We start from the raw sequence: 192,110 nt of genomic DNA on the forward strand, positions 1-192,110 counted from the left end.
GCGACCGTTCGTGACTTCAATCACCATCTGCTCGTCATCGACCCGGTAACAGTTCCGCCGGCGCTTGGCCGGCACCAACACCGGAAACCGGGAATGTTCGAACCCCTCCCGCGACACCAGCGTAATGACCCGGCAGGCTTCGATGCCTTTGGGCAAACGATCCATGACGTACACCAGACCGTCGAGTTCGACCCGTTGCGGATCGTTGACCGACCCGTAGATTTCGGGTCGGAGTGTCAGCAGAGCCTGCCGGATTTCCTCACCCGAAACCCCGGACGGTTTATAAAATCCCCGGTTGAAGAGGTGCCGCATCGTAATATAGAGCCGTTCGATGGCCAGGCGGGATTCCTGGGCGCGGGTCAACGGGGGCGAAAAGTCGGTGTGCATCGGACGTATGGAAAAGTTCTGCAAGTTAAATGTTCCGTCCATCCGCTTTTTCAAAATTCGTTTTATTTGACGGATCGAGACGTTACCTTGTGGCTTTATCACCTGAAAATGAAAAGTAAACTCCCTTTTTATCTGAAACGCTTTGGTTTCGTGAGAGGATTAAATCTCTATTTTTTGTTGAAATCGAAGCGAAAACGACTGGTGCGGATTGAGATTCCGCAGGCCCGACACCCCATTTACCTCCGGTTAGGAACCTCCGACCGCAAGGTGTTCAATAACATATTTGTCTACGGCGAATACGATGCCGTCGAGCTGGGATTCAGCCCGAAAAGTTTTCTCGATGGCGGGGGCAACATCGGCCTGGCAGCCGTTTATTTTGCCAATCGTTACCCCCAGATGCAGGTCCTTTCCGTCGAACCGGAAACCGAAAACTTCAAAATCCTGCAACAGAACATTGCGCCCTACCAAACGATCCGGGCCGTAAAAGCCGGGTTGTGGTCGCGCCCGGCTTACCTGGAAATCCGGGACACGGGTGGGGGCGAGTGGGGCTTTGTGGTAGAAGAAACCGAGTCGCCGGGGGCGGGAGCGGTCCGGGCCGAATCCATCGACGGCCTGATGCGGCAGCAGGGCGGAAAACCGTTCGATGTCGTCAAGCTCGATATTGAAGGCAGCGAGTCGGAAGTGTTCCGCTCCAATACCGCATCGTGGCTGCCCGGCGTCCGGGCGCTGATCGTCGAACTGCACGAATGGATGAAACCGGGTAGTTCGGCCAGTTTTGTGACGGCGACCTCGGCTTTCGAGTATCGCAAAGCCACGGCGGGCGAGTACGTCGTTTACACGCGTCAGGACCTGACTGACTGATTTCCAATGCTCTGTCTTTATTTTCCGCTCGACCCGGGATGGTTTTCTTTTTTTGCCGTAATTTTGTAAACTGCAAGAAACCCTATGAGCAGTTAACTATGTTTACACTTCGACACATGATCCAATCGGCTGCGCTGCTGGCGGCTTTGAGCCCGGCACTCCTGGCGCAGCCCTCTCCTGAAAAAGTAAAGATGAGCGAAAATCCGCTGTTGCAACCGTTCAAGACACCGCACGAAACGGTGCCCTTTAACCAGCTTAAAAACGAGTATTACCTGCCTGCCCTGAAAGAAGCCATGACGATGGGCCGCAAGGAAATCGATGCCATTGTGAACAATCCGGCGGCCCCGACGTTTGAGAACACCGTTGTCGCCCTCGAACAGGCCGGGGAGATGCTGAGCCGCGTGTCGTCGGTGATGTTTAACCTGAACAGCGCCGAAACCAGCCCCGAACTGCAGAAAATTGTACGGGAAGCCTCGCCTTTGCTGACCGATTACGGCAACGATATTACGCTGAACGAAAAGCTCTTCAAGCGGATTAAAACCGTGTATGATCAGCGCAGCAAACTGAAGCTGGACGGTGAAGACCGGATGCTGCTCGAAAAATCGTACAAGAGCTTTTCCCGGAATGGCGCCAACCTGAAAGAGGCCGATAAAGATAAATTCCGGACCATCAACAAAGATCTGTCACAGGCGTCGTTGCAGTTTGGCGAAAATGTGCTGAACGAAACCAACGAGTACGTGATGGAAATCACGGATGAAAAAGACCTGGCCGGTTTGCCGGATTTCGCCCGTGAAGCCGCCAAAGCTACCGCCAAACAAAAAGGCAAAACCGGCTGGGTATTTACGCTGCAAGCCCCGAGTTACCAGCCCTTTATGACCTACGCCGACAACCGGGACCTGCGCAAGAAACTGTTCATTGCCTACAATTCACGCGGTTTTCACAGCGATAAGAACGACAACCAGCAGTTGATCGGCAAGATGGTGCAACTGCGGTATGACCGCGCGAAACTGCTGGGCTACAAAACCCACGCCGATTTTATTCTGGAAGAGAGCATGGCCGGTTCGCCGGAAAAAGTAAAGCAGTTTCTGAGCGAGCTGGCCGGTTATGCCAAACCCGTCGCCGAAAGACAACTGACCGAACTGACCAACTATGCGAAGGAACACGGTTTTAAAGACGAACGGCTGGAGCGCTGGGATTTTGGCTATTTTTCCGAAAAACTGAAAAAAGAGAAGTACGCCCTGGACGACGAAATTCTGAAACCGTACTTCAAACTGGAGAACGTGATTGATGGCGCTTTCACGGTGGCCAACAAACTTTACGGCCTGACGTTCAAGGAGCGGAAAGACATTCCGGTGTACAATCCGGAAGTGAAAACCTACGACGTGTTCGATCAGGAAGGCAAGTTTCTGGCGGTTTTTTACGGCGATTATTTTCCCCGGGAAGGCAAACGCAGTGGCGCCTGGATGAACGACATCCAGGGTCAGAAGGTTGAAAAAGGGGTGAACATTCGCCCGCACGTGGTCAACGTCTGCAACTTTACGCGCCCCACCGAAACCAAACCGTCGCTGCTGACTTTTAACGAGGTCGTCACGCTGTTCCACGAATTTGGGCACGGTTTGCACGGGATGCTGGCCAACAGCAAGTACGAGAGCCTGTCGGGCACGAGCGTTTATCGCGATTTTGTGGAACTGCCGTCGCAGGTGATGGAAAACTGGTGCTATGATCCGGAAGCGCTGAAACTGTTTGCGAAACATTACCAAACCGGGGAAGTCATTCCAAATGATCTGATCGAGAAAATCCGGGCCAGCCAGAATTTCATGGCCGGGATGTCGAACCTGACGCAATTGCGGTACGGTTTGGTGGATATGTACTGGCACGGCAACTCCCCGAACGGCGAAACCGTCGAGCAGGTGGAGTCAAAAGTCGATTCGCTGGTGAACCTGTTCCCGCGGGTGCCCGGAACGGCCTTTAGTCCGGCTTTCTCCCACATTTTTGCGGGCGGGTATTCGGCTGGGTACTATAGCTACAAATGGTCGGAAGTGCTCGATGCCGACGCCTTTGAGTTCTTCAAGGAAAAAGGATTGTCGAACCGCGAAGTGGCCGATAAATTCCGGAAGAATGTCCTGGAAAAAGGCGGAACGGAAAAACCGATGGAGCTGTACAAGAAGTTTCGGGGCCGTGAGCCGTCACCGCAAGCCATGCTTCGCCGGAGCGGCTTGACGCTTTAAAAAGAGTTGTTTCGCAGCGTTAAGCGGAGAAAAAAGAGTTAAACAGAGTTTTTCTCTGATTCGCTCTGCTGTCCTCCGCTTAACGCTGCGAAACATTTTTTACTTCACCTACTTCGTACTCAGCCGATTCGACGCGGCAATCAGGAGCATCATCAGGCCAAATCCCAAAAGCGGGAAGGCCGGAAGCCGGGCGGTGACGGCATTTAGGGATAACCGATCCCGTGTTTTGATGTAAATCGCCAGGGCAACCAGCGTTCCACAGAGCGCAATGGCCAGCAAACCTTTCCCCGCATACAATTCCGGCCACAGAAAAGTACTCGCTAACGCATCGTAAATACCGTACAGAACAGCCATGCAGTCAATGGCGATACCGATTCTGAATAGAGATTTCATCTGGATATGGGTTGTTGAGTTGACAATTACAGGATGATTAACGGCGGTTCCTGGTGTGGAATAACGCAATGAAATACCGGATTTTGACCGGGTTTTGCCAGACCCAATCAACAACTGGCGGTTTTCGGTGCATAAGTTGCGGGAACCGGAAATAAGTGGCGACGGGCCGCCGGAATCCGCTTTAACAAACTTTAACGCTCTGAATGGGCGTCAAGCGGGGTTTATTTTGTTAATTTTGCTGAAATATCCGTTCGGCTAAGGCTGTTACCCCATGCAAACCATCAAAGGAACCGAATCTAATGTTATTTCCGAGGCACCCTCGTCCTCATCCATGCTCTCGTATAATCGCTTAAATAATATTGTCGGCTGGTTGCTGTTTGCCGTGGCGCTGTTCACCTACACCACGACGGTCGAACGGACGGCCAGTTTCTGGGATTGTGGTGAGTTTATTGCCTGTGCCTACAAGCTTCAGGTGCCGCACCCGCCGGGGGCGCCGTTTTTTTTGCTGACGGGCCGCCTTTTTTCCTTACTGGCTTTTGGCGATGTAACGCAGGTTGCCTACTGGATCAACATGATGTCGGTGCTGGCGAGTGCGTTTTCCATCCTGTTCCTGTTCTGGACCATCACGATGCTGGGCCGCAAGCTGATTGGCAAACAATTTGGCGACCTGACCCAATCCGAAATCTGGGCGGTGGTTGGCGCCGGAGCCGTCGGCGCGTTAACCTACACCTTTTCGGATACGTTCTGGTTCTCGGCGGTTGAAGCCGAAGTATACGGGATGTCGTCTTTCTTTACAGCCATCGTCGTTTGGGCCGCTTTTCGCTGGGAATTGATCGAAGACGAAGCCGCGGCCAACCGCTGGCTGATCTTCATTGCTTACCTGACGGGTCTCTCCATCGGGGTTCACTTGCTGAACCTGGTAACGCTGCCCGCGATGGCGCTGATTTATTACTTCAAGAAAAATCAGAAACCGAACTTTCGGGGCGGTTTTATTTCCTTCCTCGTCGGGATGGTGATTCTGGGCATCATCAACTCCGGAATCATCCCCGGTTTGCCGACGGCTGCTTTCGCCGTTGAGCGGTTTTTTGTGAACACCTTCGGCTTGCCCTACACCACCGGTATTTACGTGTTTGCCGCCCTCTTCATCGGAGCGCTCGTTTACGGAATCATCTGGTCGTCACGGAAAAACCGCCCGGTTTTGAACACCGCCCTGCTGGGGCTGGCTTTCGTTCTGATCGGTTACGCTTCCTACATTCAGGTCCTGATCCGGTCGGATTTCAACACACCGATTAACGAAAACAACCCGAGCGATGTCGTCAATTTCGTGTCGTATCTCAAGCGCGAACAATACGGCAGCCGGTCGCTGAGCTACGGGCCGTTGTTCTTTTCGCGCCCTGTTGATCAGAAAAAAGGCGCTCCGCAGTACGAAAAGCGCGATGGCAAGTACGTGGTGTTCGATCACATGCCCGAATACATCTACGACAGCGACAAGCAGATGCTGTTTCCGCGGATTTACAGCAATCAGCCGGGCCACCCGCAGTTGTATTCCAACATGCTGAACATTCCGCTCGACCAGCAGGGGCAACCCACGCGAAAAGTGACGATGGGGGACAATCTGCAATTCTTTTTCCAGTACCAGCTGGGCCACATGTACTGGCGGTATCTGATGTGGAATTTTGCCGGTCGCGCGGGCGATCAGGAGGGCTCGGGTTATCTGCTGCCCTGGTCGGGCGACGACGGTGTTCCTGACCTGATCAAGAACAACAAAGCCCGTGATAATTTCTACATGCTGCCGTTCCTGCTCGGCTTGTTCGGCCTGGTGATTCAGTATTTCCGGCGGCCGAAAGATCTGTTGATTGTCGGGATGCTGTTCTTCTTTACCGGTATTGCCCTGCAAATCTTCCTGAACTCGCCCCCCTCCGAACCGCGCGAACGGGATTATATCTACGTGGGTTCGTTTTATTTCTTTGCCATCTGGGTGGGTCTGGGGGTCATTGCGCTGGTGGACGGTTTGTCGGCGTATCTGAAAAGCGACAAAATGCGTACGGGTCTGGTTGTGGGCTTGTGTCTGCTCGTGCCGGTGATGATGGGGGCCAAAAGCTGGGATAACCACGACCGTTCCAACCGCTATCATTCCGTCGATTTTGCCAAAAACCTCCTGAACTCCTGCGCTCCGAACGCCATTCTGTTTGTGGGTGGCGACAACGATACGTTCCCGCTGTGGTATGCCCAGGAAGTGGAAGGCTTCCGGACCGACGTGCGGGTTTGTAATCTGAGTTTGCTGGGTACGGAATGGTACATTCAGCAGATGAAACGCAAAACCTACGAATCGGAGGCCCTGCCGATCTCGCTTGAATTTGCCCAGTTCAACAAAGGGAAGAACGACGTGATTCCGTTCTACGAAGTTCCGGCGGTGAAAAACGGCATCAATCTGAAAGAATACATCGGCCTGGTAAAACAGAACAACGCGGCCATTCAGGTGCCCCTGACCACCGGCGAAATGACGAATATTCTGCCCTCGCAGACGTTTTTCCTGCCTGTTAACAAAGCCGAAGTGCAGAAACTAGGGTTTGTGCCGGCGAAATTTTTACCGATGCTGAAAGACACGCTGGTCTGGAATTATGGCAAGCAGGATATCTACAAACCGGATCTGGTGATGCTGGATATTATCGCCAGCAACAACTGGAAACGGCCGGTGTATTTCTCCACGACGCTGGGCCAATCGAATTACCTGAACCTGAAAGATCACATGCAACTGGAAGGCTATGCGTATCGTCTGATGCCGTTGCAGGTGCCGGGTGCGTCCGACGGTTTTGTGAATTCGGAGGTAATGTACAACACCATGATGAAGAAAACCTTCTGGCGGGAAATGAACAACCCGGATTCGTACTACGATGATACGTACCGGGGTTCGCCGGTTATTTCGGCCCGGATTGCGTTCCTGCGGCTGGCGGATCAACTGATGCGCGAAGGCAAAAACGCGCAGGCTAAAGAAGTGATCCAGCAATCGTTGAAAGTGATTCCGGACAAAAGCATTCCGTACGACCAGATTTCGACCAATTACATCCGGATTCTGCTGGAAATTGGTGATGTGAAAACCGCCCAGGAAATTGCCGATGTGGTGGCTGCGCGGGCCGACCAAAGCCTGACCTACATCAAAAAAACCGGTGGAGGCAGCAATGACGCCAACTTTGATTTGTATAACCTGCAAACCATCGTGAATGCGTTCCGCGAAACGAAGCAGGAAAATCTGGCGAAGAAATACGATGCCATCTTCCAGAAACATTTGAACGCCCTGGGTTAAGCCTAGAAATTTCCGGCGGTTTTTTTAGCCGCCGGAAGTGACGAACCATCAACCATTTAAGCGTATGATCACGTTGCTGTGTTGTGCGGTGCTCAGTGTGAATGTTGCGGCTGACAGCCTGCGTATTCCGAAAAATCTGCCCGAACTTCCGGGTGTGCAGAAGAAGAACGAAGTGGAGGTGATGCCCAACGCAAAACCGTCCACCCGCCCGAACATGCCGGTTCACAGGCACGATGAGCGTGCGGTTGTTCCGATCCCGAATTCGGCTTCGCACATGCGCTCGTATCAGCTACCCCTGGAAAAACCGGCCCCCGCAGATTCGACGAAACGGAAAAATAGCGACTAACAACAAAGCCCGGCCATCTGGCCGGGCTTTGTTGTTAGTCGCTATCTAAACGGGATCAGTGGAAAAAGTCCTTCATTTTGTCGAAAAAGCCTTTTTCATTCTTACCCGGTTTGGGCTGAAAATTCGGGGAATTCCGCAACCGCTCCAGCGTGCTGCGTTCGTCCGAACTCAGGTTTTTAGGCGTCCAGATGTTGATGTGAATGAGTTGATCACCCCGGCCGTAGCCGTTCAGTTCCTTGATTCCCTTGCCTTTCAGCCGGAGGATTTTGCCGCCCTGCGTGCCCGGTTCGAGGGTAATGCGCGCCCGGCCGTCGATGGTGGGCACTTCAACCGACGTTCCTAAAGCCGCATCAACAAAGTTGACGTGCAGATCGAACACCACGTTGTTGCCGTCGCGTTTCAGGTTGTCATCTTCCTCTTCTTCCACCACGATCAGCAGATCGCCCGCTACCCCACCGCGGGGCGGAACGTTGCCTTTGCCGGTCACCGAGAGCTGAATGCCTTCGGCAACTCCCGCCGGAATTTTAATTGGAATCACGTCTTCCTGCAACAGACGGCCTTCGCCGAAACAGGTGTCACAGCGTTCGGTGACCATTTTCCCTTCGCCGTTACAGGACGGGCAGGTACTGGTCGAAACCATCTGGCCCAGCATCGTATTGACCACTTTCCGAACCTGACCGGAACCGTTGCAACTCGTACAGGTGGTGACCGCCGTCCCGTTTTTGGATCCGTTGCCGCCACAGGTCGTACAGGAAACGTGCCGCTTTACTTTAATCTTTTTTTCAACCCCGTTGGCAATCTCCTGCAGATTCAGCTTTAATTTGATGCGCAGGTCCGAGCCCCGCCGGACGCGCCGGCCCTGCTGCTGACCACCCCGGCCGAAGAAACTGCCGAACGGGCTGTCATCGCCGAAAATGTCGCCAAATTGGGAGAAAATATCGTCCATCGACTGGGCACCTCCGCCCGCGCCGTTCATGCCTGCGTGGCCAAACTGGTCGTAGCGCGCCTTTTTCTGGGGATCGCTCAACACGTCGTAGGCTTCGGCGGCTTCTTTGAATTTGTCCTCGGCGGTGGGGTCATCCGGGTTTTTGTCGGGGTGATACTTGATCGCCATCTTCCGGTAAGCTTTCTTGACGTCTTCCGGTGAAGCGGTTTTTCCTACCCCTAATACTTCATAATAATCTCGTTTCGTAGCCATGTAGTCGTTCGTTAAAAACGATGAAACTGAATAGGCTGCCTTCGGTACCGCGCAGCCCATTCAGTCCGGTCATCGTATCATATCGGTTTCGTTCAGGAGCCCAGAATTACTTTCGCAAACCGGATCACTTTGTCATTCAGGAGGTACCCTTTCTCCGTTTCGTCAATCACTTTTCCCTTCAAATCGTCGCTGGGGGCGGGAAATTGCGTAATGGCCTCGTGCAAATCCGGGTTAAAAACCTGGCCGACCGACTCCATCGACTTGACGCCTTTGGCTTCCAGAATCTTATAAAATTTATTGAAAATCAGCTTAACGCCTTCTTTCAGCGCATCGACATCCGAGGTGGTTTCCGCCGATTTCAGCGCCCGCTCAAAATCGTCGAGCACGGGCAGCAAAGCCACCAGCAGGCCTTCGTTGGCGTTCGAGATTAAGTCAATTTTTTCTTTGGCCGTGCGCCGGCGGAAGTTTTCAAAATCGGCGTATAACCGCAGGTATTTATCTTTCAGATCGTAAAGTTCGACGGTTACTTTGTCAAATTCAGACAGGGCGTCCGGTTCTCCGGCCGGCTCATTTACGGTTTCTTCCGACGTATTGTCAGGTTGAACCGCCTGATCCGAAGGGGACTCGTTGACGGTATTGTCAGGTTGTTGTGTAGTTTCCGGTTCTTCGTTGTTCAAAGATTCTTTATTTTCCATACGCTTGGTTGTATTTCTTCGCCACCACATAGTGCTTTAAAAGTTGCAAATTAGTTGCCAATTTTCAGAATACTGACAAGATGACATTTTTATTCGAAAAACCGGCCGCTTACCTTTGACCTAAAACGCTGAACGTGACAGCCTGCGTTCGGGTTATCGTCAGGAATGGAACGTGGCTAACTGAAGGCGATGCTTGAAAAAATTCAAAAACGCACCCAAATGATCAAGTCCAGAGCCGCAGCCCTGGGCTTCGATTTCTGCGGGGTTTCCCGGGCCGACTTTCTGGAAGAGGAAGCGCCCCGGCTGGAAGCGTGGCTCAACCAAAACCGGCACGGGCAGATGGGGTATATGGCCAACCATTTCGACAAACGACTTGATCCCCGTCTGCTGGTCGATGGGGCCAAGTCCGTGGTGACGGTTTTGCTGAATTATTACCCCGAAAAAACCGTGGCGCAGGAAGAAAACGGTTACAAAATCTCCAAGTATGCGTACGGAACGGATTACCATTTTGTCATCAAGGACAAACTGAAGGACCTGCTGGCCTTCATTTACGAGGAAATCGGCGAGGTGGGCGGACGGGTTTTTGTGGATTCGGCTCCCGTTATGGACAAAGCCTGGGCGAAACGCAGCGGTTTGGGCTGGGTGGGTAAACACACCAACCTGATCACCCGCGAGATGGGCAGTTTTGTTTTCATCGGCGAACTGATTCTGGATCTGGAGCTGGAACCCGACGGCCCGGTGGCCGACTACTGCGGCACCTGCACCCGCTGCGTCGATGCCTGCCCGACCGACGCCATTACCGAACCGTACGTGGTAGACGGCAGTAAATGCATCTCGTATTTTACCATTGAACTCAAAGATGCCATTCCGGATGAGGTGAAAGGCAAGTTTGACAACTGGATTTTCGGCTGTGACATCTGCCAGGATGTGTGTCCCTGGAACCGGTTTTCGCGCCCTCACCAGACGCCCGCTTTCGATCCCAACCCGGCGCTGGCCGAACTGACCAAATCCGATTGGGAAGAAATCACGCAGGATATTTTTGGGGAAATCTTCCGCCGGTCGGCCGTCAAACGAACGAAGCTGGAAGGGTTGAAACGCAATATCTCGTTTGTGAAAATGGAAAGCGAGCTGCCTACAACCCCGAAATGGGGTGATCCTGCATGACCCTGGATGCAAGCCGGAGCTGGCGAGATGTCCACACCCTGATGCCCCACGGAGCGATCCACAGTCAACCGCGGAGGGGTTGCGTTCGTCTCCCTCCCCGGATTGCATCCGGGGTTATAGACGGTCAACCCCTTCAGGGGTTGGGGGGCGGGTTACTTTAGGGGCAGGGATAGCGCCACGGTTTGCTGGTTTCGGATGACGGTAACGCCTAATTGCCCCGTCCAGTTGACCTGCTGCTGAATCGCCACCAGCCGACCGACGTTGGGCGCTTCTTCCTGACTGGCCGTTCGGATTACGTCGCCGGTTTTTAGTCCGGCTTTTTCCAGCGGACTTCCGGGCGGTATGTCTACTACAATGATGCCTTTTTCATCCGGTAAACCAAAGGCCGAGCGGTCACCCAGGCCGCGTACGTTGCGGATGGAAGCCCCCAGCCAGATCAGTTCCTGCACGGATTCTTCAAAGCGGGCGTCGAGCAGCGTCGGTAGTTTGGGCGAACGGGCCATGGCACGCAAGGCAGGTTTCTGAACTCCAAATTCGTGCATGGGAAAATTTTGAAAACCGGTTTTTAACGCCGGACTGCCGGCCTTCACCCGGTAATCTCCCCGTTCCGGTTGAACAAAAACCGGGTTGCCAAACTGGCTGTGGCCGTCCGTACCGTTCTTTTGGGCGGCTTGCCGGGCGGTTTGGTCCAGAAAAAGATTGTGATCCATTTCCTGGCCCCAGTCCGTGATGCCGATGGGGGCGTAGGGCCGCATGACAATGTTTTTGCGGAACACGTCTCCGCTGTTTTTGAACCAGACGTGGGGATGAAACGAGTTGTTAATCAAGATGTTGTTTTCGGCGATCCGGTGAAAGCCTTCCCGGAACTTCAGCCCGCCGTTGAGCAGCACATTGTTGTAGATGTGGTAATTGCTGCTGCCGTCGTCCAAGTCAATGTCCCAGCCGTGGTCGCAGCGAAACCGGTTGTTGCGAATCACGGTCGTCTGCTGCGCGTCCAGCGAAATCAGTTCGGGATGAACTGCCACCAGGCTGTCCATCGTCCTGCGGTTGGGATGCCAGAACCGGTCGCGACCCCAGGAATTAAACGCGCCGTGATCGCCGGTTTCCAGCACCGTGTCGAACACATCGTTGAACTCCAGCAAATGCCCGCCCCAGGTGCCGTCGCCAATGTTGATTCCGGCCCTCGGCACCGCGTAAATCGTGTTATGCCGAACAACAATGCCCGCAGCCAGTGCAATTTCGACGCCCCCCGACTGTTTTTCCACTTGCCCAATGTGGTGAATGAGGTTGTTGGCAGCCACGCATTCCGCCGGATAGCGGTTGTTTTTCGGACCCGGTTTCAGGTCCATCTGCCCGTAAGGCACAAATTGTTCGTACCGAAACGCGGGTGAACGCACCGCCGACGAATCGCCCACAAAACTGATGGCGCTGGCACCGATGGCGTGAAAATGGCATCCTTCGACTACCAATTTTCGGTTGTAACGACTCAGCATCACCGCGTTGCCGCCCAAATCCGTAAATTCACAACCTTCGATTCGGCAGCTTTCGGTAGATTCCAGATAGACCGCTGCGCCCCGATACAGCATCCAGTCGCTGCGCAGAAGCGGCTCATACGGCTCCATGAACGTGCGTTCGGCCTGAACAAACCGAATGCCGCGCAGGGTGACTTGTTGCAGGGGGGTGGCTGCCGAGCCCTTCAGCTCCAGCACCGATTTCAGGTTGGAAACTTCAACGGTGGCGGTTTGCGGATCGGTTCCTTTCGGCGGAATCAGCGACAGAATCCGGGCGGTTTTGTCGTAAAACCATTCGCCGGGCGCGTCCAGTTCTTCAGCAATGTTCTCAACAAACCGCTCTGTCGGGTGCATGGGGGCCGGGCGGTTGTTCTGCCAGCCGCCTTCCTGTTGAAGCTGAGCACCCGATTTGCCCGTAATTCGGAAGTGAAAGTCCCCCCATTCGCCCTGATGCAGCGCATGAATATAACCGCCCTCCGGATTTTGCCACCGGCTGATCCGCGCTTCGCTCAGGGCGTCGGCTGCGGTGCCGTTGAAGACGCGGGCGTTGGCATCAAAATTCGGATACCGCGCCAGAATCTGTTTTTTGCCGTTCAGGAATACCTGTTCAAACGGCGGACCATCGACGAGGGCCGTCCAGATTCCGTTGCGGGTTTTCTGCCAGCGCAGGGCCAGCTTCCGGCCACCACTGAGGGTTACGCTTTCATTCGGGAAAGGACTGATGAGCAGGGGTTTTTCGCCGGTTTTGTCCGGGGTGATCGACACGGTTTCGGGCAGGTAATAGGTGCCTGTCCGCAGGAGAATCTGTGCGGTTTTTTGCGGGGCGGTTTTGACCTTTTCGACGGCTTTACTGAGGCTGGCCAACGGCAGGGCCATGGTGCCGGGATTGGTGTCTTTTCCGTTGGGGGCGATGTAAAACCGGGTTTGAGCCTGAACGCGGAAAGCCGCGAAGATGACGAGCAACACCAATCCGTTTAGTTTCATCGCGTGACGGGTTCAACCTGAAATCGGGGCAGAACCGTTTCCGCCCCGGTCGTACTCGTAAGTTACAAAAAAATCAAGCCGTAGTTTCCGGCCAGTATTGCGCCATTTTTCGCCGGAGAAACGCCACGCTGCGTTCCAGTTGCGCCATGCCATCCACCCCGTCCTCAATGCTGATCCAGCCGTCGAAGCCCACGCCTTTCAGGATGGTAAAAATGGCGTCGTAGTCGTTGAGGCCTTTCCCGATTTCGCCGTGACTCAGGCGTTTGGCGTACCCAACGGCACCGCCTTCTTCCCGGCGCAAATCCTCAATTGTTCCCGAAAGCAGAAACCGGTCGCTGGCGTGCATGGTCACCACGCGGTCGGCCACCCGCCGGAGCAAATCCAGCGGTTCTTCACCGGCCAGGAAGGTGTTGCTCGGGTCGTAGTTAACGCCAAAATTCGGATCGTGAATGGCATCGACCAACTGGCAGAACACGTCCATTTTCTGCGCAAATTCCGGGTATTCCCAGAAATCGTCCTTGTAATGGTTTTCGATGATGAGCGTGATGCCGTGTTCGCGGGCGTAGGGCAGACACGCTTCGATGGATTCGGCCGCCAGCCTGACGCCCTCGTCGATGGACAGTTCGGGTCGGCGCTGGCCCGACAACACGCGGCAGTACGACCCGCCCAGGGCGTAGGTCATGTCGATCCAGCGTTTCTGTTTCGCAATTTCGTTGGCGCGAAAAGCCGCATCGGGGTGCGTGAAATCCGGCGAACAGCACATCATCGGAATCACTTTGCCGTGCGATTCGACCTGCTGCCGAAACCGGGACCAGTTGGCTTCGTCGGCCATTTCCAGAAAACCGGCGTACCATTCCAGCCCGTCGATGTCGAGCTTGACGGCGAGTTCAATCCATTCGGAAACCGTCATGGTGCCATCTTTGCAGAGGGCCTGCATAAACGCTTTGGGGAAAGCTGCTAATTGGGGCATTCGTGGGTTTGGTTTAGCGTGAGGGAGTTAGGCGGTTTTCGGGATACGGTTTTCGGGGGCTGATCAGCACGCCTTGAATAGCGAATAATGAATCGCGAATGGTGAACGCTGAAGGTTCCAGCTACCGCAAACTGAAAACCGTAAACCGAAAACCCGTTAATTTTTCGGTGGATTCCGGCCCATAAACGGGTGCTGTTCAAGGTCCACAATCTGACCGCTAATCGGGCCACTTTCATCGGCGAGCCAGTAGACGGCGGCCGCGGCAATTTCGGCGGGCCACAAAATCCGGCCGGAAGGCGCAAAAGCCGGGGAGACGTCCTTGTACCAATCGACCGGCAGCCCTTGTTCGTGTTTGCGCCGGGCTTCGTTTTCGGTCAGCACCCAGCCCGGATTAATCTGGTTGACCCGAACGCCTTCTTCCCGGTGGAGCGTGTCGCCAAGGTTGCGGGTCAGGGTGATGAGCGCCCCCTTCGACACGCTGTAGGCCAGCAAATCCGGTTCTCCGCTCCAGCCGTTGACCGAGCCAATGTTCAGCACACAGCCTTTGTTTTGTTTCAATTGCGGCAGGGCGGCTTTGATCAGGGCAAACGGAGCGAGGGTGTTGACTTCGAGCATCCGCCGGAAAAACGTCAGATCAGTGGTGTGCAAGTTGGAGGAAGCCACAATGGCCGCGTTGTTCACAATCGCGTTGAGCTGGCCGAAAGTAGTAACCGCCAGATCAACCAGTCGCTGGGCAACGCCTTCCTGAGCCAGATCTTCGATGTGTAGCACGGCCCTTTCTGCGCCCAGTTCGCGCACCACTTCCTGCCCCAGGTCCGGTTCCAATCCGTGAATTACGACCCGGGCTCCTTCCGCAACGCAGCGTTTCGCAATGGCCTTGCCGATCCCGGTGCAACTGCCGGTAACAATGATAACTTTTTGATCTAGACGCATTTATGAGTAAGGGGAGGGGCAGACCAGCGAACTGAGACAAAAGACAAAAAGGGATGATCTCTTTTTTGGCCCGTTTCTCAGCTCGCTGGTCCCGCTTCGAATCTATACCGGTTTCAGTACACTTTTGATCACGTCGCCGTGGTGCATTTTTTCGAACGCTTCGTGCCATTCCGTGACGGGCCAGACGCCCCCGATGATCGGTTTTACGTCGAGATGACCGCTGGCCAGTAACGCCAGCACCCGTTCCCAGATGGGCCAGTTGTGGCTGAAACTACCTTGCAGGGTCACGTTTTTCTGGACCAGTGCGTCCAGCGAAAAACCGAGTGGCTGCGGTCCCCAGCCCACTTTGGTGATGTGGCCGTTGGGCCGGACCAGTTGCAGGGCAATTTTCAGGGTGATGCTGGCTCCGGCGGCATCGATGATGCAATCGGCCCCCAGGCCGTCGCGTTTCTTGGCCCATTCGGTCGCATCGCCAATGATGGCTTCGCAGCCGTACTGCTGGGCAATGGCCAGCCGATGGCGGTCGGCTTCCAGACCGACCACGGCCACTTCAGCGCCACAAAGCCGCGCCATGGCCGCGCACAGTATGCCGATGGTGCCGGGCCCGAGTACGATGACGCGATCGCCCGGTTTGATCCGCGAATTTTCAACCACGGAGTTGTAGGCCACGCAACAGGGTTCGGTCAGGCAGGCCTGCTCAAAGGCCAGTTCGTCCGGCACCCGGTGCAAACACCGCATCGGTACGCGGACGTATTTGGTCATGGCCCCGTTAACGCCGTAGCCAAATCCTTTGCGGGTCGGATCGAGGTTGTAGAGGCCCTGCCGCGACATGGGGTTATTCGGGTCGATGACGGCTGCGGTTTCGCTCACGACGCGATCCCCTTCTTTCCAGCCCGCTACCCGGCTGCCCAGCTCGACGATGTGCCCCCCAAATTCGTGGCCGAGCACGACGGGATAATTGACCGGCCAGCTATGATCGGCCGTCCACTGGTGTAAATCACTGCCGCAGACGCCAACGTTGGCGACTTCCAGCAACACATCGTCTTCTCCAATGGTCGGTTTCGGGATTTCCCGGATTTCCACCGAGCCTTTCTCGGGGGCAAAATTAACAACAGCAGCAGATTTCATTGATTTTGTATGGGTTAAGGCCGGTCAGAGCAAAGCCGGTTTTTCGGGTTACGTCTACTGGTGGTTTCCGACGGCCACATCGCCGTAGGCGTGAATTTTTTCGCAGATCAGCCGGAGCGAGCTTTCCAGATCCCCGTCGGCGGTTTTGAAGGCATCGGCGTCGATGGTCAGCGGAGCGCCGAGCACCACCAGCGGAGCGCCATATTCCGGGCAGCGAATGGCCTGTTCGAGCGACAAACCGCCGACGGCCTGAACCGGTATTTTGACGGCCTGAACCACTTCGCGCAATTGATCGAGCGGATTGGGCATCCGGTGGCCCTGGGCGGCAATGCCCCGGCGTTCGTCGTACCCAATGTGGTGAATCACGTAGTCGCAGCCCAGGTCTTCAAGCCATTTGGCGCCCTCCACCATATCGGGGCAAACCATGTTGTCGCCCATCACTTTCGCGCCAAAATCGCGCCCGGCTTTCACCACACACTTGATGGTTTCGGCGTGCGCCCGTGCCATGACCACGACGTGCGTAGCGCCGGCTTTGGCCATCATTTCGGCTTCGAGGTAACCACCGTCCATGGTTTTCAGGTCGGCGACAATCGGAACACCCGGAAACGCTTCGCGCAATTTGCGAACGCCGTGCAGGCCTTCGGCCAGAATCAGCGGAGTGCCCGCTTCGAGCCAGTCGACGCCGGCCCGCATGGCCAGCGCAGCCGTTTCAAGGGCTTCATCAATGTTGGTGAGGTCAAGGGAAATCTGGACGATGGGTTTCATTAAGGCTTGGATTGTTGGATTTGATCAATGAAAAGGTAAACGGACTTTACGTATCAATAGCATTTTACTCTCTTTCACTACTCATTTCGCCCCGAAAAAGACCATTATTCTTTAAAAAATCATTTTTTAACTAGTCGGAATTGGAGATCGGATAGTACTATTAAAAGTGAGCCGTTCGACGTGTGCGCTTACAAACCTAACGAAAATGAAAAAGATGGGCCTTGCTGCGGATAGCACCTTACTCCAAAAATTAAAAAACGGACAGAACGTATACGGGACCTGCATTACCTCGACGGCGCCGATGTGGCCGGTCACCCTGCAGCGGGCGGGTCTTGACTTTGTTTTTTTAGACACCGAACACATTCCGCTCGATCGCGCCGAACTGGCCCGCTTGTGCCAGATTTTTCGCGCCTACGGCATCACGCCCGTGGTCCGGATTCCGAAACCCGATCCGTTTTTGGCCTGTCAGGTAATCGATGCGGGGGCGGTGGGCGTCATTGCGCCTTACCTCGAATCCGTCGATCAGATCGTCGATCTGGTGGGGGCGACCAAATACCGGCCCCTGAAGGGCGAGCGCCTGAACCGGTTTCTGAGCGGAGAAGAGCAGATGCCCGACGACCTGCGGCAGTACCTGGAAACCCATAATGCCGGGAATATCTGCATTGCCAACATCGAAAGTGTTCCGGCGCTGGAACGGCTGGACGCTCTGCTGTCGGTGCCCGGGCTCGATGCGGTTTTTATCGGTCCGCACGATTTGTCGGTTAGCATGGGCATACCGGAGCAGTACGACCATCCGGATTTCGAAGCGGCTGTCCGTCAGATCATTCACACGACCCGGCGCAAGGGCCTGTCCATCGGCATCCATTTTTCGCTGTCGCCGGAGCGTCAGATTTACTGGATGAAGGAAGGCATCAACATTGTGGTGCACAGTTTCGATGTGGCCCTTTTCGGTCAGCGGTTGCGGCACGATATTGGCAGTATTAAAAAAGCCGTCGGGGATCAGCAAACGGACGACAACGCTTCGCTCATTATTTAAGGCTGCATGATTGGTACCGATATTCCGAAACAGACCATTGCCGAAACCACTCATTCACCGAGTCGCCGGCTGAGTACGTTTCTGCTGGTTGGGCTGTCGCTGTCGATCGGCTGGGGAATTCGGGGTAATTTTGGACACGAGTACGGCGCTGCCTTTGCAGGCTGTCTGGCCGCCATTACCGGGGCGCTGTTGTCGGGCCGCGACGACTGGCGGCAGCGGGTGTTGTATTTCGCTTTTTTCGGGGCCATCGGCTGGGGTTTTGGCGCGTCGATCTCCTACATGCAGGTGATCGCCTACACCCAAAGCGGACATGCGCTCTCGCAGGGGTTCGGGTATGCGGCCCTGTTTTTTACCGGTTTTTTGTGGGCGGGTCTCGGGGCGGGCGGAACGGCCCTGGCCGCCATTGCCGAACACGACCGGCTGGTTCGCCTGTTCAGGCCCATTCTGTTCGTGCTGGGGGCCTGGTTTGTGCAGGATCTGGTGGAAAATAACCTGGCGAATGCACTCCAGTCGGGTATGCCGTTCGACCGAACGTGGTTGCGGCACAAAAGTCCGTTGTATTGGTTCGACTCCGATTACCTGGCGGCTTTTTTCGCGTTGCTGGGCGTCAGCGCCTACGATCTGGCGGAACGCAAACAGCGCAATAGCTGGTGGCTGCCGGTTTTTGGCGGGGCGGGGGCGGTTTTGGGCGGTCTGGTGCAGGGGGCGCTGCGAAAAACCGGGCTGGAAGCGGGCCTTTCGTCGGCCCTGACCTATCCGCTGGGCGATCCCACGTACCTGGATCCCGCCACGGGAAAACCGGCTTTCGATCCGGCGAACTTCCTGAATAACTGGCCGCAGTGGTTTGGCGATTATCCGGAACATGTTGGTTGGGTAATCGGGCTGCTGGTTGGCCTGACGGTTTATTTCATTCGCTTCGGCAAATTCCGCAATGGTTCCTCCCTGATTGTTTATATGGCTGCGGGCTGGCTGCTCGCGTTTCTGGCTTTCCCGGTTTTGGGAAGTTTGTTGCTGGCCGATTCGGGCGGTATCCGGATGACGCCCCCGCGCAGCGACGACTGGGCCGGCGTCCTGGGCGTTTTCATGGGCTTCATGCTGTGGGTCCGGCGGAACGGCCTGCTGCCGGTGGCCGTGGTGGCCGTGATGAGCGGAACGATTGGCGGTTTGGGATTTTCGGGCGTTCAGTGGCTGAGGCAACTGCTGATGGCGCCGGGCAATCCGACGATCCTGAAAAACCGGGGAATGTTGCCGGAAAGTGAGTCGTTCAAACGCATCACGGAAGACTGGGCCAACTGGCAACAGCAAAACTGGCACAGCTTTATGGAGCAGGGATACGGTTTTGTCAACGGAATGGCGATGGCGGTTATTCTTTCTTATCTGGCCATCCGGATACCGGTGCACCCGGCTCCGAAAAACACCGAAGCCCGCCAAAGCCGGTGGACGTCCGGCGTGGCTGCGGTTTTTGTTCTGCTCGGAATTCCCTACGTCAATCTGGTGAAAAACGTCGAAGAATGGGGCAAGCAACTCGATCCGGACGTGTGGACGCAGGTGTTGACCCTGCCCGATGGCAGCCCCCAAACCGTTTCGGCGGTCTGGGATGTGCCGTATCTGGGTCGGCTGCCAAACGTTGATTATTTTCACCTGAGTCCGGGCGGCTGGTTTAATGTAACCTGGGTGCTGTTGCTGATCATGGCCGTCGCGGTGATCCGGCGGCACTGGCAGGAGCCTTTGGCGATTGTTCCGAAAACCGGCCTGGGCAAAGGACAACTGGTGTTTTTGATTCTGCTGTGGGTCATGGTGATCGGCAATTTTGAGCGGGCGCTGGTGGGCTGGGCTCCGCAACGCCTGCTGACGGAGTGGGTCATCACCGTAAATACCATCGTGGCGACGGCGCTGGTGCTGCTGGCTCCCTTCGAGAAAGAAACCATCCGGATTCTGCCGCCGAAATCCTATACCGCACATTACAATCGAGTCTGGGGGTGGGCCATCGGGACTTTTCTGATTGCCATCCCGGTTTTTCTGATGACCAATCGCTGGACCTACCAGTACCCTTCCTACGACAAACTGGACAAGGTGACGTACCACACCCGGTTCGGTCCGGAAGCCAGTTGGCGCGCCCATCCGAACCTGAAAAATGCCCGCCATAAGTAGAATTGGCGTTTTTGGTACTTAAAGTAGCATGGATCAGATCAGATGGGGAATCATCGGTTGCGGAAATGTAACCGAAGTCAAAAGCGGCCCGGCTTTCAACAACGTTCCAAATTCAAGCCTGGTGGCCGTCATGCGTCGGGATGGCGAACTGGCCGCCGATTACGCGCGCCGGCACGGCGTGCCCAAATGGTACGACGATGCCGATGCCCTGATCAATGATCCCGAGGTCAATGCCGTGTACATCGCCACGCCCCCCGGTTCTCATACCGACTACGCGATTCGGGCGCTGCGCCTGGGAAAACCGGTCTACGTTGAAAAACCGATGGCCCGGAATGCCGCCGAGTGTGAAGCCATGAATCAGGTCAGTCGCGAAACCGGGGTGCCGTTGTTCGTGGCCTACTACCGCCGGTCACTCGATTACTTTCTGAAAGTGAAAGAGTTGATTGATCAGAAAGCCATTGGCGACATCCGGTTTGTCGATATTCACCTGCACTACCAGCCCTACGCCGAGGAAGTGGGTGAGGAGGCCAAACCGCGCTGGCGGGTGTTTCCGGAAATTTCCGGCGGTGGGCATTTTCACGATCTGGCCGCACATCAGTTCGATTTCCTGGAATTTGCCCTCGGACCCATCAAAACCGCCAACGGTTTTGCCCGCAATCAGGCCGGTTTGTACGAAGCCGACGATATTGTCGTGGCCAGTTTCGAGTTCGAATCCGGGGTGCTGGGCCTCGGCAGCTGGTGCTATACCGTCAACAAGGAGCAGCGCATTGACGAAGCGTACCTCATGGGCTCCGGGGGAAAAATTACTTTTTCGTTCTTCGAGAAGTTCGACATCAAAGTGGAAACCGCAGCCGGAACCGACGTTTTCCATATTCCGTATCCGCAACACGTTCAGCAACCGATCATCGAGGAAATTGTGAAGGAGTTGCGGGGCGAAGGCCAGTCGCCGAGCACGGGCGAAACCGGCGCGCGCTCGAATCTGATCATGGACTGGATAACGGGGAAATGAGGTTGTTTTGTTACACAGAGACTTCCCTGATTAACTTTGCTATTCTCTGATTTACCCTGTGTAACAGCTTCTAATTTACTCCACCTTCCGGCCCTTCGACAGGAAATACAGCGGCAAACCGACCAGGACGACGATCAGCCCCGGCCAGGTGAAATTGGGTTTGTAGATGATCAGCAGCACGCAGAAACTCAGGCCCATCAGGATGTACAGCGCCGGCAGGAACGGGTAGCCAAACGCCTTGTAAGGCCGTTCCAGGTCGGGTTTTTTGGCGCGAAGGATGAAAATTCCGGCGATGGTCAGCACGTAGAAGAGGACTACTACGAACGAAATCATATCCAGCAAATCGCCGTAGCGACCGCTCAGGCAGAGCACCGACGCCATCGCGCACTGAATCCAGAGCGCGAATTCCGGCACCGCATGCTGGTTCAGCTGCCCCGTGCGTTTGAAAAATAAACCGTCTTTCGCCATCGTGTAATACACCCGCGCCCCGGCCAGAATCAGGCCGTTGTTGCAGCCGAAAGTCGAAACCATGATCATGAAGGCGATGAGCGCCGTGCCGATCGGACCAAAAATGGATTGGGCAGCCGCCACGGCCACGCGGTCTTTGTCGGCGGTGGCAATCTCGGTCAGGGGCAGCACGGAAATATACATCACGTTGGCCATCACGTAAATAACCGTCACGATCAGCGTACCGAGAAACAGGCTTAGCCCAATGTTGCGTTTCGGATTAACGATTTCACCGGCGATGAACGTGACGCTGTTCCAGGCATCGCTGGAAAAAATGGAGCCGACCATCGCGGCCGCAATCGCCCCCAGGGCAGCCGCCATCGTGTAGGATTCGAACGTTCCGTCGGGCAGGAGTTTTTGCAGGCTCCAGGCGTTGGTCCAGTTGGCCTGCCAGATGTCTGGTTTCATCATAAAAAGACCGCAGACGATCAGGCCGAATAAACTCAGCAACTTGGCCGTGGTGATGACGGTTTGCAGCAATTTTCCGCCTTTAACGCCTTTGGTGTTGATGTACGTCAGGAAAATAATCAGCACGATGGACAGCAACTGGGCGGGCGACAGTTTGAACGAACCGACGCTGAACAGGACCAGATCTTCGCTCACCTGCGGAATAAAATAAGCCGTAAATTTGGCGAAAGCCACCCCCACCGCGGCAATGGTGCCGGTTTGAATCACCGCAAACAGGCTCCAGCCGTACAAAAAAGCAATGAGCGGGTTATACGCTTCTTTCAGGTAGACATATTGCCCGCCCGCTTTCGGATACATCCCGCTTAACTCACCGTAACTCAGGGCCGCCGTCAGCGTCATGATTCCGGTGATGACCCAGACCATGAGCAGCCAGCCCGACGAACCGACGTTCCGGATGATGTCGGCGCTGACGATGAAGATTCCCGAACCGATCATGCTGCCCACCACCAGCAGGGTAGCGTCCACCAACTTAACCTCTCGTTTCATGCTGGCCGAGTCGGCGGCTTCCTGATGATTCATCGAAGCGTCGATCCTGCTTTTGTTGGTAGTGGGGTCCATGCGGTTTTCGGATTTTGGTTTACGGTTTCCAATTTACGGTTTTTGTCGAAAATACCGGTCAGGTTTTGAGAACCGCTGGCTGATGGAAGCGCCAAAATACACGGGTCAGGTTTTCAAAACCTGACCCGTGTAGAGACTTACTTCCGGATGAGCCAGATTTCGGTAACCTGGGAGCCACGCTCGCCCTCTCCGCACGTCCAGATGAACGTCACTTTTCCGTCTGATAAAGCCGCCTGGGGAACGTCGAATTCGTAGAGCGGTTGTTCGCCGGTCTGGATAAAATCGTGAATGACGGAACCGTCGTCGGTGCTGAGTTTCATGCGGGAGCGAAACCGGCCGGTGTAGGCAATCCGCATCCGGTAGGAAGCCGCCGGATCAAGTTCGTCGTACGCAATTTTCAGCGGCTGCTCATACAACGTCTTGGCCTGTTTCATCCAGACGCGGGGTGTAATCTGTCCTTTAAAACCGGTGGCTTTGATTTCGTCCACCCATTCGACGCCCACCAGCCCGACCCCAAAACTGACGCGGGGGGATTGCAAACTGCCGGGGTCTTTTTCCCAGCTCAGGCCCGAAACCACCCGGTGCCAGCTTTCCGGTGCGCCGAAGTGATCGTAAAAGCCGCCGGGGCCGGGATCGGTGCGGTTCAGGATGGCGGTGATTTTCTGGAGTCGATCCTTTTCGTCGCCTAGCTTTTCGGTGCGGGTGAGCTGGTCCCACAGCCAGGGCGAATCGTTGAGCGGGATGGCGATGTTATCGATAAAATTGCCCCGGCCCGACATTGCCCCGTGTTTTTCAATGGTCAACTGGGCGCCAATCGATTTGTACAGCGAGTCGGCGAGGGCAAAACACTTGGTCCGGTATTCCGGCCAGAGGGGCTGCTTCCAGGCTTTTTCCAGAACGGTTTTCGCTTCCCCGATTGCCGCCAGCGACCCGGTTTTTTCGGCCGTTGCCAACCGGTCGCGGGCCTGCTGTTCCAGTTCGGTTTCGTACAGAAACCGGCGTTGGGTGTAGGCATCGAAGTAGGCCCGAATCAGGCCCATCTGAAAACGCGGGTTTTGCAGCACGTTCTGCGAAGCCTGTTTTTCCAGCGCCTGCCACTGCCGCAGGGTCTGGGAAATGACGGAGTTGGTCAGCATCGGGCCGCGCCAGTTGTCTTCGAGCGACACCAGGGCCCGCGCCATTAGTTCGGTATAGTCGGGACCAACGAACAGCCGGACGTAGTCGCGCAGGGTTTCGATCACCGGTTTTTCGGGATTCCAGTCCTGATCGCTCCAGATGAATTTGTTGAGGTCATCATTCGTGCCTTCCGAGTAACTGATGCTGCCCACCCCGTACTCGTCGAGCGCATTGTGAATCGTCTTTTCGTCGTGCGGGCGCGGATTGATGCTTTCGCGGCCGCAGGTCATCGACCAGGCCAGATCCCAGTGCGGAACCGGGTACTGCGAACTGTAGTTGTGCGTGATGTCGGGATAATGCCGGATGGGAATCGACGGATTGACCACCTTCCGGATTTCCTGCACGGGCATTTTCACCCACGGCCCGAAAACCACCCCGCCAAACCACGGATAAGCCTTGTTGACGTGTTTGTAAAATGCGTCAAACCAGGCTTGCGTGGGCCGGAAAACCTGCGGAGAAACCCATATTTTGGCTTTTGGGTGGTATTTCTGCAACACCTGCGCTTCTTTTTCGAGCCACGCAAACAGCACATCGGGTTCGAGCTCGCCGGGGTCACCGGCCGGTACAAACACGTTGTCCAGCTTCGGAACGGTGGCAAAAACCGTCTGACGTTCCTTTAGTTCGTTCTGAACCGAATCCGGATGCTCGTAGTTCTTGCCCAGGTTCGGGTACCACATCCAGACGTCCAGGCCGTATTCCTGACAAATCCGGGACTGCTCCCGAATCATCTGAATGGCCGGCAGTTTCATGTGCCGACTCGTCGCATCATCGTCCGTTCGGGGCGGTAAAATTTCGATGCTGTTGGCACCAAACAGCGCCAGATCCCGGATGTATTGGTCAAACTGCGCTACCGAAAAAGCGTCGTAGGCGTTGGTTTTGGGCCGGTAGCCCAGCTGGTGACCGCGAATCGGATAGCGCGGACTGGTCGAAACCGTAGCCTGGTCGGAAAGCTGGATTTTGCCGGGCCGCATCTCGGCTTTACGCAAGAAATGTCCGACGCCGTACAGCAGACCCCGCGCGTCTTTTCCGACAATTAAAACCGTGTTTTCGCCTTCCTGCACCCAGATTTTATACCCCTCTTGCTGGATGGCGGGCAGGGCGCCCAGGGCCGCCCGGGTTTTTTCCGGAAACGCGGCCAGATCGGTTTCCAGCACCAGACCGATGAGCGCCTGCCGGGACGTTGGGACTTTTTTAGCGATGGGCAGCCGGATTTGCGTCCGTTTGGCGACTTCCTGCTGTAGAATTTCCAGACTCCGGCGGAGAATGGCTTTGTCTTTTACCGGGCAATAGAGTTGCGCGTTGGATAAGTCAATCGAATTGCAAAAAACCGGGATGGCGGTCAGTACAAAAAAGCTGACCAGCCAGAAGCGAATTGGGGAAAAGCGATGCATGAAACGTTTTAAGGGTTAGGGTTTTGGTAGCCAGCAGTTGGCCGGCGACTGCTTAGTTGACGGTTTTAATTCGAACGTCATCCACGTAAAATACGGCCGGGGGGACGGGTTCGTCGGCACCCGGCAGGGGCGGACCCGGTTCTTCATTGGGGGTTTTCCGGTTGGGCAAATCCCGGTACGGCCCGGTTCGGATGGACAATCGCTCCACCGATTTCACGGCTTCGGCCATAGCCGCTTTCTCGACGACTTTTTTGCCGTCAATGGCCAGATCGTAACTGCCGTTCAGGCGGGCATCAACGGTAAACGTCAACTCGTACCACTGCCCGGGTCGGTAGGGTTGTACGGTTTTTTCCTGACTGCCGCTGGTCACCACAATGTGTCCTTTTTCGTCGAACCGCAGCCGAACGGGGCGGTTGCCGTAGCGATCGGTCAGGTCAATTTCCAGGCTGCCCGTATGGTTCTGGGCCGCGCGGATTTTGAGGTTGGTTTCAATCCGGCTTCCTGCCTCGAAAACCCGGATGGCGCGGGCGTAATCGTAGGGGTCCTTGTCGGATAGTTCCAGACAGTTTCCGGTTTTTTCCGGTGTCCGGACCACCGCAACCGGAGCCCATTGGGGCGCATACACGTTCCAGTCGGGAATGCTGCCGTTCTGTTGCAGACCGTCGAAATGATCCGCAACCGGACCTTTGACCGCATACCGGACCGGCGTCGGAATCCGGCTGACCCAGATGTCCTCCTTGTTCATGCTGTAGCTGAGCCAGAGGTCGTTGCCCGGTGGGTTGCCGTTGCCTTCCTCGATGCCGCGAACGTAGCAGGGGCCAAAATCTTTCCAGCGACCAAAAAACCGCCGGGCGGGCACTTCACCCTGGACAATCAGCAGGTTATCGAAAATAATACCGTCGTCGCCCGTTGCCATCGCCAGCGGAAACCGGTGCTCATCCATCTCGATCGGGTTGTAACAGATCGCATACCGACCGTCCTCCGTGCGTTGTCCCCACTGCTTGCCACCCGCCATTATAAAGGTCGGGGTCTTCACCGGTTTGGAAAACGTTTGCCCGTTATCGGACGACAGGGCGCTGTGCGAGCGTTTCCACAAAGCCACCACTTTTCCGTCTTTCCGGTGGTAATACGACAGGGCTTCGCGGGCTTCTTTCCCACCGTAAAAACCGTCGAGCCCCCGGTCTTCATCCCACCACTGGAACGTCACTAGTTTGTCGGTTAACAGGGCGTTACAGGCTTCCAGAAAACCGGCATCTTTGGCGGTTTTGTAAAACGGATAAGCGGTATTGGTTTCGTTCCACTGAACGCCGTTCACGGTTTTGTGACTGCTGTACCGGATAAAGTAAATCGGGCCGTAGGAGCCATCCTTGTACGCTTCCCGCACCACCCGCCCGATGCCGCCTTCTTTGAAAGGGTCTTCCGCGTGGCCGTAGAACGCCAGTACCAGCAACCGGCCGTTGGGCGCGACGTAAAAACCCATGCGCTGGTGCATCATGTAACCGCTGGAACTGTCCGGTAGTTTAACATCAGCCGGGGGCACGTAGGGCGGAAAAACCACAACCGGTTTATTCCACTGCCGACCGTCTTTGGAAGTTGTCACCAGCGTTTGGCCGGGGGCAACGTGCTCATCGACCGGGTTGCTCAAATACTGCTGGTAAAAGGTGTTGTTCCAGTAACAAAGGTTCGATGCGTGATTATACGTCCAGCCGTGGCCGTCGGCCAGTTCGGGGTGGCTGCGGTTGACGCGGAGGGTCTGGCGGCTTTCGACGCCGATGGCGTAGCGGAGCCGGCCGTCGTGGACGTTTGGATCCACGGTTTCGCCACCCACATACCGCACCGGCTCGGCCGGGCTGCCGGTTTGGGCCAAGACCGAGGTTCCGACTAAGAAAAACAGAACAAAAAGGGGAGGGGTTAACAAGCTCATTTTACTAGTGATTCATGGGCGAAAACCGCAGGGTTCGCGCCCGAATTTCGGGCCGGTCGTATTCCTGATCGGTCGTGGGATAGCCAACTTTCCAGGGCGAAGGACCGACCCATTCCGATTTCTTGCCGGCCATTTTAATCACCCCGTCGGTGGAAATTTCGATCACGGTGTACAGCGGATCTTTGTACGGTGCCGTGTATTTAATCCATTTGTAATTTTTATCAATTTCGTCGCTGTACCGAACGTGACCGTATTCTTCACCGAGCCATTTATAAGACATGGAATTGACGCAGACGTACCAGATGCCGTTTACTTCTTCGGCGCGGTCGTAGTGAATATGGCCGTAAAAATTGGCGATGATTCTGGCCTTCTTCGTTTTCGCATTATGCGCTTCCAGAATTGTCCGGATTTCGGCGGAATTGTCCACGCCATCCGGACCTAAACCCTGGTGCGAGAAGATGACAACGGGCGTGGTGGCTTTTGCCAGTTCGGCTTTCAGCCAGGTTTGCTGCGCCGGACCGATGTACTGCTGATAGCCCTTCACATCCGGCGTTTTTTTATCATTGCCGTCCAGCACAATAAACCGAAAACCGTTCTGATCGAACGTATAAAAGGATGACGTCATGTTCCGATACGCCAGCGCCTGCTCGAGCGACGTGCCGCCGTCCATTTCGTGATTCCCAATGACGTTGTATTTTTTACCGGCATAGTTCTTCCAGATGGCGAATGCCGGGGCATACTTTTCGGCGGGGGTAATAAAATCGCCAAGTTCAATGATGAAGTCGGGCCGGGCGGTTTTCATGCTGTCCATAAACGCCGTCAGCCGGGCTTCTCCGTCGTGCATCGTGGGAATGTGGACGTCCGTGAACAAGCCGAATTTTACCTTTTTAATACCATTGTTTTGGCCAAATGAAACGGCAGTAGTCAGACAAAAAATAAGCGTTACGTAAAGGACTTGTTTCATTCGAATTTCCGGTTTTAATCCGCCAGGTTGGTTCAATCCGCGTTCTTCCTGTTAAAGTTTGATGAAAATCTTTTTACGGTATAGCCCATACGCCGGAATAAAGTTGATCGCAACAAAGATCAGGGCGTACACCAGGCTACCAAACCGCGGATCAAACCCCAAACTGGTGATGGCTCCGACCACCCGTTCGTTAAGGGACTGACCCGCGAATTTCAGGTAGTAAAACGGAATGGAAAGCAGATCGCCCATAACGTAAACTGCAATGGCGTTGGCCCCGAAAATGATGCCCAATCGGGTGCCACCGGTACGCCCCCGGACATCGACCAGAAAGTAAACCGCACCGAGCAGCAAGGCCGCAAAACCGGAGGTAATCAGCACGAACGAACTGGTCCAGAGGTTTTCGTTGACCGGGAACACTAGGCTCCAGCCATACCCGGCTGCGGCCGTAAAAACCCCGGCCGTCATCAGCCAGGCGACTTTCTCCGTCCGCGCTAAGGTGCTGATCATCAGGCGTCCGGCCAGCAGCCCGGTCAGCCCGGAAACCGCTGATGGAAAGGTGCTGAGGATGCTTTCAGGGTCCCAGGTTCCCTGCCACATCCGGCCCGGTAGGTACAGATGGTCAAACCAGGCTACTAGATTTTTGCCCGGTTCGAGCATCACCTGTTCGTAACCCGGCGTCGGGATTTGGGTCAGGGCCAGCCAATAGACAATGAGGGTGATGATGCCGATCCAGAACTGCTGTTTCCAGGTGGTATTCAGGAAGATAAGCGAGCAGATTAAAAAGACGAACGCGATGCGGTGCAGCGTGCCGGTCCAGCGGATAGCGTTAAAATCGAAAGTTGGCAGCAGATTCAGAACCATTCCGACGGCAAAAATCTTGGCCGAGCGCACCGCGATTTTCCGGTACAGATCACCTTTGGGCGCCCCACTTTCCAGCCGCTTCGAGTAGGCGAAAACGATGGATACGCCGATGATAAACAGGAAAAACGGGGCAATCAGATCGGTAAACGACAGACCGTTCCACTTCGTGTGCTGCAAAGGATGGTAAACGTGGTCGCCGTCGCCGGGGAAATTGACCAGCAGCATGGCTGCAATTGTAAAACCGCGCAGGGCATCGAGTGAGATCAACCGGCTGGGCCCGGATTCCGGCGCATCGGCGGGCAACGTCAGGGGGTTCGTTTGGGTAAGCATCGAAGCAGACGTGAAAAAGTCTTGGATAGCCAGTGGTATTTTTAGTACTCAATTCCGTAATATTAAGGCTACTTAACTGACCCTTTCATGCGTAACTTTTTTTGTGTCACGGTTTTGCTCGCCGTTTTACTGCTGTTGAATGGCTGCCGATCTTCCAAAAACGAAACCAGCGAAATTGCCGTCACCTGGGAACTGGTGAGCAATTTCACCGAGGTCGAAAACGGTTTTGAAGCCCGGTTCAACCTCGTCAACCACAGCGACCGGGCCCTTGATGACAAAAACTGGGCGCTGTTTTTCAACATGTCACCCCGGCCCATTCTGGCGAACAAAACTCCACAACCGGCTACGGTTCAGCACATTAACGGTGACTGGTATAAAATGACTCCGAATGCGGGCTTTGCGCTGGCGTCCGGCGATTCAACTGAAGTGCGGTATGCGGGCACCGAAGCCGTAATCAAACTGACCGACGCTCCGCTCGGCCTTTATTTTGTTTTCTACGACAAGGACGGAAAAGAGGGAAATATCGTACAGGTTGCCAATTACCGGGCGTTGCCGTTTTCCAGAAAAGAGCAGCAACTGCGCGGAAAAGACGATTTGTTACCGCTCTATACCGCGGCCAAACGGTATCAGGACAATCTGGCGCTGAGCCTGATCGACGCGGGACAATTGCAGAAAATCGTGCCGTCGCCGGTCAAACTGACCACCAGTGCCGGAACGCTGAATCTGGATAACAATCTCTCGATTTATTACGGCAACGGCCTGGAAAGCGAAGCCCGGTTTTTGAGCAAAAAATTGAAGGAGCTGACCAACAGCGACTTCTCGGTGCAGAGCGGGGCGGGTTCCGGCAAAGGCATTGTGTTGAAAACCGGTCCGGTTTCGGTGAACGGAATTGCGAAGGAAGCCTACAGGCTGGGCATCGACGCCAACGGGGTTGCGATTACCGGGGCCGATGCGGCTGGCGTGTTTTACGGCATTCAGAGTTTGCTGGCGCTCGTGCCGACGGAAGCGTACCTGAAACCGGCCAAAACCGTCACCCTCGGTTTTGCCCAGGTTGAAGATGCTCCCCGGTTTCCGTTCCGGAGCATGCACCTCGACGTCAGTCGGAATTTCCAGACGAAAGAAACCGTCTTGCGGGTAATCGACCTGCTGGCGCATTACAAGATCAACCACTTTTTGTTGTATACGACCGAAGATGAAGGCTGGCGGGTCGAAATCGACGGATTGCCGGAGCTGACGCAGGTGGGCGCCCAGCGCGAGCACACCGCCGGAGGCATGGCCGCGTCCGTGCTGCACCCGTCCTACGGTTCGGGGCCGAAAGCCTACGAAGAAGGCAAGTACGGAAGCGGTTTTTACACCAAAGCGGACTTTGTCGAAATTCTGAAATACGCCACCGAACGGCACATCAAAGTGATTCCGGAATTGAATTTTCCGGGCCACGCCCGCGCGGCCATCAAGGCGATGGAAGCCCGGTACGAACGGCTGATGAAGGAAGGCAAGGAAAAGGAAGCCAATGAATACCGCCTGATCGATCCGGACGACAAATCGGTCTATCTGTCGGCGCAGGCTTACAAGGACAACGTGGTGAGCGTGGCCCGCGAATCGACCTATCATTTTTACGAAAAAGTGGTGGACGAGATCACCAAACTGTACGCCGAAGCCGGGCTGAAGCTCGATACCTTCCACGCGGGCGGTGACGAGGTGCCCGAAGGAGTCTGGACGAAATCGCCCCAGGCGGCCCAGTTGCTGAAAGAGAACCCGGCGGTGAAAGACCCCAAAAACCTGCAATCGTATTTCTTCGGCAAACTGCTGAAGCGGCTCGAAAAACGGAATCTGGCAATCCACGGCTGGGAGGAAGTGGCGCTGAACAAATCGCCGGAGGGCAAATACCTGCCGAATCCGGAGTTCGTCAATAAAAAGGTGGTGCCGTACATCTGGAACAACATTTACGACCTGGATCTGGGCAATCGGCTGGCGAACGCGGGCTACCCGGTGGTGCTGTGTAACGTCACCAATTTCTATTTCGATCTGGCCTACAACAACGATCCGCAGGAACCGGGTCTGTACTGGGGCGGTTTTGTCGACACCCGCGCCAACTGGGCTTTTGCACCCTTCGATATGTTTAAAACGACGTATCGCACCTCGATGGGTAAACCGCTGAATTTTGCCGGTCTGGAAAAAATGAAACCGGAAGCGCGTAAAAATGTGATTGGTCTGGAATCGCAGCTCTGGTGCGAAACCGTCAAAGGACGGGATATGATGGAGTACGCGACGCTGCCGAAGCTGCTGGGTTTTGCCGAAAGCGCCTGGGCCGCCGAACGTCCGTGGGAAACCATCGAAAACCGCGACGCCCGCGAAAAAGAAATGCAAAAAGGCTGGAATATTTTCGCCAATACGCTGGCGCAGCGCGAAATGCCGCGGCTGGCGGTGCTCAACAAGGGCTACAATTACCGTTTGCCACTGCCGGGAGCGGTTTTGCAGAATGGCGAACTGAAGGCCAACATCGAGTATCCGGGGCTGAACATCCGGTACACCACCGATGGCTCCGAACCAACGACGCAGTCGAGCCTGTACTCGGCGCCCGTAAAGGTGTCAGGTACGGTTAAATTGAAGAGTTTTGATGCGGCCGGCCGGTCGAGCCGGTCGGTAATTGTGGCCGAGAACTCGAAGTGACCTATGAAGCGCAACGGCCTGATTGTCATCCTGATTCTGCTCATCTTCTTTGTTATTTCGTTTCTGACCAACATTCTGGGGCCACTCATCCCCGATATTATTTCCAGTTTTCAACTCAGCATCGGGCTGGCCGGTTTTCTGCCGTTTGCCTTTTTTGTGGCCTACGGTGTCATGTCGATTCCGTCGGGTCTTCTGGTGGAGAGATACCGGGAAAAACCGGTGTTGCTGGTGGCGTTTTTTCTGGCGTTTGCCGGAGCCCTGCTGTTCGCACTGATGCCCGGTTTTTCGGTGGCGCTGTTGTCGCTGTTTCTCATCGGTCTGGGCATGGCCATGTTGCAGGTGGTGATCAATCCGCTGCTGCGCGTGGCGGGTGGTGAAGCCCAGTTTGCGTTCAATTCGGTGTTGGCGCAGTTGTTTTTCGGGGCGGCTTCGTTTCTGAGTCCGTTGCTATACAGTTACCTGGTGGGCAATGTGCATACCGGCAGAACGTCGGGGCTCATCCCGGTTTTTGACCAGCTGGTGCCGGAAAACCTGAAGTGGGTTTCGTTGTACTGGGTGTTTGCGGTGACGGCCCTGCTGATGGTCGGCGTGATTTTTTTCGTCCGGTTTCCCGAAGTAGAACGGAGAGACGACGAGAAAATTGATACCGGGAAAGCGTTTAAAGACCTGCTCGGCAACAAAACCGTGTTGTGGTTTTTCTGCGGGATTTTCGCTTATGTCGGCACCGAACAGGGCATCGCCAACTGGACCTCCCAATTCCTGCAAACCTACCACGGCGTCGATCCGGCCACGACGGGTGCGACCGTCATTGCCTATTTCTGGGGTTTGCTGACCGTCGGCTGCCTGCTCGGTTTGCTGTTGCTGAAACTATTTGACAGCCGCCGGGTGCTCATGCTGTTTGCCGCCGGGGCCATCGGGTCGTTGCTGGCGGGTTTGTTCGGGCCGGTCGATCTGGCGTTGTATGCCTTTCCGCTAACCGGTTTTTTTGCCTCGGTAATGTGGTCGATCATCGTGTCGCTGGCGCTGAATTCCGTGCCGCACCACCACGGGACGTTTTCGGGAATTCTTTGTACCGGCATTGCGGGCGGGGCCGTGGTGCCGCTCATCGTCGGGGGACTGGCCGAACTGGTGGGGCTGCGGCTGGCGATGTTGTTTTTGCTATTGACGTTAGGGTATATTTTCAGCATCGGCATCTGGGCGCGGCCGCTGGTCAACAACGCCACGGTGAAGAGTTTGAAGGAGCTTTTCGCGTAAATTGGCGTTATTTCGCGGAGTTGAGCAGTATTTTTAGGGATTAGCAGAAGCCCCGCTCAACTCTGCGAAATAACGCTGCTTAAGCATCATGTATAAAATCATTCTCCTGATCGACTTTGCGGAAGAGTACAGCAAGAGCCTGTTGAAAGGGGTGACGAAGTATTCGCGGGCGCACGGGCCCTGGGTGTTTTGCCGGATGCCGCTATTTTACCGCGAAACCATCGGGATCAAAGGGATTTTGCAGTGGGCGAAGGAGTGGGGCGCCGATGGCATTATCGGGCAATTTTACAACGACACCGAAATTTCTGATTTCAGCACCGCCGGCATCGCGGTTATTGCCCAGGATTTCAAAGAGCGATTCGACGAGATTCCGAACATCACCGGAGCCTACCGCGAGGCCGGGGCAATGGCGGCCGATTATTACCTGAAAAAAGGGTTCACCCACTTTGCTTTTTACGGTTTTAAAGACATTGTCTGGTCGCGGGAGCGGGCCGAAGGCTATGAAACGCACATCAGAAAAGCCGGGTTTGCGGTCCATTCGTTTGAACACACCAAGGCGCAGTCGAGCGAGTTGTGGTACTACAAACCGAGTTCGCTGAGCCAGTGGTTGCAGTCGTTGCCAAAACCAATTGCCATCATGGCCTGCGACGACCGCCAGGGGCAGCACATCACCGAAGCCTGTCGGCAAACCGGCATCCGTATCCCCGAAGAGGTGGCCGTGCTGGGAGTCGATAACGACGAAATGATTTGCGAATTGTCGGACCCGCCTTTGTCGAGCATCGCGCTGGATGCCGAAAAAGGCGGTTACGATTCGGCCCGGCTGCTCGACCAGATGATCCGGACGGGCGCGAACGATTATTACGATATCGTGGTGAAACCCACGCAGATCGTGACGCGCCATTCGACGGATATTTACGCTACGAACGACGATTACATTGCCTCGTCGCTGAAATTTATCCACCAGAATATCGACAAAAACTTGCAGGTCGAGGAGGTTGTCAGACAGGTTCCGCTGTCACGCCGGGCCCTGGAGAAGCGGTTTTTTACGATCACGGGGTATCCGATTTATAAGTATATCTTTAACCTCCGGATCGAAAAATTCACGCAGAAACTGCTGGAAACCGACATGACGGTTTTTGAAATTGCGCTCGACATGGGCCTGACCGACAGCAAAAACATTGCCCGGCAGTTTCGGCAGGTGAAGGGCTGCACACCGATTGAATTCCGAAACCGGTACCTGGCCGGGAAGTGAGTGGAGTAGAAAATTGTTTCGCAGACGGGGCCGCCCGTGCGGTTTAGCGGAAAAAAAATAGTTGTGCAGATACCTGCCTGTATTGCCTCCGTTACACTTCGTTTTACGCTGCTGATCTCCGTGAAATAACCCTTACAACCTATGCCAACACCTTCACCGCTGAAAACGATTTTGCTGGCGGGCCTGGTCGCCGGGACGCTGGACATTACCGCGGCCATCACCATTTTGGGCCGGATGAATGCCACTGCGGTGTTGCGGTACGTGGCCAGCGGAGTTTTTGGAAAAACCGCCTTTACGGCAGGCCCCGAAATGATTTGGTACGGGTTACTTTTCCACTACCTGATTGCCTTTTCCTTCACCCTGTTTTATTACCTGATCTTTCCGGCCTTGCCGCTCTTTCGGAAGCATAAGTATCTGAGTGGGCTGTTGTACGGCGGTTTTGTCTGGGGGATGATGAACCTCGTTATCGTGCCGCTGACCAACGTTTCCAGGGCCCCGCTGACCCTGGAAAGCGCCCTGCTCAATCTGGTCATTTTGATGGTCTGCATCGGTCTGCCCATCGCACTGATTGTCCATCGGTATTTTTCTGCAAAAAGGTAAGGCGGTTTTCGGGATACGGTTTACGGTATACGGTTTTCGGTATATGGTGGGCCGACGCTTTGGTAGCGAATGCAATATCTTTTTGAATAGCGAATTATGAATAGCGAATGTTAAACGCCGAATGTCAGTCCTCGCGAAAACCGTATACTGAAAACCGTATACTAAAAACCGGAAACTGAAAACCGTAAACCGTAAACTGAAAACCGTCACTCCTGCTTCAGCAGCCACACGTCCGAGATTTTGGAATGCTGCCGCCAGTTGAGGTGCGACTCCTCGGGTTCGTCGAAGGAGACGGAAATGCGGCCGTCCTGCGTGAGCGCGAGGGGCACAATCCACTCTTTGAACGACTCCAGTTCTTTGTTGTAAACCGTCGGGTGCAGCCGCTGGCCATCGACCCGCAGCAGGGCATCGCCAAAACCGGCGACCCGAATCACGTAGCGAGCGCCGGGATTAAGGTTGGCATATTCCAGAACGGGTTCATTCTGAAAGGTTTGCGTCGATAAACGTTTGCGGCTCGATCCATTGTCCCACCAGGCAATGTCCGTCGCATCCTCGGAAATACTTTTCACCCGCGGGCTTTTGCTGCCGCTCGACACGTCATCGTAAAAACCGCCGGGGCCGGGATTTTCCCAATTGGCAATCACCGCAAGACGCGCGAGTTGCTCTTTCGGCGTTTTCAGAGCCCGGATTTTCGTGAACTCGTCGGTCAGCCACCAGCGGTTGTTGAGCGGATAATCCACAAAATCGAGCAGGCAGCCCCGTTCAAAGTTCTTCGCCCGGTATTTCGGCACGCTGGTTTGCAACCCAATTGACGCAAACAGATCCGCGCACAAGGTTTCGATTTTCTTTCGCAATTCGGGCGAAACCGGCTCCGAATCGGCTTTGTTAACGAGTGTCAAGGCCTGCGCCAGCGTCTTTTCCAAATTCGGTTCGCTGGCCTGAACCAGCAGCGCATTGGCCTTTTGTTCCAGATTTTGCTCGTAAATTAGCCGCCGACGGGTGTAGGCATCGTACGTAGCGCGCAGGAGCAGCATTTGCCAGCGCCAGTTGGTTTTAAGCTGCGGATGAGCGGTTTCCAGCTTGTCCCAGAAAGCCAGCGTGGCCTCGACCCCGCCGTTTTGGGCGAGCGGCCCCTGCCAGTTGTTTTCGAGCGCCAGAATGCCGTCGCCGGCATCGGTCGCCAGCGCCGAGCCAAAGAAAAACCGGCAGTATTCGGCTAGAATTTCGTTGACATCCTTGCCGGGGTCCCAGCCGCGCTGGCTCCAGATCACCTTGTTGATATCATCGTGACACCCATCGGAATACGAAACAAAACCGTCGGTAAACGGCGCGTATTTTCCGTGAATCTGGGCGAAGAAAAACGGCCGGGGGTTGATGGCTTCGCGGCCCAGCGTGAGGGCATACGCCTGGTCCCAGCGTTCGACCGGAAACTCGCAGCGCACGTTATGCGTCAGGTCGGGGTATTCGCGGTGCTGGTAGGTTTTCGGCAGTCGAAACCGGGTTTCGGCCATCGGTGGGCTGCTCGGTCCCGACACGACGCCCTGCAACCAGGTCGGTTTTTTTTCGGCGAGGTACCGGTAAAAATAGTCGATCTGTTCCGTGCTGAAGCCCTGCAACGAAATCCAGATTTTGGCGTTGGGGTGGTGCGAAATCAGGCGGTCGTGCAGGTCTTTCAGAAACGCCATGACTTCGCGCGGGTGGTTGTCGCCGGGATCACCGCCGGGAAAGAAAATGTGATCGAGCCGGGGGCAGGCGCGGTAGAACGTTTCGTGTTTCTCCAGTTCGGCTTTGCGCTGGGCTTCATCGGTCAGTTCAAACGTGGCCGGAGTCCAGACCCAGTAGTCCATGTCGTATTTCTGACACAATTCGCTCATTCGGACCTGCATTTCTTTGGGCGGCACCGGAAAATGCGGGCTTTTGGATTCGCCCTCGTGAAACGGAATGCCTTCGATGGCGTTGGTGCCAAAGATGGCCAGCTCCCGGTAGTATTGCTCAAATTGGGCCACGTTCCAGGCATCGTACGAATTGGCGGTGGTGCGGTACCCCAACTGATGCCCGCGAATCGGGTAAGCCGGGGCGCTGGCGACTTCGACGGGGCCGGGAAGTTCCAGCCGTTTGGCATCCATTTTCAGATTCCGCAGCAGCCAGCCCGAACCAAACAGAATGCCGCGCGCGTCGGCTCCGAGAATCCAGAGGGTGTTGCCTTCGCTCACCACCCGAAATCCTTCCGGTTTTTGTTCGGGCCGGTCGGTACCGGTGCGGGTCGGTACGGTTTTTCCCGCAACGGTCTGATCCGACGATAGCGCCAGGATGATCGTGGTTCCGGCCGATGCGGTTTGGGTTTGCTTCAGCGTGATCTGGGTGCGTTTCGCAATTTCTTCCGTCAGCATCTGGGGCGCGGTGGTGCGCATGGGCGCCGGAACGGAAGGCGCTACCAGAATAGCCGCGTTTTTAAAGTTGATGGGTTGCGCAGCGAGGTGAAAAGGAATAAGGTAGGAGAGGAGGAGAAGAATTTTCATCAGATTGAGGAGAAAGGGCTTTATCGCGGACGGGGCCGCCGGGCGGCTGAGCGGAGATGTTTGAATTAAGCGGAGGAAAAAGGAATAATATTCTCCGCTCAACTTTGCGATACAACCCGCTGGATTTTACGAATGGCTTCGGCGAAGGATTGCATAGCTTCCCGGCTGCCCAGCATCGCGTGCTGAAAAATCCAGACGGCTTCCTCGCGACAGGCGCGCTCGGCCACCGGGCAATACACCGTCGTGTAATCCACCGAGTCGGGAATGGCGTAACACATGAAATTTTTGTTTTGAAAAACCGGCTGTTTGTAGAGCGGGTGCGGATAGCCCGGCGAACACGGAACGCCCTCAGCCGCCAGCCGGGCCACAAAATCCAGCCGGGAAAGTCCGCCAAACGCCGACGAATTGTATTTGAAAATATACAGATGGTAACCATGCCGGGTTTCGGCAACGTCCCGGTTCAAGGGCGTAATGCCATCAATGCCTTCCAGCAATTCGGTCAGGTACCGGCCATTGTCATTTCGTAAAGCCGTCTGTTCGTCCAGCCGTTGAAGTTGGTGCGACAGGAGCACGGCCTGCATCTGGGTGATGCGGTAGTTGCAGCCGGGATTGAAATGGTCGTACCACTGATGTCCTTCCATCCGGCCCACATTGCGCAGCGACGCCATCATCCGGTACAGGTTTTCATCGTTGGTCACCACCATACCACCTTCACCACTCGTCAGGTTTTTGGACGACTGAAAACTAAAACTGCCCGCATCACCGAGGGAGCCGAGTTTTCTGCCCTTGTACTCGGCCCCGTGGGCGTGGGCGGCATCTTCAATGACTTTCAGGTTGTTACGGCGGGCAATTTCCAGTATGGCATCCATGTCGCAGGCCAGGCCGGCAAAATGAACGGGAATAATTACTTTGGTTCGGTCCGTGATGGCCGCTTCAAGGGCGCTGGGATCGAGGTTGTAGGTATCCGGGTCGATGTCGACAAAAACCGGTACGCAATTGACTTCGAGCACCGTCGAAGCGGTGGCAATAAACGTGTAGGGCGGAACAATCACCTCGTCGCCGGGCCGCACACCGCAGGCCATCAGCGCCAGCCGCAGGGAGACCGAGCCGTTGACGCAGCTAACGGCGTATTTCGTGCCGCAGTAAGCGGCAAATTCCTGCTCGAAAGCGGCCACAACATCTCCGCAGTCGGGATTGCCCCAACGTCCGCTCCGCACCACTTCGGCCACCGCCTGCACGTCGCTTTCGTCGTAGATCGGCCAGGGAAACTGAGACTGCACGGTTTTTTCGCCCCCGTCGAAGGCCAGGATTTCCGTCGTAGTAGGATTTTTCATAGTGTTCTGAATCATCCTAAATACGGGATTCGCCAAAATTCAGGCTATTGCAAGCAGAGAAATTTTCGGGCGAATAGCCCGTTTGGCGGGGGCGGTCGTATTACGCCCAAACCCTTTTCCTAAACCGGAATGAATTCGAAATCACTTGCTTACAGCCTGCTCGTTGCGGGCATGTCGATGGGGACGGCCTGGGCCATTCGGGGCCAGTTTGGCCACGAACAGGGTGCGGCCTGGGCCGGAAGCATTGGCGCGGTGGCGGTTTTGCTCGTGGCCAAACGGGGCGACTGGTACGCCCGGCTGTTTCAGGTGGCGCTGGCGGGTGCGATTGGCTGGGGCATTGGCGGCATCATGAGCTACGGCATTGTGGTGGGCTACGGCCGGGGCATCGACTTTGTGAACGTCTATTATGGGTTGGTGATGCTGTTCGTGATCGGCGGGCTATACGGTTTTATTGGGGGCGGACTGGTCGGCCTGGCGCTGGCCGATTCGGCCCGAAACCGGGTGCGCTGGCACCAGCTCATTGTGGAAATGGTGGCCGGGGCGGTGATCGTTTACTTTTTGCTGATTGAGGAGTGGAGCTGGCTGATGACGCCACCCCGCTCGGAAATGTGGGCGGCCTGTCTGGGCATGGCGCTTGCGCTGACCTGGTTTCTGTACCGAACGGAGCAGTATTCGGCCCTGCGCGTGGCGGTTTTTGCGGGCTTAGGGGGCGGGTTTGGTTTTGCATTCGGCAATTTTTTGCAGGTGATGGGCCATGTTTCCGGCCTTAAATTCAATTTCTGGAACGTGATGGAGTATTCCCTCGGCTTTTTTGGGGGCGCCGGAATGGCCTACGGAACCTTCACGTCGGCCTGGAAACCGGCGGAAGAAGCCCCGAAGCGAAGCCGCATCGGGTTTCCGCTGCTGATGGTGGCGCTGTTCATTCCGTTTGTGGTCTGGGATCAAACCTTTGAACTGAAACGACTCGAAGAAACGTATTCCAAAATCAGCTCGGGCGATGTAGCGGGATTGATCGGGACGGTTCGGCTGGTGGCGCTGGCCGCCATTCTGATCACCAGCGCGATCTGGTTCCGCCAGTATTACGGGCGGAAGTCGGCGGGGCTGATTCAGTACGATTATAACGATGTCCGGACGTTTTTTACCGGCCATTTTGCCTTATACACGGCTTTGAGCTTTCTGATTACTGGTGCGTTTATGAGCACGTACCGGGTTGAGCAGTACCTCTACGTTGGCAATCTGCTGGTTGTTTCGCTGCTGATCGGAAAAGCAAAACCGGGTTTTGCCCAGCGGGGACTGTATGCGGGGCGGTGGGCGATGGGCTTCGCGGTGGTGCTCGCTTTTATCGCCCTCATAACGCTGATTGCTATTCATTCGCACGGCGAGTTAAAAGGCATGAACCGGCGGTTTGAATGAAAGTCCTGCAAGCTAGGCTTTCAGTTCGCGGGGCAGATACCCGAATTTTTTCTTGAAGGCGACCGTAAAATGCTGGTGGTTTTTGTACCCGATCAGGTTGGAAACTTCGGCAATCGTCTCAAACGAACCCGTTAAAATCAACGCTTTCGCCTGTTCCATCCGGCAGTCGGTCAGGTAACCGAAAACTGTGGTGTGGAACAGGGCTTTGAAACCTTCCTGCAATTTGGTGCGGTTCAGCCCGACCATGCGCGACAATTGTTCAATGGAGTACGGCGTCGTCAGGTTCTGGCTCAGGAGGTCTTTCACCTCGTGGAGTTTATCAACTTCGGTTTTTTTCAGGCTCGGCGGGGCGGTTTTTTCGTTCGTGATCTGGTCGATTTGCAGCGTCAGCAATTCGCAGACCTTGGCCTCCAGGTAGATGCGCTTCAGGATGCCGACGTAGGGACAATCCCGCAGATCGGTTAAGACTTCTTTCATCCGGGCCGTAATCGGGTAACTGCGGTCGCCCAGCAAACCCGGCCGGTTCTTCTCAATAAGGGTTCCGAACGGACCCAGCTGCTCCAGATCCTGATTAAACAGACGACGCAGGAAATCCAGTGATAGTTCAATTTCAACGCTGGAAGCCAGGGGCGTTTCCAGGTAGGTCAGATTGCCTTTCAGCGCGGGGTAAAAGAGCAGCGAATGACGACCGGTCCGAATGTTCGTATCCGGCTCATACCGGGCGCTGGGCAAATAAACACAGCCGCCGGTAGTTAGTTCGAAATGCATCTGTAAATACGGAAAGTCGCTCTCAATGTGTTGAGTGAAAGCCTGTTCGTGCTTCACCTGAAATAGGGAAATAAACAGTCCGTTGAGGTGAATCCGCTGTGATCGGGAATAAATACCTTTGTAATTGAATTCTCCCCGGTATTCGCTCAGGCCAATCTCGTTTGGAACCAAATAGCCGTCCGTGTATTCTCGAACGTGCTGGATTTCTTCAAGGTCCTCCGATTTAAATACAATTTTCATGGAATTTCTGCTTCTCGCGTCATTAATACTGCATACGACGTTAGTTCTGACCCGAGCGAAACGGCTACATTTGCTGGCTATTAAGAATTAGTCTTAATAATCAAAAGTAATGATCCTTATCGTATTGACCCACAATGAGTAAAAGATTTTTGATTTTATTTCTTTTGTTCATTGCCCGGATCGCCCACTCTCAAAGTCCCGCAACGCGCTGGACCGGCTCGGTCAAAACCGAAAAAGGCGACCCGTTGGCGGGTGCCACGGTGAACCTGATCGAACTGAAAAAGTATACGACCACCCGCGCCGACGGTTCGTTCGAACTGGCGGCAATTCCCGAAGGCATTCATCCCATTCAGGTGACCCATGTCGGTTATAAAACCGTCGTGAAATCCATCAATTCGCTGGGGCAGAAGCGGGTGCGCCTGACGGTGGTTATGGAGGAGGACGCCAGCGAACTGGCGGAAGTGCAGGTTCGGGGCAAGTCCGAAACGCAGCAGGCCAAAGAACTTCCCATCAAGGCCGAAGTAATCAATACGAAAGTTGTTCAGGAACAGCCGTCTACGCTCGTTGAGTTGATGAATCGCTCGGCCGGAATCCGCATCCGGCAAACCGGCGGATTAGGCTCTAACGCGGGACTGATGATGAACGGTTTTCAGGACCGGGCCATCAAGAACTTCAAGGATGGCATTCCGCTGGATTACCTCGGCGCGGGCTACAACATTGCGCTGGTGCCGGTCAATATGCTCGAACGGGTGGAGGTCTACAAGGGCGTGTTGCCCACCGGCTTAGGCGCCGATGCCCTGGGCGGAGCCGTTAACATGGTGACCAAAAAATCGCTCTACCGCTACGCCGAAGCCTCCTACGAAATTGCGTCGTTCAACACCCACCGGGCTTCGCTGAATATGTTGTATTCGGATACCACCCGGAAATTTTTCGTGGGTGCCGATGCCTTTGTTAACCGCTCCGACAACAACTACAAAGTCAAGGTGACGGTCACCGATCTGGAAACCGCAGCCCGCAGCAACGCGACGGTGCGCTTGTTCCACAACCAATTCACGAATTACTACGCCGAAGCCTACGGCGGTATTGCCAACACGCGCTGGGCCGACGAATTGCGGCTGGGGGTCACCTGGTTCCGGATCGACCGGCAAAACCAGTACGGCTCGACGATGGCGCAACCCTTTGGCGCATCGCTGAGCCAGCAGCATTCGCTGATTCCGACGTTGCGGTACCGCAAGGCGTTCCGGAAACTGAGTCTCGACCAGTTTCTGACCACCAGCACCATCCACGTCCAGCAGATCGACACGGCGCGGGGTGTTTACGACTGGTACGGCAACTTCAGGCCGAGTCCGTCGCGCACGGGTGAAACTTCGACGCGCGGTTCGCTGGCCGCAATTGCCTTTTCCTATTTTACCTCCCGCACCAACCTGGGCTACCAGCTTAACGATCACAACAAGCTGGAACTGAATGTCGTATCGACCAGGGCGGTTCGCAACGGGCGTGACCCGCTGGGGCTGACTTTCAAAAACGGTATGGACATTCTGGCCCCAACTGCGCACTACTACAAACTGATCACGGCGCTCGGGCTGGAATCAAAAGGGTTCGATGAAAAACTAGTTAACAATCTGATTGTCAAATTTTATCATTCCCGCGTTGATGCGGTCGATACGGATTATATCGGCACCGAACTACCGCGTTTGCAAACCGCCAACCGCTGGGGAATTGCCGAAGCGGCCAAAGTTTCACTGGGCGCCAACACCTTTGTCCGGGCGTCGGCGGAGGTGGCCACCCGGCTGCCGGAGCAGGACGAATTGTTCGGGGACGGCAATTTTCACCGCTCCAATTTTGAGCTGAAACCGGAGCGTAGCACCAATTTCAACGCCGGTTTTCGGACCGAAAAACCGGGTCGGTACAGTTTCGAGCTAAACACCTTTTACCGGATCACCCGCGACCTGATTTTGCGCGTACCGGTGGATATTTTCTTTACCCAGAATCAGAATGTAAACAACGTCCGCGGGCTGGGCCTGGAAGCCGATGCCGGGTGGTCGCTGACGCGCTGGCTGCGGGCCAACGGCAATTTTACCTGGCAGAACTTTCGGCTGTACGATACCGGAAACCGGGTGACGGAAGGTGCGCGCCTGCGAAATACGCCTTACTTTTTTGCCAACCTGGGGCTGAATGCCACGCTGCCGCACCTGTTTGCGGGTCGCGACCGGCTGAGCGTCTACTACTATTTCATGTTCGTCCGCGAATACTACCTGGATTACATTCCGAAAGCACTGGAACCGGCGGGTTTTCTGGGCTTGTGGGGCCGGGCCCGGTTCGACGCGCCGAACATCATTCCGAATCAGCAATTGCATTCGCTGGGCTTCACCTACCAGCCGGTCAATGAGCGGTTTTCGGTCGGTTTGCAGGCCAAGAATCTTTTCGACAGTCCGGTTTTTGACAATTTCAGGATTCAGAACGCGGGCCGGAGTTTGCACCTGAAAGTCAATTACATCCTGAAATAACGTTTCAATTTTTACCCAAATCCCATGAAGAACGCACTCACCCGATTTGCTCTGTCCTGCCTGGCGCTGGCCGCTCTGGCGGGCTGTTCAACCAGTTCCACCGACGATTCGCCCACCCCGACCGACAAGGCCAAATACGTGCTGATGACCGATGTCGTGCAGTTCGAGCCGCCGGGTTACCTGACGGCTTTCAACGGAATGCCCGCCGGAACGGTCAACGATATCCAGGCGAAATCCCTGCAACTTTCGATGTCGTTCGGCTTCCGGACCTTCGGCAAATGGGTTTTTAACCGGACCAGTGTCGCGGGTGAAGAAGGGCTCCAGAAGTTTACGGTGGCCGACGACGGCAGCATCAAAGACGCCGGTTTTATTGCCGGATCAACGCAGTTTCTGGTGGTGTCCGAAACCAGCGGTTATTACCTCGACGAAACCCGGGGCACGCTGAAACTGCAAAAATTCAACCCGACCACCATGCAGCGGACCGGCGAAATCGACCTGTCGTCGCTGCAAAAAGCGGGCGTGGAATACCAGGTCATCGGCAAGCACACGCTGGCGGCCAAAGAAGGGAAACTCTACGCGGGCATCACGTACGGCACCAAAGCGCTGCAGGGCTTCGGCGACGATCTGTACAATTATGTCGAGTTCGCCGTCATTGACATGGCGACCGACAAGCTGGACAAGACGATCAAATACGACGGGCAGCGGGGCGTTGGCTGGGGGTCGTCCGGCAACAAAATGTGGTCGATGGGCGACGACGGCGCCCTGTATCTGTACAGCTCCGGTTTGACCGACGGTTTTACGAACCCGGCCGTGCTCCGGATCAAAAAAGGAGAGACGGATTTTGACCGCACCTGGAAACTGAAAGGAACGGATTTTCAGACGTCGATGGCCATCTCAACCGCGCTGGTAAAAGGCGGGAAAATCTACATCGAAGTGCCGACCGAGCCGCTGAAACCGGATTTCAGCAACTTGCAGTCCATTATTTGGGAGTATTACGTGGTTGACATGGCCACGATGCAGAAGACCAAAATCGAGGGCATGCCGCTGCACCATTACAGCTTCGCCAACGAGCAGGCCATCACCGAGATTGACGGCAAAATTTACTTCTGGGTAAAGAATAAAACCCAGAAAATTGACGGCTATTACGTGCTGGATGGCACCAAAGCCACGCAGGTGTTCAACAATCCCCACGACGGTTTTACGTGGGGATTTGCCAAATTACAATAAACTCAACCCCATCACTTGATCGCCATGAGCACGACCCAAAGTGTCAAAACCTGGTTTCAGGTTCACAAGTGGACCAGCCTGATCTGCACGGTTTTTCTGCTGATGCTCTGCCTGACGGGGCTGCCGCTGATCTTCCACGAGGAGATTGAGGAACTGGAAGGCAAGCAGCTGGCCCCCGCCATGCCCGCCAATACGCCCAAAGCCAGCCTGGACCAGTTAGTCGAAACCGGTTTGAAAGCCAACCCCAGCAAAGTGATCCGGTTTTTATACTGGGATGAGCACCAGCCGAACACGGTGGCGCTGAGCCTGTCGGATTCCATCGATGCCCCGCCGGATAACTTCAAAACCGTCATTCTCGACGAGCGGACGGCGAAGGTGCTGGAAGAACCGAACTACCAGGAAGGCTTTATGTATGTGATGCTGCAACTGCACGTCGATATGTTCATGGGCATCGGTGGCAAGCTGTTTCTGGGTTTGATGGGGCTGTTGTTTATCGTCGCCATCGTTTCCGGTTTGATGCTCTACGGCCCGATCATGAAGCGGTTTGATTTCGGGATGATCCGGACCGAAAAATCCACGCGCCTGAAGTGGCTCGATCTGCACAATCTGCTCGGCGTGGTAACGATTGCCTGGGCCACGGTGGTCGGTTTTACGGGCGTCATCAACACCTTGTCGGAGGTGGTGCTCGGCTTGTGGCAGATCGGCCAGCTTTCCGAAATGACGGCCCCCTACAAAGAGGTCCCTCCGCTGACGGGCAAGCTCGGTTCGCTCGATCAGGCGTTTGCGGTGGCCCGGAAAGCCGATCCGGGCATGGAACCGTACCTGGCGGCTTATCCGGGTACGGGCTTCAGCAGCAAACACCATTACGCCATTTTTGTCAAGGGCAAAACACCCCTGACGGAGCGCCTGGTCCGGCCCGCGCTGGTGGATGCCAAAACCGGGCAGTTGACCGACATGCGTGAGATGCCCTGGTACGTCAACGCGCTGTTTATCTCGCAGCCGCTGCATTTTGGCGATTACGGCGGACTGCCCCTGAAAATCATCTGGGCGGTTTTTGACCTCATCACCATTGTGGTGCTCGGCAGCGGCTTGTATCTCTGGTTTGCGCGCAACAAAGCCACGAAAGCAAAGATCGAGCGGATGGAAAAAACCGGTCGGGCCAAAAACGGCCAGAACGTGGAGGAATCCGAAATTTTAACGCTCAGCGAGCAGAAAGGAGCCGGGTATGAATCGTAACTTCTGGCACGTCTGGAGTGTTCCGCTGGTACTGGGCGGGCTGAGCCTGATTGGCCTGATTGCCGCCCTGGTGGGTGACGGTTTCATGGATTTGCTGTCGTGGCTGACGCTGGGCATTCCGCTGGCGGTGATCGCCCGGTTTGTCTACCGGCCCCGGGTCCGACGCCGGTAGCTTGGGCGGTTTTTGCGGAGCGATTTTCAAGCCGAATTTTCTGAGTCGGTTGGCATTTTTGGCTCTATATTTGCCGCGAACACGGAGTAGATCGTATTCGGTTTGAAAGTCGTTAGCGCAACGTTATACAAACTTATTGGCAGTCCGGATGAGTTCACGCTCGAAGGGCGTATTTTTCACGGCATTTGTCTGGTAACCATCCTGGTGATGGGCTACAATGTGGTGTTCAGCTTTGCGTTCGGTCTGCCCGAAACGGGCTGGATTTGCCTGGCGCTTTTTCTCACCGGTTTTTACATTTTTTACCTGACCCGGCTCCGCAACCGCTTCGTGCCCGCCCTGACGCTGGCCGGTTTTGGCGTTACGGCGCTGTTTGCCGTCAACTATTTCTACTGCGCGGGCATGGTGGGCTCGTCGCTGCTCGGTTTTATCACGACCCTGTTTTTACTCCTGATTGCCGGGCCGACCCGGCACGCGTTGTTGTGGGTTGCCCTGAACGTGCTGGTCGTGCTGGGGCTGCTGACGGCCGAATACCTGCATCCGGATTTAGTTGTTGAAGGCTACCCAAGCCGGCTGACGCACACCATCGATCTGGCCTCTACTTACCTGATTACCGTCTTTTTCCTGTATTTCGGCACCCGGTTTTTTACCGGAACCTACAAAGTGGAGCAAAAGCGGGTGGAAGAACGCTCGGTGGTGCTGGAGCGGCTGAACGAGGAAAAAGACAAGCTGTTTTCCATTGTTTCCCACGATTTGCGCTCCCCCCTGGCGTCGGTTCAGCAATACCTGGAGATCCTGAAGGAAGTTGATCTGAATGCGGCCGAACGGAAAAAGATTGAATCCGAATTGCTGAATGGCATCAATTACACCCAGGATATGCTGTTCAACCTGCTGTCGTGGTCAACCAACCAGATGAAAGGGACCACGGTTTCGCTCAAACCGGCGAACGTTTCCGAGTTAGTCCAGCCCATCATCGAAATCTACAGACCGCTGGCTTCCAAAAAAGAAATTCAACTGGCCTTTCAGACCGATCTGGCGCTGCCGGTGCTGGCCGATGCCGCGATGCTTCAATTGATTGTCCGGAACCTGATCGGAAATGCCATCAAGTTTACGGCCCCCGGCGGTTTGGTGATGGTGGAAGTGCAGTCGGCGGGGAAAAATGGGCTGATCTCCGTCACGGATACCGGCGAGGGCATTCGGGACGAAGACAAAAACCAGGTATTTTCGCTAAAGGCCCAGCCGACGTATGGAACGAACCAGGAAAAAGGAGTGGGGCTCGGGCTGTTTCTCTGCAAGGAATACGCCGAAGCCCAGCACGGCACCATCTGGTTTGAAAGCGCGCCGGGGATGGGAACGACCTTCTTTCTGGAGTTGCCGCTGACCGTCTGAGCCGCTTCCCCGCCCGGATCACAAAAGGTAAAAGATGCTGTAGGTCATGCCGGCATTGAACCCCGCGTGGCAGCTAATGGCCCCCAGAATTGATCCGGATTGGCAGCGACACTGAAAAAATAACCGGCTTACCCCGTACATGCCGGCCACCCACAACACCGCGGGAACCGGCAGGAAAGTCCATTCGCCCGCCAGATAAACCAATCCGAAATGCGAGATGTGGGTGAGGGCAAAGGCCAGACTGTCGATGATCGATGCTTTGGTGTCGCCCAGGGTGGTGGCCAGACTCGAGTGAACAATTCCCCGAAAGAACAACTCTTCCCCAACGGGACTAAAAAGCATGCCCGTTGCGGCAAAAATGGAAAAATAGATCAGCTTGTCTTCCGGGCTGATCGGATTCGGTATCTGGTAGGTTCTGCCGATGTAGGTGTACCAGTTGTCGGAGGTGTTTGCGTAAAGCCCGTACCCTAAAAAATACAGCAGCAGGCTGCCGGCGATCCCGATCAGAAACGAATAAAAGAGCCAGGAAAACCGCTTCGGTTTCGTGATTCCGCTTATTTTTCGGCCGGATTTGGTGAGAAAAAGAAAGGGAAGCAGCGCCGAAACGACCATGATCAGGGAAAGCGACTGGTAACTGCCGGTCTGGTTGGCGCGGAGAACAACCAGAAACCGCGGAACGCAAACGAGCAGGAGCAGCACGAGTCCAAACGTTTGATCGAATTGAAAAAAACGATTCCAAAACGGTTTAAGGGCGGTTTTCATTCCGGTTGGGGAGGGTTTTGGTTTCTCTGGTCACGCAGTTCGTCGGTCGGTGCCGGTTGGCTAACCGATGGATGACGCAATCGGGAGGGCTGCTTCATGGTTTCTCTAATGCCTCCTGAACCCGGTCCACGAAATCCGTCTGAATGACGTCCACGCCCATCTGGGCGGCTTTCCGGTACTGTTCGGCGTTCTCAAAAAAGCCCAGCGCATCCGAAAAGACCCGAATGCCGCGGGCGTGAATTTGCCGGACCAGTTCGGGAGTAAGCGACGACCACCTTACGTCAAAGGCGTAGGGGTGCAAGTTCTGAATTTTGTCCATCATTTCATCGGCGCTTCGCAGCGAAGGCATGCACTTTGTGCCCGGAAATACCCGTTTCAGCGATCCCAGAAACGCATCGGAACCGTAAAAAACCGCATCGGCCAGCAGGTCCAATTCGGCCAGTTCGTCCACCAGCGGTTGAGGCTGCACGGCTTTGCAATCCACGTAGAGCCTGACGGTCCGGGCGTGGGTTTTATTCCAGTCGCGGAGGAGCCGGCCCACCTCCTTCAAGGTCGGCACCCGCTCGGTTTCAAATTTTCCGTCATACCCTTTTCCGGCAGAAAGTTGTTTTACCTCGGCCAGCGTCCGGTTTTCCACGGGCCCCGAACCGCTGGTGGTCCGGTCGAGCTGGCCGTCGTGCAGAATCACCAGCTGGCCGTCTTTGGTCGTCCGAACATCGATTTCGAGGTAGCTGACGGGCCGTTCCAGAACCGTCCGAAACGTCGCCAGCGTGTTTTCCGGGGCCCCGAGCGATGCCCCCCGGTGGGCGGAAATCAGCGGCTGGGCCATTGCTGGAAGCTGGATAGCGGCCCACACCAGAAGGCGTAAGTACTGGTGCATCGCCCTCATTTCGTTATCGTCAGCGCATCTTTCACCCTGCCGTCTTTGTCAAAAACCGTGTAGACCAGCGTCTTGCCGTCAATTTTCAGCTGCTGGTAAAACGGGCCATTCTTGTAGCGAATCTGGGCGTAATCGGCATCGGGCCAGAACGTATGCTCGCTCGGAATCCCGATTGAAATCGTGTAAATCGTGCCCTGAGCGGGGGACGAAACCGGTTTTTGGGCGAACATCGGTTTGGTGCGCTGGTAGTAATGGACGTGGCCGCTCATCACCATATCGACGTGGTACTGATCGAACAGCTGGCACCATTCCCGGCGAATGTCGGCGTAATCCTCCTCAAAATTGTAAGGCGGAAAGTGGAAAAACGCAAACGTCCAGTCGGCTTTCGAACGGGCGAGCTGCTCCCGGATCCAGGCGGTTTGGGCTTCGACGGGGGAGGTGGCATCGATCATCAGAAAAAGTGCGTTCTGGTACGTAAAGGCGTAGGTCTGCTCCGCCGGAACGTCCGGGTTTTTCGGCCCGTTTTTCGGTAAACTAAACATCTCCTGGTACATCCACGCACCCAGACCGTCCTGACTGTCGTGGTTGCCGGGAATGGGCAGCAGCGGTTTTTGGGCGAAAATGCCACCCGAATGCTGCCAGAGTTCGTCCCATTCGTTGCGGTGCAGGCCCGTGCTGACCAGATCGCCCGCGATGGAATAAAACGCAATTTCCGGATGGCGGACCAGCGTTTGCCGCGCCATTGCTCCCCAGTCCGGCGATTTGTGCGTATCGCCGAACCAGATAAACGAAAAACCGTCCGGCGAAGCCGCCTGCGTCCGGAACGTCGCCGGTTTCGACCAGCTTCCGGTTTTGGAGCCGACCCGGTAGCCGTACGTAACGCCCGGTTTCAGCCCCGTGAGGTTCGCCGTAAACCGGTTCGCAAAGCGGTCATTCTGCAACAGACGATCTTCCATCCGGAACACCGATGCCGTGGCCGAGAGCGTATCGGTTGAACCGCTCGGCCAGTAGTGCACCCGGCCGTCCGGAACCGTGGCGGCTGTTCGCCATTGAATGTCCATCGTTTGGGTCGGATCACCGCTCCAGGTTTGCAGCAGCTGATCCGGTTTTTCGGAGGCCGGCGTGTCGGTTTTGCGAAACGCCCCGACGAGGTGCGCTTCCCGCGCCCGGCCGCGAATCGTCTGGAAAAGCGTCTGCCCGCGCAGTGATTCCGGCACTTCGGTCAGCGTCAGATCGCTCCAGTCGTGGTACGTAAACGCCCCCACCCGAACGGTATCGAGCGTCTGGTGAGCGGGAAAGAGGTTGGTAATCCTGAGGTTATCACCCGGTTTTTGCGCCCCGACGCTGATGAAATAAACCGGCCGGTGTTTGTCAAAGCCGTTGATGCCCAGCGCCACCTTGCCGGCATCGAACGGTTTTTGCCAGACTTCGTAGGTGTATTCCTCGTTTTTAACGACCAGGTCGGTTTTCCGAAAACCGCTGGATTCCAGCCAGAAGGGCGGTACTTTCTGATCCTGGTGCCGCATCAGCGAAACCAGCACCGGTTTATCCACCTCAAAGGTCAGGTACCGGGTGGCCAGGGCGGTTTTTTCGGCGTCGGTCAGAAAATTCAGCACATACGCTGGGCTGATCGTGTCGAGTTGTTCGGGTTTCAGGGTTTCGTAAAGCCGGGTGACGGCCCCGTCCATAACGGTTTTTACGCTGGCATCGGTGGCGGGGGAAGTGGTCTGGCAGGCGGAGAAACAGGAAGAAAATGCAACGAGCGCGCTGCCAAAAAGGACGGTGGGTTTCATTGGAAGGTATTCTGAATTCAAAAAAGCCGCTGCGGGAAACACTCCGGCAGCGGCTGAAAAGGGATTATTCGAATGAACTGGGTTTCAAAAAGACTTCATCGCTGTCGGTGACAAACATCCGGGTGCTTTCGGTATAGGTGCCGCCGTTCGGATCCGCGTATTTTAGGTCGATGTAAAAGGCGCGGTAGCCCGATGCCGGATACGTTTCGGAAACCTCAATTTTGCCTTTGTTTTTCATTCCCAGACTCTTGTTGGTCCAGGTTTCATTGCGGAAATCCGAATCGGTGGAATTGGCCGACCAGACAATCACATCCACCAACGCATCGGCGGTGGTGTTGACCGAAACATCGACGCCTTTTTTGGTGCTGCTGGCTTTCCAGGTGCAAACCGGATACGGTTTTTTCGCCATCGTCAGCCCGAAGAAAGCGCCCAATCCTTCAAAGGCCGATTTGCCATCGCCCAGGCTATGACCCGCGTTGGGAACGTAATGAATCAGGTTCTGGCCCGGAATGTCATCGAAGTAATTTTTGATGTTATCCACCACCCAGTATTCATCGTTCGTTCCCATAAAAATCATTTTGGGCATCGTCAGATTTTTGCGGTACATGTACGGGTCCACCATCGTACTGATCGCATTTCCGCTGGCGGTTTTTGCCGTTTGCGGAATGCCGAGTTCAACGTAATCCTCGATCTGAACGCTGTAATCCTTCCACACTTTCACCTGGTAATCCAGGCTGACCGGCATGTTTAAAATGTCGATCACCATGGGCGCAATGGCCGTGACGCGCTTGTCGTTGGCCCCGGTGAGCCAGGTCGTCCAGCCGCGTTTGGAAGCCCCCGAAACCACAAACCGGCTGAGGTCGTGTTTGAGGGTTTGTTTCGCAAATTCCTGGGTCGCGTCCATCGCCCGCACCGCACTTTTCACCATCGGAAACAGCAGCGGCCACGAATAATCGCCGTCTTTTTTGAAATTATGGAGCGTAAACGAAATCAGGGCGTCTTCCGTCAGGTTGTCGTAAAACGGCTGGTTGGGCGTTTGCCGCAGCAGGGTAACGATGGCCTTGTTCTTAACGGCAATGCCGGCCAGCCCCTGCACCACTTTGTCTTCCCGGCCTTTGGTGTTCCAGTTGGGTTGTTCGCTTTTGTTGGAACCGCCGGTGATGAACAGCAACGCGCCGTCGTGTTTGTTTTCCTGCGGAACCAAAACCGTCAGTTGGTGCCGCCAGGTGTGTTCGCGCCATTTCTGCGAGGTAAGCAGCAGGTTATAGGCTTTGACGCCATCCATCTCGAACGAATCTTTCAGTTCCCACTGAAAGGTTTTGTCGCCGTTATTCAGATAACTTTGCAGCGCATTCTCCGGCGTAACGGGTTCCTGGTTGAGGACGTTAAACGAAAAAAAAGACAGAATTAAAACCGGCAGGAGTGGAATGAACAATCGCTTCATTGGACTATTGGGTTTTGGTTATTGAAGGATTACTTAAAGAAAAAACCGGCTTTCAGGGTTCCGGTTTGGGACTTTCCGCAACGAGTTTTAACGCCTGGTCGATGTAAATTTCGCCGGTCATCTCACCGAGGCTGGTCCGGCTGATGTACTCGTACCGCTTGAAACTGTTAAAATCGACTTTCGTCAGCATATAGCCGAACGCATCGTTGGTCAGGCCGAACAGAAACGGGAATTGGGTGTTCATGTGCCGCTTCACGTAATACCCGATGTTCGGCAGGGCTTCGCCCGGAATGGTCAGCACCTGCGCCGGGCCGATGTTCAAAAGATTCACCTGCGCCTTCACCCGGTCGGTCCCGGAAACCTGATAGCCAAGCGGGGATTTTTTGATGATGTATTTCATCTGGTCCGATTCAATCGGGAACTCAACCTGGCGGGTGGCACAAAAGATTGACGGGTTTTGCAGAACCGGGGCCGCGCCGACAATCCGGAGGGCTTCCTCGCCCAGCAGCTCGCCAATCCGGATGCATTCTTCCCAGGTGTTGGCTTCGGTGCCGCCTTCGCGCCGAACGTCCGCCGTCACCATGCCGCCCTGCGCGCCGTTCATGAAAAGCGCCATACCCCCGGTTTTGGACTCGATTTTGTCGTATAGGGGCCCGCACAAATCCGGACTCAAAATCCCGCGTCCCGACCCGATGACTTCCGGATGAATGGCGTAGTTGACGAGCGTGGCAATTGGTTTCCCCGCCGTTGAAAGCGCCTGAATTACCCCGCAACGCGGGTCATACAAGTCATCGGCGTAGTAGTTGAACGCAATTTTGCCTTTGGCTTCCCCGACGGCCACTTTCAGCTGGGCCGGCTGGAGCTTCGTCACGGCTTCCTCCACGGCTTCGGCCAGTTGCTTTACGCACGAATCCAGGTAGGGCAGGTCGGCCAGGGCTTTGCCCGACTGATCCGGAAAACCGTAGGCATCGGGGCCGCTGTGCGTGTGGGTCGCGCCAATCAGCACGTTTTCGCCGGGAATGCTTTTGATCAATGCCCGGGATTTGTTGCCCAAAACCGACGGCCAGCCCAAATTATCCACGCTGACAATGGCGATGCGGTTTTTTCCTTTTTCCAGCACCAACGCCCGGATGAACAGATCGCCCTTTTTCTCCGTCGCCTTTTTGGGCGTCCCGATCCCACCCGAAATGGGCAGCAGCGGATTGGGCGTAATGACCCGCATGGCCGCGCCCGCCCGGAATTGCTGGGCGTGGGCGGATACGGTAAGTATGATCAGGATGAGCGGGAAAAACGTTTTTTTCACGGTTAGAAAACGGATGGAGACCAGGAACTGCTGAATGTAAATTGGTGAATTTTCAAGGTGAAATGATGAACGCTTAATGCAACAGTGAAGGCTACTGGAAACCCTTTTGCATTCAGCATTTTACATTCTACATTTACTATTCTACATCCAGCATCCCCTTTTTTATTTCGATCTGTTAGCCGGTCAGGACTATTTTACCACGGCTTTCCGGTTCCCTGCAACACCCACGGTTTCGACCAGGGGCTGTTTTTGCCGTCGGCTTCCGAATAGGTCGTCAGTTCCAGGCGGTTGAGGGCTGCGTCGGCGTTGGCTTTGTTCAGGTTGCGCTCATCGAGCATGTAAAAAAACCGTACCGGCAGCACTTTCCGTTTGGCGTTCGGACCGGCTTTGAGTTCCGGAAAACCGGTCCGGCGGTAATCGAACCAGGCTTCGGTGGCGGCTGTCCAGCTGGCAATCCATTTCTGCTCGATGATCTGCTTTTGGGTGCCGTTGTAAGCCACGTTTTTCTGGGCCATGTAACCAGCGTAGGCCCCGCTGACGCCCCAGGTTTCCAGCGAGGTTTTAATCCCGGCTTCGTAGCGGGCTTTGGCGTCTCCGGCGGCCCAGCCTTTCTGCGCGGCTTCGGCCAGAATGAAGTTTACTTCCGACGCCGACATCAGCCGGGCTTTCAGCAAGGGACCTTTGGCCTGCCGGTAAATGTCGTTGAGCCACGAAACGTGGGGGTTTTTAGCGGCCTGCTCGCCCGTGTTGCTGAGGTTGTAGGTCGAGCCGCCCACAATGCCGATGGGCAATCCCACGTAATTTGGATCGGTGTTGACGTCTTTGCCCACCACCATGTCGGGCGAAAGCAGCCGTTTGCCGTCCACTAGTTTGTCGGTTTTGGCCGGCAGCGTCGCGTCGACCACCAGCGGAATCTGAACTTTGTTCGCCCAGACCGCCAACCGCGGATCGCTGACCGCCAGCAGGGCTTTCACGAAGGGGTCGGCCATTTTCAACCGGCGGTAATTGCTTTCACTGGCGTCGTAGGTGGTGTTGGCGGGCCAGGAATCGTCGTTGCTGTTGCCCGCAAACGGCATGGCGGCATCGTCGGCCGATGCGGTGATGATCGGATACTGGGCGGCATTGGCGACAATTTTCTCAATACCGGTTTTGGCCACATCCGGTTTTTTCGACGAAAGCCGCATGTAATACCGCAGGGCCAGCGAGTTCGCCAGTTTCCGCCATTTGGCCGGGTCGCCTTTGTAATACACATCGGCCGCGTCGGCGCTGCTGTTGTAGGCGGCTTTGGCCTTGGACAGGAGGGTATTGGCTTTTTCCAGGTCGGCCAGAATACCGGTGTAAATGGCTTCCTGCGTATCAAAAACCGGGAAGGTGTTCTCGGACCCGCCCACTTCGCCTTTGAGCGCCTGGCTGTAGGGCGCATCCCCCCAGATGTCGGTGATCAGGCCGAACAGCATGGATTTCATGACCAGCGCAATGCCCTGGTGCAGCTCAAAGTTCAGCGCCACGGCGCGATCATAAACGTACTGGTTGTTGCGCAGAATGTCGTAATAACCGCTCCAGCTCTGGCTGCCGCCCCAGTCGTAATCGTTGTGCCCGCCACTCCAGCCGTCTTTCTGGGTGTGCTGCATCACGCCCGCAACGTCCTGGTAGCCCAGGTTGACGAAAGCTTTGCCGGTTTCGGTCAATACGGTCGAAAGGACTAAATTGGGGTGAGCCGTCGAAGGGTTCACGCCGTTGGGGTTCACGTTCAGGTCGGTCAGATCCTTGCAGGAAAAAACCGTCAGCGAGAACAGCACCACGAGACCTATGAATTTTTTAGTGATCAGTTTCATGAGAAAAAAGAAGATCAATTAAAACGTTAAACCCAGCCGAAAGCCCACCGGAATCACCCAGGGCGTTACATTATACCGCTCGATGCCTTGTTTGAACTGGATCCCGGAGCCCTGCAAACCCGATTCTAGTTGAAACGCCATTTCGGGGTCAATACCGATTTTGGCCGCCGTCCAGAGAATGATATTCCGGCTGTAAACCGCCACATTCGCGTTTTGCAACCCAATGCGTTTCACCAGATTCTGCGGCAGGTCATAGCCGAGCGAAACCTCCCGCAGTTTCAGAAACGACGCATCGAACAGCATCGCCCGCGAGAACGACCAGGACGTAGAACCCGCCATTGGCAGCGTCAGGGTACCGGGGCCACCGAGGTTTTCCTTGTAACCGGTCGGATTTCCGTTTTCGTCGTAACCCGTGGCAAGCACGCCCGGAATAAACACCCCGCCGTGGGGCAGCGTATAGGGGCCGTATTTAAACGGATAGCCGTTGTATTCGGGCGTGGGGCCACCCACCAGCGGGAAGTTATTGCCGTTGATCAGAATCATTTTGTCCTGATTGGCCACCAGATAATTCCGCAAGTCCTCGCCCGTCAGGCCATTTGGATTGATGAGTTTGTCCAGAAACAATTGTGACCGACCGTCTTCTTCACCGTAGCGGTAGGTTTGCGAAACAAAATCCCCGCCGTTCCGCCAGTCAAACGTCATGTTCAGGCTGAAGCTGCGGTAGGTCAGCGAGGTTTGCATTCCCAGCAAAAACCGGGGGTTAAAATTCCCGATCTTGTTGCGGGTGTTGATGGCGTCGATGGCCTGCCATTTTCCGGTTTGGTCCAGAATCGGATACCCGTAGTAGGGCGAATTCTTGTCCTCGACGGTCACGACTTTGGCATCGTAAATATCCCCGATCTCGTCACCCTTGTACGTCCAGGCACCGCCTTTGGCGTCGGTCCAGAGCGTGAAATAGGGGAGGTCGTCGGAGAGTTCCTGGATGGTCGTGCGGTTGCGGGTCAGGTTGGCGTTAAGGTCCAGCCGCCAGCCGTTTTTCTCGATGGGCGTACCGCCGAGCGTTAGCTCAATGCCTTTGCTGACGAGCAAACCGGCGTTGATGTTTTTGGTGGTGTATCCCGACGAGGGCGGCAGTTTGGTGCTCAGAATCTGGTTGCGGTTTTCCGAAACGTAATAAGTGGCGCTGGCCCGCAGGCGGTTTCGGAACAGGTTCAGGTCAACGCCAAATTCCGTGGAGGTGGCGATTTCCGGCTTCAGGTCCGAGAGCAGCAGCGTTCCGGGGACGTTCAGCCGGGGAATCCCGTCCCAGGTTCCGGCATTGTTCAGCGTACTCAGCAGCATGTACGGGTTGGCGTCGTTCCCGACCTGGGCAATTCCGCCCCGCAGTTTTAGCAGGCTGATGGTGTTTGAAACCGGCAGGATTTCGTTCAACAGCACACTGAGCGAGGCCGAAGGGTAGAAGTAGGAGCGGTTGCTGGCCGGCAGGGTGCTCGACCAGTCGTTACGGGCCGTCAGATCCAGGTACACCATGTCCTTGAAGCTCAGGTTTGCCAGACCGTACAGGCTGTAAATGCCGCGCTGGAATTTCGAGCTGCTGTAATCGAGGTTGGCCGGGGCGATGTTCTGAATCGTATACACGCCCGGCACAATCAGCCCGGTTCCGTTGCGGGTGGCATTGGTGAGGTTCGAGCCGGTCTGGTAGCGGTAGTTTCCACCCGCCGAAACCGACAGCCCGAAACCGCCCAGGTCTTTGCGGTACGTCGCCAGAAAGTCGGCGTTGCTTTCGAAGGAGCCGATGTTGATCAGGCCGTACGCACCCCGCGGATCGTTGGTGTAGCTGTTGGCGATTTTGGTTTCACGTTCCTCTTTATACGTATCGAGCGAATACCGGCCCATCAGGCTAAAATCCTTGGTGATCTGCCAGTCGGCGCGCAGGTTGCCAAAGACGCGGTCGCGCGTAAAACCGTTGTTCACTTCGTAAGCCAGAAAATACGGATTGTTGAAAATGCCGTTGTAGGGAGTGCGTTGCTGCAAGCCTTCCTGACCGGGCATCCAGTAGTTTTTCAGCTCGAGCAGGTCGATGTGGGGTGAGGTGTTGTAAGCCGCCTGGAGTGGGTTGGTGCCCCGGTTTCCGGCGGGCCGGTTGTTGGAGTGGTTCCGGCTGACGTCGATGTTGGTGCTCAGCCGCAGCTTCTCGCTCAGCTTCAGCGACGTACTTAGGTTGAGAGTGTTTTTGAACAGATCCGAGTTCGGAATAATCCCCCGGTTTTGCATGTTCGAATACGAAAGCCGGTAGGTGACCTGCTCCGTGCTGTTAGCGATCGAAATGCCGTTGGTGGTGGTGATGCCGGTTTGCACGAAGTTCCGGACGTTGTTTTTGTGTGACACCAGCGGCATCGGCACCGGTTTTCCGTTGGCATCCAGCGGGCTGTTCCATTGCACTTCTTCGTAACCTTTGTCGAGGGCGGCTCCGTAGGTTGCGCCAATTTCCTCCTGAACCAGTTTGCCGAAGGGGTTGGTCAGCGGGTTTTTACTGACCGAAACCGGAATGGCCGAAAACTGGCCCGAGCCGAAGCCGGTTTGCCAGTTCAGAAATTTATACGGCTGGTCAAAAACCGTATTGGAGGTAATGTTGACCGTCAGCCGTTTCACTTTCGAGCCGCTTTTGGTCGTAATGAGCACCACGCCGTTGCCGGCCCGGGTTCCGTAAAGGGCGGCTGCACTGGGGCCTTTCAGAATGGAAATGTTCTCAATGTCGTCGGGGTTCAGGCCCGAAATGGCGTTGCCGTAATCCACCTTGTTGTCGTTCCCGACCTGGCTGACGTTGTTGAGAGTGTTGGCAATCGGTACGCCATCGACCACAAACAGCGGCTGGTTGTCGTTGCTGAGCGACTTGGCGCCCCGGATCACCATACTGACCGACGAACCGGTGGCACCGGTGGCGCTGATGTTGACCCCGGCCACTTTCCCGGCCATGCTGTTCAGCACGTTTTCCTGCACCACGCGGGTGAGGTCTTTGCCGTCAATTTTGCCGACCGAGTACCCCAGCGAGCGTTCTTCGCGTTTGATGCCCAGGGCCGTCACCACAGCTTCCTGCAGGGTTTCGGTGCTTTCGGTCATCGATACATCGATGATGTTGCGGTTGCCGACCGTCATCTCTTCGGTTTTGTAGCCGATATAGGAATAAATGAGGACCGGATTGGCGCCACTGACGTCGAGGGCGTACCGCCCGTTATTGTCGGACGTCGTACCGGTGGTGGTGCCTTTGATGAGAACATTGACTCCGGGAACGGGGGAGTTGTCGGCTCCCAGACGGATGGTGCCCGAAACCCGGCGGGCCTGTTGCGCCCAGAGCGGAGAAAGCCCCATGACGAGCAGCCATGTGGTGACAAACAAACACCGGAGCATCGGCGGAAGGATAAAGGTTCGGTTCATGGTTTTGAGGAATTGTTAAAAAAATGCCGGTAAATACCGGACAAAGATTGAGTAATCGGTAGGTAAAATTGAGTAGGCGGTTTAGGGCGAAAGCGTGCTGAAATATAATTAATTTACGCGAAAAAGGGTGGACGTGAATCCACCCTTTTTCGCATTTTTTCAGGAAATACTTACCACGGTTTTCCGGTTCCCTGAATAATCCAGGGTTTGGCCCACTGGCTGTTTTTACCCCGAATTTTGGTGTGCGAATTTTCCTCGAGTTTTCCGAGCGCACTCACCGAATTGGCGTTGTTGTAGTTGGTTTCGTTATCGCCGTAAATAAACCGGACCGGCAACACGGCTTCCGGGGAGGCTGGCCCGGCTTTGAAGGCTGGCAGCCCCGTCCGGCGGTAGTCCATCCAGGCTTCGGTGGCCGAAGTCCAGCTGGCGATCCATTTCTGCTCCAGAATCTGGGCCTGGGTGTTGTTGAATTTAACGCCGTCTTTCAGGATGTAGGCGGCATAGGCATTGCTGACGCCCCAGGTATCGAGCGAATTTTTGATCCCGGCATTGTACTGCGTTTCGGCGGAACCGGCGGCCCAGCCTTTCTGCGCAGCTTCGGCCAGAATGAACGACACCTCAGCCGCCGAAATCAGACGGGCTTTCAACAAACCGCCTTTGCTGCCACGGTAGGTTTCCGACAGTTGCGAAACGTGCTGGTTCTGAACCACCTGCCCCGGCGTCGGATTGTAATTGTAGGAACTCGGATCGATCAGACCCGCCGGAACGCCCACGTATTCGCGGGTGTCAACGGCCACCGTGAAGGTGTTCGGGTTGAAGTTGCGCGTGAACTTGTTACCCGCTTTAACATCCGCCAGAAATTTAGCGTCCGTCTGCGAAACGATTCCGGTTTGGAGTACCCCGTTTTTCCGGATGAACGGATCAACCGGCGTCGCCAGCGTCGGATCAGCCACCCACTGGACGTAAACCGGTGCGAACCAGACTTTCATCCGCGGATCATCGACGGTGATCAGGCGGTCCATCAGCAGTTTGCCCGGTTTCCGACGGCGGTATTCCGAGGGGTCGGATTCGAATTCGGCGGCACCCGGCCAGGAGTTGCCGGCCGTTCCACCGACGTATTCCATCACCGCATCATCGCCCGCAGCTTTGATGTAAACCCCCGAGGTATAAATGCTCTCGATACCGGCTTTGGCAATGTCCGGCAGTTTGGCCGAAATCCGCAGGTAATACCGCAGCAGGAGCGAGTTGGCAAACCGTTGCCATTTGGCCGCGTCACCGTTGTAGTAAACATCGTAGCCCGTCCGGTAGCCCGTTACGTCGCCCGTCGCAAACAGGGCCGAAGCGGCTTTCAGGTCTTCGATGATGCCTTTGTAGATCACCTCCTGGCTGTCGTACTTCGGCAGAATGTAGTCGTTGGAAACATCGCCCTTCAAGGCATCCGTATACGGCGCATCGCCCCAGAGGTCGGTGATGTTTCCAAACAAAAACGCCTTCATGGTCAGCGCCACGCCCTGGTGAAATTTGTAATCGAGCGCCTGGGCGCGTTTGTACAGAAAGTCGTTGTTCCGCAGCAGGTTGTAGTACCCGCTCCAGTCGTTGGGCGACCAGTCGTAGCTGTTGTGTCCGCTAAACCAGCCATCTTTCTGGGTGTGCTGCACAATACCGGCTGCGTCGCCGTAGCCCAGACTCAGGTAGTTTTTTGCTGCGTCGACCATCACCGTCGGCATCAGCATGTTCGGGTTGGCCGATGCGGGGTCAACCACGTTGGGGTTTTCGTTCAGCTCCGTCAGCTTATCCTCGCAGGAAGCGAAGATGAGCAGACCGACCACGAAAAGCGCTTTGGAAAATACGTTTATTCGTTTCATAAGAAATTCGTTTATCAGTAGTGCGATTACAGACTGAAACCTAGTTTGAAGCCCACCGGAACCGTCCAGGGCATTACGTTCTGCAACTCGATTCCCTGACGGAACCGGCCGCCGTCGGCCTGGAAGGCGCGCTCGGGGTCGATGCCAATTTTAGAGGCTGTCCAGAGAACGAGATTCCGGGTGTAGACCGAAATGTTGGCGTTCCGCAGTCCGAACAGTTTCGGTACGCTGTAGCCCAGCGACAGTTCCCGCAGTTTCACGAATGAAGCGTCGAACGTGATTTGCTGGTTGAAGCTCCACGGATACGTGTCGGTGATCGGGTAAACGTTGGTGCCGGGACCGCCCAGGTGCTCGGTGTAGGAGCCGTCGGCGTTCTGAATGACACCCGGGATAAAACCGCCGTCGTATTCCAGCACACCGTCGCCGTTGGAGTCGAACCCAATGCCGCCCGTGTCTTGCGTATGACCACCCACGCGCGGGAAGTTTCCATTCTGCGGAATGATGTATTTTTCCGGATCGGATTTCAGCAGCGCAGCCAGATCGGAAGCCGAATTCTGACCACCCGGAATCAGGTTATCCAACTGACGTTGTGACCGCCAGTCCGACTCGCCGTAGCGGTAGGTATACGACTGGAAGTTACCACCACTCCGCCAGTCGAAGCTGGCGTTCAGCGTAAACCGCTTGTAGGAAAGCGCAGCCTGCATCCCCATCATGAACCGGGGGTTGAAGTTGCCGACTTTCACGCGGGCGTTGCGGTCGTTGATGGCCGTCCATTCGCCGTTTTTGCTCAGGATCGGCCAGCGGTAATAGGGAGAATTCGGGTCGGTCACGGTCGCAAAACCGCGGCTGTAGAGGTTTCCGATTTCTTCGCCCACGAAGCTGAACGCACCGCCGTTGTTGTCATCCCAAAGTTGGTAGAAGTCGATGCCCGGCGCCAGTTCCTTGATGGTGGTGCGGTTGCGCGTAAAGTTTACGTTCAGGTCGAGGGTCCAGCCGTTGTCGTTCTTGATCGGCGTGCCGCCGAGCGAAATTTCCCAGCCTTTGCTCACCAGTGCCCCGGCGTTGATCAGCTTGCTGCCGTAGCCGGACGAGTTCGGCGTCGTTACCGTCAGAATCTGGTTGCGGTTTTCGGCGTTGTAGTAGGTTCCGTCAAACCGCACCCGGTTATTGAACAGGTTCAGTTCAACCCCAAATTCGGTGGAGGTTTGAATTTCCGGTTTGAGCTGCGGGTTCAGCAGGGTTCCCGAAACGTTGGTCGTAATCAGGCTTCCCCAGGCACCCGTTCCCAGGGCCGGAACCAGCCGGTACGGATCGGTATCGTTACCAACCTGCGCCCAGTTGGCGCGGAGTTTCAGCAACGAGATTTCCGAGGGCAGGTTAAACGTATAGTTGGCCAGCCAGCTAAGCGAGGCCGAAGGGTAGAAGTAGGAGCGGTTGGCCGCTGGCAACGTGCTCGACCAGTCGTTCCGCGCCGTCAGATCCAGATAAACCTGATCTTTGTAGCCCAGGTTGGCCGTTCCCAATAAGCTGTAAATGGCTTTTTGCGAGGTTCCGTTCGAGAATTGCAAAGCCGTGTTGGGAACGTTCGAAATCCGGTACAGCGCTGGAATAGTCAGCACCGATCCCCCCATATACGATTCACGGTAGGTCTGCGTCATGTAGTTTCCACCACCGGAAACGCTCCAGTCGAAGTCGTTGATTTTCTTCCGGTACGTAACCAAAAAGTCGGCGTTGGTTTCCTGACGGGCCAGGTCCTGCAGGAAATACCCACCGTTTTTCACCCGTGAGTAGCTCCAGGGGATTTTCGTTTCCCGGTTTTCAGCGAACTGATCGTGCGACACCCGGGCGTAGGCCGAAAGTTCGGGCGAGATGGCCCAATCCAGCTTGATGTTTCCAAAAATCCGGTCGCGGATAAATCCGTTCGTGAGGGCATACGCCAGAAAATACGGGTTGTCGCCGTTGGTCGAAGGCGCCAGTTGCTGAATGCCTTCGCTGCCCGGAATCCAGTAATTTTTCAGCTCACGAACATCGACGTGCGGATACAGATAAACCGCTTCCAGCGGATTGGCCCCCCGGTTGTTGGTCGACGGACGGTTGTTTGATTTCGACCGCACAAAGTTCAGGTTCGTGCTCAGTTTGAAATTCTTGTTGATATCAAACGTCACGGCCGATGCCAGCGAGTTCCGGTAAAGGTCGGAATTCGGGATCAGCCCTTTGTTGGTCATGTTGTTGAACGAAATCCGGTAGGTGGCTTTGTCGCCCGAACCCGCCAGCGCAATGTTGTTGGTCGAGGTGATCCCGGTTTCCAGGAAGTTCTTCATGTTGTCTTTGTAAGACACCAGCGGAGTTGCCACCTTTTTGCCGTCGGCACCCACCGGGCTGTTCCACTGAACGGCGGTGTTGCCCACGTCCAGCGCCGGACCTCCCCAGTACGCCGAGCTTTCGTCCAGACGGTTGTTGCGGTCGCCATTGCCGTATTTGTAGTGGAAATCCAGGTATTCATACGGACGCTCGAACACGTTGCTGGTCGAGAACGTGATGCCCAGTCCTTTGCCTTTTGTGCCTTTTTTAGTCGTAATCAGAATCACCCCGTTCCCCGCGCGCGAACCGTAAAGAGCCGCTGCACTTGGGCCTTTCAGGACCGAAATGCTTTCAACATCTTCGGGGTTCAAATCCGAAATTGCGTTGCCGTAATCCACGTTATTGCGGTCACCCATGGAGCGCAGGTTGTTCAGGCTGTTGGCCACCGGCACGCCATCGATCACGAACAGCGGCTGATTGTCGCCCGTCAGCGATTTGGCACCCCGGATAACGACGCTGATGGATGAACCGACTCCGCTGGTCTGGTTGATGGCTACGCCCGGTACGCGGGCGGCCAGGGAGTTGATGGCGTTTTCCTGCGGTACGTTGGTCAGGGCGTCGCCTTTCACGTCCGAAACCGCATACCCCAGTGAGCGTTTTTCGCGTTTGATGCCCAGGGCGGTTACCACCGCTTCCTGGAGGGTCTCGGCGCTTTCGGTCATCGTCAGGTCGATGGTGCCGCGGCTGCCCACCGAAAATTCCTGCGTTTCAAAACCGATGTAGGAAAACACCAGAACCGGATTTGAACCGGTCACGTCGATGGAATACCGGCCATCGCCGTCGGTGTTGGCCCCGGTTTGCGTGCCTTTCAGAACGACGTTCACCCCGGGTAGGGCGGCTCCGTCGGTTTTGGACGTGACCCGGCCGCTCACCTTGCGACCTTGTTTCACGTCCGCGGGTTCGGTCGGCTGACTGCTCTTTTTCCGGATGACGATGTTTTTGTTAACAGCTTTGAATTCGAGCGTCGATTGCTGCGAAATGCTGCCCAGGACGTTCTGCAGGGTCGTGCCGTTGTCGATACGCACGCGTTTGTCCAGATCGGTTTTCAGGTTGTCTTCATACAGGAAAACATACCCGGTAATCTTGGTGATTTTGCTGATGATCGAACTGATTTTTCCTTCCTCGCGGGAAAAATTCAACTTGACATTCTCCAGATCGATTTCCGGCCGGTCGGCCCAGGCTGCCGGGCTACCCATTCCCGCCAGAATCACGAGCGCGAAGAGGGACCTAAGCAGGCGTTTTAAGATAAAGTTCGAGTTCATAAGGGATAAAATTAAGTAGTTGGTATTCGTAGATAGGTGGTGATCTTCAACTGTGATAAATCTACTTTCCGCATCAAATTACGAGGTGTTGCTGATCGTTTTCATCGTTTTACAGTTTAAGATTTTGTTAATTCAGAATCAGGACGGTCCGGCCTTTTATTTCGTAGCGGGCATCAAGGGCGTAGGTGATGGATTCCAGCATCGAAACCAGGCTTTCGTTCAGGTGTTTGCCCGTTAACGAAGCATCATAAAGCGACTCATTTTCAATGATAATATCGACATTGTACCACTTTTCAAGGATTTGTTCAACCCGGCGCAAAGGCGTATTATTAAACTGAAGGGAACCATTTATCCAGCTGCTTTCCTGCTCGGCATTGACGCCGATAACTTTAAATTTTTCGGTTGATTTGTTGAAGATTAATTTTTGGTCTTTCCGCAAGATAACCGGGGTGGATAATTCTGAATTCAGGCTAACGTTGACCCGCCCCGACTGGACGGTTATTTCCACTTCCTGTTCGTCCGCATAATCCTTGACATTAAAAGAGGTGCCAAGCACATTAATCTTTAGGTTTTCCAGCGAAATAACAAAGGGCCGGGACGCATCTCGATTAACGTTAAAAAAAGCTTCACCCCGGAGTGAAACGGTGCGCCCGGTTTTTCCAAACTCACGGGGAAAACTCATTTTCGTTTCCGAATTAAGTTTGACATAACTCCCGTCGCTCAGCCGTAAACTTTTCCGTTTTCCGCGCGGAATGGTTTCTTCTTTGGTCGGAACGCTGGAGTGCGTAGCCAGCCGATTTGGGGGCGGTAGTAATTTTGAACGTTTAGGCTGGTTGTCGGACAGGAAATAATACGCGCTGCCGATCCCCAGTAAAACCGCAATAAAAGCCGCCATGCTGCGATACGGCGCCAACTTCATCCGAAAAAAACGGGGCGTTGGCCGCTTCTCGGCCGACGCGCCACCTTGTTCTGAACCAACCGGCCATTCCGGATTCCGATCATGGTTATCCTGTTCCACCAATTCATTAAAGTATTTTTCCAGAATTGGCGAATATTCCTTCAGCGTCTCATCGTTGACTATTCCCTCCAGCAACTCGTCCAATTCTTTATCGGACAGCGTGTTGCTGATCAGGCGGTTGATTAAATATTCGGCGCGAGACCGTACCATTCCTCGGGTAGTTTGGTAAGTTGCCTATAATACGTTTCGGGGTCCGTAAAAGACTATTGATCAGAGAAATATTTTTAGAGAAAGACCGGCCGAAGCATTGGAAAGAGGCCAAAAAAAAGAACGTCATTCCGGCACGAAGCCGGAATGACGTTTGGTGGGTAACGGGTTAGAAATAGCAGAAATTATAGAGCGGCCATATCAACTTTTTCGCGCAGAAACTGCTTGGCTTTTACCAGTTGGTTCTTTACGGTATTTTTGGAAATCATCAGCATTTCGGCAATCTCCTGATACGATTTTCCTTCTTCAATGTTGAGGTACAGAATCTGTTTCCGCTTTTCCGACAGCAGGTTAACGGCCGTGTAGAGAAGCTGGAATTTGACTTCCTTATCGTCCTGTTCCTCGTCGCGGGCGGCCACCATTTTCTCCAGATAAACTTGCTTGAGCTGGTTGTTTTTCTCCATCTTTTTCAGATAGTCGAACGCCATGTTCCGCAGGCAGGTAAAGAGGTAAGAGGTGAAGTTGAGAGCCGGATTAATCTGGGAGCGACGGTCCCAGATTTTGATGAAAACTTCATGAATCATGTTCTCGGCTTCTTCTTCATCTTTCAGCAGGGTAATGCAAAATTTAAGGGCCGGTGTCCGGTAGTACTTATATAACTCCGCAAAGGCATTCTGATCGCCCTGGATCACTTTGCGGAGAATACGTTCATCAAGACAATCCATTGTTATGGGTGATTAGGAATCGTTTAAATTACGGGTGTCTGGGTACTAGTATTTCTTCTTAGGTATGGATAGGGCTGCTTCGGGTCGTTTTGTAGGTTAAAAATAGATTTTATAAACAAGAATCGCGTCGCAAAATGCGTAAATCTATCCTCAATTTGCGAAATGTGCTTATTTGGTGGTATTATTGGCTTTTTCTGGCTTTGTACGCTTTGAATCGGCGGTTGTATTCTTCCAGTTGTTCGGGCTTAAACCGCTTCTGGTATTCAGTAGGCAAGTCCAGCCGTTCGGGTTTCAGGGCGCGGGTCCGGTCGGTCAACTGGTTGATTCCTTTGCTGTTTTTCGCCAGTTCAAAGGAATCGTACACGTCACCAGTCACCGTATACGATTGGTAGGAAAGCTTATCGCCGTTGATGGAGATAACCTGGTAAAGCTGCGTATTGGAAGCCGCCCGGTCCATCCAGTCCTGCAAACCGATGTCGTACATTTTCGGTCCGCTCACCGAAACGACGTAAATCGGTCCGTCGGGGTATTTCCGGTTTTTACCCAGGGGCATGTTGAGGCCCCGGCCGTAGGTGTGATCGTGGCCCTGCAGCACCAGATCGACTTTGTATTTTTTGTAAATCGGCTCCATTTTAGCCCGCCATTCCTCGTTGTCGCGGCCCGCTTTGGTCGAATAAATCGGGTGGTGATGTGTCACCACCGTCCAGCGGTTGGGATTGTTGCTCAGAACTTTCACCAGCCAGTCGGCCTGCGCGTCCAGAACCGTCGAATCCAGCAGGGCGCCCTGCGAATCCAGCGAGACAAACCGGGTGCCCTGGTAATCGAGGTAATAGGCGGTTTCTTTTAGCTTGTCGGGGCCGTTTTCGGGCAGCACGAACGAGGGCCGCCAGTGCCGAGAAACCTTGCGCTGGTCGTCGTCATCCTTGAAATACTCGTGGTTGCCGGGCGTCGCCAGCGTCGGAATCATGCCGTTGATCCAGCCCCCGGCTTCGAACCATTCGCCCCACTGCCAGTCGGCATTGGAAGTCGTGATCAGGTCGCCCGCGTGAATCATAAAAGCCGCCTGGGGCATGGTGGAATACGCGCCCCGAATGGCCCGCGACCAGAGCGAGCGAATGTCGTTCTGGGCATCACCGAAATAAATAAAGGAAAACGGCACCGGTTGATCGTGGGGGGTGGTAAACTGAAACCATTCGGTCCAGTGGGTGCCGTCGCCGACCCGGTAATTGTATTTCGTCGCCGGTTTCAGGTTTTTGAAGTGAACCGTATGGTACAATTTCGTCGAACCGTCGAGCTTGACGGCCTGCGTGGTGGCCGCGACGGTGGTGGCATTGGTCGCGACTTCGGGCGAGGGATCGGCTTCGGCGATGGCCCCCACGGCGCTGGTCACCGTGGAGTCGGTGCGCCAGTTGACGGATTGCGAGGTAGCCGGGTTTTCCTGCCAGCCCAGCGTCAGCCGGTCCGGATAAACCGAAGGCGGATAGTCTTTATGAAGTTGGGCCTGCACCGCAGCGCAGGGGGCCAGAAAAAGCAGGATAAAGCAGACAAAGGGGGTGAGGGTCAGTCGAAAAGTCATAAACAGCGGGTAGTTGCCACTGGAAATACTGGCAAAGTTTTTAAAAGGACTATCCGGGTCTGGAGAAACTTTCAGAATTAACAAAACCGTAAAATTGCTCCCCACCCCCAATAGCCCGGAATGCTTCCCGCTGAGTATACTGGGAAAATCATCGTTCGTTGATGAAGGATTTTTGCCCTACTCACCTGCTTGTATCCTGCTGCCTGCTTGCCTGGTTCGGATGGTCCTGCCGCCAGCCGGACCAGGCTGTGGGGGAGCAAACCGTCTACCCGGATGCAGCTTTCTGGCAGGAATACCACGAACCGTACCCGATCGGTGCCAATCCGGACCAAAACCAGGTACGCAGCCTGGCCGTTGATCCGGAAAACCGGGTTTGGGCCGCCACGGCCGCCGGGGTTTTCGTGAAAAAACCGGATCAGCGCAACTGGGTTGGCGCGCTGCCGGAAGCTGACCAGGGCCCGGCTTTTGCCGTGACCGTCGATGCGGAGTCGGCGGTGTGGCTGGGAACCTGGAACGGGCTGTATCGGTACAAAAACAGTCAAATCGAACGCATCACCGGCCCGGAATCGCCCATTGCAGCCTTCTGCGTGGCCAAAGAAGGGCTGTACGCGTTGGGGCCCAGGGGTGTCTGGTTGCAGAACGCATCCGGCTGGAAACCGGTGAAATTTCCCAACGTGCGATCAATCCGGAAAGCGATCACCGAAGGGCGGGGCGGTTTGTGGATCGGGACCGACGTGGGCCTGTATCATCATAAAACCGACACAACGAATTATTTCTACGATACCAATCACCTGATCAGCGCGTACGTCAAGGGCGTTGCCTTCGATGCCGAACAAAAGTTGTGGGCGGGGGGCCTGGGTGGGGTAAGCATTCTGGCGGACGGCCAACTGAAAAAAACGCTGAAGCCGGAGAACGGGATTCCATCCATTTACGTCAGCTGCGTCGAACGCGCACCCGACAGCACAATGTGGGTCGGCACGGACGTGGGCGTGGTGCGCTACCGGTCGGACAGCAGCCACTCGTTGCGGTTTAGCCGGCGCTGGTTGCTGGACGATAAGGTGAATGCCATCGCGTTCGATCAGGCCGGCACTGCCTGGATTGCAACCTCGAAGGGCGTGAGTGCCATCAAGAAACGGAAAATGACGCTGGCTCAGAAGAACGATTATTTCTACGACGTGCTGATGAAGCGCCACATCCGCGACCCCTGGATTGCGGGCCAGTGCAAACTGAAAGTTCCCGGCGACACCACGACTTTTGCTCCGGACGATGATGACAACGATGGGGAATATACGGGCAATTACCTGGCGATGGAATGTTTCCGGTATGCCACGACCCGCAGCCCGGACGCCAAGGAGAAGGCCGCCAAAGCCTTCCGGTTTTTGAAGCTCCTGCAGGAAGTGACCGGCACCGACGGTTTTTTTGCCCGCACCATCGTTCCGGCCCACTGGACGGAGGTGGACGACGGAAACCGCGCCTTTACGGCCCGCCAATTGGCCGACGAGTTGGTGAAAGAACCGCGTTTCAAACCGGTGGAAATCCGCTGGCGGAAGTCGAAAGACGGGCGCTGGCTCTGGAAAGGCGACACGAGCAGCGACGAAATGTGCGGCCATATGATTGGCTATTACCTTTATTATGAGCTGGTGGCCGACGAAGCCGAGAAGAAAACCGTCCGGCAGCACGTCGCCCGGATTGTCGATTACCTGATCAAACACCACTATAATTTTGTGGATGTCGACGGTCAGCCGACGCGCTGGGCGGTCTGGTCGCCGGAGCAACTGAACCGCGACCCGGAATGGGCCCCCGACCGGTTTCAGAATTCGATGGAAATGCTGGCGTTTCTCAAACTGGCCTACCACATGACCGGTCGGGCAAACTACGAAACCGAATACCGGCGGCTGATCGAAAAGGAGCACTACCTCGACAACATGGCGAAGGTGCCGCAGCAAAACCCGGCCTGGTTTATTTATTTCGATGTGATGTTGCAGGCGTATGTCTACCCGATTCTGATCCGCTGCGAAAAAGATCCGAAGCTGCGGGCGTTCTACGAACAGCACATGGATGCGTGGATGGAACGGCGCCGGAACGACCGCAATCCCCTGGTAAATTTTTTTTATTGCTACGCCCGAAACCAGCAGACGGACCTGGATGCGTCGGTGGAGTTTCTGGTCGATACCCCCCTCGATCTGGTCAACTGGGTATTCGATCACACCAAACGCGAAGACGTGACAGTGAGTCGCCACCCGGTTTTGGACGATCTGCAGATTGACAAACTACCGCCCGCCAGCATCCGGACCGTGGTGCGCTGGGACAAAAACCCCTGGTCGGCCATCAACGGCGATCCGGGCATCGAGCGCGAGCCGGTTTTCTGGCTGCTGCCGTACTGGATGGGGCGGTATTTGAAGATGATTGAATGAGGGGTTATTACACCGAGTTTATCAGAGAAAATCAGCGTGTTTTATTCTCTGCTTAACTCTGATTTTCTCTGATAAACTCTGCGAAATAATTTTTTACATATGAATAAGTTAAACACCTTTTTCCTCTTATTGGTCACCATTTCAAGCGCCATCGCACAGCCGAAAACCACCTATGCCGAGCAGCTTGGGTATCCGAAAGGCAAGAAAATTGTCATTTTCCACGTCGATGATGCCGGGATGTTCCTGTCGGCCAATCAGGGCACGATCAAATCCATTGAGCAGGGGGTAGCCACCTCCACCAGCATCATGATGCCCTGCGCCTGGTCGGCTAGTTTTGTCAAGTATGTCCTGCAAAATCCGGCCATCGACGCCGGGATCCACCTCACGCTGACCTCCGAGTGGAAAGACTACCGCTGGGCCCCGCTGGCGGGCAGCAAGCAGGTTCCGGGCCTGACCGACCCGGAAGGCGCCCTGTGGCCGTCGGTGGCCGAGGTGGTGAAAAACGCCAGCCCCGACGAGGTGGAACTCGAAATGCGGGCGCAGATCGACCGGGCGCTAAAAATGGGCTTGAAACCAACGCACCTCGATTCGCATATGGGCACGCTCTTTGCCATCCCGGCTTTTGTGGAACGCTACATCAAGGTGGGCGTTGCGTACGGCATTCCGGTCATGTTCCCCGGCGGCAACAACACCCTGCTGGTCGATAGCGAAATTCAGCCGGTGATCGACAAACTGAAAGCCCAGGGCAAGTGGAAGGAGGGGATGAACCTGCCCATTCCGGAATCGCTCAAGCAGGCGCCGGCCATTGGCGAAAAAATCTGGAAAGCCGGTTTGCCGGTCCTGGATGATCTCTACGCCGACACTGGCGGCTGGAAACCGAAAGATACCCCAAATCCAAGCCCCGAAGCCTGGGGGAAATACAAAACGCAGCGGTTCAAGGAAATTCTGACGAAGATGAAACCGGGGGTTGCCATGATCATCATCCACAGCAACGACCTGAACGAAACTTTCAAATACATCAGCGGTTCGGGCGGATCGCGGTATGCCGATATGCTCTCGATGATGGACCCGGACCTGAAAGCCTTTATCCAATCGGAGGGCATTGTTTTAACCACCTGGCGGGAACTGATGGAGCGCCGGAAAGCAATCAAGTAACCCATGAAAAAACGGAAGGCGGTTTTTATTGGCTTGCTCCTGATTACCAGCGGGGTACTGGCGCAGTCCAGAACGGCGGTGGTGCGCGAGGAACTGATTTTTCCGGAGCAGAACGAGCACGTTCACGGCAGCAGCCTGGTGGCCCTGCCCAACGGCGATCTGCTGGCGGCCTGGTTTCAGGGCACGGGGGAACGGACCGCCGACGATGTGAAGATCATGGGGGCCCGGCTGGCCAAAGGACAAGCAACCTGGAGCCCGCCGTTTCTGATGGCCGACACACCCTATTTACCGGACTGCAACCCGGTTTTGTTTCTCAACCGGCAGAACAAACTTTTTCTGGTTTGGATTGCCGTGCAGGCCAACCGCTGGGAAGAGTCCATCCTGCGGCTGAAAACCGCCACCGACTATTCCAAAGCCGGGGCGCCGACCTGGAGCTGGCAGGATAATATTTTCCTGAAACCGGATGACCGGTTTGCGGAAGAAGTCAAAAACCGGTTTAAGCAATTGCCGGAAAATACCGCCGGTTGGGCCGAATACGCCCCGAAGTACGACGACATGATTCTGGAAGCGAGCCGCGACGCGCGCAAACGCAGCACGGGCTGGATGACGCGCATCAAACCGCTGCAACTCCCCACGGGACGGATTTTGCTACCGGTTTACTCCGACGGGTTGAATATGTCGCTGGTGGCGATTTCCGACGACGACGGCGCTTCCTGGCGGCCGGGTTTGCCCATTGTGGGCCGGGGACCGATTCAACCGGCGCTGGCCCGCCGGGCAAACGGAACGGTGGTGGCCTACCTGCGCGACAGTGGGGACCAGCCGAGCCGCGTGCACATCAGCGAATCGACCGACAACGGTGAAAGCTGGACCGCAACCGTTAAATCCACCATTCCGAATACCGCCAGCGTCGAACTGCTCGGGCTCGCCGATGGGAAATGGGCGTTTCTGGGCAACGACATCGACGATGGTCGCTACCGGCTCAGCCTGTTTTTGTCGGACAACGAAGGCAAAACCTGGCCGTGGAAACTGCGGGTGGAGGACAAGGCCAAAAACGAAGGCGGTTTTTCGTACCCAGCCCTGATTCAGACGCCCGATGGCTTGTTGCACCTGACGTATTCGTACCATCTGGCGAAAGGCCAGAAGTCGATCAAACACGTGGTCGTCGATCCGGCAAAGCTGGTTTCGCAGCCCGTTCGTGCGGGTTCGCCGGGCGACCGAAAACCCTGAAAACACCCGTAAAAGAAAACCGTATTGCCCGTACCCAACCGCTGTCGGTAGCAGCGAATACAATCCCCGTTTCGTATGAAAAAACCTATTCACCTCATTCTCATTGCGTTATTCTTTGCTTGGGCCCCTGCCAGCGCGCAACCCGTCTATCAGGACAAACCGTTCTGGCAGGATTACAGCGTCAAATATTACGCCGATAAGGCCAACGGCACGCTCCAGGCGGTTTTTGCTGATCGCAACGGCGTCATTCAGATTCTCAATTCCGACGGGGATTTGCTGCATCCGCACGGCGGGCAGTTTTTGTACCCCGGCACGCTGAAACCGGACAATACGTACCGGTTTACGAAAGACAAAAACCTGACGGCTTTGGGCGCACTCGACCAGCAGTTGGTGTACCTCACCGATCAGGTGGTAATGAGCAATGCCTGGGCCGGCAAGCTTTTCTCCGAACACGCCCTGCCGAAAGCCCGGTTTTTCGCCGGCACCCCCGGCTTGACCTTTCTGGTTTCCGACGGCGCGTCGCTGAGCTTGGTGAAGGATTCCAAAAGCCTCTGGACCGGCAGCCTGCCGAATGACGAGGTGATTGGGCTGCGGTTTCAGCCGGGCGCGAATCAGTTTTGGGTGCTGGGGAAAAAGTCGCTTTCGACGGTTCCGTTGGCGTCTCCCAAATTGGCCAAGGTGCTGGACGGAGCTAATTTTAGGGCTTTTGATCTGACGACTCAGGGCAAAAAAGTAGTGATTGGCACCAGCGATGGCTACCTGGAAGTTGACGTAGCGACGAAAAAGCAGGTGGGCGACCTGCGGAAAAAACTGCCCGCGACCGACATCACGGCGGTGGCCGAGGTGGACGGAAAGCTGTGGTTTGGTTCCTCACAAGGCGCGTTTGCGCTGCGCCCCGATGGTAAATTTGATTACTACAACGGCGAGCGCTGGCTACCCGGCGACGAGGTGGTCCACATCGCCAAAGGGCCGAAAAATTCGGTTCTGATTTTGACCAAAGCCGGGTTGGGGCAGATTTGTTTCAAGCAGATGACGCTCCACGATAAGGCGGTTTTCTTTGATAATCAGGTCCGGAGCCGGCACATGCGGGTGGGCTTTAACGCGTCGCTGGAGCGGATGGAAAAGGGAAATCTGGCTACCGGTTACCTGGACGATTCGGACAACGACGGTTTGTGGACTTCAATGTATCTGGGCGGTGAAATTTTCCGGTATGCGGTGACGAAAGATCCGGAAGCCCTGCAAAACTGCCGCGAGTCGCTCGACGCGATGGAACGCCTGTACACGGTAACTTCGGTACCCGGTTTTCCGGCGCGGTCGTTCGAGCGCAGCGGTCACATGAAAGAGCTGTCGGACCCGGAACGGTGGCAACATTCCAAACACCCGGACTGGGACTGGAAATCGACCACCAGCAGCGATGAAGTGATCGGGCACATTTTCGCGTTTGGGGCCATGGCCGAACTCATTCCCGACCAGAATCTGAAAAGCCGGGCGGTGACGCTGATCGACACGCTGATGAGTCACATCCTTAAGAACAACCTGTACCTGATTGATTTTGACGGCAAACCAACGCAGTGGGGGCGCTGGAATCCGGAATACGTCAACGCTTTTCCGACCAATGTGGGCGACCGCAAGCTGAATTCATCGAACATTGTGGCCATGCTGCAAACCGCCTATCACTTTACGAAAAAGGAAAAATACAAAAAGAAGGCGTTTGAACTGATGCAGAAACACGGGTATTATGCCAACATGATGCGTTCGATGAAGGTAATCGGCCGGGCCGCCGACGATGCCGACGACCACAGCAAACACATGTCCGACGGCTGGAACCACTCGGATGATGAAATGTACTTTGTTGGGTACTGGGGCCTGTATCGGTATGCGCTGAACGATACATTGAAAGCAAGTTTTAAGAAACAGATTCTGGACCACTGGCAGGCTGAGCGCCCGGAAAAAGAGGGTGCCTGGAATATTTTCGCGGCCATGACCGGCACGAAGGAATTTGACTTGAAAGAGGCTGTCTGGTATTTGCAGGAACATCCGCTCGACCTGATCGACTGGTCGATTGCCAACAGCCACCGGAAAGACATTGAACTGCTGCCCGAAAATTTCCGGCGCCAGACTACCAGAGAGGTGTTGCCCCCCGACGAACGACCCATTCAGCGGCACAACGGCAACATGTTTACGCTCGACCGGAAAGGCCGCAGTGGCGGTTCGGAGCACAGTGCGGGCGATATCTGGCTGCTGCCCTACTGGATGGGCCGGTATCTGGGCGTGATTTCCGCGCCAAATAAGTAGGGGTGTTATTGCCCAGGGTTACTCAGAGAAAATCAGCGGTTGTCTGGGCTTCTCTGAGTATCCCTGGTATCCTCTGATGAACGCTTTGAAATTTCAATTTTATGAAGCCGGTTTTATTATTTCTTTTTCTGATCCTTGTCTGGCAATCGAACGCCCAGCGGCCGGTTTACAAAGACGTTCCGTACGTGCAGGACTACAGCGTCCGGCATTATCTGAAGGATACATCCTTGGCGGTTTCGAAGGTTTACCGGGATCGCAACGGAACGGTTCAGATTCTGTCGGCAAAAGGATTGTTACACCCGAAAGGCGGGCAGTTTCAATACCCGGGAACGCTGGAACCGGTGCACGCCTACCGACCGATGGCCGACAAAAAACTAGCCGGGTTGGGCCTGTGTCAGCAGCAGTTCGTATACTTAGACGATAAAACCGTCCTGAGCAACGCCTGGGCCGGAAAGGTACTGGAAGACCACGGAATGCCGCAAGCCCGGCTTTTCTGCCCGGCCGCCGACCGCAACACATTTCTGGTTTCGGACGGAACGAACTTGAAACTGATTCAGAATTCGGCGGTGATCTGGACCGGAACGGTGGACAACGACCGGCTGATCGACCTGAAATTCGACGCGGCAAAAAACCGCTTCTGGTTGCTGGGAAATCAATCGGTTTCTGAGTTTTCATTGCCTGATAAAAAATTGAAAACCGCAGTCCGGCAAGCCGGGTTGACCTGCTTCGATCTGGTGAAAAACCAGGTGTACATTGGCACGCGCGATGGCTATTTTGTCTTTGATCCGGAGCAGAACAAAACCGTGTTGCCGGTGCAGAAAAAGTTGCCGGTGACCGCCCTAACCGCCCTCGCGTACCTCCACGGAAACCTCTGGTTTGGCTCAAACCGGGGCGCGTTCATGTTGCGGCCCGATGGAAAATTCAACTACTACTACGGGGAGCGCTGGTTGCCCGGAAACCAGGTGGTGCATCTTTCAGAAGGAGAGGGAAGCAACGTATTGATCCTGACCCACAAGGGCTTGGGGGAAATTAGCTTTAAACCGATGACCCTGTACGAAAAGTCGCTGGTGTATGACCGCCAGGTGCGGCAGCGACACATCCGGTACGGTTTTAATTGCGACGTTTCGACGCTCAAAAACGGCGATTTGTCCACGTTTGAGATGGGGCAGCGCGACAGCGACAACCTCTGGACGGCCATGTACCTGGTAAGTCAGTTGTATAAATTTAAAGTCACCGGCGATCCGGAGGCCCAGCGGAACTGGATGGAGTCCTTCGACGCGATGGAGCGACTTTTCACGATCACCAGCAGGCCGGGTTATTTCGCACGCGGTTTCGAGCGGAAAGGGTATTTCAAGTTTAAACCGGAGAAATGGGATGGCGGACTCACCAACGGCTGGACCCACGCCAAAGACGGCCGCTGGGACTGGCGCGGCACCACCAGCAGCGACCAGACCGTCGGACAGATGTTTGCCCTGACCCAAATTGCCGAACTGACCGGGGGTGAAACCCGCCAGCGCGCCATTGACCTGATCGACAAACTGATGACCTCCATTATCAAAAACGACTGGTATCTGATTGATTTTGACGGCAAACCAACGCTCTGGGGCAAGTGGCATCCCGATTACGTCAACGGTTTTCCGACCATGGTGGGCGACCGGAAAATTAATTCCTCCAACATCATCGCGTTTTTGCAGGCGGCTTATCATTTCACCCAAAAGCCGGTTTTTAAGGAAAAAGCGGAGGAGCTGATGCAGAAGCACGGGTATCTCGAAAACCTTCTGCGGCCGATGGGCGAAATTGGCCGAACGCCCGCCAACGCCAGCGACTGGGCCAAAATGCTGTCGCAGGAATGGAATCACTCCGACGACGAAATGTATTTTCTGGCCTACTGGTGTCTGTATCCGTACGCACTCAATCAGGAACTGAAAACCAAATTCGGCGCCACGATCCGGGAGCACTGGGAATTTGAACGCCCGGAAAAAAACAGCCTTTGGAATTTGTGTTACGCCATGACGGGTGCGAGCGAGTTTGATCTGGACGAAAGCATCTGGCATTTGCAGGAATTTCCGCTGGACATGATCGAGTGGAGCGTGATGAACGGCCACCGGAACGACATTGAACTGCTGCCCGAAAACTTCCGGGGCCAGACAACGATTACGGTGTTGCCGCCCGATGAGCGCCCGGAGCTGAAACACAATCGCAACCTGTTCAAACTGGACCGGCCCGGGGGCAACGGCCTGAGCGAGTTGAGCGCCGGCGATTCATTTTTGTTACCCTACTGGATGGGCCGGTATCTGGGCGTGATCTCGGCGCCGGGCCAATAGGGGCGTTAGTACACCGGGTTAATCAGAGGTTATCTGGGATTCTCTGATTAACCCGGGTATCCTTTGTGCCACAACGCTTCTAGGCGGTTTTTAACATTTTCATGCCAAAACCGGGTGCCGGTGAGGGAATGAGCTTGCCGTTCTCAATTTTATACGCGCCAAAATCCACGTCTTCGCTGGTGGCCGGGACGCCCTCAATGGTCACCGTATTGCCCAGCGCGCCCGTGAGGTGGGCGCAGTAATACGACTTCAGCAACTCCCCAAAAGCGTGCGGTGACGACTGGATGCCCAGCTTTTTGAGTTCCGGCATGATCTTGCGCCAGGGCGTAAAACCGTATCCGATCATGTCGGTCAGGTGAACGTCGATGAGCTTCTGCTCTTCCAGCTGGCGCAGGAGTTGCTGATCGGGATTCGCTTCGCCGTCGGCCAGCAGCGTTTTTACGTGGTTGGTTTTCAGCCATTCCCGCAGTTTGCGGTAGTCGGCAACGGTTTCGGCAAATGGTTCTTCCACCCAGAACAGCGGAATGTCGCCGATTCCTTTGATGTACGCGATGATGCCGTCGGCCGTAAAACCGTCGTTGCCATCCACCAGAATGTCCACGTCCGGGAACGTTTTGGCGACGAGTTTCGTCACTTCGATATCGCGTTGCAGCCCTTCTTCGCGCGGCATCCAGATGTTGCCACGGCCGATTTTGAGCTTGAACTGACGGTATCCCATTTTATAATCCTGGTTGCAGGCTTCCAGAATTTTGTCCATCCCGTTGGCAACGGTTTTCACCGGTCCTTCTTTGGGCTCCAGTTCTTCAAAATAAATCATGCCGCTGTAGCACTTGGTCGTGATCGGTTTTTTGCGGCCCATCAGTTCGTACACCGGTTTATTCAGAATCACGCCCGCCAGATCGTGCAGCGGCACATCGAACGGCAACGCTTTCGGATCCGTGACGCCCTCCGACGGCAGAAAAACTTCCGAAATTCGCTTTCCCCTGAGGTACGCAATCGATTCGTCCTGCCGACGACCGTGCATCCCCCAGCCTTTGGCCCCCTGATCGGTCGTCAGGATGCAGACGCTCACTTTTGGGCCGTAGCCGTGAATATCCCGACGGGCATTTTTCCCAACAAACCGGGGCCATTTAAGCTGGACCTGCGAATACATAATGTCCGTGATTTTGTGGTTGGCCAGTTCGTTGGCGGCCGCGTTATGCAGCAGCCAGTCGGTGGTCTGCGCGCTCAGCGGGGTGCTCAACAGGGCTGCCGATGCGGTTCCGGCGGTCAACTGATTGATGAACGATCTTCTTTTCATGAAAAGGGGATAGGATAAAAAGTTGGGAAAGGAAGTTAGGCGGATTAGGCCTTCATTTCAGCACACGGGCGCATTCTTCCACTTTGTCGGTATTGATGAAATCGACCCCGATTTTGTCGAGCTGTTTCCAGGCGTTCGGATTGTCGGGGGAAGCCCAGAACCGGATCGGCTTGTTCTGGCTGTGCGCCCGTTTAATGAATCGTTTCAGGGTTTCCCGGTCTTTTTCGGGCATTTCGCCTTCGCCGTTCCAGCGCGAATAATTCTGGAACGTATCGCTGAACAGGGCCACGTGTTTGATGGTTTCGTCGTCGTACAACTCGCTGGGCCGCCCGTCGAACAAAATGTAGGTGGGATAATCCACCCAGTTTGCAACCGGCGGGCGGTTTCCGCTCACCACCAGTTGAATGGCCATCGGGTTCATGGACCGGTCGAAGCAGGTTCGGTAAGGGGCAATGGCCTTTTCCAGTTCCTTGATGGCTTCAACGCCGTTGTCTTTCAGATCGACGAGCAGTTGAAACGTGTACTTCCGGTCCGTGCTGACGGCCCCGCTCGAATACCGGCTTTTGTTCTGCCCGAACAGGGCCGCAATCGGTTTCAGATAGAGCGAATCCAGCGTCCGGCCGGGCTGAATTTGGGATTTATCGTGCGCAACGAGTAACTTCCCGTCAACCAGAAAAACGTCCGCTTCGATGGAACCGGCGCGGTGGCGAATGGCGGCCGTGAGCGGTTCCGGTTTTTCGTAGTCGTTGTGGGCGTGAATTTGCTGGGCGATCGTCGGCAGACTGGACAAAACCGTCAGACAGATCAAGGCAAAACGGATCATGGCTATGGGAGGAATTACGGTGAAGAATGCAAGGCGTTGTTGGGCAATCGGAAAATTCCCGCGCATTCCGGATTTTTGAAATGAAAAGTCGGCCAACTCTTTCGAACGTTTCGAGCAAAAGTAGTCGGATGATCGAATATATACTACTATTTTTACGGCCAATCGTTTAAACCTTCGTTACTCTCACTATTACTTCATGGGTTTACTTCAAGGAAAAGTTGCGTTGATTACCGGAGCCTCGCGGGGCATCGGCCGGGCCATCGCCATCCGTTTCGCGCAGGAAGGCGCCAACATTGCATTTACCTACCTTTCAAGCATCGAAAAAGGGCAGGCGCTGGAAGCCGAACTGGCAGCTTTCGGGGTGAAAGTCAAAGGCTACCGCTCCGACGCGTCGGATTTCAAAGCCGCTGAAGACCTGGCTACCCAGATCGTGGCCGATTTTGGCACCATTGATGCGGTTGTCAACAACGCCGGCATCACCCGCGACGGTCTGCTGATGCGGATGAGCGAAGAACAATGGGATGCCGTAATCAACGTTAATCTAAAGTCGGTCTTTAACCTGACCAAAGCCGTGATCAAACCGATGATGAAAGCCAAGCAGGGTTCCATCATCAACCTGACATCGGTGGTCGGTATTCGGGGCAACGCCGGGCAGGCCAACTACGCGGCTTCCAAAGCCGGCATCATCGGTTTTACCAAATCGGTGGCGCTGGAACTGGGCTCGCGTAACATCCGGTCGAACGCCATTGCCCCCGGTTTTATCGAAACCGAGATGACCGGCGAAATCAACGAGAAAGCCATGGAAGAATGGAAGCAGGCCATCCCGCTCAAGCGCGGTGGACAACCGGAAGAAGTGGCCGACTGCGCCCTGTTCCTGGCTTCCGACCTGTCGCGCTACATCACCGGCCAGGTGCTGCAAGTCGACGGGGGAATGCTAACGTAATGATGAGTGTTAAATTATGAATGATGAATTAGTAAAAAGCTGCCGAATCCGTGGTGACTGGTAACTCGTTTTCACTCATAATTCATCATTCATAATCGCACCGGCGACCCGGCCATCATTAAAAAAATATGCGCTCCGAACTTTATTTTCAATCGTCTCCCTGGTGGTTGCTGGTTTGCCTGGCGGTGGGGGCGGCCTATTCCTTTGCGTTGTACCAGCGGAATTCGGGCTGGAGCCAGCGGATGAACCTGTCGCTGGCAGCGTTCCGGTTTCTGGTGGTCAGCGTGGTGTGTTTTCTGCTGCTGAATCCGCTGATTCGGAGCATCCAGACCATTACCGAAAAACCGAAGGTGGTGCTGGCCATCGACAATTCGGAGTCGATGACGGTGGCCGGAAAAGCGCAGCTCGATCGGGCCTTGGAAGCCGCCAGCCAACTACGCGACCGCCTGGCGGGTGAAGACATTGAGGTGGCGGTGCAAACCCTGGGCGACAGCCTGGTGACGGGTGATCTGAAAACCGTTGCCTTTCGCCAGCGCACCACGGATTTATCGAATATGCTCGGCGGCATCCGGAACGCCTACGAAGGCCGGAACCTGACCGACGTGGTATTGATCTCGGACGGCATTGCCAACCAGGGGCTGTCGCCCACGTTCGGGCGGTATAATTTTGCGGTGCATACGGTGGGCGTGGGCGATACCATTCCGAAGCGGGATGTACAACTAAGAGACGCCGTTGCCAACAAAATTGCGTACCTCGGCAACCAGTTTCCCATCCAGGCCGACGTGGCTAGCTACGGTTTTCAGGGCCGGAGCGGTACGGTGGTTTTGCGGCAGAATGGGCGGGAGCTGGGTCGGCAAACCGTCAATTTCAACCTGCCGGAAACCTTTCAGCAACTAACCTTTCAAACCTCCTCCACCCAGAAAGGGATGCAGCACTACGTGGTGGAGGTGTTGCCGCAGAGTGGCGAATTTACCCCTCGCAACAACCGCCGGGATGTATACATCGACATCATCGACGGAAAGGAAAAGATTCTGTTGCTGGCCCTGAGTCCGCACCCCGACATCAAGGCGTTGCGGAGCATCATTGAGAAAAATCAGAATTACGAACTCGACATCCGCATCCTGAACGGCGGAACCGCCGACATTCCGGACAAGGCGTATGACCTGGTGATTCTGCACCAGTTGCCCGATAATCAGAACGCGGGTGCGGGGGCCATTCAGAAGGCATTGCAGAAAAACACGCCGGTTCTGTTTGTGCTGGGAAATCAATCCGGGCTGCAATCGTTCAACGGCCTCAATCCGGTGATGCAGATTGTGGCCGGGGGCGGGCAAACCGACAAGGTAACGGGCCGGTTTAATCCCGATTTCCGGCAGCTGAACCTGGACGTCCAGAAGCTAAGCCTGCTGGATCGGCTGCCGCCGATGCTGGTGCCGTTCGGCGATTTTAAACTGTCGCCGGGCAGCGAGGTGGTGCTGTGGCAGCAGGTAGGCAGTGTTCGGACGAGCAAACCCCTGCTGGCCATCAACTACACCAGCGCCCGCAAAGCGGCCGTTCTGGCGGGTGAGGGGCTTTGGGAATGGCGGCTGGAAGAATACGCCCTGACCGATAACCAGGCCGTTGTGGATGAGTTGTTTCAGAAAGTAATGCAACTGGTTTCGATCAAGGAGGACCGCCGGAAACTCCGGGTCTATCCAATCCGCAACGAATTTCTGGCGGGCGAGAAAGTGACGTTTGAAACCGAGATGTACAACGATATTTACGAGAAGCTGTACGACCGGCCGGTGCGGCTGGAAATCACCAACGAACGGGCGGTTCCGCGCAGTTTCAATTATACCCCGACGGCCAGCAACAGCCGGTTTGAGGTCAGCAATTTGCCGGAGGGCGTGTACCGGTTTCGGGCCACGGCTTCGCTGAATGGCCGGGCGGAAAGTGCATCGGGCGAATTCATTGTTCGGGAGCAGCAGTTTGAAGCCATTAACACCACCGCCGATCACCTGATGCTGCGGCAGCTGGCCCAGCAAACCGGCGGGCGGTTCTACAATGCCTCAACGCTGGCATCGCTGGCCGACGATCTGGTCAGTCGAAAACCGGCCGGGCGGCTGAGCAGCAACGAAGCCCTGAACGAACTCATCAATTTACGCTGGCTGTTTTTCCTGATTATTATCCTGATCAGTGTGGAATGGGGGTTGCGGAAGTATCATGGCGCTTATTAGGAAGAAAGGAGTGAAGGAGGAAGGGAAAAAGGCGGTGAAGAAAGTAATTCTCTTTGCTTTTTTCCTGTTCTCCTTTCCTCTTTTTCTCCCTCCTTCCTTCGCCCAGGATTCCACCCGTCGAGCCGCTGAACCCTGTTACCGCTGCCGCCTTCGCGGTTTGCTGATCGGCGAAACGGTGGTCTATACCGGAACCCTCTACGGGTTGAGCAAAGCCTGGTACGACAATCCGCTGACCAATTTCAAGTTCTTTAACGACAACCGGGAGTGGTTGCAAATTGATAAGGTCGGCCACCTGGTTACGGCTTACCAGATCGCCCGGGTGTCGGCGCAGGCCTACCGCTGGGCCGGACTGACGGAGCGCAAAGCCGCCCTCTACGCCGGCTTGACGGGCCTGATTTTCCAGACACCCATTGAGATCCTGGACGGTTTTTCGCCGGAATACGGTTTTTCCGTTGGCGATATGATTGCTAATATTGCAGGTCCGGCGCTGTATACGGGGCAGTATCTGACCTGGGGAGAGTTGCGGATTCAGCCCAAATTCTCGTTTCATTATACCAACCTGGCCCGGGAGCGGCCGGAGTTGTTAGGAAAAAGCTGGAATGATCGGTGGCTAAAAGATTACAACGGCCAGACGTACTGGTTATCGGTCAATCCGTCGACCTTTGCGGCCAGGGAGTCAAAATTTCCAAAATGGCTGAATGTGGCCGTCGGTTACGGAGTTCATAATATGGTGGCGGCCGAAAATGACAAAAGCATTGAACGGGGGTTTCGGCCCTACCGCCAGTATTATCTGTCGCTGGATGTTGATTTTACGCGCATTAAAACCCGGAGCAAAACCTTAAAAACCGTGTTCTTTTTGCTCAATACACTGAAAATGCCCGCACCGACCCTGGAATACAACGGACGAAAGGGGATGCGGTTTCACGCAATCTATTTTTAAGAACGGACCGCATTCGGTCCGTTGGGACGATAACTCAATGGTATGAATATTGGTGATAAAGTACGGATGCTCCGGGCGAAAGAACAAGGCATTGTGACGCGCTTCCTGCCCGGAAACCAGGTAGAAATAGAGATTGAAGACGGTTTTCGGATTCCGGTTTTGCGGTCGGAGATTGTGGTGGTATCGCCGATGGAAGCCACGCGCTTTCAACCCGGGTCTGGTCTGGAACCGTTAAAAACCGCCAAGCCGGAAATCATCGGCAATGTGGGTTTTTACCTCGCGTTTATTCCGCAGGCCGAGCGGGGCGGGGTCAGGCAGGTGGATGTTTACCTGGTCAACAACACGGACTGGGACCTGCCGTTTACCATCGGTGAAGAACGGGAGGCCCGCTACACCGGCCTTCATTCGGAGGTACTGAAGGCGCGATCGTCCAGCAAACTCACGCAGCAATATTCCCTGTCGACCTTCGAGAACTGGCCGACGTTTCTGATTCAGGCGCTCTGGTTTCGCCGGGGCGGTACTCCGCTGCGGGCACCCTTGCTGAAACGCATCAAATGCCGGGCGCAGACGTTTCAGGCCAGCAGTGGCACCATTCCGGTTTTGAACCAAACCGGCTCAATCTACCAGCTCGATGTGGAGGACCCGGTGGCTCCGGAACCGCCCGCGGCCAAACCCGACCAGCCGGAAAAACCGGTGGATGCCACGGTGCTGCGGGAAAGTTTGCTGGGATTAACCGACAAAAAGGAAGCGTCGGCGGTGGAACGTCCGTCGGCCATCATCGACCTGCACATCCAGAAGCTGCTACCCGGCGGATTCGGTAGCCGGACCAACGCCGAATTGCTGGAGGTTCAGCTGCAGGAGTTTGAGAAAAAGCTGGAAAACGCCATTGCCAGCGGAATGGACGATATTACGTTTATTCACGGCGTCGGCAACGGGGTGTTGCGGAATGAGCTGCACCGGCGGTTGGGCAAGAACCCGGGCGTGGCGTATTTTGAAGATGCCCAGAAGGAAAAATTTGGCTATGGCGCCACCAAGGTTAAGATTAAATAAAAATATTTTCACTACATTGACCCCAATCCGAGGCCTGTTGCTGGCGCTGCTGTTGCTCCAGGCTTGTAAACCCTCCACAAGCACCAATCCGAAGGCGCCCAAAGCCGCCTATCAGGTAACCAAAATGGAAGTACAGAACGACAAATTTTTATCGACTGTAAACATTCCACTTTCCATTGCGCTGGCCGACGTCGAGCGCCAGATCAACAGTCAGGTTACCGGACTGATTTACGAAGACAACAGCCTGACCGACAACGACAATGATCAGTTCATGATCAAAGTCTGGAAGCGGTCCCCCATTCACGTTACGGCGCAGGACAGTCTGTTTCACTTCCGGGTTCCGCTGAAAATCTGGGCTAAAGCCGGGATGAAAGTGCTCGGTTTTACGCAGTATCAGGAAACCGAATTCGAACTGGACATCCGATTTGCAACCCGGTTTTCCATTGATAAAGATTGGTCGGTCAGTACGCAGACCACGGCGCAGGGCTACGACTGGGTCCGAAAACCAACTCTGAAACTGGTCGGGCTGGAGATACCGGTAACGAGCATTGTGGGGCGGCTGATCGACAAAAATCTGGAGAAAGTGACCAAAGCCCTCGATGAGCAGGTGCGGAAACAGATTGATTTGCGGACCCCGGTTTTGAAAGCCTGGAACACGATCCGCCAGCCGTACCTGGTTTCCGAGAAATACCGGACCTGGCTGCTGGTGGTGCCCAAACGGATTCTGATTACTCCGTTCCGGTTCGAAAAAGGGGCGATTCGTGCCACAATTGGTATTGAAGGCTACACCTTAACGCAAACCGGCAGCAAACCCGAAGTGCGACCGGCGGTGGCGATTCCGGAATTAACGGTTTCAAAAACCATTCCCGATCAGTTCCGGATTGGCTTGCTCAGCGAAGCAACCTACGCCGAAGCCGCCAAACTGGTTTCCGAAGAATTTGTGGGTAAATCGTATGAGTTTCGCGAGGGACGGTACAAGATTACCATTACCGGCATTGCTTTATACGGGCAGAACAGCAACCTGATCATCAAGGCGGTTCTGAAGGGCAGCATCAACGGCGCCATCTACCTGCGGGGACTGCCGTATTATGATGCGCAGACCCGAACAATTTCCCTGCGCGATCTGCACTACGATCTGGATACAAAAAATATTCTTTACAAGACGGCGAGCTGGCTGTTGCAGGGTAGTTTTGCGCGGACGCTGGAAAAACAGCTGACCATCCCGGTGGGCGATCAGATCGACGAAGCCCGCAAATCGCTTCAGGCCCGATTAACGAACAATCAGATAACAAAAGGAGTTGTTATCAACGGCAAACTTGAACAAGTAGCGCCCGATCAGGTTTATTTGACACAAGAATCCATGCTGGCGGTGGTCTACGCTTCCGGAAAACTTGATTTGAAGGTCGAAGGATTGTAGTTAAACCGGGATTTGCGCATTTTTTTAGGCAATTGGCTCGAAAAATTTGCAGTTTTTTGATGCCAGGTTTTTAAAGAACCTAAGTATTTATAGATTTGCGGTAATCACGGAATGGCAACCAACGCGAAGTAAATTGTCTTATCGCTCCGGAACGTTTAAACGAACCGGGGAGGAAAGTCCGGACAGCACAGGGTACCATACTTCCTAACGGGAAGGCAGGGGACTGGAAACGGTAATCTGACAGAAAGTGCCACAGAAAAAATACCGCCGTTGGCTGGCAACAGACTGCGGTAAGGGTGAAAAGGTAGAGTAAGAGCCTACCGCCCGGCTGGCGACAGGCGGGGCAGGGCAAACCTTATGGGCTGAAAGATCAAATAGGCATTGGAAAAGGGGCGACCCGTTCCTGTAGTTTCGGAGCAATCCGGAGCGAAGCTGATGCGGGTAGATCGATGGAGTTCCGGAGTGATCCGGAATCGAGATAAATGATAAGAGTCCGGCGCGATGGCTTCGTCAATCCGGCGGAAAACAGAATCCGGCTTATTGATTTACTTCGCGGAACGTTGCTGATGAAGAAAAAATGACTGAAAACGGTACGCCGTAACGCCAACTAACCGGGCGATTGTTCAACGTAAAAGGCTTATGAATTAAACCTGAGTTCTCATGAAGAAAATTTCCATTTTCGCTTCTCTGACGCTTCTGTTACTGACGCAGACCGTTGGGTATGCCCAAACTGACACCACCAACCGCTCCTCCGCCGGAACATCGACACGAAGTCGATCCTATGAAGGCGACTACAAAATGAATACCTGGTCAGTGACCGTCACGCCCGCGATCACCCGTTTCTTTGGCGACCTGGATAATTACGGTTTTTATAAGGCTTTTCCGCAAAAAGGCCCCCGGCAAAAAATAACCGGTGCGGTTGGCGTGTCGATCAACAAACAGTTGACGCACCTGTTCGGGGCATCGGCTGAATTCAACATCGGCTCCCTGCGCGGGTCTAAAGTAGCGCTTTACAACGCCTGGTTCCGCTCCAACTTCCTGCAGGGAACCCTGAATGCCAACGTCAACATGAAATCGCTGCTGTTTGGTACCAAGAAGCTGAAACGCTGGAAATGGGACATTCAGGCGGGTGCCGGTCTGATGTGGTTCGATACCCGGGTGTATGACCTGACGACCGACCAGATGATTCGGTACTCCAACGACCGGCGCGATTACAGCTCGGTTACGCAGGGACGGTGGGAAGCCGACGGTTCGGTGTATACCCGCGAGTTTGTGTTCCCGGTCGGAACGGCTTTGCACTACGAACTGACTCCGCGTCTGGATATTGGGCTCGATGCTACCTTGTATAATGTCAATACCGAAAAACTGGATATGACGGTCGGTGGCGTTGATAACTCAAAAGCCAACAACGTCTACGGCTGGCGCCGTGGGGATTCCGGTTTGGACAAATGGGCCCGTCTGGGCCTGTCGATTACCTACAAAATTGGTAAAGACGCCGTGAAAGTCGGCAAAGACGGTGTATATGATCCGGCAAAAGGTCGCTATCACCTGCGCTGGGCCGATCCGAAAGACCTGCTGAAAGATCCGTATAATCCCACCATGAACGATGCGGATTCCATTGCCAAAGCCAACATGCCAAAACCGGTCGATCCCCGTTTGTATACGGATACGGATAATGACGGTGTAGCCGACTTGTTTGATAAAGAACCGAACACACCGAACGGTAGCGTCGTTTCAGGGGCCGGGGTTGCCATGAACCTCGACAGCATCATCAGCTCGATTCTGCGCGGCAAATTTGCGCCGGAATGTGAAGCGCTGTTCAGCAACATCGAATTTGATACGGATAAAGCCACCATTCGTCCGGCTTCGCAGGATATCATGAAGAAAGTGATTGAACTGCTGAACGTAAAAACCAACTGCGGAATCATCCTCGTGGGACACGCTGATTACCGGGCTTCTTATGGCTACAACGTGCAGCTGTCAAAACGCCGGGTGGATGCCGCCAAGCGGTACTTGACCCGCGCCGGATTGACCGATCCTAGCCGGGTGACCGTCGAATACTACGGGGAATACCGACCGATTGCGCCGAACACTTCCGGGGATAACCTCCAGCGAAACCGGCGGGTTGAGATCAAGATCGTTCCAATGAACATGCTGCGGTCTCCGTACCAATCCGGTCAACGGTTTGATTCCCGCGAACCGCGATAGAAAAGTAAGACTTCGTACAAATCCCCGGCTAGCCGGGGTTTTGTCGTTTAGAGCCAGCCCAATTGTCGTTGGGCGCCCCCGAAAAAAGTAGGATAATTCCTGTTGCCCTTCCGGAAGTGCGGAGTAATTTCCCGAAATAATGTGTACCTTTGCACCCTAATTCATTTGGAGGATCGTGCGCCATTGTGTGCGCAGCGGATCTTTCAGGACAAACAAACCAATAAAATGGCAGTTAAAATCCGTTTATCGCGTCGGGGACGCAAAAAACTGGCTATCTATGATATCGTAGTAGCCGATGCCAGAGCACCACGGGATGGTAGCTTTATTGAAAAAATCGGTTCGTACAATCCAAACACGGATCCATCAACGGTCGTACTGAAAAACGATCGCGCTGTTGATTGGCTGCTTAAAGGTGCACAGCCTACCGATACGGCACGTTCAATCTTGTCACACGAAGGTATTTTGTTGAAAAAGCACCTCCAGGTTGGTGTAATCAAAGGCGCTATTTCGCAAGAGCAGGCTGATAGCAAGTTCGATGATTGGAAGCAAGGTAAAGAAGGCCGCAAACAAGGTTCGGCGGATACCAAATCCCAGCAAAAAGCCGACGCCAAACAGGCTCGTCTGGACGCTGAGAAGAAAGTAAACGAAACGCGTGCCCAGGCCATTGCCAAGAAAAACGTGGTGGAAGAGCCCGTAGTTGAAGCACCCGTTGCCGAAGAAACCGCTGCGGAAGAAACCGTTGAAGCTCCGGTTGCCGAAGCTGCGGTTGAAGCACCCGTTGCTGCCGAGCCGGTTGCGGAGGAAGCACCCGTCGCTGAAGCTCCGGTTGCCGAAGCGCCAGCGGCCGAAGAAGCACCGGTTGCTGAAGCACCAGCCGTTGAAGAAGCACCCGTTGAGGCACCCGCTGCTGAAACGCCAGCTGATGCACCGGTAGCGGAAGCACCAGCCGCCGAAGCGCCTGCCACGGAAGAAGCGCCCGTCGCTGAAGCTTCAGCACCTGCGACCGAAGCCCCAGCCGCTGACGAAAAGGCCGCTGACGAAGACGAAGCAAAAGCCTAGTACACTCCGGACCCCAGTCCGTTGTGAAAGATACGGATTCAACGGGACCGCCCGGCTGTCCATAGGTATGGTTAAATGTAGCAACTGATGGAGGTCTGTTTCTTGAAATGGATTTCTGTCAGTTGTTATTTTATAGGGACTGGTCCCGAATGAAACTCAGGCTATAAACGAAAGAAGTCGTGACGAAAGACGATTGTTTTCAGTTAGGGAAGATCACCAAAACGCACGGCGTTCGGGGAGAAATGGTTTTCTTCCTGGATGTCGATATGCCGGAGCTGTATTCAGAAATGGATTCCGTGCTGATTGAGATAAAAGGTGATCTGGTACCGCACTTTATCGAATCAATCTCGGTAAACCGGAATCGGGGGATTGTGGCGCTGGAGGGTGTAGAAACCATTGAAGAGGCTCAGAAACTGGTGAACTGCGATCTGTTCCTGCCGCTGGACAACCTCGAAGAACTGAAGGAAGGCCAGTTTTATTTCCACGAGATTGTCGGTTTTCGGGTTCATGACGAAAAGCTGGGCGAACTGGGCACGGTTCGGACGGTGTATAATGTGCCGCCCCAGGATTTGATTGCCATGGATTATCAGGGAAAAGAAATCCTGATTCCGGTGAATGACGAGCTGACACCCAAGGCGGACAAAGCACAGCAAATTCTGCACGTTCGGTTGCCGGATGGACTGGTCGATATTTACCTGAATGAACCATCGGCCAAAGGGGGCCGGAAACCGGAAGACGCCGAAGAAGACGATTTACTGGATGAGGATTGATATTTTAACCTGCCTTCCCCGCTTGCTGGATAGTTTTTTTGCCCACTCCATTCTTCAACGGGCTCAGCAGGGCGGTTTTGTAGAAGTTGTTATCCACGATTTGCGGGAGTATTCGCTCGACAAACACCGGCGGGTCGATGACTACGCCTTTGGTGGTGGGGCTGGCATGGTAATGTCTATCGAGCCGATTGCCCGCTGCATCCGGGCGTTGCAAACCGAACGGACGTACGATGAAATTATTTACGTGACCCCCGATGGCGAGCGGTTTGAGCAGCGAATGGCCAACCGGCTCTCGCTGACCCAGAACCTGATCATTCTCTGCGGGCACTACAAGGGCGTCGATGAACGGGTGCGGGAAATGTTCGTCACCAGAGAAATCAGCGTGGGGGATTACGTTCTGTCCGGGGGTGAACTCCCGGCTGCGGTTATTTCGGATGCCATCATCCGGTTATTGCCCGGTGTGCTGAACGACGAAACCTCAGCCCTGACCGACTCGTTTCAGGACGATCTGCTGGCGCCCCCGGTGTACACCCGCCCGGCCGAGTTTGAGGGCCATGCCGTACCCGAAATTCTGCTGTCGGGGCACGAAGCCAAAATCAATGAATGGCGTTTTGAAAAAGCCCTGGAGCGAACCCGCCAACGCCGGCCGGATTTGTTGTCCTGACGAGATCGCGCCCGGCTTATTGGGGTAAATTCGTTTCCTCCTGCTCTTTTTCTTTCCGTCGCTGTTCGCGCCGTTCCCGGCGCAACTGACGGCGCGATTTCGGAACCGAATCCGTCTGAACAGCCGCGCCATTGGCGGTTTCCTGCTGGGGCGTCACCACTTCCGGTTCTTCCCGTTCGCGCCCGAACACCCGCCGGAAAAAGTCATTGATGCCATTGGCGCCTTCCTCTGTTTGCTCATCGGGGAGCATCAGCGAATCGATCTCGATGGAGTCCGCGGGGGCAATCTCCTGCCGCAATCCTTCGCGCAATCGAACGCCGTAAAAACCGTACGCGGTGGTGTCGTAGGGTGTTAATCCCCGCGAAGCCATGATTCGGCCAATCAGCCTGAAATAACCCCGGATGTAGGTTTTGACGGACCCGTCGGGATAAAACCGGCTCAAGGTGGCTTTGGGCGAGGGCACCACGTAGGACAACAGAATGCTCTCGCCAATGTCGAGATTTGACGGACTCTTGGCAAAATAATACCGGGAAGCCTCCCCAATTCCGTAGATGTTACGCCCCCACTCGATGAAGTTGAGGTAGATCTCATACATCCGCTCTTTGGTGATAATGCGCTGATTTTCAATGAGCCAGACAATCAGGATTTCTTCCACCTTGCGGGAAATCGTTTTGTTCCGGTTCAAAAAGGCATTCTTGACGAACTGCATCGAAATGGTGCTGGCTCCCCGCTTAAACTTCTTGGTTTTGAAATTCGTAGCAATGGAAACCCGGAAGGCTTTTTCGTTGAATCCCTTGTGGGTGAAGAAGTTATAATCTTCGGCCGTCAAAACCGCATTACGCAGGTTGGGTGAAATCTGCTGGAGCGGGGTGAAATTGGGATTGGTCGGGCCGACAATGAACTTGCGGACCAGTTTGTCTTTCTCGTAGACCGAGTGCTCAAAAGGTTGGTTCAGCCGGCTGAAATCTTCTTTTCCGAATTGCACGATTTTGAACTGATCGGGGGTCAGGCCCGAATAAAACTGGACCGAATCGGGCAGCGAACTGTCGAGGTGCAAAACCGCATCATACTTGAGTCGCCCGGCCACCTTCATGCCATCAAGCGACTCGAACAGTCCCTGCGGAAAGGCATCAAACATGTCCTGCGCTTCGAGCATGTCGGTGTGCAGTTGCACATCGTAAATCTTGACGGGCGAAACCGTGTATTTGAGAAACGGCCGGGCTTTGGCCCGACCTAAATAAAGGGTCGAGGAACTGTCGATACCAATGTAATTCTCGCCCACAAACAGGTTGGCGTCCATGGCGGCATTTTCGACCACGACATCGCCCAGGGCAATGGCCGGGTGGTGAACGCGCAGATTCCGGACAGCGCCGGCCCCTTCAAGCTTGAATTCGCCGTTGGAGCTGGCCACATCCCGCAACTCGGCCCGGAGCGTATCGACCTGTAATTTAAGCTTATAGCGTTGTTCCAAATACGGCAATTCGAGCGGTTTTCCATCGGCGTAGAGCGAAACATTCGCTTCCTGATCGGAGGCATTGACCAGGCCGTTCAGGTGCCAGACTGACTCGTTGCCGTTGACCCGAATGGTGGAGGTCAGTTCCTCGTCGTCGATGGTGGCGGTTTCGGTCAGAAAGCTGATTTTCCGTTCGTTATCGGTTAGGCGAAGTTCCAGATTCCGGACGGCCATGTTGTCCGGAATTTTCGCCAGCAGGTTATCCACCAGGTTTTCGGCGACTACGGCGAGGTCAATTCGGCGGGTTTTGGGTTCGGTCGTCTCCTGCGTGGCCGCCGAGTCTTTCTTTTGCGATTTGGTCAGAAAATCGACGTTGGTGGTGCTGTCGCGCCGGACTATGTGCGCCAGGCCATTTTGCAGGGTAAGGGATGAAACCGCCACCTGACCGAAAATAAGCGGCCAGATGCTGACGCCCACCTCGGTTTTTTCCAGCCGCAACAAGCTGTCGCGGCCTTCCGGCACCACGGAGACGTTGGAAAAGGCAACGGTCGATAAGCCCGTGAACTGGGCTTTCCCGATGGTAACATTCAGGTCGTAATCGCGCTTGGCTTTGCGGATGGCCCGTTCCAGGCCTTCTTTGAGGAGCGCTTCACGTTTATTATAGGCGATCGTGGCTCCAATGGCGCCCAGAATTAGCAAGCCCAGTAGGACCCCGCCTGAAATGACCAGGATTCGTTTTTTGTTAATTTGCATTGTCTACTAAGGAAAGTAGCCCGTTGATAAACCGGTACTTTCGTGGTGTGGTGCGAATTTACGGCTATTTATCAAAATCCAGGTGGCAATTCCACCAGCCGGTGTCAAAGCGGGTGTCAAATTGCCGGTAAAAATGGATGGCGGGCTCATTCCAGTCCAGCACCTGCCACATCATTCCGGTGCAGTGCGTCTGGCGGGCTTCTTCAATGGTGGCATCGAACAAGGCTTTGCCCAGGCCGCGGCCCCGAAATGCTTCGTTCACGATAATGTCTTCCAGGTACAAGCGTTTTCCTTTCCAGGTCGAATACCGGAAATAATATAACGACATGGCTACTATCTTGTTTTCGACTTCGGCCACCAGCACCCCAAAAAGCGGATTTTCCCCAAAACCGTCTTTCAGCATCTGGTCGGGCGTGTTGGTCACTTCGTGGGGCGCTTTTTCGTACAAGGCCAGTTCCTGAACCAGTTCAAACAACTGCGGAACATCGGTGGGTTGTCCTTTGCGGATGGTCATTTCTATTGTTTGTTATTCGACATTCAAAATTCGCTATTCATTATTAAAGTAGTCAGTCCTAAATATTGAACACCGAATACTGAACACTGAATAACGAAGTTGGCTACCGTTTCTCCAGGTAATTTTCCCATTTCTCCAGAACCGTCCGGAAATCGTCCGGCAAAACCGAGTCAAACTGGAGCCATTGCCGGGTACGCGGGTGTTCGAAACCGAGTGATTTGGCATGGAGGGCCTGCCGCGGAATCAGGGCAAAACAATTCTGGACAAACGATTTATAAGAACCGTTGGCGTTTCCGCGCATAATACGATCACCGCCATACGTAGCGTCGTTGAAAAGCGGATGGCCCAGATACTGCATGTGCGCCCGGATCTGGTGCGTACGGCCGGTTTCCAGTTTGCACTCCACCAGCGACACGTAATGAAGCGGTTTGAGAAGCTTGTAATGCGTAACCGCGTGTTTTCCCTGGCTGCCGTCGGGAAAGATCGCCTGAACCTTGCGGTCGCGGAGGCTGCGGCCAATGTGGCCCCGAATCGTGCCCTGCGGTTCTTTGAGTTCCCCCCATACCAGCGCGTTATAGGTCCGTTCGATGGTGTGCTCGAAAAACTGCCGGCCCAGGTGCGCCATCGCAAACTCGGTTTTGGCAATCACCATCAGCCCCGACGTATCCTTGTCGATGCGGTGCACCAGACCGGGGCGGATGCTGCCGTTGCGCGACGTGGGCAAATTCTGAAAATGGTAAACCAGGGCATTCACCAGCGTACCGGTCCAGTTGCTGTAAGCCGGGTGGACCACCATGCCCGCCGGTTTATTCAACACCAGCACCTCGTCGTCTTCGTATACGATCGTGAGCGGAATATTTTCCGGCAGAAGATCCGTTTCGCGCGGAGGGTGGGGCAGCGAAACCGTCACCACATCGTGCGGTTTGATTTTGTAACTGGCCTTGATGGCGTTTCCGTTCACTTTAACGGATTCGGAATCAATCGCGTTCTGGATTTTGGTCCGGGTGGCGTTGGGCAGGCGCTCGGTCAAGAAGCGGTCGAGCCGCATCAGATTCTGGCCTGGATCAATGGTAATCCGGAAATGTTCGTAGAGCTCGTCCTCGTCCGGATCCGTCAGAATCGGTTCGTCGTCCTGTCGCTCATTTGTCTCAGCAGATAACATCTTACAAAAGTACCAAGAATCAGACGTTTTTAGTAAACGGTCACTTGTTTTTGTTAAAATATCGAGTGACGTATTTACTTTTGTATCGTCGTAAAAAACAACGCAATACAACCTGAACATCATGGCGAGTACTATCCCACCCCCAAGGCGGTCTAAAAAGACTGCGCTATTAAAAAATGTTTTTATGGCCACTGCGGTTCTGATGGGCCTGAGCAGTTGCGAAACCACCGAACTGGCCCGACCTGCCGCCAATTTCGACGGGATTTATACCGTCCGGGAAGCGCAGGATTCGGAGGATTATCTGTTGACGCTGCATAATAAGGCCGACAAAGCCAATGCCGTGACCATCGAAAACCTGGCTAACCTGATCAAAACCCCGCTGGAAGGCGAGGTGCAGGGCGTGCATCTGGTCATCAAAGAACAGCCGTTTGTCAATTATCTGGGCGATCAATACACCATCACCGGCGACGGCAAAATGGTCAACGATGTTCTGGTGCTTCATTATACCATCAAGGGGTTCAATGGGTACGCGGGTGCGGTTTTTGCGAAAAAACAGGGTGGGGGCGGAAAATAAGCTGACGAACGCATTTGCTGACCGCTGCTGAACCTTCCCGACTGCAATTTCTGCCCGATCCGTTTCCGGAACCCGTCGCTTTTCGGCTGTATCTGAAACGGGATGATGAGCTGCACCCGCAGGTGTCCGGAAACAAGTGGCGCAAACTCAGGTACAACCTGGCCGAAGCCCGGCGTTTAGGACACCGGACGCTGTTAACCTACGGCGGGCCGTATTCCAACCACATTTATGCCGTGGCTGCTGCCGGTCGTGAATACGGTTTTTCGACCATTGGCATCATCCGGGGAGAAGATCACCGCGAGCGGGCTAATCCGACCTTAACCTTCGCCCGCCAGCAGGGCATGCAGCTTCACTTCATCAGCCGCCTGCACTACAAAAACCGGTCGGATGCGGTTTTGCAAGCCGATTTTCGGCATCGCTTCGGTGATTTTTACGAATTGCCGGAAGGCGGAACCAATGCGCTGGCCGTGCAGGGAACAGCCGAAATCATCCCCGAAATATTAGGTCAAATCGACCAGCAACCCGATTTTGTTTGTTGCCCCGTCGGAACGGGCGGAACCCTGGCGGGTTTGGAGCAATCCGCGCCAAGCGGGACGCAGGTCCTTGGTTTTGCGGTTTTGAAGGGTTTTGCTGCCGACGATTTTCGCCGGGCCCGGATCATCCCGGATTATCATTTTGGGGGTTATGCGAAAATGACCCCGGAACTGTTGGCGTTCATCCGTACCTTTGAACGCCAAACCGGCGTCCGGCTGGAACAGGTTTACACCGGAAAGATGCTCTATGGTATTTATGATCTGGGTCGGCAGGGTTTTTTCCGGCCTGATTCCACCGTGGTTGCCCTTCATACCGGCGGTTTGCAGGGGAGAAGCCCGGCCCTGTAAACTTCGATGGACCACTTTCAGGATTCGATAGTCGTGATTGAATATTCGCTATTCGTTTTTAGACCGAAGTTTCATCTTATCGGGACTAAAAAACCGTCTTGTCCGCGTTACGGATGAGAAGTGAATGACGAACACTGAATAGCGAATCACAAACACCAGAAGCCGAATCGCGCAAAAAGTAGTAATATTGAGCACGCAAGCACAACCAGTATGAAAATTGTATTTATTACGCAGGACGAACCATTTTATTTAGCAAAAAGTCTGGATTATCTGCTTAAAAAGTTGCCGCCCTACGCCAAAGTTGTTGGAACGGTCGTCGCCGATGTGTCACCTTTCGGGAAGCGGGAAACGATGACGGAAAAAGCCAAAAAAACCTACGACATTTTTGGGTTGCCGTTTTTCCTGCGCTACGGCCTGAAGTTCGTAACTTCCAAGCTGAGCAAAGAAAACAGCGTTCGGCACGTCCTCGAACAGCATCAGGTGCCGCTGATCCAGTTGGAAACGAATATTAACAAACCGGAAAGTCTGGAGAAAATACGGGCTTACAAACCGGATTTGTTGATTTCCATCCTCGGAAACCAGATCTTCAAACGCCCTCTGCTGGACCTCGCTCCCCAGGGCTGTCTGAACCTGCATACGGCTCTGTTGCCCAAATACCGGGGCCTGATGCCGTCGTTCTGGGTGTTGCGGCACAACGAAAAATACACCGGCGTTTCGGTATTTTTTGTCGATGAAGGCATCGACAGCGGGCCGATTCTGGTGCAGAAAAAGGTGGAAATCGGGAACCGGTCGCAGGCCGAACTGATCGAATACACCAAGCAGCTCGGCATGGATTGCATCATCGAGAGCGTGGAGAAAATCCACGCCGGGAATTATCAACTGATTGAAAACGATGCGTCCCAGATGACGTATTACTCATTCCCCACGCGGGAGGATGTGAAAGCATTTTTGGCGGCCGGCAAGCGCTTTTATTGATGAATATCCTGACATTTGACATTGAGGAGTGGTTTCACCTGCTCGATAATCCGTCCACCAAAACCGAGGAGGATTGGGGGAAATACGAATCCCGGATTCACCACAACATGGACCGGATTTTTCAGCTGCTGGACGAAACCAATTCCCGCGCGACGTTTTTCTGCCTTGGCTGGGTGGCCCGGAAATACCCGGATGTGATCCGCCGGATCGATGCCGCCGGGTACGAAATTGCCACCCATTCGGACCTGCACCAACTGGTTTACGAGCAGTCCCCGGCCGAATTCCGGGCTGATCTGGACCGGTCGATCAAGTCGCTGCAGGATGTAACCGGCAAAAAGGTACGGTCGTACCGCGCCCCCGGTTTTTCGGTAAAAGAGCAAAACCGCTGGGTGTTTCCGTATCTGGTGGAACTGGGCATTGAAGTCGACTGTTCGATGTTTCCGGCGCGCCGGGCGCACGGTGGTGATTCGTCGTTTGGCATTGCCGAACCGTGTTACATCGAGGTGAACGGGGCGCTGCTGAAAGAATTTCCGATCAACACCGTCGATTTTCTGGGCAAAGACCTTATTTTCTCGGGCGGGGGCTACTTCCGCCTGTTTCCCTACCAGATGCTCCGGTATTTCATGCGCCACTCGCCGTATGTGATGACGTATTTTCACCCCCGCGATTTTGATCCGCAACAGCCGATGGTGCCGGGACTCAGCCGGATGCGGCAGTTTAAATCGTATTACGGACTGGGTGGCTGCTGGGACAAACTGAAACAGTTGTTGCTGGACTACGAGTTTGTCGATCTGGTCGAAGCGGACAGGCGGGTCAACTGGTCGGGCACGGGAATTCAGCGGTTTAAGGTAACTATTTAATCGAATGCGCGCTTAACGGCAGAGAAAATGGAATATCGGAAATTAGGAGAATCGGACGTGACGGTTTCGGTCGTCGCCTTTGGAGCCTGGGCGGCTGGGGGCTGGATGTGGGGCGGCACCGAGCGCAACGATGCCGTCGCAGCGATCCGGGCGTCGTATGAACTGGGGGTCACGTCGATTGATACCGCGCCGGTGTACGGACAGGGAAATAGCGAGGAGATCGTGGGGGAAGCCATTCAAGGCATTCCGCGGGATCGGGTGCAGATTTTGACCAAGTACGGCATGCGCTGGGACCTGGCCAAAGGCACCCTGGCGTTTCACACGAAAAATAACGACGGAACGCCGATTGATGTCTACAAATACGCGTCGAAAGAAAGCGTGATCAGGGAGTGTGAAGACAGCCTGAAACGCCTGAAAACCGACTACATTGACCTGTATCAGATTCACTGGCCAGATGTTACCACGCCGATTTCGGAGACGATGGAAGCGGTGAGCCGGTTAATCGAGCAGGGCAAAGTCCGGACGGCGGGGGTCAGTAATTACAGCGTTGAACAAATGAAGGAAGCCGGGCAGACGCTCAATTTGGTTTCCAATCAGGTGTCCTACAGCATGGTCAAGCGCGATATCGAAGCCGACCTGGTGCCCTACTGCCTTGAAAACCGGAAGTCCATTCTGGCCTACAGTCCGCTGGAACGCGGGTTGCTGGCGGGAAAAATCAAACCAGGCCACCAGTTTGCCGAGGGCGATCACCGCGTCAATTACAAATCCTTCAAAGACGGAAACATTGACCGGGTTTGGGCCTTTCTGGAGAAAATAAGACCGCTGGCCGAACAGAAGCAGGTGACGCTGAGTCAGTTGGTGATTCGCTGGACGATTGAACAACCCGGTATCACCGTGGCTCTGGTGGGTGCCCGCAATGCCGAACAGGCCGTTCAGAATGCCCAGGCCGTTGCCATTTCGTTGACGGCAGAAGAAACCGCTTTGATCAACCAGCATCTGGCATCCGTCCAACTGGTGTAACCGGCAATTAAAACCAACTCAGTTTCCGTTTAGAAGCTATAAGTAGAACCGTTTACGACCCACGTAAACGGTTATTTTTTGCCTTTTCCTAACCACACTAATCCGTCGATTACCAACTGATTCTGCGTTTCATTTTCAAACGTAAACGACAGTTCTTTATTTGTTTTATTCTCATAATCGATGTCATTATGCCCCATGTTTAAATAAAGCATTTTATACTTTTTATTCGTCCAGACGACCGGATAATATCCTTCGTGCCAGATCTCATGCGGTTTGGGGCCGGTGCCGAGTGGAAAGCTGCCGGGGTCGATGGATAAAAGAATGGTTAAATCCGGATTAACCTTCAAATCGTTGGTCCACCGGTACCATTCATTCGGTGAGGAAGTAAAGGTTTCAGGTACGTTTCTCGTGACGGGATGCTTCCGGTTTTCGACCCGCAAAACCGCCGAAGTGGGTCGCCAGGTGTTGCTTTTATACGAACCGGCTCCCACTAATTTAGTATGGTACCAGTCCCAGTTTTGGGGATAGGCCGAAGGCGTCAGCGCAAAAGCCGCAAAGTGAAAGCCCATCCACGCTCCGCCGTTTTCCATGTACTGCTGAAAGGCGGCCCGTTGCTCCGGCGCTTCCGGACGGGTGTCTAAAAAAATGACAACCTGATAACGGGCCAGAAAACCGGCATTCAGGTTGGCCCAGTTTGAGGTCGAATCATACGTAAAATGATATTTCTCGGCCATTTTGGGGAACCAGCGATTGGCTTCGTGCACGAAGCTTACGTGCGCTTTGTCGTTTTTCCCGGTATAAAAAGCAATGACCCTGAATTGGGGAGGGCGGTTTTGGGCCTGACTGATTTGGGAAAAACAAATCAGGAAAAACAAAAAGACGAACGGCGGGATTTTAACGAAAAACTTCATGGCGAAGGAGTTAAAAGTCGCGGAAAATTAAATTGAGTTCGGATCAAAAGGCAGAAAAATGGTAAAGGATGCACCCTGGCCGGGACTACTTTCCGCGAAAATAAATCCTTTGTGATTCTCGACAATTTTTTTGCATAACGCCAGGCCGATGCCGGTTCCGGAGTATGATTTCTTACCGTTTAACCGGTGAAAAATGGTAAAGATCTGTTCCGCATATTGCTGTTCAAATCCGATTCCATTGTCCGTAAACACCAGTTTGACGTAGGAGTTCCCCGGAGTTAAATGCGGAAAGGTTCGTGCGGTTTCGGGGTGAATAACGGTACTGGAAAGCTGAATAATTGGGTGCACTTCCGAAAACTTAAGTGAATTGCCAATCAGGTTTGAAAAGAGCTGATTTAACTGGAGCGGAATGGCCTTTATAACCGGCAGCGTATCCTGCTTAATCGTAGCTCCTTTTTCCTCAATTAATAATTCAAAATCGGTTTTAATCGTTTCCAGAATCTGGTTCAGGTCCGTTTCAATAAACTCGTCGTCGGTTCGGGAGAGACGCGAATAATTCAGAACATCCCGAATCAGGGCCGACATGCGCTGGGCCGATGAACTGATCTTTTGAAACAGAACCGTGGCGGTTTCCGGGTCCTGCATGCTTTCCTGCAATAACTCGGTGAAGGTCTGGATTTTACGAAGGGGCTCCTGTAAGTCGTGGCTGGCGATATAGGCAAACTGTTCGAGTTCGTGGTTGGTTCTAACCAGCTCTTTGTTGGTATTCTGAAGTTCCAGCGTGCGCTCCGCCACTCGACGTTCCAGATCCTCGGCTGTTTCTTCCAGGTTTTTCCGGGCTTCGACCTGCCTGGTAATGTCAATGGCAGTTCCGAGTAAACGAACGGCGGTTTTTTGCTGATCGAACTGAACACTGCCAACCACCCGCACCCAGTGCATCGTTTGATCGGCGCGTACCAACCGGGCTTCGTACTGCAACCGGCCGGTCTCCTTCGCTTCTTCGTGGGCCCTTGCCCGGAGGGGAAGATCATCGGGGTGAATCGTTCGGCTGAAATCGCTCTGCTGGTGCTTGCGGTTCGGGGACAGGCCAAAAATGGCCGCCAGCCGCTCCGAATAAACAAATTTTCCGGTAGCCAAATTCCAGTCGTACGTTCCCATTTCGGCGGCTTCGATGGCCAGCCGGGAGCGTTGCTCGGATTCATCAATTGCAATCCGGGCTTCAACTTTTTCGGTTACATCATTGACCGTCACCATGATACCCGAAACGCTGTGGTCGGTTTCGAACAGGGGCGCGTATTCAAAATCCAGGTAATATTTGTGCATCCGGCCCCCGGCATTGACGTAGGCCAGGGCTTCCTTGTCCGTATACGGTTTTCCGGTTTTGAGCACGTTCGCCAGAAGGTCCGCGTATTGCTGATCGTTGAGTTCCGGAAAAATATCCAGCAGCTTTCTTCCCCGCACTTCCGACATCGGTCGTTGCCAGAGGGTTTGCAGCATCGTTTCATTGGCAATTTCAATCCGGTGGTCGGGGCCCCGGAAAATCGCCATCGCGATGGGGGATTTCATCACCAGGTTACGAAACTGCCGCTCACTCTCTTGAATCGCGTGTTTGGATTTGACCAGTTCCGTCACGTCGTTGGCCACCACGATAATTCCATTGACCGAGCCATCGGCCTCGCGCAGCGGCTGATAAACAAAATTGAAGTAGACGATCTCGTCTTTGCCAAACCGGTTGAGCGTCACGGGAAATTCGTTGCCGAAAAACGATTGGCCGGTTTGGATGACCTTGGTCAGCAACTCAAAAATGCCCTGATTTTTCAGTTCCGGAAGGGCTTCAAGAATGGGCTTTCCGACGGCTTCCTGTTTGCTTTTCCCAATCAGCATCAGGTAATTGTTATTGGCCGCTTCAAAAACGAACTGATCGCCCTGCAAAACCGCAATGCCAACGGGGGCCTGATCGATGATGCCGCGAATGTATTCTTCGGCCTTGGCCCGGTTTTGATCAATGGTACGCTGCGCCTGCCGGTCGATTTCGGCGATGTGCTGCGCCCGTTTGAATTCATTTTCGTGGGCTTCCAGAATGCCCAGGGCCGTCGCGATCTGCAATCCGGACTGGACAAGAAAATGCCGGTATTCCGCGTCAAACTCCCGGTGTGGATTCAGACCGAAAATCAGCATTCCGAACAGCGCCGACTGACCCGGTTTTTGAATCGGCAGCACAAACGCCTGGTCGGGCAGGCGGCTGGTAAGGGACTGGACAAGGCCCGTTACGCGCGTCGCAACTCCCTGAATTACCATCGGTTGAGTCGTTTTGGTGGCTTCCCCAATGGGCCAGAAATCATCGGTTGGCGATTCCGTCAACCGGACGGTTTCGGGAAACGGGCTTTCCGATTGGGCGGTGCCGGCGTACCGGATCAAGCGGGCTTCCGACTGCTCCGAATCCAGAAAATACAGGGCGCAGAACGGAATGTCTTTGAAATTCTGGGTCAGGACGTCAACGGCAATTTGCCCGACCTGGATGCGGTTTTTTTCGGGAATGATCCGGCTGTTCAGCTCGTTCAGGGTTTGTAACCGCCGTTGCTGCAACACCCGGGCGGTTTCTTCGTGGCAGGCGCAGAACAAACCGCCCACCTGCCCGCTTTCGTCGATAATCGGGCTGTAGGAAAAATTGAAATAGCCTTCTTCCGGAAATTCCTTGCGTTCCAGCAACAGCATCAGATCCTGCCCGTAGATGGATTCCTGTTGCTCAAAAACCAGGTTTTTCATCGGCAGCAGGCTGGCTTCCCAGATTTCGGACCAGAGTTCATCCGCCGGTTTTCCCAGAAAAGCCGGGTGCTTGTTGCCCATCAACGGAATGTAAGCGTCGTTGTGAATATTGATCAACCTGGGACCCCACCAGATGAACATCGGGTAACTGGAACGAAGCACCATGCTGACGGCGGTTTTCAAACTTTGCGGCCAGTCGTCGGGGCTGCCCAGCGGACTGCCCGACCAGTCGTAGGCGCGCATCAGTTTGCCAACTTCACCACCCCCGGTCAGAAATACCGGCGGAGTTCGATCTAGATGATTCATAGAGGGTAACGCGCTAGGGGAGAATTTATAGATGAAAAAAGTCAATAGAGGGAAACGACGCCGGGCGGTTTATTGCGGGATCTCCCGAAAATCCAGTTGCTGAATCAGGGCCGGCTTTTCGGGGGTGAGCGTAAAAAACACTTCAATAGTCGTTTTTTCGCCTTCGATCCAAAACCGCCCCCGCAGTTGATTTTCGGCAACCAACTCACCAATCCGGATGATTTTTCCCGCTTTAGCGTACAAATCCTGTACCACTTTCCGGCGGTTTTCGAGCGATCGATCCGGAAAAAAGTTTTCCGCAAAGAGGTTGCTTCCGGCGGCTTCGGTCCAGTCTGGCAATAACTGAACCAGGTCGCTTTTCCGCTGGGCGAGTAGTTTAGAAACCGGAATCACGCGCGGTTTCAGGCCCGCCGTCGTAATCAGCGTATCCAGAACCGCCCAATTGACCGAACCCATGCTCGCGTACGTCAGGTTTCCGTAGGCCACCACCCCAATGCCGTAGTCGGGCATGATCCACCACTGGCTGCCAAAACCGGGCAACCCGCCCGTATGGCCCACGTAAACGCGCCCTTCGCAGTCGCGGCTCCAGCGCAGGCCGTAGCCGTAACTGCTCACCATCGGGCAGGCGCGTCCGTTCGGGTATTTAAAAGTGGCCGCCAGGTTGTTAAAGGTTGAGGGTTGTTGCATTTCGCGCACCGAGCTCCGCTTGACGGGCGGCCGTTCGGCCTCGCTGCGGGCGGGCCAGGCCGACGCGTGAAAGGCCATGTACTTGCTGAAATCCTCGATGGAGGTAATCAAACCGCCCATTGCCCCGTACGAACCGTCGTGCAGCAGCGGTTCTTCCACCCACTCGTTGTTCAGCCAGCGGTAGCCGTGCGCCAGCTGCTCCGGCGGTATTTTGGCGTATTCCCAAACCGTGTGCGTCATCCCCAGCGGCTTGAAAATGGCGTCGTCGATGTATTGCTGGTACGGTTTTCCGGAAACTTTCGTGATGATCGCGCCGAGCATGGCAAAACCCAGGTTGCTGTATTCGTAGGCTACGCCCGGCACGTTGGACAGCGAGAGTCCGCCCGCAATGAGCCTGGTCAGGTCCGCGGGGCTGTCGTCGAGCTGGCGGTCACCCCAGGGATTATCTTCCGGAAAACCGGCCGAATGGGTCATCAGGTTCCGGATGGTGATCAGGGGCGAATCGGCGGTGAGGTAGGAGAGTTTCTTCAGTTCCGGCAGGTAGCGATACGCCGGATCGTCGAGCCGCAGTTTGCCCTCATCCCGCAGTTTCAGAATCGCCATCGTTGTCACACTTTTGCTCATGGAGGCAATCCGAAACAGCGATTGGGGCGTAGCTGCGGTTTTTTTAGCTACATCCGTAAACCCAAAACCGCCCGAATGCACCAGTTGTCCATCGACCACCAGCCCGAACGCCAGACCCGGAAAATGATTGGCCGCTGCGTAGTCCCGGTACAGGTTTTCTAGGGCCGGCAACACTGCTTTGATCTTTTCCAGCCGCTGCGGATCGGCAAAAACCAGAGCCTGATACGTCGTCGAGTGTGACGCGGGCACATGGTCGCCCGCAGTCGGTTTGGGTTGGCTGTGGGCCAGGCTGGTCAGGAGCAGGGCGCAAAAAAAGAACGGGTTTTTCATGAGCGGATTCAGTCACGCTAAAATAGGACGCAATTGCCGAAAGAACTATTTCTGGCGAACATGAAGTACCTTTGTGCGGAACGAAGCCCCGGCAGTCTTTTGGAACCGACTATTCTTTTTATTACCCCGCCTTTCACGCAGCTCAACACGCCCTACCCGGCGACGGCCTACCTGAAAGGGTTTCTGAACACGAAGGGCTTTCGTTCGTACCAGGCCGATCTGGGCATTGAGGTGATTCTGGACTTGTTCTCCCGGCCGGGCCTGCGGGCGATGTTTGCCGGGCTGGAGGCTTCCGACGCCGAATTGTCGGAAAATAGCTTTCGCATTTTTTCGCTCCGCGACGAGTACATCAGCACCATCGACCCGGTGATCCGGTTTTTGCAAAACAAGAATCCGACGCTGGCCCACGCCATCTGCGACCGCTCGTATTTGCCCGAAGCTGCGCGCTTTGCCGAACTGGACGATCTGGAGTGGGCTTTCGGCACGATGGGTATTCACGACAAAGCCCGGCACCTGGCGACGCTGTACCTGGAAGATCTGGGCGACCTGATCACCGAAGCCGTCGATTCGCATTTCGGATTCAGTCGCTATGCCGAACGGCTGGGCCGCTCGGCGACCCATTTTGAGGATTTGCACGCGGCTTTGCTGGCACCCGAAACCCGGATTTCCGAAACCCTGACGAACCTCCTCGACCAACGGCTTCAGCAGTGGAAACCGGATGTGGTTTGCCTGACGGTTCCGTTTCCGGGGAATTTGTACGGCGCTTTGAAATGTGGTCAATACCTCAAAAAACACCACCCGGAGGTGGCCGTGGTCATGGGCGGAGGGTATGCCAACACCGAATTGCGTTCGCTTAAAGAACCGCGCGTGTTTGATTACGTCGATTACATCTGCCTCGACGATGGGGAAGCGCCTTTGCTGTCGCTGCTCGATTATTTGGCGGGAAAGCGTGATCGCACCGGTTTGAAACGGGTGTACGCCCGCCAGAATGGCGTGGTGACCTATCACAACCAGAACCGGGAACGCGATGTGCCCCAGCGCGATACCGGCACGCCCGATTACAGCGATCTGCGGTTGAACGAGTATTTATCGGTCATTGAACTGGTCAATCCGATGCACCGGCTCTGGAGCGACGGGCGCTGGAACAAACTGACGCTGGCGCACGGCTGCTACTGGGGAAAGTGCTCGTTCTGCGACGTGACCCTCGATTACATCAAGCGGTATGAACCCCTGACGGCGGCCCTGCTCTGCGACCGCATTGAGCAGATTATCGAACAAACCGGCCAGAACGGCTTTCACTTTGTGGACGAAGCCGCCCCGCCCGCCCTGATGCGCGATCTGGCGCTGGAGATCATCCGCCGGAAGTTGACGGTGGTGTGGTGGACCAACATCCGGTTTGAAAAAAACTTTACGCCCGACCTCTGTCTGCTGCTGAAAGCGTCGGGGTGTATTGCGGTTTCGGGCGGCCTGGAGGTGGCTTCCGACCGGTTGCTGGAACGCATGAAAAAAGGGGTGACCGTGGCGCAGGTGGCCCGCGTGGCCGATGGGTTTACGCAGGCCGGCATCATGGTTCATGCTTATCTCATGTACGGTTTTCCGACCCAAACGGCGCAGGAAACGATTGATTCGCTCGAAATGGTGCGGCAATTGTTCGAAGCCGGGGTGGTTCAGTCGGGTTTCTGGCACCGGTTTGCCATGACGGCCCACAGCCCGGTGGGGCTGCAACCGGCCGGTTTTGACGTCATGCGGGTTGGACCGGATGCGGGTTTGTTTGCCGACAACGATCTGGACCACGACGACCCGCTGGGTTGCGACCACGGGCAGTTTTCGGAAGGGCTGCGGAAGTCGCTGTTCAACTACATGCACGGCGTCGGGTTTGAGTTTCCGCTCCGGAGCTGGTTTGAATTCAAAACCCCACCAACGACCATTCCCCCGAATTACATCGAAAAGAGCATTCGCCATTGGCCGGACAGTGAGTTTCGCCCGAATGCCCTGGTGATCTGGCTGGGGAGCCTGCCCACGGTGTCGATTCTGGAAGTGAAGAAGGGCAAGAAAGTAACCGAAGTGGCCGAATTGGTTTTTCATTCCAGGAAAAGCGAATGGGTGCTGGAAACGAGTCTGCCGGTGGCCGAGTGGCTGGAAACGGTGTTGCCCAACGGGCTCATTACCGGACAGGAGCCTTACTCGCTCGACCGCCTGAAAGCCGGATTTGAAACGGCTGGCCTGGGGAGTTTTGCCGCGTTCATGCAGTCGGCAACGGGGCGGTCGCTGCGGCAAAACGGTTTGCTGATTGTGTGAGTTCGCCCGACCTTTTATTGAAGGAGAGGTCACAATTTTCCAACTTCAGTTATCTTTACGCCTGATTCAGCCGGTTTTCTGACCATGACGCCAACGCAACCCAACAATCCGCTTCACGGCAAAACACTCGAGCATATTCTCCATGAACTGGTGGATCACTACGGTTGGGAGCGCCTGGGGCAACGCATCGCCATTCGTTGTTTTACCGAGAATCCAAGCATCAAATCCAGCCTGACGTTCCTGCGAAAAACGCCCTGGGCGCGGCAGAAAGTGGAAGAATTGTTTCTCCGGATGAAAAACCGGTAGTCCTTGTGGAGAGTCCGCCGTATTGATGTTAAAAACCGTATGAAAAAAGCGTATTTGATTCTCCTGAGTGTTCCCATTTTAGTAAGCTGGATGTTGTCTGAAAAACCGGCTCCGAATGCCGACTTTCCACCCGAGCTGGTCCACTTTAAACCGTATCCTCAAAACCCGGTTTTTACCGGAACCGGTGCGGCCACCTGGGACCAGAAAATCCGGGAGCGGGGTTTTATTTTAAAGGAAGGAAAAGAATGGTATCTGTGGTATACCGGCTACCGGAACGGGGAGGACAAAACCAAATACCTCGGCTACGCAACTTCGTCGGACGGTTTTACCTGGAAACGGCACGATAAGAACCCCATTCATACCGCCGACTGGGTGGAGGATATGGCGGTGATGAAGGTGGGGAAAACGTACTACATGGTTGCGGAAGGAAAGGACGACATTGCGCACCTGCTCACTTCGACCGACCGGATGCAGTGGCAGGAGCAGGGGCCGATCACCATTCGGCAGGCCGATGGAAAACCGCTGAGCCCGGGCCCCTACGGAACACCGGCGATCTGGCGGGAGGGGAGTGTCTGGTATTTGTTCTACGAACGCAACGATGCCGCCGTCTGGCTGGCAACCTCGAAAGACCTGAAAAGCTGGACCAACGTGCAGGATGAACCGGTGTTGAAATGCGGCCCGGAAGCCTACGACCAGTTTGCGGTTGCGGCCAACCAGATCATCCGGCATAAAGGAAAGTATTACATGTATTACCATGCCTCGGCCTTTAAGGACTGGCGGGAGTGGTCGACCAACGTAGCCGTTTCCAATGACCTGATTCACTGGACGAAATACAATAATAATCCGATCATGGGCGATAATACCTCCAGTGGTATTTTGGTGCCGGACGGAACCGCCTATCGACTTTATACCATGCATCCGGAGGTCCGGGTTTTTCTGCCCGCCGGAAAAACCGACCATTAACACCAACCCGATTTTTGCTTATTTACATGAAAAAAATCCTTCTGACGCTCGTCTTTTTTGGTTTTGCCCTGAGCGGTTTTCCGCAGGGTGCCACGACTCCTCAAAAAAAAACCGGTAAAAAAGCCATGTCTGGTAACCCGGTATTTCCGGGCTGGTATGCCGATCCGGAAGCCGTCATTTTTGGGACTCAATACTGGATTTATCCGACGTATTCCGCGCCTTATAACCAGCAGGTGTTTATGGATGCGTTTTCGTCGCCCGATCTGGTGAACTGGACGAAGCACCCCCGAATCATCGACACGACGGCCGTCAAATGGGCTTGGCGGGCCATGTGGGCACCGGCCATCATTGAAAAAACCGGAAAATACTACCTGTTTTTCGGCGCGAACGACATCCAGGACGATAAAAAAGACGTGGGCGGCATTGGCATCGGCGTGTCCGACAGTCCGGCCGGGCCGTTTAAAGATTACCTCGGTAAACCGCTGGTCGACAAGATCATCAACGGCGCGCAGCCCATCGACCAGTATGTTTTCAAGGATAAAGACGGTCAGTATTACCTGATTTACGGGGGCTGGCGGCACTGCAACATCGCCAAACTCAACGACGATTTTACCGGTTTTGTGCCGTTCCCGGACGGAACGACGTTTAAGGAAATTACGCCCAAAGGCTACGTGGAAGGGCCGATCATGTTTATCCGCAACGGGAAATATTACTTCATGTGGTCGGAAGGCGGCTGGACGGGGCCGAATTACTCGGTGGCCTATGCCATTTCAGATTCACCGTTTGGACCATTTGAGCGGATTGATAAAATTCTCCAGCAGGACCCCACCGTAGCCAGGGGCGCGGGCCACCACTCGGTTATTCAGGTGCCGGGAAAAGAGCAGTGGTATATCGTGTACCACCGCCGTCCGCTCAGCGAAACCGACGGCAACCACCGCGAAACCTGCATTGACACGATGGAATTTGACGAAAAAGGCCTGATCAAACCGGTGAAGATTACGTTTGAAGGCGTAAAACCGCAGCGGTTGAAGTAACAATTCAGTATACGGTATACGGTTTTTGGTTTACGGTGGCTGGAGCATTCTGCTAACTACCGCAATAGTCCGGCAAGAATTACGCGTCAGCCACCGTAAACCAAAAACCGGATACCGTTCCCTTATTTGCTCGAGGCCCGTTTCAAAATACCGCCGACGAAACTGCCCAGGAAGGTGAGGAAAATAGAACCGTACAGGCAAAAAAGCTCCAGTTCCTTATCCCCGCCGTTGTTGGGAGCGGAGGTGAAAAAGGTGTAACCGATCCAGAGAAAAACCGCCTGGATCACGGCCAGCAGCCAGCCTTTCCGGGGTTCGAGGAAACCAATTACGGCCGCCGATGCTGCCGCCAGAAAATACGGCCAGTGCACCACGTCCGCCCATTTGATCACCAGCAACAGCAGCGCGCTGTTCGCCAGAATTAAGAGGATGTTGAGCAGAAGCCGCCGGTTGAAAAATGGCTCCAGCGTGTACGTTTTTTCGGTAACTGACGATTCGGTCATGGTGTGATTTTTGGCAAAATTACGCACAATCGCCCTTGGGTGTACATACCGGTCCCTCAATCGTAACCGGCGAAACGGTGGCCTTCGCATCCGTCCATTCGCCGAAGGATTTCTTCAGGGCGCCCAGGAAGGTTTCGGGAGCCTGCGCGCCGGAAACCGCGTATTTTTGGTTGAAAACAAAGAACGGAACGCCGGTGACGCCCACTTGCCGGGCTTCGGCAATATCCCGTTTTACGTCGCCGGCGTATTGATGGGTCGCTAAAACTTGCTTCACCTCCGTTTCATCCAGACCGATGTCGGTTCCCAATTGCAGGAGCGTCGCGTGGTCGGCGGTGTTGAGTCCTTCCGTAAAGTAAGCCCGGAAAAGACGCTCTTCCATCGCATCGCCTTTGCCGTGTTTTTTGGCGAGCTGCACCACCCGGTGTGCATCGAAGGAATTGGCTACTACGGCTTTGTCAAAATCGTATTGCAACCCCACTTCGGCGGCCATGTTGGTTACATAATCGTTCATCTGTTTGGCGTAACCGAGCGTCCAGCCTTTGGCTTCGGCCAGGTATTCGGTGATGCTTTGATCGGGGTTCGTCTCCTGAGCCGGGTTGAGCTGAAAACTCTTCCAGACAATCTCAATGGATTCCTTATGATCAAACTGGTCCAGGGCAGACTCAAACTTACGCTTTCCGATGTAGCAAAACGGACACATGACGTCCGACCAGATTTCAACTTTCATGTTCTGAAGGATCAAATTTTGAGGATAAAATTCTTGACGCTGGGAGAGCATTCATCACGTTCTCCGTTCAATGAGTGGCGTTACATTCATAAGGATTTGGGCGCGAAATTGGTTCAGTTTGCCGGAATGGCCCGCCATCGGGTCCGGAGTTCTCCTGAAAATTACCTCAGGCGGTATTTTCTACCGCGTTGGATTGGCGGGCTTTCCGCCCGGTTTTTGTACATTTACGGGTAATTTTGCTTCAAAAACCGGGTTGATGATTCCCTTGCGATGACGTACGAAGACTTGTCTCCACTTTTCTGGGGTATGGTGGTGGCGATGTTTCTGGCCAATTCCATACAATGGTTGATGTACCGCGAGCGGATTTACGGGCTTTATACCATTTACACGCTGGTTTGGGCGTTCTATTTTGTCATCAATCACTTCGAGTTGCCCTACAACCTGGGGAATTTTTATAAACTCTCGTCCTACCTCGGTTACATTATTTACCTGGAACTGGCGAAACTGTTCCTGAATCTGCGGGAGCGCCCCCGGTTTTTGCGCTGGGTAGTGGTGGTGCAGTGGATGCTGGTCTTTTACTGCACGGTCAAGACGTACATTTACCTGTTTACGGATTTCTGGCAATCCAACCTGCACGCCATTTTGCTGCAACCCATCCGGATTGCCATGCTGGCAGTGGGCGGCTACGTGGTTTACTCATTCTTTCGGTCGAAAGACGTGGTGGCCCGGTTTTTTGTGGCTGGTACGGCCTCGCTCCTGATCAACCACGCCATCACGGCCGCCCTGCTGATCCACTCGCCGGATCTGAGCCTATCGCTGCCGTTCTGGAAACATCCCGACTTGTTTTTGCAGGTGGGCGTGGTGCTGGACCTGATTTTCTTTTCGCTGGGGATTTCGTACCGGCACCGGCGGGAAGCCGTTCGGAAAGCCGTGGTTGAGAACGACCTGGAACGCGAACGCGAACAGCGCCACCGCGAAAACCTGGAGGCCGATCTGGCCCTTCAACGGATGCAGCAGGAAAAAACCGAGGTGCAGATGCGGGCCTTGCAGAGCCAGGTCAACCCGCATTTTCTGTTCAACGGCCTCAATACGCTTTCGTCGCTGATCGACGAAAGTCCGCGTCAGGCCAGCGAATTTGTCGATGAACTTTCCAATGTCTACCGCTATTTGCTGCGCAGCAACGAACACGATCTGGTGACGCTTGGCGATGAACTCCGGTTTATCCGCTCGTATTTTCACCTGCTGCAAACCCGCTTCGGGAGTAGTATTGCGTTGGAGGTTTTGGTAAAACCGCCCGTCCGGGAGACGTTGATGCCCCCGCTGACGCTGCAATTGCTGGTCGAAAATGCCGTCAAACACAACATTATTTTGCCGGATCAACCGCTCACGATCCGCATCCGGACCACCGAACCGGATCTGCTGATTGTTGAAAATAACCTCCAGCGCAAAAACCTGCGGATCGAGTCGAACGGCGTCGGCTTGTCGAACATCGACCACAAATACCGGCTGCTGAATCAGCCCGCACCATTGGTGGGCGAAGCCGACGGCTGGTTTCAGGTGATTCTGACGTTGCTGAAAAGTCCGCAAACTCAGCTCGTTAATCCGGTTGGCCAGGGCAATGACTGAACACGAAACCGCCCTGGAACGCCTGAAACACGCGGTTTTTCAGGGCCCCGACCTCAATGAAACCATTTGGGAAGCCTTTGCCGCCTGCTGGCACCCGGTTGAATACAAACGCAAAACCATCCTGACCTCGGCGGGTGAAGTGGAACGCTACCTGTATTTTGTCGTGGAGGGGGTGCAGCGGGCGTATTACCTGGGCGATAAAAAACGGGATGCCACGCTGATCTTTTCCTACGCCGGTTCGATGTCGGGCATCATCGACTCGTTCCAGTTGCAGCAACCCTCGCGCTATTACCTCGAAACCCTGACGGCCAGCCGCTTACTTCGGATTTCGTTCAGCGATTTCAACCAGTTGCTGGCGACCTACCCGGCCCTGGAACGCTGGGGGCGCATCGGCACGGCGGCTGCCATGTCGGGCCTGATGGAGCGCTACATTGAACTGATGACCTACAGCGCCGAAGAAAAATTTCGGGTGTTGCTCACGCGCAGTCCGCACGTTCTGCAACTGATCCCCCACAAATACCTGGCGTCGTATCTGGGGCTGGACCCCACAACCTTCAGCAAATTACTCGCGTCAGTGAAATTGTGATGCATACCGAAATCTTGGTCTGGCCCAAGAATTTTCAATAAAAACCGCCTTACGTTTGTGTTCAAAACCGACCGTCGCCATGCCCGTCATTGCCACCAAAACCCTTCTTGATCAGCTTGTGACCGACACGCGATCGCTCATTGAAACGGCCAAAAGCGAGTTTGGTCCGTTGACCGTCGGTGAGCTAAACCGGCAGCCCGCGCCGGGGCGGTGGAGCATTGCGCAGTGCCTCGAACACCTCAACAGCTACGGACACTACTACCTGCCAGCGCTGGAAGCGGCCATTCAAAAAGGAGAAAACGAGCAGCGGACCGCTTTACCCCGGTTTCGCAGCGGCTGGCTGGGAAATTATTTTGCCAATGCGATGCGGCCGAAAGCCGATGGGTCGGTGTCGCTGAAAATGAAAGCGGTGAAGAGCCATACGCCGGCTGCGACGCTGGATGCCGAAGCGGTTTTAGCGGTTTTTCTGGAACAGCAGGACGAGCTGCTGAAGCTCCTGGAGCGGGCCCGGCGGGTAAACATTCAGCAGTTGCGAATCCCTATTTCCATTGCCAGATTCATCCGGCTTTCGGTGGGCGACACCTTCCGGTTTTTAATTGCCCACCAGCAGCGGCACGTCTTACAGGCGCAGCGGGCGGCTTTTAAGGGGATTCTTCGCCCGAAGGTTTCGGTGGAACCGTAATATTTTTTATGTTTGGTCATGCTCCTGACCATCACCATCCTTGGCATTCTTGCCCTCATTGCGCTCATCTCCTTTGTCCGACTGCACACCTTCCTGGCTTTTCTGGCGGTTTCGCTGGGCGTCGGGCTGGCCCTGGGCATGAACCCCCTGGCCATTCTGGATTCGATTCAGAAAGGCATCGGCGGCACGCTCGGCTCCATCACCGCCATCATTGCCCTGGGCGCGATGTTGGGCAAGCTGGTGGCGCAGAGCGGGGCCGCGCAACGCATTGCCACGCACCTCATGGATTTGGTGGGTACCCGGCACGCCCGTTGGGCCTTTCTGGTCACCGGTTTTATTGTCGGACTGCCGCTGTTTTATTCCGTCGGGTTTCTGTTGCTGGCTCCGCTGGTTATTACGGTTTCGTACCGCTACAAACTCCCCGCCCTCTACCTGGGCTTGCCCATGCTTGCGTCCCTGTCCGTGACCCAGGGGTATCTGCCGCCCCACCCGGCTCCGCTGGCGATTCTGAAACAATTTAATGCCGATATGGGACTGACGCTGTTTTACGGCATCATCGTCTCGATTCCGGCCATTCTGATTTCCGGGGCCTTGTTTGGCTCGACCGTCAAACGCTACACGACCCCGGCAAATCCGGCCTTCATCGCCCCCGATCTGCGCGAAGACCAAATGCCTTCGACCCTCACCAGTTTCCTGACCGTTCTGCTCCCGATTCTGCTCATTGGCCTGAGCACCTTTTTAAGTCCGTTTTTACCGGACGGGTCGGTGGTTCAGCAGGTGATTGTTTTTGCGGGCGAACCGGTCGTGGGCATGTTTTTGTCGGTTTTGGCGGCCACCTACACACTGGGCCTTCGGCGCGGGAAAACCATGCCGGAGGTAACCGGTTTGTTCGGGGAAGCCATCAAAGACGTTGCCATGCTATTCCTGATTTTTGGCGGAGCGGGGGCTTTGAAGCAGGTGCTGACCGATGGCGGAGTCAGTGAATCCATTGCCGGCATGATGGAAGATTCGACGCTGCATCCCTACGTGCTGGCCTGGGGAATGGCCGCCCTGATCCGGGTTTGCACCGGCTCATCCACCGTTTCGGGCATCACGACCGCCGGTTTTGTCGCCCCAATGCTGGCGGCTACTGGTGTCGAACCCAACCTGATGGTGTTGAGCATCGGGGCCGGAAGCATGATGTTCTCGCACGTCAACGATACCGGTTTCTGGCTGTTCCGCGAGTATTTCCAGTTGTCGATGGCCGACACCCTCAAAACCTGGTCGGTGATGGAAACGCTGGTTTCGGTGACGGGCCTGATGGGCGTAATGGCGTTGAGCTGGGTCTTGGGATGAAAATTCCGACACTGCCCGAAATGTCTGTCTAACGGGCCTTATTAGCACCTTATTTTTTGCCAGCATTCCCCGCCAGTAAAAAGAAAAAATCAGCCGCCGATGCGGGCCGGAAAAAAAAACTGGATGATTTTGCCACTAAAATAGGAGGGCCGATCCGGTTTTATTACCCTCCCACCTGCACGTCAGCGCCACCGTTCCCGGCAATTATAGATGCTGGGAGAATCCGGTGGGTCAACTGAAAAACCTGGGAAGCGAAACCGCCCTGCCGATGAATTATTACCAGGCCAGGGCGGTTTTTGGGGGACGAAATTACCTTCGATAAGGCCATTGGTAGCCATTTCAGGCATTCCGCAACTCACTGAGAACTTTACCCGGGGGTTGCCAACGGCTGGTACAAACCCGCCAAGAGAGGGTATTTTCGGTAGGGCATCCTGAGCGGTTTTTCGTGGAAGCAAACGGACCTGTTTCTGATAATGGAAGGGTTCTGATGTAGAATTTCAAAACCGCTCCGCTTATTTCGTATTCCATCCAGCCCGGATTGAACGGGAAATTTCCGGCCGGCAGCCCTGATCCGAAATCTCTTTCCGGAAATCGTTCGTATGTATGGTACCGGTTCAAAAACCGGCTCTGTCCTGTCCCCTCATGAAACGAATTTTTTCTCTGTTCCTGCTGATCATGTTGGTCCAAACCGTGCTGGCGCAAAAAGCGACCAGTACGGTTGAGGCCATTCGCTACATTAAACTTGCCAATACGCTGCGGGCGCTCGAAAAACCGCAGGACGCCATTAATTTGCTGGAACGGGCCTTACCGGCGGTTCGGGGCAATAACAAGTATTGGGAAGCCGTAGCCTGCGAGTTGCTGGGACTGGCCTATTACGAAAATAATAATTCCGAGAATGCGGACTATTACCTGAAACTGGCGCGCAGCCGGTACGAAAAGTTGCGGTATGTCGCCAGCGCCTGGGGAGTCAATGAGTTGATTCGGGAGATTTCCGGCAAAAATCTGTACGCCGGTATTCAGTTCGGCGCGTCGGATGTCAAGCTGGCGATTTTCAAAACCCGTTACGAAAGCGATTTCTACGAAAAGGAAATCAAAACCCGGTTTGAGGTGCCCAACGTCAGTTTTGTGGCCGATGCCTCCAAGTCGCTGAAAGCCGGACAGGATGCCCTGCGCGTTTGTCTGGATTCCATCAGCCGCTACAACATTCCGAGCGAACGGGTTTTCATTGTTTTCAGCAATGAAATGAAGGAAGGGCTCGCCAAAACCCCCGCAACCCGCAAAATGCTGTATGATCAGCTCTCGAAAGCGCTGCCGACCGGGAATCTGCGGATCGACACCACGCTCTCGGTCGACCGCGAAGCCGAGTTGTTTACGGTGGGCTCGATTCCGCGAAAAGTATGGCCCACCACTTCCTCGCTGAACATCGGCAGCGACGTGACCGTTGGCGGGTATTTCGATCCCGACAAAACGTTTCACCCCATCGACCTGCCCGTGGGGGTCAATACGTTGGTGAGCCAGATTGAAAACAAACGTTCGCTGAACACGGAAGCGTTTAAAAAGGAAGCCCAGCGGGTCGTAAAAACCGTAGCCGATTCGGAATTGGCTCCGCGTTTCAAGACCGGCGGAACCGGTTTGCAGCAACGCCGGACGGTGGGCCTGGGCGGTGACGTAGCCTGGGCGTTGGTGACGTACCTGCATCCCGAAAAAACCGGCACGACGGCGGTGGCCATTTCGATGGACGATGTGGAGCGGTTTCGGAAGCTGGTGCTGGACGATTACCAGAAGTTGACGCATCCCGAGGTAAAGGAAATTACCGACGCCGGTATTCGGGCGAAAGCCGAGCAGGAAATCAGCCTGGTGCGCGATCAGGTCAGTGAAAAACAACTCATTGCCGGGGCGTTGTGGCTGGAATCCATCGCCAAAACCTATTCGACACCGGGGGCACCGAAGCGGTTTGTATTCATCCGGAATTCGGACATCGGCTGGGTAACCGGCAAATTTCTGGAAACCATCAGTGGCGAATACGAATCGACCATCGCCAAAGGAGCGCTTTATACCCGGTAAAAGGGGAATTATACCTAGAAAATAGGGAATGTTGAATGGAACGTGCTGGATCATGAAACACGTTTCCGTTTATCATTCTCCATTTTCCTTTTATTATTTTCTGCCGCTCAAATCCTGAAGAGGACAGCCCGTTTTCGGCACATTTGCGTATATTCAAATCGCAAATGTGCTTTTTTATTTCCATCCAGTGAAAACCCGAAAAAATCGATGAATTCCAATCGTCGTGACTTTATCAAGGGACTGACAGCGGCTTCGGCGCTGGCGGCTACCCAGAGCGTCGCCAAACCCTTCGTGGCCCAACCTTTTGCTATTATCAGGGATCTGAAAAAGATCAGCCCCAACGACAAAATCCGGATTGCCACCATTGGTATGGGCATTCAGGGAAATTACGATACCCAGGCGGCTTTGCGCAATCCGGATGTTGAACTGGTGGCCGTTGCCGACCTTTATGCCGGACGGCTGGAGCACGCCCGGACTTCTTTTGGACAACAAGTTTTCACGACCCGCGACTACCGCGAAGTGCTTGCCCGGCCGGATGTCGATGCGGTTTTGGTGGTTACGCCCGACCATTGGCACGACCACATCACCATTGCGGCCCTGAAAGCCGGCAAGCACGTTTACTGCGAAAAACCGATGGTGCAGCACCTGAGCGAAGGCAAGGCCGTGATTGATGCCTGGAAAAAATCGGGGAAAACCATGCAGGTCGGGAGTCAGCGGATCAGCAGCGCGTCGTTCAAGGAAGCCAAACGATTGATCGAGGCCGGGGAAATCGGGCAGATCAATTACATCGAATCGAACAACGACCGGTTCAACGCCATTGGGGCCTGGAATTATTCGGTGCCGCCCGATGCCAACCCCCAGACCGTGGACTGGGACCGGTTTCTGGGCGACGCGCCCAAGCGGCCGTTCGACCCGATCCGGTTTTTCCGCTGGCGGAATTTCAAAGACTACGGCACGGGCGTAGCCGGTGACCTTTTCATTCACCTGATTACGGGGGTTCATTTTGTGACCAACACGCTGGGACCAACGCGGGTGTATTCATCGGGCAACCTGGCCTACTGGAAAGAACACCGCGACGTGCCGGATGTGATGACGAGCATCATGGATTATCCGAAAACCGATCAGCATGAAGCCTTTCAGATGGTGTTGCGGGTTAACTTTGCCAATGCCGGAAAAATCAGCAACGTGACCCGGATTATCGGGAATGAAGGCACGGTGGAGTTCTCGGAAAACAACCTGATTCTGACCAAGAAAAAGCTACCCATTGCGCCCGGTTACGGCAATTACGACAGTTTCTTTACGTTCACGGAAGACGTGCAGAAAAAATTTGTGGAGGAATACGACGCCAAATATCCGCAAGACACCCGCACCGCCGAACCCGTGAAGGAAGTCAAGTTTGAAGCGCCGAAGGACGATGACGCCCACGCCAAACACTTCGCCGATTTCTTTACGAACGTGCGGGCCGGTAGCCAGGGAACGGTGGAAGACCCGGTTTTTGGGTTCCGCGCGGCTGCCCCGGTTTTGGCCTGCAACGAAAGTTATTTCGAGAACAAAGTGGTGCACTGGGACCCGGTGACGATGACGAAAAAGAATCCGGAAGCGGCCAAAAGCAAAGCGCCGGGCGCGGGCAAGAAAAAGCTAAATCCGGTCAAAAAAGCCGTCGCGGTGGCGAAAAAATCCTAAAAAACCAGTTTCTTTGCCTTGTTAGCCAATGGCCCGTATGTATATGCGGGCCATTGGAGTTTAATTGCGGTACACGGTTTCCAGTTTTCGTTATACGGTTTTCAGTTTACGGGGGCTAGGCGGGTTTAGCACCGCAATGGCGTACCGTTCCCGACGCTCGTTTCAGCGTGTTGAGTGAGTGCGTCAGTCCCGGCGGAAAACCGCACCGCTTGCCCGGCATAAACCGTAAACTGAAAACCGAAAACCGATTTACCCGTAAAAACCGTACGTGTGGAAAACTACAGCGTTGTTTTATTCATCATGGCGATCATGATTGTGCTGTCAGCCGTCGCCAGCCGCATCAAAATACCGTATCCGATTTTGCTGGTCATGGCCGGCATTGGAATGGGGTATCTCCCGGAAATTCCGGCCATTTCGCTGAATCCGGAAATTGTTTTCCTGATTTTTCTGCCACCGTTGCTGTACGATGCCTCGTTTACTATTTCCTTCAAAGAATTGCAAAGCAACTGGGCGACGGTGAGTTCGCTGGCCATCTCCCTGGTTTTTATGACCACCACAACCATTGCCGTGATCGCGCATTTCCTGATTCCCGGGATTAGCTGGCCGCTGGGTTTTGCGCTGGGCGCCATTCTGTCGCCACCGGATGCCGTGGCGGCTACGAACGTGACGAAGGGCCTGGGACTTTCGCACCGCACGCTGACCATTCTGGAAGGCGAGAGTCTGGTCAATGACGCTTCGGGCCTGATTGCCTACCGGTTTGCCGTAGCGGCCATTGCCGGAGCCGGTTTTAAATTCTGGAATGCCTACGGCCAGTTCCTGATTGTGGTCCTGGGCGGTTGTGCGGTGGGTTTTCTGTTCGGAAAGGTGCTGGCGTATTTTCTGAAACGGGTGTATGGGAACAGCCTAATTGCCATCAGCGCGATGGCTCTGGCCCCTTTCATTGCGTACCTGCTGGCCGAGGAAGTGCACGTATCGGGGGTGCTGGCGGTGGTGGTGCTGGGAATTACGCTGTCGCTCTACACCGGCAAATTGTTTCCGGCTCCGGTGAAGATTCAAAACAAAGCCTTCTGGGATGTGATCATTTTTCTGCTGAATGGACTGGTGTTTATTCTCATTGGCCTGCAGTTTCCGCAGGTGGTCAAAAACATCGACCGCGATTCCATTCTGCCGCTGATCGGCTATAGTTTTCTGATCAGTTTCGTTATGCTGATCATCCGGATGTGGTGGGTGTTTGGGCACAACAATAACCTGGAGAAAGCCATCGCGCGCCGGAATCTGATGCCCGAGCGCCGACGGTTCCGGTTTTATTCGGACGAAAAAATAGACTGGAAAGATTCTCTGATCATCAGCTGGGCGGGTATGCGCGGCATTGTTTCGCTGGCGTCGGCTCTGGCCCTGCCGCTCACCCTGACCGATGGCCGGGCGTTTCCGGAACGGTCTACCCTGATTTTTATTTCAGTGGTAGTCGTGCTGATTACGCTGGTCGTGCAGGGGCTGAGTTTACCGCTGCTGGTACGGGTGTTGAATAAAGAAAGGAGTCCCCGGGCCTGAATGGGGACCCCATACCGGGTGGTTTTACGGCTAAGAATTGAGTTCGGACCTACACTAGTTCGCCACCCATCGCCGGGTCCGTAAAGCCCGCTTTTCCGGTTTCGACCCGGCCCGCGTAGCGTTTTTCAAAAACCGCATTTCCGGCAACTTTCACGCTGAAATCGTACCAGCCAAAACTCTTGCTGAGGTCCAGCAGCAGGCTCCCCTGACCACCTTTGGCAATTGTTTTCTGGCGGGATGCGGTTTTATAGGCGTTGTCTTTCACCTCAAGTGTTACCGGGTTGGATTTGTCCAGGTTGCTGATTTTCAGCTCGATCAAGCCCGTCAGGACGTTGGGTTGGGACGGTTTGCGCTGGTATTCGCACTGAACGTCGAGCTGCGGATCGTTGGGGTTGCCGATGAACTCACGGAAAAACCCGTTGGGGCCGTTGACCCGGAACTGGTAGGTCTCCTTCTCAAATTCCGCCAGATTCCAGCGATCGTTCAGGTGATCTCCGGCCACAACCGCGTAATCCCGAACGGCCATGTTCCGCTCCGGTTTTTCGCTGGCCGACGCATGATTATTCAACGCGTAAACCGTAAAGGGAGAACCGGCCGCCTTCGCCCCGAAAACCTCGTTTTGAGCCTGCATCGTGATGCTGAACGTCTTTTTGTCGGCGCTCAGCTTCCCATCGGCGTACAACTGATACGGAATTGCGCAGGCGGCCCGGATGCCTTTTTCCTGACGCGGAACCACCGCCGAAACCGACGCGCCCCGCCGGGCCTGCTCCAGTTCGTCGGTCGTCAGTTTCCGGAAACCCGACGGCAATTCCTTGAACTGCGCTTTGTGAATACTCTCGACAAATTCATTTTTGGCCACGAAGGTCGGCAGCGGTATTTTCTCGCCGTTGTAGGGCCGGAACACCGAGGTCAGATCCCCGCAAACCGTTCGGCGCCAGGCGCTGATGTTGGGTTCTTCGATTTTTTTGCCGGTTTTCTTGCTTAAAAACACTTCCAGAAATTGCAATACGGAAGTATGATCAAAGACCTCCGACGACACCATACCCCCGCGGCTCCAGGGCGAGGCAATCACCAGCGGCACCCGGTAGCCCAGACCAATCGCGCTGGCGCGGGCTTCTTTCTGGGCGTTGCTGCTCTTGCGCTGGAGTTCGTGGTCCAGGTAAACGTGTTCGACGCTGGTGTCGATGCCCTTGGACGTAAAACCGGTTTCGGGTTTGTCGGGGTGCGGGGCCACGAACGGCGGAACGTGATCGAAATACCCGTCGTTTTCGTCGTAGCAGAGCACAAAAACCGTCTTTTTCCAGACTTCCGGATTCTGCGTCAGAATGTCGAGCATTTCGGAAATGTACCAGGCGCCGTACCAGGCCGCGCCCGGGTGATCGGAGAAATTTTCGGGCGCCACCACCCACGAAACCGTCGGCAGCGTGCGGTTTTTGACATCCGTCCGGAACTGGTGCAGCACGTCGCCTTTCGGAATTTCGACTTCCCGTTCCGTGTTGCCGTCGTAGTATTTCAGCTTCGTCAGTGCGTGGTAATTCGGATCGTTTTTGTTGGTCGTAAACGCTTTTTCGTGCAGATTTTTCGCCCGCTGCGGCAGCTTTTCAAACGTCTCACGGCTGAATTTCTCGCGGTGCTCCCGGCCGGTTTTTAGCTCTGCTTCCCGGCGGGCAAGGTCTTTTTTCAGCTTCTCGGTTTCCGTACCGGTTTCGGGGAGTGTTTTGATTTTATCGGTTAACGCCTGAATTTCAGCCGGCAGGGCTTCAACGCGCCGGGCCAGATGCTTCTGGTAGGCTTCCGAAAAACCGACATTGTATTGCTCGAACCATTCGATGGGATTGTCCGTAAAATTGGCCAGCCAGCCTTCCTGTTCGCCCTCGAATCCAACGGGCAAACTCAGTTCGTTCTGGTAAATTTTCCACGAAATGCCGTGGTCTTCCAGCCGTTCGGGAAAGGTGGTCCAGCGGGCAACATCACCGTAATCCACGTCTTCGTTGCGGACGTTGGCTTTGGCCGAGCGATCCGGTTTTTCGCGGATGGTGCCGGTCCAGAGGTAGAGCCGGTTGGGGGTGGTGCCGGTCAGCGACGAGCAAAAGTTCTGGTCACAAACCGTAAAGGCGTCGGCCAGGGCGTAATAAAACGGGATGTCTTCCCGGTTGTAATAGCCCATAGTTAACGGCATTTTAGCGTACTCCTTGTTGCCGGAACGCTTGGAATCCAGCCATTTATCATACCTCCCGTTGTTGCGGGCATCCACCTGGTTGGTCCACGAATGGGGCAGCGAACTCATCCAGGTGGCTTTGGTATCTTTCAGATTCAGCCGAAACGGCGCGAACGTTTCCCCGGCGGCATTGGTCTGGAACCAAACCGGGTTTTTGTTCGGCAGCGTAATGGCCCGCGGATCGTTGAAACCCCGAACCCCTTGCAGCGTTCCGTAGCAATGGTCGAAGGAACGGTTTTCCTGCATCAGAATCACTACGTGCTCGGCATCCAGAAAGGTGCTGCCCGGCTGCGGATCAATGGCCAGGGCTTTCTGAATTGATTCGGGTAACACCTGAAACAGGCTCGTGCCACCGGCAAGCAGGGCGGCTTTTCGGAGAAATTCTCGGCGGGAGTCAGTCATCGGGGCTGGATCATGAGTACCCAGTAAAGATACTTATTTTCCCGCCCGCTGCGACAAAAAACCGCCTGATTTAACAGAACGATAACTTTTTCATTGGTCCTGCGACCGTCCGGAAAGCTCGATTTAGAGCTTTCCGGTTTTATCCTTTCGGCTTGGCTTCTTTGGGTTTGAGCTGTCCGCGGGCGATGGGTTCGGGCTTGGCTTTCGGGTCCTGGAAGCGCAGGAGCGTGGCGGTAGAGAACTCGGCTTTGGGCGCTTTGGTGATGAGCAACTGGTAGGAGCGGGTGCCGATCACCAGGTTGTAATACGTCATCCCGTCGGATTCCTGCGGCAAACCCCAGTTGGCCACGGGTTCTTTGGCGAGCAGTTTTTCGTCTTCCGCCGACAGCGTCGCATAGGTTGTATCGGGTTGAAAATGCTTGTTGGTCACGCCTTCGATAGCCGCCACAACCGCCGGGGCCGTCGGGGTGGTTTTGGTTTGTGCGGATGCCGACACTCCCGTCAGCAACAGCAGTACGAAACTGATTTTTTTCATGGTGTGTGATTAATCATCGGGTATGCTTATGGAATTTCGACAACGAGCTTGCCCTTAACGTGGCCCGCTTCGCTTTCGGCGTGAGCCTGGGCCAATTCACCGAGTGGGTAGGTTCGCGCAATAACCGGCGTCAGGTGTCCATCGGTTAGCTGTTTCAGCAACCAGTTCATATCGTCCTGGCTAAACGTAAACACCAGCGATTCGGCTTTCTTCTTGGTGAAAATGGTAATCACCTGCTCCAGCAGCTGTTTGGCGGATGGAAGCGTGGTTACGTAAATGCCTTCTTCCGTCAGGATGTTCCGGCATGCATCGAACGAGCTTTCCCCAATGGCGTCGAAAACCAGGTCGAACTGCTCAATGCTTTTGGTGAAATCGGCGGTGTTGTAATCAATGACCACATCGGCGCCCAGTTCGCGGGCCAGGGCAATGCCTTCCGTGCTGCAAACCGCCGTCACATGCCCTTCCAGGATCTTGGCAATCTGAACGGCAAACGTGCCGACGCCCCCGGTTGCACCGTTGATGAGCACCCGATCACCCGGTTTTAAATAGCCTTTGTTAAGAAAAGCCTGCAAGGCGGTTCCGGCCGCAATGGGCATGACGGCAGCCTGCGCGAAGCCGATGGCATCGGGAAGTTTGACCACATTCGTGTCTTTGGCCAGGGCGTATTCGGCATATCCGCCCCCTTCGGGTCCGAGCGATGCCACGACCCGGTCGCCGGGCTGCACGTCCTTGACCATCAGGCCAACGGCTTCGACCACGCCCGCGCATTCGCCCCCCAGAATCTTGGGGAATTCGTTGGACAGGATCAGTTTCATGGAACCGTCCCGCACTTTGGTGTCCATCGGGTTAATGCCGGCCGCGTGGACGCGGATCAGCACCTGGTGGGGGTTGTCAATCGAATCAAAGGCGGGTTTTGGAACTTCCTGAATGTGCAGTTCGTGCGTGTCGCCGTACTGTTGAATAATGGCAGCTTTCATAGCGTTGAGTAAGTCGGAGTTATGAAGTGAATTTTTCCCGAAGCGGGCGGAAAAAGGCGCGGATTTCGTCGGCAAGGAGTTCGGGTTCTTCGAGGGCGGAAAAATGGCCGCCTTTCGGCATTTCGGTCCAGCGCGCGATGGTATAAAACCGCTCGGCAAATTCGCGGGGTGCCGGAACAATGTCTTTCGGGAAAATGGCGGCTCCCGTTGGCACCTCTATTTTTTTAAAATCTTTGGGCGGACCAGCCGCTCCCGTTCCAAAATAGGGCGTAAACGACGATCGAACGGTTTCGGTGGCCCAGTACAGGAAAATATTAGTCAGCAATTCATCTTTCGTAAAGCGGTTTTCCGGGTTGCCGTCGCAGTCGCTCCACGTCCGGAATTTTTCCAGAATCCAGGCCGCCAGCCCCGCTGGCGAGTCGTTCAGACCGTAGGCCAGCGTCTGCGGCTTGGTGGCCTGAATCAGCGCGTAAGCCCCTTCGGTCATCTGCCATTGCTGGCCGGTTTCGAGAAATTTCTGTTCGGGTTTCGACAACTCGTCGGGTTGCGTGGCAAAAATGTGCCAGTACGGAATGTCGGTCAAATGAATGCCGACCAGCGAATCCGGATGGCCCATCGCCAGTGCTTCCGTGATTCCGCTGCCCACATCGCCACCGTGGGCGGCAAACCGGTGGTAGCCCAGCACCTTCGTCATGAGCTGGTGCAACACGCCCGCCGTCCAGGGGGCGTCGGCGCCTTTTTGGGTAATGCGGTCCGAAAAACCGAAGCCGGGCAGGCTGGGCACCACCACGTCGAAAGCATCTTCGGCGCGTCCGCCGTGCGATTCGGGGTCGGTGAGCAGCGGAATCAGTTTGTAAAACCGGTAAAACGAATCCGGCCAGCCGTGGGAAAGCAGCAGCGGAAGTGGCCGTTCGCCTTGCCCGCGTTCGTGGATAAAGTGCAGGCCGTACCCGTCGATTTCGGTGCGGAAATGGGCAAACCGGTTGAGCGCTGCTTCCTGTTGCCGCCAGTCGAATTGGGCCTGCCAATAGGCCACCAGTTCTTTCAGATACGCTTCGTTGGTGCCGAAATCCCAGCCGCTGTCGGCAACTTCGTCGGGCCAGCGGGTTGCGGCCAGCCGCTGCTGCAAATCGTCGAGGGTGGGTTGCGGAATCTGAATGGTGAACGGCTGCGGTTTCATGGGCAGTTGGGGTTAGTGAACGCTCGGTTTTCGGGGCGACTCTTCCGGGGCTGGCTGCGTTTTCCGGATCAGCAGGCGATCGACTTCCAGTTCGCCGATGTGCAGTTTACGAATGGAGCCGCGCCCCACACGCAGTTGACCTACGGCCAGCGCCCCGACGGCCAGTGCGCCAACCGCGAAGGCCCCCAGCGCCAACGCGCCGACGGCTAACTGCCCTACGGCGAGTCTTCCCACGGCGGCTTGGCCGAAACTCCGGCTTCCGATCCGGAGGGGCAGTTTGAATGGTTTCGTTGACATAGTTCGTACTGGATACCCAGCAGTTTCGATGAACTCAATTCCGGATGGTGGCACACGCCCGGTGTACCCTCATTTGCATTAAACCGATCCGGGGGAAAGTGGTTTGGTTGTCTTAGGCTACGGGATGAAAGAAAAGGTCTGGCCGGCGGTTTTCACAAGGGGAAGTTCAGGCATCAAAACATTTTCTCCGAACACCCGGTTAAGCGGCTGTTCAACCAATTAGTCAACGATATGGTGAAGAAAGGAGATTCGGTACGCTGGAAATACGGCAGTGGTCACGCTGAGGGCAAGGTAGTGGAAGTGCACAAGGAAGAAATCGAAAAGACCATCAAAGGTGCGAAGGTAAAACGGAATGGCACGGACGACAACCCGGCTCTGGTCATTGAGCAGGAAGACGACGACCTGGTCTTGAAACTGGCAAGCGAAGTAGAAAAGATTAACTAATCAGATGGGTTATGAACGAGGAAGAAAAAAAAGAGGTGCTTGATGAATTCAGTGATCTGGTGAATATGACGCCATCGGAACTGGAAAAGTGGTTAGAAACCGACGAGTCGAAATCCGTGGGCTGGGACAGTGGCGATGGCGAATCGGTGGGGCACAAATCCGGTGAAAAAATCATCAAAATCAAGCAGAAAAAACGCGCCGACCTGACCGAACCGGATTTTGACCACATGCGTAAAGTGGTGGGCTATATCAAGCGCCACCGGGCCCAGCGTCCGAGTGAGGTAAAAGGCAGCAATTGGGAATATTCCCTTAAAAACTGGGGGCATAATCCGGAGTAAAGCTTACGGTATACGGTTTTCGGTATTCGGTTTTCAGTTTTCGGTAGGCAGTCGTTACGGTTTACTGGGCTAATTTAAACTTCGAATAACGAATGTCGAATATTGAATATTGAAGGCGTTGGAAGGCGAAAACCGTAAACCATTTCAACATTCGATATTCGACATTCGTTATTTGATATTTTAAAACCAACACCTCCGCTACCCCAAATTGCAACTACGGCCTACCGTAAACTGAAAACCGTATACCGAAAACCGCCTGCCGCTACTCCTTATCCCGTACCAGGCGAATCGGAAGGTAGGGCGGGTTGTAGCCGACCGGGTAAGCGCCGAATTTGGCGTAGGTATCGCTCGGCAACTGGATGATTTCGAAGGCAATGGGGATCTCTTCCTGATTGAGTTCCGAGGTCCATAGCAGGCAGTTGGTGCCTTCGCCGTTGGGATTGCCGTTGGTTACCTGCAAGTTGCCGGGCAGGGCGTTGAAGCCGGATTTGTTGGTTGCGTAGCCATCCTGTTTTTTCCAGCCGGTGGTCGCCATGAGCTGGCCTAGTTTTTTCTTCGAGGCCAGATCCTCGCCGTCGGTCGAACCCCATTCATTCAGCGCCAGGCCCTGCGATTCCAGGAGTTTTACGAAATCCTGTCTGGACGGCAACCGCCAGCCCGCCGGAATCCGAATCACCGTGGGCAAATCCGCGTATTTATAAAACGTGCCATACTGCGGTTTTGTCGGGTGTTTCAGGCCGCCCGTGCCGCCGTCGTAGTTGACCGCCATCCACTCCTGACGGCCAATCGTCACCGTCGGATAGTACTGTTTTCCGATCTGGACATACGTTCCGGAAGTCGGCGGTTTTGCGTAGCTGCCATCCCCGCCCGGCGGGGTCGGAAGGCTGTTACCCACTTTGGTATACGCCACCGAGTACTGGTTGCCGCCGTCAAACCGCTGGGCTTTCAGGTGGTTTGTTTCGGTGGGGAAGGTGGTACCCTGCGGATTCCGCAGCACGCTGTAATAGGATTTCAGGCTTTCCGTCGTGATGGGCGACTCTTTATAACCGGCGGTTTTGTTGCTGAAAATTCGCATCACCCCGGACTGGGCGTGAAACGTCAGTTGGGCGGGGTTCGCCTGGTATTCCAGCGTTCCCATAATTTTGTAAAGGTACTGCGTTTCTTCACCGCCACTTTTGCTGTACACTTCCGAGGTGTATTCAATTGCGTTCCGGCCGTCTTTCGTAAAAATCATGGTGCGGAATTCGCGAAAACCGGCTTCCCCCTGAAAGGTCTTTTTCTCCCAGTTGTCGGTCAGCGGATTGGCATTGTGGCTGGCATACCAGGTGCCCACCAGCTCATCGGGGATGGCCGTATACGGGGCATTGGGAATTTCTTCGTTGCCACCGCCGGTTTCGCCGGGAGGCACCGGTTCTTTGTTGCAACTGCTCAGGGCGCCAACCACCAGCGCCAGCAGGGCGGCCCGGGTCAGCAAACTTTTAAACGCGTTCATTTTTGTTGTTTTACGGATTGGTTGGTACCGATCGACCGATCGGTGCTGCAATATTGGCGGGCGACGGGGCCGAATCGAAGTAGCTTGTGCGCCAACTGCGATGCTGACGGTATCAATTGCGCAAAAAACACACTAAAGCGGTTTTTGACTACGTTTGTACCCTAACTAGTTCCCCTGTTCATGCAACGTCGCACCTTTATTCAACATACCAGTTTGCTGGCGGCTGCCGTGGGCACAACCGGACCGGCGGTTTTGGCGTCATCGGCCGCGCCAACTGCCAAAAACAAATTGCCGAAATGGAAAGGATTCAATCTGCTGGATTTCTTTTCGCCCAACCCCGCCCAGAGTCGCCCGGCGACGAAAGAAGAGCAATTCAAATGGATGCGCGACTGGGGCTTTGATTTCGTCCGTCTGCCGATGGCGTATCCCGCCTACGTGAAATTTGACCGCAGCCGGAACATTACACCGGAAGAGGTGTACCAGATTGATGAACAGGCCGTTGCGCGCATTGATGCCCTGGTGGCGATGGCGCACAAACACGGTTTGCACGTTAGCCTGAACCTGCACCGCGCGCCGGGTTACTGCGTCAATGCCGGTTTTTACGAACCGTATAACCTCTGGCGCGATCAGCAGGCGCAGGACGCCTTTAATTTTCACTGGAATTACTGGGCGAAACGCTACAAAAATATATCGTCGCAGAAAATCAGCTTCGATCTGGTCAACGAGCCCAGCATGCGGGAGGATATGAACGACCAGCTTTCCAAGCGCAGCGCGGTGCCGGGTGAAGTCTACCGGAAAGTGGCGAAAGCGGCTGCGGAAGCCATCCGAACCGAAAATTCGAAGCATCTGGTGATTGCCGACGGCAACAATACCGGGTCCACGGTCATTCCCGAAATTACGGATCTGGACATTGCCCAAAGCTGCCGGGGCTACAATCCGGGTATTATTTCGCACTATAAAGCTCCCTGGGCCAACAAAGATCCGGAAAGTCTGCCGTTGCCGAAATGGCCGGGGCAGGTGGGCGATAAATACCTGAGCCGCGCCCTGCTGGAAGAGTTTTACAAACCGTGGATTGCGCTGGTCAACCAGGGCGTTGGCGTGCACTGCGGAGAATGTGGCGCCTGGAACAAAACGCCCCACGACGTTTTTCTGGCCTGGTTTGGTGATGTGCTCGATATTCTGACGAGCAACGGCATCGGATTTGCGCTCTGGGAATTCAACGGAGACTTCGGGGTACTGAATTCCAAGCGTGCCGATGTGGACTACGAAGACTGGTACGGCCAGAAACTGGACCGGAAATTACTGAATCTGATGGCGAAAAAGTGATGGGCGAGGAGCAGGCTGCGGCCAGTCAGTCAACGAAAGCACTTGAAATTGTTTACCAGGCGCCTGATCTGGTCGCCATCAACAAACCGCACGGTTTGCTGGTTCACCGATCAATCATCGCCAGTGATGCCAGCGAATTTGCCGTTCAGTTGCTGCGCGATCAGTTGGAACAGCGGGTGTATCCCGTGCACCGGCTGGACCGAAAAACCGGCGGGGTGCTGCTGTTTGCGCTGAACGAAGCCCTGAATTCGCTGCTGCAACAGCAGTTTGCCGACGGAAAAGTGGCCAAAACCTACCGGGCGATTGTGCGCGGTTACACGCCCGATGAACTGGCTATTGATTACCCGTTGCGGGTTGACGAACGCTCGGCGGGCTCGGGAAATGCGAAAGTTGGCGTTTTTCAGGAAGCTTTTACCCGCTTGAAAACCCTCCGGCGCACCGAAATTCCGTTGCCGTTTGGCACCCACGCCACCTCGCGCTATTCGCTCGTGGAACTGACCCCCACCACCGGCCGGTTGCACCAGCTCCGGAAACACATGGCGCACGTTTTTCACCCGATCATCGGCGACCGGCCGCACGGCTGCAACAAGCAAAACCGCCTTTTCAAAGAAGAGTTTGGCATGGAAACGATGCTGCTGCACGCGCAGCGGAGTCAGTTCCGGCACCCGGTTTCGGGGGAAGAAGTGACTATTACGGCACCGGATCAGGCCGAATTCCGGCGGATGCTGGCGGTTCTGTTTGATGGATAATCGGACGTCAAACGTCGTCGCGCATAAATACCGGCCCGGGCTATTTCTGCGGTTCCAGGTAGGTGAGGGGAGACAGGATGGTGTAATCGGGATTCTCCTTGATCAGATCCTGCAACACCCCGACGTGCGTCTGGCCCATGATGACGAGCACTTTACGGCCCCGGTTTTTGAGCTGCGTCGTGAGGATATTGGAATAAATCTTCAGGTTCCGGTTGTAGAAAAGGCTGATAAACTCGGCCCCGATGTGGGCTTTGTCGAGCTTGCTCCGGTCGGCGCTGTGCTGGCCGGATTCCGAAAAATCACCGTTGATGATCAGGGCCGGGAGGTTGTAAAACAAGCGATGGGTCAACTGAATCAGCTCCGGCCGGTTGATGGCCACCACGTAATCGTACAACGACAGACTGTCCTGCTGAACCGCCTTTTTGAGCGGCCGGGCGGTTTTCTGTAATTTCTGTAACCCTTCCCGGAAGCGTTCGATGTTCTCGCCTGTGCTCAGCAAGGATTGGGAGGTAGCGTCGTAGTGGTCGATCCCGTAAATCCGCGCATGATTCAGCATTTTGCCCAGGGCAAAACCGACCTGATACGTTTCGCTCCGCCCCCCGTCGAGCTCGGTCAGCTTCAGCGAACCGGCCCGGTACCGCCGAAACAAACTATCCAGTCGGGGTTGCTCCCGGGGCTCCACTTCCACCATAATCTGGTCCGGCGCAAAACTTTTCAAAGCCGCGTTCAACTGCGCCAGTTCGGCCTGCTTTTTCGGACTGAATACCTCGGCCTGGGGCTGTCCGGTTGCCAATTGCGACAGGTGGTCAAAGCCGAGAATTAGGATTTCAACCGGGCCGGTTTGCTGGGCAAAGGCGGTTTTTCTCCCCCCAAAAAGCAGCGTAATCAGTATACAATGGAAAAGCAACAGCGGTTTCATGCACGGGAACGTTCGTCGAAGCTACGGAACGAACCCGAAAATACGAACCCAGCGCGGATCAATCGCTAACCCGGGACGATAAACTTACTCAAATACCTTGAACCGTTCGTGGGCCTGCCGTTCCAGCGACTCGCGGTGGTCGGGGTGGGCAATGTTGATCAGCGCGCGGGCCCGCTGGCGGAGGTTTTTGCCGTACAGGTAGGCCACGCCGTATTCCGTCACGATGTAGTGAACGTGGGCGCGGGTAGTCGTCACCCCGGCTCCCTCTTTCAGAAACGGCACGATCTTGCTATCGCCGTTTTTGGTGACCGACGGCAGCGCAATGATCGGTTTGCCCCCCTCCGAAAGCGAGGCTCCGCGCACAAAATCCATCTGACCGCCCACGCCTGAGTACTGGTAGGTACCGATGGTGTCGGCGCAGACCTGGCCCGTCAGATCGACCTCAATGGCGCTGTTGATGGCCGTAACTTTGGGATTGCGCCGGATGATGGCCGTGTCGTTGGTGTAGGTAACTTCTTTCATCACCACGCTCGGATTGTCGTGGATGAAATCGTACAACCGCCGGGTGCCCATCGCAAAGCAGGAAACCAGTTTGTAAGGAATCGCTTTCTTGTTTTCGTTGGTAATGACGCCCCGCTCCACCAGATCGATTACGCCGTCGGAAAACATTTCGGTATGAATCCCCAGCTTCTGGTGATAAACCAGTTCGGCCAAAACCGCATTCGGAATGCCGCCGATGCCCATTTGCAGCGTGGCGCCATCGTCAACCAGTTCCGCAACGTAGCGTCCGATTTTCTGCTCCGTCGCCGATGCGGTTTTCAGCGGCATTTCGTACAAAGGATCGTCGCACTCGATGGCCGCGTGCAGGGTTTTAACGTGAATGATGCCGTCGCCGTGCGTCCGCGGCACGTTCGGATTGATTTGGGCAATGACGTATTTGGCGGTTTTGACGGCGCTCAGCGAAATATCGACCGAGGGGCCGAGGGAACAAAAACCGTGTTGATCGGGGGGCGACACCTGAATCAGGGCCACGTCCAGCGGCAGAATGTTGCGCTGGAAAAGCAGTGGAATTTCGCTCAGGAAAATCGGAACATAATCCGCGATGCCGGAATTGACCTGCTTGCGCTGGTTGGCGCCGATGAAAAAGGCGTTGGGGTTAAACTGGGCGGCATAGCGTTCTTCGCAATAGGGCAGATGGCCTTCCGTGTGCATGTGACACACTTCGATGTTGCGCAGATCGGCGCTGACGGCCCGGTTCACCATAGCCTCAATCAGCCGGTGGGGCGTCTGGGCGACGCTGTGAATAAAAACACGGTTGCCGGACTGAATGACCTGCACGGCCTGTTCGGGACTGACTATGGGAACCAGATTGGTCATGATGTGGAAACGGAATAAAGCTTGGTTTGCGTTTTTGCAAATCTACGCCCTAAACCGGCTCATCAGCGTGAGAAAAATCATCGTGCGCCCGGAAACTTATCCTGGGTGATCAAAAAAAAGCAAATGCCCGCTCAGCGCAAGTGCTCTGACGAAAACCGGAACTCCTGGCTAACTTAAGCAAACATTCCCCCGGTGGAGCGGTTGTAAAACCGGTGCGCGATTGCGGGCATCCGGTTTTTAGTTTACGGATTAATCACTTCTTCGTTATGCAAAAGTTGCCTTTTTCACGCCGGAAATTCGTGCGTCATGTTGGATTGGTGTCGCTGGCGGTGCCGGGGATGGTTTCACTTGCGGGGTTGCAGGCTTGTGGAAATGGGGAGAATAAATCGTCGGAGTCGGAAAAAGAAGCGTCCGCGGCTACGGAAAGCACCGGAGGACGCAAGCTGGGCATTGCGCTGGTGGGGCTGGGAAAATACAGCGAAGGAGAATTGGCTCCGGCGCTGGAAAAAACCAAGTGGTGCCGGCTGGCGGGGATTGTGACCGGTACGCCCGAAAAAGCCGAAACGTGGAAGAAAAAATACAACATTCCGGATAAGAACGTCTACAATTACAAGACTTTCGACCAGATTGCCGACAACCCGGACATCGACATTGTATACGTGGTGCTGCCCAATTCGCTGCACGCCGAATACGTAATCCGGGCCGCCAAAGCCGGGAAACACGTCATTTGCGAAAAACCGATGGCGACTTCCGCCGAGGACGCGCAGAAAATGATCGACGCCTGCAAAGCCGCCGGAAAGAAACTCTCGGTGGGCTACCGGCTGCATTTCGAACCGCACAACCTGGAAATGATGCGGCTGGGCCAGCAGAAAGTTTACGGCCCGGTCAAGAAAATTTACGCCCAGAACGGCCAGAAACAAGGAAACGACACGCCCTGGCGGTTAAACCGCAAACTCGGCGGGGGAGGGCCCCTGCCGGATGTGGGCATCTACGCGCTTCAGGGCGCGATTTATACGAAAGGGGAAATTCCGATTTCCCTGACGGCCAAATTTCACCCGGTAACCGATCAGGAGAAATTCAAGGAAGTGGAAGAGGGCGTGGATTTTCAGTTGCAGTTTGCCGACGGGACAATGGCCGAATGCCGGTGCAGCTACAACGACAAATACAACCTGCTGCGGGCCGAAACCGACCAGAGCTGGTTTGAGCTGTCGCCCGCTTATGCCTACTCCGGTCTGGAAGGCAAGACCAAAGAGGGAAAAATGGACATCGAAAACGTGCCGCAGCAGGCCCGCCAGATGGACGCTTTTGCGGATTGCATCCTGAACAACAAAGAAACGACCGTGCCGGGTGAAATGGGTTTGCGCGACGTGCAACTGATCGAAGCCATCTACCGGGCCGCCGAAACCGGCCAGAAAGTCTCGACCAAAGACGTCAAGCAGATTCTGGACCCCACGCCGAAAGCGTAATTGAATGATGAATTAGGAACGATGAACGATGAATTATGTCGCCTAGCTCATTCATCGTTCATCGTTCCTAATTCATCATTTATTTAATTACTTTCAGCGCCTTCATCTGGCTGCCTCCGGCAATTTTGAGGAGATACAGGCCGGACAATTGCTTGCCAATTTTTAGACGAACCCGTTCCGAAGAGAGCTGGAAATCCTGCGACTGCTCGGCGAGGGGTTTGCCGCTGGCGTCCGTGAGCTGGAAGTTCAGGGATTGGCCCTGCGCTTCGCTCACTTCCAGTTCGACTTCTTCGCCCACCACCGGATTGCCCAAGATCGTGGCGTTCCATTCGCGGGGTACTTCAGCCGACTCAGCCGCCAGCCGGGCCGTGGTGTTCGACGCGGGGGCGTAAGGAACAATCTGGAGCTTGAATGAAACACTGCTGATCAGCCCTTTGTCGTCTTTCCCGATGTAATGCAGCGTATACTCGCCAACTTTGGTGGGCGTTCCGGAAAGCTCGCGGTCTCCGGGTTTGAACACCAGGCCGTTTGGCAAACCAAAATCCAAACCAACCAGGGTGAGCGTAATCGGATCGCGCTCCGGGTCCGTGAATACCGGCAGATTGACCTTCATCGGCTTGTTGACCTGGTAAACGTAATTCTTGACCGCCGGGGCTACGGGTGCCGTGTTTTTCCGCACCGTAAATTTAAAGTTCACCGTGCCCATGTTGATGTTGTCTAAGGCGCGGAGCGAAAGAAGCAGGCTGCGTTCATCCATTGCAATTCCGTAGAGTTTGCGGGTAGTGGGGTCAAAGTGGAGCCAATTGGGCAGTGACTCGTAGGTACCGTTGTAGCCAATGCCGAAACCGAACTGGTAAGTGATCGGGTCATTTTCCGGATCGGTAAAGGCGGGAAGGATAAAGCTGAACGGTTTGCCCAGTTCAACGACCTGCGATTGGACCTTGGGGGCTACCGGCAGGGCGTTGGCTTCGACGACCAGTGAAAACGAAATACTGGTCGGATCGGCTTCCGCCTGCTGGGCTTTGTAATACATTTTGTACGCACCCGCCATCAGTGGCGCTCCGGTAATTTTCCGGGTGTTGGGGTCGAAGCTCAGGCCACCGGGCATTCCGGTCTGCGTGGAGCCGTTGCCATCATACGTCAGGGTGTAGGTCAGGTTGTTGTTTTCCCGATCCGTAAACCGGGGTAACTCGATCTCGGCAAACTTACCCTGCTTGGTATAAACCGGGTTGATCTTGGGCCCAATCGCCGGCTGGTTGTAGGCCGGTAGCTGCCCGCTCTCGGGTTTGATGATGATCTTAAATTGGACGATTCCCTGGTTTCCGACCTCATCCTTGGCCATATACATCACCAGCAGGTTTTGGGCCGGTCCCGAATTGACGGGCGCGGTGCCCGTAATTTTGCGGGTCGCCGGGTTGAAGCTGAGCCACGATGGATTGGAGGTATGACTGCTCAGAAAATTGGCGCTCAGGGTGAGCGGAGCGCTTTCGGGGTCCGAAAATTCGGGAAGCTGAATTGAAAAATTTTGCCCTGCCCGGACCTCCTGAAAACCGACGGAGGGTGCTACGGGCATCAGATTGGGTTTGATGATCAGCGTGATGGTCGCCATTCCGATGTGACCGCTTTTGCCGGCGGCATACATAAACGTATACCGGCCCGCTTTCCTGGGCATCCCGACCAGGTTGCGGAGGTTGGCATTGAAGCTGAGCCCTTCCGGCATCGAAGCCCCCTGATCGTTGTGCGGGGTCCCCGAAAACCGGCGCAGCGTGTAATCCATATAGACCAAACCACCCCCGGTAAATTCGGGCAGGAGAACCGATAACCATTTGCCTTCCTGGCCGATGATGGGCTGAATCACCGGCGCAGCGGGCAGTTTGTCGCCGGGCAGATCAAACGAAAAAACCGGGGCAAGCAAACCGGGTAAAGAGACGAGAAAAAAGATGAAAACCTTTTTCATTGGTGTGAACAGTAGATTTGTTGTTTAAGTAAAATTCGTTACGGTTGCAAAACTAAAATCGAAAGTGGTGGGGGCGTTATCACCCTTGTAACATCCTTTAGCGCGCTCGTAACATCGGGGCGGTTTTATTTAAAAAGTGCTAACAAGGGGCGGGATATTGTACTTTTGAAATGAGTGGATGCGAAATTTTACTGCCACTTACTCAATTCGTTACAAGACATATGACACGATCCGTGTAACTTGCACGTGTAAAACCGGTGGGGCAATGAGAATATTTTTACTACTTCTTTTTTGGGGCATGAGTGGGTGGGCCGTGGCCCAGCAAAGCAAGCGCGACAGCATCGAGGTTCTGCTGAAAAAAGCCGGTCCCGATACCCTCCGGGTGCAGTTGCTGAACGATGCCGTGAGCCTGTACTGGAGCGTCAACATTCAGAAAGCGGAGCACTATGCCGACGAAGCCATGCAGCTCTCGCGACGCCTGAATTTTACGCGCGGAATCGGCCAAAGCTTTTACCTGAAGGGAATTTGTCACTGGTCGCAGGGCCGGTACGCCGATGCCATTCAATCGACCAGGGCCAGCCTGCCTTATCTGGAGCAGGCGAAATATACCAAGGGACTTTCGGCCGCTTACCATAACCTGGGGGTGGATTACAATTCGATGGGTGACTTTTCCCAGGCCATTGATTATTACTTCAAGTCGTTGAAAGCGGCTGAAAAAATGGGTGAGAAAGGGAATTTGGTCATGTCCGGCACGTACAATGCCATCGGCGTAGTTTTCGAGCACCAACAAAAATACGACCAGGCTTTACAGTATTACTGGCTTTCGTACCGCAAAAATGCCGGCACCGATCCGCGCGGGCAGAGTGGGGTGCTCATCAACATCGGAACGGTTCATCAGTTGAAGGGCGATTACGCCAAAGCCATTTCGTATCTGAATCAGGCGCGCTCCGGTTTTGAGACCATCAAAGAACCCATCGGCGTCGCCATGAGCGAGAACCACCTGGGGCAGGTTTACCTGAAACTGAAGCAACCCGCCCGGGCCGAAACGTATTTTCGGCAGGCGTTGAAGGTGGGTGAACAGGCCCATTACCAATCCAGCATTCTGACGAGTTTACTGGGTTTGGGGCAGGCGCAGGTGGAAAACCGCCAGCCAATTCAGAGCCTTGCTTATTTTGAAAAAGCGGTTCAGTTGGCGGAGCAACTCCGGCAAAAAGAAGAACGGTTGCTGGCGTATAAGGGGCTGGCGGCTGCGTATGCCGCCAATGGTAATTATTCAAGAGCGTACGGTTTTCAGTCCAAATGGGTGGCGCTCAACGACTCGGTTTTTAACGAGGAAAGTGCCAAAAAGATCGCCGGGGTGCAGGCCGAATACCAGTCGGAAAAGAAGCAGGCCGAGATTGAACTGCTGAAAAAAGACCAGGAAGTGTCGGTTTTGTGGCGCAACACCATCGGCGCGGGGCTGCTGCTGACGCTGGTGGTGGGTGCGCTGGTGGTGAGCCGGCAGCGGTTGAAAATTCAGAAAAATCAGGCCCTGCTGGAACAAAGCAAGTTGGTAGCTGAAAAAAATGAGCAACTCCAAAATCAGACCCATCAGCTGGAAGAACAGGCTGCAACGCTGGCGACGCAGGCCCGCCAGTTGCAGGAACTCGACGAGGTGAAGTCCCGGTTTTTTGCCAACATTTCCCACGAATTTCGTACACCCCTGACGCTGATCATCGGCACGTTAACCGAAAAAATGCGCGCCCTGACCGACGCCACCGATGCCGCCTTCCGCTGGAACGAAGTGTCGGTGATGCACCGCAACGCCCAGCGGCTGTTGCAACTCATCAATCAACTGCTCGATTTGTCGAAGATCGAATCCGGCAAGATGGAACTGCAACTTCAGGCGGGTGCCATCAACGACCTGCTGATGGTCACGACGGCTTCGTTTTCGTCGATGGCGGAGCAACGGACTATTCAGTACAGCGTCAACCTGCCAAACGATCGGCTGTCGGTGCGCTACCACCCCGATCAGTTGGAGAAAGTCGTCACGAATCTGCTGTCCAACGCTTTCAAGTTTACCCCGAACGGCGGATCGGTTACGCTATCGGCGCAGCAAATCACGAAAAATGACAAACCGTACGTGCAGATTTCGGTGGAGGACAGTGGTACGGGCATTGCCCCGGAGCAGGTCGAGCGGGTTTTTGAGCGGTTTTACCAGGGAACCACCTCGCTGGTGGGCGATCAGCCCGGCACCGGCATTGGCCTTTCGCTCGTAAAGGAAGTAGTCCAGTTACACGGTGGAACCATTCGGATTGAGCAAAAAACCGGACCGGGAGCGCGGTTTGTGGTGGAGTTGCCCTACGTGGAGTCGGTGGAAACCGGAGCGGAAAGCGCCCTTCCCAAACGGGCTTCGGTCGAATCGGTGCCGCTTTTGGCAGAACCGGTTTTGGAAGAGCCCGCGACCGCTGCGGAAGGCCCCGACAACCGGCCAACGCTGCTGATTGTGGAAGACAACGACGATCTGCGGATGTTTATCCGCAACCAGCTCCGAAAACAATACCGGATTCTGGAAAGTGAAAATGGGGCGCGCGGCCTGGAAACGGCGGTTGAAAACGTTCCCGACCTGATTGTCAGCGACTGGATGATGCCCGAAATGGACGGGGTGGAATTGTGCCGGCGCATCAAAACCGACGAGCGCACCAGCCACATCCCGGTTATTATGCTGACGGCTCTGGCCACGCAGGACAACAAACTGACGGGCCTGGAAACCGGTGCGGATGATTACCTGACCAAACCGTTCGATTCGCGGGAGCTGCTGGTGCGGGTGCAGAACCTGATCGAAAACCGGCGGCAACTCCGCGAACGGTTTAGCCGGGAACTGCGCATCGAACCCACCGACATTGCGGTTACGTCCGCCGACGAGAAATTTCTGAAGCGGGTCATGACGATCGTGGAAGACAACCTGGGCAATTCGGAATTTGGGGCCGAGGAATTTGGCCGGGAAGCGGGCCTGAGCCGGATGCAGTTGCACCGCAAACTCACGGCCTTAACGGGCCAGTCGGCGGGGGATTTTATCCGGGTGATGCGCTTGAAACGAGCCGCCCAACTGCTGGGCGGTCAGGCGGCTACGGTTTCGGAAATTGCCTACGAGGTCGGTTTTAACTCGCTTTCGTATTTCTCGAAAGCCTTCCGCGAACAGTTTGGCGTGTTGCCGACCGAATACGCCAGTCGGTCGAATGCGTCGGTGTGAACCCCTTTTAGCCCTTGGTTCACGATTTGACCAAGCGCAAACCCAATGGCGGCAAATGATTGAAATCGTTGTCAGTTGTGTGAAATTCCAGATCCAGATAGAGCGCGGTAGCAGCAATCCATATGTCATTCTTGCCCATATTTCTGGCCGATAAACCCGGAGGAAGCGGTTGTCCCTGTAAATTACCTTGGCTGTATGCATCAATCCGGGCATAGTACGTAGTCACTTCCCGAACGACCTCGATAATCGGGAACCGTTCAAACAGGCGCTGCATGAATAAAACCTTTTGATACCCCCAATCTGCTTTCAGGGCAAAGGCTTCTAACTCACCCACAACGATGACAGGAATGACTGCTCGGGCGGGCAGTTCTTGCTGACGGCGAATGTGTTCAATAAGTAAATTAGTGTCAAAGACCATTGGCTGAAGCTTCCTTCTCCTGGTTCAAGATCTGATCCATTCGTTCGTTCTCTTCATTCGTAAAGCCTAAATCTGGAATTGGAATGGGTTCTTTTTCACAGACTTCATCCAAAAACCGTTGAACTCCCCATCGCTTGATATCGGCCGGAGAATAGCTGTTCCATTGGCCTCGCTTGAGGGGTGGGATGGGATCCGGTTGCTTTTTAGTTTCCATACATCTGGCAATTTAATCTGTGTTGCGATAGACGTTACCAATGTAACAAAAAAACGGTCCTATAAGATTTCAAAACTCCCAGCGGTAGTTCAGAATCGGAATCAGGCCCAGTTGGTACCGCTGCACGACTTTGCCCTGAAAGGCATCGTAATAGCTGTAAAACGCATTTTGGGCGCCGGTCAGGTTTTGCAAATCGAGCGACAGAGTGCGGCTGTAGCGGGCTTTGCTTTTCTTCCAGTAAACCCGCAGGTCGGTCCGGAAATACGCCGGAAATTTGACGCTGAACACCTCACTGCCGTAGACCGTCGTTTGCTGCTGCTGCGACTGGGCTACATCAATGGGCCGGTCGCGAAAACCGCCCGCGTAGGTAATCCGGCCGTTGACGCCCCAGATGCTGCCCCGGTTTTCGCGGCTTTTGCTCCATTCTTTTCCGCCGGTCAGGTTGCTCGTAAACCGTCCGTCGAAGCGCGTGCTCCGCCAGATCCCGTCGGCCCCCTGGTATTGCGAATCGTATACCGAACCGGACGCCAGCAGGTAATAATTCTTCGAGAGGTATTTCTGGTACGTCAATTCCACTCCCCGGTTTCGGCCCTTCCCGGCATTGACCAGCGGTTCAAACACGTACGACTCGATCAGGTTGAGCGTCGAAAAGGCGCTGTTGGGGTTCAGACTGATCGGAACGTCAAACAGCATCTGCGAGTAGGCTTCAAGTTTCCAGTAACTCGCCGGGCTTAACTGGTGCTTGTAAGCCAGCGCAACATGATGGGCTTTGGTGAAGGTCAGTGATTCGTTGCTGTATAGAACACCGGTGCCGGGAATGCCGCGGCTACTGGAAAGATACGCCTGGGGCAGTTGCGGCTGGCTGTGCAAACCGTAAGCCGTCGTCAGGGTTTTGCCGGGCCGAAGCTCCCACTGAACGGAAGCGCGGGGTTCCAGCGATTGGCTCGTGTTATACGTAAAGGTATTGTAGAATAATCCGGCGTTAACCGTCACATTGTCAGTGGGTAACCATTGGTAATTGGCGTAGGGTTGAATCGTCCAGCCGGCTACCGATCCGTCGAAAATACTCCCGTTGGCGGAGCTGACGATGGGTGGAGTGGTTCCGCGCCAGATGCTCACGCCGTTGTCGGCATAGGTCAGATAGACTCCGACTTTAAAACTGTTTCGGTCATTGATCCGGTAATTCAGCGAAGAGGTCAGGGTCGATTTAGAGGCCGTTTGCGCATCCGATTCGTAATTGGGCCGGAAACGGTCGTCACCCGCAAAGTCCTGCGTCCGGCTGCTTCGATTGCCCGACAAAACCAGGGCGGTTTTCCACAAAAACCGGGTGCCTACCGGCTGCGAAAACGTCAGCCCCCCGGCGGCCATGCGGGTGGTGAATCGGATGGTGTTCCGGTCTTTGTCTTCTTCCTGCTCGTCGGTGGCTTTGGCGACGAAATCATTGCTGCTGTTGCCCACTACCCCAAAAACCGTAAACCGGCCGCCTTTGCGGGTCGGGAAATTCAGATTGAACGATAAATCCTGAAACCGGATGTCTTCCCCGCCGAACGAAACCCCCATGGCGCCGAGCAATCCCGTGAACGAATACCGGTAATTTACCAGATAGGAAGACCCTTTCTGCTTCGAAAGTGGCCCTTCGGCTGCCAGATCAAGGCCAATTAGGCCGGCCTGGGCAATAAATTCATGGCGTTCGTTGTTGCCCGGCCGCAGGCTCATATCCATCACTCCCCCGATTGAATTTCCGTATTCCGGCGAATACGCTCCGGTCAAAAACCGGGTGGTACCCAGGAGTTGCGCACTCAGCATGTTGACGCCCCCGCCCGCAGCCGTGGGCCGGTCACCGATGGTTCCGGCGTTGCTCTGGTGGTTAGGATTGACCACCTCGACTCCCTCCAGCCGCCAGATCAGGCTGTTGGGCGAATTGCCGCGGATCGAAATGTTGTTGGTGCCATCGTTCGTCGTCACCACGCCCGCGTAGGCCGTCGCCAGCCGGGCCGGGTCGAGGTAGGTGGCCGGAAACCGCAGCACCTGCTCGGTGGTAATGTATTCGGTGCTGATGGCGCGGTCGGTGCGGGAACCCACCACGGTTGCTTCACCCAATTGCTGAACACTGGCCTGCAGTTGAACGTCCAGAACCTGCTCCTTGCCCGATTCTACCAGCACTTCGTTAATAATCGTTGGTTCGTACCCCACGAACGAAACCGTCAACTGGTGGCGTCCTACCGGAACGTTGGATAACCGAAACCGGCCCTGTTCGTCCGTAACGGCGCCCGTGTTGGGAGCCGCCGAATTCTGCAATTGAACCGACGCGCCGACCAGCGGGCGGCCCTGACTGGCGTCGAAAACCGTGCCGCGGATGGTTTGGGTGGGAATTTGCGAAAAACCGGCCAAAGCCAGTACCGTTAAAAGGAGGGATAGGAAGGCAGTTCGGTAGAAAGGTGTCGTCATTGCTTTATTTACGGAATTGAGCCGTAAAAGTACAACGACAATTAACCAACTCTATGAACAATCAGTTGTTCTGACAAAAATCATTTGATCATTTTTCAATGGTGACTGTTGACGCGACCGAAAAAACCGTCTTGGTGCATGAAATCCTGAATGAACACTACGGGATTCAGGAAATTTACGCCCGGCTCGACCCCATGCACGAATTAATTGCCACGGTCCTGTCGCACCGGACGACGCACGCCAACGAGGTGGCGGCTTTCCGGCGGATGAAGGAGCGGTTCAGCACCTGGGAAGGGATTCGGGATGCGCCGATGGACGACCTGATCGATGCTATTCAGCCGGCCAATTACCCCGAGGTTAAGGCGCCGTATATCAAACAGATTCTGGCCCGGATCATCGCCGAGCGCGGGGAAGCGAATATTGATTTTTTGCGGGACTTAAGCACCGAAGCAGCCCTGGCCTGGCTGACGGCCCTGCCCGGCGTCGGCCCGAAAACGTCGACCCTGCTCTTGCTGTTCAATTTTCAAAAACCGGTGCTGCCGGTCGATACGCACGTTCACCGGGTGACGCAGCGGCTGGGAATCATTGGCCCTAAAGTCAGCGCCGATAAGGCCCACGCCATCTTACTGGCTTACCTGCCGCAGGAGGCAACGGTTCTGTTTAATTTTCACAAACATTTTTACTGGCACGGTCAGCGGGTGTGCACCTGGAGTTACCCGAAATGCCACCAATGTGTGCTGAAAGCGCATTGTGATTACTACGCGGAGCGAAACCGGGAAAAGTAGGTTACTAGTAATACGGCTAGCGTTGCTAAGTTGAAGCGCCATCACTGGAATATTGATGCGTCAGGAGCTTCTTAAATAAGATTATTTTTTACCAGGAAACCCTCAGGGGAAAACACAGAACCGTAGTTTCCAAACCGCGCATGCGTTCTTTTTTACAGCATGCCTTGTAAAAAAAGACTGAATCGATTCGGAACTGCCTCTCCATGAAATTCTCCTAAAATCCTTTTTCTATCCCCTTTTTAGGCGGTTTTCGCCTTATGTTACATCCGTGTTACACGATGTTACAGCAGCGTTAGCGCGGTCGCGGCCCGTGGCTTTACCTTTGTTGTGTCGATCGGCGAATTCCGGTTCCCGGCGACAACGACCACACAACAAATACACCATGACTGCTAAAACCAACTGTAACGATGCACGCTTCTGCTGATTCCCGCCTTAGTCAGTACCTGTTCAAAACCCTCTCGCTTTTCGGAATGATGTTGTTCGGCTACGAAAAAGGCCGGATCGTTCGCCGAAATCTGCGTCGCTATTTTCGTCCGGCTCCGGTTCGCCAAACTCCGGGAAATGTGCCGAAACCCGCGGCCGACCAGGCGACCTACCGGCCCGTTTTCAACAAACCGGTTTCGAATTCCTTTTTTCGGCCCTTTCCCGTTTCCTAAGGTCAGTCTGAAATTTAGGATTAAACTTCTATCTTGCTGATCGATTGTCGGTCGTGTTTCTGGCACCGTAACCTGAAATGAGCAACGTAGAGTACATCCTGATTGGATACGCCTTTTTGATCACCTTCATTTCGTTTATCCACCTCGTTCGGCTCGATGCCTGGTGGATTCGCATCTGGGATTTTCCGCACCTGCAACTCACCGTTCTGGCGGCCATCGGCCTGCTGGCCTGGGCGGTTTTTAGCCGCCATACGGAGTGGCCGATGCTGGTGGCGTTGGGGGGCTTACTGGCCGCGCTGGCCTACGAAGGCTGGCTGATCTATCCGTTTACACCCCTCCACCGCAAGCAGGTGCAGTATTTTCGGAAGCGCCAGGAACGGGCGGAAGATGCCAACCGGATCCGGATTCTGAACGCCAACGTGTATCAGGACAATACCCATTGTCCTGATGTCCTGAAACTGGTTCAGAAGCACCAGCCGGACGTGGTGCTGATTCTGGAAGCCAACCAGCGGTGGCAGGACGCCCTAAAACCGCTCGAAACGGATTATCCGCACCAGATTTTACATCCGCTCGAAAACACCTACGGCCTGTTGTTTTATTCGCGCCTGGTGATTCGCCACCATGAAGTACGGTTTTTGATTCAGGACGATATTCCGTCGATTTACGCCCAGCTCGAACTGGATTCGGGGCAACGGGTTCATTTCTACGGAATTCACCCCATGCCGCCCAGCCCGACCGAACATTACCGTTCGACCGAGCGTGATGCGGAGCTGGTGGTGGTGGGCAAGGAAGCCCGGCAGCAGAAAGAGCCGGTGATTGTGTCGGGCGACCTGAACGACGTCGCCTGGTCACACACCACCCGGCTTTTTCAACGCATCAGCGGTTTGCTCGATCCGCGCATCGGCCGGGGACTTTACAACAGCTTTCACGCGCGGTACTTTTTTTTACGCTGGCCGCTCGATCACATTTTTGTTTCGTATCATTTCAAACTGCGCTCGATCCGGCGGTTGCCCAACTGCGGTTCTGATCATTTTCCAATTCTGGTTTCGCTGGCCTACGCACCGGATGCCGCTGCTGAGATCCCGCAACCCGAACGCGACGATCTGGAAGAAGCCCACGAAATTGTGGGTCGGGCCAACGACGATTGACTTACCGGCGGTTCGTAAAACCGATGCCCATCGTGTTGGAGCGCACGGCTGATTCGCGGCCCAGAAAGTCGAGCGTAACGGATTCCTGGTAGTTGTAGTCATCCCCAAAGGAGTCGATCAGCCGCAGAGACTCGCCCGTTGGTTTGTAAACCGCCGTTACCGTGTAGCGTCCGATGGGAATGTCCCGGATAAAATCATCGTACGTTTTCCGGGTCTGGAGTTTCAGGGTCTTGCCAGTCGAACCATCGATCAAGGGGCCAACGGGCTTGAACGTAAATTCAATCTTGTTGATTTCCAGTTCGTAAGCGTTTGGGTCGCGGTGCAGTTCCGCCGTGCCCCCGTAGTACAGATCCAGGCTCAGGTCGGGAACGTGGCCGGTCAGTCTCCACTGAAAATTGCGTACGGGTTTTTCGTTTTCCGCGAAACTATCGGGGTTTTCGGGCTCCAGCTGGATCTTGTACACCCGGTCATTGTATTGCTTCAGGATAAACCCTCGGGCGATCCACTGCCCCAGGTCTTTAACCAGTTGCATTTTGTAGTTGCCATCCGAGCCGGTGTTGACTTCGGCGCCGTGGCCTTTAATAACCGTGTTGTCGATGTAGACGGTCGCGCGCGGAAGCGGTTTGCCCTGCGGGTCAATGACATGGCCGGTCAGGTAGCCCGACTGGCCTTTGGTGCCGGTGCTGGGCTCACCCGGGTCGGGGCCGGGCTCCGGTGAACCGGATTTGCAGGAGGTAAGGGCGCTCAGGCTGCCCAACAGAAAAAGTGTGGTGCAGGCCAGTCCCTGCCAGGTGTTTCGTACGTTCATGGTAGTGCTTGTTGTTCGTGGTAACAAAGCAAAACTACGGCGTCCGAACCACCCGGTTCAACCAACACCCGCGTGGGCGGCAACAAGCCGTGTTTGAATTGCCGAAAAAACCGCCTGATTTGTAAACTATCCCGGAAGCCGGTTGGGGTGGTGCGTCGCGACAACCTGCCGGAACGCCTTGGTCTGGCCGATTGTGCGGGCGGTTTTCTTTGATTTCTTCCGGCGTCCCCACCAGATGATAAACCCGGTGACGGGTAAGGTGGCGCAGGTCAGGCTGGCGCAGAACGCCAGAATTTTGCCCGCCAGTCCGCCAATGGCCCCCACATGGATGTCGTAGTTCATCCGCCGGAGCTTGTCGGAAACCGGGGCATTGGCGTAGAGGCCGGTGAAGGGCCCTGTAACCGGTATTTCTTCCAGCGAATGTTGGTTATAATAGTGGTAATCAACTTTGTAGTAGGTTCCTTCCCGGTAATTGACGTACGAATAAATCGATGCCGTTTGATCCTGCGGGAACGACATATTGATGCCTTTGTGGTTGGGGTAGTGCCGCTGATAATTCATCCAGACCCGGTCAACGGCTTCCATCGACGAGGAAACCTTCCGGACCACGGTGGTGTCGGAGGGCGGAATGACGTACGCATCGGAGCCCTGCCCGCCCGTTGCCCAGTACAGGGTTTGCGAGTACCATTGAAAACTCCAGACCAGACCCGTCAGGGCAAACGTCAGCCCAACCAACAGCACGTAAAAACCGAATACGTTGTGGAGGTCGTAGTTTTTTCGGCGCCAGGCTGCGTTCCATTTGATGCGAAACCGCTGCCGGGCCGCACTGCGGTTTTTGGGCCACCAAAGCACCAGACCGCTCAGGAGCATCACCACAAACAGCACCGTGGCCCAGGCCACAATCGGTTTGCCAACGGCGTCGGGCAGCCAGAGCGAATTGTGCCCGTGCAGCACGAGGTGGAAAAAATCGTCGTCTTCGTTCCAGACGTGCAGCACCTGTCCCGTATACGGATTGATGTACACCACGTAATAGTATTCCGGATCGAAATTATAAAAGCCCACTTCGGCGCTGCGGTTGGGTAAGCTGTACAAAGCACCGTCGGCGAGTTTTCCGGGCAGGGCTTTTTCGGCAATTTTTCGCAATGCCGAGGGAGGGAGCGGTTTTCCGCCAGGCGGCTGATCGACGAACCAATAAGGCTGGGTCAATTGCTTGATTTCCTGCTCAAAAACCAGCACGCAACCGGTTAGGGCCACCACTAAAACCACCAGACCCGACGACAGTCCCAGCCACAAATGTATTTTGCCAATCAGTTTTTTGCCGTTCACAATCATGCCGAGAAGATTCGTCCGTCTGGTCGCTGCCGCGAAATTTGTCAAATTGCCGTTATTAATGAAAACCGCTTTATATTTGTAAATTAATTATAATTAGTCCAAATATTGGAATTTCTACGAAATTTCGTGCGCAAAAAAATGAACCGTTGGCCGGGATTAGTTCTGATTCTGGGGCTGGCTGTGCCCGGGCATCTGCTCGCGCAAGCAGGAGACGGTTTTGTAAAAGGGCTGGTACTGAACGCCGACGGGAAACCCAACGAACACGCCACCATTCGCCTGAAAGACAGTCGATTCGGAACGGCATCCGGTTCCGATGGTGGTTTTGAACTGAAGGCGTCAGCCGGTTCCTATACCCTGGTGGTATCGAAGGTGGCCCACAAAACGGAGACGATTCCGGTGACGGTGGAGGAGGGCAAAACCACGACCCTTCCGGTGGTTGTGCTGACGTCCGACGAAACGCTGAGCGAGGTGTTGGTGATTGGAAAAACCGAGACGCAGGCGGTGCGGGAGCAGTCGTACGCCATAACGGCCATTGACGCCAAAGCCCTTTACAACGCCAATGCCGACATGAACCAGGTGCTCAACCGCACGGCGGGCATCCGGGTGCGGGAGGAAGGCGGTTTGGGGTCGTCTTTCAATTTTTCGCTGAACGGTTTTTCGGGCCGGCAGGTCAAGTTTTTTCTGGATGGTATTCCGATGGATAATTTCGGTTCGTCGCTGTCGCTCAACAACCTGCCGATCAATCTGGCCGAACGGATCGAGGTGTACAAAGGCGTAGTGCCGGTCTGGCTCGGCACCGACGCACTGGGCGGGGCCGTCAACATTGTGACGAACCAGACGACCCGCAATTTCCTCGATGCCTCGTATTCCTACGGTTCGTTCAACACGCACCGCACGGCCTTCAGTGCCGGGTATACGAGTCCGCGCACCGGTTTTCGGGTGCAGGCCAACCTGTTTCACAATTACTCGGATAACAACTACCGCGTAACGGCGCCCGTCCTGGAACTGGCCTCCGGTCAGAACCTCGGCGAACGGCGCGTCCGCCGGTTTCACGATACGTACCAGTCGGCGATGGTTCAGCTGGAGCTGGGCGTCGTGGACAAAAAGTTTGCGGATCGCCTGCTCGTGGGCCTGATTGCGTCGGGCAGTGAAAAGGATGTGCAAACCGGCGCTACCATCGATAATGTGTACGGCAAGCTGTTCCGCACGAACCGGGTTTTCATGCCAACGCTGAAATACCGGAAAGCCAATTTGTTTACGAAAGGGCTGGATGTCAACCTGTATGCGTCGTACAACGCGGGTCGGGAAGAGATTATCGACACGGTGGGCCGGAAATACAACTGGCTGGGCGAGTACGTGGTTCGCTCGAATGCGGGAGGGGAGCTCAACCGCTCGTTTTTTACGTTCCGCGACCGGGTGACGCTGGCCAACGCGAACGTCAGCTACACGGTGAGTGAGCGGCAATCGCTGGCCCTGAACTACGTCTTTACCGATTTTCACCGGAAGGGTAACGATCCGCTCGATCCGGCCAATGAGCTGCGAAACTACCCCCAGCAGGTTGCTAAAAATGTCCTTGGTCTGGCCTGGAAATTCGATTACTCGGAGCGCTGGACGACCACGGTTTTTGCAAAACTGTACAGAATGGAGGCCGAATCGTACAGCATCAAGGATCTGTTTACCGAAAACGAACGCATTGCCAAAGACCGGAGCGCGTTTGTCAAACCCGGTTTTGGGCTGGCCTCGACCTATTTTGTGCTGCCGACGCTGCAACTGAAAACCTCCTATGAGCGCACGTACCGACTGCCGGAGGGCAGCGAACTGTTCGGTGATGGTTTGTTCATCGATCCCAACGTGGGCCTGCTTCCGGAACGCAGCGATAACGTGAACCTGGGCGCGAATTACGTCCTCCGGAAAGGAGCCGACCACCGGATCACCGCCGAAGCCAACCTGATTTACCGCCGGGCCAACGATTACATCCGGCCCCAGATCAGCGGCATCAAAGTGCAGTCGGTCAACCTGCGCGACGCACTCACGACCGGAATCGACGGCGATGTTCATTATTACTACAAAAACCGGTTCAGCGTCGGCGCAAACGTGACCTACCAGAACCTGATCAACAACACCCAATACGAACGGGGGGATTCGTACGTAAGCTACATCTACAAAGATCGCCTGCCGAATATTCCGTACTTTTTCGGAAATGCCGATGCGGGACTGGCGTTCCGGAACGTGGGCGCGGCCGATGCCACGCTGGCGGTCAACTGGAACGTTAATTTTGTGGAAGCGTATTACCTGAAGTGGCCGAGCCTGGGAAGCCGGGACTCAAAAATGGTCATTCCCCGGCAACTTTCTCAGAATTTGAGCGTTTCCTATGGATTGAAAAACGGCAAGTATAACCTGTCGGCCGAATGCCGGAACCTGACCGACGCCGAGCTTTTTGACAACTACCGACTCCCAAAACCGGGTCGGGCGTTCTACCTGAAATTCAGGTATTTTGTGAGTAAATGAGTGGAGTAGTAACTATCTAAATCGCAGAAGTATGTTTAACAAAGGAGTATTGGCACTGGTGACTTTAGGCGCCCTGGTGTCATTGAGTTCGTGTGATAAGGGAGACAATCCGGTGGACACCGATCCGGTTACTTCGGGGGGGTACGTACTGGCGGTGCGGGCGCAGGGAAGCAACAACGAATCGACGGACTACCTGCTGCAGGCCCCTTCCCTGATGGAAGGCACGCTTTCGATTGCCGGACAGGGCATTGAACAACCGGGCTACCGGTCCTACGCGCAGGTGGGCAAAACCATTTTCAGCATTGGTACGAGCGATGCCAGCCTGGGCGTTCCGACGGCGGTAGGCTACACCCTCGACGGCTCGAACAAGCTGACCGAGAAAGGCAGCGTGACGTTTGATAAAACGTTTGAGGTCATCACGACCGTCGATGACAACACCCTGGCGGGCGTTCAGATTCCGCGCACGGCGGCCGAAAACCGGCAGGCCATTTTTTACACCGCCACCGCCAGTGATCTGAAACTGAGCGGCCAGGTGAAAAGCTCGCTGGCCCCGCTGTTCAAAGAAGACCAGGTTTGGCCGTCGGGCATTCGGGTGCGGGATGGCAAGGCGTATGTGTCGTATTACCTCCAAAACCGGGCCGATTTCCAGACTACATTTACGGACACGGCCTACGTCGCCGTTTATTCGTATCCGGCTTTTGTGCTGGAAAAGGTCATCAAGGATACGCGCACCGGCCCGGCGGGTGCATTCAACAGCAGCAACGGCCTGATTAAAACCGAGAACGGAGATATCTATACGGTCGCTTCTTCGGGCTATACATTCTCGCAGCGCACCAAACCGTCCGGTTTTCTGCGGATTAAGAATGGCGAGACGGTTTTCGATCAATCGTACTTTTTTAACCTGGACAACATTTCGAACAACCGGAAATTATACTTCAGCCAGTACGTGGGCAACGGGCTGGTGCTGGCCGAAATGGGCCGGTTTCCGCTGGCAAACGGGCAGTGGGCCTACCAGGATGTGGACCTGAGTGTGGTGCTGATCGACCTCAACACCAAAACGATCAAAGATGTAACGGGCGGAATTCCGGCCCACGCGGGTCAGGGTGGCACGACGCTGACGTTTCCGGTTGATAACGGGAAAGTGTATCTGCCGGTGACCAGCTACACCGAAGGAACGTACATCTGGGAAATCGACATTGCTTCCGCCACCGCCAAACGCGGAGCCAAAGTAGAAGCCAAATACGTTTCGGGAATTTTTAAACTGTAATCCGGTTTTCGGTATACGGTTTTCAGTAGCTGACGCACGATTTGGAATGCGTCAGTCCCGGTGACCCGGTGTAAACTGAAAACCGTATACTGAAAACCGTACCTTATTCCAACGCTTTGTAAACCTGCTGAATAGCCTGTTCAATGCGTTGCCAGCCTTCCTCAGATTTCAGGTCGACGTTCATGAACTGGCTTTGGCTGGGCGCCATCAGCAGCAGCATCGTAATGCCCGAGATGAGAACGGCGCTGACGGCCGTGAGGTCTTCGTTTTCATCCGCAAAGAATTTTTCGATGACCTTCTGGTACGATTCATTGCGGGTGGTTGCCAGTTTCTGACTCACGCACAAACCGGGGTTGCTCATTTCCCATTTCAACATCTCCTGGGCCGAGGTCCGGGCTCTGAGTTCACGCAGTAAACCAATCAGGTAGTTAACGCGGTTCTGGTGGCCGGATGCGCCTTCGCTGACTACCGCACTTTCCAGAAACTGGTTGTTGTATTTGGCCAGAATGCTGCCTTCCTGCAAAAACCGCTGCATCAGACCTTCCCAACCACCAAAGTACCGGTAAATGAGCACTTTGTTAACTCCTGCTTTTTCGGCTACTGCATTGATTCCAATCCGATTGGTACCCCGCTCCGCGATCACTTCACCGACGGCCTGAAGAATGCGGGCCATCGTCTGAGTACGACTTCTTTTTCGAACTTCTACCATTAATTATTCACAACTCACCAGCGTAGATCCTGCCGGTTTTGATCTGATTGATTTCAACAAAATAGGAATTATCACACCAAAGTTAGGGATTACTTGGCGAAATATGCGACCATTATCGGAAAAACCGTCAACAAGTTGTTAATAAAAGGTAGTGAACGGTACATATGATACGTTGTGCAAAACGATTACCGTTCGGGAAACAGCGCGAGTTGTCGGACTAAATCCCGGATGGCTTCGCGGAGTTGAAACCGGGTCAGCGTAACGTCCATCAGCAGCGGAAAATCGGGGTAGGGGTGCCAGGAGGGCGTCAGGGCGTGATCGAGCTGGATCTGTAAATGATAATGCTCATTGGGCAGGCAGGTCGCTTCCACGTTCAAACCCGGTTCGGCAAAGGACACCGTTACGTGGTTGATCGCCCGGTTCCCGAGCAGTTTGAGGCCGTTGATGAGCCGCTTGATTTCCCAAGTATGCAGGGGGGCCGACTGCTTGTGAAACTCTTTCTGCCATTCGGTCGAAAGCTCGCACAGCAGGCTGTTGCGGTCCCGCCAGTTGCTTCCTTTAACGCCGTATCCCTTTATTTGCAGTTCAAAAGAACCGGTAGAGCTGTTCAGTTTCATAACGTTATGGGGAATGGGTTTGAGTTTGATGGATAGTTGGCCTAGTTATCAAATATAGTAAATGGACCGGGTTTGTCCTAGTGAACAGCCGGAATCTTATTCAAAAACCGGGGACAATCTTTTTTATTGATTTCTGGCAAGAACGCGACGGGTCTGGCTATCTTTGCGCGAATTTGTTCAATCAACGATGCCGGCCCATCAACGGTGGGCCACAAATCCTAAACAGTCTTCGATCAATGGCTAAAGTGCTGATTATTGGTGCCGGAGGAGTCGGCAGTGTGGTGGCTCACAAGTGCGCGCTGAATGCAGAGGTTTTCACCGACATTCTGCTGGCCAGCCGAACCAAAACCAAGTGCGACAAAATTGCCGCCGAAATCCGGGATATGCACGGCGTTGAAATCAAAACGGCGCAGGTCGATGCCGACATTGTGGCCGAAGTGGTGATGCTCATCAAGCAGTTTCAGCCGGTTTTGGTCATCAACGTCGCTTTGCCGTACCAGGATTTGCCCATCATGGATGCCTGCCTGGAAACCAACGTGCATTACCTCGACACGGCCAACTACGAACCCAAGGACGTTGCCAAATTTGAGTATAGCTGGCAGTGGGCATATCAGGAGCGGTTTAAGGAAGCCGGAATCATGGCCCTGCTCGGCTGCGGTTTTGATCCGGGAGCGACGCAGGTATTCACGGCTTATGCCGCCAAGCACCAGTTCGATGAAATGCACACCCTGGACATTATCGACTGCAACGCGGGCAACCACGGTAAGGCATTTGCCACCAATTTTAACCCCGAAATCAACATTCGGGAAATCACCCAGCCGGGGCGGTATTGGGAAAATGGCGAATGGGTGGAAATTCCGGCCATGTCGATTCACAAACCAATCGAGTACCCCGGAATCGGCCCGAAAGAATCCTACGTGCTGTACCACGAAGAACTGGAATCGCTGGTGAAAAACTTCCCGACCCTGAAGCGGGCCCGGTTCTGGATGACGTTCGGGCAGCAGTACATCACCCACCTTCAGGTGCTGGAGAACGTGGGCATGACGAGCATCAAACCCATTTCGTTTCAGGGCATGGACATCGTGCCGCTGGAGTTTCTGAAAGCCGTGCTGCCCCCCCCCGATTCGCTGGGCGAAAATTATACGGGCCAGACCTCGATTGGCTGCCAGATCAAAGGCATCAAAGACGGTCAGGAAAAAACGTATTTCATCTGGAACAACTGCGACCACGCCGAAACCTACAAGGAAGTGCGCGGCCAGGCCGTCAGCTACACCACCGGCGTTCCGGCAATGATCGGCGCAATGCTGATGCTGAAAGGAATCTGGATGAAACCGGGCGTCTGGAATTGCGAAGAACTCGACCCCGATCCGTTCATCGAGCAAATGAACCAACAAGGCCTCCCCGTTCAGGACGAAGTCAACCAGCCCCTGAGCGTTGAAAAGGAATGATGATGGATGAATGATGAACGATGGATTGCGAGCGTCAGCCCATTCATCGTTCATCATTCATCAATCATCATTCATCCATCATCCTTTCAGCCATCCTCCCCGAAAACCGGCGCGGAGCAGACCTTTGCGGAGCGTCGGATGTTGCATCATCAGGTTCCAGATCAGGTTGGTGCGGTAATTTTCGGTCATCAGCAGGATGGGGCCATTGTCAATGCCGAGGTAATCCTGATCGAACCACTGACCGGGATAGGTCAGGTTAAAAGCATCTTTAAAACCGTATGGCCCGTAGATTTTGGGGCCGTGCCGGTATTTCATCCGTTGAAGCGCCCGAATGCTCTCCTCGGGCGTAAACGGCATCGAACCACCCGCTGCGGTGGGAGCAATGGTGCCATCATCGACAATCTGGGTGCCTGCGGCTCCGCGGGCGCGGTACGAGAAAAATGCCTGCCCGCTGATCACGGTATCTTTGGGGCCGTCGCAGGCCGTCAAACCCCAGCTGTCGGTTTCGTATCCTTTGAATTTTCCCGGGTTTTGGAGGCAATACGCGCGGTTGGCGAGCGTGGCCCGGCGGCTGTTTTCAAAGTAGTCGCTTCCCTTCTGCTGCATGTAAACATCCCTGATGCTCCGGAAGTCGATCCAGATGTGGGAATACTGGTGCCCAAAAAGGGGATCGAAATTGAGGTGGGTGTAGCCCTGAAAGTCCTGCCAGTCGTAGGTGGCGGTCCAGGCGGTCCAGGCTTCGGGCCCGACCGGATGCGTGGGCGAGGCCAGCGCCAGCACATACAGAATCATCGCTTCGTTATAGCCTTTCCAGTCTGATGGGATAAACCCGGTTTCGGGATGCCAGCCCATCGACACCAGCGGTTTGCGTACCTGCATCCATTGCCAGTCGACCCGCCGGTAAATCCGGTCGACCAGCAGCCGGATTTCTTTTTCCGGGGCGCTAGCATTCGAGAAATACCGCTGACTGCTCAACATTCCGGCCAGCAGCAGCGCCGTGTCGATGGTCGATAATTCGACCTGTTTGAACCGGTGACCGGTTTTCATATCCAGAAAATGGTAGAAAAAACCGCGGTGTCCCGTGGCGGTTTTCGCATCTGCCGATTGGGGGGCGTTGTGAAAAAACCGGAGTGTTTTTAACGTCCGTTCGGCGGCTTGCTGGCGGCTCACATACCCCCGTTCAACCCCAACGACGTAGGCCGTCAGACCAAAACCGGTGGCGGCAATGCTCGCAAACGAAGGCGAGGGATACCGATCCGGAATCAGGCCGTGCGCGTTGTCGCCCAATTCCCAGAAGTACCGAAACGTATCCCGTTGCAGCGAGTCCAGAAACCGCTTCGAATACGCGACACCCCGGGGCTGCGCCCAGGCAGCAGCGCTGAACAGGCAAACCAGGAGCAACCAAATGCCGGGGCCAAACGGAAAAGCACGACGTCTCATCGGAATTAATAGCTGGTTATATACCAAAAAGATTTGGGAAAAACGAAATTACTTTATTGAAAACTTGTATATATAATTTTCTGATATATATTTGTATCACTCTTAATAACCTACAATCATGACACCCGAACAACTGAAGGTTGCCACGCTGGACGACATCGTCTTTGAAAACCGCAACAAATTGTATGGTGCTTACGATCTACGCCGGTTTTACAACCAAAGTGCCAGCCGGGCCCTCTGGCTGGGAATTGCCTTATTTGGTGCGGCATTGGCTACCCCAACCCTCTACAACCGCCTGAAACCGGCTGAAACGCCGGACCAGTTTATGAACGAAGTAATTCTGGAAGACATCAAAACGCTGCCGCAGGAAGAGCCCCCGGTGGTGGTGCCCCCGCCCAAAGTGGAGTTGCCGCAGGTGCCCACGATCCGGAACCTGCCGGTCGAGGTGGTGACCGAAGCGCCGGACGACGTGACGGTGCCAACGGTGGAAGATCTGGAGGACAGGGTGTCGAGTGACAAGACGCAGGAAGGCGACCCGAACGCACTCGATGTCATCGAAGCACCTACCGAAAGCGCCGGCCCGGCCCCGGTGGAGGAAGCCATTAAGGTAGAACGCAAAACCGACGAGGTTTTCATTGCCGTCGAGCAAAATCCGCAGTTTCCGGGGGGCGCCAAAAAAATGGCCGAATTTCTGGAAAAGAACCTGAATTACCCACCCCAGGCGTCGCGGGCCAATATAGCCGGCAAGGTTTACCTGCAATTTGTCGTCAACACCGACGGAAGTATTGTGGATGTGTCGGTGGTGAAAGGCGTCGGGTTTGGCTGTGACGAAGAGGCCCTGCGGGTGGTGAAGAAAATGCCCAACTGGCAGCCGGGCAAACAATCGGGCCGGCCGGTGCGGGTGAAGTATACGCTGCCGGTGGTTTTTGCGCTCTCGGAATAAACGCAGATAAGAAGTGATAGACGTGACTAACCCCCGCTGGCCCGGAACCGGCGGGGGTTTTTTATGGTTAGCAAACCACGGTTTTCCCTATTTTTGTGGTTTAAAAAGCCATCCATCGACGTTTTCCCTTTCTGATGATCGACTTCACCCAAATTCCCTCCCCCTGTTTTGTTCTGGAAGAAGGCAAGCTGCGCGCTAATCTCGCTCTGATCGATTCCGTTCAGCAACAGGCTGGCATCCGGATTATTCTGGCCTTGAAAGGCTTTTCGATGTTTAGCGCCTTTCCGCTGGTGAAGCAATACCTGGGTGGTGCCACCGCCAGCTCGCTCAACGAAATCAAATTGGTGAACGAGTACATGGGCGTTCCGGCGCATACCTATATTCCGGCAATTCGGGACGACGAGTTTGACGAAATTCTGGCGCGCAGCAGCCACCTCACCTTCAACTCGCTGAGTCAGTGGGAGCGGTTTAAAAACCGGGCGCTCGGTACGGGGGTTTCCTGCGGCATTCGGGTCAATCCGCAGTATTCGGAAGTTGCCACGGATATGTACAATCCCTGCGTGCCGGGTTCGCGGCTGGGCGTTACGCGCAATCTGATCGGGGATCGGCTGCCCGACGGAATCGAAGGCATTCATTTTCACACCCTCTGCGAGAACGATTCGTACACGCTGGAACGCACGCTCGAAGCCCTGGAAAGCCGGTTTTCGGACCTGTTGCACCAGGCGAAATGGGTGAACATGGGCGGAGGTCACCTGATGACGCGGGAAGGATACGACACCGATCACTTGGTTCAACTCCTGACGACCTTCCGGCAAAAATACGAGGTGCAGGTGATTCTGGAACCCGGTTCGGCCATTGGCTGGCAAACGGGCGTGCTGGTTTCGACGGTGCTTGATTTGGTTGATAGTCAGGGAATTGATGTGGCTATCCTCGACACTTCCTTTGCCGCTCATATGCCCGATACGCTCGAAATGCCGTACAAACCCCGCATCCTGAATTCGTACCACGAGCCCGTGGCCGGAAAACCGACCTACCGCTTTGGCGGCATGACCTGCCTGGCCGGGGATTTCATGGGCGATTACAGTTTCGATGCGCCCCTGCAAGTGGGTGACCGCATTGTTTTTGATGACATGATTCACTACACAATGGTGAAAACCAGTACGTTTAACGGTGTTAACCTGCCTTCCATCGGAATCTGGCAGGAAGACAACACCTTCCGGTTGGTGAAAACGTACGGCTACGAGAGCTTCAAGGATCGGCTGAGCTAACGGGTTGGCTGGTGGTTCGGCAGCGCAAACGCCAGGATGTAACCGGCCGGATTTTCCTTGCTGCCCCCGACGGACAAGGCCACAAATTGCCGGTTTCCGCTCACGTACGTGGAGGCCGTGGCGTTGGCAATGCCCGGCAGGGTGGTTTCCCAGACCAGTTTGCCGGTCGCTTTGTCGAAGGCTTTCAGCTTCCGGTCTTCGGTGCCGCTGATGAACACCAAACCGCCCGCCGTTACAATGGGGCCCGCCGAACCTTCCAGCCCGGTTTCCGGCGCGCCGGCTTCCTGCAAATCCGGATCATTGCCCAGCGGAACCTGCCAGGCGTAATCGCCGGTGTTGAGGTTAATGGCGCTTAGCGTTCCCCAGGGCGGTATTAGCGCCGGGTGGCCTTTTGAATCGCGGAAATGCCCGTATGCCGTCAGGTTCAGGTATTTGTCGGCTCCTTTCTGCGTCTGCCCAGTTTCCAGTTTGGTTACTTTGCTGGAATTCCGCACGCGGTCGAACAGAAACGAAAGGATGGCCTGCTCTTTCCCTTTCACCACGCTGGCAAAAGCGGGCATTTTTCCGCCCCCCTGTTTAATTTTCGTCAGGGCCGCTTCCCGACTCATGCGGTTTCGCAGGCCGATCAACGACGGATAGGTCGGTTCGTCGCCGTTCTTGTCTTTGCCGTGGCAACTTACGCAGTAGGTCATGTAGAGGCTTTGCCCCTGATCGAAAACCGTCTGGTCGCGGGCTTCTTTTTCAGGATCTACTTTCTGCATCGACTGAATTTCCGGCGAATCGTTGGATTTGACGTAGAGCAAACTCGTACCGGGATCGTAGGCAGCACCGCCCCATTCGGCCCCACCCCGGGTACCGGGCAACATCAGGGTGCCTTTCAGATCGGGTGGGGTAAACAGCCCTTCGTAACGCATGGAGCGAAATTTCTTCACAATCGAGTCATGGCCGGCCGGTGAATAAGCCGTCAGATCCGCTTCCGTCATCCACTGGCGGGCGAACGGTTTGGGTTTGAGCGGAACCGGTTGCGTGGGCCAGGCTTCTTCGCCGGGCAGGTGGGACACCGGAACCTTCCGTTCTTCGATCGGAAACAGGGGCTCGCCGGTTTCGCGGTTGAACACAAACACAAAACCGTGTTTTGTGATCTGGGCCACGGCATCGATTTTTCGGGGTCGACCGTCGGGGCCGTTTCGTACCACCGTCACCAGATTCGGCGGAGCCGGCAGGTCGTAGTCCCACAGATCGTGGTGGACGGTCTGGAAATGCCAGATGTGTTTTCCGGTTTTGGCATCGAGCGCCACCACACAATTGCCGTACAGGTTCTGGCCTTTCCGGTCGGCGCCGTAAAAATCGTAGGAGGGTGAACCCAGCGCCAGAAAGACCATACCGCGCTGCGTATCCACGCTCATACCGGCCCAGTCGTTGACCCCACCGGCGTAGGTGTAGGCGGTTTTCGGCCAGGTTTCGTAACCGGGCTCACCGGGTAGCGGAATGGTGTGGAAGGTCCAGACCAGCTTGCCGGTTCGGATGTTGTACGCCCGGATGTAACCAGGTTGGGCGCCGTACAATTCCGACACCTCCGCGCCCATGATCAGCAAGTCCTGGTAGACAATACCGGGCGAGGTTGGAATGACCGAAATGGTTTTGGGGTCGTCGCGCAGGCCGACATTCATGCTGACTTGTCCTTTTTTACCAAATCCCGGGACCGGTTTTCCGGTGCGGGCGTCCAGCGCAAACAGCACATCACCCCCCGTAACCAAAATCCGTTTGTCGGAACCGTCTTCCCAATACGTCACACCCCGGCTGACGCCACCGCCCAAACCGCCATCGAACGGATCGAACGACCACTTTTGCCCGCCGGCCGAGGCATCGAGCGCGTACACCCGGTGCCGGGCCGAAGTGGCATACAGGACTCCGTCAACGATGATGGGATTGCATTCGCTGCTTCCGGCCCGGGCGTTGGGCAGCGCATCCCGGAACGGAAAGGTCCAGGCCAGTTGAAGCTGACCGACGTTGTCGAGCGTAATCTGGTCTAGCGCCGAATAGCTGGTGCTGGCGGCATCGGCCTTGTAGATGCTCCAGCTGCGGTTGGGAAGTTCGTCCGTTTGGGATGCAGCGAGTAGAATCGAGAAAAGCAGGGACAGAACCAGCAGCAGTTTCTGGAAAACCGGGTCGCTGAAACGGTGGAAACGCTGGCGCATGGAAGAGGCTGACGGGGTTTGGGCTTGGAAGCACAAGATAACCAATCGGCCCGAAAATTACGGCATAGCGGGTCAATCAGGCAGGACTTCCGCCTTGAAACCGTAATGCTGCACGATTTCAATGATGCCCGAAGTATTGACCAAACCGGTGACGGATTGGATGCGCAGAATTTTATCACAGTCTTCGAGGTCAAAGTGGGCCGCATACCCCCGGAACGATAGATGAATCTGGGTGATCAGGCTCGTCGCGTGGCGCCGGTCGTTGACATCGGTTTTAAATACTTCCACCATGCTTTTCGGGCTTTTTCGTTGGCTCGTGGTTTTGATCTGCAAATCGAACCTGGAAGGTCGTATAGACCTTCCAGGTTTACGTTGGCCGGTTTTCGGTAGCCGAGCATTCGGGCGGTTTTCTTTCAGCTATCCGGGCCAGTGGTGTTCATGGATTTGTTGTTACTGTGTCGTCCGTGAGCGATTAGGCCGCGTAATTCTGATCGTAGCTCACCATCCACTGAATGCCGAACTGATCCGTCAGCATACCGAAATAGGCACCCCAGAATGTGGTTTCCAGGGGCATTTCAACCAGACCACCGGCGGAAAGCGCCTTGAATAGCTGATCGGCTTCTTCTTTTGTATCGGCGCTGATGGCAATCGAAACGTTAGTTCCAACGACCAGCTTTTGCCCCCGGCTGTCCAGCGCGTCGGTGGCCATCAGAATGGTGTCATTGCCGAGCGGCAGGGCAATGTGCATGATTTTGTCCCCATCTTCGGGCGACACCTTATCGGCTTCCGTCGTTTCGTTGAATCGTTGGAGCATGGCGAACTCTCCGCCAAAAACGGATTTGTAAAACGTAAAAGCTTCTTCCGTATTTCCGTTAAAATTCAGGTAGGGATTGAAACGTGCCATGCTATAAGGTTTGGTTTGTGGTGATTGATTAACGATTGACGTTGCAAATCTAGCTCGAAACCGGTCCTGAAGCCGTCCGTGATTGCGGCAAGATGCAGGGGGATTTGCGACAATTTTGCCACGGAATGGACCCATCAGGCGCCCTTTGAAAACGGGGTTTTAAAGGTTTTTTTTCGGTGCGGTTTTTTGGATAGCTGACGGATGGTGTCGGCCAGTTCTGCACAGCCTTCGGTAAACAAATGGCCGCGGTGATTCAGGACCCGGAGCGTGGCCGCCGGAATCCGCTCGCCATAGTGAGCCAGGTGTGAAAACGGAACCACTTCGTCGTCGCGGCTGTGAAAAAGAAAAATTCGCGGTACCTGGGCGAGCTGGGGCAACGATTTCCGGAGGGCAAAGTCCCGGCTTTTCCAGCCCGATTCGCCCCAGTACGGAGCCGCGATGATGCACACGCCAAGTACCGGTTTTTTCAGGGGTTCCTCCGATAGGTATTTTACCAGAACGGAACCACCCAGCGAATGACCCACCAGAATCACTTCACCGCTTAAACGGTCGAGTTCGTGCTCCACCTGCATTTTCCAGCGGTCGTAGCGGGGATTGTCCGGATCCGGCAGGGTGGGGTAGTGCACCCGGTAGGCAGGCCCTAGCATTTTCTGCAGGCTGGCTACCAGTTCACCACTGCCCGCGCGAGCCCCCTGGGGACCAGCGCTGTGGATGAACAGGACGTGTTTTTTCATGAGCAGACTGGTACGGTTAAAAACGGGATCGGGTCCCGGCGGTTTTGCCTTGTCGGGTGAATTTACCGCCGGAACAAAAACCGGTTAATCAATTTTCGGCAACCGGTTTTCGGACCATACGACGCAAAAACCGCCTTCCGCTGCGGGCTCGTCACCCCTACAAACCTACCGGAATAAATTGAGTCGGAGCGGGGGTAAACACGGCATTCTGAGGGGTTGTTTACGACAGGACATTCCTTTACTTTTGGCAGTATGAAACATATATCGATCTTAGTTCCCCGGGGAGCTATTTTAGGTAGCCTGGAAGGCACCCGCCAACTGTTTACGCAGGTCAACCAGTTTTTTGCCGCGAAAGGGGCACCTCCCATGTTTCAGGTTCAATTGGTTGGTCTTTCGAAAGAGACCCCCCTGTGTGGCGGCTTGTTTACGGCGCACGCGGATGTAACCATGAACGAAGTCACCAAAACCGATCTGATCATTATTCCGGCGCTCGACGGCGATCTGCGGCTGGCCATCGAAAAAAACCGGGATTTTATTCCGTGGATTACGCAGCACTACCATCGGGGCGCGGAGGTGGCCAGTCTGTGTCTGGGGGCTTTTCTGCTGGCTTCGACCGGGTTGGTGAACGGCCGGAGTTGCGCGACCCACTGGCTGGCGACCAACGACTTCCGCCAGTTGTTTCCCGAAGTCAATCTGGTGACGGAGAAAATCATTACCGACGAACTGGGGATTTATTCCAGCGGGGGCGCGTTTTCGTACCTCAACCTGATTTTGTACCTCATCGAAAAATACGCGGGTCGGGATATTGCCGTGCTGTCGGCCAAGGTATTTGCCATTGAAATCGACCGCGAAAGCCAGTCGCCGTTCACGATTTTTCAGGGGCAGAAAGAGCACGAGGACGAACCGGTGAAGAAGGCGCAGGAGTTTATCGAAAACAATTTTCAGGACAAGATCACCATTGACCAGCTGGCCGACATGAACGCGCTGGGTCGCCGGAATCTCGAACGCCGGTTTAAGAAAGCCACCTCCAACACCGTGGCCGAATACATCCAGCGGGTGAAGATTGAAGCCGCTAAGAAGAACCTGGAAATCAGCCAGAAAAACGTCAACGAGATCATGTATGATGTGGGTTATTCGGATACCAAAGCCTTCCGGACGATCTTTAAAAAGATTACGGGACTGTCGCCAATCGAATACCGAAACAAATACAACAAGGTGGCGGCTGTTGCGTAGGCACAACGTTCGCTGACTGTCAGTCGATTACTGGGTATTGTTAACTTTTTATCGCCCGACGCCCGCCAATTGTCCGGAAATTTCCGTACTTTTATATCCCGTAACAATCCCAATTCGTTTTCAGACATGGCTCCATCCGGTCAGAAAACCGCTAAGTACATTTTCGTTACGGGCGGTGTAACTTCTTCCTTAGGCAAGGGCATTATTGCTTCTTCGCTGGCTAAATTGCTTCAGTCTCGCGGCCTGTCGGTCACGATTCAAAAGTTTGATCCTTATATTAATATTGACCCCGGTACGCTCAATCCCTATGAGCACGGCGAATGCTACGTCACCGACGACGGCGCGGAAACCGACCTCGATCTGGGGCACTACGAACGTTTTCTGAACATCCGGACCTCGCAGGCCAACAACGTGACAACGGGCCGGATTTACAACAACGTCATTACGCGCGAACGCAAGGGCGATTTCCTCGGGCGAACGGTGCAGGTGGTGCCGCACATCACCGACGAAATCAAACGCAACATCCGGCTGCTGGGTGAAACGGGCGAATACGACATCATCATCACCGAAATCGGGGGATGTGTGGGCGACATTGAATCGCTGCCGTTTGTGGAGGCCGTTCGGCAGTTGAAGTTTGAACTGGGCGAAAAAGACACGCTGGTGGTTCACCTGACCCTGATTCCGTACCTGGCCTCGGCGGGTGAGCTGAAAACCAAACCGACGCAGCACTCCGTTCGGATGTTGCTCGAAAACGGCGTTCAGCCCGACATCATTGTGTGCCGCACTGAGCATCCGCTGCCCAACGACATTCGCCGGAAAATTGCCCTGTTCTGCAACGTCCAGGTCAATTCTGTCATTGAAGCGATCGACGCCGAAACGATTTACGACGTTCCGCTGCTGATGCGGAAAGAGAAACTCGATCAGCGGGTGTTGTACATGCTTGATCTCTACAACGATCAGGACGCCGACCTCGATAGCTGGAAGGAGTTTTTGAGCCACCTGAAAAATCCGACGGACGCCGTGACCATCGGGCTGATCGGGAAATACGTGGAACTGCGCGATGCCTACAAATCCATCGCCGAAGCATTTATCCACGCCGGAGCCAAAAACGAGTGCAAGGTGAACATCGAGTGGATTCAGTCGGAAACTCTGGGCGATTATGAGCAGGTGGCCGAGCGTCTGCGCGAACTCGACGGAATTCTGGTGGCTCCCGGTTTTGGCGAACGCGGAATTGAAGGCAAAATTAACGCCATTCGGTTTGCCCGCGAAAGCGGCATTCCGTTTTTTGGCATTTGCCTCGGGATGCAGTGTGCCTGCATCGAGTTTGCGCGGAACGTGCTGGGCTGGAACGAATCCCACTCCGCCGAGATGAACCCAAATGCGTCGCACCGGGTTATCGACATGATGGAAAGCCAGAAAAAGGTGACCAACAAAGGCGGCACGATGCGGCTGGGCGCGTATCCCTGCAAGATCAAGAAAGATTCGCTGGCGTTCCAGGTTTACGGCAAAGCGCAGATCAGTGAGCGCCACCGCCACCGGTACGAGTTTAACAACGAATTCATCAGCCAGTTTGAGAAAGCCGGCATGGTGCCGACGGGCATCAACCCCGAAACCGGCCTGGTGGAAATTGTGGAATTGAAAAACCATCCCTGGTTTGTCGGCGTGCAGTTTCACCCCGAGCTCCGCAGCACGGTGATGGATCCGCATCCGCTCTTTGTGGAGTTTGTGCGGGCGTCACAGGTTCATTCTCAGGATAAACGGATGGTTGACTCCACGGCGAATGTTGGTTAAGCCTTGGCTTATCCGTACTTTTGCGGAATAAATATTACGTTCAAGAGTTAAGGTTTAACGTTTGAAGAGCTCGTTAGCCACGTTAATCCTTAACCCTTGGACTTTAAACCAAAAAAATGGATCGTAATCAAATTATTGGTATTGTCTTGATTCTGGGAATGTTGCTGGGGTATCAGTTGTTGATGCCGAAGCCCGCTCCGGAACTGAAGCCCGAACAGGAAAAAGCAACGTCTGCTCCCTCACTACCAGCCGCTCAAAAAGCCGAAGCTCCCCTGGATTCGGCAGCCTCCCGGAAACTTTACGGTGATTTTGCCACTGCCGCCACCGGCCAGAGCCAGGATATTGTCGTTGAAAACCCCGATATCCGGGTGACGTTTAGTACGCAGGGGGGACGCGTGAAAGAAGTTCTGCTCAAAAAGTATACAACCTACGACCAGAAACCGCTGGTACTTCTGAATGAGCAGAGCACCGAAATGGCGCTCGAACTGCCCACCAGCCGCGGCAAGGTCAATGTGGAGAAATTATTTTTTACCACCACCAGCCCGGCCCAGTCGAGCGTTCAGGGAACTGGACAAACCGTGACGTTCAAACTGGCGCTGTCGCCCACCGAATCGGTGGAACAGACCTACACGATTCCGGCCACGGGCTACGTCGTTGATTATGACCTGAAACTGAACGGCCTGGACAACGTCGTTTCAAACACGGATATCCGGTTTTTGTGGCAGGATAAAATGCGTCAGTTCGAGAACGATCTGGCCGAAAACCGCAAATCCGCCACCATCAATTACCTGTCGGCCGACGAGAATTTCGACGGGCTGACCGAAGGCGCCAGCGATCAGGAAGCGACCCTGGAAGAACCGGTCAAGTGGTTCACCATCAAGCATAAGTACTTTCTGGCCGGTTTTGTGGCCGAGAACAGCCCGCTTAAGAAGGCGGTTTTTAAAACCATCGTGAATCCGGACGATTCCAGCACCGTAAAAACCGCCATTGCCGATGTCCTGATTCCGATGGCGGATGTCCGAAGCGGCAAGGGCAATTACCGGTTTTATTTCGGCCCGAACGACTACCAGCTGCTCGACGAAGTGGCTCCGGAATTCGACCGGAACGTGTACCTGGGGTACGCTTTCCTGAAGCCCGTCAACAAGTACTTTTTTGTGCCGGTTTTCAACTTTCTCGAAAAATTCATTTCCAATTACGGTTTGCTGATCATTGCGCTGGTGGTGTTTGTGAAACTGCTGCTGACGCCCCTGACCTACCGTTCGTACGTCAGCATGGCGAAAATGCGGGTGCTGGGGCCGGAGGTGAACGCAATTCGGGAGAAAGTTGGCGACGACATGGCCAAACAGCAGCAGGAAACCATGAAGCTCTATCAGCAGGTGGGCGTCAGTCCCCTGAGTGGTTGTATTCCGGTGCTGGCCACGATGCCGATTCTGATGTCGCTGTTCTTTTTGTTTCCGAACCTGATCGAACTGCGGCAGAAAGAATTTCTGTGGTCGAGCGACTTATCGACTTACGACTCCTTTATTAAATTTCCGTTCGCGATTCCGTTTCTGGGCTCGCACCTGAGCCTGTTCACGATCTTCATGACGGCTTCAAGTTTGGCGTATGCGTATTACAACAACCAGATGACGCCCGCCCAGCCCAACAGCCCGATCAACATGAAGGCCATGAGCTACGTATTTCCGCTCATGTTCATGTTTGTGCTGAACTCGTTCCCGGCGGGTTTGACGTTCTATTACTTTGTGTCGAACGTGGTTACCATTGCCCAGCAATTGCTGATTCGCAAGTTTGTCGATGAGGATAAGATCAAGACGGTTCTGGAAGAAAACCGGAAGAAGTTTGCCAAGGGCGATGTGAAAAAATCGAAGTTTCAGGAAATTCTCCAGCGCTCGCTCCAGCAGGCGGAGGATGCGAAGAAACAGGCTGAGGAAGCCAAAAAACGGACGAAAAAATAAGCCCCTTTTTCGCCTTCTCTATAACAAAACCAACGCGACTGCGTTGGTTTTGTTAGTTTTGTGCCACGCTTCTTACCCGAATCAGATGAACAGGATTTTTGCGTCTTCGGCCGGTTTCCGGTTTTTCAGTTTGCTGGCACTTTGGTGGGCGAACGCACCCATGACGCTGGCGCAGTCCGACCAGGCTGATCGCCGGTTGAAGGAAGCCGTGCGTTTCATTCAGCAAAAAGAGTACGTGAAAGCCAAAGCGGAATTGCGGCCCCTGACCGATAGCAGGACGGGTGGCATTGCGCCGTTTGCCCATTACTACCACGCCCTGGCCGATTTCGACCAAAAGCGGTTTCCAGAATCGCGCATGATGCTGCGGCAGTTGATCGACCGGTTTCCGGACTGGAAAAAAATGGACGATGCGTATTACCTGCTGGGATCGGCCCATTTTGAAAATGGGCAATACGAAGAAGGCATTGAAAGTCTGAACCGCATCAACGATCCGGCGCTGAAACCGGAGCTCAGTAAACTGCAAACGTATTATTTCGTCCAGATCAACGATCTGAACCGCCTGAAAGCGATGCAGAAAGAGTTTCCGAATAACCGGGAGCTGGCTCTGGTGTTGATCGACCAGATTCAGCGCTCATCGACCTCGACGGCGGATCTGGAGTTGTCGGACCGGTTAACCAACCGGTTTGGCGTGCCGGGTATGGTCCGCCCGGTTTCCCCGGAATCGGCTTCCGGTTCGACGACCAAACCGGAGAAAAACCGCAACAAAGGCTATTACAACGTAGGGGTGCTGTTTCCGTTTCGCGTCAATGAAATCAATCCGCAGGACAACGCCCGTTCCAACCAGTACGCACTGGATTTGTACAACGGCATGCGGCTGGCTAAAATGAAGCTGCAATCGGAGGGCATCACGGTCAATCTGTTTGCGTACGACGTGGACAACGACGTGACGAAGATGACTGCGTTGCTGAACAACCCGGGTTTTGCGCAGAATGATTTACTGATTGGTCCGCTGTATGCCGAACCGAACCGGCTGGCGACCGAGTTTGCCAGCCAGAATAACATCCTCCTGGTCAATCCGATTTCAACCAGCAGCGAACTGATCATCAATCAGCCGCTGGCATTTCTGGCGTCGCCCTCCCTGAACCAGCAGGCGGTGAAAACCGCAGCCTTTGCCCGTACCCTGTCCATGAACCGCAAAGCCGCTATTTACTACGGGAACACCCGCAAAGATTCGACGCTGGCGGCACTGTACCAGAACGAACTGAAGCGGGTGGGGTACGCTGTATCGGATTTTCGAAAGGTGAGTGCGGCCGAGGTTGAAACCATCCGGCTGTCGGAAGCAACCAAACCGGGCCATATTTTTCTGGTGAGTTCCGAGGAGGCCATGGGGCCGAAGCTGCTCCGGCTGCTTACCCAGCGCGCCGTTGCGGTGCCGGTGATTGCCACCTCTTCAGCATTTGATTTCGATAGGGCTTCCTTGTCGGTTTTTTCCAAAAGCGATTTGTACCTGGTGTATCCCGAATTTGTCGATTCGCAGCGCCCGGAACCGGTCGAATTTGGGGAACAGTATTTGGAGCAGCGCAACCTGATTCCATCGACCTACGCCTACCAGGGCTACGATATGCTGCTATTTTTTGGCCGGGCGCTGGCGCGTAGCCGGGGGCAGCTTATCAACCGGTCGCAGTTAAAAACCGTACCCGAAGAAGGCTATCTGCTGTCGGGCTACGATTATTCGACCAGCAACGAGAACCAGGTCGTTCCCATCGTCAAATTCGACGGAACCCGGTTTGTGCTGGCCAAGTGAGTGAACTGAACTTAATTTTGAATGAGTGAATGATCGAATGAGTGAATAGCTGCCGCCGTTAAACGTGTGATCTTCGATCCTATTCACTCAATCACTCAATCACTCATTCACTCATTGAAAGCATGACAACGAGCGAGCAACTTTTTGAGAAAGCAAAGACATTAATTCCCGGCGGGGTGAATTCGCCGGTTCGGGCGTTTCGGGCCGTGGGTGGAAACCCGCTGTTTATCAAATCCGCCAAGGGACCTTACCTGTTTGATGAAGACGGAAACCGCTACATTGAACTGATCAATTCGTGGGGCCCGATGATTCTGGGCCACGCCTTCGAGCCGGTGGAAGAAGCCGTCCGGGAAGCCATCCAGCACTCGTTTTCGTTCGGCGCTCCGACACGGAAAGAAGTCGAAATGGCCGAGTTGATTGTGGAGATGGTGCCGTCGGTGGAAAAGGTGCGGATGGTAAATTCCGGCACCGAAGCGACGATGGCGGCCATCCGGGTGGCGCGCGGTTTTACGGGCCGCGATAAACTGATTAAATTTGAAGGGTGTTACCACGGGCACGGCGATTCGTTTCTAATTGCGGCCGGCAGTGGGGCCATTACGATGGGTACGCCCGACAGTCCGGGGGTTACCAAGGCCACCGCTTCGGACACCCTGACCGCGCCCTATAATGACCTGGGCGCCGTTGAAAAACTGCTGAACGCGAATATCAACCAGGTAGCCGCCGTCATTCTGGAACCGGTCGTCGGTAACATGGGCTGCGTGCTGCCTGATCCCGGTTTTTTGCAGGGCTTGCGTGACGTATGCGACAGACACGGGATTCTGCTGATTTTCGACGAAGTGATGACTGGTTTTCGCCTGGCGAAGGGCGGGGCGCAGGAACGCTTCGGCATCCGTCCCGACCTGACCACCTTGGGCAAAATCATTGGTGGAGGAATGCCCGTCGGTGCGTATGGCGGCCGGAAAGAAATCATGGATCTGGTGTCGCCTGCCGGGCCGGTGTATCAGGCCGGTACGTTATCCGGCAATCCAATTGCCATGTCGGCGGGTTTGGCGATGCTGCGACACCTGAACGAATACCCTGAAATCTACCAGCAGCTGGAAAAAACCGGCGAAAGACTGGTGAGCGGTTTTCGGGAATCACTGGTTAAACTGGGGCTGGACTTTACAATCAACCAACTCGGTTCCATGTACACGCTGTTCATGACCGAGCGGCCGGTTTCAAATTTTGTTGATGCCAAAACCTGCGATTTACCGTTGTTCGGGCGGTACTTTCAGGCCATGCTGAAGCGGGGGGTGTATCTGGCTCCCTCACAGTTTGAAAGTTTGTTTCTGTCGGCAGCGCTGACGGACGAGCTGGTCGATCAGGTCATTGAGGCCAATGAAGAAGCCTTGAAAGAAGTGCTTGAAGCGGCATGAAGCAGGACCTGTTGAAAGCCGTCATTTTTGACTTTGATGGGACGCTGGCCGATACGCTTCCCCTCTGCATCAAAGCCTTCCGGAAAGCCATTGAACCGCATCTGAACCGCCCGGTTAGCGATGACGAAATCATCGCGACTTTTGGGCCGTCGGAGGAGGGAACCATCAAAGAATTGATTCCGGAGCGTTTTGACGAAGGCTTAACCGCCTACCACAGCCACTACGCTTCGTTTCATTCCGATGTGCCCAGCTTGTTTGACGGGATTCCGGAACTGCTCAAAGACCTGCAACAACGACAAATCCGGCTGGCGCTCGTCACCGGAAAGGCGCTCAAAAGTGCCATGATTTCGCTGGCGTTTTACCAGATCCAGGACGTTTTCGAGCAGGTTGGACACGGCGATTTAACGAAAGGGCACAAAGCAAAAAACATCCGGCGCATCCTGACGGCGTGGGACCTGAAACCGGAGGAGGTCGTTTACGTGGGCGACGCACCCAGCGACATCACCGCCTGCCGCGAAGCCGGTGTTCCCGTGGTTGCGGCAGCCTGGGCCGCAACCGCCGAGCCGGAACAGTTGCGGACCTTAGAGCCGGATGCGCTGGTTTTTTCGGTGGAGGAATTAGCGCATTGGCTGGAAGAGAGATTCAACGGATTTATCCCTTTGACATTAAACCGTTTGCCATGACGATTCGTTTTTCCGTCATCATCCCCGTCTACAACCGCCCGGAGGAGCTGCGCGAACTGCTCGACAGCCTGTGCCGGCAAACCCGGGTGCCCGACGAAATCGTGGTGGTGGAAGACGGGTCCGTTACCCGGTCGGACCAGGTAGTGGAGCCGTTTAAAAACCGCCTGAACATTCACTATTATTTCAAACCGAACGGTGGGCAGGGTTTCGCCCGGAACCACGGTTTTAAACGCGCCACCGGCGATTATTTCGTGATTTTTGATTCCGATGCACTCGCACCACCGCATTATTTCGAAACGCTGGAAAACCGCCTGAAAACCGATTGGCTGGATGCCTACGGAGGTCCGGATGCCGCTCACCCGAGTTTCACCCCCGTTCAGAAAGCCATCAGTTACTCGATGACCTCGCCGTTTACAACCGGCGGAATTCGCGGCAGCAAGAAAAATCTGGGTGGTAAATTTCACCCGCGCAGTTTCAACATGGGCTTCTCGCGGCAGGTTTACCAGACCATCGGGGGCTACAAAATCAGTCGGATGGGCGAGGACATCGAGTTTGCCATTCGCATCATCGAACATAATTTCAAAACCGGGCTGCTTCCCGAAGCGTTTATTTACCACAAACGACGCACCAGCCTCGGCCAGTTTTACCGCCAGACCCGGTTTTTCGGCCGCGCCCGCATCAACATCGCCCGGTTTTTTCCGGAAGAACTTCGGCTGGTGCACACCTTTCCCGCGCTTTTTACCCTCTTCGTTTTTTCGGTTCCGCTCTGGTTTTTCGTTCACCCGGTTTTGTTCGCGCTGGCAGTTTCGGTTTTGCTGCTGTTTTCGGTCTTGATTCTGATTGACGCTTACCGGAAAGAGAAGAGTTGGAAAGTGGCTTTCCTGAGTATTGAAGCGGCTTTTGTGCAATTGATGGGATACGGAATCGGGTTTTTAAGCGAGGGTTGGAAACGGTTGCGCGAACCCAAAGGCCATCAGGAAACGGGCGCAAATCTGGAATATCCGTCGTAATCCGGGGCATTTTGTAAATTGCCGTATGAAAATTCTAGTCACCGGAAGCGCCGGCCACCTGGGCGAGGCACTGGTCTGCACGTTGCAGCAATCGAACCGGGAGGTGGTGGGTCTTGATGTGCGGGAATCGCCGTTTACCACGCGGGTTGGCTCGATCACCGACCGGGCATTTGTCAAAAGCAGTTTGGCGGGCGTCGATACGGTTTTTCACGCGGCTACGCTGCACAAACCGCACGTGGCAACCCATCGTCTTCAGGATTTTATCGACACCAACATCACCGGAACGCTGAATCTATTGCAGGAATCCGTGGCCGCGGGTGTACAGCAGTTTGTCTTCACGAGTACGACCAGCGTTTTCGGGGATGCGCTGGTGCCGCCCGCCGGGGAGCCCGCGGCCTGGATCACCGAGGAGGTAACGCCGGTTCCGAAAAATATTTACGGGGTCACCAAGGCAGCCGCCGAGAACCTCTGTCAGCTCTTTTCCCGAAACTTCGGGCTGGCCTGCGTGGTGCTGCGCACCTCCCGGTTTTTTCCGGAAGACGACGACCACAAAGGCGCGCGGGATGCCTTTGCCGACGATAATCTGAAAGCTAACGAATACCTGTTCCGGCGCGTGGATCTGGAAGATGCGGTGAGCGCCCACCTGCTGGCGGCCGAACGGGCCCAATCCCTAAGGTTCGGAACCTACATCATCAGTGCGACCACGCCCTTTCTGCCGGCGGATATGGTGGATTTGCGGACAGATGCGCCCGGTGTTCTGGAAAGGCGGGTGGCGGGTTACAAGGCTGAATACGACCGTAGAGGCTGGCAATTCTTCTCCAGCATCGATCGGGTGTATGTAAACGAAAAAGCCAGAAGAGAACTCGGCTGGCAACCCCGGCACGACTTCCAGGCCGTCATCGACCGGCTGAAAGCGGGCGGAACCGTACAAAGTTCCCTGGCCCGACAGATTGGCGTGAAGGGATACCACGCTACCCGGTTTTCCGAAGGGCCGTATCCGGTCGAAGGTGCCTAGGAAATTACTTTTTACAGAGGTAAATAATTTCTCCGGCGGGTAACGAAAACCGCTGGACTTCTTCTTTCGGCAGCTCGAACACAAACCGGTCTTCTACCACCGTAAAACCGCCTTTGGCCAGCCGCTGGGCATAATCACGACCAAACAGCCGGACGTGGTCACTCTGCCAGAATAGGCGTTCGCGTTCTTTGGGGTCCGTAATGGTCGGATCTTCGAAGGTGGTAGGGCGGTTATAATCAATCGGCGACTGGATGATGGCCCAGCCGCCCGGTTTCAGCACGCGGTACAACTCGCTACTGGCCTTGGCGTCGTCGTCGACGTGTTCCATCACATGGTTGCAAAACGCCACGTCGAACGTGTTGTCAGGAAACGGAATCTGGTGAATGTCCATCTTGATTTTGGCCAGGGGCGATTCGATATCGGCCGTGATGTAATCCAGATTGGGCAATTTCTCAAACCGGTCGATGAAGCAGTGTTCCGGCGCAACGTGCAGCACTTTCAGCGGGTCGCGGTAGAAATTGGTTTTTCGTTGCAGATACAGATTCATCAGCCGGTGCCGTTCCAGCGCCAGGCAGTTCGGACACAGGGCGTTGGGCCGCGGAATGTTCCGGCCATACGGCATAAATTCGCGGAAATGGTGGCGGCATACCGTGCATTCAACCGCGTTGCCCCGGTAAAAAACCACCATCGCTTTCATGGCGTAGTGGCTGATGCGCTGCAAAACCGGGCGCGGTACGGTTCGTAAAATAAAGCTGATGAGCTGTTTCATACCAAGGGAACACACCCTCCACGGAACCGAAAACTAATTCCGTTGGGGGTTTATTGCGCATTTATTGACAGATTAAATGACAAAATGTGATTTAGTCTGTTAAATTAGAGCTTTGATCCATGTTGAAATCGAATCCGATGGCCGTAGCTCCTTCCAAACCGCCCGGTCGACGGCTCATCAAACGGATGAGTACGCGCACCAAATGGCTTCTGCTGGCCCCTTTCAGTTTAGTCCTGATTGGGTATGGATTGTGTGTGTTCAGCGAAGCCGCTCACCTGAAACATTCCGGCGAACCATTCAATCGGTGGTTTTTGCTCGGAACCTACAGCCTGATTGTCATCAATGCCGGTATATCGCTGTTCGGACAATCCGTTATTTTTCGCATCCAGATTGAAAACCGCCGAACCATCCGCCGGTACCTGAAGAAAGTACTGCGCGAACGGCTAAAAAAAGAAAACCCCGTCCGTCGAGCGTAACGAGGCAATCGAATGCTTTCGATCAGTTTTCCAAAAGCTGACGACTCAGAGCTAGGCCTGGGCTTACGCTTCGGTCTGGCTCTTCTTGTCGGCAAAAGAAGCCTTGATGGCGTCAACATCCACATTTTTGATATCCGGACGACGCAGCAACTGCTTGATGCGTGCGATTTTATTGTTAGCCCGGGCTTTATTTTTCTGGTCTTTGCGTTTCAGCGCTGTAACTCCCATAATTGTATGAATTAGTCTATTTATTCCAATTGGTCCGCAAAATTAGCGGAAATCCCGCAGAAAATCAACTTTCAAATCATCCGGCTTAGTATTTTTGCGCCATGCAAAAACCGAGTGTACCCCGCGGGACCCGCGACTTTGGGCCGGAACAAATGAGCAAACGGCTTTTTCTGCTGGAAACCATCCGGCAAACCTTCCGGCGCTACGGCTTTCAACCTATCGAAACGCCAGCCCAGGAAAACCTGTCGGTTCTGATGGGAAAATACGGTGAAGAAGGCGACCAGCTCTTGTTTAAAATTCTCAATTCCGGTGATTTTTCAAATGGCCTGACCGATAATGACTGGCAGGAAAACGCCCGGAAGTTAACCCTGAAAATTTCGGAAAAAGGCCTGCGCTACGACTTAACCGTGCCGTTTGCGCGCTACGTGGTGATGAACCGCCACCTCCTGACCATGCCGTTCAAGCGGTACCAGATTCAGCCGGTCTGGCGCGCCGACCGTCCCCAGAAAGGGCGTTACCGGGAGTTTGTGCAGTGTGACGCGGACGTGGTCGGTACGGATTCGCTGCTGTGCGAAGCTGAAATTGTGCTGATGCTGCACGAGAGCCTGCGAAATCTGGGAATTCAGGATTTTACGGTGAAAATCAACAACCGGAAGATTCTGACCGGTATTGCCGAGGTGGTGGGGGCGGAAGGGCAGGAGGGACCGCTGGCCGTTGCCATCGACAAACTCGATAAAATTGGGCAGGAAAAGGTGGTGGAAGAACTGAAACAACGCGGTTTTTCGGACGATTCAATTGCGAAGCTGACGCCCATGTTCCTGTTCCCGGAAGACGCAAAAACCGCCTTTACGCAATTGAAGACCTGGCTGGCCGGTTCGGAAGTGGGTCTGAAAGGCGTGGCCGAACTGGAGGAGGTCTGGACGCTGGTGGGTCAATATGGGCTGGCGAATGCCCAAATGCAGTTGGATGTAACCCTGGCGCGTGGTCTGTCGTATTATACCGGGGCTATTTTTGAGGTGAAGGCCAACGGGGTGCAGATTGGCAGCATCAGTGGAGGTGGCCGGTACGATAACCTGACGGGTGCGTTCGGAATGCCGGGGCTGTCGGGTGTCGGCATATCGCTGGGCGTCGACCGGATTTACGATGTGATGGAGGAGTTGAAACTGTTTCCGGAAACCGGCTTGCAATCGACGCAGGTGCTGGTGGTTCACCTGGATTCGGAAGCCCGCTCGCTGGGTTTGCCGCTGCTGACGCAATTGCGCGCCGGCAATATTGCCGCCGAAGCGTATCCTGATGCGGCCAAGGTGAAAAAGCAACTCGATTACGCCAACGCGAAACAGATTCCGTATGTAGTTCTGATTGGCTCGGAAGAACTGCAAACCGGCCAGCTCGCGCTGAAAAATATGGTAACGGGCGAACAGGAGAAGCTCACCGCGTTCCAAATTGTGGAGAAATTAGCGCAGGAAGCGGCCCGGTTATAACAAAAAACGGTGCCACGAATTTGAGCCGTGGCACCGTTTACACTTAAAACAGCACTCTACTTAGAACTTAAAGCCTACATTCAGGCCCAGGGAGCGACGTTGTGAATTGTTGAATCCGCCAATTGCGTCAGAGAACCCGTGGTGATACATGATGTCAATTAGGACGGGACCAATATCGAAGCCCAAATTGGCCAGGCCCAGGAACGTTCCGCTCTTGATTTCGTCATTATCAATGTCAATGCTGTTGCTACCGCTTAACCGGTTAGCATATTCAGCTCCAATTCCCAGCCGTACTGCCGAGATACCGCGCTCCGATTGAGCTAGTTTTACACCAACCAGGACTGGAATTTGCAGCCATTTGGTGTCAATCCGTCCCGAAATATCCTGCAGCGTAGAGCCATCGCCCGGGCGGAAGTAGTTGGAGCTGGATGCAAAATATTCTACACCCAATTGTCCGTATAACCGGCCACCACCCCGCACAAAAGCACCGATTTGGTAACCCAGACGGCCTGACGGATTGTCGCCGTCGATGTCTTCACCCCGGTAGCGGGTCGTGTTGGCCCCTACGTAAAAACCGCCGGTAAATGCTTTATACGGTTTCTCGGCCCGCGGACGGCTTTGGCGACCGCTGTATTCCGTGCTTGAGCTGGAATAGGAACTGTTCGTGCTCGGTGTCGTTGAATACGAAGAACTGTTCGTCGGTGTGGTTGTGGTCGTCGACGGAGTGCTCATGGAGGCATTCGTCGAATTGGTGCGAAGTGTCGTATCGGTTCCGGTTTCCGTAATCGTCGTAGTTGTCGTCGTCGATTGTACTTTCGTGGTATCTGACGAAATTCCCTGAGCAAAGGCGCTCCACGTTCCCAGCAGGCAAAGCGCAAGCATTGTACTGTTGCGTTTCATGATTATAACGTTGTTGAAGTTGTATAAAAAAAAGGTGTATGTGAATCATACACCTCTTTAACAACGGGAAACTTGGATTGTTTACGACTCCCGTAAATCTTTGTAATAATTTATCAGTCCATTCGTTGAGCTGTCGTGCGACGAAACTGGCTGGTCGTTGGCCAATTCGGGCAGAATTCGGCTGGCGAGTTGCTTGCCCAGTTCGACCCCCCACTGGTCGAAACTGAATATATTCCAGATGACGCCCTGCGTGAAAATCTTGTGTTCGTACATGGCGATCAGGCTGCCGAGCGTGCGGGGCGTAATCTGTTTCACCAGAATCGAATTGGTTGGTCGGTTGCCCGAAAAAACCTTAAAGGGCATCAGCAACGAAACGTCTTCCTGGCTCTTCCCGGATTTGACCAGTTCGGCCACCACTTCCTCCCCGGATTTGCCGTTCATCAGGGCTTCGGTTTGGGCAAAAAAGTTGGAAAGCAACATCTGGTGGTGGTCACCGAGCGGGCGGTGGCTGATGGCCGGAGCAATAAAATCGCAGGGAATCAGCTTGGTTCCCTGGTGAATTAACTGGTAAAAAGCGTGCTGGCCGTTCGTGCCGGGTTCGCCCCAGATGACCGGGCCGGTCTGGTAGGCCGCCGGCTCCCCGTTGCGGTCCACCGACTTGCCGTTGCTTTCCATATCGCCCTGCTGAAAATAGGCCGCAAACCGGTGCATGTACTGGTCATAGGGCAAAATCGCGTGTGATTCGGCCCCGAAAAAATTGTTGTACCAGATGCCGATGAGGGCCAGCGTGGCCGGAATGTTTTCTTCCAGGGGCGTGTTTCGGAAGTGCTGATCCATCGCGTGACCGCCTTCCAGCAGCTCGGCGAAATTTTCGAAACCGATGTAGCAGGCAATCGACAGGCCGATGGCCGACCAGAGCGAATACCGGCCGCCCACCCAATCCCAGAACCCGAACATATTTTCGGGGTCGATGCCAAATTTTTCGACTTCGGTTTTATTGGTTGAAATCGCCACAAAATGCTTGGCAACTGCCGCTTCGTCGTGGGCGTGATCCAGAAACCAGTCGCGGGCCGAATGGGCGTTTGCCATCGTCTCCTGCGTGGTGAAGGTTTTCGAGGCAATCATGAACACCGTCGTTTCCGGGTCGAGTTGTTGCAGGGTTTCGTAAATGTGTACCCCGTCGACATTGGACACGAAGTAAACCTGCAACTGCGGTTTTCCGTTTTTCTGAACGGCGTACGGTTTCAGCGCTTCCGTCACCATGACCGGGCCCAGGTCCGAGCCCCCGATGCCGATGTTAACCAGCTGGGTGATCGGTTTGCCGGTGTAGCCTTTCCACGCACCCGACGCAATCCGGTCGGCGAAACTCTTCATTTTTGCGAGTACCTCGTTCACTTCCGGCATCACATCTTTTCCGTCAACCTCCACAGGCGTGTTCGAGCGGTTTCGGAGCGCGACGTGCAAAACCGCCCGGTCTTCGGTAACATTGATGCGGTCGCCCGAAAACATCTTTTCGATGGCTTCGTAAATACCCGCTTCGCCCGCCAGCCGACGCAGCAGCGTCAGGGTTTCGTTGTCAATCCGGTTTTTGGAAAAATCAACCAGGATATCGTCAAACCGCAGCGAAAAGTGGTCAAACCGCTTCGGATTTTCGGCAAACAAGTCCCGCAGATGGCGGTCTTTGATCTGCTGGTAGTGGTTTTGGAGTTGCTGGTAAGCAGGCAGTTTGAGGAAAGAATGGGTCGGTAACATGGGAGTTGGGTTCAAAGACAAATTTCGTTCAATCGTTCGGGCTCGCAGACAAAAACGTTAAAATCGACCTTGCCCCGAATGCCGTCGACCGAGCCTTTTTCGTTGTGTTGCCAAAAATACAAGTGATCGGCCTTAAACTTATGCGGGTGATCGGATGAATAATCGGCAATCCAGAGGGGATATTCATCAAAATTATTGGCAATGTAGAGCATATAAAAATGCCGATTGACATAGATGATCGGTTTTGTGCCGTAATGCGCTTCGACACGCTCCAGCCAGATCCGGATATCGGCAATCAACTGATCGGCCGGAACCCGGCCTTTGTCGTTGCGTTCCAGGTCCAGCACGGGAGCAAAGTCGCCGGACTGGAGCGATACGGTTTTGATGAAGTTGCTGGCCTGCTTTTCGGGGTCACGTTTGGGGTGATAAAAATGGTATGCTCCTCGTTTCAGGCCCGCTTTTCGGGCTTCCTGCCAGTTGTGTTTAAACCGCCGGTCAACCAGCGTGGCGCCCTCAGTAGCTTTCACAAAAACAAATTGCAGGGCAAGACCGTCGGCCTGCGGCTGGCAAACGCGTTTCCAGTTGATTCGGCTGTTGTGGTGGGAAACATCGATGCCGTGAATGGTGTATTTGAGGGGCATCCGAATGCCGTAGCCGTTCACAAACCGCCATTGTAATTCATTGACTTTCTCCAGCGAACGGAAGTACCACAATCCGGTCAGCAATACGCAGAGCGCCAGAAACGGCCAGAGTAGCAATCTCCTTTTCCGGTATATAAACAAAACGAGCTGACCCATACTGGGCAAAAGTAAGGAGAAAAAAGCAAGAGAGGACGAAAGAAGAACGGGAAATTAAACCCGGTTTCTTCTTTCGTCCTCTCTTGCTTTTGGCCTTTGAAGGGCTTAATCGTGTCCTTCGAGCTTCACAATTTTGTTATACAATCCTAATAACAAAAACGGTGCGGCCCACTGACCGACAAACAGGGCTTTGTCATTTTCGCTCTGAAACTTATAAAACAGGGAAACACCCATCGACGCCAGGGCCGCCCACAGGAAAACGTCGGACGGTATTTTGGCGGTTTGCTCCTCGATAGCTTCGGCTACGGGCCCTTCTTTGTGTTGGGGATTCGGATTTTTTACCGATCCTTTCGGATGATCGCGTTCTAAAACATTCATAACGTTGTTTAACTTTGATTACACAAAACAAACTGTTACGGAGAAAGAATGTTCCAAATAGTGAGGCAAATTTCCAAAAAAGAAGGAAAGAGAAAGCAGAAAAGGAGGAAGTACAACGAAAAAAGGGAGGAAAGATGAAGGTTTATGACCTTCTTCCTTTCCTCCCTTCCTCTTTTTATCCTCCCTATCTTATTGATTGGGTTGCGGAGTAGTTCGCAGATACGGTTTAATGACGTTGACGCCTTTCGGGAATTTCTTCACGGCATCTTCCGTGCTCACCGCCGGAACAACAATCACATCATCGCCCTGCTGCCAGTCGGCGGGCGTGGCTACCTGATAATTGGCCGTGAGTTGCAGGGAGTCGATGACCCGCAGAATTTCCAGGAAATTCCGCCCGGTCGAAGCCGGATAGGTCAGTGTCAGCTTGACTTTTTTATCCGGGCCAATCACAAAAACCGAACGAACGGTCGCTTTTTCGGTGGCATTCGGATGAATCATATCGTATAATTCGGCAACTTGCCGGTCTTTGTCGGCAATCATCGGAAAGTTAACTGTCGTGTTTTGGGTTTCGTTAATGTCTTTTACCCACTCGGTATGCGATTCGAGCGGATCGACACTGACGGCCAGCACTTTGACACCCCGCTTTTCGAATTCGTCCTTCAATTTGGCCGTGCGACCCAGCTCGGTCGTACAAACCGGGGTGAAATCCGCCGGGTGTGAAAAAAGCAGGCCCCAGGAATTGCCCAGCCATTCGTGAAAATTAATTGTGCCCTCGGTGGTCTCAGCCGTAAAATCCGGAGCAACATCGCCTAGTCGGAGTGCCATACGTAAAATGGTTTGTTGGTTATATGAAAGAGAAAATGCAGGACTAACAAAAAGATTACTGCATGTCAATCTAATAAACCGGTTTTCTGACGGTTAGTTCAACGGCGTGTGCAGATCTATACAATATCCATAGAATTTATGAGTGCATACCAAAACGGCCCTGTATTCAGACGTATAGTCTAAACAGGGCCGTTCACGAAATCTACTAAGGAAGGTTAAATTAATTTTTCTTCAACGGCCATTTTGACCAGCTCGGCAGCATTTTTCACCTGAAGCCGGCGCATCATGTTGGCGCGGTGGTTGTCGACCGTCCGGACCGAAAGCTGGAGTTTTTCGGCGATCTCGCGGCTGCTCATGCCGTCCACCAGAAATTGCAGAATTTCTTTTTCTTTCTTGGACAACTTGGAGCGCCGGACTTTGCTGGTCCGTTCGGTTTTCTTCATTTGCTGCATGTAGCCGTTAAGAATAATGGTGGCTACCGGCGAGCTGAAGTACTTTTCTCCGCTGGCGATGGTGCGGAGGGCTTTCATCATTTCATCGCTCGACGAGTCTTTCAGAATGTACCCAAACGCACCGGCTTCAACGGAACGAAGAATATAATCCTCGTTATTGTGCATCGACAACATCAGGGTTTTGATGTTTTTATACAATCGCGAAATAATTTGCGTCGTCTGAATGCCTGACATGCCGGGGAGTGAAATGTCCATCAAGACCACATCCGGTTGCTGGGATTTTAGTTTTTCAAGGGCTTCTTCGCCGTCGCCGGCTTCCTCCACGATGACAAATTCATCGTTTTGTTCCAGCAGGGAGCGAATTCCGTTACGGACGATCGAGTGGTCATCAACCAGCATCAATTTGAGTGTACTCATGTTCCTGGTGCGCAAGTTTAAAAGGTATACTTACTTGTACTTTAGTGCCTTTGTCGGGCGCGGATGAAATTTTAAACTTTCCGTTAATCAACGCAGCCCGTTCGTGCATATTGTGAATGCCCTGCGAAGGTCGTTTGCTGTCTTCTTTCCGACTTCGGTGAATCCGGAACCCTTTGCCGTCGTCATTAACAATCAAATGTAAGTAATTGTCCTTTTCAAACAAGTCGATCGTTATCTGGGTGGGCTCGGCGTGCCGGAGTGCATTGCTGACGGCTTCCTGGGCGATGCGGTATACGCCAATTTCCACACTTTTATCCAGCCGGGTATTGGTCAGATTCGTGTGAAAAATGATGTCGGTTTTGCTGTCTTTGTCGTGAATGTCGGCCAGCATCTTCACCGCCGGAATCAACCCGAAATCGCTCAGTACCGTTGGCATCAGGTTGTTCGAAACATTCCGGGTTTCCTGAATGGTTTGCGCGATCAGGTTTTTCAGCACCACAAAGCTTTTGATTTCCTTCTCCTTGTCGCTCAGACTTTTCTGAAAGCTTTCTACCTGCAATTTAATGGCCGTCAGCATCTGGCCAATTCCGTCGTGCAATTCGCGCGAAAGCCGTTTCCGTTCTTCTTCCTGACCCGCCACCAGATACGACGTCCGCAGTTTCTGCTCATCCATCTGCTGCTGGTACTGTTGCCGGGTGGCGTCAAAAAGCTGCTGCCGGGTTTCTTTCAGGGCCCGGTTCAACGAAAGCAGCTTGCGGTTGGTGGTGGCCGTGCGGGTTTCGGCTTCCACCAGCTGGACAATGATACCCTCGAATTTGTTGACCGCCGGGCGCAGAATAAACCAGCCCGCAAATACCAGGGCCAGCACCGTAAACAGGTAAATCACAAATTCCAGCAGCCGCGTATGCTCCACGTTCGTCAGCGTTTCCTGCGTATACTGTTGAACCACCGCATCCATCTTTTCCAGAAAGGGCGATTCGTTGCTCATCAGGGCGGTCAGATCAAGGTTCCTGGCAAACTCTTCCGGACTTTTGGCCTGTTCGGCCTGCTGGATAATCTGCTGCATGCTGGACCGAAAACCAAAGTAATAGGGCTCCAGCGTCTGGTAGCGGACTTTTACGCTGTCGCTGTTTTGCAACAGCACCGGATACCCGGGAACCGTTCCCTGCTCAATATGCAGTTGGTTTTTTTCGAATGTGGAAAACAGCGTCTTGATTTCGGCCAGGTGGTTCTGAAACCGGTCGTGCTCGGCCGGGCGGCTGAGCAGCAGAACCTTACTAACCAACCGTTGACTGTGATGACGTTGGGCTGAAGCCATTCGGATGACCATGACCCGTTCGGCTTCGCGTCGGGTCTGATACTGGGTCACAATTTCGGCACCCGTCAACAACACTGCAATGAACACTAAGGTGATCAGGAACAGGCGGTTAAAATGGCGGGCCGAAGGCTGATTGTTCTGAGGTATAACGTTTGTTACTTCCGACACGGTTTTAGTAGGCAACCACGTTGATTAGAGTAAAGGTAGCAAAAATTATGATAGGAGAAGGGGGAAAACGGTAACTTCTGATTGAAGCGCCGAAAAACCCGAACCAAACCCCGCAGACAGTTGTTTTTAAAACGCAAAACGACGTAGATTTGTAAATATCTGAACGCGACCTCCATCATGAAAAAAAATATCAGCTTCATCGCTCTGTTGGGATTCTTAACCTTAGCGGCTTTTACGCCGGGTAACCATGCCGAACGGCGGCTGGCGACCACCGTTGCAGAACCGGTAAAACTGTCGTGGGAAACCCTGCGCGATGTAACTTTTAAGAAAAAATGGTATCCGGAAGAGTCGGTTTATATGCTTTATCCAACGTTTGGGGCGGGTATTCAGAAACTGAGCGGTAAACCGGTCGAACTGACGGGTTACGTGCTTCCGGTGGATATGGAGTCGAACACCTACGTGCTGTCGGCGTTTCCGTACAGCGCCTGTTTCTTCTGCGGTGGGGCGGGTCCGGAATCGGTCGTGTCGCTGAAGTTCAAAAAAAATGGTTTGAAGTTTAAAACCGATGAGCGCCGGACCTTCCGGGGCACGCTCAAACTGAACGCTGATAACATTTACGAACTGAATTACATCATCGCCGATGCTGAAATGGTGGAACAGTAAGGGAAATCTTTAAAAACCGTATTGGTTTTTCAGGAGTTTTTCTTCATCTTTGCACCACCAAAAACGGGGGTATAGCTCAGTTGGCTAGAGCGCTACAATGGCATTGTAGAGGCCGTCGGTTCGAATCCGACTATCTCCACCCGGTTTTTTCAAAAGCCCCGAATCCGCCGGATTTGGGGCTTTTTCGTTGGGCGGTTTTTCGGACTTCTCTTTTTTTTCGTACCCTTGGGTGATACTTCCCCTTTTTTTCGATAAACCCCTAAAAACCGTATGCAGTTAACCGAAAGCATTTCGATGGAGACGGCCCTGCTGGCCGACCGGGCGCGAACGCTGGAGCAGCTCTACGCCCAAACCTACCCGATGGTCCGGCATTACGTTCGCGAACACGGCGGTTCGGAAGAGGATGCGAAAGATCTATTTCACGAAGCCCTGATCCGGTTTTACGAAAAAACCGTACAGGACCACCTCGTCCTGACGTCGTCGGTCAGCACCTACCTGATGGGCATTTGCAAAAACCTCTGGCGGCAGGAAATCACGAAGCGGACGCGCCAAATGCCGCTGACGGAAAGCCAGGTCGAAGCGGTTTGGGGGGAGCCCGAAGCGGACGACGAACCGGCCGCCCTGAAGCTCATGGCCTTTGTGGAGCAACTGGGCGAATCCTGTAAAGCCATTCTGGTGAGCTTTTATTACTGGGGCCACCGCCTGGAGCAGATTGCCGCCCGACAGGGCTACCAGACCGTGCGTTCGGCCACCGTGCAGAAGTACAAATGCCTGGAACGATTGCGCAAAACCGTCCGTCATCTTTCGCCCGAAAATTTCAAATCCTGATCGCCATGCGCCCTGAATTAGAGGAAGTCAAACTACTGGAAGCGTACCTGCAAGGCACGCTGGACGAAGACCAGCGTCAGGAGGTGTCGATCCGGTTGCTGTGGAATCAGGACTGGCAGCAAAATCTGGCCGCTCAGAAACGGGCTTATCAGGCGCTTCGGCTGGCCGGCCGGCAGCAGCTTCGCCGGGAGCTGGATGCGATTTACCTCCGCCTGTTTGGCTGAACCGGTTCGCTGAATCCGTACACTTTTCTAGGCGTTTATAAGGGCTTTTCATGAGCCAGTGGCTACGCCATGCCTTTTCAAACCAGTTTCATCCGTAATTTTCATTGCTTATGTATTACCCCGAACTTAGCAGAAGGGAGTTCCGTAAATTCGCCGTGCACGGACAAAATCTCAACGGCCTCAGCGTCGACCGGTATTTGCATCAGGTCGAAAACATGACCCGGGCGGTTATTGAAGAGCGGCCCATGAACTTCCGGGAAGTAGACGTGTTTTCGCGCCTGATGGCCGATCGCATTGTGTTTCTGGGAGCGGCCGTCGACGATAACCTGGCCAACATCATCATCGCCCAGTTGCTGTTTCTGGAATCGGCGGACGCCAAGAAGGATATTCTGCTGTATATTAACAGCCCCGGCGGATCGGTTTACGCCGGGTTGGGCATCTACGACACCATGCAGTACGTCCGGCCCGACGTGGCCACCATCTGCACCAGCGTAGCGCTTTCCTTTGGGGCGGTTTTGCTTTGTGCCGGGGCGCCCGGCAAACGGTCCGCGCTGCCCCACGCCCGCGTCATGATCCACCAGCCGCACGGCGGGGCGCAGGGCCAGTCTGTGGATATTGAAATAACCGCCCGGCAAATCGTCATTCTGCGGCAGGAACTGTACGAAATTATGGCGCGTCATAGCGGCCGGACGGTCGAAGAACTCGAACGCAACGCCGACCGGGATTACTGGATGAAAGCGGAGGAAGCGAAAGAATACGGTTTTATCGACGAAGTGCTGCTGCGGTAATCAAAACCAGTCAGCGATTGGTGCCGGTTTTTTAGGTACGGTTTTCAAAAAATGACCATCTTTGCGCTGCTGCGGACCAGCGGGGAGGGACACTTCCAGAAAAATTAAAAGCCGCAGTCACCCGGTTTTTTTATGCCCAGGCTTGAACTATTTGATGACCAAAACCAGCCGCTGGGCTCTACCAAACCCAAGCGCGAAGTCCACCGGGACGGCGACTGGCACCGCACCTCCGAAATTGTTGTTCTGAACGCGCAAAATGAAGTTTTGCTCAGTCTGCGGCATCCGGATAAGAAGGTGCTGCCTAATTTTTGGGATGTTTGCGTGGGTGGTCACGTTGATCCGGGCGAGAGTTACGAACAGTGCGCCATTCGGGAAGTGGAAGAGGAAATTGGGGTTCGGCCCCGGGCGGATGAATTGCAGTTTCTGGGCGTTGTCGATGTGGTGGTCATCGACGAAACCGTCTCGCTGAATGACCGCGAACACGCTGCGGTCTATTTGTTTCAGACCGATCGGGCGCTTGCTCAGTTTGTGATGCAGGACGACGAAGTGGCTGATTTGCGGTTTATTCCGCTGGAAACAGTACTGGAAGAGTTCCGCTCCGGCAATACCTCCTTGGCGTATACGCCACCCCGCTATTCGTACCTGAAAACGCTGGAGATGGCCGCCGAGTTTCTGGAAAAAAATCGTTAAAAAGGACGAACCGCTTTCACAAACCGGCCTTTGAAGTAATTGGAAAACAGATTGTCTTCCCGCACCCCGCGCGAGGAGGAGGCATGAATAAACCGGATATCAGCCGGGCCGTGTACTTCGGTTACAATTCCGGTATGCGATACGTAACCGGATTTGCCGTCGTCCGGCACGAAAAAGAGCAGATCCCCCGCCTGAATCTGCGGGACTTCAACTTCGTAACCCACTTCCGACTGCTGCCAGGAAACGCGCGGCATCTGCAGGCCAACCGTGTTGAACGAGGCAAAAATGAGTCCGGAGCAATCCATGCCGTCCGAGGTGGTGCCGCCGGTGCGGTAGGGCGTCCCGGTGTAGGTTCGGGCGATTTTGACAACCTGGGGAACGTAGCCCTGCTGGTAGGTTCGGGTATCGACGTTTTTCAGGGGTTTGGCCACCGGGGCCTTGCGATTGGCGACCGCCGGCCGGGCGGTTTTTCGCTGGGCGGGCGGCACGTAATGCGAGGTTTTGAAGAATGAACAGGACGACAAAGTCAACGCCAGCAGAGCGGCAGGCCACCAGGGGCGGATGAAAGTTCTGATCCTAGTTTGTTGCATCAGGTACGCGGCAAGTAAATAACCAATGGTAAGCTATCAAATTTTCATCGTTAAGGCAATACGCTTGCGCTGCAAATCGACTTCCAGCACCTTCACCTGAACTTTTTGATGGACACTGACAACCTGACGCGGATCGGCAACGAACTGGTTGGCCAATTGCGAAATGTGCACCAGTCCATCCTGCTTGACACCAATGTCAACAAAAGCGCCAAAAGCGGTTACATTCGTTACGACCCCGGGCAGGAGCATACCTTCGCGCAGATCTTCCGGTTTCCGGACGCGTTCGTCGTATTCAAACACGGCGAGTTGCTGGCGCGGGTCGCGACCCGGTTTTTCGAGTTCCGCCAGAATGTCGCGCAGCGTCGGCAATCCCACTGTTTCCGTAACGTACAATTCGGGCTTAATCTGCTTTTGAAGGTCGGTTTTTTTGATTAAATCCGAAACCGTGCATTTCAGGTCGCGGGCCATGCGCTCCACCACCGGGTAACTTTCGGGATGGACAGCACTGTTGTCGAGCGGATTTTTAGCCTGGTCGATTCGCAGAAAACCGGCGCATTGTTCAAACGCTTTGGCCCCCAGCCGGGGCACTTTTTTCAACTGGTCGCGGGATTGGAAAGCCCCGTTCTGAGTCCGAAATTCAACAATGTTTTGCGCCAGTTGCGGACCCAAACCGGAAACATAGCGCAGCAAATGGCTGCTGGCCGTGTTGAGCGAAACGCCCACCTGGTTCACGCAGCTTTCGACAACCCGATCCAGGCTGTCTTTCAGTTCGGTCTGATCCACATCGTGCTGGTATTGACCGACCCCAATCGACTTTGGATCGATCTTGACCAGTTCGGCCAGCGGGTCCATCAACCGGCGACCGATGGAAATGGCACCCCGTACGGTTACATCCTGATTCGGGAACTCCTGCCGGGCGACTTCGGAAGCCGAATAAATCGATGCCCCCTGTTCGCTCACCATAAATAGTGGCACGGTTTTGCCAAAAGTCAAACTGCGGACAAAATCTTCGGTTTCGCGCCCGGCGGTTCCGTTTCCAATCGTGATGGCTTCAATCTGGTACTGAGCCACCAGTTTCAGCAAGGTCTGCTGGGCCTGTTCGCGCCGGGTGTCCGGATAAATCACGTCGTTGGTCAACAGATTGCCCTGCGCGTCCAGACAAACCACTTTGCAGCCCGTCCGAAAACCGGGGTCAATGGCTAACACCCGCTGCTGACCGAGGGGCGGAGAAAGCAGCAGTTGCCGCAGGTTGTCGGCAAAAATCTTGATGGCTTCCTGGTCGGCCTTCTGCCTGGAAACGTTGTCAAACTCGGTTTCGAGCGACGGTTTGATCAACCGTTTGTAGCTGTCTTTTATGGCAATCGCCACCTGGTCAATGCTTTCTGAATGGCCAGACCGCAGAAACTGGCGGTCCAGCCGTTCCAGGGCGGTTTCTTCGTCGGGTGCAATACTGACCGCCAGAATGCCCTCGGTTTCTCCGCGCCGGATGGCCAGCAAGCGGTGGGAGGGTATCCGCCGGAGCGGTTCGGCAAACGAGAAATAATCTTTGTATTTAATTCCGGTGGTTTCTTTGTCCTTTTTTACCACTGAGCGCAGAATGGCTTCCCGTTCAAACAGATTCCGGATGCGCTGGCGGGCTTCGGCACTTTCGCTGATCCACTCGGCCATGATGTCGCGGGCGCCCTGCAAAGCGTCCGAAACCGTCGCAACCTGCTCGGTCAGATACGCAGCGGCCCGGCGTTCTACGTCGTTTTCCCGCTGACCAAAAAGCAGTTTCGCCAGCGGCTCAAGTCCCTTTTCAACGGCGAGCGTCGCCCGGGTTTTCCGTTTGGGTTTATACGGCAGATACAAATCCTCCAGCTCGGTGAGCGAGTCGGCGGCTTCGATTTTTTGGCGGAGGTCGGCGGTTAGTTTTCCCTGATCGGTAATGGATTTCAGAATCGTCTCACGGCGTTTGTCCAGCTCAAGCAATTTCTGGTACCAATCTTTGATGGCACCGATTTGCACCTCGTCCAGCTGGGCAGTGGCTTCTTTGCGGTAGCGGGCAATGAACGGAACGGTGGCTCCATCGTCGAGAAGCTGCATGGTATTGACCACCTGGCGGGCCGTGAGGTTGAGCAGGGCGGCAATGCGGGCCGATAACGTACCGGTTTGCTGGGTTGGATTCATGCAGGGAAATGGCGGATTGAAGCCGCAAAAAAACGAGGAAAGGCCGGGTTTTCAATACAAAACCGGGATAAAAACCGAATCGTAGGGATAATGCATTCGTTGTCAGGGCAAAAAAAAACATGCCGAAGGCATGTTTTTCTCTTGTAACTAAAACGGCTCTATCTTTCGATTATACCAGTTCTACGTTTACAGCGTTCAGACCTTTTTTCCCCCGTTCCACTTCAAATCTTACTTTGTCGTTTTCCCGGATTTGATCAACAAGGCCCGTCGAGTGTACAAAAATGTCCTCACCTGGGGCGTCAGGCTTAATGAAACCGTATCCTTTGGTTTCATTAAAAAATTTTACTACTCCTGTTTGCATTGAATTATGATTGAAAAATTTGTATAAAGGACAAGATTTTTGAAATCCAATCCAAATTTTTATATGTTTTTTTATGGAAAGTCGGCTACAAATTGCCCGTCAAAGCACCAGGAACAGACTGAATTCCGGTTTTTTCTCCAGGTCACAAGTCAATCTGATAGTCTCAATCTGGCCTTTAAATGCGGCAATCCAGACAGCTTTGGTAGTCTTCGTGACCCGGTGCATACACCCCGTTGACGTTTACCAGCCGCTGGATTGGAATGGACTCGCCCGAAGCCAGGACAACCGAATCTCCGTCCGGGCCGGAATGCAGAGCCGTCAGAATCGACGTGACCGATAACAACTCATTCAAATCCGTGAAATAAAACAGCTTAACGTATTTTCGAAGGACGATCAACGAGCGGAGCATGTCGATGTACGTTTCCGGGAAAGCCAGCATGGCATTATAAGGATAGTTGCTACCGGTTTAACAAAATTTCGCGTTCCTTGGCTCCCCGTTCACCAACTTTTTGCCTTTACCAAACTATAGTTTTGTACTTTTTAGAGATGTTCAAAGGTTAGAAAGATCATATTTTAATCCCGTTTTAATGACTGAGTGCCGATTTAGTTCATTTTTAAGTACGGTTTAATTTGAATTACACCCCATTTTAATGGCGCTGGGCTAATTTTGTTCCATAAAATTTCCTATCTACATGAAGTACGACGAATTTTTCTGCCTTTCCTGTATTGTGGGCGATGAACTTTATAAATTAAATTCATCCAATAAGGACAAAGTTAGCGATAAGCTGGTTGTTGAGCGCTTTAATCAGGTCTGGGACCAGCCCATTGGTGACTTTTACCTCAGCGGTTTACCTCCCGTAATCCGCCGGAACGCCCGTCGTGTCTACTGTTGATTCGAAATTTATTACCCCCGTACACTTGTTGATGGCTCCAGCCTCCGGTGAGAAGGACGTGCTGATGGGAGGTTGGGGCCTTTTTCTTAAGTAGCCGCATACGCTACCCACCGTAACTATTTTCTGAACTATTGCTGCTAAACCGCCCGGAGGTGTTGAATATAGACATGCTGGATAAGCATGATCGTTTTTCCATCAACAATCTCGCCCCGGGCAATCATCTCCATGGCCTGCGGTAGGGCAATTTCCAGTACATCGATTTCTTCTTCGTCGATTCCGCCCCCAATCCGTTTCTCCGTCAGGTCAGAATAGTCGGCGGTGAAAAAATACAGCTTTTCGGTTACCGAACCCGGACTCATATAGGCTTCGAACACTTTGCGGATGTTGGTGACCACAAAACCGGTTTCTTCCTCGGTTTCCCGGCGAATAGCGTCTTCCGGATTGTCATTGTCCAGTAAACCGGCGCAGGCTTCGATGAGCATTCCGCTGGCATTCCCATTCACATACGTGGGCATCCGGAACTGACGGGTCAGGATGATCGTGTTTTTTTCCGGATTATGAAGCAGGATGGTGGCGCCGTTTCCGCGATCATACGCTTCCCGCGACTGCGTTTCCCACACCCCGTCTTTTCGTAAATAATTAAATGTTACCTTTCTTAGCACATACCAATTGTCAGATAATATTTCCTGCTTGAGAAGTTGAACGCGTGAGTTGTTCATGATTAGTATTGATTGTTTTTGATTAAATTTGCTCAAAATAAAAACAGGAGCATGAGATTTCCCAACAGAATCCCAAATAGTTTCTAACCACTCCGATTATACGCCCCGGTTTTCCCTAAACCGCGTTTTTGCCCGGCCGCTGCCCCGATTGTTCTGGTTACCACCCCAAGTACCAATTTAGTTACCGCAAAACTGGCTAATGATTTTTATTTAGACCAAAGCTAAATTTTGCGTACCCCGAAATTTCCCGTTCTTTTCGGTTAATGAATTTATACAACAAGCACCATGTGTTTCTTGCGAATTTTTTTTGCCGCTTCTGTAAATTATTCAAAAAGACCCCTATACGTCACCTTCCTACTGCCTGGTAAGTACCTGTTTTGTTTGAGTATTTTTTTGCAAGTTTCCGGCTCTGTCAACGCCTATCACACCCGGAAACTGTATGTCTTACTATTTGCTTCACCAGCTTCAAATGCGCTGCGCCTTTAAGTTCAGAAAGACGCGCGCCAAACTCAAAAGTGGCCAGCCGCTCCCCGGCATCATTGCTGTAACCATCTTTCAGAAGATGGGCCGCACTGAATCGATGTTCGGCCCGTACTCCACCGAGATTAAAACCACCCGCGACACCTGGGACATCCTCCACATCCCGGCGCGTAAGAAGCCTAACCGCCCGCTTGACGACGGAACGATGGTTTACGATCCCTCGCTGGACTTTCACCGCAAACTAAAACTCCAGATTGAGCAGTACGAGCGCGAGTTTGAAAACGCCCAGCTACGGCTGGTCCGTGAAAAGCGGCCCTTAACCGCGCCGGTTATTCACGGGCTGACGCTCCTGCTCTGTGCCCAGGACACCGAACTTTCCCTGCTTCGGCACATGGGCGAGCAGGCAGAGGAATTTCGCCGGGCGGCTGCCATGTGGGAGAAAACCACTCAGGATTACCTAGACGAAAAGTCGGCCGGCAAAGACAAAACGCTGAAGGAAGTTTACGAAGAGTTTATTACTTTCCGCAAAAGTCTGGTCAATGACAACCAGTACACCCGCACCGAGGACCAGGTGAGCCAGAACACCTACGATGCCAACATCGCATCCTGGAACCGCATTTACCAGTTTCTGCAATTCCGCCGGGAAGAAAAATTGCTGGTGAAGGATCTTCGGCGCAGTTTCTTCTCTGAGTTCAAAGAGTGGCTCCTTAAGCAGCCGGTGCCACATTTTGGCACCCGGTACAAATCCTCTACCATCCACAAGACGCAGGGCTTTCTGGGAATGCTCTGCGAGTACGCCATCGATAAGGAATACATCGCTACCAACCCCGCCCCGGCTGGTCGCAAGAAAATAGGACAGAAACCCAAACCCAAACCCCTGAGCGTAGAAATGCTGGATTACCTGGAAACCGTGGAATTGCCCGAACACTTCCGGTTTCCGCTGGACTGTTGGCTGATTGCCGGGGAGCTCTGTCTGCACTACGCTGATTACATGAACCTGCCGGTGATGAAGATCCATACCTTTGAAAGCGGCATCCGCTATATCCACCACCCCCGAAAAAAGCAGCACGGCATTGACTTGATGATCACCGCCGATATTACGCCCCGCGCCGAGCGGCTGCTGGCTAAATACGCCGGAGTCAACGGGTTGATCTACCGCAGCGCCAATTACTTTTCGACCGTCTTGAAATCGGTTAGCAAACTACTCAAACTTAAAAAGGACGATGGAACCCCGCTGCGGCTGCAATTCGGCATGGGGCGCGATAGCGGGATGACTAACCGGGCCAAGGAGGGAGCCTCGCCCGAGGTGCTGAAAAACAGCGGAGCCCACAGCAATGTATCTACCCAGGCCAAATACATTGCTGATGCGCCGGGGGTACTCGAGGAGCATTTGAAACGAAAGCGGTTACAGGGCCAGACTCCGGGCAAAGATGCCGCCTAGCGTGGCTACATCGCGGCCGGCGCGCAAGAAGTCAACCAGCGCAGCGGTGGTGCCGGAGAGGGCGGGGGCACCGTCAATTTTAAAGGTGAATACCAACTCCCCCTTGATGCGCTCGGTGGTCAAGGCGACCGTGCCGCCGGGTGTCTCAACGGTATAGGTCTGGGCCGCTTCATCGAGCACCAGGCGCGTCGGGGCCAGTCCATCGCACTCAACAACCGGCAGCGGTGTGCCGTTGTTCTTAACAGTGACGTTCATAGTAGGGGAGGGATATTTTACCGCAAAGTTACATTACAGCAATCAGCTATGAAAATGTTTCAGAAATTAGCCCGCTTTAATGCCGATACCCAGATCTGGATCTTCCCCCTGCTGCTGGTGGCCGTGGCCGCCGTGGTGGGGGCGATTTGGGGGCTGGGGGGTTGAAACGTAAGGCTGTATCCATTACCT

At 54.5% G+C, this 192,110-nt stretch carries 154 protein-coding genes, 1 tRNA gene and 1 other RNA gene (1 of these 156 cut by a window edge); 81 read left to right on the forward strand and 75 right to left on the reverse strand.

The genetic code is table 11. The features are described 5' to 3' along the window. Positions 1–387, reverse strand: partial view of a DUF6909 family protein gene (locus ACYVHX_RS17925; protein ID WP_460673048.1) — the 5' portion only. Its footprint begins 1,323 nt before the window's first position; only the first 387 of its 1,710 coding nucleotides appear in the window; its start codon is at positions 385–387; its stop codon lies off the left edge, out of view. A 108-nt stretch (positions 388–495) separates the two neighbouring features. Between ACYVHX_RS17925 and ACYVHX_RS17930 the strand changes: the two genes are divergently transcribed. Continuing rightward, positions 496–1,248: an FkbM family methyltransferase gene (locus tag ACYVHX_RS17930; RefSeq protein ID WP_460673049.1), complete on the forward strand. Its 753-nt coding sequence runs from the start codon at positions 496–498 to the stop codon at positions 1,246–1,248. A gap of 191 nt (positions 1,249–1,439) precedes the next feature. Then, on the forward strand, positions 1,440–3,476 hold the full coding sequence (locus tag ACYVHX_RS17935) for a M3 family metallopeptidase (RefSeq protein WP_460673198.1): 2,037 nt from the start codon (positions 1,440–1,442) through the stop codon (positions 3,474–3,476). 108 nt (positions 3,477–3,584) lie between these two features. On the opposite strand, the gene ACYVHX_RS17940 is transcribed toward ACYVHX_RS17935, so the two are convergent. After that, complete coding sequence (locus ACYVHX_RS17940) at positions 3,585–3,869, reverse strand: hypothetical protein (RefSeq protein WP_460673050.1); 285 nt, start codon at positions 3,867–3,869, stop codon at positions 3,585–3,587. 331 nt (positions 3,870–4,200) lie between these two features. On the opposite strand from ACYVHX_RS17940, the gene ACYVHX_RS17945 reads away from it, so the two are divergent. Both ACYVHX_RS17945 and ACYVHX_RS17950 read left to right on the forward strand, forming a co-directional pair. After that, a complete protein-coding gene (locus ACYVHX_RS17945) occupies positions 4,201–7,173 on the forward strand; it encodes a glycosyltransferase family 117 protein (RefSeq protein ID WP_460673199.1) in 2,973 nt (990 codons plus the stop codon). A 64-nt stretch (positions 7,174–7,237) separates the two neighbouring features. Then, complete coding sequence (locus ACYVHX_RS17950) at positions 7,238–7,519, forward strand: hypothetical protein (RefSeq protein WP_460673051.1); 282 nt, start codon at positions 7,238–7,240, stop codon at positions 7,517–7,519. 55 nt (positions 7,520–7,574) lie between these two features. Here ACYVHX_RS17950 and dnaJ read toward each other — a convergent pair whose 3' ends face one another. Together dnaJ and ACYVHX_RS17960 are read right to left on the reverse strand one after the other, a co-directional pair. Beyond that, entirely contained in the window at positions 7,575–8,717 is a 1,143-nt protein-coding gene (dnaJ, locus tag ACYVHX_RS17955) for a molecular chaperone DnaJ (RefSeq protein ID WP_460673052.1), read from the reverse strand. A gap of 92 nt (positions 8,718–8,809) precedes the next feature. Continuing rightward, positions 8,810–9,412, reverse strand: coding sequence for a nucleotide exchange factor GrpE (locus ACYVHX_RS17960; RefSeq protein WP_460673053.1), 603 nt, complete (start codon positions 9,410–9,412; stop codon positions 8,810–8,812). Positions 9,413–9,631: 219 nt separating this feature from the next. Here ACYVHX_RS17960 and queG point away from each other — a divergent pair, with 219 nt between their 5' ends. Continuing rightward, positions 9,632–10,576: a tRNA epoxyqueuosine(34) reductase QueG gene (gene queG, locus ACYVHX_RS17965; protein ID WP_460673054.1), complete on the forward strand. Its 945-nt coding sequence runs from the start codon at positions 9,632–9,634 to the stop codon at positions 10,574–10,576. A 152-nt stretch (positions 10,577–10,728) separates the two neighbouring features. On the opposite strand, the gene ACYVHX_RS17970 is transcribed toward queG, so the two are convergent. From ACYVHX_RS17970 to ACYVHX_RS17990, 5 genes are all read right to left on the reverse strand, one after another. Continuing rightward, complete coding sequence (locus ACYVHX_RS17970; protein WP_460673055.1) at positions 10,729–13,071, reverse strand: right-handed parallel beta-helix repeat-containing protein; 2,343 nt, start codon at positions 13,069–13,071, stop codon at positions 10,729–10,731. Positions 13,072–13,144: 73 nt separating this feature from the next. Continuing rightward, entirely contained in the window at positions 13,145–14,041 is an 897-nt protein-coding gene (locus ACYVHX_RS17975; protein WP_460673056.1) for a sugar phosphate isomerase/epimerase family protein, read from the reverse strand. 156 nt (positions 14,042–14,197) lie between these two features. Continuing rightward, positions 14,198–14,974, reverse strand: a complete 777-nt coding sequence (locus ACYVHX_RS17980) for an SDR family NAD(P)-dependent oxidoreductase (RefSeq protein ID WP_460673057.1) — start codon at positions 14,972–14,974, stop codon at positions 14,198–14,200. Between the two features lie 102 nt (positions 14,975–15,076). Further along, on the reverse strand, positions 15,077–16,102 hold the full coding sequence (locus ACYVHX_RS17985) for a zinc-binding dehydrogenase (protein WP_460673058.1): 1,026 nt from the start codon (positions 16,100–16,102) through the stop codon (positions 15,077–15,079). Positions 16,103–16,156: 54 nt separating this feature from the next. Further along, positions 16,157–16,867 carry an orotidine 5'-phosphate decarboxylase / HUMPS family protein gene (locus ACYVHX_RS17990; protein ID WP_460673059.1) on the reverse strand — a complete coding sequence of 237 codons (711 nt, stop codon included), beginning with the start codon at positions 16,865–16,867 and terminating at the stop codon, positions 16,157–16,159. Between the two features lie 214 nt (positions 16,868–17,081). Here ACYVHX_RS17990 and ACYVHX_RS17995 point away from each other — a divergent pair, with 214 nt between their 5' ends. Genes ACYVHX_RS17995 through ACYVHX_RS18005 form a run of 3 tightly spaced genes read left to right on the forward strand, consistent with a single transcriptional unit; the run spans position 17,082 to position 21,063 of the window. Further along, positions 17,082–17,903, forward strand: coding sequence for an HpcH/HpaI aldolase family protein (locus ACYVHX_RS17995; protein ID WP_460673200.1), 822 nt, complete (start codon positions 17,082–17,084; stop codon positions 17,901–17,903). 6 nt (positions 17,904–17,909) lie between these two features. Beyond that, a complete protein-coding gene (locus ACYVHX_RS18000; protein WP_460673060.1) occupies positions 17,910–20,054 on the forward strand; it encodes a hypothetical protein in 2,145 nt (714 codons plus the stop codon). Positions 20,055–20,082: 28 nt separating this feature from the next. Then, positions 20,083–21,063 (forward strand): Gfo/Idh/MocA family protein, encoded by a 981-nt coding sequence (locus tag ACYVHX_RS18005; protein WP_460673061.1) that lies wholly within the window; start codon positions 20,083–20,085, stop codon positions 21,061–21,063. Between the two features lie 75 nt (positions 21,064–21,138). Here the strand turns inward: ACYVHX_RS18005 and ACYVHX_RS18010 are convergent, their stop codons facing one another. From ACYVHX_RS18010 to ACYVHX_RS18030, 5 genes are all read right to left on the reverse strand, one after another. Beyond that, positions 21,139–22,596, reverse strand: coding sequence for an APC family permease (locus tag ACYVHX_RS18010; protein ID WP_460673062.1), 1,458 nt, complete (start codon positions 22,594–22,596; stop codon positions 21,139–21,141). A 137-nt stretch (positions 22,597–22,733) separates the two neighbouring features. Beyond that, positions 22,734–25,163, reverse strand: coding sequence for a beta-N-acetylhexosaminidase family protein (locus ACYVHX_RS18015; RefSeq protein ID WP_460673063.1), 2,430 nt, complete (start codon positions 25,161–25,163; stop codon positions 22,734–22,736). Between the two features lie 52 nt (positions 25,164–25,215). Next, positions 25,216–27,087, reverse strand: a complete 1,872-nt coding sequence (locus tag ACYVHX_RS18020; RefSeq protein WP_460673064.1) for a hypothetical protein — start codon at positions 27,085–27,087, stop codon at positions 25,216–25,218. Positions 27,088–27,091: 4 nt separating this feature from the next. After that, positions 27,092–28,051, reverse strand: coding sequence for a metallophosphoesterase family protein (locus ACYVHX_RS18025; protein ID WP_460673065.1), 960 nt, complete (start codon positions 28,049–28,051; stop codon positions 27,092–27,094). Positions 28,052–28,102: 51 nt separating this feature from the next. Beyond that, positions 28,103–29,242: an acyltransferase family protein gene (locus tag ACYVHX_RS18030; RefSeq protein ID WP_460673066.1), complete on the reverse strand. Its 1,140-nt coding sequence runs from the start codon at positions 29,240–29,242 to the stop codon at positions 28,103–28,105. Positions 29,243–29,329: 87 nt separating this feature from the next. Here ACYVHX_RS18030 and ACYVHX_RS18035 point away from each other — a divergent pair, with 87 nt between their 5' ends. The 4 genes from ACYVHX_RS18035 (at position 29,330) to ACYVHX_RS18050 (ending at position 35,018) form a co-directional block, all read left to right on the forward strand. Further along, positions 29,330–31,912: a family 20 glycosylhydrolase gene (locus tag ACYVHX_RS18035; RefSeq protein WP_460673067.1), complete on the forward strand. Its 2,583-nt coding sequence runs from the start codon at positions 29,330–29,332 to the stop codon at positions 31,910–31,912. A 3-nt stretch (positions 31,913–31,915) separates the two neighbouring features. Further along, entirely contained in the window at positions 31,916–33,166 is a 1,251-nt protein-coding gene (locus ACYVHX_RS18040; protein WP_460673068.1) for an MFS transporter, read from the forward strand. A gap of 88 nt (positions 33,167–33,254) precedes the next feature. Beyond that, positions 33,255–34,418: a DNA-binding transcriptional regulator gene (locus ACYVHX_RS18045; RefSeq protein WP_460673069.1), complete on the forward strand. Its 1,164-nt coding sequence runs from the start codon at positions 33,255–33,257 to the stop codon at positions 34,416–34,418. A gap of 141 nt (positions 34,419–34,559) precedes the next feature. Then, a complete protein-coding gene (locus tag ACYVHX_RS18050; protein WP_460673070.1) occupies positions 34,560–35,018 on the forward strand; it encodes a DUF1440 domain-containing protein in 459 nt (152 codons plus the stop codon). A 206-nt stretch (positions 35,019–35,224) separates the two neighbouring features. On the opposite strand, the gene ACYVHX_RS18055 is transcribed toward ACYVHX_RS18050, so the two are convergent. After that, the gene (locus ACYVHX_RS18055) at positions 35,225–37,537 is read right to left on the reverse strand and encodes a hypothetical protein (RefSeq protein WP_460673071.1); all 2,313 of its coding nucleotides are present in this window, start codon (positions 37,535–37,537) and stop codon (positions 35,225–35,227) included. A gap of 98 nt (positions 37,538–37,635) precedes the next feature. Then, on the reverse strand, positions 37,636–38,871 hold the full coding sequence (locus ACYVHX_RS18060) for a DegT/DnrJ/EryC1/StrS family aminotransferase (protein WP_460673072.1): 1,236 nt from the start codon (positions 38,869–38,871) through the stop codon (positions 37,636–37,638). A 129-nt stretch (positions 38,872–39,000) separates the two neighbouring features. On the opposite strand from ACYVHX_RS18060, the gene ACYVHX_RS18065 reads away from it, so the two are divergent. Continuing rightward, positions 39,001–40,284 (forward strand): hypothetical protein, encoded by a 1,284-nt coding sequence (locus ACYVHX_RS18065; protein WP_460673073.1) that lies wholly within the window; start codon positions 39,001–39,003, stop codon positions 40,282–40,284. Positions 40,285–40,296: 12 nt separating this feature from the next. Here ACYVHX_RS18065 and ACYVHX_RS18070 read toward each other — a convergent pair whose 3' ends face one another. Further along, positions 40,297–41,292, reverse strand: coding sequence for a helix-turn-helix transcriptional regulator (locus ACYVHX_RS18070; protein WP_460673074.1), 996 nt, complete (start codon positions 41,290–41,292; stop codon positions 40,297–40,299). Between the two features lie 134 nt (positions 41,293–41,426). Here ACYVHX_RS18070 and ACYVHX_RS18075 point away from each other — a divergent pair, with 134 nt between their 5' ends. The 5 genes from ACYVHX_RS18075 to ACYVHX_RS18095 all read left to right on the forward strand — a co-directional run bounded on the left by ACYVHX_RS18075 (position 41,427) and on the right by ACYVHX_RS18095 (position 47,820). Next, positions 41,427–43,799: a TonB-dependent receptor gene (locus ACYVHX_RS18075; protein ID WP_460673075.1), complete on the forward strand. Its 2,373-nt coding sequence runs from the start codon at positions 41,427–41,429 to the stop codon at positions 43,797–43,799. A 24-nt stretch (positions 43,800–43,823) separates the two neighbouring features. Continuing rightward, positions 43,824–45,026: a hypothetical protein gene (locus ACYVHX_RS18080; RefSeq protein WP_460673076.1), complete on the forward strand. Its 1,203-nt coding sequence runs from the start codon at positions 43,824–43,826 to the stop codon at positions 45,024–45,026. 24 nt (positions 45,027–45,050) lie between these two features. Further along, entirely contained in the window at positions 45,051–46,262 is a 1,212-nt protein-coding gene (locus tag ACYVHX_RS18085) for a PepSY-associated TM helix domain-containing protein (RefSeq protein ID WP_460673077.1), read from the forward strand. Next, positions 46,252–46,434 (forward strand): hypothetical protein, encoded by a 183-nt coding sequence (locus ACYVHX_RS18090; RefSeq protein ID WP_460673078.1) that lies wholly within the window; start codon positions 46,252–46,254, stop codon positions 46,432–46,434. The genes ACYVHX_RS18085 and ACYVHX_RS18090 overlap by 11 nt, the downstream gene beginning before the upstream one ends. Positions 46,435–46,536: 102 nt before the next feature. Beyond that, on the forward strand, positions 46,537–47,820 hold the full coding sequence (locus ACYVHX_RS18095; protein WP_460673079.1) for a sensor histidine kinase: 1,284 nt from the start codon (positions 46,537–46,539) through the stop codon (positions 47,818–47,820). An 18-nt stretch (positions 47,821–47,838) separates the two neighbouring features. On the opposite strand, the gene ACYVHX_RS18100 is transcribed toward ACYVHX_RS18095, so the two are convergent. The 12 genes from ACYVHX_RS18100 to ACYVHX_RS18155 all read right to left on the reverse strand — a co-directional run bounded on the left by ACYVHX_RS18100 (position 47,839) and on the right by ACYVHX_RS18155 (position 68,226). Beyond that, positions 47,839–48,582, reverse strand: a complete 744-nt coding sequence (locus ACYVHX_RS18100; protein WP_460673080.1) for a lysostaphin resistance A-like protein — start codon at positions 48,580–48,582, stop codon at positions 47,839–47,841. A 94-nt stretch (positions 48,583–48,676) separates the two neighbouring features. Next, the gene (locus ACYVHX_RS18105) at positions 48,677–49,462 is read right to left on the reverse strand and encodes a glycerophosphodiester phosphodiesterase (RefSeq protein WP_460673081.1); all 786 of its coding nucleotides are present in this window, start codon (positions 49,460–49,462) and stop codon (positions 48,677–48,679) included. Positions 49,463–49,467: 5 nt separating this feature from the next. Continuing rightward, a complete protein-coding gene (locus ACYVHX_RS18110) occupies positions 49,468–51,255 on the reverse strand; it encodes a purple acid phosphatase family protein (protein ID WP_460673082.1) in 1,788 nt (595 codons plus the stop codon). Between the two features lie 64 nt (positions 51,256–51,319). Beyond that, positions 51,320–52,699: a PhoPQ-activated pathogenicity-related family protein gene (locus ACYVHX_RS18115; protein ID WP_460673083.1), complete on the reverse strand. Its 1,380-nt coding sequence runs from the start codon at positions 52,697–52,699 to the stop codon at positions 51,320–51,322. Positions 52,700–52,751: 52 nt separating this feature from the next. Continuing rightward, complete coding sequence (locus tag ACYVHX_RS18120; RefSeq protein WP_460673084.1) at positions 52,752–54,002, reverse strand: hypothetical protein; 1,251 nt, start codon at positions 54,000–54,002, stop codon at positions 52,752–52,754. Between the two features lie 194 nt (positions 54,003–54,196). Continuing rightward, the gene (locus ACYVHX_RS18125) at positions 54,197–55,837 is read right to left on the reverse strand and encodes a SusD/RagB family nutrient-binding outer membrane lipoprotein (RefSeq protein ID WP_460673085.1); all 1,641 of its coding nucleotides are present in this window, start codon (positions 55,835–55,837) and stop codon (positions 54,197–54,199) included. An 18-nt stretch (positions 55,838–55,855) separates the two neighbouring features. After that, on the reverse strand, positions 55,856–59,272 hold the full coding sequence (locus ACYVHX_RS18130) for a SusC/RagA family TonB-linked outer membrane protein (RefSeq protein ID WP_460673086.1): 3,417 nt from the start codon (positions 59,270–59,272) through the stop codon (positions 55,856–55,858). 170 nt (positions 59,273–59,442) lie between these two features. Then, complete coding sequence (locus ACYVHX_RS18135) at positions 59,443–61,137, reverse strand: SusD/RagB family nutrient-binding outer membrane lipoprotein (RefSeq protein ID WP_460673087.1); 1,695 nt, start codon at positions 61,135–61,137, stop codon at positions 59,443–59,445. A gap of 26 nt (positions 61,138–61,163) precedes the next feature. Then, entirely contained in the window at positions 61,164–64,760 is a 3,597-nt protein-coding gene (locus ACYVHX_RS18140; RefSeq protein ID WP_460673088.1) for a SusC/RagA family TonB-linked outer membrane protein, read from the reverse strand. Positions 64,761–64,887: 127 nt separating this feature from the next. After that, positions 64,888–65,928, reverse strand: coding sequence for a FecR family protein (locus ACYVHX_RS18145; RefSeq protein ID WP_460673089.1), 1,041 nt, complete (start codon positions 65,926–65,928; stop codon positions 64,888–64,890). Positions 65,929–66,110: 182 nt separating this feature from the next. Further along, positions 66,111–66,650 (reverse strand): RNA polymerase sigma factor, encoded by a 540-nt coding sequence (locus tag ACYVHX_RS18150; protein ID WP_460673090.1) that lies wholly within the window; start codon positions 66,648–66,650, stop codon positions 66,111–66,113. Positions 66,651–66,831: 181 nt separating this feature from the next. After that, positions 66,832–68,226: a purple acid phosphatase family protein gene (locus ACYVHX_RS18155; RefSeq protein WP_460673091.1), complete on the reverse strand. Its 1,395-nt coding sequence runs from the start codon at positions 68,224–68,226 to the stop codon at positions 66,832–66,834. A gap of 161 nt (positions 68,227–68,387) precedes the next feature. Between ACYVHX_RS18155 and ACYVHX_RS18160 the strand changes: the two genes are divergently transcribed. From ACYVHX_RS18160 to ACYVHX_RS18180, 5 genes are all read left to right on the forward strand, one after another. Further along, positions 68,388–70,640: a ligand-binding sensor domain-containing protein gene (locus ACYVHX_RS18160; RefSeq protein WP_460673092.1), complete on the forward strand. Its 2,253-nt coding sequence runs from the start codon at positions 68,388–68,390 to the stop codon at positions 70,638–70,640. Positions 70,641–70,739: 99 nt separating this feature from the next. After that, the gene (locus ACYVHX_RS18165; RefSeq protein ID WP_460673093.1) at positions 70,740–71,795 is read left to right on the forward strand and encodes a polysaccharide deacetylase family protein; all 1,056 of its coding nucleotides are present in this window, start codon (positions 70,740–70,742) and stop codon (positions 71,793–71,795) included. A gap of 3 nt (positions 71,796–71,798) precedes the next feature. After that, entirely contained in the window at positions 71,799–73,022 is a 1,224-nt protein-coding gene (locus tag ACYVHX_RS18170) for a sialidase family protein (protein ID WP_460673094.1), read from the forward strand. 75 nt (positions 73,023–73,097) lie between these two features. After that, complete coding sequence (locus ACYVHX_RS18175; protein ID WP_460673095.1) at positions 73,098–75,317, forward strand: hypothetical protein; 2,220 nt, start codon at positions 73,098–73,100, stop codon at positions 75,315–75,317. Positions 75,318–75,418: 101 nt separating this feature from the next. Beyond that, the gene (locus ACYVHX_RS18180; RefSeq protein ID WP_460673096.1) at positions 75,419–77,641 is read left to right on the forward strand and encodes a hypothetical protein; all 2,223 of its coding nucleotides are present in this window, start codon (positions 75,419–75,421) and stop codon (positions 77,639–77,641) included. Positions 77,642–77,720: 79 nt separating this feature from the next. Here ACYVHX_RS18180 and ACYVHX_RS18185 read toward each other — a convergent pair whose 3' ends face one another. Continuing rightward, positions 77,721–78,941, reverse strand: coding sequence for an enolase C-terminal domain-like protein (locus tag ACYVHX_RS18185; RefSeq protein ID WP_460673097.1), 1,221 nt, complete (start codon positions 78,939–78,941; stop codon positions 77,721–77,723). 52 nt (positions 78,942–78,993) lie between these two features. Then, positions 78,994–79,764, reverse strand: a complete 771-nt coding sequence (locus ACYVHX_RS18190) for a phosphatidylinositol-specific phospholipase C/glycerophosphodiester phosphodiesterase family protein (protein ID WP_460673098.1) — start codon at positions 79,762–79,764, stop codon at positions 78,994–78,996. Positions 79,765–79,960: 196 nt separating this feature from the next. Here ACYVHX_RS18190 and fabG point away from each other — a divergent pair, with 196 nt between their 5' ends. The 10 genes from fabG (at position 79,961) to trmD (ending at position 91,028) form a co-directional block, all read left to right on the forward strand. Beyond that, positions 79,961–80,707 carry a 3-oxoacyl-[acyl-carrier-protein] reductase gene (gene fabG / locus ACYVHX_RS18195; RefSeq protein WP_460673099.1) on the forward strand — a complete coding sequence of 249 codons (747 nt, stop codon included), beginning with the start codon at positions 79,961–79,963 and terminating at the stop codon, positions 80,705–80,707. 128 nt (positions 80,708–80,835) lie between these two features. Next, on the forward strand, positions 80,836–82,920 hold the full coding sequence (locus tag ACYVHX_RS18200; protein WP_460673100.1) for a vWA domain-containing protein: 2,085 nt from the start codon (positions 80,836–80,838) through the stop codon (positions 82,918–82,920). Continuing rightward, complete coding sequence (locus tag ACYVHX_RS18205) at positions 82,907–83,860, forward strand: DUF2279 domain-containing protein (protein ID WP_460673101.1); 954 nt, start codon at positions 82,907–82,909, stop codon at positions 83,858–83,860. The genes ACYVHX_RS18200 and ACYVHX_RS18205 overlap by 14 nt, the downstream gene beginning before the upstream one ends. Positions 83,861–83,902: 42 nt before the next feature. Next, positions 83,903–84,910 carry a Smr/MutS family protein gene (locus tag ACYVHX_RS18210; RefSeq protein WP_460673102.1) on the forward strand — a complete coding sequence of 336 codons (1,008 nt, stop codon included), beginning with the start codon at positions 83,903–83,905 and terminating at the stop codon, positions 84,908–84,910. A gap of 16 nt (positions 84,911–84,926) precedes the next feature. After that, entirely contained in the window at positions 84,927–86,327 is a 1,401-nt protein-coding gene (locus tag ACYVHX_RS18215) for a DUF4403 family protein (protein ID WP_460673103.1), read from the forward strand. 125 nt (positions 86,328–86,452) lie between these two features. Beyond that, an RNA gene (gene rnpB / locus ACYVHX_RS18220) (RNase P RNA component class A) lies at positions 86,453–86,883 on the forward strand. A gap of 104 nt (positions 86,884–86,987) precedes the next feature. Beyond that, the gene (locus tag ACYVHX_RS18225) at positions 86,988–88,535 is read left to right on the forward strand and encodes an OmpA family protein (RefSeq protein WP_460673104.1); all 1,548 of its coding nucleotides are present in this window, start codon (positions 86,988–86,990) and stop codon (positions 88,533–88,535) included. Between the two features lie 165 nt (positions 88,536–88,700). Continuing rightward, positions 88,701–89,594, forward strand: a complete 894-nt coding sequence (locus ACYVHX_RS18230) for a 30S ribosomal protein S16 (protein WP_460673105.1) — start codon at positions 88,701–88,703, stop codon at positions 89,592–89,594. 179 nt (positions 89,595–89,773) lie between these two features. Then, positions 89,774–90,364, forward strand: a complete 591-nt coding sequence (gene rimM / locus ACYVHX_RS18235; protein WP_460673106.1) for a ribosome maturation factor RimM — start codon at positions 89,774–89,776, stop codon at positions 90,362–90,364. Further along, entirely contained in the window at positions 90,354–91,028 is a 675-nt protein-coding gene (gene trmD, locus ACYVHX_RS18240; protein WP_460673107.1) for a tRNA (guanosine(37)-N1)-methyltransferase TrmD, read from the forward strand. Before rimM ends, trmD begins: the two co-directional genes overlap by 11 nt. A 16-nt stretch (positions 91,029–91,044) precedes the next feature. Here trmD and ACYVHX_RS18245 read toward each other — a convergent pair whose 3' ends face one another. The 3 genes from ACYVHX_RS18245 to ACYVHX_RS18255 all read right to left on the reverse strand — a co-directional run bounded on the left by ACYVHX_RS18245 (position 91,045) and on the right by ACYVHX_RS18255 (position 94,910). Further along, the gene (locus tag ACYVHX_RS18245; protein WP_460673108.1) at positions 91,045–93,234 is read right to left on the reverse strand and encodes a transglycosylase domain-containing protein; all 2,190 of its coding nucleotides are present in this window, start codon (positions 93,232–93,234) and stop codon (positions 91,045–91,047) included. Between the two features lie 64 nt (positions 93,235–93,298). Further along, entirely contained in the window at positions 93,299–93,748 is a 450-nt protein-coding gene (locus tag ACYVHX_RS18250; RefSeq protein WP_460673109.1) for a GNAT family N-acetyltransferase, read from the reverse strand. A gap of 103 nt (positions 93,749–93,851) precedes the next feature. Continuing rightward, complete coding sequence (locus ACYVHX_RS18255; protein ID WP_460673110.1) at positions 93,852–94,910, reverse strand: RluA family pseudouridine synthase; 1,059 nt, start codon at positions 94,908–94,910, stop codon at positions 93,852–93,854. A gap of 184 nt (positions 94,911–95,094) precedes the next feature. Between ACYVHX_RS18255 and ACYVHX_RS18260 the strand changes: the two genes are divergently transcribed. From ACYVHX_RS18260 to ACYVHX_RS18280, 5 genes are all read left to right on the forward strand, one after another. After that, positions 95,095–95,484 (forward strand): hypothetical protein, encoded by a 390-nt coding sequence (locus tag ACYVHX_RS18260; RefSeq protein WP_460673111.1) that lies wholly within the window; start codon positions 95,095–95,097, stop codon positions 95,482–95,484. A gap of 14 nt (positions 95,485–95,498) precedes the next feature. Then, positions 95,499–96,365, forward strand: a complete 867-nt coding sequence (locus ACYVHX_RS18265; protein ID WP_460673112.1) for a 1-aminocyclopropane-1-carboxylate deaminase/D-cysteine desulfhydrase — start codon at positions 95,499–95,501, stop codon at positions 96,363–96,365. Between the two features lie 210 nt (positions 96,366–96,575). Further along, positions 96,576–97,340, forward strand: a complete 765-nt coding sequence (locus ACYVHX_RS18270; protein ID WP_460673113.1) for a methionyl-tRNA formyltransferase — start codon at positions 96,576–96,578, stop codon at positions 97,338–97,340. Then, positions 97,340–98,200 carry a polysaccharide deacetylase family protein gene (locus ACYVHX_RS18275; RefSeq protein WP_460673114.1) on the forward strand — a complete coding sequence of 287 codons (861 nt, stop codon included), beginning with the start codon at positions 97,340–97,342 and terminating at the stop codon, positions 98,198–98,200. Before ACYVHX_RS18270 ends, ACYVHX_RS18275 begins: the two co-directional genes overlap by 1 nt. 27 nt (positions 98,201–98,227) lie before the next feature. After that, entirely contained in the window at positions 98,228–99,220 is a 993-nt protein-coding gene (locus ACYVHX_RS18280; protein WP_460673115.1) for an aldo/keto reductase, read from the forward strand. A gap of 71 nt (positions 99,221–99,291) precedes the next feature. On the opposite strand, the gene ACYVHX_RS18285 is transcribed toward ACYVHX_RS18280, so the two are convergent. The 3 genes from ACYVHX_RS18285 to ACYVHX_RS18295 all read right to left on the reverse strand — a co-directional run bounded on the left by ACYVHX_RS18285 (position 99,292) and on the right by ACYVHX_RS18295 (position 104,844). Next, on the reverse strand, positions 99,292–100,131 hold the full coding sequence (locus ACYVHX_RS18285) for a ThuA domain-containing protein (protein ID WP_460673116.1): 840 nt from the start codon (positions 100,129–100,131) through the stop codon (positions 99,292–99,294). Between the two features lie 27 nt (positions 100,132–100,158). Continuing rightward, positions 100,159–103,203: a PAS domain-containing protein gene (locus tag ACYVHX_RS18290; protein ID WP_460673117.1), complete on the reverse strand. Its 3,045-nt coding sequence runs from the start codon at positions 103,201–103,203 to the stop codon at positions 100,159–100,161. A gap of 69 nt (positions 103,204–103,272) precedes the next feature. After that, positions 103,273–104,844, reverse strand: coding sequence for a serine hydrolase domain-containing protein (locus ACYVHX_RS18295; RefSeq protein WP_460673118.1), 1,572 nt, complete (start codon positions 104,842–104,844; stop codon positions 103,273–103,275). Positions 104,845–104,943: 99 nt separating this feature from the next. On the opposite strand from ACYVHX_RS18295, the gene ACYVHX_RS18300 reads away from it, so the two are divergent. The 4 genes from ACYVHX_RS18300 to ACYVHX_RS18315 all read left to right on the forward strand — a co-directional run bounded on the left by ACYVHX_RS18300 (position 104,944) and on the right by ACYVHX_RS18315 (position 109,445). Beyond that, on the forward strand, positions 104,944–107,142 hold the full coding sequence (locus ACYVHX_RS18300) for a B12-binding domain-containing radical SAM protein (protein ID WP_460673119.1): 2,199 nt from the start codon (positions 104,944–104,946) through the stop codon (positions 107,140–107,142). An 84-nt stretch (positions 107,143–107,226) separates the two neighbouring features. Continuing rightward, a complete protein-coding gene (locus ACYVHX_RS18305) occupies positions 107,227–107,448 on the forward strand; it encodes a VF530 family protein (RefSeq protein WP_460673120.1) in 222 nt (73 codons plus the stop codon). Between the two features lie 39 nt (positions 107,449–107,487). Continuing rightward, the gene (locus tag ACYVHX_RS18310) at positions 107,488–108,411 is read left to right on the forward strand and encodes a family 43 glycosylhydrolase (protein WP_460673121.1); all 924 of its coding nucleotides are present in this window, start codon (positions 107,488–107,490) and stop codon (positions 108,409–108,411) included. A gap of 26 nt (positions 108,412–108,437) precedes the next feature. Next, entirely contained in the window at positions 108,438–109,445 is a 1,008-nt protein-coding gene (locus ACYVHX_RS18315; protein WP_460673122.1) for a glycoside hydrolase family 43 protein, read from the forward strand. Between the two features lie 122 nt (positions 109,446–109,567). On the opposite strand, the gene ACYVHX_RS18320 is transcribed toward ACYVHX_RS18315, so the two are convergent. Then, entirely contained in the window at positions 109,568–109,945 is a 378-nt protein-coding gene (locus ACYVHX_RS18320; protein WP_460673123.1) for a hypothetical protein, read from the reverse strand. A gap of 19 nt (positions 109,946–109,964) precedes the next feature. Further along, positions 109,965–110,672 (reverse strand): DsbA family oxidoreductase, encoded by a 708-nt coding sequence (locus ACYVHX_RS18325; RefSeq protein WP_460673124.1) that lies wholly within the window; start codon positions 110,670–110,672, stop codon positions 109,965–109,967. 270 nt (positions 110,673–110,942) lie between these two features. Between ACYVHX_RS18325 and ACYVHX_RS18330 the strand changes: the two genes are divergently transcribed. The 7 genes from ACYVHX_RS18330 to ACYVHX_RS18360 all read left to right on the forward strand — a co-directional run bounded on the left by ACYVHX_RS18330 (position 110,943) and on the right by ACYVHX_RS18360 (position 120,199). Then, positions 110,943–112,298, forward strand: a complete 1,356-nt coding sequence (locus ACYVHX_RS18330) for a sensor histidine kinase (protein ID WP_460673125.1) — start codon at positions 110,943–110,945, stop codon at positions 112,296–112,298. Further along, positions 112,291–112,884: a Crp/Fnr family transcriptional regulator gene (locus tag ACYVHX_RS18335; RefSeq protein ID WP_460673126.1), complete on the forward strand. Its 594-nt coding sequence runs from the start codon at positions 112,291–112,293 to the stop codon at positions 112,882–112,884. The genes ACYVHX_RS18330 and ACYVHX_RS18335 overlap by 8 nt, the downstream gene beginning before the upstream one ends. A gap of 55 nt (positions 112,885–112,939) precedes the next feature. Then, on the forward strand, positions 112,940–113,566 hold the full coding sequence (locus ACYVHX_RS18340) for a DinB family protein (protein ID WP_460673127.1): 627 nt from the start codon (positions 112,940–112,942) through the stop codon (positions 113,564–113,566). 18 nt (positions 113,567–113,584) lie between these two features. Further along, on the forward strand, positions 113,585–114,901 hold the full coding sequence (locus tag ACYVHX_RS18345; RefSeq protein WP_460673128.1) for a gluconate:H+ symporter: 1,317 nt from the start codon (positions 113,585–113,587) through the stop codon (positions 114,899–114,901). Between the two features lie 642 nt (positions 114,902–115,543). Next, positions 115,544–116,965, forward strand: a complete 1,422-nt coding sequence (locus tag ACYVHX_RS18350; RefSeq protein WP_460673129.1) for a tetratricopeptide repeat protein — start codon at positions 115,544–115,546, stop codon at positions 116,963–116,965. Between the two features lie 207 nt (positions 116,966–117,172). Next, positions 117,173–118,648 (forward strand): Gfo/Idh/MocA family protein, encoded by a 1,476-nt coding sequence (locus ACYVHX_RS18355; RefSeq protein WP_460673130.1) that lies wholly within the window; start codon positions 117,173–117,175, stop codon positions 118,646–118,648. Positions 118,649–118,918: 270 nt separating this feature from the next. Next, positions 118,919–120,199, forward strand: coding sequence for a Na+/H+ antiporter (locus tag ACYVHX_RS18360; RefSeq protein ID WP_460673131.1), 1,281 nt, complete (start codon positions 118,919–118,921; stop codon positions 120,197–120,199). A gap of 49 nt (positions 120,200–120,248) precedes the next feature. Here ACYVHX_RS18360 and ACYVHX_RS18365 read toward each other — a convergent pair whose 3' ends face one another. The 5 genes from ACYVHX_RS18365 to ACYVHX_RS18385 all read right to left on the reverse strand — a co-directional run bounded on the left by ACYVHX_RS18365 (position 120,249) and on the right by ACYVHX_RS18385 (position 125,808). Further along, on the reverse strand, positions 120,249–122,819 hold the full coding sequence (locus tag ACYVHX_RS18365; RefSeq protein ID WP_460673132.1) for a phosphocholine-specific phospholipase C: 2,571 nt from the start codon (positions 122,817–122,819) through the stop codon (positions 120,249–120,251). Positions 122,820–122,958: 139 nt separating this feature from the next. Further along, a complete protein-coding gene (locus ACYVHX_RS18370) occupies positions 122,959–123,354 on the reverse strand; it encodes a hypothetical protein (RefSeq protein WP_460673133.1) in 396 nt (131 codons plus the stop codon). 26 nt (positions 123,355–123,380) lie between these two features. Beyond that, positions 123,381–124,331 (reverse strand): NAD(P)-dependent alcohol dehydrogenase, encoded by a 951-nt coding sequence (locus tag ACYVHX_RS18375; RefSeq protein WP_460673134.1) that lies wholly within the window; start codon positions 124,329–124,331, stop codon positions 123,381–123,383. Positions 124,332–124,350: 19 nt separating this feature from the next. Then, a complete protein-coding gene (locus tag ACYVHX_RS18380; RefSeq protein ID WP_460673135.1) occupies positions 124,351–125,511 on the reverse strand; it encodes an epoxide hydrolase family protein in 1,161 nt (386 codons plus the stop codon). A 12-nt stretch (positions 125,512–125,523) separates the two neighbouring features. Continuing rightward, positions 125,524–125,808 (reverse strand): hypothetical protein, encoded by a 285-nt coding sequence (locus tag ACYVHX_RS18385; protein WP_460673136.1) that lies wholly within the window; start codon positions 125,806–125,808, stop codon positions 125,524–125,526. 231 nt (positions 125,809–126,039) lie between these two features. Here ACYVHX_RS18385 and ACYVHX_RS18390 point away from each other — a divergent pair, with 231 nt between their 5' ends. Together ACYVHX_RS18390 and ACYVHX_RS18395 are read left to right on the forward strand one after the other, a co-directional pair. Then, on the forward strand, positions 126,040–126,252 hold the full coding sequence (locus ACYVHX_RS18390) for a hypervirulence associated TUDOR domain-containing protein (RefSeq protein ID WP_460673137.1): 213 nt from the start codon (positions 126,040–126,042) through the stop codon (positions 126,250–126,252). A gap of 11 nt (positions 126,253–126,263) precedes the next feature. Then, entirely contained in the window at positions 126,264–126,590 is a 327-nt protein-coding gene (locus ACYVHX_RS18395) for a DUF3140 domain-containing protein (RefSeq protein ID WP_460673138.1), read from the forward strand. Positions 126,591–126,852: 262 nt separating this feature from the next. Here ACYVHX_RS18395 and ACYVHX_RS18400 read toward each other — a convergent pair whose 3' ends face one another. Beyond that, complete coding sequence (locus ACYVHX_RS18400) at positions 126,853–128,082, reverse strand: FISUMP domain-containing protein (protein ID WP_460673139.1); 1,230 nt, start codon at positions 128,080–128,082, stop codon at positions 126,853–126,855. 180 nt (positions 128,083–128,262) lie between these two features. Here ACYVHX_RS18400 and ACYVHX_RS18405 point away from each other — a divergent pair, with 180 nt between their 5' ends. Both ACYVHX_RS18405 and ACYVHX_RS18410 read left to right on the forward strand, forming a co-directional pair. Continuing rightward, positions 128,263–129,408: a glycoside hydrolase family 5 protein gene (locus tag ACYVHX_RS18405; RefSeq protein WP_460673140.1), complete on the forward strand. Its 1,146-nt coding sequence runs from the start codon at positions 128,263–128,265 to the stop codon at positions 129,406–129,408. After that, entirely contained in the window at positions 129,408–130,157 is a 750-nt protein-coding gene (locus ACYVHX_RS18410) for a pseudouridine synthase (RefSeq protein ID WP_460673141.1), read from the forward strand. The genes ACYVHX_RS18405 and ACYVHX_RS18410 overlap by 1 nt, the downstream gene beginning before the upstream one ends. A 40-nt stretch (positions 130,158–130,197) precedes the next feature. Here ACYVHX_RS18410 and ACYVHX_RS18415 read toward each other — a convergent pair whose 3' ends face one another. Further along, entirely contained in the window at positions 130,198–131,076 is an 879-nt protein-coding gene (locus ACYVHX_RS18415; protein ID WP_460673142.1) for a DUF5694 domain-containing protein, read from the reverse strand. 84 nt (positions 131,077–131,160) lie between these two features. Further along, entirely contained in the window at positions 131,161–132,453 is a 1,293-nt protein-coding gene (locus ACYVHX_RS18420) for an acetyl-CoA hydrolase/transferase family protein (protein ID WP_460673143.1), read from the reverse strand. 266 nt (positions 132,454–132,719) lie between these two features. Here ACYVHX_RS18420 and ACYVHX_RS18425 point away from each other — a divergent pair, with 266 nt between their 5' ends. After that, positions 132,720–133,919: a Gfo/Idh/MocA family protein gene (locus tag ACYVHX_RS18425; protein ID WP_460673144.1), complete on the forward strand. Its 1,200-nt coding sequence runs from the start codon at positions 132,720–132,722 to the stop codon at positions 133,917–133,919. A 79-nt stretch (positions 133,920–133,998) separates the two neighbouring features. On the opposite strand, the gene ACYVHX_RS18430 is transcribed toward ACYVHX_RS18425, so the two are convergent. Next, complete coding sequence (locus tag ACYVHX_RS18430) at positions 133,999–135,876, reverse strand: putative Ig domain-containing protein (RefSeq protein ID WP_460673145.1); 1,878 nt, start codon at positions 135,874–135,876, stop codon at positions 133,999–134,001. Between the two features lie 265 nt (positions 135,877–136,141). Between ACYVHX_RS18430 and ACYVHX_RS18435 the strand changes: the two genes are divergently transcribed. Next, on the forward strand, positions 136,142–139,108 hold the full coding sequence (locus ACYVHX_RS18435) for a hybrid sensor histidine kinase/response regulator transcription factor (RefSeq protein WP_460673146.1): 2,967 nt from the start codon (positions 136,142–136,144) through the stop codon (positions 139,106–139,108). A gap of 19 nt (positions 139,109–139,127) precedes the next feature. Here the strand turns inward: ACYVHX_RS18435 and ACYVHX_RS18440 are convergent, their stop codons facing one another. The 3 genes from ACYVHX_RS18440 to ACYVHX_RS18450 all read right to left on the reverse strand — a co-directional run bounded on the left by ACYVHX_RS18440 (position 139,128) and on the right by ACYVHX_RS18450 (position 142,188). Beyond that, entirely contained in the window at positions 139,128–139,526 is a 399-nt protein-coding gene (locus ACYVHX_RS18440; RefSeq protein ID WP_460673147.1) for a type II toxin-antitoxin system VapC family toxin, read from the reverse strand. Then, a complete protein-coding gene (locus ACYVHX_RS18445; RefSeq protein WP_460673148.1) occupies positions 139,516–139,740 on the reverse strand; it encodes a hypothetical protein in 225 nt (74 codons plus the stop codon). The genes ACYVHX_RS18440 and ACYVHX_RS18445 overlap by 11 nt, the downstream gene beginning before the upstream one ends. Before the next feature lie 69 nt (positions 139,741–139,809). After that, a complete protein-coding gene (locus tag ACYVHX_RS18450; RefSeq protein ID WP_460673149.1) occupies positions 139,810–142,188 on the reverse strand; it encodes a TonB-dependent receptor in 2,379 nt (792 codons plus the stop codon). A gap of 98 nt (positions 142,189–142,286) precedes the next feature. On the opposite strand from ACYVHX_RS18450, the gene ACYVHX_RS18455 reads away from it, so the two are divergent. The 3 genes from ACYVHX_RS18455 (at position 142,287) to ACYVHX_RS18465 (ending at position 144,777) form a co-directional block, all read left to right on the forward strand. Next, entirely contained in the window at positions 142,287–142,973 is a 687-nt protein-coding gene (locus ACYVHX_RS18455) for an endonuclease III domain-containing protein (RefSeq protein ID WP_460673150.1), read from the forward strand. A gap of 407 nt (positions 142,974–143,380) precedes the next feature. After that, positions 143,381–143,629 (forward strand): hypothetical protein, encoded by a 249-nt coding sequence (locus ACYVHX_RS18460; RefSeq protein ID WP_460673151.1) that lies wholly within the window; start codon positions 143,381–143,383, stop codon positions 143,627–143,629. A 77-nt stretch (positions 143,630–143,706) separates the two neighbouring features. Next, positions 143,707–144,777 (forward strand): endonuclease/exonuclease/phosphatase family protein, encoded by a 1,071-nt coding sequence (locus ACYVHX_RS18465; RefSeq protein WP_460673152.1) that lies wholly within the window; start codon positions 143,707–143,709, stop codon positions 144,775–144,777. A gap of 1 nt (position 144,778) precedes the next feature. On the opposite strand, the gene ACYVHX_RS18470 is transcribed toward ACYVHX_RS18465, so the two are convergent. Both ACYVHX_RS18470 and ACYVHX_RS18475 read right to left on the reverse strand, forming a co-directional pair. Continuing rightward, a complete protein-coding gene (locus tag ACYVHX_RS18470) occupies positions 144,779–145,585 on the reverse strand; it encodes a carboxypeptidase-like regulatory domain-containing protein (RefSeq protein ID WP_460673153.1) in 807 nt (268 codons plus the stop codon). Positions 145,586–145,711: 126 nt separating this feature from the next. Beyond that, positions 145,712–146,917, reverse strand: a complete 1,206-nt coding sequence (locus ACYVHX_RS18475; protein WP_460673154.1) for a PepSY-associated TM helix domain-containing protein — start codon at positions 146,915–146,917, stop codon at positions 145,712–145,714. Between the two features lie 138 nt (positions 146,918–147,055). Between ACYVHX_RS18475 and ACYVHX_RS18480 the strand changes: the two genes are divergently transcribed. Then, positions 147,056–149,425, forward strand: a complete 2,370-nt coding sequence (locus ACYVHX_RS18480; RefSeq protein ID WP_460673155.1) for a TonB-dependent receptor — start codon at positions 147,056–147,058, stop codon at positions 149,423–149,425. A 31-nt stretch (positions 149,426–149,456) separates the two neighbouring features. Next, entirely contained in the window at positions 149,457–150,692 is a 1,236-nt protein-coding gene (locus tag ACYVHX_RS18485) for a DUF4374 domain-containing protein (protein WP_460673156.1), read from the forward strand. A gap of 103 nt (positions 150,693–150,795) precedes the next feature. Here the strand turns inward: ACYVHX_RS18485 and ACYVHX_RS18490 are convergent, their stop codons facing one another. Both ACYVHX_RS18490 and ACYVHX_RS18495 read right to left on the reverse strand, forming a co-directional pair. Then, positions 150,796–151,365, reverse strand: coding sequence for a TetR family transcriptional regulator (locus ACYVHX_RS18490; RefSeq protein WP_460673157.1), 570 nt, complete (start codon positions 151,363–151,365; stop codon positions 150,796–150,798). 221 nt (positions 151,366–151,586) lie between these two features. Next, entirely contained in the window at positions 151,587–152,018 is a 432-nt protein-coding gene (locus ACYVHX_RS18495) for a WapI family immunity protein (RefSeq protein ID WP_460673158.1), read from the reverse strand. 236 nt (positions 152,019–152,254) lie between these two features. Between ACYVHX_RS18495 and ACYVHX_RS18500 the strand changes: the two genes are divergently transcribed. Further along, positions 152,255–153,466 carry a saccharopine dehydrogenase family protein gene (locus tag ACYVHX_RS18500; protein WP_460673159.1) on the forward strand — a complete coding sequence of 404 codons (1,212 nt, stop codon included), beginning with the start codon at positions 152,255–152,257 and terminating at the stop codon, positions 153,464–153,466. 78 nt (positions 153,467–153,544) lie between these two features. Here ACYVHX_RS18500 and ACYVHX_RS18505 read toward each other — a convergent pair whose 3' ends face one another. Beyond that, complete coding sequence (locus ACYVHX_RS18505) at positions 153,545–154,906, reverse strand: glucoamylase family protein (RefSeq protein WP_460673160.1); 1,362 nt, start codon at positions 154,904–154,906, stop codon at positions 153,545–153,547. Between the two features lie 118 nt (positions 154,907–155,024). Here ACYVHX_RS18505 and ACYVHX_RS18510 point away from each other — a divergent pair, with 118 nt between their 5' ends. Together ACYVHX_RS18510 and nspC are read left to right on the forward strand one after the other, a co-directional pair. Continuing rightward, entirely contained in the window at positions 155,025–155,849 is an 825-nt protein-coding gene (locus ACYVHX_RS18510) for an energy transducer TonB (protein ID WP_460673161.1), read from the forward strand. Positions 155,850–155,983: 134 nt separating this feature from the next. Then, on the forward strand, positions 155,984–157,117 hold the full coding sequence (gene nspC, locus ACYVHX_RS18515) for a carboxynorspermidine decarboxylase (protein ID WP_460673162.1): 1,134 nt from the start codon (positions 155,984–155,986) through the stop codon (positions 157,115–157,117). Here nspC and ACYVHX_RS18520 read toward each other — a convergent pair. From ACYVHX_RS18520 to ACYVHX_RS18535, 4 genes are all read right to left on the reverse strand, one after another. Then, positions 157,114–159,315, reverse strand: a complete 2,202-nt coding sequence (locus tag ACYVHX_RS18520; RefSeq protein WP_460673163.1) for an outer membrane protein assembly factor BamB family protein — start codon at positions 159,313–159,315, stop codon at positions 157,114–157,116. The two genes, nspC and ACYVHX_RS18520, sit on opposite strands and share 4 nt — an antisense overlap. A 72-nt stretch (positions 159,316–159,387) precedes the next feature. Continuing rightward, complete coding sequence (locus ACYVHX_RS18525; protein WP_460673164.1) at positions 159,388–159,606, reverse strand: hypothetical protein; 219 nt, start codon at positions 159,604–159,606, stop codon at positions 159,388–159,390. Positions 159,607–159,787: 181 nt separating this feature from the next. Continuing rightward, on the reverse strand, positions 159,788–160,219 hold the full coding sequence (locus tag ACYVHX_RS18530; RefSeq protein WP_460673165.1) for a VOC family protein: 432 nt from the start codon (positions 160,217–160,219) through the stop codon (positions 159,788–159,790). Positions 160,220–160,353: 134 nt separating this feature from the next. Beyond that, complete coding sequence (locus tag ACYVHX_RS18535; protein ID WP_460673166.1) at positions 160,354–160,953, reverse strand: RBBP9/YdeN family alpha/beta hydrolase; 600 nt, start codon at positions 160,951–160,953, stop codon at positions 160,354–160,356. Between the two features lie 252 nt (positions 160,954–161,205). Between ACYVHX_RS18535 and ACYVHX_RS18540 the strand changes: the two genes are divergently transcribed. The 8 genes from ACYVHX_RS18540 (at position 161,206) to ACYVHX_RS18575 (ending at position 171,859) form a co-directional block, all read left to right on the forward strand. Beyond that, complete coding sequence (locus ACYVHX_RS18540; RefSeq protein WP_460673167.1) at positions 161,206–162,186, forward strand: GlxA family transcriptional regulator; 981 nt, start codon at positions 161,206–161,208, stop codon at positions 162,184–162,186. A gap of 126 nt (positions 162,187–162,312) precedes the next feature. Continuing rightward, the gene (locus tag ACYVHX_RS18545) at positions 162,313–163,977 is read left to right on the forward strand and encodes a CTP synthase (protein WP_460673168.1); all 1,665 of its coding nucleotides are present in this window, start codon (positions 162,313–162,315) and stop codon (positions 163,975–163,977) included. 116 nt (positions 163,978–164,093) lie between these two features. Next, complete coding sequence (gene yidC, locus ACYVHX_RS18550; RefSeq protein WP_460673169.1) at positions 164,094–165,932, forward strand: membrane protein insertase YidC; 1,839 nt, start codon at positions 164,094–164,096, stop codon at positions 165,930–165,932. Between the two features lie 85 nt (positions 165,933–166,017). Beyond that, positions 166,018–167,736 (forward strand): tetratricopeptide repeat protein, encoded by a 1,719-nt coding sequence (locus ACYVHX_RS18555; RefSeq protein WP_460673170.1) that lies wholly within the window; start codon positions 166,018–166,020, stop codon positions 167,734–167,736. A gap of 122 nt (positions 167,737–167,858) precedes the next feature. Further along, positions 167,859–169,151 (forward strand): glutamate-1-semialdehyde 2,1-aminomutase, encoded by a 1,293-nt coding sequence (gene hemL, locus ACYVHX_RS18560; RefSeq protein WP_460673171.1) that lies wholly within the window; start codon positions 167,859–167,861, stop codon positions 169,149–169,151. Then, positions 169,148–169,834 carry an HAD family hydrolase gene (locus ACYVHX_RS18565; RefSeq protein WP_460673172.1) on the forward strand — a complete coding sequence of 229 codons (687 nt, stop codon included), beginning with the start codon at positions 169,148–169,150 and terminating at the stop codon, positions 169,832–169,834. The genes hemL and ACYVHX_RS18565 overlap by 4 nt, the downstream gene beginning before the upstream one ends. A 2-nt stretch (positions 169,835–169,836) precedes the next feature. Continuing rightward, complete coding sequence (locus ACYVHX_RS18570) at positions 169,837–170,844, forward strand: glycosyltransferase family 2 protein (protein WP_460673201.1); 1,008 nt, start codon at positions 169,837–169,839, stop codon at positions 170,842–170,844. A gap of 25 nt (positions 170,845–170,869) precedes the next feature. Then, positions 170,870–171,859 carry an NAD-dependent epimerase/dehydratase family protein gene (locus tag ACYVHX_RS18575; protein WP_460673173.1) on the forward strand — a complete coding sequence of 330 codons (990 nt, stop codon included), beginning with the start codon at positions 170,870–170,872 and terminating at the stop codon, positions 171,857–171,859. A gap of 4 nt (positions 171,860–171,863) precedes the next feature. Here ACYVHX_RS18575 and ACYVHX_RS18580 read toward each other — a convergent pair whose 3' ends face one another. Then, the gene (locus tag ACYVHX_RS18580) at positions 171,864–172,628 is read right to left on the reverse strand and encodes a class I SAM-dependent methyltransferase (protein WP_460673174.1); all 765 of its coding nucleotides are present in this window, start codon (positions 172,626–172,628) and stop codon (positions 171,864–171,866) included. 119 nt (positions 172,629–172,747) lie between these two features. Between ACYVHX_RS18580 and ACYVHX_RS18585 the strand changes: the two genes are divergently transcribed. Continuing rightward, the gene (locus tag ACYVHX_RS18585; RefSeq protein WP_460673175.1) at positions 172,748–173,104 is read left to right on the forward strand and encodes a hypothetical protein; all 357 of its coding nucleotides are present in this window, start codon (positions 172,748–172,750) and stop codon (positions 173,102–173,104) included. A gap of 63 nt (positions 173,105–173,167) precedes the next feature. Here the strand turns inward: ACYVHX_RS18585 and ACYVHX_RS18590 are convergent, their stop codons facing one another. Beyond that, on the reverse strand, positions 173,168–173,332 hold the full coding sequence (locus tag ACYVHX_RS18590; protein WP_460673176.1) for a hypothetical protein: 165 nt from the start codon (positions 173,330–173,332) through the stop codon (positions 173,168–173,170). A gap of 101 nt (positions 173,333–173,433) precedes the next feature. Between ACYVHX_RS18590 and hisS the strand changes: the two genes are divergently transcribed. Then, positions 173,434–174,813, forward strand: coding sequence for a histidine--tRNA ligase (gene hisS, locus ACYVHX_RS18595; protein WP_460673177.1), 1,380 nt, complete (start codon positions 173,434–173,436; stop codon positions 174,811–174,813). 60 nt (positions 174,814–174,873) lie between these two features. Here the strand turns inward: hisS and ACYVHX_RS18600 are convergent, their stop codons facing one another. The 7 genes from ACYVHX_RS18600 to ACYVHX_RS18630 form a co-directional block, all read right to left on the reverse strand. Beyond that, positions 174,874–175,713 (reverse strand): outer membrane beta-barrel protein, encoded by an 840-nt coding sequence (locus tag ACYVHX_RS18600; protein ID WP_460673178.1) that lies wholly within the window; start codon positions 175,711–175,713, stop codon positions 174,874–174,876. Between the two features lie 81 nt (positions 175,714–175,794). Further along, positions 175,795–177,465, reverse strand: coding sequence for a glucose-6-phosphate isomerase (gene pgi, locus ACYVHX_RS18605; RefSeq protein WP_460673179.1), 1,671 nt, complete (start codon positions 177,463–177,465; stop codon positions 175,795–175,797). A gap of 11 nt (positions 177,466–177,476) precedes the next feature. Next, on the reverse strand, positions 177,477–178,262 hold the full coding sequence (locus ACYVHX_RS18610) for a glycoside hydrolase family 25 protein (RefSeq protein ID WP_460673180.1): 786 nt from the start codon (positions 178,260–178,262) through the stop codon (positions 177,477–177,479). A 105-nt stretch (positions 178,263–178,367) separates the two neighbouring features. Continuing rightward, positions 178,368–178,640 carry a hypothetical protein gene (locus ACYVHX_RS18615; RefSeq protein WP_460673181.1) on the reverse strand — a complete coding sequence of 91 codons (273 nt, stop codon included), beginning with the start codon at positions 178,638–178,640 and terminating at the stop codon, positions 178,368–178,370. Between the two features lie 189 nt (positions 178,641–178,829). Beyond that, positions 178,830–179,465 (reverse strand): peroxiredoxin, encoded by a 636-nt coding sequence (locus ACYVHX_RS18620; protein ID WP_460673182.1) that lies wholly within the window; start codon positions 179,463–179,465, stop codon positions 178,830–178,832. A 215-nt stretch (positions 179,466–179,680) separates the two neighbouring features. Further along, the gene (locus ACYVHX_RS18625) at positions 179,681–180,316 is read right to left on the reverse strand and encodes a response regulator transcription factor (RefSeq protein WP_460673202.1); all 636 of its coding nucleotides are present in this window, start codon (positions 180,314–180,316) and stop codon (positions 179,681–179,683) included. Then, positions 180,306–181,820, reverse strand: coding sequence for a sensor histidine kinase (locus ACYVHX_RS18630; RefSeq protein ID WP_460673183.1), 1,515 nt, complete (start codon positions 181,818–181,820; stop codon positions 180,306–180,308). Before ACYVHX_RS18630 ends, ACYVHX_RS18625 begins: the two co-directional genes overlap by 11 nt. Before the next feature lie 177 nt (positions 181,821–181,997). Here ACYVHX_RS18630 and ACYVHX_RS18635 point away from each other — a divergent pair, with 177 nt between their 5' ends. The 6 genes from ACYVHX_RS18635 (at position 181,998) to ACYVHX_RS18660 (ending at position 185,013) form a co-directional block, all read left to right on the forward strand. Continuing rightward, the gene (locus ACYVHX_RS18635; protein WP_460673184.1) at positions 181,998–182,483 is read left to right on the forward strand and encodes a DUF3299 domain-containing protein; all 486 of its coding nucleotides are present in this window, start codon (positions 181,998–182,000) and stop codon (positions 182,481–182,483) included. A 65-nt stretch (positions 182,484–182,548) separates the two neighbouring features. Further along, positions 182,549–182,622, forward strand: a tRNA-Ala gene (locus ACYVHX_RS18640). Between the two features lie 131 nt (positions 182,623–182,753). Then, positions 182,754–183,311 carry an RNA polymerase sigma factor gene (locus tag ACYVHX_RS18645; protein ID WP_460673185.1) on the forward strand — a complete coding sequence of 186 codons (558 nt, stop codon included), beginning with the start codon at positions 182,754–182,756 and terminating at the stop codon, positions 183,309–183,311. A gap of 5 nt (positions 183,312–183,316) precedes the next feature. After that, a complete protein-coding gene (locus ACYVHX_RS18650; RefSeq protein ID WP_460673186.1) occupies positions 183,317–183,535 on the forward strand; it encodes a hypothetical protein in 219 nt (72 codons plus the stop codon). A gap of 110 nt (positions 183,536–183,645) precedes the next feature. Further along, complete coding sequence (locus ACYVHX_RS18655) at positions 183,646–184,323, forward strand: ClpP family protease (RefSeq protein ID WP_460673187.1); 678 nt, start codon at positions 183,646–183,648, stop codon at positions 184,321–184,323. A gap of 132 nt (positions 184,324–184,455) precedes the next feature. Continuing rightward, positions 184,456–185,013: an NUDIX hydrolase gene (locus ACYVHX_RS18660; RefSeq protein WP_460673188.1), complete on the forward strand. Its 558-nt coding sequence runs from the start codon at positions 184,456–184,458 to the stop codon at positions 185,011–185,013. Here the strand turns inward: ACYVHX_RS18660 and ACYVHX_RS18665 are convergent. The 4 genes from ACYVHX_RS18665 to ACYVHX_RS18680 form a co-directional block, all read right to left on the reverse strand. Continuing rightward, a complete protein-coding gene (locus ACYVHX_RS18665) occupies positions 185,010–185,603 on the reverse strand; it encodes a C40 family peptidase (protein WP_460673189.1) in 594 nt (197 codons plus the stop codon). The genes ACYVHX_RS18660 and ACYVHX_RS18665 overlap by 4 nt on opposite strands. Before the next feature lie 36 nt (positions 185,604–185,639). Next, on the reverse strand, positions 185,640–187,772 hold the full coding sequence (locus ACYVHX_RS18670; protein ID WP_460673190.1) for a Tex family protein: 2,133 nt from the start codon (positions 187,770–187,772) through the stop codon (positions 185,640–185,642). 169 nt (positions 187,773–187,941) lie between these two features. Then, positions 187,942–188,133 (reverse strand): cold-shock protein, encoded by a 192-nt coding sequence (locus ACYVHX_RS18675; protein ID WP_154177296.1) that lies wholly within the window; start codon positions 188,131–188,133, stop codon positions 187,942–187,944. A 175-nt stretch (positions 188,134–188,308) separates the two neighbouring features. Then, the gene (locus ACYVHX_RS18680; RefSeq protein ID WP_460673191.1) at positions 188,309–188,572 is read right to left on the reverse strand and encodes a hypothetical protein; all 264 of its coding nucleotides are present in this window, start codon (positions 188,570–188,572) and stop codon (positions 188,309–188,311) included. Positions 188,573–188,825: 253 nt separating this feature from the next. Here ACYVHX_RS18680 and ACYVHX_RS18685 point away from each other — a divergent pair, with 253 nt between their 5' ends. Further along, positions 188,826–189,026: a hypothetical protein gene (locus ACYVHX_RS18685; protein ID WP_460673192.1), complete on the forward strand. Its 201-nt coding sequence runs from the start codon at positions 188,826–188,828 to the stop codon at positions 189,024–189,026. A gap of 137 nt (positions 189,027–189,163) precedes the next feature. Here ACYVHX_RS18685 and nudK read toward each other — a convergent pair whose 3' ends face one another. Further along, entirely contained in the window at positions 189,164–189,745 is a 582-nt protein-coding gene (gene nudK, locus ACYVHX_RS18690; protein ID WP_460673193.1) for a GDP-mannose pyrophosphatase NudK, read from the reverse strand. A 439-nt stretch (positions 189,746–190,184) separates the two neighbouring features. On the opposite strand from nudK, the gene ACYVHX_RS18695 reads away from it, so the two are divergent. Then, positions 190,185–191,666, forward strand: a complete 1,482-nt coding sequence (locus tag ACYVHX_RS18695; protein WP_460673194.1) for a phage integrase SAM-like domain-containing protein — start codon at positions 190,185–190,187, stop codon at positions 191,664–191,666. Here the strand turns inward: ACYVHX_RS18695 and ACYVHX_RS18700 are convergent. After that, positions 191,631–191,921, reverse strand: coding sequence for a hypothetical protein (locus tag ACYVHX_RS18700; protein ID WP_460673195.1), 291 nt, complete (start codon positions 191,919–191,921; stop codon positions 191,631–191,633). The two genes, ACYVHX_RS18695 and ACYVHX_RS18700, sit on opposite strands and share 36 nt — an antisense overlap. Positions 191,922–192,110: the final 189 nt, after the last annotated feature.

Source organism: Larkinella ripae (assembly GCF_054780775.1).

Excerpts from the sequence above, each read along its gene's own strand:
- ACYVHX_RS17930 (WP_460673049.1), top strand. The coding sequence starts at position 496 with ATGAAAAGTAAACTCCCTTTTTATCTGAAACGCTTTGGTTTCGTGAGA.
- ACYVHX_RS17935 (WP_460673198.1), top strand. The coding sequence starts at position 1,440 with ATGAGCGAAAATCCGCTGTTGCAACCGTTCAAGACACCGCACGAAACG.
- ACYVHX_RS17940 (WP_460673050.1), bottom strand. The coding sequence starts at position 3,869 with ATGAAATCTCTATTCAGAATCGGTATCGCCATTGACTGCATGGCTGTT.
- ACYVHX_RS17945 (WP_460673199.1), top strand. The coding sequence starts at position 4,201 with ATGCTCTCGTATAATCGCTTAAATAATATTGTCGGCTGGTTGCTGTTT.
- ACYVHX_RS17950 (WP_460673051.1), top strand. The coding sequence starts at position 7,238 with ATGATCACGTTGCTGTGTTGTGCGGTGCTCAGTGTGAATGTTGCGGCT.
- dnaJ (WP_460673052.1), bottom strand. The coding sequence starts at position 8,717 with ATGGCTACGAAACGAGATTATTATGAAGTATTAGGGGTAGGAAAAACC.
- ACYVHX_RS17960 (WP_460673053.1), bottom strand. The coding sequence starts at position 9,412 with ATGGAAAATAAAGAATCTTTGAACAACGAAGAACCGGAAACTACACAA.
- queG (WP_460673054.1), top strand. The coding sequence starts at position 9,632 with ATGATCAAGTCCAGAGCCGCAGCCCTGGGCTTCGATTTCTGCGGGGTT.
- ACYVHX_RS17970 (WP_460673055.1), bottom strand. The coding sequence starts at position 13,071 with ATGAAACTAAACGGATTGGTGTTGCTCGTCATCTTCGCGGCTTTCCGC.
- ACYVHX_RS17975 (WP_460673056.1), bottom strand. The coding sequence starts at position 14,041 with ATGCCCCAATTAGCAGCTTTCCCCAAAGCGTTTATGCAGGCCCTCTGC.
- ACYVHX_RS17980 (WP_460673057.1), bottom strand. The coding sequence starts at position 14,974 with ATGCGTCTAGATCAAAAAGTTATCATTGTTACCGGCAGTTGCACCGGG.
- ACYVHX_RS17985 (WP_460673058.1), bottom strand. The coding sequence starts at position 16,102 with ATGAAATCTGCTGCTGTTGTTAATTTTGCCCCCGAGAAAGGCTCGGTG.
- ACYVHX_RS17990 (WP_460673059.1), bottom strand. The coding sequence starts at position 16,867 with ATGAAACCCATCGTCCAGATTTCCCTTGACCTCACCAACATTGATGAA.
- ACYVHX_RS17995 (WP_460673200.1), top strand. The coding sequence starts at position 17,082 with ATGGGCCTTGCTGCGGATAGCACCTTACTCCAAAAATTAAAAAACGGA.
- ACYVHX_RS18000 (WP_460673060.1), top strand. The coding sequence starts at position 17,910 with ATGATTGGTACCGATATTCCGAAACAGACCATTGCCGAAACCACTCAT.
- ACYVHX_RS18005 (WP_460673061.1), top strand. The coding sequence starts at position 20,083 with ATGGATCAGATCAGATGGGGAATCATCGGTTGCGGAAATGTAACCGAA.
- ACYVHX_RS18010 (WP_460673062.1), bottom strand. The coding sequence starts at position 22,596 with ATGGACCCCACTACCAACAAAAGCAGGATCGACGCTTCGATGAATCAT.
- ACYVHX_RS18015 (WP_460673063.1), bottom strand. The coding sequence starts at position 25,163 with ATGCATCGCTTTTCCCCAATTCGCTTCTGGCTGGTCAGCTTTTTTGTA.
- ACYVHX_RS18020 (WP_460673064.1), bottom strand. The coding sequence starts at position 27,087 with ATGAGCTTGTTAACCCCTCCCCTTTTTGTTCTGTTTTTCTTAGTCGGA.
- ACYVHX_RS18025 (WP_460673065.1), bottom strand. The coding sequence starts at position 28,051 with ATGAAACAAGTCCTTTACGTAACGCTTATTTTTTGTCTGACTACTGCC.
- ACYVHX_RS18030 (WP_460673066.1), bottom strand. The coding sequence starts at position 29,242 with ATGCTTACCCAAACGAACCCCCTGACGTTGCCCGCCGATGCGCCGGAA.
- ACYVHX_RS18035 (WP_460673067.1), top strand. The coding sequence starts at position 29,330 with ATGCGTAACTTTTTTTGTGTCACGGTTTTGCTCGCCGTTTTACTGCTG.
- ACYVHX_RS18040 (WP_460673068.1), top strand. The coding sequence starts at position 31,916 with ATGAAGCGCAACGGCCTGATTGTCATCCTGATTCTGCTCATCTTCTTT.
- ACYVHX_RS18045 (WP_460673069.1), top strand. The coding sequence starts at position 33,255 with ATGTATAAAATCATTCTCCTGATCGACTTTGCGGAAGAGTACAGCAAG.
- ACYVHX_RS18050 (WP_460673070.1), top strand. The coding sequence starts at position 34,560 with ATGCCAACACCTTCACCGCTGAAAACGATTTTGCTGGCGGGCCTGGTC.
- ACYVHX_RS18055 (WP_460673071.1), bottom strand. The coding sequence starts at position 37,537 with ATGAAAATTCTTCTCCTCCTCTCCTACCTTATTCCTTTTCACCTCGCT.
- ACYVHX_RS18060 (WP_460673072.1), bottom strand. The coding sequence starts at position 38,871 with ATGAAAAATCCTACTACGACGGAAATCCTGGCCTTCGACGGGGGCGAA.
- ACYVHX_RS18065 (WP_460673073.1), top strand. The coding sequence starts at position 39,001 with ATGAATTCGAAATCACTTGCTTACAGCCTGCTCGTTGCGGGCATGTCG.
- ACYVHX_RS18070 (WP_460673074.1), bottom strand. The coding sequence starts at position 41,292 with ATGAAAATTGTATTTAAATCGGAGGACCTTGAAGAAATCCAGCACGTT.
- ACYVHX_RS18075 (WP_460673075.1), top strand. The coding sequence starts at position 41,427 with ATGAGTAAAAGATTTTTGATTTTATTTCTTTTGTTCATTGCCCGGATC.
- ACYVHX_RS18080 (WP_460673076.1), top strand. The coding sequence starts at position 43,824 with ATGAAGAACGCACTCACCCGATTTGCTCTGTCCTGCCTGGCGCTGGCC.
- ACYVHX_RS18085 (WP_460673077.1), top strand. The coding sequence starts at position 45,051 with ATGAGCACGACCCAAAGTGTCAAAACCTGGTTTCAGGTTCACAAGTGG.
- ACYVHX_RS18090 (WP_460673078.1), top strand. The coding sequence starts at position 46,252 with ATGAATCGTAACTTCTGGCACGTCTGGAGTGTTCCGCTGGTACTGGGC.
- ACYVHX_RS18100 (WP_460673080.1), bottom strand. The coding sequence starts at position 48,582 with ATGAAAACCGCCCTTAAACCGTTTTGGAATCGTTTTTTTCAATTCGAT.
- ACYVHX_RS18105 (WP_460673081.1), bottom strand. The coding sequence starts at position 49,462 with ATGCACCAGTACTTACGCCTTCTGGTGTGGGCCGCTATCCAGCTTCCA.
- ACYVHX_RS18110 (WP_460673082.1), bottom strand. The coding sequence starts at position 51,255 with ATGAAACCCACCGTCCTTTTTGGCAGCGCGCTCGTTGCATTTTCTTCC.
- ACYVHX_RS18115 (WP_460673083.1), bottom strand. The coding sequence starts at position 52,699 with ATGAAGCGATTGTTCATTCCACTCCTGCCGGTTTTAATTCTGTCTTTT.
- ACYVHX_RS18125 (WP_460673085.1), bottom strand. The coding sequence starts at position 55,837 with ATGAAACTGATCACTAAAAAATTCATAGGTCTCGTGGTGCTGTTCTCG.
- ACYVHX_RS18130 (WP_460673086.1), bottom strand. The coding sequence starts at position 59,272 with ATGAACCGAACCTTTATCCTTCCGCCGATGCTCCGGTGTTTGTTTGTC.
- ACYVHX_RS18135 (WP_460673087.1), bottom strand. The coding sequence starts at position 61,137 with ATGAAACGAATAAACGTATTTTCCAAAGCGCTTTTCGTGGTCGGTCTG.
- ACYVHX_RS18140 (WP_460673088.1), bottom strand. The coding sequence starts at position 64,760 with ATGAACTCGAACTTTATCTTAAAACGCCTGCTTAGGTCCCTCTTCGCG.
- ACYVHX_RS18145 (WP_460673089.1), bottom strand. The coding sequence starts at position 65,928 with ATGGTACGGTCTCGCGCCGAATATTTAATCAACCGCCTGATCAGCAAC.
- ACYVHX_RS18150 (WP_460673090.1), bottom strand. The coding sequence starts at position 66,650 with ATGGATTGTCTTGATGAACGTATTCTCCGCAAAGTGATCCAGGGCGAT.
- ACYVHX_RS18155 (WP_460673091.1), bottom strand. The coding sequence starts at position 68,226 with ATGACTTTTCGACTGACCCTCACCCCCTTTGTCTGCTTTATCCTGCTT.
- ACYVHX_RS18160 (WP_460673092.1), top strand. The coding sequence starts at position 68,388 with ATGAAGGATTTTTGCCCTACTCACCTGCTTGTATCCTGCTGCCTGCTT.
- ACYVHX_RS18165 (WP_460673093.1), top strand. The coding sequence starts at position 70,740 with ATGAATAAGTTAAACACCTTTTTCCTCTTATTGGTCACCATTTCAAGC.
- ACYVHX_RS18170 (WP_460673094.1), top strand. The coding sequence starts at position 71,799 with ATGAAAAAACGGAAGGCGGTTTTTATTGGCTTGCTCCTGATTACCAGC.
- ACYVHX_RS18175 (WP_460673095.1), top strand. The coding sequence starts at position 73,098 with ATGAAAAAACCTATTCACCTCATTCTCATTGCGTTATTCTTTGCTTGG.
- ACYVHX_RS18180 (WP_460673096.1), top strand. The coding sequence starts at position 75,419 with ATGAAGCCGGTTTTATTATTTCTTTTTCTGATCCTTGTCTGGCAATCG.
- ACYVHX_RS18185 (WP_460673097.1), bottom strand. The coding sequence starts at position 78,941 with ATGAAAAGAAGATCGTTCATCAATCAGTTGACCGCCGGAACCGCATCG.
- ACYVHX_RS18190 (WP_460673098.1), bottom strand. The coding sequence starts at position 79,764 with ATGATCCGTTTTGCCTTGATCTGTCTGACGGTTTTGTCCAGTCTGCCG.
- fabG (WP_460673099.1), top strand. The coding sequence starts at position 79,961 with ATGGGTTTACTTCAAGGAAAAGTTGCGTTGATTACCGGAGCCTCGCGG.
- ACYVHX_RS18200 (WP_460673100.1), top strand. The coding sequence starts at position 80,836 with ATGCGCTCCGAACTTTATTTTCAATCGTCTCCCTGGTGGTTGCTGGTT.
- ACYVHX_RS18205 (WP_460673101.1), top strand. The coding sequence starts at position 82,907 with ATGGCGCTTATTAGGAAGAAAGGAGTGAAGGAGGAAGGGAAAAAGGCG.
- ACYVHX_RS18210 (WP_460673102.1), top strand. The coding sequence starts at position 83,903 with ATGAATATTGGTGATAAAGTACGGATGCTCCGGGCGAAAGAACAAGGC.
- ACYVHX_RS18225 (WP_460673104.1), top strand. The coding sequence starts at position 86,988 with ATGAAGAAAATTTCCATTTTCGCTTCTCTGACGCTTCTGTTACTGACG.
- trmD (WP_460673107.1), top strand. The coding sequence starts at position 90,354 with ATGAGGATTGATATTTTAACCTGCCTTCCCCGCTTGCTGGATAGTTTT.
- ACYVHX_RS18245 (WP_460673108.1), bottom strand. The coding sequence starts at position 93,234 with ATGCAAATTAACAAAAAACGAATCCTGGTCATTTCAGGCGGGGTCCTA.
- ACYVHX_RS18250 (WP_460673109.1), bottom strand. The coding sequence starts at position 93,748 with ATGACCATCCGCAAAGGACAACCCACCGATGTTCCGCAGTTGTTTGAA.
- ACYVHX_RS18255 (WP_460673110.1), bottom strand. The coding sequence starts at position 94,910 with ATGTTATCTGCTGAGACAAATGAGCGACAGGACGACGAACCGATTCTG.
- ACYVHX_RS18260 (WP_460673111.1), top strand. The coding sequence starts at position 95,095 with ATGGCCACTGCGGTTCTGATGGGCCTGAGCAGTTGCGAAACCACCGAA.
- ACYVHX_RS18270 (WP_460673113.1), top strand. The coding sequence starts at position 96,576 with ATGAAAATTGTATTTATTACGCAGGACGAACCATTTTATTTAGCAAAA.
- ACYVHX_RS18275 (WP_460673114.1), top strand. The coding sequence starts at position 97,340 with ATGAATATCCTGACATTTGACATTGAGGAGTGGTTTCACCTGCTCGAT.
- ACYVHX_RS18280 (WP_460673115.1), top strand. The coding sequence starts at position 98,228 with ATGGAATATCGGAAATTAGGAGAATCGGACGTGACGGTTTCGGTCGTC.
- ACYVHX_RS18285 (WP_460673116.1), bottom strand. The coding sequence starts at position 100,131 with ATGAAGTTTTTCGTTAAAATCCCGCCGTTCGTCTTTTTGTTTTTCCTG.
- ACYVHX_RS18290 (WP_460673117.1), bottom strand. The coding sequence starts at position 103,203 with ATGAATCATCTAGATCGAACTCCGCCGGTATTTCTGACCGGGGGTGGT.
- ACYVHX_RS18295 (WP_460673118.1), bottom strand. The coding sequence starts at position 104,844 with ATGAAAAACCCGTTCTTTTTTTGCGCCCTGCTCCTGACCAGCCTGGCC.
- ACYVHX_RS18305 (WP_460673120.1), top strand. The coding sequence starts at position 107,227 with ATGACGCCAACGCAACCCAACAATCCGCTTCACGGCAAAACACTCGAG.
- ACYVHX_RS18310 (WP_460673121.1), top strand. The coding sequence starts at position 107,488 with ATGAAAAAAGCGTATTTGATTCTCCTGAGTGTTCCCATTTTAGTAAGC.
- ACYVHX_RS18315 (WP_460673122.1), top strand. The coding sequence starts at position 108,438 with ATGAAAAAAATCCTTCTGACGCTCGTCTTTTTTGGTTTTGCCCTGAGC.
- ACYVHX_RS18320 (WP_460673123.1), bottom strand. The coding sequence starts at position 109,945 with ATGACCGAATCGTCAGTTACCGAAAAAACGTACACGCTGGAGCCATTT.
- ACYVHX_RS18325 (WP_460673124.1), bottom strand. The coding sequence starts at position 110,672 with ATGAAAGTTGAAATCTGGTCGGACGTCATGTGTCCGTTTTGCTACATC.
- ACYVHX_RS18330 (WP_460673125.1), top strand. The coding sequence starts at position 110,943 with ATGACGTACGAAGACTTGTCTCCACTTTTCTGGGGTATGGTGGTGGCG.
- ACYVHX_RS18335 (WP_460673126.1), top strand. The coding sequence starts at position 112,291 with ATGACTGAACACGAAACCGCCCTGGAACGCCTGAAACACGCGGTTTTT.
- ACYVHX_RS18345 (WP_460673128.1), top strand. The coding sequence starts at position 113,585 with ATGCTCCTGACCATCACCATCCTTGGCATTCTTGCCCTCATTGCGCTC.
- ACYVHX_RS18350 (WP_460673129.1), top strand. The coding sequence starts at position 115,544 with ATGAAACGAATTTTTTCTCTGTTCCTGCTGATCATGTTGGTCCAAACC.
- ACYVHX_RS18355 (WP_460673130.1), top strand. The coding sequence starts at position 117,173 with ATGAATTCCAATCGTCGTGACTTTATCAAGGGACTGACAGCGGCTTCG.
- ACYVHX_RS18365 (WP_460673132.1), bottom strand. The coding sequence starts at position 122,819 with ATGACTGACTCCCGCCGAGAATTTCTCCGAAAAGCCGCCCTGCTTGCC.
- ACYVHX_RS18370 (WP_460673133.1), bottom strand. The coding sequence starts at position 123,354 with ATGAAAAAAATCAGTTTCGTACTGCTGTTGCTGACGGGAGTGTCGGCA.
- ACYVHX_RS18375 (WP_460673134.1), bottom strand. The coding sequence starts at position 124,331 with ATGAAAGCTGCCATTATTCAACAGTACGGCGACACGCACGAACTGCAC.
- ACYVHX_RS18380 (WP_460673135.1), bottom strand. The coding sequence starts at position 125,511 with ATGAAACCGCAGCCGTTCACCATTCAGATTCCGCAACCCACCCTCGAC.
- ACYVHX_RS18385 (WP_460673136.1), bottom strand. The coding sequence starts at position 125,808 with ATGTCAACGAAACCATTCAAACTGCCCCTCCGGATCGGAAGCCGGAGT.
- ACYVHX_RS18390 (WP_460673137.1), top strand. The coding sequence starts at position 126,040 with ATGGTGAAGAAAGGAGATTCGGTACGCTGGAAATACGGCAGTGGTCAC.
- ACYVHX_RS18395 (WP_460673138.1), top strand. The coding sequence starts at position 126,264 with ATGAACGAGGAAGAAAAAAAAGAGGTGCTTGATGAATTCAGTGATCTG.
- ACYVHX_RS18400 (WP_460673139.1), bottom strand. The coding sequence starts at position 128,082 with ATGAACGCGTTTAAAAGTTTGCTGACCCGGGCCGCCCTGCTGGCGCTG.
- ACYVHX_RS18405 (WP_460673140.1), top strand. The coding sequence starts at position 128,263 with ATGCAACGTCGCACCTTTATTCAACATACCAGTTTGCTGGCGGCTGCC.
- ACYVHX_RS18410 (WP_460673141.1), top strand. The coding sequence starts at position 129,408 with ATGGGCGAGGAGCAGGCTGCGGCCAGTCAGTCAACGAAAGCACTTGAA.
- ACYVHX_RS18415 (WP_460673142.1), bottom strand. The coding sequence starts at position 131,076 with ATGAAACCGCTGTTGCTTTTCCATTGTATACTGATTACGCTGCTTTTT.
- ACYVHX_RS18420 (WP_460673143.1), bottom strand. The coding sequence starts at position 132,453 with ATGACCAATCTGGTTCCCATAGTCAGTCCCGAACAGGCCGTGCAGGTC.
- ACYVHX_RS18425 (WP_460673144.1), top strand. The coding sequence starts at position 132,720 with ATGCAAAAGTTGCCTTTTTCACGCCGGAAATTCGTGCGTCATGTTGGA.
- ACYVHX_RS18430 (WP_460673145.1), bottom strand. The coding sequence starts at position 135,876 with ATGAAAAAGGTTTTCATCTTTTTTCTCGTCTCTTTACCCGGTTTGCTT.
- ACYVHX_RS18435 (WP_460673146.1), top strand. The coding sequence starts at position 136,142 with ATGAGAATATTTTTACTACTTCTTTTTTGGGGCATGAGTGGGTGGGCC.
- ACYVHX_RS18440 (WP_460673147.1), bottom strand. The coding sequence starts at position 139,526 with ATGGTCTTTGACACTAATTTACTTATTGAACACATTCGCCGTCAGCAA.
- ACYVHX_RS18445 (WP_460673148.1), bottom strand. The coding sequence starts at position 139,740 with ATGGAAACTAAAAAGCAACCGGATCCCATCCCACCCCTCAAGCGAGGC.
- ACYVHX_RS18450 (WP_460673149.1), bottom strand. The coding sequence starts at position 142,188 with ATGACGACACCTTTCTACCGAACTGCCTTCCTATCCCTCCTTTTAACG.
- ACYVHX_RS18455 (WP_460673150.1), top strand. The coding sequence starts at position 142,287 with ATGGTGACTGTTGACGCGACCGAAAAAACCGTCTTGGTGCATGAAATC.
- ACYVHX_RS18460 (WP_460673151.1), top strand. The coding sequence starts at position 143,381 with ATGCACGCTTCTGCTGATTCCCGCCTTAGTCAGTACCTGTTCAAAACC.
- ACYVHX_RS18465 (WP_460673152.1), top strand. The coding sequence starts at position 143,707 with ATGAGCAACGTAGAGTACATCCTGATTGGATACGCCTTTTTGATCACC.
- ACYVHX_RS18470 (WP_460673153.1), bottom strand. The coding sequence starts at position 145,585 with ATGAACGTACGAAACACCTGGCAGGGACTGGCCTGCACCACACTTTTT.
- ACYVHX_RS18475 (WP_460673154.1), bottom strand. The coding sequence starts at position 146,917 with ATGATTGTGAACGGCAAAAAACTGATTGGCAAAATACATTTGTGGCTG.
- ACYVHX_RS18480 (WP_460673155.1), top strand. The coding sequence starts at position 147,056 with ATGAACCGTTGGCCGGGATTAGTTCTGATTCTGGGGCTGGCTGTGCCC.
- ACYVHX_RS18485 (WP_460673156.1), top strand. The coding sequence starts at position 149,457 with ATGTTTAACAAAGGAGTATTGGCACTGGTGACTTTAGGCGCCCTGGTG.
- ACYVHX_RS18490 (WP_460673157.1), bottom strand. The coding sequence starts at position 151,365 with ATGGCCCGCATTCTTCAGGCCGTCGGTGAAGTGATCGCGGAGCGGGGT.
- ACYVHX_RS18495 (WP_460673158.1), bottom strand. The coding sequence starts at position 152,018 with ATGAAACTGAACAGCTCTACCGGTTCTTTTGAACTGCAAATAAAGGGA.
- ACYVHX_RS18500 (WP_460673159.1), top strand. The coding sequence starts at position 152,255 with ATGGCTAAAGTGCTGATTATTGGTGCCGGAGGAGTCGGCAGTGTGGTG.
- ACYVHX_RS18505 (WP_460673160.1), bottom strand. The coding sequence starts at position 154,906 with ATGAGACGTCGTGCTTTTCCGTTTGGCCCCGGCATTTGGTTGCTCCTG.
- ACYVHX_RS18510 (WP_460673161.1), top strand. The coding sequence starts at position 155,025 with ATGACACCCGAACAACTGAAGGTTGCCACGCTGGACGACATCGTCTTT.
- nspC (WP_460673162.1), top strand. The coding sequence starts at position 155,984 with ATGATCGACTTCACCCAAATTCCCTCCCCCTGTTTTGTTCTGGAAGAA.
- ACYVHX_RS18520 (WP_460673163.1), bottom strand. The coding sequence starts at position 159,315 with ATGCGCCAGCGTTTCCACCGTTTCAGCGACCCGGTTTTCCAGAAACTG.
- ACYVHX_RS18525 (WP_460673164.1), bottom strand. The coding sequence starts at position 159,606 with ATGGTGGAAGTATTTAAAACCGATGTCAACGACCGGCGCCACGCGACG.
- ACYVHX_RS18530 (WP_460673165.1), bottom strand. The coding sequence starts at position 160,219 with ATGGCACGTTTCAATCCCTACCTGAATTTTAACGGAAATACGGAAGAA.
- ACYVHX_RS18535 (WP_460673166.1), bottom strand. The coding sequence starts at position 160,953 with ATGAAAAAACACGTCCTGTTCATCCACAGCGCTGGTCCCCAGGGGGCT.
- ACYVHX_RS18540 (WP_460673167.1), top strand. The coding sequence starts at position 161,206 with ATGAAACATATATCGATCTTAGTTCCCCGGGGAGCTATTTTAGGTAGC.
- ACYVHX_RS18545 (WP_460673168.1), top strand. The coding sequence starts at position 162,313 with ATGGCTCCATCCGGTCAGAAAACCGCTAAGTACATTTTCGTTACGGGC.
- yidC (WP_460673169.1), top strand. The coding sequence starts at position 164,094 with ATGGATCGTAATCAAATTATTGGTATTGTCTTGATTCTGGGAATGTTG.
- ACYVHX_RS18555 (WP_460673170.1), top strand. The coding sequence starts at position 166,018 with ATGAACAGGATTTTTGCGTCTTCGGCCGGTTTCCGGTTTTTCAGTTTG.
- hemL (WP_460673171.1), top strand. The coding sequence starts at position 167,859 with ATGACAACGAGCGAGCAACTTTTTGAGAAAGCAAAGACATTAATTCCC.
- ACYVHX_RS18565 (WP_460673172.1), top strand. The coding sequence starts at position 169,148 with ATGAAGCAGGACCTGTTGAAAGCCGTCATTTTTGACTTTGATGGGACG.
- ACYVHX_RS18575 (WP_460673173.1), top strand. The coding sequence starts at position 170,870 with ATGAAAATTCTAGTCACCGGAAGCGCCGGCCACCTGGGCGAGGCACTG.
- ACYVHX_RS18580 (WP_460673174.1), bottom strand. The coding sequence starts at position 172,628 with ATGAAACAGCTCATCAGCTTTATTTTACGAACCGTACCGCGCCCGGTT.
- ACYVHX_RS18585 (WP_460673175.1), top strand. The coding sequence starts at position 172,748 with ATGTTGAAATCGAATCCGATGGCCGTAGCTCCTTCCAAACCGCCCGGT.
- ACYVHX_RS18590 (WP_460673176.1), bottom strand. The coding sequence starts at position 173,332 with ATGGGAGTTACAGCGCTGAAACGCAAAGACCAGAAAAATAAAGCCCGG.
- hisS (WP_460673177.1), top strand. The coding sequence starts at position 173,434 with ATGCAAAAACCGAGTGTACCCCGCGGGACCCGCGACTTTGGGCCGGAA.
- ACYVHX_RS18600 (WP_460673178.1), bottom strand. The coding sequence starts at position 175,713 with ATGAAACGCAACAGTACAATGCTTGCGCTTTGCCTGCTGGGAACGTGG.
- pgi (WP_460673179.1), bottom strand. The coding sequence starts at position 177,465 with ATGTTACCGACCCATTCTTTCCTCAAACTGCCTGCTTACCAGCAACTC.
- ACYVHX_RS18610 (WP_460673180.1), bottom strand. The coding sequence starts at position 178,262 with ATGGGTCAGCTCGTTTTGTTTATATACCGGAAAAGGAGATTGCTACTC.
- ACYVHX_RS18615 (WP_460673181.1), bottom strand. The coding sequence starts at position 178,640 with ATGAATGTTTTAGAACGCGATCATCCGAAAGGATCGGTAAAAAATCCG.
- ACYVHX_RS18620 (WP_460673182.1), bottom strand. The coding sequence starts at position 179,465 with ATGGCACTCCGACTAGGCGATGTTGCTCCGGATTTTACGGCTGAGACC.
- ACYVHX_RS18625 (WP_460673202.1), bottom strand. The coding sequence starts at position 180,316 with ATGCTGGTTGATGACCACTCGATCGTCCGTAACGGAATTCGCTCCCTG.
- ACYVHX_RS18635 (WP_460673184.1), top strand. The coding sequence starts at position 181,998 with ATGAAAAAAAATATCAGCTTCATCGCTCTGTTGGGATTCTTAACCTTA.
- ACYVHX_RS18645 (WP_460673185.1), top strand. The coding sequence starts at position 182,754 with ATGCAGTTAACCGAAAGCATTTCGATGGAGACGGCCCTGCTGGCCGAC.
- ACYVHX_RS18650 (WP_460673186.1), top strand. The coding sequence starts at position 183,317 with ATGCGCCCTGAATTAGAGGAAGTCAAACTACTGGAAGCGTACCTGCAA.
- ACYVHX_RS18655 (WP_460673187.1), top strand. The coding sequence starts at position 183,646 with ATGTATTACCCCGAACTTAGCAGAAGGGAGTTCCGTAAATTCGCCGTG.
- ACYVHX_RS18660 (WP_460673188.1), top strand. The coding sequence starts at position 184,456 with ATGCCCAGGCTTGAACTATTTGATGACCAAAACCAGCCGCTGGGCTCT.
- ACYVHX_RS18665 (WP_460673189.1), bottom strand. The coding sequence starts at position 185,603 with ATGCAACAAACTAGGATCAGAACTTTCATCCGCCCCTGGTGGCCTGCC.
- ACYVHX_RS18670 (WP_460673190.1), bottom strand. The coding sequence starts at position 187,772 with ATGAATCCAACCCAGCAAACCGGTACGTTATCGGCCCGCATTGCCGCC.
- ACYVHX_RS18675 (WP_154177296.1), bottom strand. The coding sequence starts at position 188,133 with ATGCAAACAGGAGTAGTAAAATTTTTTAATGAAACCAAAGGATACGGT.
- ACYVHX_RS18680 (WP_460673191.1), bottom strand. The coding sequence starts at position 188,572 with ATGCTGGCTTTCCCGGAAACGTACATCGACATGCTCCGCTCGTTGATC.
- ACYVHX_RS18685 (WP_460673192.1), top strand. The coding sequence starts at position 188,826 with ATGAAGTACGACGAATTTTTCTGCCTTTCCTGTATTGTGGGCGATGAA.
- nudK (WP_460673193.1), bottom strand. The coding sequence starts at position 189,745 with ATGAACAACTCACGCGTTCAACTTCTCAAGCAGGAAATATTATCTGAC.
- ACYVHX_RS18695 (WP_460673194.1), top strand. The coding sequence starts at position 190,185 with ATGTCTTACTATTTGCTTCACCAGCTTCAAATGCGCTGCGCCTTTAAG.
- ACYVHX_RS18700 (WP_460673195.1), bottom strand. The coding sequence starts at position 191,921 with ATGAACGTCACTGTTAAGAACAACGGCACACCGCTGCCGGTTGTTGAG.